Here is a 230,686-nt window from a genome sequence, read left to right on the forward strand (position 1 = left end):
CCGCCATTACCATGCGGCTGGTGCCCGCCGATCAGGTGCCGCGCGCCCTCTCCATCGTCTTTAGTGGTATTTCACTGGCGACCATCATAGCGACGCCGCTGGGCAGTTATCTGGGTGGGCTGGTCGGCTGGCGCGCTATCTTTCTGTTTACGGCGGGCCTGGGGGCGACTTCCCTGCTGTGGCAGTTTTTCACGCTTCCCGCCATGCCGGTGGAAGGCAACACGCGCAGCGGCGGCGTGCTGTCATTGCTACGGATTAATGTCATGCGCTGGGGAATGCTGGCGGTGATCATCATGTTTACCGCGCACTTTGCTTTTTTCACCTATCTGCGTCCGTTCCTGGAAAGCGTGGCACGCTTGAACCTTAGCCAGCTCTCTCTGGTGCTGCTGGCATTCGGCATCGCCAACTTTTTGGGCACCTATCTGGCTGGTTATCTGATGACACGCAGTGTGTCACTGACGCTGAGCGGAATGGCCTTGCTGATGGGCATCACAGCCTCACTGTTGGTAGGGTTTGGTCATGTGGGTGGGCTGGTCGCCGTGGGCGTCGCGCTCTGGGGCCTGGCCTTTGGTTCGATGCCGACGGGCTGGTCGACATGGATTTCACGAGCGGTGCCTGACGATGCCGAATCCGGCGGCGGTTTACTGGTGGCGACCATACAGCTGGCCATTACGGTGGGCGCGGCTGCAGGAGGCTGGATGTTCGATTTTCGCGGCGCGGGCGGTGTGTTTCTTGCCAGCAGCGCGCTGATGCTGGTGGCAGCGCTCACGATATATACGCGCGTCAGGCATCACGGTTGAGTGGACCTATGGCAGCAATATATGCTGCCTTTTTATTTTATCCTGGTTTTTTAACCTTTTGTGTTTTAACCAAGCTAAACGTGCTCTTTACTTTCAGTTTTATTGAACAACTTAAGCAAAACCCTCTGCTTTTTTCTGATCAAGATTCGGCCTATTATGTTTTCACACAAGGCAGAACGCCTTAATTAAACTGAAAAAGACCGAGGAATTAATCATGAAAGCTATCAAAACTTTTGCTGCTGTTATCGCCCTTGCTGTACTTCCTGTTGCAGGCTTCGCGCAAACTGTGACCGCGACCGGTTCTACTCTGGACAGCACCGAAGCGAAAATTGCTGCGCAGGCGCAAGAAGCTGGTGCTTCCTATAAAATCACCGAAGCCAACACCAACAACGGCGTACATATGACGGCTGAACTGCTGAAATAATGCTGGAAGTTGTGTGCTGACAGGACGCCTTTGGGCGTCCTGGCGGCGTTTGTGGGTGCATATCCGTCTCCGTCTTATCCTTTCTCATCCTTGTTTCCCTGCCAGACGTTCACCTTTTTAAGCACGCAATAATCATTTCAGCCTGCATCAGGCGCTTGCCTGATTTTCAAACACACTAACGCGCTTGCTGCACCGGTAACGGCGGCGACGTCATGCGGGAAACGTTTTGCTGCCAGTAGCAGCTAGGTGATAAACACGCTTACCCCGAACGGTCGTCAACGCGTGAAACGGTAAGGCTGCCGTAGCCCTGTCAGGCGACAGGGGATGTGAGAGGACATCACCGATTTAGGTGAGGAGAGCGTGACTCAGGTCAGGGGGAGAAAGGCGAAAACGTATCAGCATCACCCGGAAGGCCGCTAAGACGGCTACCGGGCTGGCGATCGCTGTCAACGGAAAAGCACGGTTTGTCAGCGTCAAACCGCCGGAATGGCGCAAAGCGCTGCCAGCATGGCCTGGCAGCATCCTGTGCATGACGCTGGACGCATGATGATTCGCCTGCTGCGCTAATCCGCCGCAGGCGAAGATCTCAGGTTATGACACGTCTTCAGAGGCGTCACGCATCATCTCACCGTGCGGCACGTCATCCAGAATCTGCTCAAAGCTGCGCAGACGTTTATAGATAGACATCAGTTCAACCAATGTTGACCACGAGGTGATGAGGTACTGGAACGAGCTGCGCACCTGATCGAAAACGTTGGTTATTTGGTTAAGCAGGCCCAGTGTAATGGTTCCGGCTACGATGGACGGGAACAGCAGAAACAGCCCAAACACGTTATCCACCTGAAGATAAAGAATGCGGCTGATATTGAAATAGAGATAGTGAAAATACAGGCGGAAATAGTTAACCCGGACATTGTTGAACAGCACTTTTACCGTGGGCGGCGTTGCGCGGTCAGCATTGTCTTCGCCGTAAACCAGCTCTTTACGATAGGCGGCTTCAACCCGCTGATTACGGAACTCCAGACCGGGAAGTTTAATTCCGACCAGCGCCAGCAGGCCGGTCCCGAACAGGGACCAGAGCACCGCGGCAATCACCAGCGCATACGGAATATTACCCAGAATCGGGATATTTTCGACGTGATGTGACAGGGCAATCAGCACCGGCAAAAACGCCACCAGCGTCATAATGGCCTGAATAAAGTTTACGCCCCAGCTTTCCAGCGTCGTGGCAAACCGCATGGTGTCTTCCTGCACACGCTGGGCTGCGCCTTCGACATGGCGTAAACGCTGCCAGTGGTGCATGTAATAATTATTCATCGCGGTACGCCAGCGGAATACCCAATGGCTAATGAAAAAGGCGTTCATCACGCCAATCACGACCGCGATTAAGGCGATACCTAAAAATGCCATCACCTGAGCATAAAATTCGTTAATTTGCACCGAACCGGCTTTCGTCAGCGCTTTTTGAATCAAATCGTAAAAAGGGCCATACCAGGCATTCACGGCAACACCGACCTGCACCCCAAACCAGGTAACAAAAATAATCAGTGCCGAACCCCATACCGACCAGCGCTGCCAGGGATGGTTATCAACCAGCCGCCAGGCGACCGCGAAGATCGCGACCATCAGCCAGTAATAGGCATAAAACCACAATTCACTCGGTGCAATAAAACGCATCACTGTCGTGGGCAATGGCTGCTTAATTGCCGCCTGAAAAGCAGGCCAAAAATGCCCGGGTAACTCGCTGGCGAAGCCAAACCAGGCAAAAATGGCCAGCAAACTCCAAATGGCGGCCGTGCTGAAAAACAGCCCCGGTCGCGGGAAGAAAGACTTAAACATAGGTACTCCGCTGTTGTGTAATCGCTTTTATAACGTTTAAACGGCTATCTGTCTGTAGCCTGTTGTTTCTGAACATGACATCGACAAAATATATGTTAATGGAATTGTGCTTTTTTGTTTCCTTAAACTAAATGTTTATTGGTAATGGTGTTACACTTGCGCCAACTGTTACCGGTAACAGTTGGTTGTACCCGAAATCCGCAGATAAAAACCACTACAACGCACTCACTTCTCTTTTTCGTACCGCAGTTGATGCGGTGATGAGGCAATGTCATGTCAGACCAGAAAAAGGGTCATTCACGCAGGGATTTTTTGCTGAAGACCATCACCCTGGCGCCCGCAGTGGCGGTAGGCAGTAGCGCATTCGGTGCATTTTCTGCACCCGCTCAGGCGGCCGCACCCGCCGAAACCCCGTCTGCTCGCGATTATCAGCCCACCTGGTTTACCGCCGAAGAATTTGCCTTTATTAAGGCTGCGGTTGCGCGTCTGATTCCTGCCGATGAACGAGGCCCCGGCGCGCTGGAAGCCGGCGTGCCTGAGTTTATCGATCGCCAGATGAATACACCTTATGCCACCGGCGCGAACTGGTATATGCAGGGCCCGTTTAATCCCGACTTACCCAAAGAAATGGGTTATCAACTGCCGCTGGTGCCGCAACAGATTTACCGTCTTGGCCTGGCTGATGCGGACCAGTACAGCAAGCAGCAGCACGCTAAGGTGTTTGCCCAACTCGATGCCGGGCAGCAGGACGCGTTGTTACAAAACATGGAGAGCGGTAAAGCCAACTTCAGTCAGCTGCCCGCCAACGTGTTTTTTTCTTATTTACTTCAGAACACCCGCGAAGGTTTCTTTAGCGATCCCATCCACGGCGGTAATCAGGGCATGGTGGGCTGGAAGCTGATCAACTTCCCTGGCGCACGTGCCGACTTTATGGACTGGGTAGAGCGCGGTGAACGTTATCCGTTCCCGTCGGTGTCAATTCGTGGGGAGAGAAGCTGAGCATGGCGAATGCATTAAACAAAGTCGATGCCGTGATTGTGGGTTTTGGCTGGGCGGGCGCCATTATGGCTAAAGAGCTGACCGAGGCGGGCCTGAACGTGCTGGCGCTGGAGCGCGGCCCGCATCGTGACACCTATCCCGATGGTTCTTACCCACAGTCTATTGATGAACTGACCTACAACGTTCGCAAAAAGCTGTTCCAGGATCTGTCTAAAAGCACCGTTACGATTCGTCACGATGCCTCGCAGACCGCAGTACCTTATCGCCAGCTGGCGGCCTTTTTGCCCGGCACCGGAACCGGTGGCGCAGGACTGCACTGGTCAGGTGTCCATTTCCGGGTTGATCCCGTAGAGCTGAAGCTGCGTAGCCACTATGAGGCGCGCTACGGCAAAAACTTTATTCCTGAAGGCATGACGATTCAGGACTTTGGCGTCGACTACCAGGAGCTGGAGCCGTTTTTTGATAAAGCTGAAAAAGTGTTTGGCACCTCCGGTAGTGCCTGGAGTATTCAGGGCAAGGTCGTCGGCAAAGACAAAGGCGGTAACCCGTTTGCTCCCGACCGCTCTGACAACTTTCCGCTGCCCGCGCAAAAGCGCACCTGGTCGGCTCAGCTGTTTGCACAGGCCGCCGAGTCCGTAGGTTATCACCCTTACGATCTGCCGTCGGCGAACACCTCTGGCCCTTATACCAACACGTACGGCGCTCAGATGGGGCCATGCAATTTCTGTGGCTACTGCAGCGGTTACGCCTGTTATATGTATTCCAAGGCATCGCCCAATGTGAATATTTTGCCTGCACTGCGTCAGGAGCCAAAGTTTGAGCTGCGCAACAATTCTTACGTGCTGCGCGTCAACCTCACGGAAGATAAGCAGCGCGCGACTGGCGTTACCTATGTGGACGCGCAGGGGCGCGAGCAGGTGCAACCAGCGGATCTGGTCATCCTGTCTGCTTTTCAGTTCCATAACGTCCATTTGATGCTGTTGTCCGGCATCGGCAAACCTTACAACCCGATCACCAACGAAGGCACGGTAGGGCGCAACTTCGCCTATCAGAACCTCTCGACGCTGAAAGCGCTGTTCGATAAAAACACCACCACCAATCCCTTTATTGGGGCGGGCGGGGCCGGTGTCGCCGTGGACGATTTCAATGCCGATAATTTTGATCACGGTCCACACGGGTTTGTCGGCGGGTCGCCGTTCTGGGTGAACCAGGCGGGCACCAAACCGATATCGGGTCTGCCCACGCCAACCGGCACGCCAAACTGGGGCAGTCAGTGGAAAGCTGCCGTTGCTGATACCTACACGCACCATCTTTCGATGGATGCACATGGTGCGCACCAGTCTTACCGCGCGAACTATCTGGACCTGGACCCAAATTACAAAGATGTCTACGGCCAGCCGCTGCTTCGTATGACGTTCGACTGGCAGGACAACGACATCAAGATGGCGCAGTTTATGGTGGGGAAAATGCATAAGATCGCCGAAGCCATGAACCCCAAAATGATCATTGGCGGGGCCAAAAAACCCGGCACGCATTTCGACACCACCGTGTATCAGACCACGCATATCAGCGGCGGGGCGATTATGGGCGAGTCTCCTGAGACCAGCGCGGTCAACCGCTATCTGCAAAGCTGGGATGTGCCGAATGTCTTTGTGCCTGGCGCGTCGGCGTTTCCGCAGGGGCTGGGATATAACCCCACCGGTATGGTGGCGGCGTTGACCTACTGGTCAGCGAAAGCGATTCGCGAACAGTACCTGAAAAACCCAGGCCCACTGGTACAGGCATAAGGAAGATGGCGATGAAAAACGGCATTTTAGCCCTGATTCTGGGCGGTATTACCTTTGTTGCCCTGGCCGATGAGCCTACTGGCGATCTGATAAAACGCGGCGAGTATCTGGCCCGCGCGGGTGACTGCGTCGCCTGCCACAGCAGTGACGGCGGCAAGCCCTTTGCGGGTGGATTGCCGATGGCGACGCCGATTGGCACTATCTACTCCACCAATATCACGCCGGATAAAGCGACCGGAATTGGTGACTACAGCTACGACGACTTTCAGAAAGCGGTGCGGCACGGCGTGGCAAAAAACGGCGATACGCTTTATCCCGCCATGCCTTATCCCTCTTATGCGGTGGTCAGCGATGAGGACATGAAGGCGCTGTATGCGTACTTCATGCACGGCGTCGCACCTGTCAGTCAGGCCAACAAAGAGAGTGATATCCCCTGGCCATTGTCCATGCGCTGGCCGCTGGCAATCTGGCGCAGCCTGTTTGCACCGGACGTGAAGGCGTTCCAGCCAGCCGCGCAGGAGGACCCGACGCTGGCGCGTGGCCGTTATCTGGTGGAAGGTCTGGGCCACTGCGGTGCCTGCCATACGCCGCGTAGCGTCACCATGCAGGAAAAAGCATTAAATAACACCGAGGGCACCGATTATCTGGCGGGCAGCAGTGCGCCGGTTGACGGCTGGACGGCGAGCAATCTGCGCGGGGATAACCGCGATGGCCTGGGCCGCTGGAGTGAAGAGGATTTACGCCAGTTCCTGCGCTATGGCCGTAACGATCACACCGCGGCATTTGGCGGCATGGTGGACGTTGTCGATCACAGCCTGCAGCACCTGACGGAGGAAGACATCACGGCGATTGCCCGTTATCTGAAGTCGCTGGGCGCGAAAGATCCGCATCAGGTCGCGTTTAGCGCGGATGACGCCACCGCCAAAGCCCTGTGGAAGGGCGATGACAGCCAGACGGGTGCCGCGACGTATGTTGACAGTTGTGCAGCCTGCCATAAAACCGATGGCAGCGGCTACAAACGGTTTTATCCTGCGCTGCGGGGCAATCCTGTGGTGATGGCGGACGATCCCACCTCGCTGATTCACATCGTGCTGGTCGGGGGGGAATTGCGGGGCGTCAACGGCGCGCCTTCGACCATTACCATGCCGGCATTTGGCTGGCGTCTGAACGATCAGCAGGTCGCGGACGTGGTGAACTTTATTCGCCGCAGCTGGGGCAATAATGCCACGGATAACGTGACGGCGAAGCAGGTGGCCGAACTGCGTGAAGACGTCAAAGATCGTCAGGGTAATGCGGACATCAAGGTGTTAGAAGGGAAGTAAACCGCAGTGTTTCAGCCTTCCCCGCAGGGGGAAGGCTGAATGTTCAGATGTTTTCCAGCCTGATACCGCGCGTCTTCGGACCGAAAAGGCCCACCGACAGCATAACCATCAGCATACTCAGGACGATAAACACGATAACCCCATGTGTTCCCGCATACTGCAAAATCACACCGATTAAAATACTGCTGAACGCGGTCGACAACCGGCTGAATGAGTAGCAGAACCCCACCGCCCGGGCGCGGATGTGCGTGGGGAAAATCTCAGTCTGATAGGCATGATAGCTGCAGGTCAGCCAGGCATTCGAGAAGGTGATCAGGAAACCGCAAATAATCAGCAAGACCGGGTTGGTTTGCAGGGCAAACAGCGTCCCAAACACCACCGTCATCAGCGAAGAGAGAACGATTTGCCATTTGTTTTCAAGCTGGCTGGTAAAGCTGCCACAAATCAGCGATCCAATCGGATAGGCCAGCGTAATAAAAAACGCATACAGCAGGCTGTGGGTGATGGATGTCCCCTGGCCTGACAGCAGCGCCGGCAGCCAGTTACCAAAACCATAAAAACCAATCGCCTGAAAGAAGTTCATCACCACCAGCATGAGCGTGCGCTTACGATAGCGGGATGACCAAATCTCACGAAAACGACTCTTTTCCTGTCGGCTTGCCGCGCCCGTTAACGTCGTCAGCGGCAGGCCTGGGGCGATGCCGCAACGTTTTTCCATTTTCGACATCACCTGATGAGCGTCATCAAGGCGTCCCTGCTGCACCAGCCAGCGCGCGGATTCCGGCAGATTTTTGCGAACAAGCCAGATAACCAGTGAGCAGACCGCACCGGCAATCACCACCCAGCGCCAGCCTTCCAGCCCAAGAATGTTTTGCGGCATCAGCCACCATGACATTAACGCCACGGCGGGCACCGATAAAAACTGGATAAAAAACGAAAAGGCAAACGCCCGGTTACGCAAGTGAGTGGGCACCCATTCACTCAGATAGGTATCGATGGTCACCAGCTCCACGCCCAACCCAATCCCCACTAAAAAGCGGCACAGGATCACCATCTCAGCGCTGTGCTGAAAAGCCATGATCAGTGAGAACACACCGTACCAGGCCAGGGCACAGATAAAGGTCAGCCGACGGCCAAAGCGATCGGCAAACGGCGTGAGCAGGCTGGCACCGACAAACAGCCCAAGAAAGGTAGCCGAGGCAAATGCCGCCTGATCGGTGATGCCCAGTATTCCGGCGCTGCCCGCATGGAAAATACCGGCTGCCAGCAAGCCCGTACTGATATAACCGGTTTCAAACAGATCGTAGAGTTCAAAGAAGCCTCCCAGCGCCAGGAGCGAGATAAAGCGCCATAAGCCGGCAGAGGAAGGTAGCGCATCAATGCGCTCAGCTAAGCTGGTGTTGGCGGTCGACGATGCCGGCGACGGTGCCATCCCTGTGATGAAGGCGGATGTCATGTAAGGTGAACCTCATATCAGGATGATTGCCATTCCCACTACAGGCCGTGATGTGTTTTGAAATAATTGCCCATTAGCGAGCCGTGAAGCAGCAGAATAATCAATTACCTGATTCTTGCCGACAGGAATAGTGATGAATTTTTAGCAACGCATATTGCAAGGTTGACTGGCACGGCTTTTCAGGCAGACGGCAAGACTGCAGATATCAACGGCGCACGAGCCGGTGAGGGCAAAAAGCGCAGTCAGCAGGTATCTTGACGGGCACAGCGGTAAAGGCAGACGTCAGCCGGGTCATTCAGTGCCTTACCCCGCCCGGCAACACATCTGTTTCCCGCCCTGGCATTATCACCAGAGCGGGAGCCCGTTTTACGCGCCCGACAGGCGGAAAGCAGAAACGGCGTGGGTAAGATGCTGCGCCTGCTCTTCCAGCGAGGCGGCAGCGGCAGCCGATTCCTGGACCAGCGCGGCGTTTTGCTGAGTGACGCTATCCATCTCGGTTACCGCCTTTTCAATCTGGCTGATACCGTGATGCTGCTCATCGGACGCGGTGGATATGTGGTCCATCAGTTCGTTAACCCGGCTGACCGAGGTGATAATGGCATTCATCGCTTCGCCGGTGCGGCTGACCTGATCAGACCCGACGCGTATCGTTGCGACCGATTCGGCAATCAGGCCTTCAATTTCTTTGGCGGCCACGGCGCTGCGCTGCGCGAGATTGCGCACTTCCCCGGCGACCACCGCAAACCCTCGGCCTTGCTCACCGGCGCGCGCCGCTTCGACTGCCGCGTTCAGCGCCAGAATATTGGTCTGAAAGGCAATGCTGTTAATGACGCTGGTAATGTCCTCGATCTTTTTCGAGCTTTCGTTGATTTTTGCCATGGACACGATCACCTGCTGAGAAACGTTCTCGCCAGTTTCCGCATTCTGTACCGCTTCATTGGCCAGACGGCAGGCTTCAAACACGTTGTCCGTGTTCTGTTTAACCGTTGCCCCCAACTGCTCCATACTGGCCGCCGTTTCGGTAAGCGCTGCGGCCTGCTGTTCAGTACGGGACGCCAGATCGATATTTCCGCTGGCAATTTCCTGGGAAGCACAGGACACCGCGTGGGTAGAGTGACGTACCCGGATAATGATGTCCGTCAGGGACGTCCGCATCTGCTCCATTGAACCCATCAGTTGCTGAATCTCGCTCCGTGAGCCGACGTTGACCGGCACCGGATGGTCGAGCACGCCTGCCGCAATCTCGCTGCAGTGCGCTTTTGCGTTATTCAGCGGCGATAAGATATAGCGTCTGACAAAGATCAGTATCGCAATGATGATGGCAAGGAATAACAAGCCAAATACCATGAGCAGTGTGATCCCGGATGAAAAGTTGCTTTGGGCATCCGTGTTCAGTTTCTTCGCGTAAGCCTCATGCTGGGCCAGCACCTGGTCCAGGACAATTTCATACTGCCGGTCAAGGCGCACTACGTTGGCGATCTGGTTTTTAAAGCGCGTCTGATCGCGGGCTTCGGCGGCTTCAATTAAAGGCTGAATTCCCTGATTGCGGTAAGCCAAATACGCCTGGCGATAGCGGTCGGCGTCGGCCTCTTCACCGGGAATACGCGGCGCACTCAGATAAGCCTGGAAGGCCGCATCGGCTTTCGCGGCCACGCTTTTCACGCTGTCCAGCGACGAGGTGGCCTGAGGGCCGTCACTCTCAATCTCCTTCATGTACTCCATCAGGCGTACGCGTAACGTGCGGCTGTGATTGATGGGATCGATAACCGATAGCACCACACGGATTTCTTTATTCACGGCATTCAATGATGCGTTACTGCGAGCCAGTAACCAGATGCTGACCGATATACTGATAAGGAAAAGAATCAACAGGAACGAGAGAACCAGGAGTGAAGATTTTTTTAACGACATTACACAGTCCCGAATAATGAATTAAGAACACAGTTATCGGCATTTGGGTGGCAAATATTTAGCAGGAAGGTGCTGAAAGGAATAAAGAATAATCTGTATAAAACATGAGCAAAATAATGAACCAGCTGATTCAATATAATTAAGCGGCTGTCTGTCTTACCGCTTCGCTTATTTAGCGTATGACGTTACTGAATCTGAAAATTTCAGGACCAGCCAGGCTGGTGCCTGAAGTAAGAAAAACGGTTTAAGCGGAACAGCTCTGGCGAAGTTCGTTATTCTGGCGAACGTTTTTTTCTTTAACTGGCTATAAATAAAGGCTTTATCAGAAGTAATAAATAGTGATTATTGCGAATAAAACAATACCGAAAGGTTATTCAAGACAAACTATTCTTTTTTCTGGCCCTGTTCTGGTTGTAAAAATATCAGGGGGAAACGCTTTTAGCTGCCAGGTAAATAATCCGAATGATGAAGATTTTCCCGGTTATCATCGTTATCCCCGACCTGTCGTCTACACTTATTATCTCTGTATAAGAAAGACTTTACTCACCGGTATCGAGGTAATAATGCAAGTATGTCCCTATTTGTTTCTCTATGGTCGCTGTGAAGAAGCGATGGAATTCTATTTGCAGGCAACGGGTGGACAACTGCTGCAAAAAATGACCTTTGGCGATAATCCGGAGCAGGGCGAACAGGTCGGCGATCGATCCGCACCGCCGCTGCCACCTGAAAAGATTATGCATGCCCATCTGCGTATTGGTCAGGGCGAGCTGATGATGAGTGACGGTAATCCGTACCAGCCACCGGCCTCAGAACACGCGGGCTATGCCGTGAGTCTGGCAACGGACGATGCAGAGCAGGGTAAAGCCTGGTTTGAGAAGCTGTCTGCGGGCGGGAAAGTCACCACGCCGTGGCAGGAAACCTTCTGGTCAAACGGCTTTGCTATGTTTATTGATAAATTCAATATTCCATGGCGCATCAACGTGGTGAAATCCGACGCGTAATGCACGGTATGAAGCCTGAAAAGACGAGAGGCCTTCTTCAGGAAGGCCTCAACGTTTTTTTAGGGTCGTGCCAGCAATCAGAAGTTATAGCCAGCAACCAGGTAGTAACCCCAGCCCGTAGACTTGATTTCAGACGCGCTGTCACCAAATCCTAACTCCTGACCGGCTCCCCACTGACCGCCGTTATGGAAATAACGTGCAACGGCTGAGAAGTGCCAGTGAGCGTAACCCAGTGACAAGATATGGCTGGAGGCGATTGCGTTGCTGGTGCGAATCGGGCCCGACTTATCGCGTAAGTCCGAACCCCAGTCGAAGTTGGTAAAGCCAACATAGCCAAGATTACCGCCCCACAGGGTGGTGATCGGCACAAAGTATTTCACTTTGAAGCGATAGCCATCCCAGCTGTTTTCATTCGCCGCACCGTAGTTTTCCCACTGGTATTTGGCATAGACGTTAAGCGACAGGCCGATATCGCTGTGCGTATCGATGTCTGTGCCCAAACCCATATACCAGGTATTTTGACGGTTAGCGCTGTTACGGCCCATATCGTAGATATAGTTGTTCGCAAAATACCACTCTTTAAACGGACCAAAGGCCAGGCTGGTGCCGGTCAGTTTATCAATCGAGAAACGTGGCTCAATTTCCATGAACAGCGGCGAACCGTGGTCGAAAATGCCGTTAGCATTGCTGTTGCCCGCGCCAAAGAAGTTTGGCAGATCAACGTAGCCGTAAAAATCAAACCAGTCTTTCTTTGCGAAAGCTTCGTATTCCAGATACACATCGTTATTGAACTGTGGTCCGAAACGGGTGTGGTAGCTGCCCACCACGTTGACGCTTTGATGCCACCAGTCGGAAACGTACTGGGGATCGTTTTCTGCAGCCTGCACTGCACCGTTTAAGGAGCCTGCCAGCAGGGCGCCTGCCATTAACGTTTTAAATTTCATTGTATTTTGACCACTGGTTTCTTATGCGCAAGACAATCGTTTGCGCGCTGTTTGGAAATCAATCCCAAAGGTTGGGCGGTGAAGTATCTGGGCCGCATTTTTTTAGTTAGCATAGCGTGCCTTTTACAGTGAGATAGAAAATAGCTTTTGATCACATTTGTCAAAATGTGTTGCATAACAATTCATCAATATTGTGACTTGAATCACAATATTGCTGGAGGCGAACGGAACCAGGCAACCGTTTACGTTGTCGGGTTCCGGTTCGAACGACGGGGATTAAGGAAAGGTGACGCGCACCTGAAAACCGCAGCGGTCACCTTGCGGAGTCAGGCAGTTGGACAGGGCAACGTGGATCTGATGTTTCTGCGCAACACTGCGCACAATCGACAAACCTAAACCGCTCCCCTGTGCTTTTACATCGGGCGAGCGGGCAAAACGGTCAAACGCGCGTTCGATAAAGGACTCAGGCATACCCGGGCCGTTATCAACGATATCCACCACGGTTTGTCCCGCCACCCGATGCAGCAGGACATCCACCAGGCTGCCTTCGGGCGTGTGCAACATGGCGTTGCCGATCAGGTTGTCAAACAGGCTCCGCAGCTCTGAACGTCCGGCCTGCAAATGGTAGTGCGTGGTTCCGCTAAAGCCGATATCGATACCGCGCTTATCGGCCACCACCATGAGCTGCTCAATGCTCTCTTTCAGCACATCTTCCAGCGCGATATTTTCCACGCTGGCGACGACGGACTGATCTTCCCAGCGCGACATATTCAGCAACTGGGTGACCAGGTGACGAGTACGGGTGACGCCGGATTCCAGTTGCGCAAACTGGCGGCCGGCCTCGCCAGGCTGAATGTGCTGGCGCAGGTTTTCCAGCTGCAGCGTGACCGCCGTGACCGGTGTCCGCAGTTCGTGAGCGGCATCTTCCATAAACTGACGCTGTGAAGACCAGGCGGCACGGAGCTTATCCAGCAAAGAGTTATAGGCGGCGACCAGCGGCTGAATTTCGTCGGGGAGGCTTTCAGGGGAAACGCTGTGTGGGTGATGGGCGTCCTGCGCGGCAATTTCACGCGAGGCAACGCGCAAATCTCGGGTGATTTTGCGTACCACCAGCCAGATCACCAGCAACGACAGTGGCATCATTAAAATCAGCGGAATAATGGCTGACAGCGCCCGTCTCACCATCATTTCTTTCATGTAGCTGAGATTGAGCATCACCTGAATGGTTTTTATCTCGCTGCCCGGCTGGCCTGAGCGGGTGTAAATCCGCCATTCGCAGTCGTGGCAACCGCCAATCTGCACATCTTTATAGCCGTTTTCAGCCTGCAGCGGCGCATGCAGTTCAGGCCAGGAGCTGGAGCGTAACTGGCCTTTGGCGTCCCATAGCTGAATCACGAAGGCGCTTTTAATCTTGTGTGCGGGCGCAATAAGCGGCATCAGCGGGGGGATTTCGCGGTTCACTGACCAGGCATCAGCCAGCTTGGCTAACTGCTCATCCTTGATGACGCCAACCATTTCACCGTAGCAGCTGAAAAAGTACCAGGCCACGCCGCCAATCATCAGCAAATGAATCACCAGTAACGTACTGAGTAATTTATTACGTAACGATCGCATAAAAATTTTCATATTGCCGGTACCCGCCAACCCAGTCCGCGCACATTGCGGATCACATCATTATCCAGCTTGCGCCGCATCCCGTGGATTAAGACATCCACCGCATTACTGCTGACTTCTTCACCCCAGCCATAGATGCGGTTTTCCAACTGCTCGCGTGACAGGATGGCACCGGGCCGTTCCAGCAGCGCATAGAGCAGAGCATATTCACGCGCGGTTAACTGCTCACGTTGCCCTTTGTACAGCACTTCGCGTGTCAGCATATCCAGTTGAACATCACCGCTGCCCAGCAGCGAATCGGCAGAGCCATGATGGCGGCGGGTAATTGCCCGCATTCGGGCCATCACTTCCTGCAGATCAAAAGGCTTAAGCAGATAGTCATCCGCACCGTAATCCAGGCCCTGTACCCGCTGGGCGACCGTATCACGGGCGGTAAGAATTAATACCGGCGTGGCATCGCCGCGCGCCCGCGCGCGCCGCAGCACCTGCAAACCGTCGTCGCGGGGTAAGCCGAGATCAAGCAGTACGCAGCTGTAGCCGCCTTCGCTCCAGGCGTTTTGCGCGTAAACGCCATCGCGCACCCAGTCGACTGACCAGCCTGCCGCTTCCAGCGCCTGCTGCAGATTTGCGCCGATCATTTCATCATCTTCGACCAACAACACGCGCATGGATGACGTCCCCCGAAAAATGGCAACAGTGTAGCGCTGGATTATTAGCGCAGAATTATTGGCATGGCGAGTGCAGCAAAATGCCGTTACGCGCCCGGTCAGAGGGTGATAATGCACCCTGAAACGGACGATTTTACCGCTTTGCTAATTCTGCGCTAAGTTTTCGCTAATTAAGGGATAAATTTAGCGCGCTAAAGTGTGTTCCCTGCACATCTGCTTTAACCAGGAGAACACCATGAATCAGCGCGAGTTTATTCGTAGTTTGCTGGAATGGATAGAAAGCAATTTAGGACACGATCTGCATCTGGACGAAGTGGCGCGCCGGGCGGGCTATTCCCGTTGGCATCTGCAGCGTTTATTTCGCCAGCACACCGGCTTCTCACTGGCCGAGTATATTCGTCAGCGTCGTTTGACCGAGTCGGCCTTAACGCTGCTCAACAGTAACGAGGCTATTTTACAGGTGGCGATGAGCTATGGGTTTGATACCCAGCAGGCCTATACGCGGACGTTTAAAAACTATTTTATGGTGACGCCAGGCCAGCTGCGCCGCCAGCGCCGGGTGGAGCCCGATCGTTTATTGTTTCCCTATGCCATGGCAAGTTAGTCACTGTATGGACATTCCCATCCGCTAGCCTGTGGGAATGTCCATGCATCGCCAGGGCTGTCCCGCACGCCTTTTCCGCTACTGACGCTGTTAGCCTTCCCGCCGTTGCTTTATTCTTACTGCCAGATGCATGGCGTCATCGCTGTGCTATAACCCGCAGCCGCCGTTCTGGCCCGTAGGAAACCGATGAATAACAGCGATAACCTGATCGCCATGATGTTGTTTGCGCGCGTGGTCGAGCTTAAAAGCTTTACGGAAGCCGCGCGCGTGCTCGGCGTATCGAAGTCCCATATCAGTCGGGAAATCGCCGGGCTGGAACAACGGTTGGGCATTCGGCTGCTGCAGCGTACCACCCGCAGAATGACGCTGACGGAGCTGGGCCAGGCTTACTATCCGTTTTGTGTACGTATGCTGGATGAACTGCATCAGGCCGAGGATTTTGTGCAACAGGCGCACCAAAATCCCGTCGGGAATGTGCGTTTACAGGCGCCCGTCACCTTTGGCTGCCAGTGTATTGTGCCGCTGCTTAATCGCTTTCTGCGCCGTCATCTGCACATCAATGTCGATCTCAGCCTGACGGATAATAACGACGAGACGATTGGCGACGGGGTGGATGTGGCGATTGTTATTCGCGCCCATGCGCCCCGCCAGGGCAACTTTCGGCTATTAAGCGATATCCACTGGGGGCTGTATGCCGCACCGGTTTATCTGGCTCAGCATCCTGCCATCTCGCATCCCCGTCTGTTACCTCGCCATGATTTATTGATGTTTCACGGCCCGGCGCATACTGCCGCGCTGCCGTTTCGTCGCGACAAGCTGCGCCTGGCGGTGGACGTGCGTAGCCGTTTTCGGGCCAATAACAGCATGGCGCTGCTGAATGCGGCGCTGGCGGGCAACGGGATTGCTTATCTGCCCTCCTACATGGTGCAGGAGGCGCTGACCCAGGGGCAGATTGTTCAGGTTCTGCCTGAGTGGCAGATGGATCGCTTACAGAGTTATCTGCTGATGCATCAGGACATTGCGCCTGCCTCGCCCGTTAGCCTGCTGTGCGACATCCTGATCGACCAACTGGGCGGACGCTGATTGTTGCAGTACAGCAACAAACTATGCCAGTCAGCAAATATCACGCGCCGACTGTTGTTGCCTCGTCACCATTGTTAGCCTGAGTCCCTGAACTCGATGGGGATATCGCATGGAAATGACGTCTGAGGCACCTGCCTTTCGCCACTGGAAACGTAACGTATGGGTTTGCGTCTTTGGCTCTTTTACGACCCTTGTCGCCATGACCTTACTGTTACCTTTTTTACCTTTGTATGTGCAACAACTGGGTGTACAGGAACCGGCGGCCATGGCGCGCTGGTCCGGCGTTGCTTATGGTGCCACTTTTCTCAGCGCGGCGTTGACCGCCCCGCTGTGGGGCAGGTTGGGCGATCGCTATGGGCGCAAGCTGATGCTGATTCGGGCGAGCCTGGGAATGGCAGTTGCGATGGCACTGATTGGCATGGTAACCACCGTATGGCAGCTGGTGGCGTTACGTTTACTGGCGGGATTACTCGGCGGCTACTCATCCGGTTCCACCATTCTGATTGCCGCGCAAACGCCTAAATCTCATACCGGATGGGCGTTGGGCATGCTGGCATCCGGCATGATGGCCGGTAACGTGATTGGCCCGTTGCTGGGGGGCGTACTGCCGCCGCTGATCGGTATTCGGGCCACGTTCTGGCTTACCGGTGCGGTCATTTTCGTGGCTTTTCTCGCCACCACGTTTTTACTTAAAGAACCGGCACCGACGCGCAAAGTAGACAGCGCCCGTTCCCAACCGGTCGTAGCCCTTGCCCCCTTTAACCGGACGGTGGTCAGGCTGATGTGGCTCACCGCCATGCTGCTGGTGTTTGCCAACATGTCGATCGAGCCGGTGATTACCTTGTATATCGGTCAGTTTTTACATCAGGATCATGCCATCACGCTGATGTCGGGCCTGGTGATGGCCGCGGCGGCACTGGGCAGCATTATTTCGGCACCTTATACCGGTAAGCTGGCTGACCGCATTGGGCACTGGCGGGTATTACGCGCGGGTCTGCTTGGCTGCGCGCTGTTACTGATCCCTCAGGCTTTTATTACCGATGCCTGGCAACTCCTGCCGCTGCGCTTCCTGATGGGGATCGCGTTAGGCGGTCTGATGCCCTGCATCACCGCTATTATCCGCCACCATGTTCCCGCCACCCAGGTGGGGCGCATGCTCGGCTATTCGACATCGGCGCAGTATATCGGGCAGGTGAGTGGTCCGCTGTTTGGTGGGATCATCGGCGGGGCATGGGGAATGCGGCCCGTGTTTCTGGCGACCTGTGTGGTGATGGGGTTATGCGCCTGGCTGAACCAGCGACAGGCAAAAGGAAAAGGGGCAGGTGGATAGCAGGCATAAAAAAGGCGGACCGGAGTCCGCCTCTGTACAGGGGTTAGTTACTTCTGGTCGGGCAGCGCATAGGCAATCACGTAATCGCCCAGCTTGGTACCAAATGAACCATGACCACCGGCAGCAATCACCACGTATTGCTTGCCGTTGACTTCATACGTCATCGGTGTTGCCTGACCACCGGCTGGCAGGCGCGCCTGCCACAGAAGCTCACCGGTATCAGTGCTGTAGGCACGCAGGTAGTTATCCGCGGTTGCGCCAATAAAGAACACTTTACCCGCTGTGGCGACCGGACCGCCCAGCATTGGCATGCCCATTTTAAACGGCAGCGGCAGCGGCGAGCTGTCACGAACGGTACCAATACGTTGCTTCCAGACCACTTCGTTCGTTTTCAGGTCAACCGCCGAAACATAACCCCAGGCAGGCTGTTTACACGGCAGACCGAACGGTGACAGGAACGGATTCAGTTCAACGCCATAGGGCACGCCGTACTGCGGCTGGATACCGGTTTCGGTACCTGAACCGCCAGAAGCGCCCTCTTGTGGCTCTTCTGGATTACCCGGACCGCGTGGAATCAGCTTCGACACGAACGGCAGCGCCATTGGGTTTGCAATCGCAATCTGACGATGTGGATCAACCGAAATGCCGCCCCACTCAAACATGCCCAGGTTGCCTGGGAAAACCAGGGTGCCCTGTTCAGACGGTGGGGTGAACGGACCTTCATAGCGCAGACGCTTAAAGATCACGCGGCACACCAGCTGGTCATACATTGTCGCGCCCCACATGTCCTTGTCCGTCAGGTTTTGCTTCGGACGAAAGGTCAGTTCAGAGTAAGGCTGAGTCGCGGCTACATGGTCGCCTTTAGCGGCACCCTGGGGTACAGGGGTTTCCGGGGCGGGCACCACGGTTTTACCCGTACGGCGATCCAGAACAAAAATGTTCCCTGTTTTGGCGGGAGCATAGATAACCGGAACCGTATTACCGTCTTTATCGGTAATGTCGGCCAGCGTCGGCTGCGAGGGCAGGTCCATATCCCACAGGTCGTGGTGGACGGTCTGATACGACCAGACCAGCTTACCGGTGGTCGCGTTCAGCGCCAGCACGCTGCTGGCATAACGTTCCTGCTCTGGGGTGCGGTTGCCGCCCCAGATATCGGGCGTGGTCACACCCATGGGCAGGTAAACAATATCCAGCTTCGGATCGTAGACCGCAGGTGCCCATGAGTTAGGTGAGTTCATGGTGAACGTATGTTCATCCGCCGGAATCGCATTAGGATCTTTCGCGCCCGGATCGAACACCCACAGCAGCTTACCGGTGTTCACATCAAAGCCACGGATAGCGCCTGAGGGTTCACGGGTCGAGTAGTTGTCGGTGACGGCACCGGCCATCACAATGGTGGTGTCGGTAATAACCGGCGGCGAGGTTGGCTCATACTGGCCTGGCGTAGTGACCGGCTGCTGATGCTGAAGATCCAGCTCACCGTTATTACCAAAGGCCGGACAGCGTTCACCGGTGTCCGCGTCCAGCGCAAACAGACGACCATCATTGACAGGCAAATAGATACGACGTGAGCACAGCGCTGGCTGAGTATTGGACGCATCCTTCGCTGCCGGAAACTCGTGATAGGACACGCCACGACAGGTCACATGCTGGAAGGTAGGATTGGTTTTCAGGCCGGGATCAAACTTCCATTTTTGCTTACCGGTTGCCGCATCCAGCGCGAACAAAATCTGGTGCGGTGAGCAAAGATAAAGCGTATCGCGAATCTTGATTGGCGTCACTTCATCGGTGATTTCACCCGGATCGCTAGGTTTTTTCAGATCGCCGGTCTGGAACTGCCAGGCCACCTGCAATTCTTTCACATTGTCATGATTGATCTGCTTGAGCGGCGAGTAGCGCGTACCTTGCTGATCGCGCGCATAAGCCGGCCAGTCAGCATCGGCAATGTTGCTCAGCGGCTGGGCCTGAGGGGCATTATCGGCCGTCGCAGGCACTGCACCATTCACCACTTGCGGGTCATTAAAGACGGCATAGGTTAGCACGGCTGCACTGGCAATCAGGGCGATGCCCATGGCACCCAACGCACCTTTACCTGGGCTATATAAGCTCCGATAGACAAAGGGCAAGACTAACCAGACACCAAAGATCACCAGGACATCGGTACGCGGTGCCAGCGCCCAGAAATCGGTACCGACTTCCCACACGCTCCACACCAGCGTTGCCAGCAGTAAAAGTGCATACACCAGCAGGGCAGCACTGTTACGCCGCCAGAGCAGAAAAGCGGTAAGCAGCATGGCTGCACCGCCAATGATGTAGTACCAGGAACCACCGATCGTGGCTAACCAGATACCACCAATTAACATGAACGCACCCGTTAGCACGGCGAACAGCACCGTTAAAAAACGGACCACGCTAAAGGATGAGGAGTTTTTCCCCATAATGTTGACCTCATTTCGTTGCCATAAAACACAAGAAAACAATCAGATAGATTGTTATCAGTCATAAAGTACAAAAGATGAAAGGTATGCTTATTTCGCTCTTCCGTGACGCTTGATGATCCATATCTGTTAAATGTTATAGCAAAACTGGTATGAGTTTTGATTTTTTTGGCTTAAAGCTCTTAACAAGAGACCTCAGGCAACACTTTAGACGGAGTTAATGGTTCTTGCCGATATGATTCAATAGTACCAGGGGATAAGAAAGATTAAAGCGTAAAAGGAATGAGATCGCCTGATGCGCGTTGTAATTGCCAGCCACAAATGTTTAATGCCGCGAGTTGTTCTGCTGTTAACGTCGGTTCATATCCCCGCACGATTATCCTGGCACCTTTTCCACGTAGTGATTCAATAAAAAAAGGAAAGGTGAATTTCCGATAGTTGTCATTAAAGAATGTATGACTTAAGACAATTGCAGAAAAAGGAAAGGATTCCACCAAATGACAGTCTGCGCCAGGCGGTGCAAAATCAAAAAGCCAGAAACGATAAGCGTTAGTTAATTCCAGTAATTTTTCCTGATGGGTCTTCAGGTTGCGATAATTAATACCGATACGCACCCGCGCATCCTGCAAATGTAAATAACGCTCAGGGTGATAAATCCATTCTTCTAACTGTGAATCACAAAGGGGAATAATGATTAATGCTGCTTCAGTCGCAAGGTGGTTGTGTAATGAAATAATGTTGTCATCGTTAAGTATCCATTGCGCAGGCTGCGGGTAGTCAGAATTAGGAAGATGGTAGCAAATACCGGCCACCTGACTCGTGACGTGGTGAATAGGCTCAGTAATATAGGGGTTATATAAGCTATTTTTCATTATCTCATCGAAACTATTTAACGTTTGCTGTGATTTATATTTTTTGCATAACCAGAGGAAAGTCCGGCGATTAATATACGCGATTCTCCTGGCAATACACGTTTTTTATATATTAATCAGCGCTTTTTTCTCTCCCCCTTATTTAAATTTATATGTACTCTAATGATAACGTTGAATGGTCTTTTCTAACGTGATTACCCGATGGAACTGTTAATTAATCACACAGGATTTTTCTGCTAAAAACCTGTAATAAACGCGACAAGATGACCAGCAGAAACGGCCATTTTTCTGCTTCATTTACTGCTTCGTTTACGGCTTTATCTTATCCTGAGTAAACTTATCAGCAGAGCTGACGGTTTTTTTAATACGCACCCAGACCGTCATCATCATGAAAAGAAGCCGGTGTAGCGCACCTGATGCAGGGGGAACGGCGGTCATCAAGGCGGAAGGCGGGGTAAAAAGAAGGAATAAAAAAACCGGCCTGAGGCCGGTTTAAGTAAGGTGCCAGTCAGTCGAGCTATGAATAACCTGATGGTCTCGGGGGAGTGAGATATCAGGAGGGAACTAGTGGGTTCCCGTTTTTCCCAGGTTGGCGTCAAAACGTTTCCAGCTTTCGGTCAGATCAACGACGCTGCGGGTTTTACGCGCTTCATCAATCTTAATCGCCGTCAGGCCGGCTTCCAGTGCGTCAACGACGGAGACTTTTAGCGGCGTTCCCTGCTTGATGTGCTTAACGATCTCTTCTGCCATCAAGGCATCGGCACCGTAATGGCCGTCGTAGGCATTGCCGCTGTAGGCGGTTTCCACCTCTTTTTCACCGGTGCGTGCGTTGTGCACGCGAAAATAGTTACGTACAAAATCACCTTCCGCCATGCCGTCAGTGCCTATCACACAGAACCGGCGGAATTCGTCCGGTACGTTAAGGTTGGCGTGAAAAGAGAGCGTTGCGCCACTGGCATATTCAATCAGGGCGGTCTGGTAATCGACAATATCTGCATCGCTGCTAAATACCGCGTCGGTACTCGACCAGCCGCTGGGCTTAGTGTGGTAAATCTCAGACTGCTCGGTTATCGCCCCTTGCGGTGCATGCTGAGGCGTAAAGGATTTGCGTCCGCCAAAGCTGGCCACCCGAACGGGGCGCTCCTGCATTAATCCCTGGTAGAGATCGATGTCGTGACAGCATTTTTCCAGAATATAAGGACCGGCATATTTTTCGAGTCTGCGCCAGTCGCGCTGGAAGAACGCGCCATGATAAGGCTTGATATGTTCTGTCGCTTCAATCGAGGTGATTTCACCCAGGCGACGATCGTCACGTGCAGCCAGCAGGTCGTGATAGAGCGGTGAGTAACGCAGCACAAGTCCAACCAGAATACGGTCTTCGCCATATTGCTGAACCAGTTTTGCCATCGCCATCGTTTGTTCTTCGTTAATCACGACAGGCTTTTCAGTAAACACAGTATAGCCTGCTGCCAGCGCCTGTGTGACATGCTCAAGATGCATAAAGTTAGGCGAGCCAACCAGCAGCAAATCAAAGCCACCGTGTTGCAGCAGCGCCTCAACGGAATCGAATGCGTTGCCGGGATCGATACCGAAACTGTGCAGATTCGGCAAACCGGCCGGTGCTGGATCGTAATACCCTACCAGCGAAAATTCGGTATCAGCTTTGTGAAACTCTTTAACAACGTGAGAAAGACGAAAGCCGAGACCAATAATGCCTACTTTCATGGTAAACCCCTGATCCTGAATTCTGACAACGGTGAGTACGCCGCTGACGGGACGTAATGATTGAAAGACTGGCTACCAACTTATTACGACGGAAAAACTAATGTCAATAACGGGTTGTGTGATTTGCGTACGTCTTTTTGTTTATTTCATTGATTTTAAATAATAAATAGTTATTGTTTTTTCCCTATATTTATTTGTTATTGCGATTTAAGTTTTTTTCACCTATCGTTCGCAGATTACAGAATCGAGATGAGTTACGGCGGGAGGAAGCGCGTGCAATCACACTATCTCCTTGGCATTGATGGCGGCGGCACGCAGTGTCGCGCCCGCTTGACCGACAGTCATGGCAACGTGCTGGCGCAGGCCGTTGGCGGCCCCGCCAACGTCTGGTCACAGTTTGATGCTGCTCTGAATTGCGTTGAACAGCTCATTGCCGCAGTGCTGTCTCAGGCGGGGCTGGCGTCACAGGCGCTGACGCAGACCTCGCTGGTGGCAGGGTTAGCGGGGGCGAATGTGGCCTCGGTTAAGGCGCGCCTGACGCAATGGCAGCCCGCCTGCGCGGCATGTCAGGTGGTCAGCGATGTCGAGATCGCCTGTGCCGGTGCGCATGCGGCGGCCCCCGGCGCGGTCTTTATTATCGGCACCGGTAGCCAGGGCGCTGCGTGGGACGGCGAGCACTTCACGCTGCTGGGTGGCTGGGGATTCGCACTGTCCGATCAAGGCTCAGGGGCAGAACTGGGGCGACGGGCGCTACGGCTGGCATTGCTGGCTCATGAAGCGATTATCGACAGCACGGACTTCACCCATAGCCTGATGGCGCAGTTTAACCATAGCCCGGAAACCATGTTGTTGTGGACGCGAGATGCCATGCCTGCCGACTGGGCGCGCGTGGTGCCTGAGATTTTTGCCGCCGCACAGGCGGACGATCGGCATGCTATTGATTTACTGCGTCAAACGGCCAACGATATTGGCTTAATGGTGAGTCGCCTCTCCGCGATTAGCCAGGGCCGGGTGGCCCTCATGGGTGGCCTGGCGGCACCGATTCAGCCCTGGCTGGCAAGGGATATTCAGGCCCGGCTGGTCGCCGCGCAATACGATGCCCTGGACGGGGCATTAATGATGGCACGGTCAAATCTGAGGACTTTATGATCGCTCCAAACGTCACCGCGCGCATTCTGAGACTGATTGTGGAACATGCGCCTGTTAGCCAGTCCGACCTGAAGGTCCGGAGCGGGCTAAGCATGTCGACCGTTTCTCAGGCGACTAATCGCCTGCTGGCGCAGGGAATCGTGCAGGAACTGGGATTGCGCCGGGTGTCGATGGGGCGGCCCAAAACCCTGCTGGGGCTCAATCCTGACCGCGCCAGCGTCATTGGTATTCAGCTTAACGCCGAACGTAACCTGATTGTGATGACAGACCTCAGCGGCAATTTGCTGGGTGAACAGCAGATGCCTTCCGGCGCGATCACGCCACGTCAGCTGGGCGATGCGCTGGCCAAATTTTTACGCGGCGTTGAAGAGAAGCACGTGGGGGCGATCGGCCTGGCCTTATCCGGTTTAGTCGATGCCGAAAACGGCTACTGTATTCGTTCCAAGGTGCTGGACTGGGAGAATGTCCCTATCGCGCAGATGCTGGAAACGCGCTTTTCCCTGCCGGTGTTTATCGAAAATGATGCCAACGCCATGGCGATGGCGACGCTGGTGTTTGGCCAGTTGGGCAACGCACAGTCGGCGGTCATTGCCACCTACGGTAAAGGCATCGGCGCAGGCATTATTCTTAACCGTCGGCTCTATCGCGGGCGGCACGGCAAAGCCGGTGAAATCGGTAACGGTCTGGTCGGTGATGGGTCGCTGCGGCTGCTTGAAGATGTGGCATCGTCCCAGGCTATCTTGCAGCGTGTCTCCCAGGATGATGCGGACGGCCCGTTAACCTTGCGGGCGCTGGATCAGCGGCCAACAGCCGAGGTGCTGACCGCCCTGGAAGAGGCCGGACGTGAACTGGGTATTTCGCTGGCCAACCTGTCGGTGGCCTACGATCCCGATGTGGTGTATCTGGCGATGGAGCCGCATATGGCTTCGCGTATTCTGCTGGACCACATCACCCAGAGTTTTCAGGCTTACCGCCTGAAGCTCACTCCCCATATGACACCGCTACAGTTTCTGACGGAATCAAACCGCATGTGGGCGCTGGGTGCGGCAGGCTTTGCCGTCAATATGCTGCTCGATCTGCTGGCGGCTCAGGCAGACGAAGAACCCGTGACCTGAAGGCGCCGAAGCGCCATCCGGTTTAACGCAGACGCTGTCCCTGCTCATCAAACAGCAGGCAGTGGTCTGCCGACAGTCCCAGCCTGACCTCCACGCCTAAATCCCGCCGTTGTGCCTCGCGCGCCTCGACAACCAACATCTGCTCAATGCCCACATCCAGATAAAGATAATTGGTATGCCCCAGCATTTCGGCAAAGGACAGCGTGCCGCTAAACTGCAGCGCTGGCGGCGTACTGGCGGCGGGCTGCATGTGCTCCGGGCGAATGCCCAGGGTTACGCGCTGGCCTTCACGGCAGGGCGCAGCAATCTTCAGCACCAGTTGTGACATCTTCAGGTCCGGCACACGTAGCTGGACTTCACCCTGACCGGTGGCGGTGACCTCGGCATGGAGGAAATTCATCTTCGGCGAGCCAATAAAACCGGCCACAAACAGGTTGTCCGGATCGCTGTAGAGGTCTAACGGCGCGCCAACCTGTTCAATCCGCCCTTTACGCAGGACTACGATCCGATCGGCAAGCGTCATCGCCTCTGACTGGTCATGGGTAACATAAATCATGGTGTTGCCCAGCGAGGCGTGCAGGCGGGCTATCTCGATGCGCATTTGCAGACGAAGCTCGGCATCCAGGTTGGAGAGCGGCTCATCAAACAGAAAGATGCGCGGATGGCGGATAATGGCCCGACCAATCGCCACGCGCTGGCGTTGACCACCGGAAAGCGCACGCGGCAGGCGATCCAACAGTTCGGTCAGATGTAACCGCGCCGCGGTGTGTTCGATGGCCTGAGCAATCTCTGCTTTAGACTTTTTCATGACCTCAAGCGGGTAAGCCAGATTGCCACGCACCGTCATGTTGGGATAAAGCGCATAAGACTGAAAGACCATGGCGATGCCGCGTTCGGTCGCGGGCTGCTGGGTCATGTCTTTGTCTTCTATCAACAATTTTCCGTCAGTGATTTCTTCCAGCCCGGCGATCATCCGCAGCAGGGTCGATTTACCGCAGCCGGATGGCCCCACGAACACCACAAATTCGCCGCTGTTTATCGTCAGATCGACGCCGTGAATCACATCGATATGGTCATAGGACTTCTTAACATTCTGCAAGCGCAGGCTGGTCATAAACTCCCTCACTCAAAGTAACTGGCCCATATAAATGGCGTTGCTGCGCAGGATGTGGCTGAATCCCATGCGTTGATAAAAAGCGCAAACCTGTTCATTTTGCAGGCTGACGCCAAGATGGACGCCTTTTACGCCGGCTTGCCGCAGCGCAGCCAGTTCATGCGCGATCATCTTGCGGCCCCAGCCGCCCTGTTGTACCGGCGGCAGCAGATTGATATGCAAATGGGCGGGCCACTGCGCCACTAACTGCGCATCGGCACGATCGGGTTGACGAATGCTGTCGAGAATTTTGCTGTCATAAGGGGCGCTGGCTGTGCGATCGCGGTATTTATCCTGAAGCTGAGGCCACCAGTGGTGCTCAAGCTGCGCTTCAAAGGCGCGGGTATCTGGCGCGGCGACGACATAGCCCATCACCTCACCCTCTACCTCCAGCACAAAAGCAAAATCCGGCGCAAAACGGGCATAGGGCACCGCAAAACGCTGCCCGGGATACTCGGGATCGGAATAGTGGTTACGGGCATCCTTACCAGCATTGGCGGTTTCCAGACAGATGCGGTAAAGCGCTGGATAGTCCGACTCGGTGGCCGGACGAATGACACCTTGATTCGCCATCGTCATCTCTCACAGGTCAGTAGTTGAACAACCTCACGGTAATGAAAGCTGACTTAGTTTTCAAGATGGAATAATTACCCTGTTATCCCAAACCGGCATCTGCATTGGCATTAATGGCTGACCAGACCAGTCTCTGTGGGCTTCTGTGGCGGGCAGCAGCCTGCCTGTCAGGAATTGGCAGGGTAAATAAAAAGTTAAAAATGTGAGCGTCATAGGATTTTCATATTTTTTATCAGCAAGTTATTACGCCACTTTAGGCGTGGTTTATCCTGCTGCCTGGAGGCGAACGGGCACGGATAATGCGCTAAATCCACCTTGATTAGCCCGTGCTTATGCTGACTGCAGGCCCGCCATTGTGTTTTTTTGCGCAGGCTCACAACCTGGTAATTCACTCCGTGGGATGTTTGACTTTATTTTTTTATTAAAGTAACTATGAGTGAGAAGGTGATTTATGCGGCTACAGTCTGCAGGATTGCAGACCCTGTGAAGAAAGGATGTCCATCCTGTATTGGAGAAAGTGAGCATGATGTCTGATTCCTCAGTTCGTTCGTTCCGTTTTCGCACCTCGGTTCGTAGCCTGTTGGCGGCGGGCTTGCTGATGGGCAGCGTTGCTCATGCCGACAGCACCGTCACTCTTAATGAGTGGGATATCTACAGTTATCCTCAGCAAACGGCGGCCGTTGACGAAGGCATTAAAGCCTTTTCCCAGCAAAACCCCGGTATCGTCATTAACCGGTCCGTGCACTCCTTTGAAGACACGCGCATTCCGTTGAAGCTGGCCCTGACCGCCGGTGAAGGTCCGCAGATTGCCCAGGTGAATCAGGGCGGCGGCGATATGGGTTCGCTGGTCAAAGACAAACTGCTGTTGCCGCTGGACAGCTATGCAGCCGAATATGGCTGGACCCAAAAATTCCCGGACTCGATTCTCAAACGCAACCGCTGGTCTGACAGTGGCCAGTTTGGTAGTGGCAAGCTGTACGGTGTGGCCAGCCTTGGTGAGATGGTCGGCCTGTACTACAACAAGGCGCTGCTGGATAAAGCCGGTATTGCAGTACCGAAAACCCTGAGCGAACTGGACGCCGCGATGGCAAAACTCAAACAGCAAGGCACTGCGCCGATGATGCTGGGTTTGTTAGACGGCAATATGGGACAGCAGCTGCTCAGTACGCTGTGGGAAGCACAAATTGAAAGCAGTGACCGCAAAAAACTGGATGATTTAATTTACGACGTAGGCGGCACTTTCAAAGATGAAAAACTGACGAAAGCCGCCACGATGATGAAAAGCTGGGCTGACAAAGGTTATCTGTTCCCGGGCTATCAGGGCATTGGCCATGATGATGCCGCGACGCTGTTCCAGAACGGACAGTCTGCGTTCCTGGTCAGTGGAACCTGGTATCTGGGTCAGTTTAAAGACAACAAAGATATCCATTTTGCCGCGATGCCAGCCGGTGACGGCGTTAAACAGCCGTTAATGGTCGGCGGTACCGATTTGGCCTTCTCGATGACCAGCATGGCGAAAAGCAAAGCGCAGCAGGATGCCGCCGCCAAATTTATCAACTATATGGTGTCAGACAGCATGGCAAACCGGTGGCTGAACGTCGGTTTCCTGCCAGCCAGCACCAATAAAAACGCAAAAATTCCGGCGGATAACCCACTGTTGGGCGAAGCCTGGCAGGTGTGGCTGGCGCTCAATGCCTATGATGGCCTGGGCCACTACGTCGACTGGGCGACCCCAACCATGAACGCCGAACTGAATCAAAACGTTCAGCTGTTACTGGCGGGCCGACAGACGGCAGAGCAGATGGTTATTAACTTCGATAACAACTACCAGCGTTATATGAAAACCCTGAAACACTAAGCCGGTCGCCCGGCAGCGAACCTGCCGGGCCTGAATGTCGATCTCACTACGACGAGTACGGTTATGTTGAATCAAAGCAGTTGGCGTAATTTTCTCTATCTTCTTCCCGCAGTGCTGGTTTATGGGCTGTTTCTGCTGTTGCCGCTGCTGGCTTCACTGGGGATCAGCTTTACCGAGTGGGATGGAACCTCCCTGCCGGTTTTCGCGGGCGTCAGTAACTACCTGCGCATGTTCAGCGATCCGGTCTTCTGGATTGCCCTTGGTAATAACGCCATCCTGATGCTGTTTTATACGCTGCTGCCCATCAGCGTGGGGCTGCTGCTGTGCAGCTTTCTGTATGACACGCGTAACAATACCGAACGCAGCGTACTGCGCATCCTGTTCTTCCTGCCCTATATCATGCCGATGGCGGTTCTGGGCGTGGTCTGGCGCTGGTTGTATAACCCGGCCTTTGGCCCCATCGATCAGTTCCTGCGTGCCGTTGGATTGCCACAGCTGGCGATGTCCTGGCTCGGTGATTTTACCTGGGCACTGCCGGCCGTCGGCATGGTCGCCACCTGGTACTTTTTTGGTTTCTGTCTGGTGCTGTTTATGGCGGGCCTGCAACGCATGGACCCGTCCCTGCTTGAAGCGGCCGATCTGGATGGTTCCTCGCGTCGCCAGAAGTTTATGCGCATTACGCTGCCGGGACTGCGTCCTGAGTTGCGCATCGCGCTGTTGCTGACGGTGATCGCCAGTCTGAAGGCCTTCGATCTGGTGTATGTCATGACGCAGGGCGGGCCCGGCACATCCACCATGGTGACCAACATCTTTATGTACAAGCAGGGTTTTGATCTGCACTACTTCGGCTATGCCTCATCGGTTGCCGTGTTCAGTATGGTGATTGTGTTAGGGATTAACTACCTGATTCATCTGGCATTGAAGGAACATTACTGATGAAAAGCACCCCGATCCTTTCCCGTGCGCTGATCTGGATAGTGGCGCTGATGACCATCATGCCGTTTTTGATGGCGTTTATGACCTCGTTTAAAACCCAGATGGAGCTGTTTCAGGGCGTCTTTCATTTGCCCGCCTCACTGAATGTGAAAAACTACATCACCGCCTGGCAGCAGGGGCACTTTAACGTTTACTTCATGAACTCGGTGCTGGTGGTGTTCCCGGTGGTGCTGTGCAGTATTTTGCTGGGTATTCTGGCCGGATTTGGCTTTGCCCTACTGAAGATTCCTGGCAAAAAAGTAGTGGCGGGCATGCTGGCGCTGGGCATGGTGCTGCCGAGTGAAGCCTTTATTATTCCGCTCTATCACGAACTGCACTGGATGGGGCTGACCAATACCTATCTGGCCCTGATTCTGCCGCAAATCGCGCTGTCGCTGCCGTTTACCACGTTGATGATTGCCAGCGCTTTTCAGCAGGTCCCCAAAGAGCTGGTGGAAGCCGCGGTGATGGATGGCGCGCCGCGTGTCAAAATCCTCTGGGGTATTTTAGTCCCGGCGATTTGGCCTACGATCTCGACGCTGGCGCTGCTGCTGTTTATCTGGACGTGGAACGAATTCCTGATTCCGCTGATTCTGGTTAACAAAGATGAGCTGAGAACCCTGCCCATTGGCATGATGTTTTTTCAGAACAAAAACACCATTGATATACCGGTACTGATGGCAGGCGCGATGATCGTCATTATGCCGCTTATCGTGGTCTTCCTGTTTTTCCAGCGTAAGTTTATCAGTGGCGTAACGGAAGGTGCGGTGAAGTAAACCCACCCGGTAATTCCTCTTTAACTAAGGCTGGATGATGCATCTTTCCCTTGCCGACTTTCACCCCGTAGCGGACGGTGAAACCCCGGATACGCGTGTTCTGCAACGGGCGATTGATCAGATTGCTGCGGCTGGCGGTGGGCGACTTACGCTGCCGCCTGGCCGTTATCGCAGCGGCAGTCTGCACCTTCCTTCTGATTTCGACCTGCACCTTGAAGCCGGTGCGGTCCTGATTGCCAGCCGTCATCTGGCTGACTATCAACAGTGCAAAACGCTCAGCTGTGCAGAAAAATCCCACAATGTCCTGCTGTATGCCCTGGGGCAGCGTAACCTGACGGTGAGTGGTAAAGGCCGTATTGAAGGGGACGCCGAAGCGTGGTTTGCGGTGGACCCTGACGAACAGGGCTACCGGGTGCCAAAACCCGACAGGCCGCGCATGATTGTGTTTGAAGATTGCGAGCAGGTCACGCTGAAGGACATCAGCGTTATCCATGCGCCGATGTGGACGGTGCATCTTGTCAGTTGCCGCCATGTGCACATTGACCATTTGACCATCGATAACGCCATGACGCTGCCCAACACCGATGCACTGGATATCGACAGCTGCGAGGCGGTTTTTATCAGCAACAGCTACTTCAGTGCCGCCGATGACGCGATTTGCATCAAAACCACCTTTAAGCCTGCAGGCCTGCGCCGACCGGCCCGACGGATAGCGGTCAGCAACTGCCTGCTACGCAGCGACAGTTGTGCCTTTAAGATTGGTACGGAAACCTGGGACGATATTGAAGACATCACCGTTTCAGGCTGTACCCTGTTTGATTCCAACCGCGGTATTGGCATTGTGTCACGCGATGGTGGGGCGATTCGGCGCGTGCTGTTCAGCGCTATCACCTTTAACTGTCACCATGTTGCCGCCTGCCACTGGGGCAAAGCCGATCCGCTGTTTATCTCGGTGCGCACCCGTGATCCGCTGGTGCCGCCAGGGATCGTTGAACAGATCCAGTTTACTCATCTCAGCGGTGTGGCAGAGGGCGCGATCAACCTGCATGCGGCGCAGCCCGGCTGGATACGTGATATCACTATCAACCATTTACAGCTGCGACAGGGTGTCGCGCAGGGCGTGCAGGGACAGTACGATGTGCGTCCGCCCTGTAACCCGGATTCCCCGACGGGGATGGGGCTGGATAACGCTTACCGGCTGGATAAAACCACCGGCGACGCTTACGGTGTTGAGCGCTATCCCGGCGGCCTGCCGGGACTGTTTGCACGAGGCGTAGAGAACCTGCAACTGAACAACCTGACGATTCAGCGGCCTGAGCCGCTGCCGTCAGGCTGGCATCCGGACAGCGTCGTGCTGCTGGCAGAATAAGTTACAGCGCCGCCGCGATCGCGGCACCCAACTGCTGCGTGTCGGCGCTGCCGCCGAGGTCGCGGGTTAAATGCTCACCGGCGGCCAGGGTACGCTCAATGGCATTCAGCACAGCATCACCGGCCTCTTTGTAGCCGAGATGCTCCAGCATCATGGCACCACACCAAATCTGTCCAATCGGGTTGGCGATATTTTTACCGGCGATATCGGGCGCGGAGCCGTGTACGGGTTCAAACAGGCTCGGGAATTTGCCTTCCGGATTGATATTGGCGGAAGGGGCGATGCCGATGGTGCCGGTACAGGCCGGGCCTAAATCCGACAAGATATCGCCGAACAAATTGCTGGCGACCACCACATCAAACCAGTCGGGATGCAGGACAAAATTGGCGGTAAGAATATCAATATGATACTTATCGACCCGGATATCGGGATAGTGCTCACCCATCGCCTGAACGCGGTTGTCCCAGTACGGCATGGTAATCGCGATACCGTTCGACTTGGTGGCAGACGTCAGGTGTTTTTTGGGCCGACGCTGGGCAAGCTCGAAGGCAAACTTCAAAATACGATCGACGCCCACGCGGGTCATGACGGTTTCCTGAATGACCACTTCCCGCTCTGTGCCAGGGAACATGGTGCCGCCGACGCTGGAGTACTCACCTTCGGTGTTTTCGCGCACCACATAGAAGTCGATATCGCCCGGTTTACGGTTAGCTAACGGCGCTTTAACGCCGGGCATCAAGCGCACCGGACGCAGGTTAACGTACTGATCAAACTCACGACGGAACTGCAATAGCGATCCCCACAGCGAAACATGATCCGGCACCACATCAGGCCAGCCTACCGCGCCAAAATAGATCGCATCGAACGTTTTCAGCTCAGCAAACCAGTCATCCGGCAACATTTTGCCATGCTGCTGCCAGTAATCGGCGCTGGCATAATCAAACCACTCCCAGCGCAGCGGAATGTTGAATTTTTCGGCCGCCGCGTTCATCACGCGCACGCCTTCTGGCATCACTTCTTTGCCAATACCGTCTCCGGGGATCACGGCAATACGATGGATCTTCTCTGTCACAGGGCACCTCTGAGGTTGGTCGGGTTGGCCCGCCGGGTGTCAGTATGCTGTCTTTATGCAGCTTGATTTATAGCCGGGCGTTAGCGCAGTATAACTCTCCACCTGAGGTAAACAATTGGCCTGAAAGTTAATCCCATGTTAAATCAAAGTAGAGAATCACGGACCTCAAGCGACGATTTAGCGTTTTTTCTGCGCGTGGCATCTTTGGACAGTTTAACGGCGGCGGCGCGGGAGCTGGGGCTTTCTCTGGCGGCCGTCAGCAAACGCCTGAGCCTGCTGGAACAGCGGCTCGGTGTCCAGTTGCTGCGCCGCACCACGCGCAAGCTGGAACTGACGCCGGAAGGCCGCCGTTACCTGGAAGGTGCCCGTCCGCTGCTGGAGCAACTGGTGGCGCTGGAAGACGCGGTCAGTGGTGAAACGGCCCAGCTACGCGGCACGCTGAATATCAATGCCTCTTTCGGCTTCGGTCGCCGTCATATTGCGCCCTGCGTTTCTGCCTTTGCTGCCCTGCATCCTCATCTGGCGCTTTCCCTGCAGCTGAGCAGTCAGCCGCTGAATTTTCTTGATGCTCATGTGGATATCGACATTCGCGTCGGCGAACCGCCGGACTCGCGGCTGGTCGCGCGCAAGCTGGTGCAGAACCCACGTGTACTTTGCTGCTCGCCGGCTTACGCAGCCAAACACGGGCTGCCGGACAGCATCCGGGCGCTGGCGCAGCATAACTGTATTTTGCTGAGACAGCATGACAGCGACTTCGCGCTGTGGCGCTTTGTCAGCGATGCAGAGAGCCTGAGCCAGAAAGTGCGCGGTAACCTGGTGACCAACGATGGCGAAGTGGCGATGCGCATGGCGCTGGATGGCCATGGCATTTTGCTGCGCTCGTGGTGGGATGCGAAACACAGCATCGGCGCAGGGGCGTTACTGCACGTGCTGCCGGAATGGCGCTCGCCGGACGGCGATATTTATGCGGTCTGGCAGGCGCAGCGTCAGCAACCGGCCCGCATGATGGCGTTTGTCACCTTTCTGCAGGAAAACCTGCAGCTTGATACCGCATCAACCAACCTGTGATGGTTCGCACAAATCCTCCCCGTAAAACATCACCATCAGTAAAGTATTTTGATGATTTGTCGATAGCAATCTGAGGTGTCTGCGCCCGTTGCGCCGATCATAATTGCCCGCGTTTCCATCCGGAGGCGCGGTTTAACCTCTGGTGGAAGCGTAGCATGGATAAAAACCGATCACGCGCGGGAGAGGGCGTTTCGCTCCAGCGTATTGCACAGCAGGCCGATCGGCTGATGGTGGTGCTGTGTTGGATATTGTTGGTGATTTCAGTCATTGTGGGCAGCTTTTATCAGGCAACTCTGCTGGCGGTCATCGTGGGGGCTGGCCTGGCCCTGGTCGCCACGCTGGTGGGATGGCTGGCAAATGGCACGCTGTTTTCACGATTATGGCTGGCCTTCACGCTCATCGGTTTCGCGGGCTTACTGATTCAGCTGGGCCAGGGTGAAACCGAATTTCACTTCTCGGTGTTTGTCTTGTTGTCAGTGCTGCTGGTTTATCGCGACAGCAGACCGCTACTGATGGCCGCCGCGACAGGTGCAGTGCATCATCTGCTGTTCAACTATCTGCAGGAAAACGATCGGTTTGGCATCGTGGTCTTTCATCATCCCGGCCTGAATATGGTGTTATTCCACGGGTTGTTCGTGGTGGTACAAACCGCGATGCTGGTGGTGATTGCGCGTCAGATGGCGGCAGACATGCGTTCGGCGAGCGAGGTCGCCCAACTGGCCGCCTGGATCAACCGTGAACCGGGTTGCCTGACGCTGTCGGCGGATACGCAACAGAGTCAAACGCCGTTCGCCAAAACCTTTAGCCAGACGCTGGGCACCATGCGCGGTACGCTAAATCAGGTCAGCCACGGCGTCTCCGCACTGCTGCAGGAATCCGACAGCATGCTGTCGCGCAACGCCGCCCTGTCGCAGCGCACCGACGAGCAGGCGCAGGCGCTGGGCGTTGCCACTGCGGCAATGTCGCAAATCAGCGTCGCCGCCAGTCATACGCGGGATAAAGCGCAAACGGCCTGCGACCTGGCCCGTGAAACCTGTCAGGTTACCCGCCAGGGACAACACAATATTCAGCAGGCAATGGCCTCCATGGCGCAAATTAACGTGGAGTCGGGGCGGGTCAAAACCATCCTTGAGCTGATCGACGGCATCGCGTTCCAGACCAATATCCTGTCCCTGAATGCCTCGGTGGAAGCCGCCCGCGCCGGGCAGGAAGGCCGTGGCTTTGCCGTGGTCGCCAACGAAGTACGCACCCTGGCGCAACGGTGTGAAAATGCCGCCCGTGATATTCGCCAGCTCATGGATATGTCCAGTTCCAGTGCCGAGCAGGGCACCGTACAGGTTGATCAGGCCGCCCAGACCATGCAGGCCATTCTCGTCAGTATCGACAGCCTTTCCCGGCTCGTGAACGAGCTGTCGGCGATGAGCGTGCAGCAGAATCAGAGTATCGAACAGATTCAGCACAGCATTAACAGCATTGACGACAGCGTGCATCACAACGTTAAACACGTGACGGAAACGCTTCAGGTGGCGCAGCAACAGCGTCAGCAGGCCAGTGCATTACAGCAGGCTATCTCACTGTTCCGTTTTAGTTAAGCGGGGCAGGCAGAGACGCGGTCGTGGGAGCGTGCGGCTGAGGGCGCAGGTGCAAACCCGGCCATTGCCGCGCAGAGTGGCGCGGGCGCGTCACTGACGTCGTATTGAGCCGCCGTAAATCAGCAGGCCAGCCAGCTTCACGGGCTGGCCTGCTGGACGACGGCTGTTTTCAGGGCAAACGGTTATTCGACGCCTTTCACCAGCAGAACACGGTAATTAGCGCCTTTCAGGCGGTGCTGTTTCGCCTCCTGATATTCTGGACTGTCATACCAGGCGTGGGCGGCGTCGGTGCTTGGGAATTCAATAATCACCACACCTTCCGCTTCAGGCCCTTCCAGGGTTTCCAGCTCGCCATAAAAGGCTAAAGGCTTGATGGGATGGTTGCCATGGGCCTTACCCGCTTTCTCAGCGTAGATGGCCATTTCATCCTGATTCAGGGTATTGTCACGAATAAATACAACGTAAGCGCTCAACGTGTTTCTCCTCAGGCTTTTTTATCTTGGGTTTGTGTATCAAAGTCCGATGCGTCATGACGCTCGCGCAGCTGATCGGCTGGCTCGCCCATCACACGGTTTACTTTGCGGCCGCGTACAACGGCCGGACGCTGGGCGATCTCTTTGGCCCAGCGCACCACATTTTTGTAGGACTGAAGGTCAAGGAACTCTGCCGCATTGTACTGGTTGTAGAGCACCATGCTGCCGTACCACGGCCAGGTCGCGATATCCGCGATAGTGTAATCATCACCTGCCAGATAACGGTTGTCAGCGAGCTGGCGATCCAGCACGTCAAACTGACGCTTCGCTTCCAGCGAGAAGCGGTTGATCGCGTATTCAATCTTTTCCGGTGCGTAGTGATAGAAGTGGCCAAAGCCGCCGCCAAGGTAAGGGGCAGAGCCTTGCAGCCAGAACAGCCAGTTCAGCGTTTCGGTACGTTGAGCCGGATCTCGCGGCAGGAAATAACCATATTTTTCCGCCAGATAGAGCAGGATGTTGCCGGATTCAAATACGCGAATGGGCGGGGTAGCGGAATGATCGCACAGTGCCGGGATTTTGGAGTTAGGGTTGATCTCAACAAAACCGCTGGTGAACTGGTCACCTTCACCAATATTGATTAACCAGGCATCGTACTCTGCATCGTTCACGTTCAGCGCCAGCAACTCTTCCAGCAGAATCGTCACTTTCTGGCCGTTAGGTGTGCCAAGAGAGTAGAGCTGCAGCGGATGCTTACCCACTGGCAGGGCTTTTTCATGGGTAGGGCCCGCGGTAGGACGGTTTGTGCTGGCACCATTACCTTTCGCTTCCGGGTCCCACTTCCAGACTTTAGCGGGCTGATAGTGTTGTTCAGACATGATGAGGTTCGCCTTTTTGTGTTTGGAGTTTTCACGAGTGTAGCAGTTGCCAGCGCGCCGGTTTAACCCTGATGGCGGTGACTTTGTATCGCTTTACTACCGTGCTACAGACAGCTTTACCGCTTTTTGACGTGCATTTTCCTGGCGCAAATCACATTCATTACGCCTGAGCGTTGCTATGCTAAAACGGTTTAGTAAACTTTTAGCTGCATCTGAGTAGGGAGAATAATATGTCAGCGCGAGTCTGGTGTCTGGGTGACGCCGTGGTGGATCTGCTTCCGGACGGGCCGGGGCATTTAATACAGTGTGCCGGTGGGGCGCCGGCGAATGTGGCGGTCGGGATTGCCCGTTTGCAGGGCAGCAGCGGCTTCATTGGCCGGGTCGGGGACGATCCTTTTGGTCACTTTATGCAACATACGCTGGCGACTGAGCAGGTTGATACCCGCTATATGACGCTCGACAGCGCCCAGCGTACCTCAACGGTGGTGGTGGCGCTGGATCATGAAGGTGAGCGGACTTTTACCTTTATGGTACGGGCCAGCGCAGATCTGTTTCTGGAAGACGGCGATCTCCCCACCTTTCAGCCGGGTGAATGGCTTCACTGCTGCTCGATTGCTCTGGCGGCGGAACCCTCACGTTCCACCACCTTTTCTGCCATGCAGCAGATAAGTGATGCCGGTGGTTTTGTCAGCTTTGATCCCAATATTCGTCACGATCTGTGGCGTGATGACGTCCAGTTACGGGACTGTGTGAACCGGGCGTTGCAGCTGGCTGATGTGGTCAAACTGTCTGAGGAAGAGCTGGTGTTTCTGACCCAGGATGCGCAAGGCGATGACAGTATGCAGGCGCTGGCTGAACGCTTTGCGATTCCGCTGCTGATGGTTACCCAGGGCAAAGCCGGGGTAAAAGTCTGGCATCAAGGGCAGCATTATCACTATCCCACGCTGCCTGTAGTCAGCGTAGATACCACCGGCGCAGGGGATGCGTTTGTCGCCGGGCTGCTGTGGGGCCTGGCGGAAAAAGGAATGCCAGCCAATGAGGCTGAACTGGCGGCACGGCTCAGCAGCGCCCAGCAGTGCGGCGCGCTGGCGACCACGGCGAAAGGGGCCATGACTGCGCTGCCTTATCGTCATCAAATTGAAGGATAATTAGTCGATAACACCGCGATTTATGGACGAACCGCCATCGCCCGCATCAGGTCAGCCTGCGGGCGGTGTCCCGGTCAGCGTCAACGGATCGCGCGACGAGTACATTAACGGGCCAACCATTCCAGGTGGCTATGCAGCCTGTCGCGTCAGGCTACGGTTAACCAAGCGGCCCCTGGCTGTGCTGAATCACTGGCTGCTGGCGATAGGCAGCGTTAAGGCTGGGATTGCCAGTGCCAGTGCCAGGGTTCGCCCCTTTGCCTGTTGCAGGTCGCCAGGCGCCAACGGCGCAGCGCGACCGGTTTTAACCGATGTCAGTCTGTTTCCCCGCCCATTTTTGGCCGCCCCCGTTGGTGGACGGCCCGTGCTGTCCGGTTCCGCAAGGACAGCGACGCGGATCATAAACTTTATCGCCAGTCACGCTTTGCTGTGAGGCAGTTCACTCATTCGCCCTTCCTTGCTTTACATCCCCATCCCGGCCTCGTAATGTCAGCTTAATGTGAGCGGATAACAATTTTACGCAGGAGACTGCCATGACCCTGGATACACATTCACTAGCGGCCGTACTGGCCCGGCGCGACTGGGAAAACCCCGGCGTCACCGAACTGAACCGACTGGACGCCCATCCCCCATTTTACAGCTGGCGCAGCGCGGAAGCGGCGCATGAGAATGCACAATCTGCACAGCGAAAAAGCCTGAGCGGCGAATGGAAATTTGCCTTTTTTCCTGCGCCCGAGGCGGTGCCGGACAGCTGGCGCACCCACGACCTGAGCGATGCGGTTACTCTCGCCGTGCCGTCAGTCTGGCAGATGCAGGGCTACGATGTGCCGGTTTATACCAATGTGACCTATCCCATTCCGGTTGATCCGCCGCGCGTTCCGGCTGAAAATCCCACAGGATGTTATTCGCTCACATTTAATGTCGATGCTGACTGGCTGCAAAGCGGGCAAACCCGAATCGTGTTTGACGGCGTGAATTCCGCCTTCTATCTCTGGTGCAACGGACGCTGGGTGGGATACGGCCAGGACAGCCGCTTGCCATCTGAGTTCGATCTGAGCGAGTTTCTGATCGGCGGTGAAAACCGACTGGCCGTTATGGTGTTGCGCTGGAGCGATGGCAGCTACCTGGAAGATCAGGATATGTGGCGCATGAGTGGCATTTTTCGCGATGTCTCCCTGCTGCATAAGCCCGCCAGCCATATCCGTGACCTGCGCATTCGTACCCACTTTAACGACGATTTCAGTCGTGCCCGGCTGGAAGCCGAGGTGCGCGTAGCCGGGGCGCTGGATGACGACTTACGGGTTAGCGTGCAGCTCTTCGCGGCTGACCAACTGACCGGCGAAGCGACCTCGCCACTGGGCAGTGCAATTATTGACGAGCGCGGCGCGTGGAACGACCGGGCAACGCTGTGTATCAAGGTCGATAACCCCGCGCTGTGGAGCGCCGAAACCCCGCATCTCTATCGGGCTGTTGTGCAGTTACATCGGGCAGACGGCACGTTGATTGAGGCGGAAGCCTGCGACGTAGGATTCCGTCACGTCAGCATTGAAAACGGCCTGCTGTTGCTGAACGGTCAGCCATTGTTAATTCGTGGCACCAACCGGCATGAACACCATCCTGAACGCGGTCAGGTGATGGATCGCGACACCATGGTGCAGGACATTTTGCTGATGAAGCAAAACAACTTCAACGCGGTGCGTTGCTCCCATTATCCTAACGATCCCTTGTGGTATCGCCTGTGTGACTATTATGGCTTGTACGTAGTCGATGAAGCCAATATCGAAACCCACGGCATGGTGCCGATGAATCGTCTGAGCGACGATCCCACCTGGCTGCCTGCGATGAGCCAGCGCGTCACGCGTATGGTGCAGCGCGATCGTAATCATCCCTGCATTATTATCTGGTCACTGGGCAACGAATCGGGCCACGGCGCGAACCACGATGCGCTGTACCGCTGGCTGAAAAGCGAAGATCCGTCCCGTCCGGTACAGTACGAAGGCGGCGGCGCGAATACGGCGGCCACCGATATTATCTGCCCGATGTATGCGCGGGTCGATCAGGATCAACCTTTCCCGGCCGTGCCGAAATGGTCCATTAAAAAATGGCTGTCTATGCCGGGCGAACAGCGTCCGCTTATTCTCTGTGAATACGCCCATGCTATGGGGAACAGCCTTGGCGGCTATGCAAAATACTGGCAGGCATTTCGTCAGTATCCGCGTCTGCAGGGCGGTTTTGTCTGGGACTGGGTCGATCAGTCATTGATTAAACATGACGATAACGGCGAACCCTGGTCCGCTTACGGTGGCGATTTTGGCGATACGCCCAACGATCGTCAGTTCTGTATGAACGGACTGGTTTTTGCCGATCGTACGCCCCATCCTTCGCTTTATGAAGCCCGTCACGCACAGCAGTTTTTCCAGTTCAGACTGCTACCGGGCAGCGAACGCACGCTGGAAGTGACCAGTGAATACCTGTTCCGTCACAGCGATAATGAAATCCTGCACTGGTCGGTTGCCCAGGACGGCAATCTGCTGGCCTCCGGTGACGTCACGCTGGATATCGCCCCGCAGGGCAGCCAGCAGATCAGGCTACCGGACGTGCCGCTGCCTGAATCCGCAGGCCAGCTCTGGCTGACGGTGCGGGTGGCGCAGCCTCAGCCGACCGCCTGGTCAGAAGCCGGTCATATCAGCGCCTGGCAACAGTGGCCGCTGGACGAAATTCTGAGCATCGCCGTACCCTCTCCGGCGGCGAACGCGCCTCAACTCAGCAGCAGCGAAGCCAGCTACAGCATTGCGGTCAACAACCAGCGCTGGGAATTTTGCCGTCATCAGGGCGCACTGATGCAGTACTGGATTGACGATAAGCCGCAGTTACTGACACCGCTGCTCGACCAGTTCACCCGCGCGCCGCTGGATAACGATATCGGTGTCAGCGAAGTCACCCGCATCGATCCCAATGCCTGGGTAGAGCGCTGGAAAGCGGCGGGCCACTATCAGGCAGAGGTGATGAACCTGCAATGCAGTGCTGAAACGCTCTCCAGTGCGGTCGTGATCACCACCGCCCATGCCTGGCAGTTCCAGGGCAAAACCCTGTTTATCAGCCGTAAAACCTACCGCATTGATGGATTTGGCGAGATGGCGGTAACGGTCAATGTGGAGGTGGCAAGCGGCACGCCTTATCCGGCCCGCATCGGTATGAGTTGTCAGCTGACCGAGATTGCCGACCGGGTGAACTGGTTAGGCCTGGGACCGCATGAAAACTACCCGGATCGCCTGACCTCGGCCTGCTTTGATCGTTGGGATTTACCGCTGAGTGAGATGTACACCCCGTATGTCTTCCCCACCGAGAACGGGCTGCGCTGTGGCACGCGAGAACTCAGCTATGGCGCGCATCAGTGGCGTGGCAACTTCCAGTTCAACATCAGTCGCTACAGTCAGAAACAGCTGATGGAAACCAGCCATCGCCACCTGTTACAGCCTGAAACGGGCACGTGGCTCAATCTTGATGGCTTCCATATGGGCGTCGGCGGAGATGATTCCTGGAGCCCGTCGGTATCACCAGAATTCCTGCTCAGCGCAGGACGTTATAGCTACCAGTTTATCTGGGGGCAGCAAAAATAATGCGCGGGCAGGCTCGCGCCTGCCTGATGCTTGCTTGAGGACGTCCGTTATGTACTATTTAAAAAATTCGAATTTTTGGCTGTTTGGTTTTTTCTTCTTCTTTTACTTTTTCATCATGGGTGCCTATTTCCCGTTCTTCCCTATCTGGTTGCATGATATCAACCACATCAGCAAAGGGGATACCGGCATTATTTTTGCCAGTATTTCGCTGTTTTCTCTGCTGTTTCAGCCGCTGTTTGGCCTGTTGTCCGATAAGCTTGGCCTGCGCAAACACCTGCTGTGGGTGATCACCGGCATGCTGGTGATGTTCGCCCCTTTCTTTATTTACGTTTTTGGCCCGCTGTTGCAGGTGAATATTCTGGCAGGTTCGATTGTTGGCGGTATTTACCTGGGCTTTATCTACAACGCCGGGGCACCGGCAATTGAAGCCTATATTGAGAAAGTCAGTCGCCGCAGCAACTTTGAATTTGGTCGGGCACGTATGTTTGGCTGCGTAGGTTGGGCCTTGTGCGCCTCCATCGTCGGTATCATGTTCACCATCAACAACCAGTTCGTGTTCTGGTTAGGCTCAGGCTGTGCCGTGATTCTGGCGCTGCTGCTGTTCTTCTCCCGTACCAGCACCTCGTCGTCAGCCACGGTCGCCCAGGCGGTTGGCGCGAATCAGTCAGGCTTCAGCCTGAAGCTGGCTCTGGAGCTGTTTAAGCAGCCAAAGCTGTGGTTTTTGTCGCTGTATGTGGTGGGCGTGTCCTGTACATATGATGTGTTCGACCAACAGTTTGCTAACTTCTTCACCTCTTTCTTTGCCTCCGGCGAGCAGGGCACGCGGGTATTTGGCTATGTGACCACCTTGGGCGAATTACTGAATGCCTCGATCATGTTTTTTGCCCCGTTGATCGTCAACCGTATCGGCGGCAAGAACGCCCTGTTACTGGCCGGAACCATTATGTCAGTGCGCATTATTGGTTCCTCCTTTGCCACTAGCGCCGTGGAAGTGGTGATCCTCAAAACGTTGCATATGTTTGAGATTCCCTTCCTGATTGTTGGCTGCTTTAAGTACATCACCAGTCAGTTTGAGGTGCGCTTCTCTGCCACGATTTATCTGGTGTGCTTCTGTTTCTTCAAGCAGTTAGCCATGATTTTCATGTCGGTTCTGGCAGGTAACATGTACGAAAGTATTGGCTTCCACGGTGCCTATCTGGTGCTGGGCTGTATTGCGATGGCCTTTACGTTGATCTCGGTTTTCACCCTCAGTGGGCCGGGGCCCTTGACGCTTTTACGCCGTCAGGCTGCCTGACCTCACTGTCATAACCTGACCGGATGGGCTCGATGGCGCATCCGGTTGTCTGCTTTCTCACCGCTTTCCCGCCTTCTTTTTCTGCCGCATCGCTTCATTTTGCGAACTGTCTCACATTCATAAAATCGGTTTAGCAAATTACTTTGCCTGAAAATACATCGATGAATATCATCCGCAAACTAAACCGGTTTAGCAAAAAACAACATCACGACCCTTACCTTTTCTGGGATGTAAAACGATGAGAAAAAAGGCACTTGCCGTCACCGTTGGTCTGCTATTGAGTTCGGGGCCGGTTCTGGCAGCAGAACCAAGCATGAGCAGTATTGAAGCACGGCTGGCAGCACTGGAGCAGCGGTTACAGGCGGCAGAACAGCGGGCGAATGCGGCAGAAAATCGCGCGGAAGCGGCAGAAAAACAGGCTCAGCAGCTTGCCAGCGCGCAGCAAAAGAGCCAGGCCACCGCGACACAGGTTGAACAGCGTACGGCGAAGCTTGAACAGAAAGCGAGTAGTGAAGAGGGTTTTGAATTTCACGGCTATGCCCGCTCTGGGTTGCTGATGAACAGTTCGGCGACGAAAACCCAGGGTGGCCCCACCGTGACGCCTGCGGGGGAAACCGGCGGGCACGTGGGACGTCTGGGTAACGAACCTGATACTTACGTAGAGCTGAATCTGGAACATAAACAAACGCTGGAAAACGGCGCGACCACCCGCTTCAAGGCGATGCTGGCCGACGGTCAGCGTACCTATAACGACTGGACGGCTTCCAGCAGCGACCTCAATCTGCGTCAGGCGTTTGTCGAACTGGGCCAGCTCCCGACCTTCACGGGGGCGTTCAAAGACACAACTGTCTGGGCAGGTAAACGCTTTGACCGGGATAATTTCGATATCCACTGGATCGACTCCGATGTGGTGTTTCTCGCCGGTACCGGGGCGGGTATTTACGACATGAAGTGGAGCGATCAGGCTCACAGTAACCTGTCGCTGTATGGACGTACGTTCGGTGATATTGAGAATAACGATAACACCGCGCAGAACTACATCCTGACCGCCAACAACTTTTACGGCCCGTTCCAGCTGATGCTGAGCGGCATGCGCGCGAAAGACAACGATGACCGACTGGATGTGAACGGCCTTAAAGTCAAAGGCGACGCCGCAAATAGCGGTGTCCATGCGCTGCTGGGGCTGCATAACGACAGCTTCTATGGCCTGCGTGAAGGGTCTGCGAAAACCGCGCTGCTCTACGGGCACGGTTTAGGCGCAGAGGTGAAAGCCATTGGGTCAGACGGGGCGCTGTTACCGGATGCCGATACCTGGCGACTGGCCAGCTACGGCATAACGCCACTGGGCGGCGACTGGCATATCGCGCCAGCGGTGCTGGCACAAAGCAGCAAGGATCGTTACGTCAAGGGCGACAGTTATCAGTGGGCCACCGCCAACATGCGTCTGATTCAGGGGATAACGGAGAACTTTGAAATGCAGTATGAAGCCACCTATCAGTATATGGATTTACGTCCAGAGGGCTTCAACCAGCGCAGTGCGGTCAGTGGTAACTTCTACAAACTGACCGTCGCGCCTACGCTGAAAGCCAGCAACGTAGGGGAATTCCTTAAGCGACCGGAAATTCGCCTCTTTGCCACCTGGATGGACTGGGACCACCGACTGGATAACTATGCGCGCGGCGATGCCTTTGGCAGCAGCGGTTTTGAAGCCGGCGGTGAATGGAACTTTGGCGTACAAATGGAAACCTGGTTCTGACGATCCGGCCCTGCGGGGCCGTTTCTGGCGGGTTGACACCATCACACGATAACACAGAGGTTTTTTATGGATTTTGTACACATCTCCCGTGCATTACTGCCGTTGCTGGGTGGCAAAGAAAATATTGCCAGCGCGGCGCACTGCGCGACCCGGCTCCGGCTGGTGCTGGTCGATGACGCCAAAGCGGACACCAGCGCAATTGGTAAGATCGACGGGGTAAAAGGCTGTTTCCGTAATGCCGGACAGCTACAGGTGATTTTTGGCACCGGGGTGGTCAACAAAGTCTACGCAGCCTTTGTCGCGGAAGCCGGTATCAGCGAATCGAGTAAATCCGAAGCGGCCGACATTGCCGCCCGCAAACTCAACCCGTTCCAGCGGATTGCCCGGTTACTGTCGAATATTTTTGTTCCAATTATTCCGGCGATTGTCGCATCCGGCCTGTTAATGGGCCTGCTGGGGATGGTCAAAACCTATGGTTGGGTTAACCCGGAAAATGCCCTGTATATCATGCTGGATATGTGCAGTTCGGCGGCGTTTATTATTCTGCCGATCCTGATTGGCTTTACGGCGGCGCGTGAGTTTGGCGGTAACCCATTTTTGGGTGCCACGCTGGGCGGCATTCTGACCCATCCGGCCTTAACCAATGCATGGGGCGTGGCGTCCGGTTTCCACACCATGAACTTCTTTGGAATTGAAGTGGCAATGATCGGCTACCAGGGCACGGTGTTTCCGGTGCTGCTGGCCGTGTGGTTTATGAGCCTGCTGGAAAAACAACTGCGGCGCATTATCCCTGACGCGCTCGACCTGATTCTGACCCCGTTCCTGACCGTCATTATTTCTGGCTTTGTGGCGTTGCTGATTATCGGTCCGGCGGGACGCGCGCTGGGTGACGGCATCTCCTTCATACTCAGCACGTTAATTGCCCATGCTGGCTGGCTGGCCGGATTACTGTTTGGGGGGCTTTACTCGGTGATTGTGATTACCGGCGTGCACCACAGCTTCCATGCCATTGAAGCCGGACTGCTCGGTAATCCCGCTATCGGCGTCAATTTTCTGTTACCCATTTGGGCAATGGCGAACGTTGCCCAGGGTGGCGCATGTCTGGCGGTGTGGTTTAAAACCAACGATCCTAAGATCAAAGCCATTACCTTACCTTCGGCGTTTTCGGCCTTACTGGGGATCACCGAAGCCGCCATCTTTGGTATCAATCTGCGCTTTATGAAGCCGTTTATCGCCGGATTGATCGGGGGAGCCATCGGCGGTGCCTGGGTGGTGTCCGTTAAGGTCTATATGACCGCCGTCGGGCTGACCGGCTTACCCGGTATGGCGATTGTTCAGGCCAGTTCGCTGCTGAACTACGTTATTGGTATGGTTATCGCCTTTAGTGTCGCCTTTGTGATCGCTTTCCTGCTGAAGTACAAAACGGATTCTGAATAATGGCCCTGAAAAACCTGCTGCCCGCCATGCTTAAGGCGGTGATGAAAGGCCAGCCCAACGCGCGTGAGGACAGCCACTATCCCGGCTGGCACCTGGCACCGGTGACGGGGCTGCTGAACGATCCCAATGGATTTATCCACTTCAACGGACAGTATCATCTGTTCTATCAGTGGAATGCACTGGGCTGCGAGCATAAGCACAAATGTTGGGGCCACTGGCGTTCAGCCGACTTACTGCACTGGGAACACGAGCCGGTCGCGCTGTTGCCCGATGAAGAGTATGACCGCAGTGGATGCTATTCCGGCAGCGCGGTGGACAACAACGGCGAGCTGACCCTGTGTTACACCGGTAACGTCAAATTCGAGGACGGCTCGCGCACCGCCTGGCAATGCCTGGCCGTGCAGAACAGCGAGGGCGGATTCGACAAGCTGGGACCGGTCATTCCGCTGCCCGAAGGCTACACCGGCCATGTCCGCGATCCTAAAGTCTGGCGGCATGGCGCGCACTGGTACATGGTGCTGGGCGCGCAGGACAGGCAGTTACAGGGCAAAGTCCTGCTGCTGCGTTCCAGCGACCTGCACCACTGGGAAAACCTGGGCGAAATTGCCGGTAGCGGCCTGGGAGGACTCGGCGCGGCGGGCTATATGTGGGAATGTCCCGACCTGTTTACCCTGGGAGCCTCGACGTTTCTGATCTGCTGCCCGCAGGGCATTGCCCGGGAAGAGAAGCGCTATCTGAACACCCATCCCTGCGCATGGCTTAGCGGCACGCTCGACTATGAGCAGGCGCATTACCAGCACGGCGCCTTCAATGAACTGGATGCCGGCTTTGAGTTTTATGCCCCGCAGACCACGCTGACCCAGGACGGACGCAGGCTGCTGGTGGGGTGGATGGGCGTACCGGACGGCGAAGAGATGCGCCAGCCGACCGTGGCGTTTGGCTGGATTCATCAGATGACCTGCCTGCGTGAGCTGACGGAGCGGGAAGGCCGACTGTACCAACAGCCGGTCGCGGAGCTGCAGGCGCTGCGGCTGGACGAGCAGCGCTATCACGGCAGTGCGGACTGGGCACCCGAGATAGAGGCCCGGCGTCTTGAGCTGGTGCTGACGTCCGACGGCGATATCACGCTGGACTTTGCCGATACGCTGCGGCTGACCTGGCATCAGGATGCGCTTTGTCTGGCACGCCGCAGTCTGGAAAACGGCGAATGGCTTTATCGTCACTGGTGCGGCCGCGCACGCAAACTGCATATTCTGTGCGACCACTCCAGCGTAGAGATTTTTATCAACGACGGAGAAGGTGTGATGAGCAGCCGCTACTTCCCGCAGCATCCTGCCCGTTTACACCTGAGCGGCAGCGCAGAAGTCACTGCCTGCTACTGGTCGTTACGATCCTGCATGGTAGAATAAGCCCTTGTTTCCTTAAACGAAGCACCGACGTGAAAAAAACAAAGCGCGTTACCATCAGTGATATCGCTGCGCTGGCCGGGGTGTCAAAAGCCACGGCCAGCCTGGTGCTCAACGGGCGCGGTAAAGAGCTGCGCGTGGCAGAAGAGACGCGCGATCGCGTCATGTCCCTTGCACAACAGCACCATTATTTGCCAAGTATCCACGCCCGACTGCTGCGCGAAAACCGCAGCCATACGTTAGGGCTGGTGGTACCGGAGATCACTAACTACGGTTTCGCCGTTTTTTCTCACGCGCTGGAAAACCTCTGTCGTGAGGCCGGGCTGCAACTGCTGATCTCCTGTACCGATGAAAATGCCAGCCAGGAAACGTTGGTGGTGAACAACCTTGTCTCACGTCAGGTGGATGGCCTGATCGTCGCGTCAAGTCAGCAAAGCGACAGCGATTACCTGAAGCTGAGTGAACAACTGCCGGTGGTGCTGTTTGACCGTCATGTGAATAACAGCAGTTTGCCGCTGGTGATCACCGATTCCCTTACGCCGACCGCCGAGCTGGTAGAGCGCCTGGCGCGTGCGCATCCCGATGAGGTGTATTTCCTGGGCGGTCAGCCACGACTTTCACCGACCAAAGATCGTCTGGCCGGTTTTATGCAGGGGCTGGAGCGCGCCGGTGTGAGTCCACGTCCGGAATGGATTATTCAGGGCAACTATCATCCCAGCAGCGGCTATGAGATGTTTGCCGCCCTGTGTGCCCGTCTTGGCAGACCACCCAAAGCGCTGTTTACCGCCGCCTGTGGCCTGTTGGAAGGGGTACTGCGTTACATGAGTCAGCACCGTCTGCTGGAGAGTGATATTCACATCGCCAGTTTCGACGATCACTACCTGTATGATTCGCTGTCACTGCATATCGATACCGTGGAGCAGAACGTCCCTCGCCTGGCGCAGGAGTGTTTTTCCGTCATTACCCAGATGATTCAGGGGCAGGAACCGGCGGACAAGCAAATTATCTTGCCCGCCAGGCTGCGTTACCGGTCCTCTCTGGCGCGTTAACGCCGCTTAGCGACAGGCAGCCAGGTCCGCCATCTGCTGCTTATCAGGCAGGCCAACAATCTGTTGGAGTTTTTGGCCATGATTCAGGTAGTAGATAGCGGGCGTGCCGTTGGCACCCAGCTCCTGCATCAGTGCCTGATTATGCTGAATCTGATCGAACAGCGCCCGTGGGGTGCTGTCCGGGAAGACCGGTCTGGTTTGCCCCTGCGAGCGTTCAAAATCCTGCCAGGCTTTGGCGGGATCGGCTGCCGCCAGAATGGCAGAAGCATAGCGCCCACTTTCAGGTTTAAGAATACCGACGAGCTGCGTTTTGATGCTGAGCGTGTTGTTCTGCACCCACGGCTGCACCTGCTGCCAGAACGTTCGGCAGTAAGGGCAAAACGGATCGGCAAACACCACCACCTGACAGCGGGCTGTGGTGCTGCCTTCATTGATGCCCGGCATGGCCTGAAGCCGCTTCCACATTGCACGCCCGGCGGGCAGGTAGATTTCATCGTTGATGATTTTTTCGCTGAGGTTTTTGCCCTGAGCATCGTACATATAGCCCGAAATCGCATGCTGACCGTCTGGCGTCAGGTAAACGGTGACGCCGGTGCCTTGATATTTACCTAACCAGCCCTGAACCCCGCCGGGGGCCGTAAAGGGTTTGATTATTTCCACGCCCTGTTTTTCAATTTGCTGGACGGGCGCTGGCAGCGTTGCCGCCTGGGTCGTGCTGCTAAACAGCACGGCGGAGATCGCTATCCTGAAGGTTTTCATTAATCCCTGTCTTGTGTGAATTCACGTTATGTTGGTGGATGAGCGGTTGTCGAACCACGCAAAAAACAGCATACCTGCCAGCATAGCCATCATGAAGACTGCGCCTTTAAGTACACCGCCGCCGATCAGTACCAGCGCCGGGCCGGGGCAGATGCCCGCCAGTCCCCAGCCGATCCCGAACAGGACAGCGCCGATGATAAGCCTTTTATCCAGTGCCCTGTTGGCGGGAAGATGGAAGGTTTCGCCCCATACCGGGCGCTTCCGTCGGGAAGCCAGCCAGAACGTCAGCCGCCCGACGATAATCGCGCCGCACATCACCAGGGCCAGCGACGGGTCCCAGGTGCGGGAAATGTCCAGAAAAGCCAGAACCTTAGCCGGATTCGCCATGCCGCTGACGAGTAAGCCCGTGCCAAATAACAGTCCACTCAGCAGAGAAAATAAAACGGCCATCGTGCCTCCAGGGTTTTAGCCGTGACCCATCACGCCAACGGTCAGCATGGCGGTTAACATAAAGACCAGTGTCGCAACCAGTGAGCGCGGCGACAGCCGGGATAATCCACACACGCCGTGACCGCTGGTGCAGCCTGAACCCAGACGCGTTCCTAGCCCTACCAGTAAGCCAGCAAGCACCAGCCGCCCCCACGAGGCGTCAATCTCGATTGACGGCAGGGCGCTGAACCGTTGATACACCAGCGGCGACAGAACCAGCCCCGCGATGAAGGCCAGCCGCCAGGGCTTATCGGATGACCGGCGTTTAAGCAGACCGCCCAGAATGCCGCTGATACCGGCTATGCGACCACAAAATAGCACTAACATGCCTGCCGCCGCGCCAATCAGCAGCCCGCCCGCCAGGCTTTGCCACGGAGTAAAATGGATCAGGTCAATATGCATGACGCTCGACTCCTTATGCCCTGCTTACGTCTTAAGTGAAAAGCGGTTTAACGGGATTTTCAGATAACGCTCGCCGTCGCTCTCCGGTTCAGGTAACCGTCCGCCGTTGATATTGACCTGCAGTGCCATCAGCATCAGTTCAGGAAGCGGGAGCGTGGCATCACGCTGCTGTCGCCGGGCAATAAACGTGTGTTGATGCTGATTCACGACCCAGGGATTGTTTTCCCGCTGCTGGCGTACCGTGCTTTCAAACTGCACGTCGCGCCCGTCAGGACGATAATCATGCCCGGTAAATAAACGGGTGTCGTCAGGTAACTGCAGGATGCGCTGCAGGCTGTCCCATAATACGGCAGCGCTGCCGCCGGGGAAATCAGCCCGTGCCGTGCCGCTGTCGGGCATAAAGAACGTGTCATGGATAAAGGCACAGTCAGCGATGTGGTAGGTTACCGACGCCAGCGTATGACCGGGAGACAAGATGACCTCGCCACGCAGGTTACCCACATAAAAGACATCACCGTCCTTGAACAAGGTGTCCCAGATTTTATCCGCTGGATTAAGGTCGGGCAGGTGATAGAGTTTTTGCCACAGCCGTTGTACCTCGGCGACCTTTTCGCCAATGCCCGTGGGCGCAGCGGTTTGCTGAGCCAGCCAGGCTGCGGCAGAGAAGTGATCGGCATGAGGATGGGTATCCAGAATCCACGCAACCTGCCAGTTTTTTTGCTGAATGAAATCGAGTAGGCGTTGAGCCTGCTGGGTAGATACCGCACCTGAGCGGCGATCAAAGTCCAGCACCGGATCGATAATGGCACAGCGTTTGGCCTGCCCGTCAGCGATGACATATTGCAGGCTTCCGCTCTCGGGTTCATAAAAATGATGGACTTCTGCCTGCGGCGGTTTGCGTACTCTGTTGGCATACCAGGTCAGGGCTTTGTCGGCGTCGGCACCGAACTGCTGGCATTGAGCGCGGAATTCGGCCTCATCAATCAGCCCTTCGCGTAAATCGTGCAGCAAAAACAGGCTTACGGAGCGCGCGCCGCTTCGACAGTGGGCAAGGATTTTCCCACCGCGTTCCACCCGGCGATGAAAAGCATCCACATATTCCCAGCTCAGCGTGTCAAACGTGAACGGCATATAGACATAGTCCATGCCCAGTTGCTCAGCCAGCGCTTTCTCCTGTTGATGGTGAAGAAACGGGCCGTCTTCCTCATCAGGACGATTATTCACCACGATCTGATAGCCCAACTGATGCAACTGCCGGAAATCCTCTGCAAGCGGGGCATCGGCAAAGGCGATTTGCGCATTAAAATGGCGAATATTCATCAGGTTTTTCCGTTTTTTCAGAGATTTTTAAGCAACATGTAACTGGCCATCACCATGAGCATGGTCGAAAAGACCGCGTTAATCGCGCGCTCATTCTTCTTCAGACGGTTGGCCACCGCCACACCCAGTAAGCCGCCCAGCAGGCCGCCCGCAATCAGATAAGCGGTCATGACCAGCGACACTTTTCCGGCCAGGGCATAGCTTGCGCTGGTTGAGATCCCCATGGCGAATACCACCATCAGCGACGTCGCTATCGCCTCCACCACGGGAAAACGAAACAACCAGACAAGCACCGGCACCACTAAAAAACCGCCACCGATGCCCATAAATCCGGCCAAACTGCCCAGCAGCAGCACGCTTCCCCAGACGAGGATGGGGGAAACGTGTTTCTCATGTGCAGGCGCGTCGGGCGAATGACGGTGTTTCCTCAGCATCATCAGCGCCACGGTAAACATCAAAAGCGAAAACGGCAGTAACAGGTATTGCCCACTGACGATTTTCCCCAGTTCGGCACCGATCAGCGCGCCGCACACCGCCACGAGCGATATCGTCGCGCCCGTCGCCCATCTGACATTTCCCTTTCGGCCGTGGGCAAAAAGATTGATCAGGGCACTTATTGCCACGGCGATAGCGCTGGTGCCAATGACCCGATGTGTGTCGGGGACTTTCACCAGGTACAGCAGCAGCGGCACGCACACGACCGATCCGCCCCCGCCGGTCAGCGCCAGAAAAAAGCCCACGGCGATACCTGTTGCGATTAGCAGGCACATCGTGAGGGCAGAAAGATGGGTAAATTCCTGAATGACCATTTTCATTCCTGACGCTATTTTTAAGGTATTAAAGAGGGGCGACAAATAACTGTCAATCTATTATTTCTTTTCGCTATATCATATATCTAAATATTATAAGTGATTTTTTTTATAACTTTAAAGTCTATTGATTCGCTTTATCTCTGTGCCGCAATCCACTACGGTTAAACGAAAGGGAGGCCTGCATGAACGATAAAAATAATCCCCATCATCCTCATCTTGTTGTTATTGGTGGTGGATCAGCTGGAATTGGCGTCATCGCAAGTATTAAGAAACGCATTAAGAACATCAAAATAACCCTCATTGAGCCTAAAAAAGAGCACTATTATCAACCCGCCTGGACGCTGGTCGGCGCAGGATTATTTTCCGCTGAAAAAACCCGCAGACAGATGGATGCGGTTATTCCGGCAGGCGTCAACTGGATTAAGGATGCGGTAACCCAGATATCACCTGAACAGAAATATATTGAAACTGCCTCTGCCCAAAAAATAGATTATGACTACCTGATTATCGCCAGCGGTCTGATCCTGCGCTGGGACAAAATCAGTGGTCTGAATGAAACCCTGGGCCGCAATGGCGTAACGTCAAACTATCGATACGATCTGGCGAGCTACACCTGGGAACTGGTGCAAAATCTGAAGCAGGGGAAGGCTATTTTTACCCAGCCGGGGATGCCGATAAAATGCGCGGGTGCGCCGCAGAAAGCGCTCTATCTCTCTGCCGATCGCTGGCAGCGTCAGGGTTGTCTGGCGCAGATTGATATTCAATTTTGTCTGGCGGGTCAGGTGGTCTTCGGCGTGCCCGAATTTGTCCCACCGTTAACGGCTTACCTGGAGAAATACCGGGCGCAGGTGAATTTCGGCCATGTCCTTACCGGCGTCGATGGCATGAATAAGCAGGCGATATTTACCGTCACCGATGCTGACGGCAGCACGCATGACGTTACCCTACCGTTCGATATGCTCCATGTTGTCCCGCCTCAGGCCGCGCCTGAGTTTATCGCCGAAAGCGGTCTGGCGGATGCTGCTGGCTGGTGTGATGTCGATAAAGAGACGCTGCAGCACAGCCGCTGGCCAGATATTTTTGCTTTGGGCGATTGCTGTTCAACACCGAATGCCAAGACGGCCGCCGCCGCCCGTAAACAGATCGTGGTGGTGGCGGAAAACCTGAGACAGGTCATTGACGGAGGTGTGCCTGAAACGCGTTACGATGGCTACGGCTCCTGCCCGCTCACCGTGGAGAAAGGCAAAGTCGTGCTGGCGGAGTTTGGCTATGGCAACCGCCTGCTTCCGACTTTTCCGCTCCATTCAGCCCGACCCAGTCGCGCCGCATGGTGGTTAAAAGCCTGGTTTTTGCCGCGTTTCTATTGGGCTGGCATGCTGCGCGGAATTGAGTGGTTTGCTAAAAGTAAGCCGCTGTAGAGCAAGCCGATCAGGGGCGAATGTATAATGCGCCCTGCGACTGCTGGTCGATAATATAGGTAATCGCTGCCGGAACCACGTGAAAGGTTACTGGCAGCGTGCTGACGTCAATATTTTGCGCCTTAAGGCTATTCTGACAGAGTAATAATGTGACGGCCGGTGCCTGCTTAAGGGCGTCAGAAATAATCCTGCCAATAACATCGCTAACCGCGTCGCCATTAAAGACAATGGCAATGTCGCCGTTAAAATCCGCTTCTTTAAGCAGGTTGCCTGCATTAGCAAAAGCATTGTCAATACGGTTTTTATCGGGGACGTGCAAAATTATCTTCATTCTGTGCCTCGGCGGTATTTACCGCAACGGAAAAAGACGTCGATGGCACAGGATAAAACATCAACAGGGACAGATGAATTTGACGATTGAAAGCAAATATGTCGTCGGCGATTCGCGTTAAATAAAAACAGAAACGCTTGTTGTATTATCGCGGTAATAACCGGGGGATTGCTGTATGCGTCTTTCCAACAGGAAAAGGGGCATTGCCCCTTTGTTCAGATTAATTTTTCAGATTTTCAGGGAAATTTGCGGGTAATTCACTTGCGGCACAGGCAATCACGTCTTCGTTATTTTTTCCCGCATCACGCACAAAGGTGATGGTGGCAAACTCATCAATCACTTCTATTGGATAGGTTGGGCCGGCATCGCGGTACTTCGCCATTTCTTCCAGATGGTCGTTCTGGAAACACACGGTACGCTCAGGATTGTTGATGACCCAGCGCGGGAAGAAGATGGTGCCGTGGAACAGTTTATCGCCCAGGTTAGCAATCAGGCTGACGCTGGTGCCGGTCGGCTCAGTCCAGGAGACTTTATAGATATCTTCACCGACTCTGACAACGTAAACATGCTGATTTTTGACCCAGCGGTTGCCCACCATGCCGCTGTGAATGCGGTAATCGATGGTGTCTTCATTTTTAATATACAGCTCGTAGTTCCAGCCGTTGTCATAGGTATAAACCAGATGTTTACCGATAAAGCCGTCAAGATTATGTTTGTCAAAGCTGCTCATAATTTGTTCTCCTCTTTGGTTGAACCCAGCTTAACCATTCACTTTATGAATTAAAAACGCTAATTTACGATGAAATTGATTCAAAAATTGGATGGGTTATGCACAAGACGACGCTGGAGCAGTGGAGTTTGCTGGACAAGGTGGTGCGCGAGGGCAGCTTTGCCAGGGCCGCGATGCTCACCAATCGCAGCCAGTCCTCCGTGAGCTATAACCTTGCCATGTTGCAGCAGCGCATTGGCATTACGCTGTTGCATACCGAAGGACGCAAGGCCGTGCTGACGCCCGCAGGGGAATTGCTGCTGGCGCAGGTGCGACCATTACTTAAAGCCTTCCATTCGCTGGAGGCGTTTGCAGGCTCAATACGCAGCGGCGTCAGGACAAAGCTGGAACTGGTGGTCGACAGTATCTTTCCGCGTCGTCGCCTGTTTTCCGTCCTAAAGGCGTTTCAGCAATGCCATCCTCACACCCAGATCAACCTTACCGAAGTGCTGGAAACCGACACCGACTACGCCGAGGCCGATGTGATGGTGGTGACTCAGCGCCAGGATATGGCCGGGCGGGGTGAGTGGTTAATGAACGTGGATTTCGTTGCCGTGGCTCACCGTGACCATCCGTTGCACCATCGCGGGGTGACGCTCGACGAAGAACAGCTGGCGCTGTATCCGTTGATTCGTATCGCCGACCGGGAACATTTCACCGTGCAGGATGAGAGCAGTAATGGCGACTACTGGTCGTTTTCGACCATCGAGGCGGCGGTAGAGGCGGTGATGCATCAGGTGGGCTATGGCTGGATTCCGCATGAGCGCATCGAGCAGGAACTGGCGCAGGGAACACTAAAAATATTGCCCTTACAGCATGGCGTCCGTCGCGCCACCACGCTGCATTTACTGATTAAGAAAGACATCCTGAGGCTGGACCCACAAATCGTCACTCTGCTCGATCTGCTGAAAAAGGCTACCTGACCTGACCGGCCAGCTAAACGGGTCTGCGTTAACGAGCGTGGCCAGATTATGGCCCGTGCCGATCTGGCGGCGACACAGCAAACCGTGACAGCGGTCGAAATGGCTGGGTTTGTGGGCCAGCCTGAACACCACCGCTGCGCATAAACAGCGTCCAGAAATCCCCCAACGCGCCACTCTCGACAGGGCGTTTAGTGGGCCCGTTTTTTGGCCCAGTAAGCCATAAAGTTGATCGCTTCACGATCGACGCCGCGTTCACCAATCAGGTGGCGACGTAATAACTTCACTACGGTCGACTCGGCGGCGACCCAGCCGTAAAACTCGCTGTTGCGGGCCTGAGCGCGGTCCCACAGCAATTCGCCTTCTGCCTCTTCCTGTACGTCCTGCTGATGACCGCCATCAGGCACCTTAACCCGGGATTTTATCGCCTCGACCAGGCATTCGCCGTGTGAGGCAAAAGCGGGTTTGCGCGGCAGCCAGGTGATGTCGGCAAATGCATAAGCCTGTAAACCGACGCAATCCTCCGCATCCGGGACTTCAAAAAACGCCTGCACTCGCGGCGGATTTTTCTGCCGGGACAGTTTTTCCAGGATGCCTTTCGCCGCGGGTAACGCGGTTTCATCGGCAATCAGTAATGCGTTGCGCAGCGCGTCCGGCGGCGTCCATTCATATCCGCCGCTGTCAGATGCATAGGCCGCATTAGGCGCAACGATCACCAGGCTGTCACCCGGCTGGGCGTTGATCGCCCAGGCTGATGCCGGGCCTTCGGTTCCGTGGCTGACAAACTCGATGGTGAGTTCCTGCTGGTCAGGATCGAGATGGCGCAGCGTATAGGTGCGCAACAGGGGACGCTGCTCTTTTGGCAGCGACAGAATGGTCTGATACCACTCACCGTTGTCAGGGAGCGTGGGCATGCTGCCATCTTCGGCAGGCAGCAAAATTTTAATTCTCTGGTCAGGCGCATCAGATTTCATCTGTGCGATGTCGGGGCCATTAAACACCAGGCTCAGCATAGAGGGAGAAAGATGACGCTTGCGTGCCAGTTTTACGTCAAACAGGCGGTAGCTATGGACTTCAGCCATCGTCGTTCCTTTTAGTTAATAAGCCGATAAGGTGGAGCGGCGGCGTGCGCGCCAGATCAACGCTGACATCGCCATAAACAGCAGGGCAGCAGCGAAGGCGGCACCGATCAGCGCTGTCTCGCCATGCGACTGAGACACCAGTGGCACCAGCAGCGCGCATAATCCGTAGCCTAAGGTATGGCTGGTGGCTATCCAGCCTGCCCCCGCGCCGTCTGCCAGCTTGTCATTTAACAGCAGCTGATAGGCTGGCGTGCCCAGTGCAGCACCAAACGAAAGCAAGGCGCAGCCGGTATAAAACAGCCAGAGCGGCGTGCTCAGCATCATCCCCAGCCCCAGAGACATCAACAGCCCTGCGCTCAGCAACAGCGCAAGCGGCGTCAGTAACTGGGGGCGTAATACCGTGAACTGCGCGCCGAGTGAGGCGATCGCCGCCACGCTCAGAAGCCAGGCTACCTGATGGCTAATCGCGGCGGTATCACCCACAAACTGTCTTGCCAGCGCCGGGGACAGGCCCAACTGCATCAGGCTCACCGTTGCCGCCAGCAGCAGGGCGCACAGCAGATAGGGCAGACACTCGATGCGCAGCCGGGCATTGTTACGCGCCACGGCCGGTTGCGGCGCGTTATCGCGCAAAGGCAGTAACATCATCAGCGCCAGCAACGGCGCAACCACTAACAGTACCAAGGGGGCAAGTGGATGAATCACTAACATTCCGGCGGCACACAGCGGGCCAAACAGCCTGCCACAGCTCAGGCCGGAACTGATGGTGGCCAGTGCCGTCATGCGCTTACCTTCACCGGCCCGGTGCAGCGCCCATACCTGGCACGCCGGCACCATTGCCGACACCATCAGGCCATAAATAACCCGGGCAATAATTAGTATGCCTAATCCAATCGAGGGGCTAATGGACTGCGTGGAAAGAAGCGTACAGCCGATGCCCAGCAGCAAAAAACTGGCGCCATAACCGGCCAGCGACCACAGCACGACCGGTTTACTTCCCACGCGCGCGATCTGTTTTCCCCACCATGGCGAAGAGGGCAAAAACAGCATTGAGCCAAGCGTTAACAGTCCTGCCCAGACCGACAGGCTCAGACTGGTCTGTGCAACCAGCATCGGGATAGCCACCAGCAAACCATTCTGGCCGATGCCCAGCAATCCGGCGCTTATCGCTAAGGGCCAGTTAGATAAGGCTTTTTGCGGCGTCGCGGTCAGTTCAAGAGATGTCACGATGTTGCTAACCCGTATCTTTGTTGTATGTATTTGTAAAATTTATTCCGCCAATTCTAACAATTGTCGTTGATAATGAGAACTGTTATCGGCAGAATTCGCATTATCATAACGCCTGGAAATTGTTTGATAATGATTCAATCAACACACGAGGGAGCCTGGGATGTGGCAGCACAGTGCTTCCTGAATTCCCTGATCCGTGAAACCAAGGACTGGCAACTCAGCCAGGGTGAACCCGTAGAATTAGTGATTCCGTTGGACGATGAGAAGGCCCTACACTTTAAGGTGGCTTACTTTTCTCCCACCCAGCACCACCGTTTTGCTTTCCCGGCCCGACTGGTCACGCATCGCGACAGCCAGCCAGTGGCGTTCGCGACCGTTGCCAGACTGATTGTCGATAAGCTGCAAAACCAGCAGCAGCTGCCCGCCGCTGGCTGTGAGGCGTTTTACCAGCGTGTTATGGAAAGTCACGCCCATACCGGTGAGGCAATCGCTGCCCGTCATGACTGGAACGGCCTGCGTGAGCAAGCCCTGAACTTTGCCGGGGCCGAGCAGGCACTGCTGGTCGGGCACGCCTTCCATCCGGCACCGAAATCACACGAACCCTTTACGCAACCGCAGGCCGAACGCTACCTGCCTGATTTTGCGCCACATTTCCCGTTACGCTGGTTCGCGGTGGATAAAGACCACCTGGCGGGCGACAGTCTGCAGCTGACTTTACAGCAGCGCCTGACGCGCTTCGCGGCTGAAAACGCGCCGCAGTTATTGCATGCGCTGACCGATCGGCAGTGGCTGTTCCCGCTCCATCCCTGGCAGGCGGACTATCTGCTCCAGCAGACCTGGTGTCAGCAACTGGTGGAGAAAGGCCTGGTGACTGACCTGGGGGAAGCCGGTGCGCCCTGGCTGCCCACCACGTCATCGCGTTCGCTGTACTGTGCGACCAGCCGGGACATGATCAAGTTTTCCCTGAGCGTGCGGCTGACTAACTCCGTCCGCACCCTGTCGGTGAAAGAGGTTAAACGCGGCATGCGCCTGGCGCGGCTGGCGCAGACCGAACGCTGGCAGGACATGCAGGCGCGTTTCCCGACGTTTCGTGTCATGCAGGAAGATGGTTGGGCCGGACTGCGCGATGCGCAGGGCAGGATCATGGAAGAGAGCCTGTTCGCGCTGCGTGAAAACCTGATTGTCGACAGGCCGCAGAGCCAGACCAACGTGCTGGTTTCCCTGACGCAGTCCGCGCCGGACGGCGGCGACTCACTGCTGTCTGCGGCGGTGAAACGCCTGAGCCAGCGTCTGAACATCAGCGAAAAACAGGCCGCCCATGCCTGGGTCGACGCCTACTGTCAGCAGGTGCTGAAACCGCTGTTCACTGCGGAAGCTGATTACGGTCTGGTGCTGTTAGCCCATCAGCAAAATATCCTGGTGGAGATGGCGCAGGATCTGCCGGTTGGCCTGATCTATCGCGACTGTCAGGGCAGCGCCTTTATGCCACATGCCGCAGGCTGGCTGGACGTGATTGGCGAAGCCCAGGCGGAAAACGTCTTTAGCCGCGAACAGCTGCTGCGCTATTTCCCCTACTACCTGTTAGTGAACTCCACCTTTGCCGTGACGGCAGCACTGAGTGCGGCTGGCATGGACAGTGAAACGCACCTGATGGCACGGGTACGTGACGCGTTAAGCGCGCTACGAAACGAGGTGATGCACACGGACTGCCTTGACTACGTGCTGACAAGCCCGCACTGGAACGTCAAAGGCAATTTCTTCTGCTACCTGCACGATCACAATGAAAACACCATCGTCGATCCCTCGGTGATCTACTTTGACTTCATCAACCCACTGCTGTCTCAGGAGCGCTAAATGTCTCAGGCAAAGATTGTTCATAGTGGCCACGGCCTGCGCTGCGAAAAGTCAGGCAACACGCTGAATCTCGGCTGGGGACAGGACAACAGTGCGGTGCTGCATTTTTCCGGTCCGCTTGCCGAAGGCTGGCTGCGTGACGCGCTGGACCAGATGTTTATCGCGGCCCCGCAGCTTTCCGCCGTTGTGCTGCCCTACGCAGAATGGCGCGAAGAGCCACAGGCGCTGGCGCTGTTTGACGCACTAAAGAGCGATATCGTGCATCGCGATATGTTCTGGCAACTGCCGCTGTGGCTGTCTGCCCCGCGTCAGCAGGCCTCCGGCGAGATGACGTTTGATGCCGAGCGTGAGATCTGTTTTCCCCAGCGCCCGCCGCGCCCCAACGGCGAAGTTTATCGCCGTTACGATCCGCGCGTGCGCCGTACGCTGAGTTTTCGCGTAGCCGATCCTGCCCGGGACGCAGAGGCGTTCACCCGCTGGATGAACGATCCGCGCGTAGATTATTTCTGGGAGCTGAGCGGATCGCTGGCGGTGCAGACCGCCTACCTTGAACGCCAGCTGACCAGCAGTTATGCCTTTCCGCTGATTGGCTGCTTTGATGATGAGCCTTTTAGCTACTTTGAAATCTACTGGGCGGCAGAAGACCGCATCGGACGGCACTACAGCTGGCAGCCGTACGATCGCGGTTTGCATCTGCTGGTGGGTGAGCCGCAGTGGCGCGGGCCGCACTTTGTGCAGAGTTGGCTGCGCGGCATCAGTCACTATCTGCTGCTGGACAACCCACAAACCCAGCGCCTGGTGCTGGAACCCCGGGCCGATAATCAGCGCCTGTTCCGCCATCTGGCACCGGCGGGCTACAGCACCGTGAAAGAGTTTGATTTTCCGCACAAGCGCTCCCGGCTGGTCATGACCCAGCGCGCGCGTTTCTTCGGCGAGGTGGGCCTGTGATGAATCTGCACGCATGGGACGCCGTTAACCGTCAACTGGTCGCGAAAATGCTGGCTGAGCTGGAGTACGAGCAGGTCTTTCAGGCGCAGCCTCAGGGCGAGAACCGTTACTGCATCAGCCTGCCGGGAGCCGAGTGGCACTTCACCGCCGAACGGGGCATCTGGGGCTGGTTATGGATCGATGCGCAGAGCCTGCGCTGTGCGGAGGAGCCGATACTGGCTCAGACGCTGCTGTATCAGCTGAAGCCGGTGCTGTCGATGAGCGATGCAACGGTGGCGGAACATATGCAGGATCTCTATGCCACGTTGCGCGGCGATCTTCAGCTTATGCAGGCACGTCAGGGCCTGGATGCGAACGCGCTCATTGATATGGATGCCGACCGCCTGCAGTGCCTGCTAAGCGGTCATCCTAAGTTTGCCTTCAATAAAGGCCGTCGGGGATGGGGACAAGAGGCGCTGGAGCGCTATGCACCCGAATACCTGAATACCTTCCGCCTGCACTGGCTGGCAGTGAAGCGTGACCATATGGTCTGGCGCTGCGACAGCGCGCTGGATCTCCAGCAGTTGCTACATGCCGCGATGGACAGCGGTGAATATGCGCGTTTCACTCAGGCCTGGCAGGACCAGGGGCTGGACGACAGCTGGCTGCCGTTACCGGTTCATCCCTGGCAGTGGCAGCAAAAAATTGCCCTCGATTTTGTGGCGGATCTGGCGACAGGCAAGATGGTCTCGCTGGGAGAATTTGGCGATCGCTGGCTGGCGCAGCAGTCACTGCGCACGCTGACCAACGCCAGTCGTCAGGGCGGGCTGGATATTAAACTGCCGCTCACCATTTACAACACCTCCTGCTATCGCGGTATTCCGGGCAAATACATCGCCGCAGGCCCGCTGGCATCCCGCTGGCTACAAAACGTCTTTGCCACGGACACGACGCTGCAGCAAAGCGGGGCGGTGATCCTGGGTGAACCTGCCGCCGGTTATGTTTCCCATCAGGCTTACGGCGCGTTGGCCGAAGCCCCGTATCGCTACCAGGAAATGCTGGGCGTGATCTGGCGCGAAAACCCCTCACGCTGGCTGCACCCGGACGAAACGCCAATCCTGATGGCAACGCTGATGGAGTGCGATGAGAACCATCAGCCGCTTATCGGGGCTTACATCGCCCGCTCTGGCCTGAGCGCAGAAGCCTGGTTACGTCAGATGTTTCGCGTGTCTGTGGTGCCGCTCTATCACCTGTTGTGCCGTTATGGCGTAGCGCTGATCGCGCACGGGCAAAATATTACGCTGGCGATGAAGGACGGTGTGCCTCAGCGCGTGTTGCTGAAAGATTTTCAGGGCGATATGCGGCTGGTGAAGGACGATTTTCCAGAGATGGATTCTCTGCCTCAGGACGTCCGCGATGTGACGGCACGCCTGAGCGCTGACTATTTGATTCATGACTTGCAGACCGGCCATTTTGTCACGGTCCTGCGGTTTATTTCGCCGTTAATGGCGCGCCTTGGCGTACCAGAACGACGCTTTTACCAACTGCTTGCCGCAGTGTTGAGCGACTATATGCAGGACCATCCGCAACTGTCGGCGCGTTTTGCGCTTTTCTCACTCTTCAAGCCACAAATCATTCGTGTAGTGCTGAATCCGGTAAAACTCACCTGGCCCGATCAGGACGGCGGAAGCCGTATGTTGCCCAATTACCTGGAAAATCTGCAAAACCCGCTGTGGCTGGTCACCAAGGACTGAATCATGACAAACACTGTTGATTTTATTGGCGTTGGCATTGGCCCGTTCAACCTGAGTATCGCGGCGCTGGCTCACGAGGCACAAGGGTTCACCAGCCAGTTTTTAGACAGTCGCCCCGATTTTGCCTGGCATCCCGGCATGCTGGTCCCGGACTGCCATATGCAGACCTCGTTCTTAAAAGATCTGGTGTCGGCGGTCGCGCCCACCAGCCCGTTCAGCTTTGTGAACTACCTGGTCAAGCGTAAAAAGTTTTACCGCTTTATGACCACCGAATTGCGCACCGTTTCAAGGGATGAGTTTTCCGACTATCTGCGCTGGGCCGCCGAAGGCATGGATAATCTGCGCTTTAATCAGACGGTAGAACGCATCGATTTTGACGACGCGAATAAACGTTTTGTGATTCACAGCAACGGCGGCGAAAGCTATGCCCGCAACATCTGCCTGGGCATTGGCAAGCAGCCCTACCTGCCGCCCTGCGTGAACCGCATCAGCGCCACCTGCTTCCATGCCAGCGAAATGAGCCTGCGCAAGCCCGACCTGCGCGGCAAGCGTGTGGCGGTGATCGGCGGCGGTCAGAGCGGTGCCGATCTGTTCCTCAACGCCTTCCGGGGCGAGTGGGGCGAACCGGCTGAGGTCAGCTGGGTATCACGCCGCAACAATTTCAATGCTCTGGATGAAGCCGCTTTCGCCAACGAATACTTCACCCCAGAGTACGTTTCCAGCTTTGTCGGCCTGAACGAGCCTGCCCGGCAGAAAATGCTGGCTGAACAAAAGATGACCTCGGATGGCATTACGGCTGAGTCTCTGCTGACGATTTATCGCGAGCTGTATCACCGCTTTGAAGTGCAGCGACTGCCGCGCAATGCCCATTTGCTGCCGAGCCGTTCGGTGATTGAACTCAACAGCCATCATCAGGGCTGGCAGCTTCAGTTACAGCATCAGCTCGACCAGGGTTACGACCTGATCGACTGTGATGTCGTGATTTTTGCCACCGGCTATCGCCCGGCGCTGCCGGAACTGCTCTCTCCGCTGATGAGTCGCCTGACCATGAAAGACGAGTGCACGTTCAGCGTGCGTGAGGACTTCACGCTTGAGTGGAACGGGCCAAAAGACAATAACATCTTTGCGGTGAACGCCAGTATGCAGACTCACGGTATTGCTGAACCGCAGCTCAGCCTGATGGCCTGGCGATCCGCCCGTATTCTGAATCGCGCACTGGGGCGTGATTTGTTCGATCTCAGCACGCCGCCCGCTCTGATCCAGTGGCGCAGCGTCAGCCGGGAAAAACCGCAGCATGGCGCTGCTTCCACCAAAAACTATACCGAGTCCTTGGGGTAAGTCTTAACCTCGCACGCAGGAACGATGATGAAAGCTAAAAACAAGAATATCTGGCTGCTCAATCCGCTGCTGTTAGCCATGATGGCACCGGCGGTTGCACAGCAAACCAGCGAAAATGAAATGGTCGTTTCGGCCAGTCGTACGCACCGTACGGTGGCTGACATGGCCCAAACCACCTGGGTAATTGAGGGGGCCGAACTGGAGCAGCAAGTCCAGGGCGGCAAAGAGTTTAAAGATGCGCTGGCGCAGCTGGTGCCGGGTCTGGACGTCAGTAGCCAGGGCCGAACCAACTACGGCATGAACATGCGTGGCCGCGCGATAGTGGTGCTGGTGGACGGCGTTCGCCTCAACTCTTCACGCACAGACAGTCGCCAGCTGGATTCGATCGATCCCTTCAACATCGATCACATTGAGGTGATCTCGGGGTCGACTTCCCTGTACGGCGGTGGCAGTACCGGTGGCCTGATCAACATCGTGACCAAGAAAGGCCAGCCGGGCACGCAGTTTGAGTTTGAAACCGGCACCAAAACCGGCTTTAACAGCAGTAAAGATCACGACGAACGCGTGGCGGGCGCTATCTCTGGCGGTAACGACCGCGCCTCAGGACGGCTGTCTGTCGCTTATCAGAAGTTTGGTGGCTGGTATGACGGCAACGGCGATTCGGTTCTGCTGGATAATACCCAGACGGGGCTGCAATATTCCGACCGTCTGGATGTGATGGGCACCGGGACGCTGGAAATTGATGACCACCAGCAACTGCAACTGGTAACGCAATACTATAAGAGCCAGGGTGACGATGATTATGGTCTGAATCTGGGCAGAAACTTTTCGGCAGTAACCGGTAACGGCAACGCCTACACCAGTAAAGGGCTGGAATCGGACCGTATTCCCGGCACCGAGCGCCACCTTGTCAGCCTGCAGTACTCCAATACCGATTTCCTCGGTCAGGAGCTGGTGGGGCAGGTTTATTACCGGGACGAGTCACTGACGTTTTATCCGTTCCCAACCGTTTCTGGCGGACGCGTGACCAGTTTCTCCTCCTCAGAGCAGAACACCGATCAATATGGTGGCAAGCTGGCGATAACCAGTAAGCCCGTCGATGGGCTGGCGTTAACCTACGGTGTGGACGCCGATCACGAGCGTTTCAACGCTAACCAGATGTTCTTTGATTTGGGCCAGTCGGCAGCCTCGGGCGGGCTGAACAATCAGAGCATCTACACGACCGGTCGCTATCCGGGTTATGACATTACCAACCTGGCGACCTTCCTGCAGTCCAGCTACGACATTAATGATACCTTCACGCTGAGTGGCGGCGTGCGCTATCAGTACACCGAAAACAAGGTGGATGACTTTGTTGGTTATGCGCAGCAGCAGGCGATTGCCAACGGCACCGCCCGTTCAGCCGATGCGATTCCGGGTGGCTCAACCGATTACGATAATTTCCTGTATAACGCCGGTATCCTGATGCATATCACGGAGCGGCAGCAGGCCTGGTTTAACTTCTCGCAAGGCGTTGAACTGCCGGACCCGGGTAAATATTACGGACGCGGCACCTATGGTCGGGCGGTTAACGGCAATCTTCCGCTGATCAACAGCGTCAACGTGGATGCCAGCAAATTGCAGGGCATCAAAGTCGATTCATGGGAGCTGGGCTGGCGCTATACCGGTGACAATCTGCGCACGCAGCTCAGCGCCTATTATTCGCTCTCAGACAAGAGTGTTCAGCAGAATCAGGATCTGACCATCAGCGTCGTTGACGATAAGCGTCGGATTTATGGTGTTGAAGGTGCCGTGGATTACTTTATCCCGGATACCAACTGGAGCACCGGCGCGAACTTCAATGTGCTGAAGACCGAGTCGAAAGTGGATGGCAGCTGGCGAAAATATGACGTGAAAGTCGCCAGTCCGTCGAAAGCAACCGCCTATGTTGGCTGGTCGCCCGATCCCTGGAGCCTGAAAGTCCAGAGCACCACCTCGTTTAATCTGAGCGATGATGCGGGCTATAACATTAACGGCTACACCACCGTTGATTTGATTGGCAGCTATGAGTTGCCCGTCGGCAAGCTGAGCTTTAGCGTTGAGAACCTGCTGGACCGCGACTACACCACGGTGTGGGGACAGCGCGCACCGCTGTTCTACAGCCCTACCTACGGTTCACCGTCTCAGTACCAGTACAAAGGCCGTGGTCGCACCTTTGGTCTGAACTACTCCGTGCTGTTCTGATTCCTGCTTCTGTGCCCGGCACCGGCCGGGCCTGTTTTTTTACATTCTTTCCCCTTTATCACAACAGGTTGCGACAAAATAAAGTTAGCTACCTAATGAATTGTGTAATATTTCATCGTCAGATGCCGATAGTAGAAACATCCTCTACACAATGTTTCCTCTACATCAGGTGAATAAAGCTATGACCATTACCCAGAGACTGTTTCTGACCTTCTCGTTGCTTGCCGCCTCACTGGCTGCCTTAGCCGTGGTCGCTATCCTGGTCGTGACCGGCTTTCAGTCACGCTTTGACTATGTTCAGCAAAATACCATTCCGTCGATTATCGACCTGAACAAGCTGGTGGACAGCAGTCATGCACTAACGCTGCTACTGTACCGACACCAGAGTGCCACCGATCCCCGTAAGCAGGCACAGTTCGAAAAAGATATTGGTTCGGCGATAAACGACTTAAAGAAACTTAACCAGTATTACCTGGAACACGATATCTCTAATGCTGAAGATAAGTCGTTAACTGAACAGGCCTTTGGCACGATTAAAAACATCGAAACCAGACTGCCGGAATTTTTAGCCGGTTCCCGTGCACAAAACGATGCCGTTTCCCTCGGCGCTATTCAGAGCGACAGCGGAGTTGGACAGGCGGTACGCGATCTGATGAAGGGATATCAGAAGCAACTGGCGCTGAATGTGGCTATCGGTGAGGCGTACAGTAAGGAAAACGGCAAGGCGTATCAGAAAACCCTGTGGGGCATGTCAGGGGGATCGATAGCGATTATCCTGCTGCTCGGCGCGTTTTCGGTTAAGACGATTTTCAGCATCCGTCGTCAGCTTAACGCCATTCGCGCCACCATGGAACACGCCAGTGAGCGGCTTGATCTGACGCTGCGCGCAGACGATTCACGTCGTGACGAGATTGGCTTAACCGCCAGGGCTTACAACCTCCTGGTGAACAACGTAGCGCAGTCGCTGTCATCGGTTGAGCAGGCGTCCCACTCGGTCAGTTCTGCCTCGTCCCAGATTTCAGCCGGTAACGACGATCTCTCTTCCCGCACGGAACAGCAGGCGGCGTCGCTGGAGGAAACGGCGGCCAGCATGTCTGAACTGAGTGAAACCGTACGCCAGACCGCCGAAAACACCCGACTCGCCAGCCAGCTATCCAAAAACGCGCGTGAAATCTCGGAGGACAGCTCAGGCAAAGTCAAAACGATGCTGGGCACCATGACCGATATCAGAAGCAGCTCGGCGAAAATCAACGACATCATTGCATTGATTGAAGGTGTGGCCTTCCAGACGAATATTCTGGCGCTGAATGCGGCAGTTGAAGCGGCCCGGGCGGGTGAGCAGGGACGCGGTTTTGCCGTAGTAGCCGGTGAGGTGCGTAATCTGGCACAGCGTTCATCTTCTTCTGCCCGTGAGATCAAAGCGTTAATCGAGTCATCGATGCGCTACGTAGCAACTGGTGCCGCGCAGGCTGAAGAAGTCGGACAGAATATGGACCGGATGAACGATGCCGTGCGCCAGGTCAACGATCTGGTGGATGAAATTGCGGTAGCGGCCCAGGAGCAGTCGCAGGGCATTGGTCAGGTGCATGAAGCCGTCAACCAGATGGACAGCGTGACCCAGCAAAACGCCGCACTGGTGGAACAGGCTTCTGCCGCCGCGCGTTCGTTAACCGAACAATCCACTTCGCTGCAACAGCTGGTGGCTGCCTTTACTATCCATTCTGCCCAGGTTGTGATGGATAAGCGTCCACCTGTCGCCGTGACGGCTGCGCCCGTGCTTAAGCGCCCACAGCTTGCGGCAGCCGGTGCCGGTGCGCAGGAAGACAACTGGCAGAGCTTCTGATAGCGAAAAAAACAGTGGCCCGTTAAAAGGCCACTGTTTGCCGCAGGCTATGAATTTTTGTGCAGCGTCAGCGGCGTCGATAACCAGCGGGCGACGTGCTTACCTGCCTTAATGGCGGGCTTTTCAATCCAGAAAAACATCACTGACGCCAGCGCCACGCTGATGCTGATGGACAACACAAAGATCATAAAATTATCCGTCCAGGCTTTATCGGCCAGGCTGTTCATCAGCAATATCATGAGCGGGTAATGGATGAGATAGAGCGAATAAGAGATATCACCAAAGAAAATCAGCGCGCGGTTATGACCCCTTTCGCTACGATAACCGAGCATCACCGTGATGCTCATGATCGCCGCGGCCAGCCAGAAACCCCCGTGCAGGCCAAACGGCTGCGGCCCAATCATCAGCGCCGTCGCGAATGCCAGCACCAGCCCGACCTGCAGTATTCTGCGCCGCTGAGGCGTCAGCTCAGGCAGCTTCTGCTTCACGATTAACTCCGCCAGCATCATGCCTAAGATAAACTCCATGCAGATGGTATTGCTGATGAGTTTGATCCACGCCTGCCACCAGTGCGTCACCGCCATATGGGGCGATACCTGGGATGAAAAAGCAAAACTGCCGTTGTAATACAGCTGAAAACCCACGCTGGAGGCGAGAAAAATCAGCGCACACAAATAGCTACGATAGCGGTAGTTGATGCACATCGCGACGGTGAACACGGCGTAAAACAGGATTTCGTAGGACAGCGTCCAGGGCGGACCCAATGCGCTAAACCCAAAGGTCGGGCCGGGACTGCTGTAATCCTGCAGACAGAAATAGAGCGCGCAGGACATGTCCTGAAGTGAACGATCGTGATAAACCACCACGAACGAGAGCAGCCAGACCACGAAGAATACCGGCCAGATGCGGAAAAAGCGTTTCACCATAAACGAGGTCGGGGCTTCGTTAAACTGGTGGGTAATAAAGGTCATGATGAAGCCGCTGATAATAAAGAACACGTCCACGCCCAGCGCGCCGGGAATGTGCCGGGTCCAGTGGCCTTCTAACAGCGATGAGTTGTGTGCCAGCACCACGAGTAACGCAGCGAGACCGCGCAGATACTGGATTGAGACGATTTTCATGTGCGTTACAGGCCTGTCGGTTTACTCAATAACGGCGATCGCCTAAGCGAGCCGATTAGGGTTAAGCGTAGGCCGTATTGTAAAAACGACTTAATGATTATCAACCCTCATTTCCAGGTGGGATAAAATAATTAACGCGGATTTCGGTTATTTTGCGGAAGATGAGGCTGATATCGCAGTAGTTTGGCGCACAGGATAAAATGTGCGCCGCAGGTATTTCAGAGGGTTCTTAAATAAAGGTTATGTCTGGCGCCCCGGTCTTGCGCTCAGAGAGGCTGGCGTCGTCGGGCCTGTTCACAGAAGGCGCGTCTGAATATCTCTATCGTCCACATCCAGAGAATATGCCCCAGGGTTTCCGACGCGATTTCCGCGAGCGGCAGGTGCCATAACGCCGGTGCCCAGCCGTTCATCGGCAGTATTACGCCGTGAAACGCCAGCGTGATGACGATGGCGAAAGCGACACCCTGGCCCAGGGTGATCGCCGGGACGATCTCCGCGAGTGCGCAGTAGAGCAGAGCAAAGAAAATGGAGAACAGGTGGTGTACACCGGCAATGCCCCAGTTCACCACGTGATCGGAATAGTGATACACCAGGCTGCTGACGTTGATCCCCATATCATGCAGCATCTCAGCAGGCGGAATCGCCCTGTCAGGCGTTCTGGGTGGAAAGGGATTTTCGGTTCCCCATTTTACAAAACTGGCGACATTGCCGCCGCAAAACCCCGCCCACAGCGCCAGACCATAATGCCGGTCGGCAGGGGATGTCAGATGAAACAACCTGTTCATAGTCAACCGCTCCTGCTGAGTGTGATAAAAAAACGTGAATTACTGACCGTAATAGGCATTCGCCCCATGCTTTCGGAGAAAGTGCTTGTCCAGCAGGGGCTGCTGCATGTGCGTGATACCGGGCGTCAGCTGGCGGGAGAAAATGCCCATATAGGCGATCTCTTCCAGCACCACCGCGTTGTGTACCGCGTTGTCGGCGTCTTTCCCCCAGGCGAATGGCCCGTGAGCGTTAACCAACACGGCGGGGATCGCGACCGGACTGATACCACGCGTGCGGAAGGCTTCGATGATCACTTCGCCGGTATTGTGTTCGTAATCGTGGGCGATTTCGGCCTCCGTCATCAGTCGGGTGCAGGGAATCGCGCCGTAGAAATAGTCAGCATGGGTGGTGCCCCAGGCGGGCAGATCCTGACCGGCCTGTGCCCAGATGGTGGCGTGGCGCGAATGGGTGTGCACAATGCCACCAATATCGTCAAAGGCCCGGTAGAGCGCCAGGTGCGTCGCGGTATCTGATGAGGGCTTTTTGCTGCCGTCCACCACCCGTCCGCTCTCCAGTTCCACCACGACGATGTCGTCCACTGTCATACCGTCATAGTCCACGCCGGACGGCTTGATCGCCACCAGGCCCTGGGCGCGATCGACAGCGCTAACGTTGCCCCAGGTAAAGGTCACCAGTTGATGGCGCGGCAGCGCCAGGTTGGCGGCCAGCACCTGCTCTTTCATTGCGGCTATGCTCATACTAAACCTCCTTCCTGCATTTTCTGTTCAATCCAGCGCCGGGCCTGGACGATTTCGGCAACCGGTTCTTCGGCTTTTTCTGTCCACATTTCAATCAGGAACGAGCCGCGATAATTCAGTGCTTTGAGTGTGCGGAACACGCCGACAAAGTCGACGCAGCCTTGACCAAAGGGCACGTCACGAAACTGTCCTGGTGAGCTTGCGGTCACGGGTTGAGTATCTTTCAAATGAATGGCGGCGATGCGGTCAATGCCCAGGGTCAGTTCGGCGGTCACATCGTTGCCCCAGGCGCTGAGATTGCCCACATCCGGATACACCGAAAACCACGGTGAAGCCTGCTGCTGCTCCCAGACTTTCCACTTGCTGATGGCGTTCATAAACTCGGTGTCCATGATCTCAACCGCCAGCATCACCTGGGCCGCGGCGGCGCGCTGCACCGCGCGTGACAGCCCTTCGGCAAAGCGCGCCACGGTGCTTTCATCGTGGGGTTCGTAATACACGTCGTAACCCGCCAGCTGAATCGTGCGGATACCGACGTCCTTTGCCAGCTGGATAGCCCGATCGATCAGATCGTCCGCGCGCTGGCGGATCGCCGGATCGTGACTGCCAAAGGGAAAGCGGCGGTGTCCGGACAGGCACATGGAGGGAATGGTGACGCCGGTTTCAATCGTGGCATTCACCAGCGACAGCCGCTGCTCTTTGCTCCAGTTCAGGCGCGCCAGCCGCGCGTCGGTTTCGTCCACCGACATTTCCACAAAATCAAAACCACAGGCTTTTGCCAGCGCCAGGCGTTCAGGCCAGGTGAGGTTCGCGGGCAGGGCTTTCTCGTAAATACCTAACGGATGCTGGTGTTTCATACGGTTCCCCAAATGCTGGCAATGGCCTGATGGAATTCTGCGGCGCGCTGGATGCCGCTGGCGGGATCGCTGAGGGCGCGTCCGGCGATAAACGCCTTAACGTCAACGTCTTTAAATTGTGAAAGATCCTGAGGCGTAATCCCGCCGGTGATGGAGAGGGCGAAACCCAAATCGGATAAGGCTTTCATGGTATCCAGGTCGTGCTGATTCCACTGCTGACCGCTGGCCTGCGCATCCCGGCCACGGTGATAAATGGCCTGTTTTAGCCCCAGTTGCCGCCATTTTCGCGCATCATCCAGCGTCCAGTTGCCAAACAGTTCAATCTGAATATCGCCCTGGTGCTGCTGTGCCACCTCCAGCGCGCTGGCAAAGGTCGCCAGCGGGGCGGCACAGATGACCGTCATCCAGCTTGCGCCCGCCGTAAAGGCCATGTCTGCCAGGGTGCCGCCGGCATCTGCCACTTTATAGTCAGCCACCAGGGTTTTCTCCGGGTGCTGCTGGCGCAGACGGCGCACGGCTTCCACCCCGCAGCTCAGGCACAGCAGCGTACCGGCTTCGATGATATCCACATGCTGATGCAGCTGTTGTGCGGTACTCAGCGCCGCCTCCAGCTCGGTATGATCCAGCGCCAGCTGGAGTAAGGGCAGGCTCATAAGGTGGCTCCTTGTGCATCACTCAGGACGCGGATCAGATGCTGATAACGCTGATACTTCTGCTGATAACGGGCATGTCTTGTGCTGTCTGGCTGCCAGGTCACGATATCCGGCGCTAAGGCCTGCTGCGCCTGTTGCAGCGAGGCGTAAGCGCCCGTCCCGGTTAGCGCGACCAGGGCCGCACCCAGACAGCCGCTTTCGCTGATCTGCGGCACTTCTACCGTCAGGCCGCTGGCATCGGCAAACATCTGCATCCAGGGGGCGGATCGCGTGGGACCGCCGCTCAGACGCAGGGCGGTGACCTGAGGAAAGCGTTGCAGAATGCGGTTCAGATGCGTCAGGTGGGAAAACACCACACCTTCGTAGATGGCCTGCACCAGATGGGCGCGGGTGTGACCCGCCTGCAGGCCAAAGAAGCTGCCGTGCAGATCGGCCCCGGCGTTGGTGCCGTACAAAAAAGGCAGAAACAGCAGCGCGTTGCTGGCGGGTTCGAGATCCGTGACCCACTGGTTTAACAGCTGGTAGTCGCTGATGCCCCACTGTTCACAGAACCATTCCAGGTTGGCCGCCGACGTCGGGCTGGCTTCATGGATCAGGTACTGGCCCTCAATGGCATAGCGGCCATAAACGTAGGGATAGTCTGCTTCATCGCGAATGCAGTCGGTAATGCCGCTGGTCACCGACCAGGTGCCCATCACTGCGTTCAGGCGCGTTGCGTCATTCAGCCCCGCACACAGGGCAGTGGACATCACGTCAAACAGACCGCCGACCACGGGCGTACCGGGAAGCAAACCGCATGCGGCGGCAGCCTGCGAGGTGACATAGCCGGCAATCTGCGTTGACCCAATAATCGGAGGCAGCGCGGGAACGATTTCGCTGATATCCAGCATCTCAGCCAACGCCGGCGACCAGTCGGCGGCCTGCATGTCGTACAGATTGGATTCCGAGATATTGGTTTCTTCACAGGCCAGCTCACCGGTCAGACAGAAACGCAGATAGTCGTGGGCCATCAGCACGCTACCAATCGCGGCATAGCGCTGCGGCTGATGCTGCTTTAGCCAGCGCAGGAGTGAAACCGGATGGCCGGTCCACAGCGTCTGTCGGGTGAGCGGGTAGAGCTGCTGCGGCAGGCCTTCCTGCTGCCACTGTTGGACCAGGCTCAGGGCGCGACGATCCGAAGATAAGATGCCATTCCCCAGTGGATTGCGATCTTTATCCAGCAGAAACAGCCCTTTACCCTGAGCAGAGATGCCTAATCCAGCGACATCGGCGGCATCCTGACCGCTACTGGTCAGGACCTCGCGAATCACCGCTGCCGCTTGCTGCCAGAGCAGCGTCATATCGCGTTCAGCATAACCCGGCTCAGGCACCAGTATCGGCAGGTTTTGCCGTGCAACGGCCAGCTCGCGGCCCTGCATATCGTACAGCCCGGCTTTAATAAAGGTGCCGCCGCAATCCAGTCCCAGCCAGCGTTTCATACTGCCTCCCGTTTCGCAGAATCACAGCGGGCAGGCAGCGTCATGGCCAGCAGCGCCGCCAGCGCCAGCGAAATGGCCAGGCTGTAAACCCCGGCATCTTTGCTGTAGAACGCAATCAGCATGCCGACCATATAAGGCCCGCAGAAACCGCCCAGGTTGCCCAGCGCGTTGATCAGGCCGCGCGCCCCGCCCGCGACCTCGGCATTGAACAGGCGCGGCGGAATACTCCAGAACACGCCCGCTGCAGACTGAATAAACACGCCACAGCCCACCAGCGCCGCGTAGGACCACCAGATGTGTGCTTTAAGCAACACCGACAGCGCCATGCACAGCGCAAAGCCGGCCAGTGGCAGCGCGACAAAAAGCTTGCGCCGACCGGTTGCATCCGACAGAACAGAGAACAGAAACATGCCGAAGATCGCCCCGACATAGGGCAGGATGGCCAGCATACCGACCTGTTCGACGTTGCCGTGGGTCAGCTCTTTCAGAATGGTGGGCAACCACAGGGTGTAACCGTAAATGCCGGTCTGATAGAAAAAATTGACCAGAATCAGCCGCCACATCACGGGCTCGCGCATGACCCGCAGCAGAGAGGCATTACGCACGTTCTGCCCTTTGATCATCAGCTGTTCATTGTGCAGGGTGGTGATCAGATACTGCTTTTCAGCCGGAGAAATCCACGTCGCTTCCTGCGGCCGGTTGCTGATGGTGAAATGCCACAGGGCCATGACCACCAGCGATAATGCGCCTTCCACGTAAAACAGCATGCGCCAGTCCCAGGCGGTAATGATCCAGCCGGAGAGCGGGGCGGTAATGATCCCGGCGATCGGCACAAACATGATCACAATGGCATTGGCGCGACCGCGCTCGGCATCCGGGAACCAGTTGCCGATCATCGTCAGCACCACCGGCAACATGCCGCCTTCGGCGATCCCTAACGCGAAGCGCAGCGCCAGCAGTTGATACTGACTGGTTGCCATACCGGTCAGCATCGAGATGATCGCCCAGGCCAGCAGTGACCAGCCGATAAAGCGTTTGCCATTGCCATACACGGCCAGCTTGCCGCCCGGCACCTGTAAAAAAAGATAACCAATAAAGAAAATGCCGCCCGCCAGTCCGGCCATCGACGCGCTGATGCCCAGTTCGGCGTCCATGCCGCCCGGCATGGCAAAGGCAATATTGACCCGATCCATATAAGAAATGATGCAGGTGATCAGGATGGGTGGAATGATCCTTAGCCAGCGCAGGGCGGGGATCTTCTCACGATTAACGGCGGTCGATGTCAGACTCATGGCATTCCTCCTTGCCTAGACCAGATCGCGGGTGGGGATCTTAACCACCACTTTGCGAATCGGTCCGGGCTTGCCCACCGCGCAATTTGGGCGGTGAATATCCTGCGGGAAAAACACGGCGAAGGTGCCTGGCAGCATGCGCACCAGGGTTTCTTCCGGCGCGTGCTGGTAAAAGATGATGTCGCGCTCGCTGTCGTAAGGCTGATGCACCGGTAAATCCACGGGCTGCGTGGCGACGCCGATGACTTCTTCGCCTGCCACCAGATACTGCACATCAATATGCAGGCGATGCGCTTCCGGGTAGTTCTCTTCAGGCGCGGCGGTGTGCAGATCCAGTACCTGCATGGTCCAGCCCGTTTCGCTGTCCTGGTAACGTCCCGCAGCCATAATGGTCAGGTCGTGGCGGGCGAGACAGGCGATCGCTTTGGCAATCGCCGGGGGATAGTGACGCGGGTCGGTGTTCGCAATATGTCCGGTGATCATGGTTTCCCCCTTACAGCGCCTGAATACGCGCCCAGATGCGATCGTCCACTGGAATACCAAGACGCTGGTTTTCAGCCCGCAGCGGCGGAAACTTATCGCCGGGCAGGCGAATGGCCTGCTCGCTGTCGGCGCGTTCAGCGTTGATAATCGATGCCCGGATACGATCGAGCTTGTGCTGGCGGGTTTCACCATCAATGAGCCGGTCGACATCAATCGCGATAAAGACCTGCGAGATGCCGAATTCATCGCCGTTGTCATGTGTCACTTCGGTGACGGAGGCACCGTTGGAGAGCAGGGTGGCCAGCATGTCCAGCACGACCGACAGCGCGGAGCCTTTCCAGTAACCCATAGGTAAGATGCGGCGGTTTTGCTCAAGGGTGGCCGGATCGCGGGTGTAATTGCCTTCATCATCAAATCCGCCATCGACCGGCAGGCTTTTACCGGCCAGACGGTTCACCTCCAGCATGCCGTAGGAGAACATCGACATTGACATATCCACCATGGTGATCGGCTCGCCCGGCACGGCGATGATCAGCGGGTTAGTCCCGATCGCCCCGCTTTTCGCGCCCCAGGGCGGCATCACGGCAATAGAGTTCGTCCAGCAAATGCCCACAAAGCCCTTTTCCGCCGCCTGCCAGCCATAACTGCCGCCGCGCATCCAGTGATTGGCATTACGCAGCGCCACCAGCCCAATCCCGTGGTCGGATGCCACGGCCATAGCGCGTTCCATCATACTGTGCGCGGTGATGTTGCCGATGGCACGCTGGGCATCCCATTGCTCGATCGCGCCCAGCGACAGGACTTTTTGCGGCTCGGCGTCGGGAACGATATGGCCCGCGTCCAGTTGCTGAATAAAACGTGGGAAGCGGTTTACGCCGTGGGAATACACGCCGTTGAGGCTGGTTTCGGTAAACATATGCGCACAGGCTTCGGCTTTATCCTGGGGCACGTTACGACTCGTGAGTACGCGGAGAAACTCCTCATACAACTGCTGATAGCTGATTCTCATACGACTGATACTCCCAGCGTTGCCGCTTATTTCATAATGTGGAATGTCATTTCAACTAAATGCTATGGGGAAAATACAGGGCAGTCAAAGAAATGACTGAAAAATTAACCATTAAAAATCATGTAGTTATATTTATTGCTGGCTTTTGTGATCTCAGGCTTATTTGCCAGATTTTGCCCACAGAGGGGCCGGTCAGCCACAGACGCGCTGACCTGACAGGTCCTTCTTGCCGATCTGCCTGCGCAGCCGGTTTAGCGCAACGTTACCCGGTAGAGCGAGGTGTTGGCTGTGATATAGAGTTCATTATTATCCGGTCCACCAAGCGTGCAGTTGGATACCGTCTCAGGGATCGGGATTTTGCCTTTACGCGTCCCCTGAGCGTCAAAAATAATCACGCCGTCCGCGCAGCTACAGTAAATGTCCCCGTTGGCATCGACACAAAAGCCGTCCGGGAAGCCCGGCGTGACATCGGCAAAAAATTTCCCCGGCGACAGTTCCCGTCCTTCAACCTGGTAAACCCGGAGCTGATGGCGTCCCAGCGTCGGGAAGTCCACCACCGACATATCGGCCACATAAAGCAGGCTCTCATCGGGTGAGAATGCCAGCCCGTTAGGGCGCTGCAGATCGCTGGCCGCAATACTGAGCTGCCCGCTGACGGGATCAAAACAGTAGAGATAGCAGCCAATCACCTGGCTGGGGGCCAGATAGCCTTCGTGATCGTTAACGATCCCGTAAGGTGGATCGGTAAACCAGATGGTGCCGTCAGAACGGATCGCCAGATCGTTGGGCGAGTTAAAGCGTTTGCCCTCGACTTTGTCGATCAACACGTTGACCGTGCCGTCTGATTCGGTCCGGCTGATAGCCCGGCGGCCATGTTCGCAACTGACGACGCGTCCCTGACTGTCCCGGGCATTGCCGTTGGCATAGTTAGCATGATGACGCCAGATGCTGAGTTCACCGTTGCGCTGCCAGCAGTACATGCGGTTGCCTTTCACATCGCTGAACACCACCGCATCGAGCTGCGGCAGCCATACCGGGCCTTCGGCCCAGATGGCAGGGGAACACAGTTTTTCTACCTGCATGCTGCTGGCCTCCGTTACTTCACGCCCCAGATGGTTTTGTAATGCGCCTGATAACCGTTTTCGGGATCGTAATTGTTCTGCGGCCCGCCATCCCGGCTAATGTTTTCCTGGGTAATTAAGTGCGCGGGCGTCACATAGCCCGAAGGCGGTTGACCGGCGAAGGCGCGGTTGAACTCATCCAGCAGCTGCCAGCCGTGCAGTTTTAACGGTTCAGCCACGGTGGCGACCTGGCTTTCCCCATTGCGAATGCGCTGGAAGGCCGAGATGGACCCATCGCCTGCGGAGATGTTGTAAGGCGCGTTTTTACCGCCTTTGCCTGCGGTTTTCAGCGCCGGTGCCATAAAGTCGAAATAGAGATCGTTGATCGCCAGCGAATACTGCCAACGGTCGCCGTACTTCTGTAACAGGCTGAAGGTCAGCGACGGCATACGGTTAGAGGTATCGGCCAGTGGCGTATCAATAAAGTCGATGACCTTACACTCGCTGCATTTTTCAATTTCCTGCTTCATCGCATTGGCTTTATCCAGTGCGATTTTATACAGCGAGTCGGTAAAGATAATGACCTGGGCTTTGCCGCCCGATTTCACCACGGCGTACTGTGCCGCCAGGCGGGCCACCTCGTTTGAGTCCGAGGTAATGTTATCCGTAATGCCGTACTGCTTAATCGGCCCCGGGGCGGGTTCCGCATGCCACGCCATCAGCACAATCTTTTGCTGCACGGCTTTTTTAAGCGGCATTTTGGCGACGTTGGGGTTCCAGCCGCCAATAATGATGCCGTCAGGACGTTGGGCGATAGCCTGATTCAGGGCAGCGAGCTGATCTTTCACCGATCCCGCGCCGTCCAGCGTATCCAGCTTCCATCCGGCGACTTTCGCCGCCTCGCTCAGCCCCTGTTGCACGCCCTGTACGCCGCCGTTTTTCATATCAGAGGCAATAAAAATCAGTTTCTTATTCGCCTGAAGCTTAGGTCCTGTGGTGGGACCGTCCCAGGTGGTGGCGCTGGACGTGGCTTTGGCGACGGCCGCGGTGGCTTGTTCCAGATAGCTGTCTGCATGTGCGGGCAGAGAGGCTACCAACATGGCAACGAGAGAAAGACCAAATACCGGATTTTTCATAATGAGTTCCCTGGTGTGATGGTTTTTTGCTGTGGGTCAGGTGTGGTCGCTGGCGTGCCCTGACTGCGCACGACGGCTTTTTGGTTCAACATACGGCGACGCTGGGCGTAACCGGCAAGCGTAATCGACAGCAGCAGCGTGGCGCCGTTAAACAAAGGCTCAACCCAGAAGGCCCCGCCAAATTGCTGGATACCGGCGATACCGATAGCCAGAATGGCAATCCCCACCACGGTGCCCCAGACGTTAACCCGTCCCGGACGAATGGTGGTGCTGCCCAGAAACGCGCCCACTAGGGCAGGCAGCAGGTAATCCATGCCGACGCTGGCCTGGCCGACGCCCTGTTCGGCGGCGATCAGCACGCCGCTAAAGCCGGTAATGACGCTGGAGGCGATAAAGGAGCCAATCACGTATTTATTAACGGCAATCCCGTTGAGTCGGGCCGCTACGGGATTACCGCCCACGGCATACATGCATCTGCCCAGCGGCGTATGCTCGGTGACCAGCCATAACACCAGCGCCAGGCCCAGCACATAAAATGCGCCAATCGGGATGCCAACAATTTCCGTGCTGTGCAGGGCACTGAAGGCGTCCGGCAAGTCGCCCACAATCTGTCGTCCGCCGGAGTGCCACAGCGCAATGGCATACAGCACCGTGCCGGAGCCGAGCGTGGCGACAAAGCTGTCAATGTCTGCCAGCGCCACCAGAATACCGTTTAGCAGGCCATACAGCGCTGACAATACCAGCACCGTCAGCACCGCCATCTGCCAGGAAAAACCGTATTCCACCTGCAGCGTAATGGCCAGAATGTGCCACAGCACGATGCCAAAGCCGACGTTCAGGTCGATTTTGCCAACGATCATCGGCAACGTGGCCGCCAGCGCCAGCAGTGCAATTTTTGCCTTACTGGACAGAATCGCCTGCACGGTTAACATCGAGGCAAAAGTGGGGGACAGGACTGAAAACATTAACGCTAACAGCACGCACAACAGCAGTAACCCGTAGCGGGTGAGGATCTGCATCGACCACGGCGCAAAGCCATGCTGGGCAAGGCTGACCCGTTGTTCGAGTGCGGTAGATTTCACCGAGGTTTTAGACATATCGTTTCTCCTGACTGCCTGTTCAGACGGTAGCTAATGGGGCAGCAGAACTGGCTGAGGCCAGCTCCAGTAAACCTGCAAAGGTAACCTGTTCATTTCTCAGTTCACCGACCACCTGGCCCCGGTTAAACACCAGAGCGCGGTTGCAGATATGAGCAATTTCTTCAAGGTCATTGGAAATCACCAGCACCGCCACGCCTTCAGCGAGGGCTTTATTGAGCAGGTGATAAATCTCTTCACGTGCGCCGACGTCCACACCGGCAGTGGGATCTTCAAGAATCAGCAGCGGCGCATTCAGGTGCATCCAGCGTGCCATCACCACTTTCTGTTGGTTGCCGCCGGACAGGGCGCTGATATCCAGGTTCACGTCTTTGGGACGCACATCGAACAGCTGGACTTTCCACCAACTGGCCCCGACCTCAGCGCGGCGACCGTAATGGGACATCAGCCGATGACCGCTGGCGCAAGGATTAATAAACAGGTTCTCGCGCACGCTCATCGACATCACCAGGCTTTCGCCGGTGCGATCGCCCGCCACAAACGAGATGCCCGCGGCCATCGCCTCACGCGGGGAGCGCGGGTGGCAGGATTGGTCGCGGAAGATAACCTCCCCGCTGGTGGACTGCTTCAGACCAAACAGCATCCGACCAATCTCTTCCTGACCGGCACCGCGCAGGCCTGCCAGCGCCAGCATCTCGCCGGGTTGCAGGCTGAAAGAGACCGGGCCGACTTCATCGATGCACAGCTTGTCCAGCGACAGTACAGGCGGGCGGGCTTCGGGCAGGGCAAGGCGCTGATTGCTTTCCAGCGCCTCGCCCACAATCATTTCGACCAGATCGTGAAGCTGGTAATCTGCCGTTACGCCCTCTGCCACCCGTTTACCGTCACGCATCACGCAAATACGGTCGGCAATCTCAATCACCTCATCCAGGCGATGTGTCACATAAATCATGCCGACGTTGCGGCTTTTCAGGCGCTCGATTACGCCAAACAGATGACGCACGTCATTGGCGGGCAGCGAGGCGGTCGGCTCATCCAGCACCAGCACTTCGGCGTTGACCGCCACGGCACGGGCGATGGCCAGCAGCGATTTCTCGGTGCGCGACAGTTCAAAGACGCGGGCATCGGGGTCCAGCTGAATGCCCACTTCTTCCAGGGCCAAACGCGCTCGCTCACGCACCGCCCGCCAGTTAACCAGACCAAAACGGCGGCTGAATCCCATGACCAGCGCCATATTTTCCGCCACGGTCATCCACTCAATCAGTCCGAGATCCTGATGAATAAACGCAATGGGTTGGGTGGTGGCGGTTTTTAACGCAGCGGCGGATGCCGTGACGTTGCCCTGAAAGGTAATTTGCCCTTCATCACTGGTGTACACGCCAGCCAGCACTTTGATCAGCGTGGATTTACCTGCGCCGTTTTCCCCCAATAGCGCCACGACTTCGCCGGGGAAAACGTCCAGGCTCACATCGTTAACCGCAGCGTTACCGCCGAAGCGTTTAGTGATATGGCTGAGTGTAAGAACCGGTTTATCCGGATGAGGTTGCATTCCTGCCTCCCGTGACGCCTGGTGAGTATCAGCAGCAAGAGCGGCGACCGCTCGTTGCTAATTTCAATATGTGAAATACTATTCCAAAAAATAGTATTCCTGCCGCCGGGGAAAAGCAAAGAAGCAGAGCGGATATTTATTCATAAGAAACAGTAAGTTAAAATATTGTTTTGAATTTGTGATGAACAACGCACTTCTGCCAGGACGGAACAGACCTGTCCGGCCACACTAAAAAAGCGAAAGATTCCCAGCCGCTATGCCATGAGTTAACATCATGCGTTAGCGCGTTCAGGAAGTGAGAAACGGAGAGGATCGGTGGATGGCGGTGAAAGTGGATAAAGCAAAGGAAACGAAGGGCGATAAGCCATTAGGGACACAGAGCCTGTTTCGTGGCCTGCAGTTAATTGAATTATTGAGTAATTATCCCAACGGTTGCCCGCTGGCCCATCTTGCTGAACTGTCTGGAATGAACAAAAGCACCGTACACCGCCTGCTACAGGGATTGCACAGCAGTGGTTACGTGACGCAGGCACCTTCGCCTGGTAGCTATCGCTTAACCACCAAGTTTATTTCGGTCGGGCAGAAGGCGCTGTCGTCGCTCAATATTATTCACGTCGCCGCGCCACATCTGGAAAAACTGAATCTGGACGTGGGCGAAACCGTGAACTTCTCCAGCCGTGAAGATGACCACGTAGTCCTGATCAACAAGTTAGAACCCACGACCGGCATGATGCGTACCCGTGCCTATATCGGTCAGCATATGCCGCTTTACTGTTCGGCCATGGGAAAAATCTTTCTGGCCTGGGGCAGCGAAGAGTACCTGCTGCAATACTGGCAAAATCATCAGGACAGCATTGAGCAACTGACGAAAAATACCATTACCACGCTGCCTGAGATGCAGCGGGAACTTAACGATATTCTTCAGCAGCGCACCGCGATGGATCGTGAAGAAAATGAACTGGGCGTCACCTGTATTGCCGCGCCGGTGTTTGATATCCAGCAGCGTGTCCCTTATGCGGTATCGGTCTCGCTGCCGACGGCGAAGCTGCAACAGATTGGTGCGAAAAACCTGATGGCGAAGGTGGTTGCCACGGCGCAGGCCATTTCAGAGGAGCTGGGTTGCACCGCCTGAGAACGGCCTTTTCATGCTGCCGCCAGCCGCAGGTTGTCACCACGGCGTTATGCTTCGTTTTCGGGCAGCGAGCCGTCCCCGGCACCGAGCGCGCGCTGCATCAGCACCGTATCCAGCCAGCGGCCGTGCTTGAATCCCACTGACGTCAGCGTACCGATCACGCTGAAACCGGCGGCGCGGTGCAGGGCAATGGAGGCTGCGTTGGCGCTGTCACCCACATTCCCCACCATCTGGCGAAAACCACGCGTTTCAGCCCAGTCGATAGCATGGGCCAGCAGGCGTTTACCGATGCCTTTTCCCTGAAATGCCGGATCGATATACAGAGAGTCTTCAAGGGTAAACCGGTAGGCATAACGGGGCCGGTAAAAGCCCAGATAGCAGTAACCACAAACCTGTCCTTCACTCACCGCGACGAACCAGGGCAGCCCGGCGGCGCGAAGTTTTTCCAGTCGGCTGGCTATCTCTGCCTCGTCGGGCGGAACGATTTCAAAACTGCCTGTACCCCGTAAGACGTGGTAGGCGTAAATCTGGTGTATTGCCGGAACATGGCTGTCTTCTGCCAGGATGATTTTCATTTCCCTGTTTCCCTGCCTGTTGCGTTGCAAAAGCGCAGCGGCAGCAGAATATGCATTGCCGCACGCCGCGATCATTAACCGAATCTCTCCCCGGCTTGCAGCACGCAAGCGGTGGGCGCGTTACGCTGCGCACCTCCCCCGGACCCATGGTTCAGTGCGGCAGTGAATATCAAGAAGAATACGCAGGTCAGGCTGACAAATTCCAGCCTCTGTAGGCATCATCAATGGCCTTTTGGCCCTGCAAAAAGCATTTTGGCAGATCGAGGCCCGAGTACAGTGTCTGGTAGCGCCTGCGGTTTGCGGGGGTAATCAACGCGATGTGCTTTATCATTGCCCCTTTCACGCTATCCACCCCGCCCTCAAGCCCGCCCTGGCGGGGGGAGCTGGCGTAGCAACGTCTGAAATAACGCAGCAAACTGACGAGCGTGGATACATCAAGAAGAATGTAGCCGGTTGCCCGCGCCAGCCTTGCGTTAAGACAGTTGGTGTAGTTGCCGTCCATCACCCAGCAATCCTGATGGATGGCCTGATGATGTAAATGCAAAAACTCAGCCTCATCTCTTGGCTGCCAGTCGGTATGGGGCAGGTGATAAAGTTGATCAAGATGAATGGCAGGCAGGGCGGTTTTACGTGCGAGCGCGCTCGCAAGCGTTGATTTCCCGCTGTTAGACGGCCCCATAATACAGATGCGCGGCCCCAGATTCTCAAGCGTTATTAATGCGCTCATGGCGGCGCCCTTCTGTCTGCTGGCCCTGCGGCGGGCGGCTGTGGCGGATTGCACACCGCCAGGCGCGCGGGGCAAAATTCAGGAAGATTATACTGACCCTTCTTTTTCAATCACCAGCACTCTTGCTTCACCCTGCGGATGGGCGACGTGCTCGGTTCCAGTGCTGGCATAAAAAATATCGCCCGTTTCTAAGCGGATTTTCTTTGTTTCTCCCGCTTCCCGATAATGCATGTCTACGCAGCCATCCATGACGGCAAACACTTCCTGACCATCATTGATATGCCATTTATAGGGCTTATCCGTCCAGTGAAGCCGCACGGTGGTGCCCTCAAAATTGGCAATGTCGACGGCACCCCAGGCCTTTTCGGCGGTGAAAGTTTTGCTGATAAACGTTTTCATCTGTTCCCTGCTGGTCTGAACGCATGTGAGGCGAGTTATAGCGCATCAGCCAGGGCGTGACTTGCAAAAAATTGCGGCTATTTGTGGGGTGATGATGACGCCACCGAAGGTTTTTCAGCTCGCTGACAGGATGAAAAAACAGGCGCGAGCTTTACCTGTTGCTGCTGCCAGCTCAGACATCACGATCCTCAGTTAGCCTTGCTGATTATTGTGGCGCTAAGTTTAGTGCGGTGCACGAGCAATCTTGTAATGAATGTTATTGATAATGATTATTAATTGCATTAAATTCTTTCGACGTAAAAAAGTACATAACAATTCCAGCAATTTTTTACGGTGATCGACCAGAAAACCATTTTTCTTTAAGCCAGCAAGTGAGCGAATACTAACTATTAATCAGGTAATTCGCACATGTCTTTACTTCCTCAGGGATCCACCTGCCAGCACCTGTTGCGCGTGGCAGTTTTATCATCAGCCGTTCATGCCGCATGCAGTTATGCTGCTGATGACAATGCGGCCAGTGAACCCACGATGACCGTTATCGCCCCGAAGCAACAGGCTGGGAGCAAAACTACACTGACAGCGGGCGACCTGCAAAGGCGTGCAGCAAATGACTTCGGCTCGATAATGCGTTACGAGCCGCTAATTAGCGCCACCGGTGCAGCCGGAGGATCGTCGGCAGGTAAAAGTGGTTTTGACCGTTCCGGTTACACAGGTTACAACATCCGCGGTCTGGAAAGTAACCGGGTCGGGCTGGATATTGACGGTATACCGATTCCGGATGCCACGGGCCGTCCTTACGTTAGCCGTTCAGGTAACAATACCTTTGGTATTGGGCGTGACTATATCGATCCCTACATGTTTAACAGCGTTGATATTGAGAAAGGAGCAACCTCTGTAGAGCAGCCGAATACCGCAATTGGTGGCAACGTGTCGTTTCATAATAAATCACCGGATGATTACCTCAGTAGTGTCAGGGAGAGCTGGTTGGGTTATCAGAGCAATTACAGTTCAGATGATCACAGCTGGCACAACGGAATAACGGCAGCTGCAGGGGATGATGAATGGCGCGGATTGCTGGTTTACAGTCGCCGCGATGGCCAGCAAACCCGGAATAACAGCGGTGTGAAACAGGCTTTTCCGGCCAACTGGCATTCGAACGCTTTTATGGCTTCCGGGATTTGGCAGCCCAACGATCAACATAAATTGAGCGCCAATGTTGATTATTATCAGAAAACACTTCACAGCCATTACGATATCTGGGATGGCAGAGGTAATGCCGTCTGGGGAAGCGCGCAGCAACAGAGTGATACGCGTCGTTTGGGCATCAACCTCGCTGATGAATGGACACCGGACAGCGGCGTTATTGATACCCTGACGACACGGGTTTACTGGCAGCAAACTCAGGCCCACGACAATACGTATCTGCCAACCAGTCCAGGTGAGTTTGGCTTCGTTTATTCTGATTACAACGTTGACACCTATGGTTTTGACACGCGCGCCAGTAAAACGCTGGGTCGCCATGAGTTAAGTGCGGGTTTTAACACGCGGCTGAATAATACCGAGCGTCCATTTCGCCAGGCTCCGCCATCTGACGCAACGGGTGTAATTACCCAGCCGCAGTCAGACAGTCGCGCATGGACAGCTGCGGGTTTTCTTCAGGACAAGATTAACTTTGATCTTAATAACCATAACGCTGCCATTATTCCCGGCGTAAGGGTGATGTATCAACGTACTCAGCCGAAAGACCTTGGCGATCTGACTCACGGCAGTACCGTTCTGACCAGCGAGCAGGTTGAGAAGCTTTATAGCAAAACGAACGCTGATACCCAACTGCTGCCCTCCCTGACGTTGCAATACGATGTGATGCCGACCTTAACCACCTGGATCCAGTATAAACGCGGTGTTGAGTTTCCTACACCCAGCCAGCTGTATGGCTCATGGAATCTGGGGTCAAGCTATGCCGGCAGTCAGCAATATGCGTTGATTGGTAATACCGATCTGAAAACGGAAACCAGCGACAATATTGAATGGGGGCTAAAAGGGCAGGCGACGAAAGGCATAACAGTTAACACCTCCGTATTCTATAACCAGTATAAAAACTTCATTGCCTATACGCGGTATCGCCGCGCCACCAACCCGGAGATGTTCGTGAATGTGCCACGTAACATCTACACCAGTTTTCAGGCTGAAAACCGTGACAAGGCTTATATCTACGGGGCAGAGATCTCAAGCAAGGTGGAGTATGGCGCCTGGTTCCCGCAGGTTGACGGACTGAGCAGTACTTTTGCTTTGGGCTATAACCAGGGGAAATCGAAGTCCAGCTATTTAGGTGACAAATACATCGATCTCGACAGCGTAGCCCCGCTTAAAGCCATTGTTGGGCTGGCCTGGGACGACAGACAACATGGTTATGGCGCAGCGCTAACCGCCACCTTTGTAAAGGGTAAACAGGCTACGGCGACAAGCCGTGAAAATTACAGTAATACCGGTACGACGCTTGCCGATCCTACCAGCGAGTACAGGCGGGTTCCCGGTTACGGTATGGTCGATGCTACTGCTTACTGGCAAGTGGCAAAAGCTGTCAGGCTGAGTGGTGGCATTTATAACCTCACTAATCGCAAGTACTGGGATTATTTGAGTAGCCGTACGCTGACCAGCGGCACAGCGCAGGAACGCAACGATATTAATTTATCTGTGATGCCGGGCCGTACTTTTCAGTTAGGCGTAAACGTCGATTTTTAATCGCTTCTCGCCCTGTAATGATCCGGGGCGTTTTTACAATAAGCTGCGTGGGATAAACGTAATGAACCAATATTATCAACAGTATCTGACCTTAAAAGCCGACGAGCCAAAACGTTCTGCCCGTGACCTGGCCGGACGAATGGGCATTGGTGAAGCCCAACTTTGTGCCGCACGTATTGGACATGATGCAACCATGCTGCGAGCCGACTTTCCGACGTTGCTGGCCCGACTGGAAGCAGTTGGTGAAACCTTAAGTATTACCCGCAATGCCTTTGCCGTGCATGAGCAAGTGGGAAAATATCAGAATCTGCATTTGGGTCATCACGCCGGTCTGATTCTCAATCCACGCGCACTCGATCAGCGCTTCTTCTTACAACAATGGCATCAGGCGTTTTTTTTACACGAGCATACGGTTTACGGCGAGCGACAGAGCATTCAAATTTTTGATCGCTATGCCGATGCCGTGCTGAAAATCTACGTTACCGATCAGACAGATATGATGGCATGGAGTGCGCTGATTGCTGAATTTATCATAGATGGGCTACCTGAGTCTGAGCCTTTACCCGTGAGCGCGCCGCAATACAGCCCGGTATCGGATGCCAGTAAACTGACAGAAGAATGGCGTGCGATGACCGATGTACATCAGTTTTTTGGGCTGCTGAAACGCCATAACCTTTCGCGATCTCAGGCTTTCCAGGCTGTGCCTGATGAGCTGGCACGACAGGTAAGTAACACTGCGCTGACACAACTTCTGTCCCTGGCTCAGCAGGACGCTAATGAGATAATGATCTTTATTGGCAACCGCGGGTGCACCCAGATTTTTACCGGTCCGGTGGAAAGGCTGGTGCCAGTGGATAACTGGATTAATATTTTTAATCCTGGTTTCACTCTGCATCTGATGGCCGACAAAATCAGCGAAAGCTGGGTGACGCGTAAACCAGCCAGTGACGGAATTGTGACTAGTCTTGAACTGTTTGCTGCCGATGGTACGCAGATTGCACAGTTGTATGGCCAACGAAATGAAGGCAAGCCGGAACAGTCGCGCTGGCGTGAGCAAGTGATGTCCCTGACAGAGGATACTGTCGTATGACCCGGCTCCTGCTACTGCTAACAACACTGTCGCTGTCACTGCCAGGGCTGGCGGTTGAACGGGTAATATCCATTGGCGGTGACGTTACGCAAATTATTTATGCACTTGGCGGACAACAGGATCTCGTTGCCCGTGACAGCACCAGTCAGCATCCGGCTCAGGTGAATAAATTGCCAAATATTGGCTATATGCGGCAGCTTAATGCGGAAGGCATTCTGGCGTTTAAACCCACGCTGGTATTGGTCAGCGAACTGGCAAAACCCTCGCTGGTTTTACAGCAGTTGAAAGAGGCGGGCGTCAACGTTGTAGAGGTTACCGGACAGAACAACATTGATGCGATAGCAGAAAAAATTGCCACCATTGGTCATGCGCTGAAGCGTGAAAATCAAGCGAAGGCGTTGAATGAAAAACTGAATAAGCAGATTGCTGCATTGCCAACACAACCGCTGCCCGTGAAAGTGCTGTTTATTATGGCGCATCAGGGAATGAATACGCTGGCGGCAGGGACGCAAACCGGTGCGGACGGTGCAATCCGTAGCGCTGGCCTAATCAATGCAATGGCGGCCGTACCGCACTATCAGACGTTGTCACAGGAAGGCATCGTCGCAGCCGCGCCCGATTTGGTTGTGGTGGGAGAAGATGGCCTGCGCACACTGGGTGGTGAAGATAAACTCTGGTCGCTGCCCGGTTTGGCTCTCACCCCGGCCGGCCGTCATCACGCTTTTTTTGTTGTTGATGAAATGGCATTGCTGGATTTTGGGCTGGACACACCTTCGGCGATTCGTCAGTTGCGCCGTGCTGCTGAAGCGGTGAAACATGATTAGCAGAGGAGGGGCGCGCTGGCTGCTGTTGATGGGGATTAGCATGGTGTTTTGCATGCTGATAGCCGCCGGTTTTGGTGCCATGCCGTTGTCTTTCCGCACGCTTTATCATGCCTCGTCTGAGGATATCGTGTGGAAAATCTGGCTCAATATCCGTCTGCCACGGGTTTTGCTGGCGGTGCTGCTGGGCATGGCGTTGGCGGTTGCCGGCGCGGTGATGCAGGGGTTGTTCCGTAATCCTCTGGCCGACCCCGGCCTGCTGGGGATAAGCAGCGGTGCCGGCCTGGCTGTGGCTGTGGCGATTATTTTACCTGTTAGTCTGCCGCCGTTGCTGGCGCTATGGCTGCCTATGGTTGCGGCTTTTGTGGGCAGTCTGGTTGTGACACTGCTGATTTTTAGCTTCAGCCAACTGGCACAGGGCAACCTGTCGCGCCTTCTCCTGGTGGGTATTGCTATTAATGCACTGTGTGGTGCCGCAGTGGGGGTGCTGTCCTGGATCAGCAACGATCAGCAGTTACGTCAGCTGGCACTGTGGGGCATGGGTAGCCTGAGCGCGGCACAATGGCCTGGGCTGTTGATATGTGCCGCGCTGATTGTCCCTGCATTGGTTGCGATTCAGACCCGTGCGCGTCATCTGAACCTGCTACAACTGGGCGAAGAAGATGCGCACTACATGGGCATTAACGTCAGACGCACGCAGCATGTACTTTTAGTGCTCAGTGCATTGTTGGTCGGGACGGCCGTGTCAGTCAGTGGCATTATTGGTTTTCTCGGATTAGTGGTGCCGCACGTGATGCGCTTTTGTCTGGGCAGCGATCATCGGTGGATGTTACCTGGCTCAGCGTTGGCTGGCGCCATTTTGCTGTTGCTGGCCGACACCCTGGCGCGGACTCTGGTTATTCCTGCAGAAATGCCGGTTGGCCTGCTGACCAGTCTGATAGGTGGTACCTGGTTTCTCTGGCTGATTTTGCGCCAGCAAGGGGGAATCAATGGGTGAGTCTCTGCAGACAACTAACCTGTGCTTCGGCTATGGCAAACGGCGGCTCATTGATGAGATTTCTTTCAGCCTGCCGCCTGGCGAAATGGTCGCACTGATTGGTCCTAACGGGGCAGGGAAATCCACATTGCTGCGCCTGATGACCGGTTTTTTGACGCCGACGAGTGGGGAATGCAGACTGGGTGATCGTCCTCTACATCACTGGCCGCGTGACGTGCTGGCTCAGTGCCGCGCGGTGATGCGTCAGCAGAACAGCATGACCTTTTCGATACAGGCGCAGGAGGTGGTGACGATGGGAAGATCACCCTGGCCCGCCCAGTTCTCAGCCGCTGTCGTTAAGGACGTCATGCACCTGACCGGAAGTCTTGAACTGGCGCACCGCGATTACCGTTCGCTCTCCGGCGGGGAGCAGCAAAGAATCCAACTTGCGCGCGTTCTTGCGCAGTTATGGCACGACGACGGCCCACGTGGTTGGCTGTTTTTGGATGAGCCTACCTCGGCACTGGATCTGTTCTGGCAGCAGCACAGCCTGCGTTTGTTACATCGGTTGACGCGCAGCGGAGATTTCAGCGTCTGCACCGTGCTGCACGATCTTAATCAGGCATCGTTGTGGTCCGATCGCGTTTTATTACTGCATCAGGGAAAGCTGGTAGCACAAGGTACACCGCAGGCGGTCATGACGGAGGCCGAACTGAGGCGCTGGTATCAGGCCGAGCTTGAGGTTGTTATGCAGAGGGGCAGGCCACAAATTCAGTTACTGGCTTGAACAGGATGATGGCGTTAAGCCATCATCCATCAGTCCATTTGCGGCTGGCAGGTTATCTGTCGCGTCGCATTGGCCCATCCCTCAGTGGACAGGAAGAGAATCAGAAGTTCACGTTAGCGCTGATGCCGCCGACAAAGGCATCTTTCACCTCACTGACGGCGCCCGGCGCCACCACATATTGCAGGTTAGGACGCAGTTGCAACCATTTGGTCAACTGGGCGTTATAGTAAATTTCATAGTTGTATTCCGCACCCTCCTGAATCGGCAGGTAGGTGGGACTGTTGAAGTCGGTCTGACCGCTGGCGTCATTCTGTTGACGCAGCGCACGGGAATAGGCGCTGTTAACATGAATGCGCGCCGCACCGACACCTATTTCATCCCGCGGACGCGCATCAAACGGCCCTTTCCAGGTGAAGCTAATGGACTGGTAGTTATCGGTTTTAGCGGTTTTGTGATCGTTCATGACCGCCTGAATGCTGACGCCCAGGCCGCGGCTGGCATCGCCACCCTGTGCGGTAAGCTGCTGCTGTAACAGCACATAGCCGCCATAAGCATGATCTTTTTGCTGGTAAGCGCCATCTTGCCAGCTACCGTAGTTATCGCCATTCGCGGACGAATAGTAGTAGCCGATGCGATAGTTACCCGGCAGATTATCTGGCCCGAAAGTCGGTTTCCAGCCCAGTTCGACCGGCACCAGATTGCCTTCTGAGTTGTTGGTATCAAGGCGGAAACCGTCGCCGCGATCGTAGTTAGCGCGGTTCTGATTGTAGAAACCGACCTGGAAAAATACCTCAGGGGTAAAGTTAATTTTTACCCGTCCGCCCCACTGGGATACCGGCCAGTTAAACCAGCGATCGCCGCGCCAGTTACCGGCCTGACCGCTGCCGAATGCCAGGTTCTGAAACTTGCTGTCAAAGTTATCAAAGTCTTCCCCGACGGTAACCCGGCCGGCTTTAACATTGACCGTGTTATCGAACAGACCTTTGCTTAACCAGAACTGCGTCAGTCGCCAGGTCTGACCGCGGCCGTACACTTCCTGCGTGGAGGAGAGCATCCCGGTGCGGCGATCGGCAACCTGATCGGAGATGTTACGGCCATTACGATCAGTGATGGTCACCTGGAACTGCGTATCCTGCCAGTCGAGGAGCTTTTGCAGATCGAAATTGGCACCGAATGCCCACTGATCGCTGTAACGCATCGACGTATTGGTATCGGCTCCGCCGCCAAGATTCGCCGCGCTTTCCATGGTGTAGTTAACGTCGAATTTGATGCCGTCTTGTTCCAGTTGTGTCCGCGAGCCGTTCCAGTCACCGAACATATAGGGGGAATCATAGCTAAAGGCATCGGCGGCCAGCGCGGAGGCGCTCAGCATCGCAAACATCAGGCTGCCCGCGGCCAGACGAGGCATAAACTGCACTGCTTTTTGAGTATTCATGATCGTTATTCTTGTGTGAATGACAGTAATTGACCGGGCAGAGGATAGTGCTGGTGAAATGTCAGTTTTTGCAAATCCGTGCGTATATAACCTCAAAACAATAAACGATTAACGCAATTGTGACAGGTCTCTCTGAACGAATATGTTTTTAACAGAAAAGGCATTTAATGCGAGGAAGCATAAAAAAAGGGATGCCGTAGCATCCCCTTTGACTCAGGCCTTGCTGGCGCGGGAAAGCTCTTCGATTTCTTGCTTACTTAACATCAGTTCCGTGGCCTTGACCAGTTCATCGAGCTGTTGCAGTGAGGTGGCGCTGACAATCGGTGCCGTAATGCCTGGACGCGCAATCAGCCAGGCCAGAGCGACCTGCGTGGCCGAGGCATCATGTGAGGCGGCCACGTCTTCTAACGCCTCAACGATGCGCAGGCCGCGTTCATTCAGGTATTTATCTACAATCCCTTGGCCGCGCTGACTCTTGGCGGCATCCTGCGGTTTCTTGTATTTACCGCTCAGAAAGCCGCTGGCGAGGGCGTAGTAGTTGATGACGCCAAGATGATTGTCGCGGGCGACCTGCTCCAGCTCACTTTCATAGCCTTCACGGTCATAAAGGTTGTATTCCGGTTGCAGGGTTTCATAGCGCGCCAGCCCCTGCTGCTTGCTGATGTCCAGCGCCTCCTGTAACCGCGTCGCGCTGTAATTGGAGGCACCGATGGCCCGCACTTTGCCGGCTTTAATCAGCGCATCGAAGGCATTAAGCGTATCAGCCAGCGGGGTGGATTCGTCGTCACGGTGTGCCTGGTACAGATCGATCACATCCGTTTGCAGGCGGCGCAGTGAATCCTCCACAGCCTGGTGGATATAGTCAGGTTTCAGCCCCTTTTTATCCGGTGACATTTCGATACCGACTTTGGTTGCCAGGACGATCTTGTCGCGCTTACCGCTTTTTTTCAGCCACTTGCCGATAATGGTTTCTGACTCACCGCCTTGATTGCCGGGCGCCCAGCGCGAATACACGTCTGCGGTATCGATAAAGAACAGACCTTTTTCTACCAGCGCGTCGAGCAGGGAAAACGAGGTTTTCTCGTCAACCGTCCAGCCAAAGACGTTGCCGCCAAAAGTCAGAAGCGGCACGTTAATACCACTGTTGCCGAGCTGGCGGGTTTTAAGCTGCGTCATAGCATTCTCCTTGGTTAAACGAATCAGGTATGCCTTTCAGCTTAGCAAAGGAAAATCCCCGTTATTTAATTCTGGTTATCAACCTGTGCGGCAGGCTAATGCAATGCGCCCGTGAGGCAATTGATGACACCGCCTTTTTTGCCTGTTTCAGGCAGAGATGATGACGTGTATTCCTGTCACTTTTTTCTTGATGGACCTGAAGACAGGGAACGCGATGACGACCGGTTGGGTGGGCCGCATTGTTATCAGACGGGATCTCAGGCTCATGGCTTTTTTACAGTCTGAAACGCATCTTAACCTCAATGCAAACAATCCCGGCAGACGGCGAGGTGGGTTGAGGCTATAAAAAGTGAGGGCAGGACAACCGTGCCCATAATGTGATGCATTGGGCATCTGGAGGCGTCGTCGTGCTGCGTAAAACTGCTTTCATGTCGTCAAACCGACGTGGGTTTCTAAAAAACAGCGCCGCGCTCATGCTGGGTGCCGCGCTGCCGCTACCTGTTTTGGCGTCTTCTGCGCCTTTTCCCGCCTTAAAAACCGTTGCCGCCCGCCGTCATCTGTTGTTTGGCTTTGCCGTCAGGCCCGACAGTCTGCAATCCGATGCGCGCTATCGGCAGTTTGTCGCGAGTCAGGCGAGCATTATCGTCCCGGAAAACGCACTAAAATGGATTGCCGTCCATCCCGCGCGCGATCGCTACGATTTCACCGGCCCTGATGCTATCGCCGCCTTTGCCCGCGAGCAGGGGATATTGCTTCGCGGGCACACGTTCTGCTGGCATCGCGCCCTTCCTGGCTGGGTTCAGGATATTGCCGATCCGACCGAACTGGAAAAGGTACTCAGGCAGCATATTTCCACCGTTGCGGGCCGCTATCGTGGGCAGATACAAAGTTGGGACGTGGCTAACGAAATCATCAATCCCGCCGACGGACAACCCGGCGGATGGCGCAACAGTTTCTGGTATCAGCGGCTTGGCACGCGGTATATGGATATTGCCTGCGAGGCGCTGCATCAGGCCGATCCCCATGCGGTAATCTGCTACAACGATTACGGGCTTGAAAGCGACGATGCCAATGGGCAGCGAAAACGGGCGGCGGTACTGGCGATGCTGCGCGACTTACAGTCCAGACATATTCCGATTGGCGCGCTCGGCATCCAGTCTCATCTCAAAGCCGGTCCCCATCCCGCTTTTGGGCCGGGGCTGGCGGCATTTATTCGCGACGTGAAATCGCTTGGCCTGAAGGTGTACATCACCGAACTGGACGTGGATGACAGCAGCGTGCCGATGGGGAGCCGACTGATGGCGGTTGCCGGTCTGTATAAACGCTATCTTTCGCTGGTTCTGGAGGCGGGCGTTGCCGCTATTTTAACGTGGGGCGTTTGGGACACGCCGCACCGCACGGCTGCGACACCGAAGGCGGGGGACGCGCTGGCGACCGGGCCACTGCTGTTTGGTAAAGACGGCAGCATTAAAGAGGCCAGTTGGGCGGCGCTTCATGTACTGCGCGAATCACTTCAACACGGGTGACGCGCGTGCGGCTATCCACTGGCGATAGCGCAGCGGCGTCATCTCTATCATCTGATGAGAGGCTTAGCCGCAGAGCGGAACCTTGCTCTGCGGCTATGCAATCAGAAGGACTGCCAGTTTTCTGCTGACAGGTCAGCGCTAGTGCTCTCCGCTAAAGGCTTCTTCAGCGATGGCTTACGCAGCACATTCTGACCTGCGGCCGGGGTTCTGCCTGTGTTAAACACCGCTACCGACTGGCGTAACTGCGTTGCCTGATCCTCTAGCGAGGCAGCGGCACTGGCCGACTCTTCAACCAGCGCGGCGTTTTGCTGCGTGACGCCATCCATTTCAGACACCGCTTTACTCACCTGCTCAATGCCGCGCGTCTGCTCGGCTGAGGCGGAGGCAATCTCTGCCATGAGCTGCGTAACGCTGTTAACGGAATTCACAATACTGCCCATCACATCGCCTGCTTCTGAGGCGTGCGTCGAACCACTGTTTACGCGCTGCGTGGACTGGTCAATCAGCGTGCGTATTTCCTGGGCCGCACTGGCGCTGCGACCGGCCAGAGAACGCACTTCACCGGCCACCACAGCAAAACCTCGTCCCTGTTCGCCGGCACGCGCGGCTTCCACTGCGGCGTTAAGCGCCAGGATATTGGTCTGGAAGGCGATGCTGTCAATAATGCCAATAATGCTGGCGATCTGTTTTGAGCTTTCACTTATCTGTTCAATGTTGGCAATCACCTTCGCGACGATTTGCCCACCCTGCGAGGCCATTACGGAGGCATCTTTCGCCATGGTGGTTGCCTGCTGAGCATTTTCCGCGTTCAGTTTTACCGTTGAGGTGAGCTGCTCCATGCTGGCTGCGGTTTCCTCAAGGGCTGCCGCCTGTTGTTCGGTGCGCGAGGAGAGATCGGTACTGCCGGCAGAAACTTCTGCCGCGCCGGTAAAAATGGACTGCGTGGCATCATCCACAGAGCGGATGGTGACAACCAGCGCACTGCGCATCTCTTCGAGCTGGCGAAGCAGTCTGCCGGTTTCGTTTTGACTCTCACTGGCGATCTCCTGGGTCAGATCACCGGCAGAGATAGCACGCATGTAATCAGTGGCCATGCTCAGCGGTTTCAGCAGCAGGGTTCTCAGACCGGCCCAAACAGTTGCAACGGTGACAAGAGCAATGATCGCGATAATCAGCAACGTCCACAGCATATTGCTGTAGTTGCTATCGTTTTCAGCGGCGATCTGCTTCATTAACTGGTAGTTGGCACTGCGCCATGTCTGATAAGCCTTATCCAGATTATCCTGAGCTTCCTGCGCATCAAGATTCCCGTAACCCTGATAATTATTATTTTTCAGAAAGTCTACTGAGGCGAGCATTGTCTCGTGCATCTTGTTGTAAGCCGCCTCGACATTTTTTGTCACCTCAGCATGCTGACCCGGTAATGCGGGTGCGGTCTTATAAGCCTGGAAATACTCATCAGCTTTATCGGCGGACTGCTTCGCCACCTCCAGCAACTTGGCAATAGACGCCAGTGATGCGGGATCTTTCTGGTTTTTAAGAAAGCGGATCGCCACGCGACTGATCGTCACGCGCGTCTTGATCAGCGTCTGAACGCTGTCGCTGAGTTGTTGTTGTTGCAGCGTAAGTTGTTCCGTGTGCGAAAAATTGCGACCGGCCTGGCTGACAGAGGAATAGAAAAGAAAGCCCGTAATGGTCAATAGCGCACTAAAAAGAAATAACACGGCAACAATACCCGTCGTGATTTTAAGGTTTTTAAGCATTGCAGTAATCCCGGTAAAAGGTGATACAGGTATATCGGTATTAAAATGATTAGCTTAATAGTGACGCGGTAAATAATGTGATCTATGACAGTAACTAAGAAATAAAAGCGGCTTTTCTGAAGAGAGAAGCTGTTCGCGAGCCCTTGGGGGACATCGCCTCAATGATAAAAGGCAGCGCGGCTAAAATGTACCATCAGATACATTATTGTGATCTGACAATAATAAAAAGGTCCACGGGTTGCGCCCATGCGTCGTTATTGTTGCACAACAGAGGCATTTATTTTCATGCGAATATAATAACGCTTTGAAATAATAAGAATGAAAACATGATGCCCGGCGCTTTTCTCTCACTGGCGTTATTCGTGCAAGCGATGCAGAGGTTAGCGGATGTCAGACTTTATGGCGCAGTGGAGGGCGAAAAATATTCTGCAAGGCTGCCGCGCGGGCGAATGCAGTTTATGACAGGCATTAAAAAACCCGCACAAGGCGGGTTTTTTTCACAACGACTTAACTGCTCAGGCTGTTGCCATCATCGCTATCGTAAGCAGTCGTGAGGGCGTCAGTTGTTACAGTGCAACAACATTGCCAGCTGAAGGACCTTTAGGGCCGTTCTCGATTGAGAACTCCACTTTCTGGCCTTCATCTAAAGTTTTAAAATCGCTGCTCTGGATAGCAGAGAAATGTACGAATACATCTTTGCTTCCGTCCTGAGGAGAAATAAAGCCGAAGCCTTTATCAGCGTTAAACCATTTTACTAAACCAGTCATTTTAGTCGACATAAGAGGTGTCCTTTTCATTTTTGAGCCACACAAGGTGACGAAGATGGCCTGTTTTGCAGATTTTACTTATTGGGCACTTAGGAGGAGGCTCATGAAGAAGGGCATCTGGGAATGACGCTTGAACTGAGGACTGCTTTACTAAAACTGCTTTCATAAGGTCTGTGTTCCAAACCGATGTCGCTACACTATAGAGGTTGAACTTATTAAGCAAGGTTTAATTTTATTTAAGTCATAAAGGCCAGACAGCCGGTTCGAAACCCCGGACAGCTGTTTATCCCGGCGGCGGCCGGTCAGGGGTTTTTGCCTTGCGGTAAGTCGTCACAACCCTTTCTCCGTTTCCTTGCGTTTCTCCCCATCCAGATCAAGAAACAAGAATAGTTATCATTTGTATAATTTGCGTTCTGTTGTTACTGGATCGAATAAGGCTATGCAAATAAAACCACGCACGACCTATCGTATTGGGGGATACCAACATTCCATTCATCCCGCCTGGCGGCAAAAGCTGCTAACCATGGGAATGCTGCCCGGCACGTTGATTGAGGTGGTTCGCGTAGCGCCGTTGGGCGATCCGGTGCAAATCCGTACGCGCCGCGTCAACCTTGCGGTAAGGCAGCGGGATCTGGCTGCCGTGATGCTTGAAGAAATAGACTGATGAAAACCTTGACCCTTGGCCTGATTGGTAATCCCAATACGGGCAAAACCACCTTGTTTAACCAGCTTACCGGCGCGCGTCAGCGAGTAGGGAACTGGGCTGGCGTCACTGTCGAACGTAAAGAAGGGCAGTTTTTTACGGCAACGGCGGATGTGCGGCTGGTTGATCTGCCCGGCACCCGTTCGCTCACCACGCTGTCGGCGGATGGCTCTGTTGATGAGAGCATTGCCTGTCGCTACCTGTTCGACGATCGTGCCGACCTGATTGTGAATGTGGTCGACAGCTCGAACCTGGAGAGCCATCTTTTCCTGACGTTTCAACTGCTGGAGCTGGGTGTTCCCTGCATTGTGGCGCTGAATATGCAGGATATTGCGGCCAGCCGGCACATCCACATCGATGTCGCCGCGCTCTCAGCCCGGCTGGGCTGCCCGGTCGTTACGCTAACGTCCACGCGTGCCGAAGGACTCGCTCATCTCAAGGCCGCCATTGATGACTGGCACAAAGCGATAGCGCCACTGCCGGTGGTTTATCCGCCCGCTATTGAGGCAGCGATTTTACGCCTGCGCGCCATGATGCCTGATGATATCCATGTGCAAAAACAGCGCTGGCTGGCGTTACAGCTGCTGGAAGGTGATATCAACAGCCGCCAGGTTTGTCCCGCAGTCGTGCCACATTTGGCCGAGATTGCCCAGGAAGCCGGTGGTGATCCGGCAATGGTCATCGCCGACTGCCGTTATCAGGCTATCAGCGCCCTCTGTGCCACCGTCAGTAATATTCAGCAGTCAATGCCAGGCGCGCTGACCGAAAGGCTGGACAACATCGTGCTCAACCGATGGTCAGGTGTACCGGTTTTCCTGGGCGTGATGTACCTGATGTTCGTACTGTCGATTAATATCGGTGCCGCACTACAACCGATATTTGACGGCGGCTCGGTGGCGCTGTTTATCCATGGAACGCAATGGCTCGGCTATACCTTTCATTTTCCCGACTGGCTGACCGTGTTTCTGGCGCAGGGAATCGGTGCTGGCATCAATACGGTGCTGCCGATTCTGCCTCAGATAGGGCTGATGTATCTGTTCCTGTCGTTTCTGGAGGACTCCGGTTATATGGCGCGTGCGGCGTTTGTTATCGATCGCCTGATGCAGTCGCTGGGCTTACCCGGTAAATCCTTTGTTCCCTTAATCGTCGGCTTTGGCTGCAATGTCCCCTCTGTGATGGGCGCCCGCACCCTGGATACACCCCGTGAGCGCTTACTCACCGTGCTGATTGCGCCCTTTATGTCCTGCGGCGCTCGCCTGGCGATTTTCGCCGTGTTCGCGGCGACGTTCTTTGGGGCTTACAGCGCCAGCCTGGTCTTTTCCCTGTATGTACTGGGCATTGTTGTCGCCATTGTCACCGGGCTCATCCTGAAAAACACGCTGCTACGCGGCGAGGCTTCTCCGTTTATTATGGAGCTGCCCGTCTACCACCGGCCTCATCTGAAAAGCCTGCTGATCCAGACCTGGCAGCGGCTGAAAATGTTTATCATACGGGCCGGGCGGGTCATTATTCTGGTCAGCATGGTTATCGGGCTGCTGAGCAGCTTTTCGTTTAACGGCTCGACGGTGGACAATATCAACGCGTCTGCGTTGGCTTCTGCCAGCAAGATCGTGACACCTGCGCTGCGGCCAATCGGTGTCACCCCAGACAACTGGCAGGCTACCGTGGGGCTGGTCACCGGCATTATGGCAAAGGAAGTGGTGGTCGGAACCCTGAACAGTCTTTATGTCGGTGAAGATGTGCAAAGCGGTGACTTCGACCCGCAGCACTTTGATCTGCTGGGGGAACTGGGTGATGCGCTGACCGCAACCGGCGACAGCCTGAAAGCGGCATTTAGCCTCACCGCGCTGGCAAACCCCATTGAAGCCAGCAAAGGAGACAGCGAGATCAGCGCCAGCCAGATGGGCGTGATGAGTGCGAAGTTTGGCAATGGCTTTGCCGCTTACAGCTACCTCATCTTTGTGCTGCTCTATGTCCCTTGCGTGTCGGTTATGGGTGCGATTGCCCGCGAGGCAGGAAGAAACTGGATGCTCTTTTCGTTTTTCTGGGGCTTAAACGTGGCGTATTCCGTTGCCACGCTGTTTTATCAGAGCGTCAGTTTTCACCATCATCCGGGGTTGAGTTCGCTCTGTCTTATCAGCGTGGTGATGGTGAACAGCGTGGTGTTTGTTCTGCTGCGACGGTTTAGCGGGCGCGTAAAGACGATGCCTTTTACTGGCACGACAACGGCGCGGGGATGTGGCGGCTGCCACACCTGCACCGGGCAACGGCATCGACGCTAGATTCTTGATATCCGATACCGCCGGATGCCCTGAACCCGCATCGCTGGCGGTTGACCTTATTGACAGGATGACGCGAGGCGATGCGCGCGGGCAAACGCCGGGCGAATATCGCTGTGAACTAAAAACACGCTGAGCGCTTACCGGCCAGCAAAGCCAGGTGGTGTCGGCAATCAGCCTGTATTCACCACAGAGGTAAAATCCGCATTGTTCCCTGGCGTGGTTTTGGGCACACAGGGCACTGAGCCAGATGCGCGTGGCAAGAAAAATGCTTTCATCATTGTGCGGCTTATGCAGAAAAGCGTATTCCTTATATCAATATCAGGAATCGTTAACACGGAAAGATATCCATAAACTTCGACGCAATAAACTTAAACGTAAATTAAACACAATGGCTTCTTCTGGTTTATATATTTCTTTTTAGTAGACTTTGCGTGTTTTTAGGTAAAGGTATTTTGCAGCCATGAAATCCTTATTATAAGGATATTCTTATTAATGGGCCTGCACTGCGGCATTCCCGCCTTGTGATGATGATAAATACTGCCTGGCGTTCGCGTTTCAACGCTGTTTGCAGAGCCTGCTTATTGCGAAAGCGATCCGCATCTGAGTAGAGTATTTCCCCTGTTTTCTGTTTATTTTTAAAGGCAATTTTAGCGGCGATGTAAATTACAGAATACTCTTAGTTTATCGGTTAATTTATTGTTTTTATTTAATTTTTACTCGCGATAAAACAGGGTAAACATTTTGATACAAAAATTGACGATGTGCATACATACGACTGATTTAGAGTAGCGAAAAATTTGTACAAATAAAAATGTTTGGGACTAACTGGCACTCTCTTTTGTATTTCACTTTAATAAATATGTCACACCAGAGGTTATATGAATAACGATCAACAAGTCCCTTTAGTGTCATTTATTGTGCCTGTTTATAACGGTGCGGCATTTATTGAACGTTGTGTTGAGAGTATTCTTAAGCAGCCTCAGGCTGAGCGCTGCCAGGTGATTCTGGTGAATGATGGGTCCAGCGATAATTCACTTGAGCTGATGAATAAATACCAGAATTATCCTGGGGTATTGATTATCAATAAGCCCAATGGCGGTGTTTCTTCGGCGCGTAACTGCGGACTGGACGCCGCACGCGGTACATTCATTTCTTTCGTTGACGCTGACGACTTCCTGCCTCCTGCGGTTCTTGATACCTGGCTTACGCTTATGAAGGATGATGTGGTTCTGGCCGTAGGCGAATCACGTACCTTTTCTCATGACGGAAAGCCGCTTTCTGAGGTAACAGAAGCCGATTCTCAGCGCAGTATGTCTGCCGATAAGGCGATAAGTGAACTGTTGTATCACACGCCGAAGCACGGTATCTGTGACAAATTTTTCCGCCGGGAAATCGTGCAACAGCAGCAATTGCACTTTCGTGAAGATATCTTTAACTTTGAAGACCTGCTGTTTGTGATCGGCTATCTGTCCGCCGCGAACCCCGGGCAGGTGGTGTTTAGTCGCCGTGTGGTTTACCACTATGTCGAGTCCAGAAATTCCGCCACACGTTCCGAGCTTAAAGAAAAACACTTTACCTATGTACGTGCTTTTGCCGGGATAAAAATGTTGCTGCTGCGCCCACAGGAACGCTTTTACTACTTTTTATTCCTCAAAGTGACCGCTTCGCATATCTACAAGGCGTTGCACAGTGAGGCGTTCAGCGCTGCGTTTGTTAAACAGTACATCGATCTCTATCGTCAGAACTATCGTGCTTATTGCGCTGCCGGCATCATTCCAAATGCATGGAGCCTGTATTTCACCTTCTTCTTTCTGTCGCCGCGGCTGGTATCCGGGTTGCGCCACGTCGCACAGAATGTGTTGAGGGGCCGGTCGTGAAACAGAAGCTGCAAAACTCGTTGTGGATGATCATTGAGAAACTGGTTGCCGTCTTTGGGCTGATGTTCGTCACGTCCTTCGTGGCGAAATACGTGGGGCCTGTCACCTTTGGCGTCATCGCGATTTCAATGCTGATCTTTCAGTTTATCCAGTCGGTTGCCATGATGGGCTGCGATGTGATTTTGCTGAAGCGTATCGCCCAGAATCACCGCTCGGGCATCCGGCTTATGGTGCCCGCTGTCATATTAGTCTTTGCCATTTACTGTGTGCTGTCGGCGATAGGCATCATCGTGATGCGCGAGGAGATGAATGCGCAGGCCTTTATCTTTATCTGTGCTGCTGCCTTAGCCTGCCTGTTTTCAGCTATCGACCTGATTAACATTTATAACGAGGCGGTTTTAAATGCGAAGCTGAACGTGATCGCTAACCTGACCGGGCTGCTCATCAGTTTAGGCATTCGCTATGGGATTTCTTATTACCAGCTAGCCCCAGAGTTGCTGGCGATTCCCATTGTGCTGGCCACCTTTATTCCTTTCCTGATTAAGATCTGCGTGTTTGGCTGGTATCACCGACGATCTCAGGTGCGGCCGCCGCTTCCTAAGCTGAGCCATATCCGGCGTTACAGCCGCTATATTCTTCAGGCCGGACGGTCACTGGTGCTGTCGGTGATTGCGATTACCATCTATACCCGACTCAACCAGCTCAGCGTGTCATGGTTTTTAGGCCTCAAAGAGGCGGGCATTTTTTCGGTGGCGATGACGCTGTCGGTTGCCTGGGTATTTTTACCCAATGCGCTGTTGGCGTCTTTCTACCCGGCCCTGTTTGCCGAGCGCGATCCTGAGGTGGCTGTGATACGCGCCCAGAAACTGCAGTTACTGGTCATTGCCGTATCCGTAGGAGTTATCCTTGGCATCGCACTGGTGGGGCCCTGGTTTATTGAGCATTTCTACGGTGCCGCTTACACCGAAGCGATAGCCCCGATGGTGTTGTTGAGTATCGGTGCCATGTTTGGTGTGTTAAGCAGCGTGATGGATCGCTTTATCATCAAATACAACGGCTACCGTTATCTGATCAAAAAAACGTTCTGCGTATTGGCGGTTTGCCTGGTGACGACGGTGACGTTGGTGCCCATGTTCGGCATCACTGGCGGGGCAATAAGCGTGGTGGTCACGGAGTTTATGGCTTTTACCGTCCTTAATTACTTTTTCCGCGGTCAGCCAATGATGAAGATTCATAAAATTTTCATCCAGCCGGGGAAATTATGGTTTCTGATTAACCGCACCCTGTTTTCTGGCCGGTAAGTTAAGTTTTTATGAAAGGTATTATTATTTTTGAGAAATAATACCTTTCATCATATTGAAATATATTCATTGAGATTTACTTTCCCCGTCGATTATCTGTAGGCTTCAGATAAATATTATTTTTTATAATCCTGCAAACCTGCGGGAGGCGTACGTATGCCTTTATTATTTCATTCATTATTTTATCTACAGTATTTAATTAAGGATAATGACTGATCTTCGTTGCCGGAATTATACCTGTTTACAGTCAGTTTAATTTATCGCTTTTATACTGTGATCGTGGATTTATAAATAATTAAAAAGCTCATTTTCTCCGGGGTGAAAAGGAATGAAGGCGACTTTATAACGCCGATTTTCCTCTGCCTGATAATGCCATGATGTATGCTGGTTACGAGGTTTTGAAATGAATGATAAATATTTATTCAGTATAATAATACCGGTTTATAATGCCGAGAAGACGATTATGCGTACCCTGCAGAGCCTTTTCCTTCAGACATTTAAAAATTATGAAATTATTGCAGTTAATGATGGCAGTAAAGATAACTGCGCTGCGATCCTTGATGAGTTCAGACAGTACAATAATTTTAAAGTAATCACGCAGAGTAATGCAGGCGTCAGCGTCGCGCGTAATAGCGGACTGGAAGCGGCATCGGGCGACTATGTCATTTTTATTGATGCCGATGACTGGGTTGACGATGATTTTCTTGCCATATTTCATCAGCATCTTTCCTCCGGCATTCCACAACCTCTTGATTTGATGGTAGGGAACCTCAAGTGCGATCGCGTGGGCGATCTGTCGACCTACGGCTATTTTGATCAGCAGGGTATTCCCGACGTTCTGGGTGAAATCGAGTTGAGTGATAATATTGGTTATCTTCATAACAAGTGTTACAGAAGAAAAATTATCGATGACTGTGGTATTCGCTTCACGAAAGGCATTTCGATGAGTGAAGATCTCTTGTTTAATCTTAACTATTTCTACTATATCGATAACCTGTTTGTTTTTGACAGTGCCTCCTATCACTATGATGATGTAGAGAATTCGCTTTCAAAGAAACGCGTACTTTATGAAGAGCTGCTGGATCGTAAACGCTACCTTACCGACCTCTATGAAAGGCTGCTGGTGAAGTATAAAAACGGCGATATGACCCGTTTTTCTACAGGAATAACCAAACGCAAGCTGACGCTGGATATGCAAATCGTAACCGCAATGTACTACACCACGCTGAATATTAATGAGGTTCGTAATAGCATCAAGCGTATCAAAGAGAAGCGTTATCCTGAGAATGTCCTGGGGCTGTTAAACAGGAGCGAGAAAGTGAAATATCATGTGATGAACGTGAATGCGAAGGCGGCCTATCTGGTGCTGTATATGCTTTTCAGATTGCGCTTCTTCTGAGGTTTTCACAGACTGAGCCTGGCAGCGTTGACTCACATTTCCGCTTAACGTTTTGACGGGAACCACAGGTATCTGATGAGGGCAGGGATACCTGATGTCGTTTAACCCCGCAGCCTTAATCCCGAACACGTTATGTCCCCGTGCTGCCCGCTGCAGTTTCAGTCGTTGTTATGCCGGTATGCCTGAAAGTCACGCCCCACGTCGCGGCCCGCATTGCGCCAAACAGGGGCGCTTCACTCTTACGGTTAGCCCGTGCTAATTATGCTCGTTACACAAAGCGTTCTTCATGTCAGAGTAACCATAACTCACCAGCCGGGCCCCTTTTTAGCGGGTTAAACGTCAAATATTCCATACCCGGTATATAAAGGGTGACCTGCTGAGTCCTGCTCGTAATTCCCTGCTTACCGACGCTTTTTCGAAATTGTGGAAAATTTTAGAACCGCGACATCTTAGTTGCCATCCATTTAGGCTCAAACGTAAAGGTGATCTGTAGGGAAAGAACAGAAGTCGATATCATTTTGATGATCTTAACTATTTGTATTTTATGATAGTAAATTGCATTGTATCGCCGCACGTTAATTACCGTACCGCTCTTTTGTTATCGACACAAAGCTTCTACATAGTAAAAGCGCGGGACTTCTGAATTCGTAGTCACAGTTTACAGGGCGCAAATACCCGTAGCTAACGCTGTAGCCATGCCTGTTCGTGTGGTCATCACAGAATAAAAGACGGCCGACAGTGCCTGATATTTAAATGAAATTAAATATCGATTTTGCGATGAGTTCAGAAATAAAAAACCAAGAAATGGAGATTGTCTGGCTTTACTGCGATGTGTTTTATTTATTTCAATGCTTAAAATTAATTTCTAAGATGATAAGTTTATGTCAGTTTTATGTAAATAAATGTTGTTTACATATTTTTAACTCCATGTTAATAAATAGAGTCGAGTTTGGATAAACTTCATGGAGAAGCAGAATGAAAGCTATTTTAGTTGCTGTAACAATGATGTTGTTGCTTGCAGGATGTAGTTCTATGGGGGGCGAAGATAAATTTAGCCGAAGTTATGTAAGCTCACATATCATTCCTAATAAAACTACTGAGGCTGAGGTGCAGGCTCTGTATGGAACGCCAGATAATCAATTTTCTTCATCGAGTGGCGGTTATAGTTGGAGCTTCAATAAAGGTGGTAATCTGAGTACGGCATCCAGTGTCATGGGATATGTTCCAGGCGCAAGTGCGATTTCAGGCGCACTTGGAATGGCCACCTCTGCCAGTAACGCCTCCGATACGATGACAAGAGCATCCGGCAAAATGACTGGCGATACCAGCCATCATGGTTCGAATCTTGAGATTAACTTTAATAAAAACAAAGTAGTAACATCCTGGTATTTGTAATTTTTAAATGAGGTGGTGCATATATATTTGCACCACCTGATGCTTTTTATTTGCATAATCAATACATCATGGTGACTTCGTAAATATTAATTCTGTGGTGGTTATTGTTTTCAACGATATGAAAGAAGAGTGATATTCAATCCTGTTTGGCGACAGATAGTTTTTTAAATCTATATGGTTGTTTTATCTCCCCTGTCTACGTGATGTTCAGATGGCTATTTCCCGTTATATTCCTGTGATTTTTCATGTTTGTCGTCTCCGGTCTTGAGATGTCCTTGCATCGGGACATACACGAAGCCTGCTGATGGCCACGCCGGTGGAAACCCTCACCCGCTGGGTACAGGTCGCGTGGCACTGGCTGTTTGTAGACAGCGGATTCAGTCACTGGCTGGCCTCTTTCAGGGAAACGAGTCGAAAAGGAAGCGGCCTCATTCCTGCTGTAAACGGTTTTGGCGCAAACCTATTAACCTTTGGGAGAGTATCTGCAGGTAACGCTGATTTTCTTTATCCGCGTGATGATCCTGTTTCTCAGTATGCCGCTATTCGGCCTGGTGATTATCACCGGCATGGTTGAGGGGCTGGTCAGGCGCGATCTGCGTCGCTACGGGGCGGGTTACGAATCGAGTTTTGTCTGTCACCACGCCAAACGCTTTATCAAACCGGCGCAGTACGGACCCTGCATGCTGTATCAGGCCTGGCTAACAGCAGTCTGGTCAAATCTGTTTTTGCTGCTCTCTGCGCTGCTGCAGGCTTTTTTTTTATGGCTCAAAAGGGGATTTGTAAGCGTAATATGCAAACCGTGTTTACAGAATCCGGGTTTTAAACACGAGACAAGAGAACTAGTATAAAGCGAAATAATGTTGAAACACCTTAACAGGAGATTTGACTACCAGAGGCTGCAGTGGAAAACACGTTGAGATCTCACTTAATGAAGGTTTTCGACTAAGTTTTTCATAAAATAAATCAGCCTTGTCAGTTCTTATCTCCCCATTTCTACGCAAAAACTGTCCCCAAAGGGGCATGTTCCGGTACTTACCGGTAACAGGCTTCGAAGAAGCTATATATTGCGGAGGAAAAAGTCTCTGGTATGCACTTATATTGTATAACCATGAAAGCCCGCAAACATTTTCAATTTCAGGATGGGATGTCAGTACAAACCGAAACAGTTCCCGCAATTCTGTATATCTCATTTCCCGCTGGCTATAGCTCAATGGTGACTCTTTTTCACCTTCTCGATTTTCGAAATGCATCCTTGCAGTGTTTCCGGACTCATATCCGCATGAAAAACAACCCGAAATAGCTATTACATCTGGTGGCTGCACTTCGGCTCTCGACTTCCAGACTTCATAGGTATATATCGCATTACTGACTGGGGTGCTTTTTAGGCCACCAACGTATTCTAACCACTCCGGGTTATTGGTATCGAAATCCCGTCCAAATCCCAGCCGGATATAAATATTTGTATAATCCATGATTGCAGCACCCAGCGACACGTCTGTGACAGAAGTTACATAAGCAGCAAATTCAAGCTGAATTTTGAAAAAATCCCGTGTGATCAGCATTTAACTGACGACCTCATTTTCTGTCCATTAGCGATTAGATGGAGCTAAAGTTAATTATTGCATGTACATATTACAAGATTATCAAGAATTTAAACTCACTCGCCAAGGCAACAGATCCTTAACACGGTTCCAGTACTGCTCAAAATGTTGGGTATATGTTCTGACACCCAGCTCGTTCAGGAGCGAAGCATCAGAATGTCTTGCTTCTCGCAGTATTAATGTCATTCATTTATCCCAGACTTAACTTTATAGGTCATCGTATCGTTTAGGGGAAAAGCCAGCGTCCGGCTTCAGCCGACTCAATCAGCATTCTGACGGTAAGAGCGGCAGGTTCATGATGGTCGGTACGCATGAATTTAGGCAGTATGGCATTAGGCAGGAAGCGTATGCCCTCGTTAGGAAAGTATTTCCTGAACTCAAAATGGGTCATGTCGACGCCAAACTTCTCTGCGTACTCTTCAATAAAATCAGCGGCCTCTTCAGGCAGCACCATCTGATTCCCTGTACTCAGTGAGACATCATCTGCCATTTCCCAGAAGTATTTTTTAAGCAGGTTTCTGACCTGAACTGAAGTTTCCATGAGCTTAATCCTTTTCACCCGTTATCAGTCGGTAGCGATGTATGACGTTATTCGTAATGATGTAGATGTCACGGGCAGTAATAACGGCACCTACCCAAGGTACCCAGCGACCAACGTAAGCGCCAACGCTCGTCGTGTAGGCCCATCTCCCCCGTATCATGCTACCGATAGTCAGCGTCCTGCGCTTTTTCGCAAATCGTTTTCTGATTAGTTTGCGCATTGATATTGAGAGAGGGCTGGTGCCAGTCGTGGACGTCTTCGCATCCAGTTTTCCTGAGACAGGAATAAATGGCAGGCTGGCAAGCATTGAGGCCACGGCGAGAAGATCCGTGATGTTGCTGAAGGTTTTAGTGAACTCGTCAAGAATAAGCCACATCAGCAACTCTTCTTTATCCACACTCATACCATCAAAGTAATACTTCCCGCCCAGCTGTTCGGTCGTGTCCATGCGACATCAGCTCCACCTGTAAGTGCATTGTGTAGTTAATCATCGCCCAGCCGACGCGCTTTTCGCCAGAAACAATCTGCTTTTATTTTCAGAAATCCATAAAGATTTTACTGCTGCCAGGCGTGCGCGGTTGCGTCACTCTCACCCTGATCTGTTACCTGTGAGAGCCGTACATGTGCCGTTGACCTCCTTTCATTACGATGCCAAACAATGCACGTCTCATTATGTCGTTATCTCTTACAGCGATCCCCATTAATGCATTTCTGGAATTTAGTACGAATTTACCTACCCCGAACCTGCTTGTTGTTCCTGGCGATCGGGGCATTGCTCATCAGTGCTATCACCGCCCGTCTGCTCCGTGCATCCTTTCGTAGAAATCTCGACAATCACCCCAAACCTGGAAATCAAAAACCTTACCATCACCTAAATCGAGTTTACTCACCCACTGAGGCGCAGCTTTAAAAGCCCCAAAACGCAAAAACCCCCGCCGAAGCGAGGGTTTCAAATTTGTGGTGCCCGAACCCGGAATCGAACCAGGGACACGGGGATTTTCAATCCCCTGCTCTACCGACTGAGCTATTCGGGCAACGGGGCGCATTAAACCGTAAAGGCCGCAGGCCGTCAACGGCTTTGATAAAAAAACCACGTAAAACGTGACTGATTGCCTGAATTTCAGTCAAAGACGCAAAAACTCAGGCCAGCGCGCCGTTTTTGCGGCAGAGAGCGATGCTCAATACGTCTTCCGCCAGGCGTTTAGCCACGTCAACGTCCTGCACGTTACGTTTAACCAGCAGTTTGCTCAGGCAGCCTTCGAGGATCAGCTCCATCTGATCGGCAACCATACTGGGGTTATCCAGGCCAAGCGAGGTCAAGATGCTATGCGTAAATTGCCATGAGGCGCGCTTCTGCTTTTCTGCCAGTTGATGGATGGGCTGGTCGGGCTGAGGATAAAAACTGCAGGCGGCGATAAACAGGCAGCCTGGAAAGCGGCCCTTGCTGACCTGCTCGTTTAATCCTTCATAGCGTGCCATCAGCTTCTGGTCCGGGCGCAGGGCGTCATTCTGCAAAATGTCATGACGCCACTGTGCAATCTGCTGGGCGTGAAACTGCAATGCATCGTAGAGCAGCGCGTCACGATCGGGCCAGAATTGCTCAAGCTGCGTCAGGCTGAGCTGCATATCATCGGCCAGGATTTTCAGCGATGACGTGGCCGCCAGACCATTTTGCTCAAGTACGTTTAATGCATGGTCGAGTATCTGTTCACGTTGCAAATCGTTTTCCTCTGGTATTCAGGCCTGTTTTGATCAACAGACTGGGTCCTGGTTCCAGTTTTGTTTACTCACGCAATTTCTGCAAATGCGCACGAAAATCATCTGCCTTCAGGAAGCCGGTGATACGCGATCCCGGGATCTCTTTTCCTTGCGCATCAAAGAACAGAATCGTGGGTAACCCTAGCACGTTCAGGTGCTGCAACAGCGCATTATCGGTGGTTGTGTTCGCCGTGACGTTAGCCTGCAACAGTTGCACATTGTTCAGACTGTCACGAACCGCGCTGTCGCTAAAGGTGTATTTCTCAAACTCTTTACAGGCCACGCACCAGTCCGCATAGAGATCCACCATGGTGATGCGCCCCTGGGCTTGCTGCAGGGCCTGGCCTACCTGTTCAACGGTTTGAACAGACTGAAAGGGAAGGTGTGCGATGTTTTGCTGCGGCGCGCCGCTGCCGAAAGCCCAGTCCTGCAACGGGCGGGCGCTGATCAGCGCGGCGGCCAACATAATAATTTGTACCACGCGCCATTTACCGCCGCTGGCGCGTAAGCTGGCACTGAATGCCCACGCAAAGAACGCCACGCCCAGCAGGCTCCACAAACGCACGCCCCACAGATCGCCGAGTATCCGCTCCAGCAGGAAGATCGGCAGCGCGAGAATGACAAAGCCAAACCCTTCTTTGATGGTCTGCATCCATGGGCCGCTTTTGGGGAGGAAGCGATTACCAAACAGCGTCACGGCGATCAGCGGTAATCCCATACCGACAGCATACAGCCACAGGGTGCCAGCACCGGCCAGTAGATTACCGCTCTGGGCGATATACAGCAGAATGGCGCTGAGTGGCGCGGTGGTGCAGGGCGAACAGATTAAGCCTGCCAGCGCGCCCATCAGGAAAACGCCCGGCAGTGAGCCGCCCTGCTGACGGTTGCTCCACAGTGTCAGTCGGGTTTGTACGCTGGCGGGGAGCTGAAGCGAGAAAAGGCCAAACATCGACAGGGCTAACAGAATAAACAGCACCGATAAGCTGATAAGCACATAAGGATGCTGTAAGGCCGCCTGAAAACGCAGGCCAGCCGCCGCCACGATCACACCCAGCACGGTATAAGTGAGCGCCATCCCCTGCACATAGACCATGGCCAGTGCAAACAGCCTGCCCAGCGAATAGTGACGCTTACCGCCAAGGATGATGCCAGAGATCAGTGGATACATCGGCAATACGCACGGCGTAAAGGCAACGCCGATACCAATCAGCAGCGCCCACAGGGGTGAAAAGGGCAAAGGACTACTGGCGCTTACAGACTTAACGGCTGGCGCACTGGCGGTGGCAGCTACGGGCGAAAGGGGAATGCTGCGGGTTTCGGGTGGATAACAGAAGCCTGCGGCGGCACAGCCTTGATAAGTCACGCTGAGGGTCGCCCCTTGCGCCGCCTGCTGCAGCATGACGGGCACGCTCAGATCCTGGGGATAAATCTCGCTTTTGCCAAAAAATTCGTCTTCATGCGGCTGGCCCGCGGGCAGGGCTAAGGGCGCAATGCGGGCATCATGGGGGACGACCTTGATTTGCTGGCGATAAAGGTAATAGCCCTCTTTGACTTTCCAGTGCAGATTAAGCTGCGAGTCGTGCTGATCGAAATCAAAGGCAAAAGCCTGATCAACGGGCAGAAAGCGGCTGGTGGTTTTTGGGGCAAACAGGTCAGCCTGCGCCTGCAGGCAGATAAACAGCGCCAGGACCAGGGTGATTAAGCGAGAGATGCGTGCAGCCATGACAAGTATTCACTGTCTCCATGTTGAACCGGCAGTACCAGCAGCTCTGGTACATCGTAAGGATGCGCGTGCTTAAGCAGGTCGATCAGGGCCTGCTGATGCGCAGTGTCGCATTTGAGTAACATCTGAACTTCGCTGGTCTGCTCCAGTTGGCCCTGCCAGATGTAACAGGAGGTCGCTCCGGGTAAGAGGGTGACACAGGCGGCTAACCTGGCCTGAAGCGCCAGGGTTGCCAACTGTTGCGCACAGGCCTGATCCGGGGCAGTACAGAGGATGACTACGGCGTTCATCATGAGGAATCTCCTGGAAATAACGCCGATAGTAGCACGTTCACCGCGCCGCTGTGATTACAGCAATAGCCCACCAAAGATAAAGCCACACATGACGGACAAAGTGATAGCCAGCACGCCCGGAATAATAAAGGCATGATTGAACACAAACTTACCGATTCGGGTCGAACCGGTATCATCCATCTCGACAGCGGCTAACAGCGTGGGATAGGTGGGTAAGACAAACAGCGCAGAAACGGCGGCAAAAGAGGCGATAGCCGTCAGCGGTGTCACGCCAAGCGCTAACGCGGCGGGCAGCAGGGCTTTTGCGGTGGCCGCCTGCGAATAGAGCAGCATGGAAGAGAAGAACAGCACCAGCGCCAGCATCCATGGGTAGGTTTTTAGCGTGTCGCCCGCCAGCATTTGAATATCTGTCAGATGGGCTTTCACAAAGGTATCGCCAAGCCAGGCTACGCCCATCACACAGATACAGGCACTCATGCCGGACTTGAAGGTGCTGGCGCTGAGGATAGCACCGGTATCAATTTTGCAGGTCAGACTGATCAGCGTAGCAATGGTGAGCATAAACACGACGATCGCCTCATTGCGCGGCAGCGGCGGGTTAGCGATCAGGTGGACGCTTTCGCTGGTGACGGTGGCGTAAATCACCACGGCGGCAATACCGACCAGAAAGAGCAGGACCGATTTTTTGGCCCCGGGCTTCGCCTGGTAAACCGTGGCACCGCGCAGCGTCACTTCGCCTTTAGCCAGTCGCGCCTGATAGACCTCATCATCTTTCAGCTCTTTACCCAGGAAGTTGGTCACCAGGGCGGCAAGAAACAGCCCAACCATGGTGGCCGGAATGGCAATCGCCAGCAGCATGATATAGCTCACCCCACGCGGTTCCAGCAGCGTGGCAAAGAACACCACTGCAGCGGAAATGGGGGAGGCGGTAATCGCGACCTGAGAGGCGACAACCGCAATTGATAAAGGCCGGGAAGGGCGGACGCCTTGTTCCTTCGCCACTTCGGCAATGACGGGTAAGGTGGAGAATGCAGTGTGACCGGTGCCAGCCAGCAGCGTCATCATATAGGTCACCAGTGGCGCAAGAAAAGTGACATAACGGGGATGACGGCGCAGTAACCGCTCGGCAAGGCTGACCAGATAATCCATCCCGCCCGCCACCTGCATGGCTGCAATCGCGGCGATGACGGCCATGATAATTTCGATTACATCAAAGGGGATAACCCCCGGCTTCATACCAAAACCCAGCGTCAGGATCAGCACGCCCATGCCGCCGGCAAACCCAATGCCGATACCGCCAAGGCGCGCGCCCAGCCAAATCGCCAGCAAGACGATAAACAGCTCAACCAAGAACATGTGCCACTCCCGAAATTGTGATGAGTCGACGAGCAAACTCATCCTTTTAACAAACAAAAAGGCACATCGTTTTGATTACGATGTGCCTTTTACATCAGTAAGTGCAATTAAGCCTTATTGTTCGTTTTCATCGGTATAACGTTTGGCTTTGTAAACCGGATACATCAGGTTCTGCACGGAGAAAATATCGTCCAGCTCGCTTTCGGTAAGCAAGCCGCGCTCCAGAACCACCTCGCGCACGCTTTTACCGGTTTCGGCGCAAATTTTGCCGACGATGTCGCCATTATGGTGACCAATGTACGGGTTCAGGTAGGTGACAATACCAATGGAGTTAAACACGTAAGCTTCACAGACCGCTTTGTTGGCCGTGATGCCGTTGATGCATTTTTCCAGCAGGTTGTAACAGGCGTTGGTCAGGATGCTGACCGATTCAAACAGCGCCTGGCCAATCACCGGCTCCATCACGTTAAGCTGCAGCTGGCCGGCTTCGGAGGCCATCGTGACCGTGGTATCGTTGCCGATCACTTTAAAGCACACCTGGTTCACCACCTCAGGCACGACCGGATTCACTTTGGCAGGCATGATAGAGGAACCGGCCTGCAGCTCCGGGAGGTTGATTTCATTGAGTCCGGCGCGCGGGCCAGAAGAGAGCAGGCGCAGGTCATTACAGATTTTAGAGAGTTTTACCGCCAGGCGCTTCAGGGACGAGTGCACCATAACGTAGGCACCGCAGTCGGAGGTGGCCTCTATCAGATCTTCCGCTGGCACCACCGCCAGGTTACTGACCTCGGCCAGTTTCTGCACGGCTAACTGTTGGTAGCCATCCGGCGTATTCAGGCGTGTACCGATGGCGGTCGCCCCCAGGTTAACCTCCAGAAGCAGTTCGCCGGTACGCAAAATGCTCTTGGTCTCTTCATTGAGCAGCACGCTAAATGCGTGGAATTCCTGGCCGAGCGTCATAGGAACGGCATCCTGTAACTGCGTTCGGCCCATTTTTAAGATGGTCTGGAATTCGTCAGCTTTACGCTGGAAGCCCTCGGCTAACTGACTGATGCCGTCGAGCAGTTTCAACAGGGAGCTGTAAACCGCGATGCGAAAGCCGGTCGGGTAAGCATCATTGGTAGACTGACATTTATTAACGTGATCGTTTGGATTCAGGTACTGGTATTCGCCTTTCTGATGCCCCATCAGCTCCAGGCCAATATTCGCCAGCACCTCATTGGTATTCATATTCACCGAGGTGCCCGCACCGCCCTGATACACATCGACCGGAAACTGGTCCATGCAGCGACCTTTGTCCAGCACTTCATCGCAGGCCTGAATAATGATGTTGGCGATATCCCGCGGCAGGGTTTGTAGCTCTTTGTTAGCCATTGCCGCTGCTTTTTTCACCATCACCATGCCGCGAACAAACTCAGGAATATCGCTGATTTTGCTGTTGCTGATGTAAAAGTTCTCAATCGCACGCAAAGTATGAACGCCATAATAAGCATCCGCCGGAACTTCGCGCATGCCTAACAGGTCTTCTTCGATACGAATGTTGTTCGCCATGATAACCTTCTTGTTGTCACTGCTAACCATCGCAGATGATGTGTTTGTTTTGTGGGGAAGCGCCAGAACCGCTATTTTATCCGTATTCAGGCGGGTGAGCACGATCCTATTCTGACCCAGCCCAAAAGCGCGAACAGAGATCACCTTACTGGCATCGTTACGTTAACAATATGTGAAATCGCTCACAAATTTAACCCTGAAGCAAAAATTTGCCTGATGTGGTTGAAATGGGCGGCCTTAATGACCATCTCTGTATCTTGTCATCATGAATTTACACGCTGCCGGGCGATCAACCGGGCAGCCTGACTCACAGGAGAATCCGGTGCGCTGGTTACCGTTAGTGATCTTTTTCGTACTGGCCTGGATTGAGATCTCGCTTTTCATTCAGGTTGCACACGTCCTCGGCGTGCTGCTCACTATGCTGCTGGTGGTTTTCACCTCATGCATTGGCGTGTCTTTGGTTAAAAACCAGGGCATGAAAAACTTTATGCTGATGCAGGAGAAGCTGGCGCGTAACGAAAGCCCGGCGCAGGAAATGGTGAAAAGCGTTTCGCTGATCATTGCCGGTTTCCTGCTGCTGCTGCCAGGTTTCTTTACCGACCTGCTGGGCTTGCTGCTGTTACTGCCGCCGGTGCAGAAACACCTGACGTTAAAATTGATGCCGCATCTGCGCGTCTGGCGTGGACCCGGTGCAGGCCCTGACAGTGGTTACACGATGGACGGCGAGTTCGAACGCAAAGACAGCGATCGTCTTGAACATCATGACGATCCTAAAGATCGTTAATCTCTGCCTCTCAGGCGCGACCTCAGGTCGCGCTTTTTGTTTGTCTTTTAGCCAGTTCGCCTGGTTTGTCTAAAAAGTCGCCAGTTGTGCCATCAGACTAAAAAAATTTGTGGGTTGCCCCCTTGAAAGTGTCAGGTCGCGGCCCTATCTCTCTGGTCACGAGGCCGGAAGCCACACAGCCCGGTATTCAACCCAAAAATGAATGATTGGACTTCTCAAAGGAGAGCTATCAAATGAAAATTCGTCCATTACACGATCGTGTCATCGTGAAGCGTAAAGAAGTTGAAGCTAAGTCAGCGGGTGGCATTGTGCTGACCGGTTCTGCAGCAGGCAAATCCACTCGTGGTGAAGTTCTGGCTGTGGGCAAAGGCCGTATCCTTGAAAGTGGCGAAGTGAAGCCGCTGGACGTACAAGTTGGTGACGTAGTGATCTTCAGCGAAGGCTACGGTGCCAAAACTGAAAAAATCGACAACGAAGAAGTCCTGATCATCTCTGAAAGCGACATTCTGGCGATTGTTGAAGCGTAAGTTTTACGCGTAATTCACTGAACGAAACGAATTTAAGGGAAATTTGAAATGGCAGCTAAAGACGTAAAATTCGGTAATGACGCACGCGTAAAAATGTTGCGTGGCGTGAACGTACTGGCAGATGCAGTAAAAGTTACCCTGGGCCCGAAAGGCCGTAACGTGGTTCTGGATAAATCTTTTGGTGCACCGACCATCACTAAAGATGGTGTCTCTGTTGCGCGTGAAATCGAGCTGGAAGACAAGTTCGAAAACATGGGCGCACAGATGGTGAAAGAAGTGGCCTCTAAAGCGAACGACGCTGCGGGCGACGGTACCACCACTGCAACCGTTCTGGCGCAGTCCATCATCACCGAAGGCCTGAAAGCCGTTGCGGCGGGCATGAACCCGATGGATCTGAAGCGCGGTATCGACCAGGCGGTTATCGCTGCGGTTGAAGAACTGAAAAAACTGTCTGTGCCTTGCTCAGACTCTAAAGCCATTGCTCAGGTTGGTACCATCTCTGCGAACTCCGATGAAACCGTGGGTACACTGATTGCTCAGGCAATGGAAAAAGTGGGCAAAGAAGGCGTTATCACCGTTGAAGAAGGCACCGGTCTGCAGGACGAGCTGGACGTGGTTGAAGGTATGCAGTTCGATCGCGGCTACCTGTCTCCTTACTTCATCAACAAGCCAGAGACGGGCGCAATTGAGCTGGAATCACCGTTCATCCTGCTGGCTGACAAGAAAATTTCTAACATCCGTGAAATGCTGCCAGTGCTGGAAGCCGTTGCGAAAGCCGGCAAACCTCTGCTGATCATCGCGGAAGACGTCGAAGGCGAAGCGCTGGCGACCCTGGTGGTTAACACCATGCGCGGTATCGTGAAAGTGGCTGCGGTTAAAGCGCCTGGCTTCGGCGACCGTCGTAAAGCCATGCTGCAGGATATCGCTATCCTGACCGGTGGTACCGTTATCTCTGAAGAGATCGGTATGGAACTGGAGAAAGCAGCCCTGGAAGATCTGGGTCAGGCGAAGCGTGTGGTGATCAACAAAGACACCACCACCATCATTGATGGCGTAGGTGAAGAGGCTACTATTCAGGGCCGCGTAACCCAGATTCGTCAGCAGATCGAAGAAGCCACGTCTGACTACGACAAAGAAAAACTGCAGGAGCGCGTCGCGAAACTGGCAGGCGGTGTTGCCGTACTGAAAGTGGGCGCAGCAACTGAAGTTGAAATGAAAGAGAAAAAAGCCCGCGTTGAAGATGCCCTGCACGCAACCCGTGCTGCGGTAGAAGAAGGCGTGGTTGCGGGTGGTGGCGTGGCGCTGGTTCGCGTTGCAGCACTGCTGACCGAGCTGCGTGGTCAGAACGAAGACCAGAACGTGGGTATCAAAGTTGCGCTGCGCGCAATGGAGTCACCACTGCGTCAAATCGTATCTAACGCCGGCGAAGAGCCTTCTGTTGTAGCAAACAACGTGAAAGCAGGCGACGGTAACTACGGTTATAACGCGCAGACTGAAGAATACGGCAACATGATCGACTTCGGTATTCTGGACCCAACCAAAGTGACTCGCTCTGCTCTGCAGTACGCGGCGTCGGTTGCTGGCCTGATGATCACCACCGAATGTATGGTCACTGACCTGCCGAAAGGCGATGCACCAGACTTAGGTGCAGGCGCTGGCGGTATGGGTGGCATGGGCGGTATGGGCGGCATGATGTAATTGCCCTGACGCTTGCGTCATAAGAACCCCCGATCGGAAACGGTCGGGGGTTTTTCTTTTGCTGAGGAAAAGGTATAAGTAGTGGCGCAACGGTGACGTTGGCACGGATTAGGGCAATGAATGTTCAGAAAAAATGCGTGTTTTTCTGCTACGCTGCCATCCGACACTGATGATAATAAATGGGGATTATAATGCGTATTAACCTCTTGCTCGGTCTTACGGCTGGTGCGTTATTGCTTACAGGCTGCAGCAGCTCTACCGACCTGACTTCTGCTGGTCAGCGCGTCACCTTTACCGACCAGCAACCTGGCAAACAATGTCAGCTTCTGGGTAGCCTGACCGGCTCGCAAAGTAACTGGTTAAGCGGAGCCGGTGGTGAAACCAGCGCACTGCGTGGTGCAGCTAACGACCTGCGTAACCGTGCAGCAGAGATGGGCGGCAATGTCATTTATGGTGCGACCAGCCCGACACAAAATCTGCTGTCAGCCTTTGCACCACTCGACAGCAAAATGACTGGCCAGGTTTATAAGTGCCCTAACTGATTGTCCGCTGAATAAGCAGAGTTTTTTGAGACGACCGGCCTGCGAGCCGGTCGTTTTTTTATGGCTGATGTGTGGTCGCCGTATTCACGACCTGTGATGTGCCAGCGGATGCCGGACGCGTGGTCTGTCCGGGCGGCCATGAGCATGCATGATTGACCGCCCAGGCGACTGCGTTTTTATTCCTGACGAAGCTGTAAATCCAGCGGCGTTTTGCTCGGCTCGCCGCCGATTTCTCGTGCCAGCTTAGGCACCAGATAACCGGAGACTAAGGGCAACAGGCCGCGCATCAGCGCGCGGGCTTCCTCATCGGAAACATAGAAATGCGCCGCGCCCTGCACCTTGTCCAGCACATGCAGGTAGTAGGGCAGAATGCCGGCATTGAACAGCGCATTGCTCAGCGCCGCCAGGGTTTGCGCCTCATCATTCACGCCGCGCAGCAGCACGCTCTGATTAAGCAGCGTAACGCCAGCACGTTTCAGGCGCAGCATGGCATCGCAGAGTGCCTCATCAATCTCACGGGCGTGGTTGATATGGGTTACCATCAATACCTGAAGCCGCGTCTCAGCCAGCATCTGACACAGCGTTGCCGTGATGCGATCCGGAATCACCACCGGCAGTCGGCTGTGAATACGTAGCCGTTTCAGATGCGGGATAGCGGCCAGCGCGTCAATGAGCCAGGCCAGCTCATGATCTTTTGCCATTAAGGGATCGCCGCCGGAAAAGATAATCTCATCCAGTTCCGGATGAGCGGCAATATAATCCAGCGCGGCCTGCCAGTTACGCTTGTTGCCCTGATTATCCTGGTAAGGAAAATGACGGCGAAAGCAGTAACGGCAGTTCACGGCGCAGCCGCCTTTGACCAACAGCAAGGCACGATTGTTATATTTGTGCAGTAATCCCGGCACCACGCTATTTTGTTCATCGAGTGGATCGGTGCTATAACCTGGCGCGTCGATAAACTCCTGACGGCTGGTCAGTACCTGTAGCAGGAGCGGGTCCCGTGCATCGCCTTTTTTCATCCGTTGGATAAAGGCGCGCGGCACGCGCAGCGCAAAAAGTCGGCGTGCGTCACTGCCAGCAGCCAGATCCGGATGATGGTCGAGCGCTAAAAGTTGCAGTAATTCATGAGGATCAGTGACAACATCAGCAAGTTGCTGCAACCAATCTTCTCTGGAAGGGGAATTTAGGGTTACAATGTGTGCCATTTTTTTGGCTATTACCAGTTAATATCTACAGAGGGCCTTTATGGCGACTTATCTTAGCAACGATTTCCGTCCCGGTCTTAAAATCATGTTCGAAGGCGAACCTTATGCCATCGAATCAAGCGAGTTCGTTAAGCCGGGTAAAGGTCAGGCGTTTGCACGTGTAAAAATGCGTCGTCTGCTGACCGGTTCACGCGTTGAAAAAACCTTCAAATCAACGGATTCTGCCGAAGGCGCAGACGTGAAGGATATGACGCTGCAGTATTCTTACAACGACGGTGATTTCTACTACTTCATGCACCCTGAAAGCTTTGAGCAGTATCAGGTTGAAGCAAAAGTGCTGGACGAAGTACAGAAGTGGTTGCAGGACAACGCGGAGTGTATCGTAACCTTATGGAACGATAAACCGATTGCGGTTCAGCCACCAAACTTTGTTGAGGCAGAAGTCATTGAAACCGACCCAGGCCTGAAAGGTGATACCGCAGGTACAGGCGGCAAGCCAGCGACACTGTCAACGGGTGCGGTCATTAAAGTGCCATTGTTCGTGCAGATTGGTGAGGTGGTGAAAGTTGACACCCGCTCTGGCGAATACGTGTCACGCGTAAAATAAACATGAAAGGCGCATTTCTCTGATGCGCCTTTTTCTTGAGTGAGTTCACCATGAAAAAACGGGCAAAACTTATCGCGTTGGCGTTGCTTGTCACTTCTGGACTAAGCGCCTGTAACACCTTCCACGGTTTTGGCGAAGATGTTTCTCACTTGGGCGGCGCTATCTCTCGCGCGGCTAAATAACTTATCCACGTTTCCTTTTTCCGCAGCTCAGGCTCGCGGCGTTGCGTAATCAGTCTATGCTTTAAAAGCTGTACTTATAATGCAATCAAAAAGGATATGGATATGTTAAAGAAAAGTATTGTTGCGATTTTCTCTGTGATGATGTTCTCTGCACTGCTTTCTGGCTGCAACACCACGCGCGGCGTTGGCGAAGACGTTGAAGCGGGCGGCCACGCGATTCAGCGCAGTGCGCAGTAAATGAAAAAACCGGTACGAACCTTTTCGTACCGGCTTTCTTTTATCCCTGCTTAACCCAAATCAGCTCATCAACCGGGAAACCGGCCTGGCGTGCCTGCTGCACCAGCTTTTGTTTCACGCCGTCATCCAACTGCGGCGTCCGTGACAGAATCCACAGATAGTGGCGGTTAGGGCCGCATACCAGCGCATATCGGTAGTCGGAATCCAGCGCTATCACGTTGTAGCCACCGTAAAATGGACCAAAGAACGAGACCTTCAGCGCCGCACGCTGCTTGTCGCCAGTAAAGTAAGCTTTGCCTACGCTTTCCTGCCAACGCTGTTTTTTGACGTTATAGCCGCGATTAACAACTTTCAGACCGCCATCCTCACGCGGGCTGTAATTTGCTGTGACCTGTTCCAGGCCGCGTTCAAAGCCATGATCCAGCCGGGCGATCTCGTACCACTGACCGAGGTAACGCTGGCTGTCGAAGTTTTCAATGACGGTAACGTTTTTCGGCGGGGTAGTTGAGCAGGCAACAGACAGAAATGCACTTACGCTGGCGACCAATGTTTTCCATGGAGACATAAAAAGATTCCTTTGTGATTTAGCCTGTTAATTATAGAACCCCTGCCGTTTCCTGGACAGGTTTGCGCCACGATTGTTTGCCACCCACATTGCGAGTAGACTTCCCTCCCTTATTTGTATCTGGAGTCATCACCATGAGTGAAACGGCAAGCTGGCAACCTGGCGCTTCCATTGCCAATTTAATTAAACGCGCAGCCATCATTGCTGAAGTACGTCGTTTCTTCGCCGATCGTGGCGTACTGGAAGTCGACACGCCAGCGATGAGTCAGGCCACAATCACTGACATCCATCTGGTGCCCTTTCAGACGCGCTTTGTCGGGCCTGGCATGTCCGAAGGCCGCGACCTCTGGCTGATGACCAGCCCGGAATACCACATGAAACGCCTGCTGGCTGCCGGAAGTGGCCCCATCTATCAAATGGGCCGCAGTTTCCGCAATGAAGAGGCCGGCCGGTATCACAACCCTGAGTTCACCATGCTGGAGTGGTATCGCCCCCACTATGATATGTACCGGTTGATGAATGAAGTTGATGATCTGCTGCAGCAGGTGCTGGAGTGTGACAGCGCAGAGTCGCTCTCTTATCAGCAGGCCTTTATTCGCCACCTTGAGCTGGACCCGCTTTCCGCTGACAAAGCGCAGCTGCGCGACGCGGCGGAAAAACTGGGTGAGGGCGAGCTGGCAAGCCGGGAAGACGATCGCGATACCTTGCTGATGCTGCTGTTTATGCTGGGCGTGGAGCCCAAAATTGGCCAGGACAAGCCGTGCTTTATCTATCACTTTCCGGCCAGCCAGGCGGCATTAGCGGAGATCAGCACCGAAGATCATCGGGTGGCTGAACGCTTTGAGGTTTACTACAAAGGTATTGAGCTGGCGAATGGTTTCCGTGAACTCACCGACAGCCGTGAACAGCGTCAGCGCTTTGAACAGGATAACCGTCGGCGCGCGGCGCGCGGTCTGCCGCAACATCCCATTGATACCTACCTGCTGGCCGCGCTGGAACACGGTATGCCGGCCAGTTCTGGCGTCGCTCTGGGTGTGGATCGTTTGATCATGCTGGCACTGAACGCAGAATCGCTGTCTGAGGTGATCGCGTTTCCGGTGGACCGCTGCTAAGTCTTACCGCTCCAGCCCTGAAAACCGGCGCAGCTGAAAAGCCGCGCCGCGCAGGCAGAACACCAGGAGGGCCTGGATTGCCCTTCACCGTATTGCGCCGGGCACCGGCTTACCTGACCTACTGACTGTTATCGGGAAACTCCAGAATCGTTACCGGTAGCGTCAGCTTCTTGTCATTGCGCAGCACCTGGACATCAACTACCGATCCGGGGCGAATTTCAGCAACCTGGTCCATGGTTTCCTGTGCCGATATAGCCGGTTTACCGTCTACGCTCAGCAGCACATCGTTTGCCTGAATACCGGCTTTCTCAGCAGGCCCGCCGGGGGTAACCACGCTGACGATAATGCCCTGAACCCGATCAAGACTGTTGCCCTGACCGTGTAACGGCGGCACCTCTCGGGCGGTGATCCCGATATAGCCGCGTATCACCCGACCATCACGGATCAGCTTATCCATGATTTTGGACGCCAGCGGCGTGGGAATAGCAAAACCGATCCCCTCTGGCGTTTCGCCATCGCTGCTTTTATCGAACGTCAGGGTGTTAATGCCCATAAGTTCGCCCAGGGAGTTGATCAGCGCACCGCCTGAATTCCCCTGATTGATGGAGGCATCGGTTTGCAGGAAGTTCTGGCGGCCTGAAGAGCTAAGCCCAACACGGCCTGTCGCACTGATAATGCCTTGGGTAACCGTTTGTCCCAGGTTGTAGGGGTTGCCGATAGCCATCACCACATCGCCAATATGCGCGACGCGTTTGGGATTAATGGGGATAACCGGCAGATTAGAGGCGGTAATTTTCAACACGGCCAAATCGGTCATGGCATCTGAACCGACCAGAGTGGCTTCAAAAAAGCGGCCATCCTGCAGGGCGACGATTATCTGATCGGCATTGTTGATGACGTGCTTGTTGGTCAGGATGTAGCCCTTGGTATTCATAATCACGCCCGAACCCAGCGTGGTGATACCGCGGTTGTTGTTCCCATGTGCGCTGCGGTTGTAAACGTTCACAACGGCAGGCACGGCACGCCTCACCCCTTGATTGAAGCCAAAGGGCGTTTCGTCGTTACTGTCATTTTGACTATACAGGGCAGCACTGCCCAAACGCAGTGCGGGCAGCGCCACGAGCAAGATGCCCGCAACAATCAGTCCCAACACCACTGAACGCAAGAGTTTAAGAAACATGGTGTTAAATCACGTCAGGGGAGAACGCTGGGGAGAATAACATGAGAGCGGCGGACACACACGCGCTTGTGTCCGCCGTAATGCGTGGTTTATCTCAATAACAGATAGATACTTTCTTCACCGCGTACCACATTCAGTGCCATCACCGGTGGTTTGGCTTCCAGCACCTTGCGCATTTCGGCAATGTTCTGAACCCGCGTGCGGTTGACACCAATGATAACGTCATCTTTTTGCAGACCAACCTGCTCGGCAGGCGTCCCTTTTTCGATGGCATCAATTTTCACGCCTTTATCGCCGGTCTTGGTCTGACCGTCGCTCAGCGTTGCGCCTTGCAGTGCCGGAGAAAGCAGCTGTGCGCTGGCTGTCGTCTGGGCACTTTGCTCAAGGGTGACATCGACGCTCACCGGTTTCCCTTCACGCAACAGGCCAAGCTTAACTTTCTCGCCCGGTGCCGTTGTGCCGATTTTCACCCGTAGTTCTGCGAAGCTGGTGATCGGTTTGTCGTTGACCGAAACGATGATATCGCCTGACTTGATACCGGCTTTTTGGGCGGCAGACTGCGGCAGCACTTCAGAGACGAATGCGCCACGCTGAGCGTCCACGTTAAACGCCTTGGCGATATCTGCGGTCATCTCAGTGCCTTTAATCCCCAACTGACCCCGTTTCACTTCGCCGTACTTAATCAGCTGCTGTGCCAGGTTCATTGCCATATCGCTGGGAATAGCAAAGCCAATGCCGATATTGCCGCCGCTGGAGGCCAGAATGGCGGTATTAATGCCGATCAGCTCGCCGTTCAGGTTAACCAGTGCGCCACCCGAGTTACCCCGGTTGATGGCGGCGTCGGTCTGAATAAAGTTTTCCAGCCCTTCGAGATTCAGGCCACTGCGGCCCAGCGCTGAGATAATCCCTGAGGTTGCCGTCTGACCCAGGCCAAAGGGATTACCAATGGCAACGGCAAAGTCGCCGACTTTGAGTTGATCAGAATCGGCCACTTTTATCTGTGTCAGGTTTTTCGCGCCCTGAATCTGAATCAGGGCAATATCGGTCTGCTCATCGTGACCAATGAGTTTGGCATCATATTCACTGCCGTCGCCGAGCTGAACGTTGATTTTGTCAGCACCATTGACCACGTGATTGTTGGTCAGAACGTAGCCCTTGGCGGCATCGATGATGACACCGGAACCCAGTCCCTCAAAGGGTTGAGGCTGGCCTGGTCCGCCGCCAGGCAACTGGCCGAAGAAGCGTTTCAGCGGCTCGGGGATATCCTGAGCCTGGGCCTGGGAATCAGACTGCGTGCCTTCAACATGCACACTGACCACCGCAGGTAACACTTTTTCCAGCATTGGGGCCAGGCTCGGCAGGGGCTGGCTCTGAATCTGTGCGGGCAGCGTCGCCATCGCGCCGGGCGCAGCGGCAAGACTCATTCCAATACTCAAGGCTAATGCGCTTAACAGTCGTGCTTGTTTTTTCATTGCTACAACGCTCTCGCTGCAAAAAGTGGGGGGAATAAATCAATGAGACAGCCGTTTGTGGCCGGGGTTCGCAAAAACAGCGGGCACAGCGTGGCTGTGCCCGATAAGCTTAGTCGCGGACGGCGCGTTCACCACGCAGTAAACCGGAGGCGCCTTCAGAATAATCACGCGGCATCTGCACCGGTGCCTGATCGTTATCGGCTTCTGCTTCGGTCAGTTGCCATGCAAAGGGATTTTTATCCCCAGGCATATTGGGCAGCAGATCGTTGGAACCTTTCGCCATATGCTGATAGAGCTGACGATAATCGCGCGCCATGTTATCCAGCAGCTCTGCGCTTTGCGCAAAGTGATTGGTCAGCTCCTGGCGATAATCTGCCAGCTCGGCCTTGGTCTTATCCAGTTCATACTGCATGCTGCGCTGCTCACGCAGCTTCCGGTTGCCAAAACGCATTGCCACTGCGCCGACAATAATACCTACCACTAAACCAATTAGCCCGTATTCCCAGGTCATAATGACTCCCGTGTTATTTCCGTTGTTCCGTAGGGCGTTGCACCACTTAATATTAATCACTATACCCGTTAATCTTATGGATGTGGAACTCTGGAGCGCCATGCCTTAGTGTAGAGCGGCCTTTTTTTCGACAAACGACGTTTGAATAAGACAAAATTCAGGGACACTGAGAGAACCATGCAAACCTCATCTCCGCTTGCCCGCTACGAGCAGGCGCTATCACAGGGCGATTTCAAGCCCGACGATGTACAACGTGAAGCGATTACCCGCTTAGATGCTATCCAGCAAGGGCTGATCGCACGTCAGCATAACACCGAACCCGCCTCATCAGGGTTGTTAGGTCGTCTGTCGAAGCTGGTACGAAAAGAGACGTCACACGCCAAAGCGCCCGTTCGTGGCTTGTATATGTGGGGCGGCGTTGGCCGCGGGAAAACCTGGGTAATGGATCTGTTTTTTCAGTCTATTCCTGGCGACCGCAAACTGCGTTTGCACTTCCACCGCTTTATGCTGCGTGTGCATGAAGAACTAACAGAACTGCAGGGGCACAGCGATCCGCTACTCATCATCGCCGACCGCTTCAAGGCTGAAACCGATATTCTCTGTTTTGACGAGTTTTTTGTTTCTGACATCACTGACGCCATGCTGCTGGGTACGCTGATGGAAGCGCTGTTTGCGCGCGGCATCAGTCTGGTCGCAACCTCGAATATCCCGCCTGATAACCTGTATAAAAACGGTTTACAGCGCGCGCGCTTCCTGCCTGCCATTGAGCAGATTAAGCAACACTGTGAGGTGATGAACGTCGATGCGGGCATTGATTACCGTCTGCGTACCCTGACGTCAGCACATTTATGGAAGTTCCCTCTGGCACCTGACACGTACGCTGAGATGGATCGCCTGTTTCAGGCGCTGTCAGGCGAAAAACGCGGTGAAGCGCCGGTGCTGGAAATCAACCATCGTAAAATGGCAACGATGGGCGTAGCGGAAGGGGTGATTGCCATTGATTTCAAAACGCTGTGCGGAGAAGGGCGCAGCCAGCATGATTACATTGAGCTGTCGCGCCGCTTTCACAGCGTCCTGCTGTTTGATGTGCCGGTGATGATCTACAAAACGGAAGATCAGGCGCGACGTTTTCTGGCGCTGGTCGACGAGTTTTATGAGCGCCATGTCAAACTGGTCGTGGCGGCAGAAACCTCGCTGTTTGAAATTTATCAGGGCTCGCGCCTGAAATTTGAATATCAGCGCTGTTTGTCGCGTCTGCAGGAAATGCAGAGCGAGGAGTACCTGCGGCTGGCGCATTTACCCTGAGATTACGCGTAATAAATGAAAATAGGGTTCGATTTTTGTAATCGACTTCTCTATAATCTTGCGACCCCACGTTACAGCACAGGATTTTTTTCCCAAATCCTCTGCGTTCCGGTAACGCTATCCGAAGGGGTGGCTTGCTGGTCAAAATGGTCGTGTGAGCCTCATTCGTTTACTTAAGCGTTTGGGATTTCACCAACGTGTAACTTAATTTGGGTAAGCTTTTCGATGAAAACTTTTACAGCTAAACCAGAAACCGTCCAACGTGACTGGTATGTTGTTGACGCAACTGGCAAAACCTTGGGTCGCCTGGCGACTGAACTGGCGCGCCGTCTGCGTGGTAAACATAAAGCGGAATACACTCCGCACGTTGATACTGGTGATTACATCATCGTTCTGAACGCTGAAAAAGTTGCTGTCACCGGCAACAAGCGTACTGACAAGATCTACTATCACCACACCGGCCACATCGGTGGTATCAAACAGGCGACCTTTGAAGAGATGATTGCTCGCCGTCCTGAGCGTGTGATTGAGATCGCGGTTAAAGGCATGCTGCCGAAGGGCCCGCTGGGTCGTGCTATGTATCGTAAACTGAAAGTTTACGCAGGCAACGAGCACACCCATGCGGCACAGCAACCGCAAGTTCTTGACATTTAATCGGGATTAAAGGCAATGGCTGAAACTCAAAACTACGGCACTGGTCGCCGCAAAAGCTCTACCGCTCGCGTATTTATTAAGCCGGGTAGCGGTAACATCGTTATTAACCAACGTTCTCTGGAACAGTACTTCGGTCGCGAAACTGCCCGCATGGTAGTTCGTCAGCCGCTTGAGCTGCTGGACCTGGTTGGTAAATTCGATCTGTTCGTCACCGTTAAAGGTGGCGGTATCTCTGGTCAGGCAGGTGCGATCCGTCATGGTATCACCCGCGCTCTGATGGAGTATGATGAGTCACTGCGTGGCGAACTGCGTAAAGCAGGCTTCGTTACCCGTGATGCTCGTCAGGTTGAACGTAAGAAAGTCGGTCTGCGTAAAGCACGTCGTCGTCCTCAGTTCTCCAAACGTTAATTGTTGCTGCTTCGGCAGACACAGTTGGCAAAAAACCCGCTTCGGCGGGTTTTTTATTTTATGCATCAGGTCGCCCTGTCGCATAAAACCACAATACTGTTCGCATTTTGCCCGCAAAAATGCATTCCCCCACCCACAAGCTGCCTAAAATCTGGTAAACTCTGTGTCACTTTGCGCCCGCAAGCTGGCGCGTTATGCGCCTGGCATTTGTCGGGGGTGGTTAGCGCGAATTGCGAGCGAGTTCTATGAGCAGGTGAGTCGCCGTGTGGTTGGCTATTCGCAGTAACTTTTTGTGAACAAACTGGGAGGTTTTCATGGCTGTCGCTGCCAACAAACGTTCGGTAATGACGCTGTTTTCTGGTCCTACTGACATTTTTAGCCATCAGGTACGTATTGTGCTTGCCGAGAAAGGTGTCAGCGTAGAGATCGAGCAGGTCGAAATGGATAACCTGCCGCAGGATCTGATTGACCTCAATCCGTACCGCACTGTGCCGACGCTGGTAGATCGCGAACTGACGCTGTACGAATCACGCATCATCATGGAATATCTGGATGAGCGTTTTCCACACCCACCGTTGATGCCTGTTTACCCCGTCGCGCGTGGCGAAAGCCGTTTGATGATGCACCGTATCGAACAAGACTGGTACAGCCTGATGAGAAAGGTTGAGAACAGCAGTGGTCAGGAAGCTGAAGCGGCGCGTAAGCAGCTGCGTGAAGAGTTACTGGCGATTGCCCCTCTGTTTGGACGGACGCCATTCTTTATGAGCGACGAGTTCAGCCTGGTTGACTGCTATCTGGCACCGCTGCTGTGGCGTTTACCGTCAATGGGTATCGATCTGCTCGGTTCAGGCTCCAAAGAGCTGAAAGGCTATATGAACCGCGTATTTGAGCGTGACTCCTTCCTTGCTTCACTGACTGAAGCTGAACGTGAAATGCGCCTGCAAGCCCGGGGCTGATTTATGGAAATGTCACAACTCACAGCCCGTCGGCCTTATTTACTGCGTGCTTTCTATGACTGGTTACTGGATAACCAGCTCACACCGCATTTGGTCGTCGATATCAATCTGCCTGGTGTTCAGGTGCCACTGGAATATGCACGTGATGGTCAGATTGTATTGAACATTGCGCCGCGTGCCGTCGGTAATCTTGACCTGGGTAACGATGAGGTTTCGTTTAACGCACGTTTTGGTGGCGTTCCGCGTCAGGTAAACGTCCCGATGGCGGCTATACTCGCTATCTACGCGCGTGAAAACGGTGCAGGCACGATGTTTGAACCTGAACCGGCCTACGAAGGCGGGACGCAGGAATTCCCAGAGAATCAGGAAGAAACGGTGATGTCAGTCATTGATGGTGACCGCCCTGATGATGCCAGCGATGATGATCATTCACCCGATGACGATCCGCCGCCACGTGGTGGCCGTCCCGCACTGCGTGTGGTGAAATAACACAGCATGCCCGTCACCTCGACGGGTATTTTTTTGCCTGCCAGATAGCGCGTTTTTTGCCTGCCAGAGAGCAGGCATAAAAAAATCCGGGAACACAGGTTACCCGGATTTTTGCTTTCTGCGGCAGGGATTAATAAACGTCGCGCAGGTAGCGTTTCTCTTTCTTCAGCTGATCGATGTAGTCGGCCGCTCGCTCGCTGGACAGCCCGCCAAACTGGCGCACGATTTCATACAGCGCGCTATCGACGTCTTTCGCCATGCGTGATGCATCGCCACAGACATAGAAGTAGCCCCCTTCCTGTAGCCAGGCATAGAGCTCTGCGCCCTGTTCCAGCATCCGGTTCTGCACGTAGATTTTCTTGTCCTGATCGCGTGAGAAGGCCAGATCAAGACGCGTGAGCAAACCGCTCTCCTGCCAGGCTGTGAGCTCTTCGCGATAAATGAAGTCGTGCTCCTGATGCTGATCGCCAAAGAACAGCCAGTTTTTGCCCTGGGCACCTGTCACCTGACGCTCCTGCAAAAACGCACGGAACGGCGCGATGCCCGTACCCGGTCCCACCATAATCAACGGGGCATTGCCGTTGGCGGGCACACGGAAGGCTTTGTTAGGCGAAATAAAGATCGCGGGCTTTTCACCACGGCGCACGCGCTCTGCCAGGTAGGTTGAGCACACACCGCTACGGTTACGGCCACCGCTGTGATAGCGCACAGAGGCAATGGTCAGGTGCACCTGATTAGGATGCGCTTTTGAGCTGGATGAAATGGAGTAGGCACGGTGCTGCAGCGGGCGCAGCAGGGCAACAAACTCTGTCACGCTCAGGCTACGCGTTAGCTCAAGCTGCAGCAGATCCAGCGTATCTTTGCCCCACAGCCAGACGCCCAGGGCATCTTTATCATCATGCTGAAGGACATGGCGCAGCTCCTGGTTGGTGGTATTTTGTCCTACCCACTCAATCAGCTTGCGTGATGGCTCAGAAATTTCAAACTGGTAGGTCAGCAGGTCGCCCAGACTTCTGTCGAAACCCGGCACCGGCGTCTGATAATCGGCGTTTAACTGCGTAAGCAGCAGGTTAACCAGCGACGGTTCGTTGACCGGAATCACGCCAAGCGCGTCACCGGCTTCATACTTGAGACCGCTGTCGCTAAGATCAAACTCGAAGTGGCGAATGTCCTTAGCTGACTGTTCGCTCGACAGGCGCTTGTTGGTGATCAGGGCAGCCGCATAGGGGTTGGATTTGTTGCTGCCAGGAATGACGGGTGCTTCCGGGGCGCTTTCCAGCACCGTGCCGCTGCTGCCTGCGCTGCTGGCAAACTGTGGCATCGTGCTGTTCAGCCATTCATTCGACGGCTCTTCGTAATCAATATCGCAGTCGATACGGTCGACAACGCGTTTTGCACCAAGCTGTTCCAGACGCATATCCAGGAACTTACCTGCCTGGCAGAATCCGTCATAACCGGTATCGCCAATGGCCAGCACGGCGAAGTGCATCTGCTCCAGGCGCGGCGCAGTGCTGGCTGAAATCGCGTCCCAAAACAGCTGGGCGTTGTCGGGCATTTCACCTTCGCCATAGGTTGAGGTGACAATCAGCACGTGGCGCATGGTGGCGAACACGTCGAGATCCACATCGCCTAATGCCTGAACGACGGGCACCAGACCTTTGGCTCGGGCTGATTTCGCCGCTGACTGGGCCAGCGCCTCAGCATTGCCGGTCTGAGAACCATAAAGGATGTGCAGTTGGGTGGTGGCGGCAGCACTGCTGCCCGCCGCTGGCTGCTGTTTATCTTCCAGCACCAACAAACGGGAGTGCAGGCCAGCCAGAAAGCCCGCCAGCCAGTATTTCTGGTCACCATTAAAAGGTGCATCTTCAGGAATATATGGAATTTTCATGGATACCTTTACTCAATCCCGCTCTTGACCGTCATACGTCGCCGTGTCGATGGCAGTCGGTTCCTGCGCGCTCAGCAGCTTGCTGCTGAGCGGATAAGGTTGCCGCTGCGCCCGGTACGACGAATAAATCCGGGTAATCATGATTAAACACAGTTCTGTTCACTGACTCTGCTGTCAGGCCAGTTTACCCACCGCTGCTGCAATTTCAGGTAACGCTGCACGTGCAAACAACTCTTCAAAATCAGGCAGGCGACCGAGGATTTCACGGTTGCAGGCATCCTGATACATGATCCAGCCATAGGTGGCCAGGCTGTCCATCGAGCGGATGTTACGTTGCGTCAGTGCCGCTTTATAATCGGACATGCGTTTTGAACCGATCAGGCTGGCCAACTCGCTGTCACTGTAGTTTTCAATCGCTGCTCGCGCATGGCGTTGCAGTTTACTGATCAGAGAAAAGTCTTCTGTCATCAGCAAATTGCGGACGGCTTTCTCCACGGCAGGGGCCTCAACTGAGGTGCCTTTCGGTAACTTACCTAATGCCAGCTGCTGCGCAAAGCTCAGTACGGTGTAGTTGTTAAGCAAAACAAACATTTCCTGCGTATCGGTCGCCCCGTAGGCCGGTACCGCACCGTCAGCAATGGTTTTCCCTTCACGCCAGGCGGCTTTAAATTTGGCTACCTGATGGGCAGCCAGCGCCGTCGACAGTTCTTCCAGCAAATCCTTACGGGATTTCGCCTTCAGAATTTCACCGCCGTCCTGATAAAGCAGCAGAGACCGTGGCATCACGTAAACAAAGTGCTGACACTCGGTTTCCCAGTGTTCCAGCAGCCAGGCGGCACGCGGAGACTGCGTGGCCGCAAGGTGCCAGTTCAGCATGGTCCAGACCGCCTGCTTATGGATCTGCGCCAGCTCATCCTGGTCGGCAATGGAGCCAAACAGGACCGAATCGCCTGCCGCATGGTTGGCCAGTGAGCCATAGGGATCGTACTGGTAAGCAAAACCGCCGCTCATGCCGTTACCGAAGCCTTTACCAAAAGTGCCCAGGTTTAACACTGCGCCGTTGGTCATATATTCGCAGCAGAAGTCACCGACGCCTTCCACCACGGCAGTTGCACCGGAGTTACGTACCGCGAAACGGTCGCCCGCCTGGCCCTGAACGAACAGACGGCCGCCGGTTGCGCCAAACAGGGCGAAGTTACCGATCAGGACGTTGCCATCGCTGTCCTGTGCGCCGCCACCGGGTGATAACACCACCAGTTCGCCGCCGCACTGGCCTTTACCGACGCCATCGTTACAGGTGCCACGATGTTTCATCAGCATACCGTCATTGCAGAATGCACCAAAGGACTGACCTGCTGAGCCTGTTGTGGTGATGTTTACCGTTTCAGGTGCCAGGTAGCGACGACCGCGATCGTCCTGCAGCACGGCTGGCATTGCTTGGATCTGTGCCGCCGTCAGGGTGTGATTCAGCATGCGCTCAATATCGATAGCTAACTGACCGCCCACGCTTTTATTGCGGTTGTTAAGCACGACCTCGTGGCCCAACTGCAGCGTTGTTTTGCCCTGTTCCACCAGCTGCTGGCTGAGCTCTTCAACCCAGATGTCATCCAGCTCAAAATCTTTTTCCAGGTAAACCGGCTTGTCGATTTTCAGTTCTGGCACCACGGTGAGCATCGCGCGCAGATCCAGCTTGCCCACTTCCAGCGGGTGATCCATCAGGTGGAGCAGATCGGCGCGACCACGCGCTTCACGCAGGGAGCGCAGGCCCATCCGCGCCAGAATCTCACGCACTTCGTGTGCGACGTTCAGGAAATACTGTGCGAGCTGACGTGGATCGCCATCAAACGCTTCGGCGTTCGTGGTTAACCCTGCCGGGCATTTGACGTTACAGTTTTTCGCCATCACGCATTTCAGCATCATCAGCGCAGTGGTACCAAACTCAAAGCTGTCGCCGCCCAGCAGCGCGGATTTCACTACATCGCTGCCGGTTTGCTGTGCGCCGGAGCAGCGCAGCAGCACTTTGTCGCGCAGACCGTTTGCACACAGCGCCTGATGGACTTCGGCGATGCCGATTTCCGCTACGCGCCCGGTATATTTCAGGCTGGTCACCGAGGCCGCGCCTGTGCCGCCGGTGTTACCGGCAACGTTAATCACGTCAGCACCGGCTTTTGCCACGCCGACGGCAATGGTGCCAATTCCCTCGGAGGACACCAGCTTCACAATGACGCGTACGCGGGCCGCTTTACAGTCGTGAATCAGCTGCGCCAGATCTTCAATTGAGTAAGTATCGTGGTGCGGCGGGGGAGAAACCAGCTCAACGCCCGGCGTGCCGCCACGCGCTGCTGCGATCTCCACGGTCACTTTGGCCGCTGGAAGCTGGCCGCCTTCGCCGGGCTTCGCACCCTGGCCGATTTTGATCTCCAGCTCTTCCAGCATCGGATCGGCAAGGTAAGCCGCCCAGACACCGAAGCGGCCAGAGGCCAGCTGTTTGATGCGTGAGGCACGAATGGTGCCGTGACGCGAGTAGTGTTCGCCGCCTTCACCGCAGTTGCTCATGCCGCCGACCATATTGGTGCCGTGCGCGACCGCTTCATGCGCCGGAGCCACCAGCGCGCCGTGGCTCATTGCGCCAGAGGCGAATGTGCGGGTGATTTCGCATGCGGGTTGAATATCGCTCAGCGGCAGCGACGGCAGCGCGGTAAAGATACGTGACAGATAGTCTGCCGCTTTGCCGCTGGCGGTTACTTTCAGGCCACCGGCGACCACCTCAGCCGTTTCAATTTCGTCATTAAAGCGGGCTTTCAGCGCACGAGACAGGTTAAGCAGGCGCTCGCTTTCCGGCTTCAGCCCGACAATCGCATCGGTCAGACGCAACATAAAGGCGTTCTGGCTGCCTTCAATGGCATCACATACCAGACCGCGCGTGGCAAAGCCGTTGTTGGTCAGCGAGTAGCGACCCAGCTTACGCCGGAATTCGGCTTCACTGTCGATGTGGGTCAGGTCCGCCGGGAAGGCCAGAATATCGCGCAGCGCAGCGGGACGGCGCTTGCGCTCTTCATACATCAGGCTGGAGAACTGACGATAATCGGCCGTAATGGCAAAATTATTCATCACGTCATCCGGGATGCGCTCAAAGCTGCTGTCTTTGAATGTCTCTGGCTTGATGCCAAAGGCATTGTCCAGACGGGCCAGCGTCATCAGCCGAATAAAGTTATCCTCTTCACGCGCTTTGTCCGCGAAGCGAATCGGTTCTTCAGTCATATCAATAAAGGTGCGAACGGCAATGGTGCCGTAAGAGTGGCCCGCGCCTTCTGCACGCTCTTTAAACAGCCCCAGCAGTGGCACTTCGGATTCGCCCTGAATTTTCAGTGCGCTTTGATGCCAGTCCACCGCCATCTGCGCGATAGTGGCAAAGCCTGCGCCGCCGACGGGCGTTTTGATATTGGGGTAATACTTTCTCAGAACCGGATCGTCCGTATTCAGGAAGTTAGGCTCAAAGAATTCACCGCTACTGTAGCTCTCTACGGTACACAGGCCGACTTTGCCCATGGTTTTCATCAGGGCTTTTTCAGCGGCTTTGGCGTAGCGTTTAAAGGCTTTATTGCCTTCCTCGCCTTCACCAAATTTTTCCTCAGCGCGCATTTGCACGCCAAGCGGATAAACGGCCGATGCGCCAAAGCCCAGCGTGGCAGCAATATGGTGGGAAGAGATAATCTGCCCACTCTCCACCACCAGTGAAACGTCAAGACGTAAGCCTTCCTGCACCAGACGCTGGTTAACCGCAGAGATAACCAGCAGCATTGGCAGGGCCGCTTGCGTGGAGGAGATATGGCGATCGGTCAGTACCGCGATGCCGCCCTGTGAACGGGCAAAATCCACCACCTGCTGGGCCAGATCGTCAATCGCTTTTTCCAGCGCACTGGCGTTGGCCGTGCGGCTGAGCAGGTCTTTGCCGATTACCGGTTCGTACAGCATGTCAAAGCGGGCATAAGGCGCGACGTTCTGTTCACGCAGCTGTAGCATGTCCAGATGGGTCAGAATCGGCGTAGGCACGATGATCTGGCGGCCTTTACTGCGTCCCAGATGCGGTTTCGCCCCCAGGGCTACGCGCAGCGTCATGCCGTCCGCTTCACGAATGGAGTCCAGCGGCGGGTTGGTCACCTGGGCAAAGCGCTGTGAGAAATAGTGCGCCATGCCGCCTTCATGATCGGACAGGCCGTTGATGGCGTTGCCGTAACCCATCGCCGAGATTTTCTCTGCGCCGGTGTTCAGCATGGGGTCCATCATGAACTTGAAGCTTTCCTGGTTGTAGTAGTAAGCCACGAAGCGCTGATAGGTTTTCAGATCGCCGCGATAGCGCAAGGGAGAGCCCTGTTGTTCCGCGGGAATGACCGGCAACTCTTGCAAATCGACACGCGACTTGCTGACCAATGCGGCATAGTCTTTTTCTGCAGCCAGTTTTTCCAGCGCTTCATGCGTGGTGTAACTGCGCTTTTCGCGATGATCAAAATAGAGCATCCCGCCAGCTTCGATACGACCACGGCGCAGCACGCTTTCAGGTGGAAACGCGATCTGGCCCGCTTCAGACATGGCGCCAATATACTCCGCCGTTTCAACCGAACGCAGTGGACGCAGCCCCAGGCGATCAAGACGTGCACCAATCACTTCGCCGTTACCAAAGATGAGCGCGGCAGGGCCATCGTTTTTCTCTTCGTACAGCGAAAAATACTCCAGCATGTCGCGGACGGCAGGGGAGAGCGCGGTATCGTTTTCCCAGGCCGGGGGCATCATGGAAACCACGGCGGTGATCAGATCCAGATCGTCTTCCATCAACCGGCTGTGAATACTCTGGTCCAGGCGCGAACTGTCAGACTGACCTTTTGGTCGTACAATCGTTTTGCCACGGGCAGAGGCCAGCGCGGATTCGGCGATACGGTTTTTACGGTCGGTATTCAGCTCACCATTATGGGCCATCAACCGGAAAGGCTGCGCCATGGTGGTGTGCGGATCGGTATTGGTTGAGAAGCGAGTGTGGAAAAACAGTCCGCGTACCTGATGATCGGGATCGGTCAGATCCTTGAAGTAAGGAATCACTTCATTCGAGTTCAGGCGGGCTTTAAAGACTTGTGTGCGGGATGACAGCGACAGCGGATATAACCCGCCGAACTCGCTTTGGGTAAAGGCCTGCGCCTCAATGGTCAACAGTGCGCGATAGATCTGTTTTTCAAAATCACTTTGGTCACTGATGTCCTGAGGTGCGGCAAAAATCCACTGCACAATAGGAAGCTGAAACTGCACGGCAGCCGGACGTGTCACACTGTTATCCAGCGGCATTTCGCGTTTCATGATAACCGGCAGGTTAAAACGGCTTAACGTCTCTTCTACCAAACGTTCGGCATTGGCGCGCAGTTCAACGTCTTTAGGAACGAAAAAGTTACCGACGCCAAAGCGACCGGCTTCCAGCGCCTGACCGGTAATTTTACGGAAGAAATGCAGTGAAAGATCGACGTTAACGCCTGCTCCATCGCCAACGCCCTCAGCAGACATGCCACCGCGGTGCGGCACCGTGCAGAGCGCGCTATGCGCCATACGCAGAATTTCATGGGTCTGCTCGCCGTCCTTACGGGTAATGAAACCTACACCACAGCTGTCACTTCCTGCTGCTGGGTTGTATAAGCCATAGGAATCAGGTTTTTTACTGGACATTGAGGGTCTCCTTAAACTGCTCTAGACATTACCTGCATTGTTTCAGGCACTGAGGTCAACTACACAATCTTCCCAGCGCAAATTCTTTCATTTCCGCGCCTGACAGCCTGCGCGGTTGGGTTTTGCGCACTTTTCAGCGTCAGGAGGAGATGCCCCTTGATGCGTAGTGCGTGTTTTTTCCGTTCTCGAAAGGAGATGACTCAAACCATGTGGACGTCATGTTGCATAGATATGCCGTGACGCGTGCCCATCATGAAAGCTTTCAGCGGAATTCCAACTTATCGGGAAAGCGAATCGAGGTCAAATAGCGAGTCTGACACAGTTTAACCTCGCCTTTATGTCGTTAACCTAATGAAATTATTATGTTTTTATGTCTAAAATGTGTCAGTTTTTCACTAAGGTACAAGGGATGAAATGTGAACTGTATCACTGTGCTGTAGGCGTGAAATCACTTAAGTATGCTGGAGACGAGGTGCTAAACAGCATCAAATGCTGCTGCAGGCAGTGGAAGCGCAGGATGTATCTGTTTTTCTTATAGCAGCAAATTTGAATGAATAAGGGCGGCATGATTAGCAAAATTAATTACGGTAGGTTGCTTAAAACTACGATTTATATGAATGAGTATGCATAAAAAGCAGGAAATCGCGGCAAAGGGACGTTGCCGGGCGAAAAAAGACGAGCAGATAAGACGCGCCTTTTTGACAGGCGGCCGTACAGATTCATTGAGTTAGCACAATTAGTCAAGGGTTTTAGCGTTAAGGTCATGAACGTCGGCGAAGCAACCGCCTTTTGCACCATTAAAGTGCGTTAGCGCTGCGATCTCACCGGATGCATTGCGACGATCGCGAAGTAAATACGCTATCATGTGCCTGTTCTCATCCAGGGAGTGTTTATGAAACAGATTCGCCTGCTGGCGCAATATTATGTTGATTTGATGGTCAAGCTTGGCCTGGTACGTTTCTCGCTGTTACTGGCGTCGGCGCTGGTCGTGCTGGCCATGATTGTTCAGATGGCCGTGACCATGGTGCTGCGTGGTCATGTTGAAAGTATCGATATGGTCCGATCGGTCTTTTTTGGTCTGCTCATCACCCCTTGGGCGGTCTACTTTCTTTCTGTCGTCGTGGATCAACTGGAAGAGTCACGCCAGCGCCTGGCACGGCTGGTGGATAAGCTGGAAGAGATGCGTACGCGCGATCTTGAGCTGAACCAGCAGATGAAAGAGACCATTTCCCAGCTCAATCAGGAAATCACCGACCGTAAAAAAGCCGAAGAGGCACGTGAGCAGGTGATGGCGAAGCTGCGCGAAGAGGTCGCTCGTCGCGAACAGGCGCAAATCGAACTGGAGCAACAGTCCTCCTTTCTGCGCTCTTTCCTGGATGCGTCACCGGACCTGGTCTTTTATCGCAACATCGACAAACAGTTCTCAGGCTGTAACCGCGCCATGGAACTGTTAACCGGCAAAAGCGAAAAACAGCTGATTGGGCTTACGCCACGCGACATCTATGACAATGACACGGCCACCAAAGTCCTTGAAACCGATGAAAAGGTCTTCCGGCATAACGTGTCACTCACCTATGAACAGTGGTTGCAGTATCCCGATGGGCGTAAAGCCTGTTTTGAGATCCGCAAAGTACCTTATTACGATCGGGTAGGTAAGCGGAGTGGGCTGATGGGCTTCGGACGCGATATAACCGAGCGTAAACGCTACCAGGACGCGTTAGAGAGCGCCAGCAGGGAGAAGACCACCTTTATCTCAACGATCAGCCACGAGCTTCGTACGCCGCTTAACGGCATTGTCGGCCTGAGCCGTATTTTGCTGGATACCGATCTGAATCAGGAGCAGCTCAAGTACCTTAAAACCATTCACGTCTCTGCGATTACCCTGGGCAATATTTTCAATGACGTGATCGAAGTCGATAAGATCGAACGTCGTAAGGTCCAGCTGGATAACCAGCCGGTCGATTTCACCAGTTTCCTTGCCGATCTGGAAAACCTCTCAGGCTTACTGGCCCAGCCGAAAGGGCTGAAGTTTGTGATGGCACCGCAGTTACCGCTGCCGCATAAAATCTCTACCGATGGCACGCGCCTGCGACAGATTCTGTGGAACCTGATTGGCAACGCCGTGAAATTCACCCAGCAGGGAGAGATTGTCGTGCGTGTGGCCTACGAGCAGGATGAAACGCTGCGCTTTGAGGTACAGGATTCCGGGCAGGGGATTCGTCAGGAAGAGCAGGATAAAATTTTTGCTATGTACTATCAGGTCACCGACCAGCATGGCGGCAAGCCGGCGACCGGAACCGGTATCGGCCTGGCGGTTTCACGCCGTCTGGCGCAGGCCATGGGCGGGGATATCAGCGTAAGCAGCGCACCGGGGCAGGGCTCCTGCTTTACGGTGGTGATAAAAGCTCCGCGCATCGCAGAGGAAGTGGAAGATGAGGGCGTGGACGACACGCTGCCGCTGCCGGCCTTACATGTGCTGCTGGTGGAAGATATCGAGCTGAATGTGATCGTGGCCCGCTCGGTGTTGGAAAAACTTGGGTGCAGCGTAGAGGTGGCCATGACCGGGAAGGCGGCGCTGGAGATGTTCGATCCGCTGGAGTTCGATCTGGTGCTGTTAGATATCCAACTGCCGGACATGACCGGAATGGACGTTTCACGCGCCCTGCGCCAGCAACATCCTGATGCAAACCTGCCACCGTTAGTCGCCTTAACGGCCAACGTGCTGAAAGATAAAAAAGAGTATTTTGATGCGGGCATGGACGATGTGCTCAGTAAACCGCTTGCCGTACCGGCGTTAACGGCCATTATCAAAAAGTTTTGGGACTATCAGCCTGAAAGTGATGGCCTGCCCGTGACGGCGGCGAGCGCCAGTCAATCCGATGCATTACTGGATATCCCGATGCTTGAGCAATACCTTGAGCTGGTGGGGCCGAATCTGATCACGCAAAGTCTGACCATGTTTGAACAGATGATGCCGGGTTACCTGGATGTACTGGATTCTAATCTGATGGCGCGCGACCAAAAAGGCATTGCTGAAGAGGGGCACAAGATCAAAGGCGCAGCGGGATCGGTGGGTCTGCAGCACCTTCAGCAGGTGGCAAAGCAAATTCAAAGCCCTGAGTTACCGGCCTGGTGGGACAATGTGGGCGAATGGGTTGAAGAGCTTAAGCGTGAATGGCGACACGATGTGCAAGTACTGCGCGAGTGGGTGGCTGAAAAACAGCGGTAGTACAAAAAAATGACCCCAGCCGAGGCCGGGGTGCGCTAATACTGCGCCAACACCAGGGAAAAAGACGCTGCTGCTATGCTTAATGTTTTCAATGCAACAGCGGGGTATTGGTTAACACTTGCAACACCTTAGCAAATTCAAATTACCTTGTGACAAGATTCATTAAAATTTGTGATGTTGAACCGCGTTTAAATACAGGAAACATTAATTCGACAACATAGTCAAGCAAGGAATCAATTAAACAGTCACATTGGTTATTTTTTAATCAAAACTTCTGTTTTTTGTACGGGCTTAACCCAAATTTGTTAACAAAACCTGTGTTGCGCGCTGTAACCAAAATTTTTCATCGCTGTTCTGGATTAAAATAGATATAAACTTATGATAATAAAGAATAATGAAGAAATTCGTTCCCGCGGACCCAAAACGTTTCGGAAAACCTGATCTTCCCGCACCATTAAAAGGTTTTACCGATAGAAAACGCTTTATAGTTCGGCGAAAACATAGGGTTAAAACACCGTCTTGTAACAGTTAAAACACGAAACATGACGACTGAAAGAACATTTTGTCTCCAGCTAACGGAAACAGTTTGCTGCTCTAACAGAATTATACATAAGTTATATGAAACATTGAGGCGAGGTATTGTCACAAAATGGTATCATCTTTCTGAAAAAGTAGAGCGCACGACAGAGAGGATGGAACCGATTCCTTCTCTGCGGAAGTAATTGAACTCATTCAAACTATTGTTGCATTCACAATGCATTTTCATTGTCTTGTTATAAACATTGCACATTGTCACCCCGTCTTTTTCGGTAAAGATTTTTATTGCGGGTGGTGATTACGCCTGAAATTAATTAACACAAAAAAAATTTGAGACGATCGTATGAGTAAGCATAAAGGGAATCTGTGGCGGCGCATTAAGCCGCTGGTGATGCGCATTGTATTGATTTGGGTGGGACTGTGGCTGGCGGGCATTTTACTCTTTTCGTTTGTACCGGTGCCGTTTTCTGCGGTGATGGCGGAGCGTCAGATAGGTGCCTGGTTTAGAGGCGATTTTAGCTACGTATCCCATTCCGACTGGGCAGGCCGAGAGGAAATCTCGCCCTGGATGAAACTGGCCGTTATTGCTTCAGAAGATCAAAACTTCCCCAACCATTGGGGCTTTGACGTGGCAGCCATCCAGTCCGTTCTGGACGACAGTGACAGCCGGATGCGCGGTGCATCAACCCTGTCGCAGCAAACGGCAAAAAACCTGTTTTTATGGGATGGACGTAGTTGGATTCGTAAAGGGCTGGAAGCGGGATTAACCGTTGGGCTGGAAACGGTGTGGACCAAACGCCGGATCTTAACGGTCTACCTGAACATCGCGGAGTTTGGCAAAGGCACTTTTGGGGTAGAGGCTGCGTCACGCCGCTTCTTTAATAAGCCCGCCAGCCGTTTAACCATGTCAGAAGCGGCATTGCTGGCTGCGGTCTTACCCAATCCACTGCGCTTTCGCGCAGACGCGCCGTCAGGCTATGTTCGTCAACGCCAGCAGTGGATTTTGCGTCAGATGCGTCAGTTAGGTGGAGAAGGCTTTCTGCAGCGCAATCATCTGAACTGACGTTAGTCTTCGTCGAATCCGGCTTCAAACAGCTCAATGACAGCGGCCAGCGCTTCGGTTTCCTGCGGGCCGCTGGCCTCTATCTCAATATGACCGCCTTTGGCAGAGTCCAGCATCAGTAATGCAATAACGCTGCTGGCTTCCGCCTCGGTACCGGTCTCATTGCGTAACAGCACTTCTGCATCGAAACTCTGCACCAGTTCAAACAGCTTCATGGCGGGACGCGCGTGCATGCCCAGCTTATTTCTGATTTCAACAGTTTGCTTAACGGTCATGATTTACGTTTTTCCAGCGTGCGATGACGAGACTGTACATTTTTACCGCGTGAGCGAAAATAGTCAGCCAGCTGCTCTGCGATATAAACCGAACGGTGCTTACCGCCGGTACAACCGATCGCCACGGTGAGGTAGCTGCGGTTATTGGTCTCCAGCATGGGCAGCCAGAGTTCCAGATAGCTACGCGTCTGATAAATGAAGTTATGGACTTCGGTGTGACGATCGAGGAACGCGGCGACAGGCCGATCCAGGCCCGTCATCGGACGTAGCTTGGGGTCCCAGTGCGGGTTAGGCAAAAAGCGCACGTCAAAAACGTAATCGGCATCGATGGGAATACCATGTTTGAAGCCAAACGACTCAAACACCATCGTCAGCTCACGCTCGCGTTTACCCAGCAAGCGGGTACGCAGCATTTCAGCCAGCTCATGTACCGACATTTCTGAGGTATCAATAATCAGATCGGCACGCGAACGCAGAGGCTCAAGCAGGTCACTTTCTTCATCAATCGCGCTTTCCAGCGACAGATTCTTGCTGGATAACGGATGCAGGCGGCGCGTATCACTGTAACGACGGATCAGCGTGTTGCGATCGGCATCAAGAAACAGCAACTGCGGTGAAAATGCCGAAGGCAGATTGTTGAGCGCTGTTTCAAAAATCTCAGGAGATTCAGGCATATTACGCACATCAATACTGACCGCCGCAGAGATATTGCGCTCGACCAGTGACTCTGCTAACTGTGGCAACAGTACCACTGGCAGGTTATCAACGCAGTAAAAACCCATGTCTTCCAGCGCGCGGAGCGCCACTGACTTTCCTGAGCCTGACCGACCGCTGACGATCATCAGCACCATGACCTTCTCTCCCGTTTTAAATCCGGTTCAAACCGGTAAATCACGCGCTTTATTGCTCTGTTGGTTCTTCGGTAATAATCGCATACAGCTCTTCATCGCTCTGCGCGGCACGCAGGCGGCGGCAAACCGTTTTATCCGCCAGCCGTTTTGCCACTAACGACAGCGTATGTAGATGGGTTTTACACTGGTCAGCCGGAACCAGCAGCGCAAAAAGGAGATCGACGGGCTGGTTATCCACGGCATCGAAAGCAATGGGTTGCTCCAGGCTGATAAAAACGCCTACGGCCCGTAAGGTATCCTCCTCCAGCTTGCCATGCGGAATGGCAATACCGTTACCGATACCGGTGCTCCCCATACGCTCACGCGTAAGAATCGCTTCAAACAACGTTTGATGCGGCAGGTTGAGCTGCTTAGCGGCCAGTTCGCTGATAATCTCAAGCGCCCGTTTTTTGCTTTGGCAGTGTACGCTACTGCGGGTGCAGTCTGGCGAAAGCACTGTGCTCAATTCCAGTGTTAAATCATTGTTCATTATCGTTTCACTTGCGAGTTCACATAGCCATCGAATCAATACGCAGACATCACGTAGCGAGTGAATGGCGCTGGCATAGATGACAAAACGGGGCGGTTAATCCGCCCCATCCTTTCAGCTCTGCGCGCCGGGCGCGCCTGCCAGCGTGAAGGTTAGTGTTTTTTTAGCTTGTCTTTATATTTGGTCAGTTGACGGGCCAACTTGTCAATCAATCCGTCAATCGCCGCATACATATCTTCCGCTTCAGAGGTCGCGTGCAGCTCGCCACCATTGACGTGCAGGGTCGCATCGGCGATTTGCGTCACCTTTTCCACTTTCAGGACAACATACACCTGATTGATATGATCAAAGTAATGTTCCAGTTTGGCAAATTTTGTCGTCAGGAACGCCCGCAAGGGGTCGGTGATTTCAACGTTTTGCCCGGTAAGGTTCAGCTGCATAGGTCTTCCTTCTCATTTCTGTCAAACCAGTTGTTTACGCTGATTTGAAGGCGGTATGGACAAAGACTCGCGATATTTAGCGACGGTTCGACGTGCCACTATTATCCCTTGATCAGATAACATGGAGGTCAGTTTACTGTCACTCAAGGGCTTGGCGGGGTTTTCCGCCGAGATTAATTTTTTCACCAGCGCACGAATAGCGGTAGATGACGCTTCTCCGCCACCTTCAGTATTAACATGGCTGGAGAAAAAATACTTCAGTTCAAAAATGCCACGCGGGCTGTGAAGGTATTTTTGCGTGGTAACGCGGGAAATGGTCGATTCATGCATATCGACAGCCTGGGCAATATCGGCCAGCACCATGGGACGCATAAATTCCTCTCCCTGCTCAAAAAAGGCCTGCTGCTGCTCAACAATACAGCGGGAGACTTTTAATAATGTCTCGTTGCGGCTTTCAAGGCTTTTAATCAGCCAGCGGGCTTCCTGCAAGTTGCTGCGGATAAACTGACTGTCGCTGTCGTTACGTCCGGCACCGCCCATGGCGGCGTACTGCTGGTTAATCTTCAGTCGCGGGAGACTGTCGGTGTTGAGCTCAACCGTCCAGCGCGTCGCGACTTTGCGTACCAGCACATCAGGAATAACGTATTCCGGTTCGCCGGTGTTAATCGACTGCCCCGGACGTGGATCGAGCGACTGAATCAGCAGCATCGCCTCTTTCAGCACGTCTTCTTTCAGACGCGTCACGCGCATCAGGCTGCGGAAGTCATGATTAGCAAGAAGATCAAGATGGCTGCTGACGATCAACCGTGCTTCCGCCAGCATAGGCGTTTCGGGCGCGTACTGCGACAGCTGCACCAGCAGGCAGTCACGTAAATCGCGCGCGCCAACGCCGACCGGATCAAAACGCTGAATGCGCTTCAACACGGCTTCAACCTCATCCATTTCCAGCTCATCGTTACCGATACTGTCAAGAATGTCTTCAAGCGAAACGGTAAGGTAACCCGTGTCATCGATGGCATCGACGATGGATGTGGCAATGGCACGATCGTTATCGCTAAAAGGCGTTAACTCCACCTGCCACATCAGGTAGTCCTGAAGAGACTGCGTGGTTTCACCCTGGTAAATCGGCAGTTCATCATCCTGATAATCGGTACCGGTTCCTGAGGGCGTGCCTGCGGTGTAAATCTCATCCCAGGTCGCGTCAAGCGGCAACTCTTCGGGCATATCCTTCTGTTCCAGCGCTTCACGGGTGTCCAGTCCCGCTTCGCCTTCCTGATACTCTTTTGCGTCTATTTCTTCGTGCTGTTCGGTTTGCTCAAGCAGGGGATTACTTTCCAACGCCAGCTGTAACTCTTGCTGAAGTTCAAGCGTAGAAAGCTGCAGCAGACGAATCGCCTGCTGCAGCTGTGGGGTCATTGCCAGTTGTTGGCTGAGCCTGAGTTGCAAACCTTGCTTCATAGACAGGATGGATATTCCCGGGTAAACATCAGTATTAACGACACCTTATCAGAGTCTGAACTCTTCACCCAAATAAACCCGTTTAACTTGCTCATCTGCAAGGACTTCGCTCGGCGTACCGTGTGCAATCAGGTTGCCCTGACTGACGATATAAGCGCGTTCACACACCGCCAGCGTTTCACGCACGTTATGGTCAGTAATCAGCACGCCAAGGCCACTGTCACGCAGGTGTTCAATGATCTTTTTAATGTCGATAACGGAAATGGGGTCAACCCCGGCAAACGGCTCATCCAGCAGGATAAATTTCGGATTAGCCGCCAGCGCACGCGCGATCTCAACACGACGGCGTTCACCGCCCGACAGCGATTGCCCCATATTGTCGCGCAGATGCGCAATATGAAACTCTTCCATTAGCTCGTTAGCCCGGTCCTGTCGCTGCTCTTCGGTTAAGTCGTCGCGGATTTGCAGCACCGCCATCAGGTTGTCGTACACGCTCAGGCGACGGAAGATAGAGGCTTCCTGCGGCAGATAGCCGATGCCGCGACGTGCACGCGCATGGAGCGGCAGAATACTGATGTCTTCGTCATCGATGATGATGCGTCCCGCATCACGCGGAACAATGCCTACCACCATGTAAAAGGTGGTGGTTTTACCGGCGCCGTTGGGGCCCAGCAGACCGACGATTTCACCGGATTTTACCTGCAGACTCACGTCTTCAACCACGCGACGGCCTTTATATGCCTTCGCCAGGTTTTCTGCGATTAATGTGGCCATAGTGATCAGTTACTCTTTTTTTCGCTGTTGGTTGACGCGGGCTTATCCTGCAACTGCGAAGGCACCAGCACGGTCGTCACGCGATTGCTCTGGCCCTGGCTGTAAGCCTGCATTTTTTGTTCTTTGACCAGATAGGTGATGCGGTCGCCTTTGATGTTGCTGTCCAGCTGTTGAATATACGCATTGCCGGTCAGCTCAACAAAGTCATTGGCCAGCTCATAATGCAGCTTGGACGCGTGCCCCTGAACCGGTTTGCCATTGTCCTGCATCTGGTAAAAGGTCGCAGGGTTACCGTAAGCATCAACAATAGTTTTCTTACTGTCGCCGCCCGGACGCGTCACCACGACTTTATCAGCGGTAATTTTGATCGAGCCCTGAGTGACAATGACGTTACCGGTGAAGGTCGCCACGTTGCCTTGCAGATCCAGAGCCTGGTTTGCAGAGTCGATATTAACGGGTTTGTCCGAGTCACCGGTCAGCGCCAGAGCAGGCACGCTGGTTGCAAGCAGCAGGCTGGCCAGTAAAAACTTAATGCTGTTTTTGTTCATTTTGAATTTCATAAGAAGTTTTGACCTTTTCGATTAACTCGGCGTTCTTTGTCCGTAAATTACCGCGCATTCTCATACCGGTAGAGTTAAAACTGCGACCATATAACGTCACCTGATCGTCAGACGCGACGTCCTGAGTGACAAGATTGACCTGAGCATTGTCTGTTTTAATGCGCTCAAGCTCAGAATCGGGAGCCAGAGCATTCAACTCGACATGGCCATAAAGATACAGCATACGGTCTTTGGTAAGCTTTGCTTTATCTGCGCGTATCGTCCAGGTAGGCATTTTATTTTCGTCATAGGTGGTCATGACGGGATTATCGAACCAGCTTATTCCGCTGTCTTCAAAATAGGTCACTTTGTCCGATATCAGTTTATAAGCCAGGCCGCCCTGCGGGTTATAGACCACAGAGTGCGAATTGGCACTGGTGTAGGTTGGCGTTTGATTATTATTCGCTACCGGCGCGCTGCTGTCGCTATCCCGGTTAGTGAAATTCCAGCCAATAAGCACCAGCGCAATCAAGGCCAGACCTAACGTTATCCAACGCCTGCTTTTACTCATACTGATTGCCCTTTGGCATCCTCGAATTTATTTTGCGCCATTAAGATGAGGTCGCACAGTTCCCGAACCGCACCGCGCCCACCGGCTATCCGCGTGACGTAACGCGCGCGCGCCAGCAGTAGCGGATGTGCATCCGCGACTGCCACGCTCAACCCAACTTTTGCCATCACTGGCCAGTCAATCAGATCGTCGCCAATATAGGCCACCTGATCGTCAGAGAGCGACAGTGTATCCAGAAGTTCGCCGTAGGCCAAAAGCTTATCGGATTGCCCCTGATAAAGGTGGCGAATGCCGAGCGTTTTGCAGCGATCTTCCAGCAGTTTGGCCGTGCGGCCGGTAATAATAGCCACTTCGACGTCCGAGGTCAGCAGGCAACGCACGCCATAACCGTCGCGCACGTTAAAGGTTTTAAGCTCTTCGCCGCTGTTCCCCATGTAAATCAGGCCATCCGACATGACGCCATCGACGTCGCAAATCAGCAGGCGAATTTTACTGGCGCGCGCCATGACATCGCTACTGACCGGGCCGTAACACGTTTCTAAAGTGGCATTTTCCGACTGCATTGTTTCTTCCTGTTTATACGACGCCAGCGCGCAGCATGTCATGCATATGTACCACACCCAGCAAACGGTCGTCATCGGCCACCAGCAGGGAGGTAATGTTTTTGGTTTGCATCAAATTCAGTGCATCCACCGCCAGCACATTGGGCCGTACGCGGATCCCGCCACGGGTCATCACTTCAGCGATGGTGGCGTTTTGAAAATCAATGCCCATATCGAAGATGCGGCGCAGGTCACCATCGGTAAAGATGCCTTCTATCTTCATCAGATCATCCACAATCACCGTCAGGCCGAGATTCTTACGGGTGATTTCCAGCAGGGCATCCCGCAGTGATGCATCGCGTGTGACGTGAGGTAATTCATCCCCGCTGTGCATAATATCGCTAACGTGTAGCAGCAGCTTACGGCCCAGTGCACCACCCGGATGGGACAGCGCAAAATCCTCTGGCGTGAAGCCACGCGCCTCCAGCAGGGAAACGGCCAGAGCATCGCCCATGACTAAGGTTGCCGTCGTGCTGGTGGTCGGTGCCAGGCCCAGCGGGCAGGCTTCCTGTGGCACTTTGACACACAGGTGAATATCCGCAGCACGGGCCATCGCGCTTTCAGGGCGGCTTGTCATACAGATTAACTTTATTTTCTGGCGTTTCATCACCGGAATCAACGCCAGAATCTCACTGGATTCACCACTGTTAGAAATCGCGATGACGATGTCCTCTTTACCGACCATGCCAAGGTCGCCGTGGCTGGCTTCAGCGGGATGCACAAAGAACGCCGGCGTGCCGGTGCTGGCAAAGGTTGCCGCCATTTTTTTACCGATATGGCCCGATTTGCCCATGCCCATGACCACGACTTTTCCCCGACAGGCATAAATCAGTCTGCAGGCGTCCGTGAATGCCTCGTTGATATATTGATCAAGTTGTTCAAGGCCTTCGCGCTCGATGCGCAATACCGTTTTACCGGCTTTCTGGAAATCAAAATCTACCGTTGGTTGCTGATATGACATGGTGAATCTGTCCTTTTTAGCCGTCTATAAACGCAGGCTGTAGCCACAGCAGCGTTACCCAGACGAAGAAACCACAGAGTAAAAGCGTGCCTGCCGTACGGCCAACCCGGCGGCGACGCAGCAAACAAAGCATGGCGAACAGCACGCTTACACCAAGCATTATCCAGTAATCGCGTGCAAAAGCGTGATAGTCTACGCTGCCGGGATGAATCAGTGCCGGCAGACCCAAAACGATGGCCAGATTATAAATGTTGGCGCCAATCAGGTTGCCGATAGCAATATCATCTTCACCTTTCAGCGCGCCTGCGATAACCGTTGCCAGCTCCGGCAAACTGGTACCTACGGCGATAAGCGTCAGCCCCATCACCAGCTCGCTGACGCCAAAGTAATCGGCAAATACGGTCGCGTTATCGATCACCATGTGCGTCGACATGGGCAGAATAATCAGCGCCACGGCCAGCCAGAGAAAAGCGACGGTATTTCCGCTCTCTTCACGCGGCAGTTCAGCTAATTGTTCACGCGTTAACGTATCGTTATTATCCTTTTCTGCTTTCCGCGCGATGCGGATCGTCACTATCAGATAAATCGCGGCAATAGCAATCAGTGCAATACCGTCCAGACGACTAAGATAGTTATCGAATAACATGATGCCGCTCAGTAATGAGACCAACACCATCAGCGGCAGTTCACGACGTATTAAATTGGAATGGATGCTCAGGGGATGCAACAACGCTGCACCGCCGAGAATCAAAAGAATATTGGTGATGTTCGAGCCAAGCGCGGTGCCCACCGCCAGATCCATCTGTCCCAACTGCGCAGCAGAGAAGGAGAGAATGATCTCCGGGAGCGAGGTGCCGATACTGACGACGGTCATGCCGATGATCAACGGCGGGATGCCAAAGGATCGACAAAGTATTGCAGCACTAAACACCAGACGATCGGCACCATAAGCCAGTAAAAGCAGACCGATAATCAGCAGTGCGGTAGCGACGAACATGAAAAATCCTTGCTTAAAACCCCTGTTGGCTTGCCTTCAGGTTCTTTGTGACAAAACAGGCGCTGATTTTGACCGTCTGATCGACAAAAGTAAATTTTATGACCGTTTTCGCCAAATCTTTGCATTAAGTTTCTGTAAAGCTATCGTGCGTTTAACCTTAACAGGCTACCATCGTACCCTATTGTTTACGCCCGATCCGTAATAGAGGTGATAATGATCCAACAAAAAACGAACCTGGTTGAGGTTCGTGGCGTGAGTTTTTCACGTGGCGATCGCAAAATTTTCGACGATATTTCGCTGACGGTACCAAAAGGTAAAGTGACGGCGATTATGGGACCGTCGGGGATCGGGAAAACGACGTTGCTACGCTTAATTGGCGGGCAACTGCAGCCTGACAGCGGTGAGATCTGGTTTCGGGATGAGAACATTCCGGCATTGTCGCGCACAAAGTTGTACGAAGCGCGCAAAAAGATGAGCATGCTGTTTCAGTCAGGTGCGCTGTTTACCGACCTGACAGTGTACGAAAATGTGGCCTGGCCGCTACGCGAACATACCCGGTTACCCGCACCGATCCTACACAGCACCGTGCTGATGAAGCTCGAAGCGGTGGGGCTGCGTGGCGCAGCACAGCTAAAACCGGCGGAGTTGTCTGGCGGAATGGCGCGACGTGTCGCGCTGGCACGCGCGATTGCGCTTGAGCCAGAGCTGATCATGTTTGATGAGCCGTTTGTCGGGCAGGACCCTATTACCATGGGCGTGCTGGTTAAGCTGATTGATGAACTGAATCATGCACTGGGCCTCACCTGTATCGTGGTATCGCATGATGTGCCTGAAGTATTAAGTATTGCCGATTACGCTTACATCGTGGCGGGACAAAAAATTATTGCACAGGGTACGACGCCAGACTTGCGTGCTGACAACGATCCCCGCGTGCGTCAGTTTATCGATGGCATCGCGGATGGACCCGTCCCGTTTCGTTTTCCGGCGGGTGACTATTTGGCCGACTTAACCGGTTCAGGGAGAATCTAAGCTGATGTTGTTAAAAGCACTGGCGTCGTTGGGACGCCGGGGAATAGGAACCTGTGCCAGCTTTGGGCGCGCCGGTTTAATGCTTTTTCATGCGCTGGTGGGTAAGCCTGCGTTCCGCAAACATTTTCCGCTGCTGATCAAACAGCTTTACAGCATCGGCGTACTGTCTCTGGTGATCATTGTGGTCTCCGGCCTGTTTATTGGCATGGTGCTGGGGTTGCAGGGCTATCTGGTGTTAACCACCTATGGCGCAGAAACCAGTCTGGGCATGTTGGTGGCGCTGTCGCTGCTACGTGAACTGGGGCCGGTTGTGACGGCGCTGCTGTTTGCGGGACGGGCAGGATCGGCATTAACGGCAGAGATTGGACTGATGAAAGCGACCGAACAGCTTTCCAGTATGGAAATGATGGCGGTCGATCCGCTGCGCCGTGTCGTCTCGCCACGCTTTTGGGCGGGCTTTATCAGTATGCCGCTGCTGGCGTTAATTTTTACTGCCGTAGGGATTACCGGCGGTGCGCTGGTTGGCGTGAGCTGGAAAGGCATTGATCCCGGCTTCTTCTGGTCGGCCATGCAAAACGCCGTCGATTTTCGTAGCGACGTGGTCAACTGCATTATTAAAAGCGCTGTGTTTGCCGTTACTGTCACCTGGATTGCGTTGTTTAATGGTTATGATGCGATCCCGACCTCTGAAGGTATTAGCCGCGCCACGACGCGCACCGTGGTGCATGCATCACTGGCGGTGCTCGGTTTAGATTTTGTGCTGACAGCACTGATGTTTGGGAATTGATGCGATGCAAAGCAAAAAAAGCGAAATTTGGGTTGGCGTGTTTATGATCATGGCACTGATTGCCGTGCTGTTTCTCTGCCTGCGCGTGGCAGATCTCAAATCTCTGGGGACGGAACCAACCTGGAAACTGTATGCCACCTTCGATAATATCGGCGGCCTGAAAGCCAGTTCGCCGGTGAAAATCGGTGGTGTGGTGATTGGCCGTGTAACGGATATTGATCTTGAACCTAAAACGTTACTGCCGCGCGTTACGATGGCGATCAGTGACAAATACGCCAACCAGATCCCGGATACCAGCTCGCTGGCGATCCGTACTCAGGGTTTACTGGGCGAGCAATTCCTGTCGTTAAATATCGGTTTTGACGATCCCGAACTGGGGTCGTCAATGTTGAACGATGGCGGCACGATACGTGATACCAAGTCGGCGATGGTGCTGGAGGATTTGATTGGCCAGTTCCTGTATAAAAGCGGCGACAACAAAGGCAACAAGCAAACCAGTGACAGTAAGGATGCGCAGGGCGGCGACGTGGCCGCACCGGCAGCAGCAGCTCAACCTTAAATAGAGGGATAACATGATGTTTAAACGTTTTCTGATGATTGCCATGCTGGTGGTCGCGCCACTGGCTGCGACTGCGGCCGATCAAAGTAATCCTTATAAACTGATGAATGAAGCGGCAAACAAGACGTTTACCCGCCTGAAGAATGAGCAGCCGAAAATCAAGCAGGACCCTAACTATCTGCGTGAGATCGTCCGTCAGGAGCTGCTGCCTTATGTGCAAATCAAGTATGCCGGCGCGTTAGTGCTGGGCCGTTTCTACCGCGATGCCACACCGGCGCAGCGTGAAGCCTACTTTAAGGCGTTTGGTGACTATCTGGCGCAGGCTTATGGCCAGGCGCTGGCGCTTTATCACGGCCAGACTTATCAGATTGAACCTGAGAAGCCGATTGGCAATACGAATATCCTCGCTATCCGCGTAACCATTATCGATCCTCAGGGCCGTCCGCCTGTGCGTCTGGATTTCCAGTGGCGTAAAAACAGCCAGACCGGCAACTGGCAGGCTTTTGATATGATCGCGGAAGGCGTGAGCATGATCACCACCAAACAGAATGAGTGGGGCGATCTGTTACGTACGAAAGGCATTGATGCGCTGACTGCCCAGTTGGAATCTTCAGCGAAACAGCCGATCACCCTGGATCAAAACAAATAATGCAGGCATCACTGCACTGGTCCCGCGAGGCAAATACGCTGCGGCTGGAAGGCGAGCTGGACCATGACACGCTGCTGAGCCTGTGGGAGCAGCGTGAAACGCTGGTTAAGGCGGTCGAATTGATCGATGTCTCCGCCCTGGAAAGGGTGGATTCATCGGGGCTTGCGTTGCTGGTGCACCTGCGGGAGATTGCCTCGCAGCAGGGAGGCACGCTGCGCTTTGTTGGCATTGGCGACAAACTGCAGTCATTGATCACCCTTTACAACCTGCAACAAATTATTGTTTCTGCGGATTAAAGCGCCTGAATTCGCCTTTCGCGCAAAAGCCCCGGTCCTGTACAGGGGCTTTTGCGTATTTAAGAATCAGGCACTTTCCTCTACTATGTCAGCCTTATTATTATTAAGTGAAGTTAAGAGCGATGGAAAACAGTGAGATTCAGGCCGTGCTGATGGCAGCGCTGCCCTTAGAAGAAGTTCATGTCATCAGCAATGATGGCAGCCATTTTCAGGTGATCGCCGTGGGCGAGTTGTTTGGTGAGTTAAGCCGCGTTAAGAAGCAGCAGGCTGTGTATGCGCCGCTGATGGAATTTATTGCGGACAACCGCATTCACGCGGTCTCCATCAAAACTTACACGCCTGCTGAGTGGGCACGTGACCGTAAACTTAACGGTTTTTGATTCCCTCCGGGGCCGCTCGATCTGAGCGTGACCGTTTACTAGCCAGTTAATTGAGAACCGTGTTAATGGATAAATTTCGTGTGCAAGGCCCCACCCGCTTAAGTGGTGAAGTGACCATTTCCGGCGCGAAGAACGCCGCTCTGCCCATTCTGTTTGCTGCTTTACTGGCTGAAGAGCCGGTCGAGATCACGAATGTGCCAAAGCTGCGTGACATCGACACGACCATGAAGCTGTTGACACAGCTGGGTGCCAAAGTTGAGCGCAACGGTTCTGTACACGTCGATGCCAGCGGCGTAGACGTTTTTTGCGCGCCTTATGAACTGGTAAGAACCATGCGCGCTTCAATCTGGGCGCTGGGTCCGCTGGTGGCGCGTTTTGGTCAGGGCGAAGTGTCACTGCCTGGCGGCTGCGCCATCGGCGCGCGTCCGGTTGACCTGCACATTACGGGCCTGGAGCAGTTAGGTGCAGAGATTAAGCTGGAAGAAGGTTATGTCAAAGCCTCAGTCAATGGCCGCCTGAAAGGCGCGCTGATCGTGATGGATAAAGTCAGCGTGGGCGCGACCGTTACCATTATGAGCGCAGCGACGCTGGCGACCGGCACCACCGTGATTGAGAATGCGGCACGTGAACCTGAAATTGTGGATACGGCTAACTTCCTGAACACGCTGGGCGCAAAAATCAGTGGCGCAGGTACCGATAAAATTACCATCGAGGGCGTTGAGCGCCTGGGTGGCGGCGTTTATCGCGTGCTACCAGACCGCATTGAAACCGGCACCTTCCTGGTCGCGGCAGCGATTTCCGGTGGCAAGGTTCTGTGTCGTAACGCCCAGCCCGATACGCTGGATGCGGTGCTCGCTAAGCTGCGCGATGCCGGTGCAGACATTGAAACCGGTGAAGACTGGATCAGCCTGGATATGCACGGCAAACGCCCTAAAGCGGTCAACGTGCGTACGGCTCCCCATCCGGGTTTCCCGACCGATATGCAGGCGCAGTTTACGTTGCTGAATCTGGTGGCCGAAGGGACGGGACTTATCACCGAAACCATTTTCGAAAACCGCTTTATGCACATTCCTGAGCTGATTCGTATGGGCGGGCACGCAGAAATTGAGAGCAATACCGCAATCTGTCATGGTGTGGAAACCTTATCAGGGGCACAAGTCATGGCTACGGATCTTCGCGCCTCAGCCAGCCTGGTGCTGGCAGGTTGTATTGCGGAAGGCACTACGCTGGTCGATCGCATTTACCACATTGACCGCGGCTATGAGCACATTGAAGATAAGCTGAAAGCGATGGGCGCGAATATCGAGCGCATCAGCGGCGAATAAGAATAAGTTCGCTGCTTCACGCGGATAAAACCAGCCTTGAAACACGGCTGGTTTTTTTTCATCCTCAGATCGCGTTACGTTAGTTATTGGCTTCGTTATCTGTCGATCGCACACGTTTTTTGCGATCCAGCAAACAATGGGTTTCAGGATCGTAATAACGGCTTGGCCATATCTCGGACGGATGGACATTGATCGCATCGGCAATCAGCCATTCGCCTTTAGGCCAGGGGCGCGAAAGCGCGTTGGCCAGGGTTGATGAGCTTAGTCCTGACTGACGTGAAAGCGCCGCAAGTGTGGTACCGCGTTTACGAAGCGCGGCAATAATATCGGCAGGATGCCAGTCCTCAGTCCTGTTCTGCATAACCTTTTTCTCCTTGTCCTTGTCAGTAAGTCACACGCGAGTGGTGATAACTTATTTAAATACTATCTGGAAATTTATGGGTTTTTATATCAGAGAATTTCCATAAGATTCCAGTAATATTTAGGCAAGCAGACAGAACTGAGCGGCCTGACGCAAAAGGCGCGTAACGCATGCAAGGGCGGAGAAAGGGGGAGAGCAACGGAGCCAGGGCGGCTCCGTCAGGGATCAGAAATCGCGTTGTACCGACATGTGCGCCAGTGACTCCAGGGCCGAGCGCCACGGCGTTTCTGGCAGAATCTGCAAGGCTTCAATGGCTTTATCGGCCTCCTGTTCAGCACGCTTACGCGTCCATTCCAGTGAGCCACACTGATTCATGGCTTCCAGAACCGGTGCCAGTAAATGGCGGCCATTACCCTGTTCAATAGCATCACGGATCATTTTCGACTGCTCAGGCGATCCATTGTTCATCGCATGAAGCAGGGGCAGGGTGGGTTTACCTTCGCTGAGATCGTCGCCGGTATTTTTCCCCAGGGTTTCCCCGTCCGCGCTGTAATCCAGTAAATCATCAATTAACTGGAAAGCCGTTCCCAGATAGCGCCCATAATCCTGCAGCGCTTTTTCCTGCGCCGGCGTTGCCTCCGCTAAAATTGCCGATGCCTGAGAGGCCGCTTCAAATAAGCGCGCGGTTTTACTGTAGATCACCCGCATATAGCTCTCTTCCGTGATGTCAGGATCGTTGACGTTCATCAGCTGGAGCACTTCACCTTCAGCGATGACGTTCACCGCTTCAGACATCAGCGCCAGGATGCGCAGCGAACCCATGCTGGTCATCATCTGGAAGGCGCGAGTATAGATAAAATCACCAACCAGCACGCTGGCTGCATTGCCAAATGCAGCGTTCGCGGTGGCCTTGCCACGGCGCATATCGGATTCATCCACGACATCGTCATGCAGAAGCGTGGCGGTGTGGATAAATTCGATCAGCGCCGCATTGGTGACGTGTAGATCGCCCTGATAGCCCATGGCGCGTGCTGACAGCACGGCAATCATGGGACGGATGCGTTTACCGCCACCACTGATGATGTAATAGCCCAGCTGGTTGATGAGCGAGACATCTGAATTCAGCTGGTCGAGTATGGTCTGGTTAACGGCAGCCATGTCCTGTGCGGTTAATTCGTTAATCTGTTCTAAGTTCATTCGTCTTTTCAGCTATGACTCGTTTCTCTGCCATGGTAAGCGGTTTTACCCAGCCAGCGTTCAGTAATCTGTTACTGATTGTACTTGAATTTTCAGGTTGAGAAACGTTTGCATTGAGCCTGTGTTTTTTTTCTGCAAGAGTGTGCAAAGTGCTCTTGTCTTCTGTTGGAGTTTTGCGTAGAATTCGCGCCCTATTGTGAATATTTAGCGCGCCGCCTGATGAACTGAAAGGCAAGCGCAGAAGCGGAGTTTTATATGTACGCGGTTTTCCAAAGTGGTGGTAAACAACACCGAGTAAGCGAAGGTCAGACCGTTCGCCTGGAAAAGCTGGACATCGCAACCGGTGAAACCATCGAGTTTGACCAGGTTCTGATGATTGCAAATGGCGAAGACGTGAAAATCGGCGCGCCACTGGTTTCAGGCGGTGTGATCAAGGCAGAAGTTGTTGCTCATGGTCGTGGCGAGAAAATTAAGATCGTTAAGTTTCGTCGTCGTAAGCACTACCGTAAGCAAGCAGGCCATCGCCAGTGGTTCACTGATGTGAAAATCACTGGTATCACGGCGTAAGAGGAGATCTGACAAATGGCACATAAAAAGGCTGGTGGTTCGACTCGAAATGGTCGTGACTCCAATGCAAAACGTCTGGGTGTAAAACGTTTCGGTGGCGAATCTGTCCTGGCAGGTAGCATCATCGTTCGTCAGCGCGGAACCAAATTCCACGCGGGTAACAATGTAGGCTGTGGTCGTGACCACACTCTGTTTGCTACTACAGACGGCAAAGTAAAATTCGAAGTTAAAGGTCCGAACAACCGTAAATATATCAGCATCGTTGCTGAGTAAGGTTGTCGTGACGCAGACGTTTCACGTCTGAACGCACGAATTGAAGGCCCCGCAACTCTTGCGGGGCTTTTTACATTCTGCGACCCATTGCCCGACAGGCGACATCGCCTGAAAGATTGCTGTACACTTTATGTACACGCTGGCGTAAGCCAGTTTTGATTTATCCGCCGCTGGTCACGCAGAAGACCCTGGCGGACCCGTCTGCAGCGTATTGCAGACGATTGTGTGACGGAGAAAGAAAATGAAGTTTGTTGATGAAGCGACAATTTTGGTCGTCGCAGGTGATGGCGGTAATGGTTGTGTCAGTTTCCGCCGCGAAAAATATATCCCGAGGGGCGGCCCGGACGGTGGTGATGGTGGTGATGGTGGCGACGTATTTTTGGTTGCTGACGAAAACCTCAACACGCTGATCGATTATCGTTTCGAAAAATCTTTCCGCGCTGAGCGTGGGCAGAATGGTCAGAGTCGTGACTGTACCGGTAAGCGTGGTAAAGATATCACCGTTAAAGTACCGGTAGGCACCCGCGTTATCGACCAGGGAACTGGCGAAACACTGGGCGATATGACGCGTCACCAGCAGACGTTGATGGTAGCCAAAGGTGGCTGGCATGGCCTGGGAAATACCCGTTTTAAATCCTCGGTTAACCGCAGTCCGCGTCAAAAAACTATGGGCACGCCCGGTGAGAAACGCGATCTGCAGCTGGAGCTGATGCTGCTGGCTGATGTGGGCATGTTGGGTTTACCTAATGCCGGTAAGTCGACCTTTATTCGTGCCGTTTCTGCTGCCAAGCCAAAAGTGGCGGACTATCCCTTTACCACCCTGGTGCCAAGCCTTGGCGTCGTGCGTATGGATAGCGAGCAGAGCTTTGTTATCGCAGATATCCCCGGCCTGATTGAAGGCGCGGCCGAAGGCGCAGGTTTAGGCATTCGCTTCCTGAAGCACCTCGAACGCTGCCGCGTCCTGCTGCACCTGATCGATATTGCTCCCATTGACGAGAGCGATCCGGTTGAAAACGCCCGTATTATTCTGGGTGAGCTGGAAAAATACAGCGATAAGCTGTTTAACAAACCGCGCTGGCTGGTGTTTAACAAAGTCGATCTGATCGACGACGAAGAAGCCCAGGCGCGCGCAAAAGCCATTGCCGAGGCGCTGGGTTGGGAAGATAAATACTATCTTATCTCTGCCGCCAGCCGTCAGGGCGTCACTGACCTGTGCTGGGATGTGATGAGCTTTATCAACGCCAACCCGAAAGAAGCTGACGTTGAAGAAAAACAGCCGGAGAAAGTGGAGTTCATGTGGGATGATTACCACAAAGAAGCCATTGAAACGGCAACGGTTGAAGAAGACGAAGAGTGGGATGACGACTGGGATGAGGATGACGACGAAGGCGTCGAAATCATCTACCAGCGCTAAACCTCTTATAACTGCCCCCCTTTCCGCCGGAACGGGGGCAGATTTATTTCAGCACTCCGCCAGCACCGCCCGCGTAAATCCTGCGCTACAGCCTAATCGATCCTGTTCGTTATGAATCTCAATCTGCCACGGCGGACTGCGTTTACCCACATGCAAATGGCGCGCAGCCGACCACCTGAAACGGCGCGCTGATGGCTGGTATTCACTTCCCACGCCCGCCACGCGGCTGCTCCTCTGCTGCCAGATAACCTGCCACAGAAGCCCGGGTTGCGGCTAACCTCATCGAGGCTCCGCCATGCAGTTGGTCAAAGGGTTGCCGTGTCCGGCAGCGAAAAAAGCCTGTCTTTACTCACTTATTAACTTAAATAAGATTAATGATTTTTCGGCGCGCGTCTGGCGCGGATTGGCGACTGGACGAGTGCTACTCCGTGAAGGTAAAACAGAGCGAGGGGATAATGCGACCACAACGCCACCTGGAGATGGCAAGACTACCAATAGCTCGAACGGGTCGGGATGCACCGGCATGTACGCGTAAACACCCAGTGTCAATCGACAATAAAAACGCAGCGGATGAATTGTCCGCTGCGTTTTATCAGTATGAATCAGTAATTCTTATTAATATCGCGATAAAGTCGGCTTTCAAAACGCACCAGTGGAATACGGCGCGTGCGCTGATCTTCAGGCGGAACCGCGTATCCCGACAGGAACTGCACGAACGCCACACGCGCCCCGCTGGAAGTGGTGATAAAGCCTGCGAGGTTGTAAACACCTTGTAGCGAACCGGTTTTTGCCGACACTTTGCCATCCAGTCCTGCTTCATGCAGGCCGCCACGGTACTGCAGCGTGCCATCGTGTCCGGCCAGCGGCAGCATCGAGATATAGTCCAGTTTGCTGTCGTTCTGTGCAATATATTGCAGGACCTGCATCATGGTGGCGGGGGAGATCAGATCGTGGCGTGACAGGCCCGAACCATCCACCTGGATGCTGTTACCTAAATCAATATTGGCCTTTTCACGCAGGACGCGACGAACCGCGTCTGATCCCGCACGGAAGGTGCCGGGCACGTTGAAGTAATGGTGGCCGATAGTACGAAAAACCGTGTCGGCAATCATATTATCGGACTTCTTCAACATGGTGTGCAACAGCGTATGCAGCGGTGCCGATTGCGTAGAAGCCAGCACTGTACCCGGCTCGGTCACCTGCGTCTGGCGCAACAGATGGCCGCTGTAATCAATACCAGCAGAACGCAATTCAGCTTTCAGGATCTCGCCTGCCCAGGCTGCGCCATCCTGAACCGCAAAGGCCAAAGGAAGCGGATCGCTGCGCTGACGCATACAGCCGGTTAAGGTGTAGCGGTTCAACTCTCCCGGAACGACGTCCAGCTCGCAGTATTGCCCTTCGCCACTGTTGCGCCCAATCGTGCGTACCTGGCTCAGCATGTGCGCCGGGTAATAGGACGCAATGCGGATAAAGGCATTTTCGCCTGCCTTCTCAGCACTGTAGAGCGAAACCGAGAAGCAGTTTTTATCCACAATGGCTGCGGCAGGCGGTGCACTAAAGCACTGGGTCATGTCGTTCCACGGCCAGCCCGGTGCGGCGTCATGGCTGGCAAACACCGAGGTATCAATGACCAGATTACCTTTGATGTGCGTGATGCCTTGTTTTTTTAACGCCGCGACCATATTACGCAGATCCTGGCGGCCGAGTGTCGGGTCGCCAGCAAACCGGGCAACTAAATCACCATTAAGCGTGCCATCGACCAGCGCGCCTTTGGTTTCAAAGGTCGTTTGAAAACGGTAATCACCGCCCAGTTCCAGTAAAGCCGCCAGGGCGGTAATCACTTTCATGGTACTGGCGGGAAGTGCCATCTGTTTCCCGTGGTAATCAATAATTGGCGTTGATGCGCCCACTTTTTGCACCAGCAAAGCCAGATTGGCACCATCTGGCAGATACTGCATGTATTCATCAACTGGCGCTGCTTGTGCCTGCAGCATAAAAGCACAGGTTAATCCGGTAACAAGTCGTGAAAATCGCATAATCTCGCGGTAACTGACAGGTGAAGGCGACAATACTACGTCCCAGGACGGTGGAAAGTAAACGATGACCCGCAGGGAACTCTGGGTTAAAATACGTATCAAATTGCAAAACCTTTTCTGGCCTGGAACACTTTCCGGGTCAGTATTCTTTTATTTGCAAAACGAGGTCTTGCGCCGCAGAACGCTTTTTTCTGCAGTCACCGGTCAGGATGCACCGTGAAACAGGAATGATGACGAGGAGCTAAAATGAACCAGATTCCGATGACGTTAAGAGGCGCTGAAAGGCTGCGCGAAGAGCTGCATGAGCTGAAAACGGTGAAGCGCCCGCGCATTATTGCCTCCATTGCGGAGGCCCGCGAGCACGGCGATTTGAAAGAGAACGCCGAATACCATGCTGCGCGTGAAGAACAGGGGTTCTGTGAGGGACGCATTCAGGAGATTGAAGCCAAACTCTCCAATGCACAAGTGATTGATGTGACTCAGATGCCGAAAACCGGCCGCGTGATTTTTGGCGCAACGGTTAGCATCCTGAATGTGGACACCGATGAAGAGTTCACTTATCGCATCGTGGGTGATGATGAGGCAGACTTTAAACAAAATCTGATTTCTGTTAACTCGCCGATGGCACGTGGTCTGGTGGGTAAAGAAGCCGATGACGTTGTGATTATCAAAACGCCAGGCGGTGATGTTGAGTACGAAATCCTGAAGGTGGAATACATCTGACAGGGTGCAACTGTCTGAAAAGGGTTGCCGTACAATGTAAAGAAAGGAAAAAGGCCGCGCTGCGGCCTTTTATCCCATGTAAGAGCATGGCACTTTCTTTGCCCACTTAACGTGGCAGAGAAATCTTGCTCTCTTTAGCGGGGCGATACAGCACCAGCATTTTGCCAATAACCTGAACGTTGCTGGCACGGGTCTCACGTACAATGGCTTCAACGATCAACTGCCTGGTTTCACGTTCTTCAGCGGCAATTTTCACCTTGATCAATTCGTGATGTTCCAGCGCTTGTTCAATCTCAGCCAGTACACCTTCGGTCAGGCCATTGCCTCCGAGCATGACAACTGGCTTGAGCGGATGGGCGAGGCCTTTGAGGTGCTGTTTTTGTTTGGTACTTAGATTCATCGTATTATTTACTTACTCGGGGATTGAAAACGGTTCATTCTACCGCCATCTCGGGTATATCGCCAAATCGACGCAGCCTATCGCGTGCAGATTTATCGCTACGATGACGATTTAGTTGGAAATTTTATGACCGGTAAAAAGCGTTCAGCCAGCTCCAGCCGCTGGCTACAGGAACACTTTAGCGATAAATACGTGCTCCAGGCACAGAAAAAAGGGTTGCGTTCGCGCGCCTGGTTTAAACTTGATGAAATACAGCAGGGTGACAAGCTTTTCAAACCCGGTATGACCGTGGTAGATCTGGGTGCTGCACCCGGTGGCTGGTCACAATATGTGGTACAGCAAATGGGGACCAAAGGCCGCGTTATTGCTTGTGATATTCTGCCGATGGACCCTATTGTTGGTGTCGATTTCCTTCAAGGTGATTTTCGTGAAGAATCGGTGATCAAAGCGTTACTTGAACGTGTGGGCGATCAAAAAGTCCAGGTCGTCATGTCTGATATGGCACCGAATATGAGTGGTACACCTGCCGTAGATATTCCCCGGTCGATGTATTTGGTGGAGCTGGCGTTGGAGATGTGTCGTGACATTTTGGCTCCCGGCGGTAGTTTTGTAGTGAAAGTGTTCCAGGGAGATGGCTTTGATGAATACCTGCGGGAAATTCGCTCCCTGTTTACGAAAGTGAAAATACGTAAGCCTGACGCTTCACGTTCACGTTCACGTGAAGTTTATATTGTGGCGACTGGGCTTAAACTGTAACCAACGTAATGGATAACCCGGCATTCCTGCTGCGATTCCATGTGCGAAGGATCTATAGTACCCTACGCTATCTGTTAACACCGTTGTAATATGAGGTTAATCCCTTGAGTGACATGGCGAAAAACCTGATTCTCTGGCTAGTCATCGCGGTCGTGCTGATGTCGGTCTTCCAGAGCTTTGGGCCCAGCGAGTCGAATGGCCGTAGGGTTGATTATTCAACCTTCCTGTCGGAAGTGAACCAGGATCAGGTCCGCGAGGCACGTATTAACGGGCGTGAAATTAACGTTATCAAAAAAGACAGCAATAAATACACCACTTACATTCCTGTCAATGACCCCAAGTTACTCGATAACCTGTTGACCAAGAACGTGAAAGTGGTTGGTGAACCACCGGAAGAACCCAGTCTGCTGGCGTCTATCTTCATCTCATGGTTCCCAATGTTACTGCTGATTGGTGTGTGGATTTTCTTCATGCGTCAAATGCAGGGCGGCGGTGGCAAAGGCGCAATGTCCTTTGGTAAAAGCAAAGCCCGCATGCTGACGGAAGATCAGATTAAAACCACTTTTGCTGACGTTGCAGGCTGTGACGAAGCGAAAGAGGAAGTCAGCGAGCTGGTTGAATACCTGCGTGAGCCGAGCCGTTTCCAGAAGCTGGGTGGTAAAATTCCTAAAGGCGTGCTGATGGTTGGCCCGCCGGGTACCGGTAAAACCTTGCTGGCGAAAGCCATTGCGGGTGAAGCGAAAGTGCCCTTCTTTACCATTTCGGGCTCTGACTTTGTTGAAATGTTCGTCGGTGTGGGTGCATCTCGTGTGCGCGACATGTTTGAACAGGCGAAGAAAGCGGCACCCTGCATTATCTTTATCGATGAAATCGATGCTGTCGGTCGTCAGCGTGGCGCCGGTTTAGGTGGCGGTCACGATGAACGTGAGCAGACCCTGAACCAGATGCTGGTTGAGATGGATGGTTTTGAAGGTAACGAAGGCATCATTGTTATTGCCGCAACCAACCGTCCAGACGTTCTTGACCCTGCGCTGCTGCGTCCGGGTCGCTTTGACCGTCAGGTTGTGGTTGGCTTGCCAGACGTTCGTGGTCGTGAGCAGATTTTGAAAGTGCACATGCGCCGTGTGCCGTTAGCAACTGATATCGACGCGGCAATCATCGCTCGCGGTACGCCGGGCTTCTCAGGTGCCGATCTGGCTAACCTGGTCAACGAAGCGGCGCTGTTCGCTGCGCGTAGCAACAAACGTGTAGTGTCGATGGTTGAGTTTGAAAAAGCCAAAGACAAGATCATGATGGGTGCAGAGCGTCGTTCCATGGTGATGACGGAAGCGCAGAAAGAGTCCACGGCTTATCACGAAGCCGGTCACGCCATTATTGGTCGCCTGGTGCCGGAACACGATCCGGTGCACAAAGTGACGATTATCCCGCGTGGTCGTGCATTAGGTGTGACCTTCTTCCTGCCTGAAGGCGACGCAATTAGCGCCAGCCGTCAGAAACTGGAAAGCCAGATTTCAACGCTGTACGGCGGTCGTCTGGCAGAAGAGATTATCTACGGTGTAGAGCATGTCTCAACGGGCGCATCGAACGACATCAAAGTGGCGACCAATCTGGCACGTAACATGGTGACCCAGTGGGGCTTCTCTGAAAAACTGGGTCCATTGCTGTACGCAGAAGAAGAGGGTGAGGTTTTCCTTGGTCGCTCCGTGGCGAAAGCCAAGCATATGTCCGATGAAACCGCCCGTATTATCGACCAGGAAGTGAAACATCTGATCGATACTAACTATCAGCGTGCGCGTCATATCCTGGGTGAAAATCTGGACATCCTTCATGCGATGAAAGACGCGCTGATGAAGTATGAAACCATTGATGCACCGCAGATCGACGACCTGATGGCACGCCGGGAAGTGCGTCCGCCAGCGGGCTGGGAAGATCCCGGCAGCAGCAATTCTGACAGTAATGGCACGCCAAAGGCACCGCGTCCGGTCGATGAACCGCGTACGCCAAACCCAGGCAACACCATGTCAGAACAGTTAGACAAATAAGACGCCACGTCTTTTAATAAAACCCCGGCTGGTCCGGGGTTTTTTACATCTATACATTGCGCCACAAGGAGTTTTTCACCATGAAATTGTTCGCCCGTGATTCCCATCTCGATTTGTCATTTCCACATGTGATGGGCATTCTGAATGTCACGCCGGACTCTTTTTCCGATGGTGGTAAACATAACGCGCTGGTCGACGCGCTCACGCATACCAATGAAATGGTCAATGCCGGCGCAACCATTATTGACGTCGGTGGCGAATCCACGCGTCCCGGCGCGGATGAGGTCAGTGTTGACGAGGAGCTTGAGCGGGTGATCCCGGTGGTCGAAGCGATCGCTCAACGTTTTGAAGTGTGGATTTCGGTCGACACGTCTAAGGCTGAGGTCATCACGGAAGCCGCCAGAGTGGGCGCTCACATTATCAATGATGTTCGCTCTTTATCCGAGCCGGGGGCGCTGGCCGCCGCTGCCGCGACAGGCTTGCCTGTGTGCCTGATGCACATGAAGGGCGAGCCACGAACCATGCAGCAGGCACCGGCTTATCAGAATATCGTCAACGACGTGGATGCGTTCTTCGTCGAGCAACTGGCCCGCTGCGAGGCGGCCGGAATAAAAAAAGAGAATCTGCTGCTCGACCCGGGCTTCGGATTCGGTAAGAATCTCAGCCACAATTATGAGCTGTTGGCCCGCCTCAGCGATTTCCACCATTTTGGTCGGCCATTGCTGGTTGGTATGTCGCGTAAGTCGATGATTGGTCAACTGCTGAACGTGGGGCCAGGTCAGCGTCTGACCGGCAGCCTGGCCTGTGCAGTTATTGCCGCCATGCAGGGGGCACACATTATTCGCGTTCACGATGTGAAAGAAACGGTCGAAGCGATGCGCGTGGTCGAAGCGACACAAAGAGCTAAAGGATGACAGAGCATGAGTAATCGTAAATATTTTGGTACAGATGGGATTCGCGGCAAAGTGGGTGAGTCACCTATCACCCCTGATTTTGTTCTGAAACTTGGCTGGGCCGCAGGGAAAGTTCTGGCACGCCACGGTTCGAAAAAAATTATTATAGGTAAAGACACGCGTATTTCTGGCTATATGCTGGAATCTGCGCTGGAAGCTGGCCTGGCTGCGGCAGGCTTATCTGCTGCGTTTACCGGCCCGATGCCGACGCCTGCCATTGCCTATCTGACCCGAACGTTCCGTGCCGAAGCCGGTATCGTGATTTCAGCGTCCCATAATCCGTTTGATGATAACGGCATTAAGTTCTTCTCTGCCGAAGGCACCAAGTTGCCTGACGATGTGGAAGAAGCGATTGAGCTGGAAATGGAAAAGCCGCTGACCTGTGTTGAATCAGCCCTGCTGGGCCGCGCCAGTCGTATCGTGGATGCCGCCGGACGTTACATTGAATTTTGTAAAGGCACCTTCCCCAGCGAGCTCAGTCTGAATGGCCTGAAAATTGTGGTGGACTGCGCTAACGGCGCAACCTATCACATCGCACCTAACGTACTGCGTGAACTTGGCGCAACGGTGATTGCGATCGGTGTGCAGCCTGACGGCATGAACATCAATAAAGCGTGTGGCGCAACCGATCTGAAAATGCTGCAACAGCGTGTACTGGCTGAGAAAGCAGACATTGGTCTGGCTTACGATGGTGACGGCGATCGCATTATGATGGTTGACCATCTCGGCGAGAAAGTAGATGGCGATCAGATTCTGTATATCATTGCCCGCGAAGGTCTGCGCCAGGGGCAGTTGCGCGGCGGTGTCGTGGGAACGCTGATGAGCAACATGGGGCTGGAACTGGCCCTGAAGCAGCTGGGCATTCCCTTTGTGCGTGCCAAAGTGGGCGACCGCTATGTGCTCGAAAAACTCCAGGAAAAAGGCTGGCGGCTGGGCGCTGAAAACTCAGGCCACGTGATTCTGCTGGATAAAATCGCCACCGGCGACGGCATTGTGGCAAGTTTGCAAGTGCTCACTGCTATGGTACGTAATCATATGAGCCTGCATGACCTGTGCACCGGAATGAAGATGCTGCCTCAGGTACTGGTCAATGTGCGCTTTGCCGGTGAGCACGATCCCCTGGAAAGCGATGCCGTAAAAGCGGTAGCGCAGGACGTAGAAAAAGCGCTGGCTGGAAAAGGGCGCGTGCTGCTGCGTAAATCCGGTACCGAACCCTTAATCCGCGTGATGGTCGAAGGTGAGGATGCCGCCCAGGTGACGGCACTGGCTAACCAGATTGCCGATGCGGTCAAAGCCGTCTGACGCGCGTGACAGGCAGGCGCAGCAGCCTGTTCCTGCCTGTAAAATCATCGCACTGGCGCTTTTTTCTGCAATCAGCCTGTGACAGCTAAATTGCACTTGCAGAGGTATGCGCCATTGGTTAGTATTCACACCCGCTTCTGATGGGTGATGAACACACTCCCCGTCATATTGGTTGAAGCTTTAACTGTGCGGATTACGCGCAAGGAAACAGGTTGATTATGTACGAAGCTCTGTTAGTTGTTTTCCTTATTGTAGCAATTGGCCTTGTGGGTCTTATTATGCTGCAGCAAGGCAAAGGCGCTGATATGGGAGCATCATTTGGTGCAGGCGCGTCTGGCACGCTGTTTGGTTCAAACGGGTCGGGTAACTTTATGACTCGCATGACTGCAGTTCTGGCTACGCTGTTTTTCGTGATCAGCTTGATTCTGGGTAATCTGAACAGCAATAAGATCTCCAAAGGAAGCGAGTGGGAAAACCTCACTGCGCCAGCTCAGTCTCAACAGCAGACTCAGCCAGCTAAACCGGCTACGCCGGGCAATGATATCCCGCACTAATAGCAGTAAAATAGCGTCAAACTAAAGCGGCAGAACAGCGTCGCAGTCAGTGCAGTACCGAGGTGGTGAAATTGGTAGACACGCTACCTTGAGGTGGTAGTGCTCGAAAGGGCTTACGGGTTCAAGTCCCGTCCTCGGTACCAAATCTTAGTATTACTTGCATTTTATGCATGTTCGGCGTAATATTCGCCACGTTTTCGGACGCGGGGTGGAGCAGCCTGGTAGCTCGTCGGGCTCATAACCCGAAGGTCGTCGGTTCAAATCCGGCCCCCGCAACCACTTTCCCTTAGAGTTCTTTTTCAAATATACTGTGTGCATCGACGGGCGCATAAGCAGCGAATTTTGAAAAAAATTCTTTTGGATGGGCGTCCGGGCCGCAATGCGGCATACAGGGTCCAGTGATAAAAAGCCCCGAATATTCGGGGTTTTTTGTTATTAGCGAATCGTAATACTGGGCTATAGGCCCTTTTTTTATGTCTTGGGGGTGGGCTTGTCCACATTAGAGCAAAAATTGACAGAGTTGGTATCTGCTCCGGTAGAAGCGCTCGGCTACGAACTGGTCGGAATTGAATTCGTTCGTGGTCGCACATCAACCCTGCGCATCTATATTGATAGTGAAGATGGCATCAATGTTGACGATTGCGCGGACGTCAGCCACCAGGTGAGTGCGGTGATGGATGTGGAAGATCCCATCACGGTGCCTTACCACCTTGAAGTGTCCTCACCGGGGCTCGATCGTCCTCTGTTCACTGCAGAACATTATGCACGCTTTACCGGCGATGAGGTGAGCCTGGTGCTGCGTATGGCCGTTCAAAACCGCCGTAAATGGCAGGGAATCATCAAGTCTGTTGAGGGTGAGATGATAACGGTAAACGTTGAGGGTAACGACGAGGTGTTCGCGCTGAGTAATATTCAGAAAGCGAACCTGGTCCCCCACTTTTAAAAGTCCGGATTGAGGCCAACCAGGATGAACAAAGAGATCTTAGCTGTTGTAGAAGCCGTTTCTAACGAAAAAGCCCTGCCGCGTGAGAAAATCTTCGAAGCGCTGGAGAGCGCGCTGGCGACTGCGACCAAGAAAAAGTACGAGCAGGAAATTGACGTACGCGTCAGCATCGACCGTAAAAGCGGCGACTTCGATACCTTCCGCCGTTGGGAGATCGTCGATCAGGTTACGCAGCCAACGCGCGAGATCACGCTGGATGCGGCTCGCTACGAAGACGAGTCTCTCAATCTGGGCGAATACGTAGAAGACCAGATTGAATCCGTTACGTTTGACCGTATCACGACCCAGACGGCGAAGCAGGTTATCGTACAAAAAGTACGTGAAGCCGAGCGTGCAATGGTGGTGGATCAGTTCCGCGAGCAGGAAGGCGAAATCATCACCGGTGTGGTGAAGAAAGTGAACCGTGACAACATCTCGCTGGATCTGGGCAACAATGCTGAAGCCGTGATCCTGCGTGAAGACATGCTGCCACGCGAAAACTTTCGCCCAGGCGACCGTATTCGCGGTGTACTGTATGCAGTACGTCCTGAAGCCCGTGGCGCGCAGCTGTTTGTGACGCGTTCTAAACCTGAAATGCTGATCGAACTGTTCCGCATTGAGGTGCCAGAAATTGGCGAAGAAGTGCTTGAAATTAAAGCCGCGGCCCGCGATCCGGGTTCACGTGCAAAAATTGCAGTAAAAACCAACGATAAACGTATCGATCCGGTCGGTGCCTGCGTCGGCATGCGCGGTGCGCGTGTTCAGGCTGTGTCCAGTGAACTGGGCGGCGAGCGTATCGATATCGTGCTGTGGGACGATAACCCAGCACAGTTTGTTATTAACGCCATGGCCCCGGCTGATGTGGCGTCAATCGTGGTTGATGAAGATAACCACACGATGGATATCGCTGTTGAGGCTGGCAATCTGGCCCAGGCGATCGGCCGTAATGGCCAAAACGTGCGTCTGGCTTCACAGCTGAGTGGCTGGGAGCTGAACGTGATGACCGTCGATGATCTGCAGGCTAAGCATCAGGCTGAAGCCCATGCAGCAATCGATATGTTCACGAAGCATCTCGACATCGACGAAGAGTTCGCCACCATTCTGGTGGAAGAGGGCTTCTCAACGTTGGAAGAAATGGCCTATGTGCCTATCAACGAGCTGTTGGAAATTGACGGCCTCGACGAAGAGACCATTGAAGCCCTACGTGAACGAGCAAAAAATGCGTTAACCACCCTGGCACTGGCAAAAGAAGAGAGCCTTGGTAATCAGGAACCCGCTGAAGACCTCTTGAATCTTGAGGGTCTGGATCGTGCACTGGCTTTCCGCCTGGCATCCAAAGGCGTTTGCACGCTGGAAGATCTCGCAGAGCAAGGTGTTGACGATCTGACGGATATTGAAGGGCTGACTGATGAGCAAGCTGGCGCGCTGATTATGGCCGCACGCAATATCTGCTGGTTCGGCGATGACGCGTAATAACAGGAAGGAACAGCATGACAGATGTAACCGTAAAATCGCTGGCAGCAGAAATTCAGACCTCGGTCGATCGCCTGGTACAGCAGTTTGCTGATGCGGGGATCCCAAAGTCTGAAAATGATGCGGTGACCCAGCACGAGAAAGAAACCTTACTGTCTCACCTGAAGCATGGTCAGGCCGGTTCAGGCAAACTGACATTGCAGCGCAAAACGCGTAGCACCTTGAATATTCCTGGCACCGGGGGTAAAAGTAAGTCGGTGCAAATCGAAGTCCGCAAAAAGCGTACGTACGTAAAAGGCGATGCAGAGTCTGAGCAAGCTCAGGCAGAAGCAGAAGCCGAGGCGCAGCGTGAAGCGGAAGAGCAGGCGCAACGCGAGGCCGCTGAACAAGCGCGTCGTGAAGCGGAACAGAAAGCGCAACGTGAAGCCGAAGAGAAAGCCAAGCGCGAAGCCGCTGAAAAGGCTAAGCGTGCAGCAGCGGAAAATGAGAAAGTGACTAATCAACCTACCGACGAAGTGACCAAGGCCGCGCAGTCCGATAAAGCACGTCGTGAAGCCGAAGCCGCCGAACTGAAGCGTAAAGCGGAAGAAGAAGCGCGCCGTAAGCTGGAAGAGGCTGCCCGCCTCGCTGCGGAAGAAGCCCGCCGTTTAGCCGTAGAAAAAGCGGCTGAATGGGAAAAGCCTGAAGAAGAGGACAAGGGCGACTATCACGTCACCACCTCTACGCATGCCCGCCAGGCCGAAGACGAGAACGATCGTCAGGTGGAAGCCGGCCGTGCCCGCACGCGCAGTGCAAAAGCCGCGCGTCCGGTTAAAAAAGGCAACAAACATTCAGAAGCCAAAACTGACCGTGAAGAAGCGCGTGCGCAGGTTCGCGGCGGTAAAGGCGGCAAGCATCGCAAACCAAGCGCACTGCAGCAGGGCTTTAACAAGCCAGCGCAGGCGGTTAACCGTGATGTCATCATTGGCGAAACCATCACCGTTGCCGAACTGGCTAACAAAATGGCCGTCAAAGGTTCACTGGTCATCAAAGCGATGATGAAGATGGGCGCTATGGCGACCATCAATCAGGTTATCGACCAGGAAACCGCACAGCTGGTTGCCGAAGAAATGGGCCACAAAGTGACCCTTCGTCGTGAAAACGAGCTGGAAGAAGCGGTAATGGACGATCGTGATACCGATGCCGCACAGGAATCTCGTGCGCCGGTCGTGACCATCATGGGCCACGTTGACCACGGTAAAACCTCGCTGCTGGACTATATCCGCTCCACCAAAATCGCCTCTGGCGAAGCGGGCGGTATCACGCAGCACATCGGTGCCTATCACGTCGAAACTGATAACGGCATGGTAACCTTCCTGGATACTCCGGGCCACGCCGCGTTTACCGCAATGCGTGCCCGTGGTGCGCAGGCAACGGATATCGTTATCCTGGTCGTTGCTGCGGACGATGGCGTTATGCCACAGACCGTTGAAGCTATCCAGCACGCCAAAGCGGCGAAAGTGCCGGTGGTGGTTGCAGTCAACAAGTGCGATAAGCCAGAAGCCGATCCAGATCGTGTTAAAAACGAGCTGACTCAGTACGGGATCATCCCGGAAGAGTGGGGCGGCGAAAACATGTTCGTTAACGTCTCTGCGAAAGCCGGTACCGGTATTGACGATCTGTTGAACGCTATCCTGCTGCAGGCAGAAGTGCTTGAGCTGACCGCTATCCGTGAAGGTATGGCGAGCGGTGTGGTCATTGAATCGTTCCTCGACAAAGGTCGTGGTCCGGTTGCTACCGTGCTGGTACGCGAAGGTACGTTGAACAAAGGCGACATCGTTCTGTGCGGCTTCGAATACGGCCGTGTCCGTGCGATGCGTGACGAACTGGGTCGTGAAGTAATGGAAGCGGGTCCGTCTATCCCGGTTGAGATCCTTGGCCTGTCAGGTGTACCGGCAGCGGGTGATGAAGCAACCGTGGTTCGTGACGAGAAGAAAGCACGTGAAGTGGCTTTGTATCGTCAGGGCAAATTCCGTGAAGTTAAGCTGGCTCGTCAGCAGAAATCTAAGCTGGAAAACATGTTTGCGAACATGACCGAAGGCGAAGTGTCCGAACTGAACATCGTGCTCAAAGCGGACGTTCAGGGTTCTGTGGAAGCGATCTCCGACTCCCTGCTGAAACTCTCCACCGACGAAGTGAAGGTGAAGATTGTGGGTTCAGGCGTAGGTGGAATCACCGAAACCGACGCCACGCTGGCAGCAGCATCCAACGCCATCCTGCTGGGCTTCAACGTCCGTGCTGACGCCTCTGCGCGCCGCGTAGTTGATGCGGAAAGCCTGGATCTGCGTTACTACTCCGTCATCTATAACCTGATTGACGAAGTGAAAGCGGCGATGAGCGGTATGCTGGCACCAGAGTACAAACAGCAGATCATCGGTCTGGCTGAAGTGCGCGACGTGTTCAAATCACCGAAATTTGGTGCAGTGGCAGGTTGTATGGTGACGGAAGGTAACATCAAACGTCATAACCCAATCCGTGTACTGCGCGATAACGTGGTGATTTACGAAGGCGAACTGGAATCACTGCGTCGCTTTAAAGATGACGTCAACGAAGTGCGTAACGGCATGGAGTGTGGTATCGGCGTGAAGAACTATAATGACGTTCGTGTCGGCGATATGATCGAAGTCTTCGAAGTGATTGAAGTTAAACGCACCATCGCTTAAGTCCTGGCGTTGATGATGCAATTTGGGAGGCCGCTGGCCTCCCGAATTATTTGGGAGAAATAAAAAATGGCGAAAGAATTTGGCCGTCCGCAGCGTGTCTCACAAGAGCTGCAAAAAGAGGTTGCCATGATCCTGCAGCGTGAGATTAAAGATCCACGTCTTGGCATGATGGTCACCGTTTCTGGCGTTGAGGTATCACGTGACCTCGCTTACGCCAAAGTGTTTGTCACCTTCCTCAATGATAAAGATGAAGAAGCCGTACAAAATGGCCTGAAAGCGTTAAAAGAAGCCTCGGGTTATATCCGTACGCTGTTGGGTAAAGCCATGCGCCTGCGTATCGTGCCGGAGCTGACCTTCTTCTACGACAACTCGCTGGTTGAAGGCATGCGCATGTCAAACCTCGTCACCAACGTGGTGAAAAAAGACGTTGAGCGTCGTGGTCCTGAGTCCACGGACGATAACGAGGAGGCGTAATGAGTCGTCCTCGTCGTCGCGGTCGCGACGTCCATGGCGTTTTATTGCTGGATAAGCCACAAGGGATGTCATCCAATGATGTCCTGCAAAAGGTAAAGCGCATTTTTAACGCTAACCGTGCAGGACATACCGGGGCGCTCGATCCGCTGGCAACCGGCATGTTGCCTATCTGCCTGGGCGAAGCCACCAAATTTTCTCAGTATCTGCTGGACTCCGATAAGCGTTATCGCGTGATTGCCCGTCTGGGTGAGCGCACCGATACCTCGGATGCTGACGGTAACCTGGTGCAAACCCGTCCGGTGGACTTTACCCAGGCTGCGCTGGATACGGCGCTGGAGGGTTTTCGCGGTGATATCATGCAGGTGCCGTCGATGTTTTCTGCATTGAAACATCAGGGCAGAAAACTGTACGAATACGCGCGCGAAGGCATCACCATTGAGCGTGAGCCGCGTCCGATTACCGTTTATGACCTGCAGTTTATTCGCTGGCAGGGCGATGAGCTGGAACTGGAAATCCACTGTTCCAAAGGTACCTACATCCGCACCATTATTGACGATTTGGGCGAGAAGCTGGGCTGCGGTGCGCACGTCATCATGCTGCGCCGGATGCAGGTGGCACGCTATCCGTTTGAGAGAATGGTGACGCTGGAACAGTTGCAGGCGCTCCAGCACAACGCTAACGAGACGGGTGAGGATCTGGCGCAGCATCTTGATCTGCTGCTTTTGCCAATGGACAGCCCCGCGTCAGATTTCCCGGCGGTAAACGTGTCCTCTGATGTGGCCGCATACTTTAAACAGGGCCAACCGGTTCACGCCAGTCAGGCACCGGCTCAGGGCCTCGTGCGCGTCACCGAAGGTGAAGAGGGCAAATTTATCGGCATGGCAGAAATTGCCGAGGATGGCCGCATTGCTCCCCGACGTTTAGTGGTTGAGTATCAGAATTAAGTTGTGCGCTTTCCGCGTTGGGCATTTGCGTTGCCCTGAAGCGAAGAGTAGAATGGCGCGGCTTTAAAGCGGGATGCTGAATTAGAGATCGGCGCCCATACATTCATTTAACTGGAGTTTATTATGTCTCTAAGCGTAGAAGCTAAAGCAGAGATCGTTGCTAAATATGGTCGTGGTGCTAACGACAGCGGTTCAACCGAAGTTCAGGTTGCCCTGTTGACCGCGCAGATCAGCCATCTGCAGGGTCACTTCTCTGAGCACAAGAAAGACCACCACAGCCGCCGCGGTCTTCTGCGCATGGTATCTCAGCGTCGTAAGCTGCTGGACTACCTGAAGCGTAAAGACGTTGCACGCTACAGCAGCCTGATCGAAAGTCTCGGTCTGCGTCGCTAGTCTTAAAATCGGGTCGTCAGGGATGCCACTCACGTGTGCTAAAAACCCGACTGGCGATCAGATTTGTGCGAGTTTCATGAAAAGGGGGCCTTTATGGCCCCTTTTTTCGAGCAATGCGCAGCAATCCTGAGCAAACTCATGTATTGTTGTTGGGTGTGATCTTTGTTTGCAGAGGTTCGCGCGGCTAATGAGAGGCTTTTACCGCAGGGGCGGTTAAGGGTTGTCATTAGTCGCGAGGATGCAACGAGGATCGGTAATCAATGGCAGGCTCAATATAGCACTGCCCCGATGTTAAGGACTTTGATTTTGCTTAATCCGATCGTACGCAAATTCCAATATGGTCAACATACCGTCACGCTGGAAACCGGCATGATGGCTCGCCAGGCGACTGCCGCTGTTATGGTGAGCATGGACGATACCGCAGTATTTGTCACCGTGGTTGGTCAGAAAAAAGCCAAACCAGGCCAGGACTTTTTCCCACTGACCGTGAACTATCAGGAGCGTACTTACGCTGCTGGTCGTATCCCAGGCAGCTTCTTCCGTCGTGAAGGTCGTCCAAGCGAAGGCGAAACCCTGATTTCACGTCTGATCGACCGTCCTGTGCGTCCACTGTTCCCGGAAGGTTTCGTTAACGAAGTGCAGGTTATCGCCACGGTTGTGTCGGTAAACCCACAGGTTCACCCAGACATCGTTGCCATGATCGGTGCCTCTGCAGCGCTGGCGCTGTCAGGCCTTCCGTTCAACGGCCCAATCGGTGCAGCGCGCGTTGGTTATATCAATGACCAGTACGTACTGAACCCAACCGCGGATGAGCTGAAAACCTCACGTCTGGATCTGGTCGTTGCCGGTACGCAGAACGCCGTTCTGATGGTGGAATCTGAAGCAGAAATCCTGTCTGAAGAACAAATGTTGGGCGCAGTGGTGTTCGGCCACGATCAACAGCAGATTGTGATTGAAAACATCAATTCACTGGTCGCCGAAGCGGGCAAACCGCGTTGGGACTGGCAGCCAGAGCAGGCGAATACTGCACTGATTTCACGCGTTGCGGCGCTTGCCGAAACACGTATCAGCGATGCGTACCGTATCACTGACAAGCAAGAACGTTATGCTCAGGTTGGCGTCATTAAAGACGAAACCATTGCTGCGTTGCTGGCGGAAGATGAATCACTGGATGCGGCCGAAATCGGCGACATCGTTCACAGCCTGGAAAAGACGGTTGTCCGTACCCGCATTCTGAACGGCGAGCCACGTATCGATGGTCGTGAGAAAGACATGATCCGTGGTCTGGACGTGCGCACCGGCGTGCTGCCGCGTACTCACGGTTCAGCCCTGTTCACCCGTGGTGAAACGCAGGCGCTGGTTACTGCTACCCTGGGTACGACCCGCGATGCGCAGAACCTGGATGAGCTGATGGGCGAACGTACCGACAGCTTCCTGTTCCACTACAACTTCCCTCCGTACTCTGTCGGTGAGACCGGTATGGTGGGTTCGCCTAAGCGTCGTGAAATTGGTCACGGTCGTCTGGCGAAACGCGGCGTGCTGGCTGTGATGCCAAAAGCCGAAGATTTCCCGTATACCGTTCGCGTGGTTTCTGAAATCACCGAATCTAACGGTTCTTCTTCTATGGCCTCGGTCTGTGGTGCCTCTCTGGCGCTGATGGATGCAGGTGTGCCAATCAAGGCATCTGTTGCGGGTATCGCGATGGGCCTGGTAAAAGAAGACGACAAGTTTGTTGTCCTGTCCGACATCCTGGGTGACGAAGACCACCTGGGCGATATGGACTTTAAAGTCGCCGGTAGCCGTGAAGGTATCACCGCGCTGCAGATGGACATTAAAATCGAAGGCATCACCCGCGAAATCATGCAGGTTGCGCTGAACCAGGCCAAAGGTGCACGTCTGCACATTCTGGGCGTCATGGAGCAGGCTATCAGCACCCCGCGTCAGGAAATTTCTGAGTTCGCGCCACGTATTTACACCATTAAGATCAGTTCCGACAAGATCAAAGATGTGATTGGTAAAGGCGGTTCTGTGATCCGTGCGCTGACCGAAGAAACCGGTACAACCATCGAAATCGAAGATGACGGTACCGTGAAAATCGCAGCGACCGACGGTCTGAAAGCGAAAGAAGCTATTCGCCGTATCGAAGAAATCACCGCAGAAATCGAAGTGGGCCGTGTCTATAGCGGTAAAGTCACCCGCATCGTAGACTTCGGAGCCTTCGTCGCTATCGGCGGCGGTAAAGAAGGTCTGGTGCATATTTCTCAAATTGCAGACAAGCGTGTTGAGAAAGTGACTGACTATCTGCAGATGGGTCAGGAAGTGCCGGTTAAGGTGATGGAAGTCGATCGCCAGGGCCGTGTACGTCTGAGCATCAAAGAAGCGACAGAAACCAAGCCTGAAGCTGTTGCAGCTGAGAGCACACCTGACGCTGAATAAGTCTTTCCTGATTTGCCTCTCCTTGCCTGGCAGGGAGAGGCTTTTGTGTCATCGCGAGGGCGGGAATCCTTGTGCACAGCAGGCGGATAACAGGATGGTTGTCCCAATGTTTGTATTCGGGAGTGGGAAATGAAGCCTTTTTTGCGCTGGTGTTTTGTTGCGACAGCTTTGACGCTGGCAGGATGCAGCAACTCCAATTGGCGTAAGAACGAAGTTCTTGCAGTACCTTTACAGCCCACACTGCAACAGGAAGTGATTCTGGCTCGCATGGAACAAATTCTTGCCAGTCGAGCCCTTACCGATGATGAACGCGCACAGCTGTTATATGAGCGCGGAGTGTTGTATGATAGTTTGGGTCTTAGGGCATTAGCGCGGAACGATTTTTCGCAAGCGCTGTCTATAAGACCAGATATGCCAGAGGTGTTTAACTATCTTGGTATATACTTAACGCAGGCGGGCAACTTTGATGCCGCCTATGAAGCGTTTGATTCTGTACTTGAGCTTGATCCAACTTACAACTATGCGCATTTAAATCGTGGTATCGCCCTCTATTACGGTGGTCGATACAAGTTAGCGCAAGATGATCTGCTGGCGTTTTATCAAGACGATCCTAACGATCCTTTCCGCAGCTTGTGGCTCTACCTTGTCGAAAGCAAGATGGATGCAGACAAAGCGAAAGTGGCGCTCAAGCAGCGTTACGACAAAGCGGTCAAGGACCAATGGGGATGGAATATTGTCGAGTTCTACCTTGGCGACATCAGCGAAGCAACACTGATGGAACGTCTCAAGGCGGACGCAACGGATAACACCTCGCTCGCTGAACATCTCAGTGAAACCAACTTCTATTTAGGTAAGTATTACCTAAGTCTGGGGGAGAAGGACAACGCAGAAGCGTTGTTCAAACTGGCGGTCGCCAACAACGTTAATAACTTTGTTGAACACCGATACGCATTGTTGGAACTGGCGCAACTCGGCCAGGCACAAGACGATTTATCAGAATCTGACCAGCAATAGCTGACGAACTTTTTTGCCTGTAAAACCTGTCAAGTCATCATCTTCAGGGATGAAGGCTTTTCTGTTCGTCAAAACTTCTAATTTGAGCCGGTTCACACTTTTTGATGAAAATGACTGAAAGTTTTCACGACGAGTTATGTAGACTGGCCGCCGCAATCAACGAGGCACGTGTACTACATGACTGATATTCAAACCACTTTTGCTGACCTTGGCCTGAACGCCGAACTCCTTGAATCACTGAATGGCATGGGCTATGTAAAGCCATCCCCAATCCAGGCTGAGTGTATTCCTCACCTGCTGGCGGGCCGTGACGTGTTAGGTATGGCGCAGACCGGGAGTGGTAAAACCGCAGCGTTCTCGCTGCCGCTGTTACATAACATCGACCCAACTGTTAAAGCACCGCAAATTTTGGTGCTGGCACCGACCCGCGAACTGGCGGTGCAGGTTGCTGAAGCTGTTACCGAATTCTCTAAACATATGCGCGGTCTGAACGTGGTTGCCCTTTACGGTGGCCAGCGTTATGACGTGCAGCTGCGCGCACTGCGCCAGGGACCACAGGTTGTCGTGGGTACGCCAGGCCGCCTGCTGGACCACCTGAAACGTGGCACCTTAGATTTGTCTAACCTGCGTGGTCTGGTTCTGGACGAAGCAGATGAAATGTTACGCATGGGCTTCATCGAAGACGTTGAAACTATCATGGCGCAGATCCCAGAAGGTCATCAGACCGCACTGTTCTCTGCCACTATGCCAGAAGCGATTCGTCGTATTACCAAGCGTTTCATGAAAGATCCGCAGGAAGTTCGCATCCAGTCAAGCCTGACAACGCGCCCGGATATCAGCCAGAGCTACTGGACTGCCCACGGCCGTAAAACTGATGCGCTGGTTCGCTTCCTTGAAGCAGAAGACTTTGATGCGGCAATCATCTTCGTACGTACTAAAAATGCAACGCTGGAAGTCGCAGAAGCGCTGGAGCGTAGCGGTTACAACAGTGCGGCACTGAATGGCGATATGAACCAGGCACTGCGTGAGCAGACGCTGGAGCGCCTGAAAGATGGTCGTCTGGATATCCTGATTGCTACCGACGTTGCGGCCCGTGGCCTGGACGTTGAGCGTATCAGCCTGGTTGTTAACTACGATATTCCGATGGACTCAGAATCATACGTTCACCGTATCGGCCGTACCGGTCGTGCAGGTCGTGCCGGTCGCGCACTGCTGTTCGTAGAGAACCGCGAGCGTCGTCTGCTGCGTAATATCGAACGCACCATGAAGCTGACTATTCCAGAAGTTGAGCTGCCAAATGCAGAACTGCTGGGTCAGCGTCGTCTGGCTAAGTTTGCTGCGAAAGTTCAACAGCAACTGGAAAGCAGCGATCTGGAGCAGTACCGTGCGCTGCTGGCTAAGATGCAGCCTGAAGAAGAGCTGGATATCGAAACCCTGGCTGCGGCTCTGCTGAAAATGGCACAGGGTGAGCGTCCGCTGATCGTTCCTGCTGATGCACCACGTCCAGCGCGTCGTGAATTCCGTGAGCGTGACGATCGTCGTGAGAGCCGTGATTCACGTGAAGCACGTGGCCCACGCGAAAACCGTGAGGGCGGCGACCGTCCACGTCGCGAGCGTCGTGACGTTGGCGATATGCAGCTGTACCGTATTGAAGTGGGCCGTGATGACGGTGTTGAAGTTCGTCATATCGTGGGCGCTATTGCTAACGAAGGCGATATCAGCAGCCGTTACATCGGTAACATCAAACTGTTCGGTACGCACTCCACCATCGAGCTGCCGAAAGGCATGCCTGGCGATGTGCTGCAGCACTTTACCCGTACGCGTATTCTGAACAAGCCGATGAATATGCAGTTACTGGGTGATGCTCAGCCGCATGAAGGTGGCCGTGGCGAACGTCGTCCGGGTGCCGGTGCTGGCGAGCGTCGTGGCGGTGCTGCGCGTCCTGAAGGTCAGGGCCCGCGTCGCTTCTCTTCTGAGCGCCGTGAAGGCGGTCGTGATGGTGCACGCCCTTTCAATCGTGAAGGCGGTCGTGGTCCACGTCGTGAAGACGGTGCTGCTGCACCACGTCGTCGTGACGCGTAAGCGAGCTTATTCGGTGTAATAAAAAGGGAAGCCTGCGGGCTTCCCTTTTTTTTGTCTTGTCGTTGACCCATCACAGGATCACCGCCGCTGGCTACAGGCTGCTGGCAGCTTCCATGGCCAGCTTAAACGAATGCAGGCGCGCTTCGGTGTCGTAAATTTGCCCGTTAACCATCACCTCATTTGCCTGAGTTTCACGCAGCAGTGAAGCCAGACCATGCCGTACCTTATCCACATCGCCAACCAGAGACATGCTCAGCGCCTGCTGCACGCCATACTGTTCAGACGGCGACCACAGACTGTCCATATTCTGTACCGGTGCAGGCAGCGGACCCGGTTTACCACGACGCAGATTAATAAATTGCTGCTGCATAGAGGTAAACAGAAAACGCGCTTCACTTTCGGTGTCAGCGGCAACAATGTTTATGCACACCGTGGCGTAGGGCTCGGCAAGGCGCGCGGAAGGCTTGAAGTTCTCACGATAGACGTGCAGGGCCTGGAACAGCTGGTCCGGCGCAAAGTGTGAGGCAAAGGCAAACGGCAGTCCCATTTTGGCCGAGAGCTGAGCGCTATAAAGGCTGGAACCTAACAGCCACACCGGAATTTTCATTCCTAAGCCGGGAACCGGCTGCACCGGCGGCTGCGCGCCCGCTTCCGCATCAAACCAGTCGATCAGCTCGGCAACATCGTCCGGAAAGGTATCGGCATGAATGCCCGACAGATGACGACGCAGTGCCAGCATCGTGCGCTGGTCCGAACCCGGTGCACGGCCTAATCCCAGATCGATACGATCGGGATACAGCGAAGCCAGGGTACCAAACTGCTCTGCAATCATCAGCGGTGAGTGATTAGGCAACATAATGCCACCAGAACCCAGACGTAGCGTGGTGGTGTTGGCGGCCAGATAGCCAATCAGCACGGCGGTGGCCGCACTGGCAATGCCAGTCATATTGTGGTGCTCGGCGAGCCAGTAACGTTCAAACCCCAGTTTTTCTGCCTGACGCGCCAACGCGAGTGAATTATGGAAAGCATCACGTGGCGTCGCGCCCTGCGGAACAGGGGCAAGATCCAGAACGGAAAGGCGAACGTTTTTTTTATCAGACATGGGTACTCCAGAGTGTATAGCGCAGGTGTCAGACCCTGCACCATCAAGTATTGCGTAACATCCGCCATATTAAAACTTTTTACACTCTCAGTATGTTGCCTGTATGTGCCTTTCAGTCGGTGGTCAGTAAAACCATCCCCGCCAGCTTGCGCCAGTAGCCGTTACAATCCCGATTTTTCTCCAGATCCAGCGGTGCCTGGCCTTCCTCGTTTTGGCGAAACCGGTCAATAAGACTTAAGGTTTGCGTGTCCTGAGGCGACAGCCGCACGATATCCACCCAGTTGCGCATGCCAACCAGATCGTTCCCCAGGTTATAGCAGTAACCGCTCATGGTCTGGATACCGTTTAAGACGAAGACCTGCTGTTGCTCCTGCGACAGGACCTGGCGTCCGTTAGGGTAATGAATGCAGCAGGTTTCGCAGTCATCTTTGGCGCGATTCTCCGAGCGAGCCGTAAAGCAGCGAGCCGACAGCGCCAGCGGCAGATGGCCATAGCCCAGCACTTCCACCTCGAACTGCTGGCGTATGCCTTTGGTTTCGCACTGCTGTAGCAGTTGCACCAGCCAGTCGCGTGGCATTTCAACCGGCAAACACCAGCGCGTCATTCCCTCTTTCACCAAAAGCTGCAGCGTATCGGCGTTATACACATTCAGCGTGGGGCCCGCGACAAAGGGCAGCTTGCGTTCGGCTGCCATGTTGACGGTGCCAACGTCGTTGGCCTCAATAATAAACTCGCCATTTTCAACGTAGCGCTGCAGCTCTTTGAGCTCAGAAGGGGATTGCAGCAAAGCCAGCGTACTGATGACCACCTGCTTACCACTGGCTGACAGCTCACGCGCCAGGCTCATCCAGGCAGTAAAGGGCGTCGCACGCCGCTTGCTGCAGACCGTTTCCCCAAGATAGATGATATCGGCGCTGCTGCTGGCGGCGAGTTGATAAAAGTGTTCCAGCGTGGCGGTTGGCCAGTACCACAGCACTGGCCCAAGGGCGTATTTCATGGGTTTTCCTTACTGCCAGTCACGATGATAAGCGCCTAACGTGGTTTGCGAGCCCTCTGACAGCGCGCCGAGCGTCTGCATCCACTGCTGCGCCACGTCAAAGTTATCCGGCTCGGCTTTACAACGATCGATCGCCTGACGCCAGACGCGGGCTACATCGGAAACATAGGCAGGGCTGCGCTGGCGCCCCTCGATTTTCACCGAGGCAATGCCTGCCCGTAGCAACTCTGGCAACAGTTCAAGCGTGTTAAGACTGGTGGGTTCTTCCAGCACATGGTAGCGCTGGTCGTCGACCTGGTAGCGGCCTTTGCACAGCGTGGGATAGCCCGCGCTTTCCTCCGCGTCATAACGATCGATCAGCACCTCATTGAGACGTGCCTCCATGCCGGCTGGCGTCTGTTGCCAGCGCACAAACTTCGCGGGTGAGCAGGCACCTTTACTGTTCGGGGATTCACCCGTTAGCCAGGAGGAGAGATAGCAGCGGCCCTCCGCCATGATACACAGGCTGCCAAAGGCAAAGACCTCCAGCGGAACAGGGGTACTGCGCGCCAGCTGTTTTACCTGATGAATCGACAAAACGCGCGGCAGCACCACACGGTGCAAATGAAAATGGCGATGGTAAAAACGAATGGCTTCAAGGTTAGTGGCGGAAGCCTGTACTGACAGATGGCGTTCAACATGTGGATAGCGTGCGGTGGCATATTCCAGCGTCGCCATATCGGCCAGAATCAGCGCGTCCGCGCCGCTGTCAGCCGCCACGTCAATGGCCCGCTGCCAGCGATGCATGCCATCGGGATGCGCAAAGGTATTGATCGCCACGTGCAGCTTACGACGATGCTGATGGAGATAATGTGCCGCCTCAAGCAGCTTCTTATCAGTAAAGTTTAACCCGGCGAAGTGACGCGCATTGGTGTCATCTTTCAGCCCGACATAAACCGCATCGGCACCATTCTCAACGGCGGTTCGTATTGCAGGCAGGTTCCCGGCCGGACACAGCAACTCCATACTCAATCCTCTCGACATGCAGATGGAGCACGAGTCTAGTCATGGCGCTTCGGGGAAATGTTGATTTGGGGCAGTGAAACCGTCATTGATGAGATAGCCTGGCATTTTTTTAACCCTTCAGCGGCGGGTTTTATTGATCTCACCAGCGGCGAGAACCGCTGTCTGTGGCAATATAGCTAAAATTTTTTTGACGGGAGTGCAAAGCGTGTTCCAGCGGTTATCTGCCAGTTTAGTGAAAAATGGCCCTAAAATCCTCAGCTTACCTGCAACATTCGCCCCATTCACGTTGAAGCAGCGGCTCTTGCAACAACTCTTAAACTGGCAATTTCGTCATGTTTTAGCCGAAGGTGAGTTAGACTTCCTTCAGGGACGCTTTTTGGGTATTGAGATTAGCGATGTTAATCTCACGTGGATCACCACGCTGGAAGGCGGTCGACTGAGGGTGTTGCAGAATGCCGAAGCAGATGTCTGGTTCCGGGGCAACGCCAATGATTTGTTGCTGGTAGCAGCACGCAAAGCGGATCCAGATATGCTTTTCTTTCAGCGCCGACTGCTGATTGAAGGGGATACGGAACTGGGACTGGAGGTTAAGAACGTAATGGATGCAATTGAACTCGACACCATGCCCAAGGGGTTACGTACCGCCATTCAGCAGATGGCTGCAATCGTGGAGACAACAATGCAACAGGACGCGAAAGCCGCACAGGCACGCGCGGGTGGCTCATGTTAATACGCACAGAAATTGGCGTGGATGCCGCCGGTATCGATGCATTACTGCGACGTTGCTTTCCCACTTCAGCTGAAGCTGAGCTCACTCAGGCCCTGCGCGAAGACGGCCTGTTAACGTTGGGCGTGGTCGCGACTGACGATGAAGGTCAGGTGCTGGGTTATGCCGCGTTTAGCCCGGTTACCATGCAGGGCGAAGATCGCAATTGGGTCGGGCTGGCCCCGCTGGCCGTGGATGAAAGCCTGCGTGGACAGGGCATCGCGAAACAACTGGTTTATGAAGGCCTGGATACGCTGAATGAGTTTGGCTACAGTGCGGTTGTGGTGCTGGGCGACCCCGCACTGTATCACCATCTGGGCTTCGAACCTGCGGCCCGGCACGGTTTGCACTGCCGCTGGCCGGGCAGCGAAGCGGCCTTCCAGGTTTATCGTCTGGCGGACAACGCGTTTGACGGCGCTGAAGGACGTATTGAGTATTCCGCGCCCTTTAATCAGCTGAGCTAAGCCACGCTTCAAGACGAGTCGGTTGCTCGGCAACCAGCTGCAGTTTTCGTTGACGGGTCAGCTGCTTAACCTGATATTCCAGCACGGAAGCCTGCGCGCGGTCACCCGCCGCGCAGGCATAAACCAGCGTTAACGGGCCTTTACCGCGCAAGGCTCGGGCACCGCGACCCTGCTCATGCTGCCCAAGGCGGCGCGTGACGTCAGTCGTGATGCCGGTATACAGGCTGCCTGCGGCTGTTTGTATCAGGTAAAGTTGCCAGTGCTGACCCATAATCTGTCCCAGAAATGCCTGCCCGGCAGTGTACCGTGCTTCCTTGCGGTGCGCTATCCATCGCCCTGACCCGGAGTTGATTGTGTCTGATCGTTCCCATCTTGTTCGTTACCTGAAAAAGCAGCATGTGCTTTCATTATGCTGCTGTGCCGACAACGATTTGTGGTGTGCAAACTGCTACTACGTGTTTGATGAGTCACGCATGGTATTCTGGCTGATGACCGAGCCAGATACACGTCACGGCCTGTTGGCGATAAAACACAACAGCGTAGCGGGCACCATCAATGGACAACCGAAGACGGTATTGCTGATAAAGGGCGTGCAGTATCGTGGTCAGATCAGGCAGCTCAGCGACGAAGAAGCAACGGAAGCGTGCACCGCCTATCAACGGCGTTTTCCGGTTTCGCGCAAGGTCGCCGCGCCCTTATGGGAAATTACGCTGGATGAGCTGAAAATGACGGACAATGCATTGGGATTTGGTAAAAAAATTGTCTGGCAACGCGAGGCGTAAATAAAGCGCCCCCTTCCTGGCGGAAAAGGGCGTAAGGCCGTTACAGCGCCTGCAGAATACGCAGGGATTCACGGTTAAACGCGGGCAGGTCCGCGGGCGTGCGGCTGGTGACCAGTTTGTCACTGTCAACCACCACTTCCTCGTCGCGGAAGTCGGCACCGGCATTGATCAGGTCAATGGCAATGGCTTTTACGCTGGTCATTTTACGACCGCGCACACCATTCGCACTGATCAACAGTTGTGGCCCGTGGCAAATAGCAAAAATGGGTTTGCCGCTCGCCACAAATTCTTTGGTAAAGGCAACAAAGCGATCGTCACCGCGCAATGCATCCGGTGAGTGTCCGCCTGGCAACAGCAGGGCATCAAATTCTGCCGGACTCACTTCGTCGATGCTGCGATCGATAGTGACTTCAGCCTCACCCTGTTTGCCTTTCACGGTTTTGCCCGCTTGCTCCTCAATCGTTACCACTTCATAGCCTGCGCGTTTGTAGATCTCGGCTGGCGAGGTAAACTCAGAGTCTTCAAATTCATCGGTGATCAGAACCGCAATTTTGGTGCTCATCTTTACCCTCCTTTAGGCATGTTAGGCGCATACTGCGCTATCCTGATTACCTGTTAAGTCTGGTTGTCGATTCTGAGAACGCAAGCCAGGCGGCTCACATTGGCCAGATTTTGCACGGCTGGCGGCGAAACAGGGAATATTCCGAGATGAATCGTATATTACTGACGGGCGCAACCGGGTTAGTGGGATCGCACCTGCTGCGTTTACTGATCGCTGACCCGCGCGTTGATGAAATTATTGCGCCGACTCGCCGTGCGCTGCCGGTGATGAATAAAGTGATCAATCCCGTTGAAGCCGATCTAACCGATGTCCTGCGCCCGCTGGACACACCCTTGACGACGGTATTTTGCTGCCTGGGTACGACCCGCAAACAGGCGGGCAGTAAACAGGCATTTATTCACGTAGATTACACGCTGGTGGTGGATACTGCGTTGAACGGTTTACGTCTGGGTGCCAGACAGATGCTGGTGGTCAGCGCGCACGGCGCAAATCGTCATTCCCCTTTTTTATACAATCGCGTTAAGGGTGAGATGGAAAATGCGTTGCGCCATCAGGACTGGCCGCACCTGACGGTGGTCCGGCCCTCACTGTTGCTGGGTGAGCGAAAAGATAAACGCCGTGGGGAAAGCCTGATGGCCCCGCTGTTCGCCTGGCTGCCTGGCAACTGGCGCGCCGTCGCGGCCCAGGATGTGGCGCGCTACCTGCATCACCAGGCGTTTGCTGAGGAAAAATCCGGGTTCACGCTCATCGCGTCGGGTGATATCCCGCGTGCGTCAGCGTAAGTACCAGATTTGCTGATTGCGGCTGCCACGCCACAGAAGCGTGGCATCTTTCTCTGCCGCTTCAAACCGCCCGTCAATCATGACGTCTATCCAGGGCAGGACTGCCCGTTGCGCCGGGCTGAGCGTCTGCATCTCATAGCCGGTCCACAACCAGATGTCTTTGCCTGCACACTCCTGTTTGACCCGTTTCACCAGGCGACGGATATGCGGCACATTGTGGGGATGCAGCGGATCGCCGCCGCTCAGCGATAAACCCTGACGCGGGATGCGCGTATCTTTCAAGTCAGCCAGTAGCTGCTCTTCCATCGCCAGTGTAAAAGGCACGCCAGAATCCAGCCGCCAGGTGCTCTGATTGTAACAGCCACGGCACTGGTGCTCGCAGCCCGAAACAAACAGCGTACAGCGTGTGCCGGGGCCGTTAACAATATCGACATCGTAGTAGCGATGGATGCGCATCATCCCAGCTGTCCGCTATCAAGGTGTTTCACCCGACGCTGAACCTCCTGCTGTTTACCGGCGTTGAACGGACGGGCATCCGGGCTTCCCAGGTAACCACACACGCGCCGCGTAACCGAAACCCGCGCGGGATCGTGATTGCCACAGTTGGGACAGGTAAAGCCACGGCTGGTGCAGGTAAATTCACCGTTAAAACCGCAGTCGTAGCACTCGTCAATAGGCGTATTAGTGCCGTAGTAAGGCACCCGGTCGTAGCTGTAATCCCAAACGTCTTCCAGCGCTTTCAGGTTGTGCTGCACGTTGGGATATTCGCCGTAACAGATAAACCCGCCGTTAGCCAACGAAGGATAGGGCGCTTCAAAATCGATCTTATCGTAAGGATTCACCTTCTTCTCGACGTCCAGATGAAAGCTGTTGGTGTAGTAGCCTTTATCGGTAACGCCGTTTACCACCCCGAACTGTGCGGCATCCAGACGGCAGAAACGGTCACACAGGTTTTCACTGGGCGTACTGTAAAGGCTGAAGCCGTAGCCGGTTTCGTCTTTCCAGGCGTCGGTCGCGGCGCGCATCCGTGCCACGATGGCAACGCCTTTGGCACGCAGTGTCGCATCATCGAAAGGATGCTGTTTTGCGCCACTCAGGGCGTTCAGGGTTTCATGCAAACCGATGTAGCCCAGTGACAGCGAGGCGCGACCGTTACGAAAAATCGGGCCAATCTCATCATCGGCATTGAGCCGGACGCCGCAGGCTCCTTCCATATAGAGGATCGGCGCAACGCGGGCTTTGGTTTTTTCCAGCCGGGCGACGCGCGTCATGAGTGCCCGCTTTGCCAGCGCCAGCCGCTCATCCAGCAACGCCCAGAAACGGGTTTCGTCGCCAGCGGCTTCCAGTGCAATGCGCGGTAAATTCAGGCTGATGACACCGATGTTGTTGCGGCCTTCATGAATCTGCTTGCCGTTTTCTTCATAAACGCCCAGGAAGCTGCGGCAGCCCATCGGGGTTTTAAAGGAGCCGGTGACCTTAACGACCTGATCGTAATTAAGAATATCGGGATACATCCGCTTGCTGGCACAGGTCAGCGCCAGTTGCTTGATATCATAGTTAATATCGTCCGCACGGCGGTTAATGCCTTCACGAATCGTAAACACCAGTTTAGGAAACACGGCGGTTTTGTGGTTTTTACCCAGCCCGGCCAGGCGGTTACGCAGAATGGCGGTCTGAACCAGCCGTGCTGACCAACTGGTGCCCAGGCCAAAACCAAAGGTTACAAACGGCGTTTGGCCATTTGCCGTATGTAACGTGTTCACCTCGTACTCCAGCGACTGAAAGGCGTCATAGCACTCTTTTTCAGTGCGCTCGCGGGCATAGGCTTCCGCCTGAGGAATGTGCCAGCTCTGAGCCACGGCAAGGTGCTTAGCAAAGCTCTTTTCCACATAGGGTGCCAACACTTCATCGATGCGATTCAGGGTGGTACCGCCATAAATATGGCTGGCGACCTGAGCAATAATCTGCGCCGTAACGGCCGTTGCGGTGGCAATGGATTTTGGCGGCTCGATCTCGGCATTCCCCATTTTGAAGCCGTTGGTCAGCATGCCTTGCAGATCGATCAGCATGCAGTTAAACATGGGAAAGAAGGGCGAATAGTCGAGATCGTGATAGTGGATCTCGCCGCGCTCATGCGCCTGCACAACATCTCGCGACAGGATCTGCTGCTGGGCGTAGTGTTTTGCCACGATCCCGGCCAGCAGATCGCGCTGTGTCGGGATCACTTTGCTGTCTTTATTGGCATTTTCATGTAGCAGGGCGGCGTTGGTCTGATCCACCAGACCGCGAATGGCGTGATGCAGTTGGCTGCGGCGTTCGCGCTCTACGTCGCGATCGTGACGATACTCAATATAGGCGCGTGCCAGCTGAGGATAAGGCCCCGCCATCAACGTTTCTTCCACCGCATACTGGATATCACCAATATCCACTTCCTCGCGATCGGCCAGTTGGGTACTGACCCGATCGGCTACTGTGGCGCACCAGGGTGCATCTTCCACATTTGCTGCCCGTGCCGCCGCCGCCACCGCTGCAGCGATACGCTGTGCGTCAAAGCCTACGCGGCATCCGTCGCGCTTCACCACCACCGTTGCCATTTTCTCTCCATTAACTACATATAGGTGTGTTTTTGGATTCTAGGCTCAACATGTAGTAATTGCAGCGAATTAATTGGCTTGTTTTTGACCTGAAGCAAAGAAGCCGTGAACAAGGAGATAAAACCAGCGCCGGAAAAAAAACGACCCAGGATCGCCTTTCTCTGCGCGCTAATTTGCTTACGCCACAAACTGGCTTAACTCTGTTTATCGTTCTTTTTTGCCATTGACTCGCAGGGAACCGTGCCAGTGTCGTCACGCCGAAAGATGCTGTGCATTGACCTTTTCGTCGCCGCCTTGCGTCAACACCAATGCCCTGGCGGAGTCCACAGAACGCAACGGCTGAAGGAGGGTGACGGGAAAAACACTCTGAGCACGGGGGTGGCGCGCTCCGTGTGGGTTGAATGCCGCGCTGAGCGCGCGGCATGCTAAAGGTGAAATCAGGATGAGGTAATCGGGCCACCAACCGAATGGCGACGTACCAGCGTAGGGCTGAACATATTGGTCACTTCGGGCAGCGGCTGTTGATGCGCGAGAGCCAGAGCCAGTTCGGCGGCCTGCTGGGCCATCGTGACAATCGGGTAACGCACGGTGGTTAAACGCGGGCGAACGTAGCGGGAAACCAGCACGTCATCAAAGCCGATCAGTGACATCTCTTCCGGCACCTGCACGCCGTTATCGCTCAGCACCGCCAGCGCACCGGCTGCCATGGAGTCGTTGTAGCAGGCCACAGCGGTGAAGTTTTTACCCCGTCCCAGCAGTTCGGTCATGGCCTGTTCACCGCCAACTTCATCCGGTTCGCCCCAGGCGACCAGCCTGTCATTGCAGGGCAGACCATGCTCCTGCAGCGCATCGTAATAACCCTGCAGGCGATCTTCGGCATCGGAAATGGTGTGGGTGGAGCAGATAAAGGCAATATTCTGGTGGCCCAGTTGAATCAGATGGCGCGTGGCGAGCCAGGCACCGTAGCGGTCATCGAGCGCGATACAGCGCTTTTCAAACCCTTTCAGCAGCCGGTTCAGTAACACCATGCCCGGCATTTGCTTCATCAACACTTCCAGCTCGCTGTCGGGGATTTTTTTGGCGTGAACCACCAGCGCCGCGCAGCGATGCCGCATCAGTTGTTCAATCGCCTGGCGCTCTTTTTGCTCATTATGGTAACCGTTACCAATCAGCAAAAAGTTGCCCGTCTGGCCTGCCACCTCATCAACGGCTTTAACCATCGCGCCGAAAAAAGGATCGGAAACATCGCCAACCACCAGCCCCAGGGTTTCGGTTGACTGCTGGGCCAGCGCCCGTGCATTGGCGTTTGGATGATACTGCAGCGATTCCATGGCCTGACTGACAGCCTGACGTGAACTGTCACTGGCTTTAGGTGAATTATTGATCACGCGGGAAACCGTGGCGACAGAAACACCCGCCAACCGGGCAACATCCTTAATGGTAGCCATGCGTTTACCTGATTTTGGGGAAACGTTTACACATCGCACCAGTGTTACGGAAAAGCGGGCGCACATCAAGACAACAGAATGCCAGCGCTGTCGCAAACAAGGTAAAATCAGACGGTTGGTGATGCCTTCTGCCAGGGACCTGGCCCATGCTATGCTGCTTATCCCAACACCTGCCAAAGCGATGACCATGAAAATAAAAGTGCCACATCTGGCGCACTGGGGCGCCTTCACTGCGGTAAGCGAAAATGACCGTCTTATCGGCTGTGAACCTTTTTTTGCTGACGCCGATCCCTCGCCGATGCTCAACACCATTCCTGAACTGGTTTATTCAGACAAGCGCATTCGCCAGCCGATGGTGCGCCGCTCATGGCTGAAATCCCGCGAAAACAGCGACCGTACGCTGCGCGGACGCGAAGATTTTGTTGCCGTTGACTGGGATACCGCACTGGATCTGGTGGCAGAGGAAAATCGCCGCATTCGCGAACGCTACGGTGCGTCGGGCATTTTTAACGGCTCTTACGGCTGGTCATCGGCAGGACGGGTTAACCATGCGCGTACGCTGGTGCGCCGCTTCTATTTCCAGGGCGGCGGCGGGGTCGATCAGCAAGGCAACTACAGCTGGGGCGCCGCGCAGTTTTTCCTGCCCTACGTGATGGGCACCTACATGCCGCTGACCGGGCGCGTCACCGACTGGCCGCAGGTGGTGGAACATGCGGAAGTGTTTGTCGCCTTCGGTGGACTGGCGCTGAAAAACGCGCAAATCGCATCCGGCGGCGCAGGCCAGCACAGCCTGAAACCGGCGCTGGAGCAGCTGGCGGCGAAAGGCACGCCGGTGATTAACATCAGCCCGATGCGCGACGACTGTCCTGCGTTCGTTAACGCAGAGTGGATACCGATCCGGCCCAATACCGATGTGGCGTTGATGCTGGCTCTGGGCTATGAAATTTATCAGCGTGGCGCGACCGACGAGGCGTTTCTTTCCCGGCACTGCACCGGCTGGCCACAACTGCGTGCCTACCTGCTGGGCGAAAGCGACGGCATCGCCAAAACTGCCGGCTGGGCAAGTAAGATCACCGATATCCCGGCGGATCGCATTGTGCAACTGGCCCAGCAGCTGATCGGCAAACGCAGTTTTATCACCTGCTCCTATTCCGTCCAGCGCGCCCACCGTGGCGAACAGCCTTACTGGATGATGATCGCGCTCTCTTCCATGCTCGGGCAGCCGGGCTTGCCGGGCGCGGGCTTCTCGTTTGGGCACGGCTCAATGAACAGCGTAGGCAATCCGCGTCAGGAAGGCCCCGCGCCGATGATGAGCACCGGGCCGAATCCATCGGGTCTGTCCATTCCGGTGGCGCGCATCAGCGACATGCTGCTTAACCCAGGCCAGCCTTACGGTTTCCAGGGCGACACTCTGCACTATCCGGACATTCATATGGTGCACTGGGCGGGCGGCAATCCGTTCCACCATCATCAACAGCTTAACCGGCTGGTGGAAGGCTGGCAGAAGCCCGATACCGTGGTGGTTCAGGATATTGTCTGGACGGCTGCTGCACAGATGGCCGATATCGTACTGCCCGCGACCACCACGCTGGAGCGCAATGATATCGGCGGTTCATCGCGTGACCGTTTTGTGCTGGCGATGCATCAGGCGATTAAGCCGCAGCATCAGGCGCGCAATGACTTTGATATTTTTGCCGATCTGGCGGAGCGCTTAGGCTATCGCGACACCTTCACCGAAGGGCGCAACGAGATGCAGTGGATAGAACATCTCTACCAGCAATGTGCGGTGGCGCATGGCCGTCGTGGCATTCCTTTCCCTGAGTTCGCTGAGTTCTGGCAGCGTGGCTTTGTGGAGATTCCCGAAGGCGGCAAGCCCTACATCTTTATGGAAGATTTCCGCGCCGATCCCGAGGCCAACCCAATTCAGACCGCGAGCGGTAAAATTGAGCTGTTCTGTCAGACCATCGCGGATTACCAGCTGGAAGATATGGCCGGGCATCCGGAATGGCGTGAGCCTCAGGAATGGCTGGGCGCGGCAGCCAGCCGTGATTATCCGCTTCACATGATCTCCATCCAGCCATCGGACCGGCTACACAGCCAGTTAGACGCGACGGCCAGCGTTCAGGGCAACAAAACCGCCGGGCATGAAACCCTGTATATGCATCCGGCGGATGCGGCGGCGCGTGATATCGAGGACGGCGATGCGATCGAGGTCAGTAATGCGCGCGGTAAAATACTGGCTGGCGTGCGGTTAACGGAAGGGCTGAAGCAGGGCGTGGTGATCATTGCCACCGGCGCCTGGTTTGATCCCGGCTTTGGCAAAGCGTGGCAGCCCTTTGACCGTGCAGGTAACCCGAACGTGTTAACCCTGGATATCGGCACATCATCCCTGACGCAGGGGCCCAATGCCATGAGTTGCCTGGTTGACATTAAAAAACATGCCGTTTGCACAAAAGCGTAAGGATCTCATGGCTGGTTACATTTTGCAGGCATCTGTTGCGTTTCAGTCGTGGCAAAAAAGCCGCACCGCTTGCTACAGTCAGGGTCCCAGAGGTATTGATGGGTGAACATCAATTGATTTTTTCTTGATTACACCGACCTGCGTAGATACGCAGGTTTTTTTTGCCCTGAACAAAATGAACGATAACGAACTGATACACAGTTTTCCTGTGTTTTTGCCAGCGCTTTGATTATAACTGCTGGATTGACCTCTTTTTTTTAAGCGCAGCGGATTGCCATGCCCCGGATTAAAAAATTACTGGGTAAAGACCAGATAAAAGCCCCGTTTAACCCTTTCCGTTTTCGTCTGATCTGCCTCGGCGTATTTACCTGCCTGGCGGTTCTGCTGGCGCGCGTGGCTGATTTGCAGTTTCTTAACCAGCCGATGCTTGAGCATGAGGCCGATCAGCGCTCGCTGCGCACCGTCACCTTGCCCACCAGCCGCGGCACGTTGCTGGATCGCAATGGCGAAGCGCTGGCGCTCAGCGTGCCGTCGCGGGACGTGATCGCGGACCCGCAGCGCGTGCTGGAGAGCAATCCTGATTTTACCAGCGCCAAATGGGCCTATCTGGCGGCGGCGCTGAGTATGCGACCGGAAGAGGTGGCGGCGCAAATCACCGCGAACCCAAAACGTCGTTTCCTCTACCTTGGTCGCAAAGTCGAGCTGGGGATCGCCAAAGACATCAAAGATCTGAAACTTAAGGGCATCAGTGAAGTTTACGATGACAGCCGTTTTTATCCGATGAGTGAAGCCTCCGCACCGCTGATAGGGATTGTCGGGGCCGATAACACGGGCCTGAACGGTCTGGAAAAAGGCTTCGATAAAGTCCTGCAGGGCCAGCCGGGTAAAGAAGTCTATCGCCAGGATGCGGCGGGCAATATCATCTCGATGATCAGCTATCAGCCGCCCACGCAGCCGCCCACGGTCCAGCTCAGCATCGATAAATTCAGCCAGTACACGCTGTACAGTAAGCTGCGCGATGGCGTGCTGTTAAACAAGGCCGATTCGGGCGCGGCGGTGTTGGTTAAAATTGACACCGGCGAGATTCTGGCAATGGCCTCTTATCCGTCGTTCAACCCCAACAACTATCAGGGGGCAACCCCGGCGCAGATGCGCAATACCGCCATTAACGACAGCTACGAGCCGGGCTCGACGGTAAAACCGCTGGTAGTGATGGAAGGGCTGGAGCGCCACCTGGTGCGGCCAGATTCTGTGCTGGATACCACGCCTTACCGGGTTAACGGCCACCTGATTCGCGACGTCGGCCACTGGCCACGTCTGACCATGACCGGTATCTTGCAAAAATCGAGCGACATCGGCGTGTCACATATTGCCCTGGCGATGCCGGCAGAGGCGCTGGTAAACACCTTCTATGCGTTTGGTCTTGGCAAACCGACCGGGTTAGGCTTAACCGGTGAAAGCGTGGGCTACTTCCCGTTGCACCGCACGCGCTGGGCGGATATCGAACGCGCGACCTTCTCCTTTGGCTATGGTTTGCGCGTCACGCCGCTGCAAATTGCCCGGGAATACGCCACGCTGGGTTCCTATGGCGTTTATCGTCCGCTGTCGATCACCAAAGTTACACCGCCGGTGCTGGGCAAGCAGGTCGCGAACCCGGAAACGGTGAAGGAAGTCGTGCACATGCTGGAAAGTGACGTCTTACCGGGCGGGACCGGCGTCAAGGCGGCGGTGCCGGGCTACCGTCTGGCCACCAAAACCGGTACGGCGGAAAAAATGGGCACCAGCGGGAAGTATGACGGTGGCTATGTCAACTACACCGCAGGTATTGCCCCGGCCAGTCATCCCGAGGTGGCGCTGGTGGTCATGATTAACCATCCGACCGCAGGCGATCACTTCGGCGGCTCCGTTGCTGCGCCGGTGTTCGGTAACATCATGGGGCCGGTGCTCAAGCACATGAATATTGCCCCGGATGCTATCTACAGCAAGCCTGTGGATAGCGGTTCAGATAAATCCTAACCAAATCAAACTGTAAGCGAGGTGTGGATGTTTTTACACCTCGTTTCATTTCGCCGAATTCATTTTCCTTTTTCATCTGTCCCTGTCCCTCACAGAGTGAGAGGATGGAAATCCCAGAGGTATTGATGGGTGTGAAAACGGGCACTGCTCCGGCAAGGCCAATCGTTATTACACCAACCCACGCAGATGCGTGGGTTTTTTTTGCCTGAAGCACAGGCCTGCCTTCGTCGCCGGCAGGGTCAGCCATCGTATCCACGCGGCCTCTCTCTGCGCGCTCGCCTTGCTGACAGCAGACTGGTAAGGTTTCTTAACGCAAACCTTACGGTTTGGCGATGGAAAGTCGTAACACAAGTAGCTGATAATCTTTGCTGATGCCGTTTCGATGAATCCTCCTCCTGATGAGGATTCCCTTTTTCCTCAATATCTGAAGAGTTCGATGACTACTTACGTCTCCCGTTCCCGTGGTTCCCGCTGGCTGAAATGGCTGCTTCTGCTCATTGTGCTGCTCATTGTCGCCGGCGTGGCCTGGCGTCTGCTGGGCCATAGAGGCGCAGGGAGCAATATGCCCGTCGGTGGTCATGCGCGCCACGCGGGCCCCGGTATGCTGAAGGGCGGTACGACGCTGGTGCACAGCGGCACCGCCAGCACGGCCGATGTGCCGGTCTATCTCAACGCGCCCGGCACGGTTATTCCTAACGCCAGCGTGACGGTCACCAGCCGGGTGGACGGTCAACTGGAAAAGGTTTACTTCACCGAAGGGCAGAAAGTTGAAGCGGGCCAGCTGCTGGCGCAAATCGATCCCCGCAGCTACGAGGCAACGCTGAACCAGTATCAGGGCGAGCTCAGCGAAAACGCGGCATTGCTGAAAAGCGCCGAACTGACGCTGGCGCGCTACCGCAAACTGGCGGCTCAGGACTCCCTGTCCCGACAGGATTTGGATACGCAAATCGCGACCGTGGGACAGTATCGTGGTGCGGTTGCCGCCGATCAGGCCCAGATCGCCAGCGCCAGGCTTAACATCGGCTACGCGCGCATCACCGCGCCCGTCAGCGGTCGGGTAGGGCTACGTCAGGTCGATCCGGGCAATATGATTCAGAGCAGCTCAACCACCGGGCTGGTAACCATTACCCAAATGCAGCCTGCCGCCGTCACCTTCAGCGTGCCACAAAGCCATATCCCGACGCTGGTGAAAGCCCTTCATCACGATCAGACGCTGCCCGCAACCGCCTTCGATCAGGATAACCAGCATGTGCTGAGTCAGGGACAGGTGAAATTTATCAGTAATGAGATCGACACGGCGACCGGCACCATTGCACTGAAAGCGATGTTTGCTAACGACGACGAGGCGCTGTACGCCAACCAGTTTGTGAACGTTCGCCTGCAAACCAGCGTGCTGAAAAACGCCACCATCATTCCGGCGCAGGCGTTGCAGCTGAGCAGCGACGGCAGCTTTGTCTTTATCATCAATAAAGACAACACCGTCACCCGGCAGCCGGTCACCGCAGGCCCGGCGTATGGCGAAGCGTGGCAGGCTGTTCTGCAGGGCGTGAAGCCCGGCGACCGCCTGGTTACAGAAGGGATCGATCGCCTGACCAACGGCAGTAAAGTCGCGGTCGCAGACAGCACTCAACCGACCGCACCTGCCGAGGCCCAATGAATCCGTCACGCCTCTTTATCCTGCGACCGGTCGCCACCATCCTGCTGATGGCCGGTGTGCTGATCGCCGGTATTTTTGCCTACCGGTTTCTCTCCACCTCGGCGCTGCCGCAGGTCGATTACCCCACCATCCAGGTGACAACGCTCTATCCCGGCGCGAGTCCGGATGTCATGGCCTCGACGGTGACCTCGCCGCTGGAGCGCCAGCTGGGGCAGATGTCGGGACTCAGCCAGATGACCTCGACCAGCTCCAGCGGATCGTCCATCATCACGCTGAAGTTCAGCCTGGATCTGTCGCTGGACGTGGCCGAACAGGAGGTGCAGGCCGCCATTAACGCAGCCAGTAATCTGCTGCCGACCGATCTGCCGAACCCGCCCACCTATAAGAAAGTCAATCCGGCCGACAGCGCGGTGATCACCTTAGCTGCCAGCTCGGACACGCTGCCACTGACGCAGGTTCAGGATCTGGTGAATACGCGCGTGGCACTGAAGCTGTCGCAAATTTCCGGTGTGGGCATGGTGACGCTTGCGGGCGGCCATCAACCGGCGATTCGCGTACAGATGAACCCTCAGGCGCTGGCGGCCCATGGCCTGACGCTGGCAGACGTGAATACGTTAATCAGCAACAGCAATGTCAAAGGTTCCAAAGGTGGATTTGACGGTCGCTATCACTCGGTGACGATCGATGCCAATGACCAGCTGCGCACCGCTGCCGAATACGGCAACCTGATCCTGACCTACCAGAACGGGGCGGCGCTGAGGCTGAAGGATATCGCGCATATAGAACAGGGGCCGGAGAACAGCTTTCAGTCTGCCTGGGCCAACGGCAGCCCGGCTATCGTGATCGGCGTGCAGCGTCAGCCCGGGGCCAACGTTATCCAGGTGGTCGACAGCATCAAGGCGCAGTTGCCGACGCTGCAGGCCGCGCTGCCCGACGGCGTGAAAATGACGGTCCTGTCCGATCGTACCCAGACCATTCGTGCTTCCATCAGCGACGTGCAGTTTGAGCTGATGCTCTCGATTGCGCTGGTGGTGATGGTGACGTTTCTGTTCCTGCGCAACGTGGCAGCGACGCTGATTCCCAGCGTGGCGGTGCCGCTCTCGCTGGTGGGAACCTTTGGCGTCATGTATCTCGCGGGCTTCAGCCTCAATAACCTGTCGCTGATGGCGTTGACCATTGCCACCGGCTTTGTTATCGATGACGCGATTGTGGTGGTCGAGAACATTTCCCGACGGCTGGAAGCGGGCGAGCCACCGATGGAAGCGGCGTTAAAAGGATCGCAGCAGATTGGCTTTACCATTATCTCGCTGACCTTTTCCCTGATTGCGGTGCTGATTCCGCTGCTGTTTATGGGCGACGTCGTAGGACGCCTGTTTCGCGAGTTTGCCATCACGCTGGCGGTGTCCATTCTGGTCTCGATGCTGGTCTCGCTGACCTTAACGCCAATGCTCTGTGCCTACCTGCTGCGCCATATTCCGCCAGAGAAACAGTCCCGCTTTGCGCGCAAAGGCGGCGAGATTTTCGACCGGCTCATTCGAGGCTATGATCGCCTGCTGACCCTGGTGCTGGACCATCAGAAACTGACGCTGCTGGTGGCGCTGGCGACCTTTGTCCTGACCGCGCTGCTGTATATGATTGTCCCGAAGGGCTTTTTTCCGATCCAGGATACCGGGTTGATTCAGGGCGTAACGGTGGCCTCTCAGGACGTTTCCTTTACGGAGATGGCGAAGCGTCAGCAGGCGCTGTCTGCGGTGATCATGCAGAACCCGGCGGTCGAGAGCGTCTCTTCGACAATTGGTATCGATGGCAATAACACCAGCCTGAACAGTGGTCGGTTGCAGATCAACCTGAAGCCCTTTGGTCAACGCGACGACAAAGCCGGTGCGATCATCAAACAGCTCCAGCAGGCGGCAACAGGCGTGGTCGGCATTCAGCTCTACCTGCAACCGGCACAGGATCTGACCGTCAACGACCAGGTCACGCCGAGCCAGTATCAGTTCACCCTTGATGATGCCAACAGCGAAGACCTGGTGACCTGGTCGCCGAAACTGGTGGCGGCTTTGCAGAAACGGCCTGAGTTCAACGGCGTGGTCAGCAACCTGCAGGATCAGGGCCGGGTCGCTTATGTCGAGCTGAACCGGGACAAAGCCGCGCGCGTTGGCGTCACCGCCGCGGACGTGGATACCGCACTTTACAGCGCGTTTGGGCAGCGTCTGGTCTCGACGATCTTTACCCAGTCGAATCAGTATCGCGTGGTACTGGAAGTTGCACCGCAGTACCAGCAAAGCCCGGCCTCATTTGATGATGTGTTTCTGAAACCCTCTGCCAGCACGAGCAGCAGCGCCTCAGGCAGTACGTCCACCAGCACCAGTAGCACGGAAACCACGTCAACCTCGACCGCCAGCAGTCCCACGGCAACAATGACCAGCAGCAGCGGCATGGTCAAACTCACCTCCATCGCCACGATCCACCAGCGGACCGGTTCGCTGATGCATATGCGGCTGAATCAGTTCCCGGCGGTGATGATCTCCTTCAACCTCAGTGACGGCTATTCGCTGGAAGACGCGCAGAAAGCCATTAGCGAGGTGACTGCACAGCTGCATCTGCCGTCGGCAGTGACGCTGCGTTATCAAGGGGAAACCTCGGCGTTTCAGAGTGCCACCAGTAACACGCTGTGGCTGATCCTGGCGGCGCTGCTCACGATGTATGTGGTGCTGGGCATTCTGTACGAAAGTTTTATTCATCCGGTGACCATTCTCTCGACGCTGCCCTCGGCGGCGGTCGGCGCGCTGTTAACCCTGCTGCTGGCCAATACGGCGTTCAGCCTGATTGCGTTGATTGGGGTCATTCTGCTGATCGGCATCGTGAAGAAGAACGCTATTATGATGATCGACTTTGCGCTGGAGGCCGAAAATAAGCAGCATCTTTCGCCCCGGGACGCGATTCACCAGGCCTGTCTGTTGCGTTTCCGACCCATCCTGATGACCACCATGGCGGCGCTGCTGGGCGCGCTGCCGCTGATGCTGGCGTCCGGATCGGGCGCAGAACTGCGCCAACCGTTGGGGCTGGTGATTGTCGGCGGATTGATCGTCAGTCAGGTGCTGACCCTGTTTTCTACCCCGGTCATCTATCTGTGGTTTGACGGCATTGCCCAGCGCGGCAATGCCTGGGTGAAACGCCGACAGCAACAGGCGCGGAGCGGGCAATGAACCTGACCCGGCTGTTTATCTTCCGCCCGGTCACCACGCTGCTGCTGACGATGGCGATCCTGCTGCTCGGCGTGCTGGGCTACCGCCTGTTGCCGGTGGCCCCGCTGCCGCAGGTGGATTTCCCCACCATTATGGTTAACGCCAGCCTGGCCGGTGCCAGCCCGGAAACGATGGCGGCAACCGTTGCCACCCCGCTGGAACGGTCGCTGGGACAGATTGCCGGTATTACCGAAATGACCTCGAACAGTTCACAGGGCACCAGCACCATCATTTTGCAGTTTGAACTTAATCGCGATATCAACGGCGCGGCGCGTGACGTACAGGCGGCGATCAACGCCGCCCGCAGCCTGCTGCCGAGCGCGATGGCATCGCTGCCGACCTACCACAAAGCCAACCCGTCGGATGCGCCGATTGTGATGCTGGCGCTGACCTCCGCCACCCGCACGCCGGGGGAACTCTACGATCTGGCCGAAAGCAAAATCGAACAGGCGATGGGGCAGGTCAAAGGCGTGGGTGATGTGTCGCTGATGGGGAGCGCACTGCCCGCGGTGCGCATCGATCTGCAGCCGCTAAAACTCATCCATGCGGGTATTTCGCTTGATACGGTGCGCAGCGCAGTGGCCGACAGCACCAGTAATCTGCCCAAAGGCTCGCTACAGGGCAGCAGCCAGTCGTGGATGGTGGACGGCAATGGACAGCTGGACAAGGCTGCCAGCTATCGCAACCTGATTATCAGCAACAAAGACGGCAATGTCGTACGCCTGGGCGACGTCGCCAGCGTGTACGATTCAGTGGAGGACCGCTATCAGGCTGGCTTCCTCAATGCTCAACCGGCGGTCATGGTGGGCATCAAGCGCCAGGCGGGCGCCAATATGCTGGACACCATTGACGCCATCAAAGCCCAACTGCCAGCCCTGGAAAAAGATCTGCCTGCCGATACCCAGCTTAAGGTGGTGGTGGACCGTTCACCGGGCGTGCGCGCCTCGCTTTACGATACCGAAGAAACGCTGCTGATTGCCGTGCTGTTGGTTATTGCGGTGGTGTTTGTCTTTTTACGCAACCTGCAGGCCGTCATGATTCCGGCCCTGGCGTTGCCGGTCTCGCTGATCGGAACCTGTGCGGTGATGTACCTGCTGGGCTACAGCCTGGATAACCTCTCCCTGATGGCGCTCATCATCTCGACCGGCTTTGTGGTCGATGACGCCATCGTGGTGCTGGAAAACATCACCCGCCATATTGAAGCCGGACATCGCCCGCTGCGAGCGGCACTGCGCGGTGCGCGCGAGGTCAGCTTTACCGTACTGTCGATGACGGTATCGCTGATCGCCGTGTTTATTCCCATCCTGCTGATGGGCAGCCTGCTGGGTCGGCTGTTTCGGGAGTTTGCCATCACCTTGACCGTGTCTCTGCTGATTTCGATGTTTGTTTCGCTGAGCCTGACGCCGATGCTCTGCGCACGGCTGCTGAAGCCGAAACCCAGCGTATATAAGCGTCCGCATCCGTTCTATCAGTTGATTGAAAATCAGTTAAACCATGCACTTGCGGCTTACTCACGTGGCCTGAACTGGGTGATGCGCCATCAGAAACTGACCCTGTTCAGCCTGCTGCTCACCGTGCTGCTTAACCTGTTTCTTTATACGGTGGTGCAGAAGGGCTTCTTCCCGGAACAGGATACCGGCCTGCTGATGGGAGCCTTACGGGCGGATCAGAATATTTCGTTTCAGGCGATGAAGCCCAAGATGCTGCAGTTCACCAATATCATTCGGTCCGATCCGGCGGTTGAAAGCGTGATGTCGTCCATGGGCAGCGGGATGTTTGGCTCGCGCAACAACGCCGACTTTTTTGTCCGGCTAAAAGATTTTGATCAGCGTGATGCCACGGCCAGCGAAGTGGCCAACCGGTTAAGCCAGAAAACCAGTAAGATCCCCGGTGCGCAGCTGTTCCTGATGGCGGCGCAGGACCTGCACATCGGCGGACGCAGCGCCAATGCCAGCTACCAGTACAGCCTGCAGGCGGACGACCTTGCGCTGCTGCGCGAATGGACGCCCAAAGTCCAGGCGGCGCTGGCGGCGATTCCGCAGCTCAACAGCGTCGATTCCGACGCGCAAACCGGCGGTCAGGAAGTGATGCTGACTATCGACCGCGACCGGGCGACCCAACTGGGCGTAAATGTGAAGATGCTGGACACCATGCTGAATAACGCCTTCAGCCAGCGCCAGATTGCCACGCTGTACCACACGCTGAATCAGTATCATGTGGTGATGTCGCTGCAGGACAGCGATACCCGCGATCCGGCGATTCTGCAGCAGCTTTACGTGATTAACGATAACGGCGATCGCATTCCGCTGTCGGCCTTTGTCAGCTTCGCGGGCGGCAATGCCCCGCTGACGGTGACACATCAGGGACAGTCTGCCACCAGCACCATCGCCTTTAACCTGAATGACGGCGTGTCGCTGGAGCAGGCGGAGGCGCTGATCAAGCAGGCGATGGCCCGGCTTGGCTTGCCCTCAACGATTCAGGCGGGCTATGCCGGGACGGCGGCCGAGTTTAACCAGTTGACCGCTACAATGCCGTGGCTGATTGTGGCAGCACTGGTGGCGGTCTATATCGTTCTCGGCGTGCTGTATGAGAGCTACATTCACCCGCTGACCATTCTGTCGACCTTGCCCTCGGCGGGCGTGGGCGCGCTGCTGTTACTGTTACTGACGAACACCCAGCTCACGATAATCGCGCTTATCGGCATTATCCTGTTGATCGGTATTGTGAAAAAGAACGCGATTATGATGATCGACTTTGCCATCGATGCCGAGCGGCGGCTGGGCATGTCGCCACAGCAGGCGATTACCCAGGCCTGCCTGATGCGCTTCCGTCCCATAATGATGACCACGCTGGCCGCCTTCTTCGGGGCGCTGCCGCTGGCGTTGGGCAGCGGCGGCGATGCCGACCTACGCAGCCCGCTCGGCATTGCCATCGCCGGGGGATTAGCGCTGAGCCAGCTGCTGACGCTGTTTACCACGCCGGTTATTTATCTGTGGCTCGATCGCCTGAGCCGTGCCACTCAACGTCAATGGCGTCGTCTGCGCCATGCGGAATCCTGAATCATGAAATCACTTATTCCCGCCGTGCTGGTGGTGCTGTTGAGCGGTTGTACTGTCGGCCCTGATTATCAACGTCCGACGATGGCTATGCCGGTTCACTACAAGGAAGCGAAAGGCTGGCAGCAGGCCACGCCGCAGGACGACCAGCACAAAGGCGCATGGTGGACGGTGTATCAGGATGCCACGCTAAGCAGCCTGGTCAGCCAGGTCAGCATCTCTAATCAGAATGTGGCGGAATATGCGGCGCAGTATCGTCAGGCGCAGGCGCTGGCGGCGCAGTCTCGTGCAGCGCTGTTTCCCACCTTAGGCTATGACGCCAGCACGACCCGGAGCGGCAGCCACGGCGCTACCGACAGTACGCGCACCACCAGCAGCAGCCATCAGGCGGCACTGAATGCCAGCTGGGAGCTGGATTTATGGGGAAAACTGCGTCGAACGCGGGAAGAAAATCAGGCCAGCGCGCAGGCCAGCGCCGCCGAGCTGGCCAATATTACCCTGAGCGCCCAGGCCGAGCTGGCGGAGGACTACTTCCAGTTGCGCATCATGGACGAAAAAATTGCGCTGTATCAGCAGAGCATTGCCGCCTATCAACGCTATCTGAGGGTGATACAGAACCAGTATCAGGCGGGGACTGAATCGCGCGCCACGGTGGCTCAGGCGCAGCAACAGTTGGAGAGCGCCAGCGCCTCGGCGCAGGATTATCAGTGGCAGCGCGCTCAAATGGAACATGCTATCGCTCTGCTGGTGGGCAAAGCGCCTGCGGATTTCAGCCTGCCTGTGGCAACGCTGATGGCGACGCTGCCCGCGGTTCCCGGCGGCTTACCGTCCGAACTGCTGCAACGTCGCCCGGATATCGCCTACGCCGAGCGTAAAATGGCGGCATCCAATGCGGCGGTCGGTGTGGCGGTTGCGGGTTATTACCCCGATCTCACTCTGAGCGCCAGCGGCGGCGTGAGTGCCTCTGCGCTGCATAACCTGTTCGCCTTACCTAACCGCGTCTGGTCGTTGGGGCCAGAGCTAAGCGGCACGCTGCTGGACTTCGGCGCGACCTCGGCCAGTGTTGAGCAGGCCCGCGCCGCCTATGATGCCAGCGTGGCGAACTATCGGCAGACGGTGCTGACGGCGATGCAGGACGTTGAAGACCGGCTGGTGGAGCTGAATACCCTGCAGGGCGAAATCGCCGCGCAGCAGCGCGCCACCGCCGCCGCGCAGACCTCGGCCCAGGTCACGCGCAATCAGTATGAGGCCGGGATGATTGACTATCTGGATGTGGCGACAACGGAAAACAGCAGCCTGAGCGCACAACAAAGTTTACTGACGCTAAAAAGCACCCAGTGGGTGAGCAGCGTGGCACTTATCGCGGCGCTGGGCGGCGGCTGGCATACCGCACCCTGAAGGCGGACATCGCGCTGAATTCTGCCAATAATCAGTTGTCGATTCCGCCTAAATCCTGCATCGTGAGTGGCTGTTTTTCATGATGCTAAGGAGCCGGCATGTTATTCACTTTTTTCCGCCTGGTATTTCGCCTGCTGTGGCGGGTGGAATTACGGGGCGATACCGCTGAACTGCATAAGCAGAAGGTGCTGATTACGCCCAATCACACCTCGTTTCTGGATGGGGCGCTGCTGGCGCTGTTTCTGCCCATCAAACCGGTTTTTGCGATCTATTCGTCGATCAGCGATCACTGGTTTTTACGTCTGATCAAACCCTATGCGGATTTCGTCCCGCTTGACCCCATGAAGCCGATGGCGCTGAAGCAGCTGGTGCGGCTCATCGACAGCGGTCGCCCGGTGGTGATTTTCCCCGAGGGCCGCATTACCGTCACCGGATCGCTGATGAAGATCTACAGCGGGGCAGGCTTTGTGGCGGCAAAATCTGGTGCAACCGTGGTGCCGATGCGCATTGAAGGCGCAGAATTTACCCCCTTTGGTCGCCTGGCGGGCGTCTTTAAGCGCCGTTTGTTCCCCCGCATTACCCTGAACATTTTACCCGGCACCCATATTCCAATGCCTGAGGCGAAGCGCGCCCGTGATCGTCGCGTGCTGGCCGGTGAGCACCTGCACCATATTATGATGGAAGCGCGCATGGCCGTGCGCCCGCGGGAAACCCTGTTCGAGGCCTTTCTCAATGCCCGCCAGCGCTACGGCGCCTTTAAACGCTGCATTGAAGACGTAAATTTCAAACCCGACAGCTACACCGGCTTACTGAAAAAAGCCCTGGGCGTTGGCCGTATTCTGGAACGTTACAGCCAGCCCAAAGAATATGTCGGACTGCTGCTGCCCAACGCGACGGTCACGGCGGCGGCAATCCTGGGCGCGTCCCTGCGCGGGCGCGTGCCCGCGATGCTGAATTACACCGCAGGCGTCAGCGGGATGCGCGCGGCGCTCACCGCCTCCCAGGTGAAAACGGTGTTTACATCCCGCCAGTTTCTGGACAAAGGTAACCTGTGGCACCTGCCGCAGGGCCTGACAGAGGTGCAGTGGATCTACCTGGAAGATCTGAAAGAGACCGTGACGCTCAAGGACAAGCTCTGGATACTGACGCACCTGATTGTGCCGCGCCAGGCCCAGGTGGCGCAGCAGCCTGAAGAGGCGGCGATGGTGCTGTTTACCTCAGGATCGGAAGGCCATCCCAAAGGTGTGGTGCACTCCCACAAAAGCCTGCTGGCCAACGTTGAGCAGATCCGTACCGTGGCGGACTTTACGCCGCGCGACCGCTTTATGTCGGCCTTGCCGCTGTTTCATGCTTTCGGCCTGACCGTGGGGCTGTTCACACCGCTGATGACCGGCGCCCAGGTGTTTCTTTATCCAAGCCCGCTGCACTACCGGATTGTGCCGGAGCTGGTTTACGACCGTAACTGCACTGTGCTGTTTGGCACCTCGACGTTTCTGGGCAACTATGCCCGCTTTGCTCAGCCCTATGACTTTGCGCGCCTGCGCTACGTGGTGGCCGGGGCGGAGAAGCTGCAGGAGAACACGCGCCAGCTGTATATGGACAAGTACGGTATCCGCATTCTGGAAGGTTATGGCGTGACCGAATGCGCACCGGTGGTGGCGATCAACGTACCAATGGCCGCCAAAGCGCATACCGTTGGCCGCATCCTGCCCGGGATGGATTCTCGTCTGATGTCGGTGCCGGGTATTGAAAACGGCGGTCGCCTGCAACTGCGTGGCCCCAACATCATGAAGGGCTATCTGCGGGTCGAAAATCCCGGCGTGCTGGAAACCCCGGCGGCTGATAATGGCGAAGGGCAGATGGAAGCAGGCTGGTACGATACCGGCGATATCGTCAGCTTCGATGATGGCGGCTTCTGCCAGATTCAGGGGCGCGCCAAACGCTTTGCGAAAATAGCCGGCGAGATGGTGTCGCTGGAGGTGGTGGAGCAAATCGCCCTGAAAGCCTCACCGGATAAACAGCATGCTGCCTCGCTGCGCCCTGACGGTAATCGTGGTGAAGCATTAGTGCTGTTTACTACCGACAGCGCACTGGCGCGTGACGGCCTGCAAAAAGCCGCCCGCGAGCTGGGGGCCGCCGATCTGGCCGTGCCGCGCGATATCCGCGTCGTAAAAACGTTGCCCTTACTCGGCAGTGGTAAACCTGACTATGTCACCCTGAAAAAAATGGCGGAAGAGGAACAGGCATGATGGTAGAACGTGATGCGCCGTTATTGTCGCGCGGCATGATAGCGGTAATGGTGGCGCAGTTTTTCTCGGCGTTTGGCGATAATGCCCTGCTTTTTGCCACTCTGGCGCTGTTGAAAAACCAGTTCTATCCCGACTGGAGCCAACCGGTCCTGCAGATGCTGTTTGTCGCGACCTATATCCTGCTGGCCCCCTTTGTGGGGCAGATGGCTGACAGTTTTGCCAAAGGCCGGGTGATGATGTTTGCCAACAGCCTGAAGCTGCTGGGCGCGATGATCATCTGCTTTGGTTTTAATCCTTTCCTGGGTTACACCCTGGTGGGGATCGGCGCGGCGGCGTATTCGCCCGCCAAATACGGCATCCTCGTGGAAATTGCCCATGACGAGAAGCTGGTTAAAGCCAACGGACTGATGGAAGCCTCGACCATTGCGGCCATCCTGCTCGGTTCTGTCGCGGGCGGCATTCTGGCGGACTGGAATCTGGTTGCCGCGCTGGCGGTCTGCGCCCTGACCTATGCCGTGGCGGTAACGGCAAACCTGTTTATCCCCAAACTGCAGGCTGCACGTCCCGGCCAGAGCTGGAACTTTGCCGCGATGCTGCGCAGTTTTAGCCGCGCGACGCGCGTGCTGTGGCATAACCCTGAAACGCGCTTTTCCCTGCTCGGCACCAGCATGTTCTGGGGCGCTGGCGTCACGCTGCGTTTTCTGCTGGTGCTGTGGGTGCCGGTGGCGCTGGGTATCCAGGATAACAAAACCCCGACCACGCTGAATGCCATGGTGGCGATAGGGATTGTGGTCGGTGCGGCGCTGGCGGCCAGGCTGGTGACGCTGGAAACCGTGCGCCGCTGTATGCCTGCCGGTGTTCTGATTGGGGTGATGGTAGTGATTTTCTCGCTGCAACATACCATGCTGAATGCTTACCTGCTGCTGCTGGTGATTGGCGTACTGGGCGGTTTTTTTGTAGTGCCGCTTAACGCGCTGTTGCAGGAGCGAGGCAAACAGAGCGTCGGCGCTGGCAATGCGATTGCGGTGCAGAACCTGGTTGAAAACACCGCCATGTTGGTGATGCTGGGGCTGTATACCTTAGCCATTCGGGCCGGTGCGCCTGCAGTGGCGACCGGCATCGGCTTCGGCGCGCTGTTTGCGCTGGCGATTACCGTACTGTGGCTGTGGCGTCCGTCCTCCCGCACCTGATGTAACAACGGCAGGACGCGCTGGCCCTGCCGTTATCTCCCTCTCTTCTTCTTCCTCTTCCTGACGCTGTCGCCAGTGAAACGGTGTCTCTTTTTTGGCGACGTTTTATATTTACTATTCAAAATAATATAGTTTATTTGATTATTGTTTTTTTCTGTTATTTTATTTTAATTACCATAACTTTTTGCAATGAATAATTAATTTAAACTTGAAATCGAATTCAAGGTTAAAAAATTTGAAATAAATATTTATTTATTATTGCCGATTAATTTCTGGCTTCCTTTGAGAATTCACTCGGGGAAAGAAAGGAGCTTGGTTTAATGAATATGACGCAAAGACTCTCTCTGGCTTTTTCACTTCTGGCAGGTTCGTTAATTATTCTAGGGATCGTAACTATTTCACTTCTCTCAGGTTTTCAGGCGAGATTTGAATATGTGCAGGTAAACACGATTGATTCGCTCAAAGTGCTGAATCGGTTGGTAGATGAAAGTAATCGCCTCTCTGTGGCGTTATATCGACATCAGACCGAAGATGAGAGCGGTAAACTGGCCAGCCTTGAAACGGTGATTCAAAAACGTATTGAGGATATTTCGACATTAACGAAATATTATTTCGATAATGATATTACCAATGACGAAGATCGGGCGATGACGGATAAGTCACTCCGGCTGATCGATGCCGTTAAACAAAGTCTGCCAGCGTTTCTCACGGCCTCCCGGTCGCATCAGAATGCACTCAGCCTGTCGTTGTTAAGTGATGGTGAAGGCATTGGTGGCGCCATCACTCAGCTCAAAAGCAGTTATCGCAATCAGTTTGAGTTCAACAGTAAAATTGGCGAAGCATTGCGTCAGCAAAACCAACATATTTATCAGTTGACCAAATGGGGCATGGTGGCCGGTATCGCACTGGCGATTATCGGCCTGGGCATGTTGACGATTTTAACCATCATGCGTGTCCGTCACAGCCTGAACGCCATTGGCGAGCTGATGGAGCGTGCCAGCACCCATCTTGATCTTTCCCTGAAGGCCGATGACAGCCGACGTGATGAAGTTGGCATTATGGCGCGGTCTTATAATCGTCTGATGGAAAGCATCTCCGCCGCCTTGCATGCGGTCAGCAGCGCTTCACAGTCGGTCAGCAGTGCGTCGGGCCAGATTGCGGCGGGCAATGAGGACCTGTCTGCCCGTACGGAAGAGCAGGCCGCCTCGCTGGAGCAAACTGCGGCCAGCATGACCCAAATCAGCGAAACCGTCAGGCAGACCGCAGACAACACGCGCCAGGCAAGTCACCTTGCAGAAAACACGCGCAATCTCTCCGACACCAGTTCAGCCGCGCTCAATACGATGCTGGAGACAATGCAGGCGATTCGTGACAGCTCGGGTAAGGTGGGGGAGATTATTACCCTGATTGAAGGCATTGCGTTTCAGACCAATATTCTGGCGCTGAACGCGGCGGTCGAAGCGGCCCGCGCAGGGGAACATGGGCGCGGCTTTGCGGTTGTGGCGGGCGAAGTGCGCAATCTGTCGCAGCGGTCCACCACCGCCGCCCGTGAAATCAAAGCGCTGATTCAGACGTCCAATGGGTTGATCGCATCGGGAACGTCCCAGGCGGATAACGTGAATCACAATATGGAGACGATGCGCGGTGCGGTCAGTCAGGTCACCGATCTGGTTAACGAAATCGCCGCTGCGGCCACCGAGCAGAGTCAGGGCATTTCGCAGGTTCATCAGGCGGTTAATCAGATGGACGATGTGACTCAGCAGAATGCGGCCCTGGTCGAAGAAGCCTCAGCCGCGTCGCTCTCTTTACAGGAGCAGGCTGATACGCTTGCTGCGCTGGTGCGGAAGTTTACGCTCGCAGGCCCGCAGGCGGCGGTAGTCATGCCTCGGGCTAAACCCGCAGCCGTTGTGGCATCCAGACCGGCGCTGGCCCTGGCGGCAGGCGGGCAGGATAACTGGCAAAGCTTTTAAGATGACGGGTCTGAAAGCAGAGTAACAGGTCGGCGGTGAGAAGGGCAGGTCCCTCGTTTTACACCAGGCCGAAAGCAGCGTGCGCACTCAGCAGTGCGCACGTTTTTATCAACGACGCAGCGCGATCGCTTCAATCTCAATCTTCACGTCTTTTGGCAGACGGGCCACTTCCACGCAGGAACGCGCCGGGAAGGGCGCATTATGCTCGGTAAAAAAGGCTTCGTAGGTGGCGTTTACGGTGGCAAAGTCATTCAGATCTTTCACGAAGACCGTGGTCTTCACGATATCGGCAACCTTCAGGCCCGCCGCTTCCACGATCGCCTTCACGTTTTCCAGCGACTGACGCGCCTGTGCTGAGACGTCTTCGGCGACGTCGCCCGTGGCCGGGTTCACCGGAATCTGACCCGAGGTGATGATCATGTTGCCGAGATCAACGCCCTGCACGTATGGGCCGATAGCCGCTGGGGCTTTTTCCGTACTGATTTCACGAGACATCATTTCTCCTTAGATAAAGGCCGTGGCAGCAAAGGCGCTGCCCGCCATAAAACGCGGTTCATTATAAGCGCGGCAGGGCCGATTAAAAGTGACCCAATACCACATGACGGGCGAACTCTTTCTCACAGTATTTACATTTCAGGTGCACCTCATCGGCGCGATGCTTCACGGCAAAGCTGGAGCACACCGGTTCGCTGCGACTGATGCAGTTGCTGTTCGGACAGGTCAGCACCCGGTCTATCCGGTCCGGCAACGTGGGCGCGATCTTGGCGACCACTTCATAATCATCAATGCGGTTGACGGTGGCGTGCGGCGCATAAAACGCCAGCTGATTGATCTGATCTTCCGTAAGGTAAGTGTTTTCGATCTTAATCAGATCTTTACGGCCCATCTCACCGGATGGCAGGTTCAGGCCGATGGTGATGCGCTGGTCGGTTTCGGTCAGACGAAACAGCGACAGGAGCTTAAAGCCCACCTGCGCAGGGATATGGTCGATAACCGTGCCATTTTTGATGGCTTCAACCTGCAGTTTGTTATCCTGGCTCATACTGTCACTCCTTACAGGGCGGTGTCGCGGTTTAAGACCAGTGCCAGCAAAGCCTGGCGTGCGTAGATGCCGTTACCGGCCTGCTGGAAGTACCAGGCGTACGGCGTGCTGTCCACGTCGGTGGTGATTTCATCAATGCGCGGCAGCGGATGCAGCACCTTCATGTTATCGCGGGCACCGTTCAGGTCTGCCGCGCGTAAAATAAACTGCGCTTTGACGTTGGCATATTCGGATGGATCGAGCCGCTCTTTCTGCACCCGCGTCATGTAGAGAATATCCAGCTCCGGCATCACCTCTTCGAAACTGTCGTGGCGTGACCAGGCAATATTCTGCTCATCCAGCATATCCGTAATATAGGCCGGCATCGCCAGCGCATCCGGGGCGATAAAGAAGAAGCGGTTGCCGTCAAACTTGGCCAGCGCCTGGGTCAGTGAGTGCACGGTGCGACCATATTTCAGATCACCGACCATCGCCACGTTCAGGTTGCTGAGTCGGCCCTGGGTTTCATGGATGGTAAACAGGTCCAGCAGGGTTTGCGTAGGATGCTGGTTTGCCCCGTCTCCGGCATTCAGAATCGGAATGCCATTGGAAAACTCCGTAGCCAGTCGCGCAGCGCCCTCCTGCGGGTGACGCATTACAATGGCATCCACGTAGGTGCTGATCACGGAAATGGTATCGGCCAGGGTTTCCCCTTTTTTGCCCAACGAGGTATTGCTGCCGTCGGCAAAGCCCACTGCGGACGCGCCCAGGCGATGTATCGCGGTTTCAAATGACAGTCGGGTGCGGGTCGAGGCTTCGAAGAAGCAACTGGCTATCACGTTATGCTTCAGCAGTTCCGGCTGAGGGTGGTTTTTTAGCTGCGCAGCGGTGTGCAGCACCAGCTCCAGCTCGTCGCGGCTGAGATCGTTAATTGAAATGATATGCTTGCGATATAGCGGGTTAGCCATAGCTCTCTCCTCTGCGCGGCCGGATAACGGACAAAAAAAAGCCCCTTATACAGGGGCTTTTTTAAGATCGGTTCGATGACGGAAAGAAACAGCGGTGCCGCCTGCATTGAGGCGAGGTAGCGCGTCACATTGTCCACGATGCTGTTGCATGTTTCCTCCGGCAAATTGTGGCGCATTATACGCCATCAGGAATGTGCATCAAGGAAAAATCGCGCAGCAGGTAAACGTTTGCGGTTGCCGGATCAGCGCTGTCCCAGGGTGGCTACCATCACCGCTTTAATGGTGTGCATACGGTTTTCCGCCTGGTCAAAGACGATGCTGTGTGCCGATTCGAAGACGTCATTGCTGACTTCCATTCCATCCTGCAGGCCATACTGTTCCGCCATCTGACGGCCCAGCGTGGTCTGATCGTCATGAAATGCCGGTAAGCAGTGCAGGAATTTCACCTGCGGGTTGCCGGTCAGCGCCAGCATTGCACTGTTCACCTGGTAGTTGCGCAGCAGGGCAATGCGTTCTTCCCACACTGCTTTCGCTTCACCCATGGAAACCCAGACATCTGTATAGATGAAATCGGCACCTTTAACGCCTTCGGCGATATCGTCTGTCAGCGTGATTTTGCCGCCGGTCTTCTCTGCGACCTGACGGCATTGTGCCACCAGTCCGGCTTCCGGCCAGCAGCTTTGTGGCGCGACCATACGCAAATCTAAGCCAACCTGCGCGGCGGCTTCCAGCATGCTGTTGCCCATGTTGTTGCGCGCATCGCCCACGTACACCAGCGTCATCTCGCTGAGCGGCTTGCCTGGCAGGTGTTCCTGCATGGTCAGCAGATCGGCCAGCAACTGCGTCGGGTGGAACTCGGTGGTCAGGCCGTTCCAGACCGGTACACCGGCATGTTCAGCCAGGGTTTCGACCAGCGCCTGGCCGTAACCACGGTACTGAATGCCGTCATACATGCGGCCCAGCACGCGCGCGGTATCTTTCATCGACTCTTTATGGCCGATCTGGCTACCGCTTGGGCCAAGGTAAGTCACGTTTGCACCCTGATCGTATGCGGCAACTTCGAAAGAGCATCGGGTACGGGTCGAGTCTTTTTCGAAGATGAGCGCGATGTTTTTGCCTTTCAGGTATTGGGTTTCACTGGCGGTTTTTTTTGCGCGTTTTAATTCGGCGGACAGGCTCAGCAAATAGTCAATTTCCGCCGGGGTAAAATCCAGCAGCCTGAGGAAATGACGTTGATACAACTGACTCATACAGCACTCCGGTACGGGTTTCATAATGAATTAAAATTCAATCTAACCGTATGAATATGCATTTTCAACCCTGGCGAGAATAATCTTTTATGTTTTGTGTAGTGGCGCGACAGGCAGTATGGGAAAATAATCACTTATTGCCGAACTCAGAGAGGATATCGCCATGGCATTTGAAGCATTGTTGGAAGAGCAGCGTGAAGAGACGCGGCTGATCATCGAAGAACTGTTAGAGGATGGCAGCGATCCCGATGCGCTCTATACCATTGAGCACCATCTCTCCTGTAACAACTTCGACTCGCTCGAAAAAGCGGCGGTGGACGCCTTTAAACTGGGCTATGAAGTCACCGAGCCAGAAGAGCTGGAGCTGGAAGACGGCACGACCGTGATGTGCGTGGACATTCTCAGCGAAGGCGCGCTGAAAGCGGAAATCATCGATGCCCAGGTAGAGCAGCTGGTAAACCTGGTGGCGAAATACAACGTTGACTACGACGGCTGGGGCACCTATTTCGAAGATCCGAATGCCCCTGATGACGATGAAGACGACGGCGAGGCTATCGACGAAGACGACAACGGTATTCGTCATTAATTAACGCCGGGCGGAGCCTGCTCCGCCTTTTCTGTTCCCCTGTGTTGTCTGACCGTCATGAATTACGCACCCTTACTTGAACCCATACATCAGTTTTTACGCTGCCGCACACCTCAGGCCTGGATTGATGAGGCGCGCAAACCGGAAAACCTGACTCTGCTGCTCACCGATCATCTGGTGTGCGAACTCAAAGCGGCCCAGACCGCGGTGTGGCTGATCCGCAAATACGTTGCCGACAAGCCCAGCGGTGACCAGATTCTGGCCTGGCTGAAGCCTTACGAGAATTTTATCTTTCGTGAGGACGGCGACAGCGATTTTATCAATGCGCATAAAACGCTGACCAAAGCCATTATCGTGCGCAACGAACTGCCGTGGGCTGACGATCTGGTTGAGAAGATGGTGCTGCTGATCAAAGAAGAGCTGCACCACTTTTATCAGGTGTGGGAAATTATGCAGTCGCGTGGGCTGGTTTATCAGAAAATCACCTCAAGCCGTTATGCGAAAGGTCTGCTGCGTGAAGTGACCACCCACGAACCCGATACGCTGGTGGATAAGCTGATTTGCGGTGCCTATATTGAGGCGCGCTCCTGCGAGCGTTTCGCCAGCCTGGCACCTTACCTGGACAGCGAATTAGAGAAGTTCTATATCTCGTTGTTGCGCTCAGAAGCCCGTCATTATCAGGACTATCTGACGCTGGCGGCGCAGATTTCGCCAAAAGATATTACGGCGCGCGTGCGGGCGATTGGTGAGGCGGAGGCGAAGCTCATTGCTGAGCCGGACAAGGAGCTGCGCTTTCACAGCGGTGTGCCGGCGTTCTGATGAGAGTAAACGGTCTCTATCTATGACCGTTTACTGTTTGTAAATGGAATCAGATAGAATTTATTTATAATAAAAAGATAAATATTAAGTGTTAGTTTAATGCGAATGCGTTATCTCAGATAAATATAATTTGCGTCACTCATCACAGAATGTTTTTTCTGCTCTGATTTTTATTTGCGGAATAAGTATATTGCTCTTGCCGAATTAGGGTTGTTATTTTTCAAGCAAAACCTGATTCATAATTCTTCTCTGCCAGAGAGGATTATGAATCGGGTTTTTTTTCGTCGGGTATAACCCGGAAACAGAATTAGCGACTTTCTTTGAGGCCACTTTTCCTGAAAAGCGTTTAATGGAAGGATTCATAAAATGAGGAGAAAGACCTGTATTTCGCTATTTATCTTGCCCTTTTTGCAGCCACCTGTTGCATGGGCTGAGTCTTCGCAAGCGTTAGCGCTCTCTGACTCCGCTTTCCTGCGCGATTCTCAGTTCAATCTCAGGCTGCGTAATCACTGGAAGTATCTCAAGGAAAATGAAGCACAGCCTGTCACTGTTCATAATGCCTGGGGACAGGCGGCCAGTCTGAATTTTCGTTCCGGCTATCTGTGGGACTGGCTGGGATTTGATGCAACCTATACCCGAGCGATCAGGCTGGCAGCCAGCGACAACTTTGCTACGCGCGGCCTGCTTTACGACAGCGGCGGTAATCAGCGAAAAGCTGATGCGCATGGCTTTAGCAAGTTTGGTCAGCGCTATCTGAAAGTGAAGCTGGGCGACGGGCACGCAGGATTGGAAGGGAAAGCGGGCTGGCAGGCATTAAAAAATACCGGCGTGCTGACCACCACTGACCGCTTATCACGCAATAGTTACTTAGGCTATAGCGGCATGCTCAGCGGACAGAAGGTGCGGCTGGATTTGGCTTACGTGACGAAAACGATCCGACACGACTCGCCAGACAGTCTTGCCCTACAAACGCAGGACAAACGGAAAATTGCTGCGATCTATACGGGCGGCCTGAGCTATAACGGTGAACGCGGACGGTTCACTTATGCATTTGGCGAAGCGGACGCCTACCAGCGTCGCCATGTTATCGAAGCGAGTTACTCCCTTTCTCCGCACTGGCGTTTGTCCTCTCAAGTTTATGGCAGTCAGGGGCTGGAAAATTATAAAAGGATGTCCGCCAGCACAAGATCGTTCGATGATAACGCGTGGCATTATGTTGGTGAAGCTGAATGGATTAACACTGGATGGACACATAAATTCGCTGCCGCCTGGAGCGCCGCGCCCAAACATAATGCGGTGGGATATTATGCACGCCCGCTGACCAAAAATACCCGTGGTCGTTTTAACTCGCTGACTTCTGCCGGAAAAGATTACACCCGCGATAAAGAACTTGCGCTGGTGTCGCAGACGATGTTTGAAATCTCAAAAGGCGTGTTTAGTGGCATTCAGATTAATTATGGACAGTTTACTTATCGTCATCAGCGTATACGTTCGGGGGAATTTGCGCTCATCAATCGTTTCACTGAACCTCATCCCGCCCTGAAGAATTTATCGATTTTTACATTGTTCGGCTATGGCTGGTCCTACAAAAATAATAAAGAAACACCCGTTTTTAATGCGCAAGGAAGGTATATGCGTTCTCCCAACCTGTCTGCGGAGATTGCGGTTGAGTATAAATTAAACCTGTTTAAATAAGGAAAATACGATGAAAAGAATAGTTAAAGCATTGCTGGTTTTTATGATGGTGGGGACTCTCGCAGGCGAAGCCATCGCCGCCGATGTGACCCTGTTTGTTACGCGGCATGGCAAAACAATGTTTAACACGGTGCAGCGCGCACAGGGCTGGTCCGATACGCCGCTAACCGCTTCTGGGGCGGCGGTAGCGGAGCAGTTAGGGCGAGGACTTCAGCCTCTTACTTTCATCGCAGCCTGGTCCAGTGATGCTGGCAGGGCCAGAGAAACCGCGCAACGTGCTATGAAGTCATGGAAGCGGATTCCCACGCTTAATGAACATAAAGGATTGCGCGAAGTCTGTTTTGGACTTTATGAAGGTGATCTGGATAAGAATATGATTACTGCTGCGGCGCTTCAGGCTGGCTATACCTCTGATGCGGCGATGATGAACGCATTCAGCGCAGGTAAGATTCACATTGACGGGATTATTGATGCTATTCATCGGGCCGAAGCGTCGGGTACAGCCTCACTGCCGGGCATCAACTCCACCGGACAGGCTGAAAGCTATCAGCAGGTGGCAAAACGCATGCTCGAAAGCATGACAGAAATTGCACAGCAGGCTCAGCAGCAGGGCGGTGGTAATGTGCTGGTCGTCAGCCATGGCATGGCGATTACCGCGCTATTGCAAGCCCTTGGCGATACGTCGTTAAAGCAGTCGCTCGAAAATGCGAGCGTTACACGGCTGCGCTACACAGATAGCGGAGAGTTCGTCATTGAGTCCGTTAACGACATGCGCTACGTCGAGCGCGGCTTATAGTGCCTTTAGCATTCGCACTTCGCAGTCGACATGGCCGGTGCAGCCCATCGCGCTGTCGATATGCTCAAAGCCCAGTGACTCATAGAGTTTAATCGCCCGTGTCAGGCTGGCGGTGGTTTCGAGATAGCAGCGGCGAAAGCCGTGGCGGCGTGCATGATCCATCGCCCGCAGCGCCAGCTCGCGCGCCAGACCCTGACCGCGCACCGTCGGCAGAAAATACATCTTCTGCAGTTCACAAATGTCAGGTGCGCTGCAGGCGAGAGGCGCAACACCGCCGCCGCCAGCCACCTTGCCCTGATATTCAATAATCCAGTAGGCGCTCTGTTCGGCACTGTACAACTCAAACAGGTGGTCAAGCTGGGGATCGGATACGGTATAGCCCTTGTCTGCCGTAAGGCCGAACTCGGCCGATACGTCGCGAATCACCTGGGCGATGTGCGGATTGTCGGCAGCCGTAATCGGCCGCACCAGGAGGTCAAAACGCGGGTTGGCACTGGTCGTCATCATCTCTTCCGGATTTGTACGAGGTCAAAAAAAAGCCGGGCAAGCCCGGCTTTATGAATAAGCTGTCAGCTACGATGCTTACAATGCCGCAATGACCGCCTGCTGTTCAATCAGTTTTGCTTTTGACTGTTCCATCTCAGCAACGCGCTCGCGCTCTTTGGCGACGACCGCTTCTGGTGCGCGCGAGACAAAGCCTTCGTTCGCCAGCTTGGTCTGGATTTTTTCGATTTCCACATCCAGCTTCAGCAGCTCTTTGGCCAGGCGCTCCAGCTCGGCGGTTTTATCCACCAGATCCGCCATCGGGATCAGCAGCTCTGCGCCTTCGACGATTTTGGTCACCGAAACCGGACCTTTCTCGCCCGCAGGCAGAATAGTCAGGCTTTCCAGCCGCGCCAGGCGTGACAGGAAGTTACGGTTCGCCTCAACGCGGCGCTGGGCAGCAGGGGAGCAGTCACGCAGCAGCACATCCAGCAGCTTGCTGGGCGCGATGTTCATCTCTGCACGAATGTTACGGACGGCGATGATTGCCTGCTTCATCCACTCGATATCGGCCTTAGCTTCAGCATCTTCTTTCGCCGCGTCGTACTGCGGGAACGGCTGCAGCATGATGGTGTCATCGCTGATGTTTTTCAGGCCCTTCACGCGCTGCCAGATGGTTTCCGTGATAAATGGAATAATCGGGTGCGCCAGGCGCAGCAGCGCTTCCAGCACATGGACCAGCGTATGGCGGGTGCCACGCAGTTCTGCTTCGCTGCCGCTGTTCATCACCGGCTTGGTCAGCTCCAGATACCAGTCACAGAACTGGTTCCAGGTGAAGTCATACAGGATGTTCGCCGCAATATCGAAACGATAGCTGTCCAGCGCCTCACGGTAGGCTTTTACCGTATGGTTGAATTCCGTCAGAATCCAGCGATCCGCCAGCGACAGCGTCATGTCGCCGCCGTTCTGACCGCAGTCCTGGTTTTCGGTATTCATCAGCACAAAACGGCTGGCATTCCACAGCTTGTTACAGAAGTTGCGATAACCTTCCAGGCGCTTCATGTCCCAGTTGATATCACGCCCGGTCGAGGCCAGCGCCGCCAGCGTAAAGCGCAGGGCATCCGTACCCGATGGCTCGATGCCGTTCGGGAACTGCTTCTCGGTGCGCTTGCGGATTTTTTCCGCCAACTGAGGCTGCATCATGTTACCGGTGCGTTTTTCCAGCAGTTCTTCCAGTGAAATACCGTCAACCATATCCAGCGGGTCAATCACGTTGCCCTTGGATTTCGACATTTTCTGGCCTTCTTCGTCGCGGATCAAACCGGTCATATACACGGTTTTAAACGGCACCTGCGGCTTGCCGTTTTCATCTTTGATGAAGTGCATGGTCAGCATGATCATGCGGGCAATCCAGAAGAAGATGATGTCGAAGCCACTCACCAGCACGCTGGTCGGGTGGAAGGTGCGCAGGGCTTCGGTGTTTTCCGGCCAGCCCAGCGTTGAGAAAGTCCACAGGCCCGATGAGAACCAGGTGTCCAGCACGTCATCGTCCTGACGCAGTGCGACATCGGCTGCCAGGTTGTTTTCGCTGCGCACCTCGTCTTCTGTGCGGCCCACATAGACGTTGCCGTTATTGTCGTACCAGGCCGGAATACGGTGGCCCCACCACAGCTGACGGGAAATACACCAGTCCTGAATATCACGCATCCAGGAGAAGTACATGTTCTCGTACTGCTTCGGCACGAACTGAATGTCGCCGTTCTCAACGGCTTCCACCGCCACTTTGGCCAGCGGTGCCGTGCGCACGTACCACTGGTCGGTCAGCATCGGCTCGATAACAACGCCACCACGGTCACCGTAAGGCACGGTTAAATCGTGAGGTTTGATCTCTTCCAGCAGACCAAGCGCGTCTACCGCCGCCACGATGGCTTTACGCGCAGCAAAGCGCTCCATGTTCTGGAACGCGGCAGGAATCGCGTCGCTGTAAGCGGTGCTGGCTTCGCCGTTGGTATCGTAAACCTGCGCGCTGTCGCGGATCTCGCCGTCGAAGGTCAGGATGTTGATCATCGGCAGCTTATGACGACGGCCCACTTCGTAGTCATTGAAGTCGTGCGCCGGGGTGATTTTCACACAGCCGGTGCCTTTTTCCATGTCCGCGTGCTCGTCACCGACGATCGGGATCAGACGATCAACCAGCGGCAGCATCACAAACTTGCCGATCAGATCTTTATAACGTGGATCTTCCGGGTTAACGGCCACGCCGGTATCGCCCAGCAGGGTTTCCGGACGGGTGGTCGCAACGACCAGATAATCTTTACCGTCGGCGGTTTTCGCGCCCTCTGCCAGCGGATAGCGGATATGCCACATAGAGCCTTTGCTCTCGCGGTTTTCCACTTCCAGGTCAGAGATGGCGGTACGCAGTTTCGGGTCCCAGTTTACCAGGCGCTTGCCACGGTAAATCAGGTTCTCTTTATACAGGCGCACAAAGACTTCTTTCACCGCATTGGACAGGCCGTCGTCCATGGTGAAACGCTCGCGCTCCCAGTCAACCGAGTTGCCCAGACGGCGCATCTGACGGGTAATCGTTCCGCCGGATTCGGCTTTCCACTGCCAGATTTTGTCGATGAACGCATCACGACCGTAATCCTGACGGGTTTTGCCTTCTTCTGCCGCGATCTTGCGCTCCACCACCATTTGGGTGGCGATGCCTGCGTGGTCAGTACCGGCCTGCCACAGGGTATTTTTGCCCTGCATGCGCTGGTAGCGAATCATGGTGTCCATGATCGTTTGCTGGAAGGCGTGACCCATGTGCAAGCTACCGGTGACGTTCGGCGGCGGGATCATGATGCAAAAGCTTTCCTGGCTGGTGTCGCCATTCGGTTTGAAGTAGCCCTGCTTTTCCCAATGCTCGTAAAGCGGCTGCTCAATATCTTGCGGGTTATATGTCTTATCCATTTCTGCTATGTCGTTTGCGGCTGTGGCGGCGTTGCCGTATTCAATTGGAAGCCAACGCTGCGATAGGCTTTATAGCGATCGCGCGCCAGCTGTTTGAGAGCGTCTTCGTAAGGAACGAAGTCTATCACTTCATGGAAAGCAGTAGCAAAATCTGCGAACTGCGGCAGCAGGCTAATCAGCAGGTCGCGTGGCGAATTCCCCCGACGCTGCGGCCATGCCAGCTCTACCGGTGCGCCGTAGCGCGGACCTTCCCCGGCGAGATTGTGGGGCACAAAGGCGTTGGCAGGGCGCTGCCACAGCGCCTCATCAAGGCGAATGGCTTGCTGCTCATCTTCACAGGCGATGAGCACCCGCTTACCGGCCCGCCAGCGTGTTTCCGCCAGATCGCACACCAGCGCTTCAACGGCGGTTAAGCCCTCGCTGGATGCATCGGTTTCCAACACGTAGAAGGTTGCGTTTTTCATCGAATTGCCTGTTTAACGAAAAGAAGGGCGGAGTAAACTCCGCCCCGATGGGGTCGGTTATCCGTACGATTAATCGTCGCCGTTCAGACCGGCACGATTTAACAGGAACTGAGACAGCATCGGTACAGGACGACCGGTGGCACCTTTGGCCTTACCTGACCGCCAGGCGGTACCGGCGATGTCCAGATGTGCCCAGTTATATTTGCGCGCAAAACGGGCCAGGAAGCAAGCGGCGGTAATGGCACCACCCGGGCGGCCGCCAATGTTCGCCATATCGGCAAAATTGGATTCCAGCTGTTCCTGATACTCATCGGCCATCGGTAAACGCCAGGCGCGATCGCCGGACTGCTCGGAGGCACCAATCAGCTCATGCGCCAGCGGGTTGTGGTTCGACAGCAGTCCGCTGACGTGATGACCCAGCGCAATAACGCAGGCACCGGTCAGGGTTGCTACATCGATGACGACTTCCGGATCGAAGCGTTCCACGTAGGTCAGCGCATCGCACAGCACCAGGCGGCCTTCAGCATCGGTGTTTAACACTTCAACCGTTTGGCCTGACATGGTGGTCAGCACGTCGCCCGGCCGCATGGATTTACCGTCCGGCATGTTTTCACAGCCCACCAGCACGCCCACCACGTTCAGCGGCAGATTCAGCTCGGCGACCATGCGCATCACGCCATAAACCGAGGCTGCGCCGCACATGTCGTACTTCATCTCATCCATGCTGTCCGCAGGCTTGATGGAGATACCGCCGGAGTCAAACGTCAGCCCTTTGCCAACCAGCACAATCGGACGCGCATCGGTATCCGGGTTGCCTTTGTACTCAATCACCGACATCAGGGATTCATTGTGCGATCCGGCACCTACGGCGAGATAGGCGTTCATGCCCAGCTCTTTCATCTGCTGCTCGCCAATCACGCGCGTCGTGATGTTTTTGCTGTAGGCATCAGCCAGCTGACGTGCCTGAGAAGCCAGGTAAGCCGGATTGCAAATATTGGGCGGCATATTGCCAAGATCTTTGGCTGCTTTCACCCCGGCGGCGACCGCCAGCCCGTGTTGAATCGCACGTTCACCGCTGGTTAACTCACGGCGCGTGGGCACGTTAAACACCAGCTTACGCAGTGGACGACGCGGCTCCGCTTTGTTGCTCTTCAACTGGTCGAAGTTATACAGCGCCTCTTTCGAGGTCTCGACGGCCTGGCGCACTTTCCAGTAGGTGTTGCGCCCTTTGACGTGCAGTTCGGTCAGGAAGCACACGGCTTCCATCGAGCCGGTGTCATTCAGCGTATTGATGGTTTTCTGAATCACCTGCTTGTACTGGCGCTCATCAAGCTCACGCTCTTTACCGCAGCCAATCAGCAAAATACGCTCTGACAGGATATTCGGCACATGATGCAGCAGCAGCGTCTGACCCACTTTGCCTTCCAGTTCACCGCGGCGCAGCAGGGCGCTGATATAGCCGTCGCTGATTTTATCCAGTTGCTCGGCAATCGGTGACAGACGACGCGGTTCGAAAACACCAACTACAATGCATGCACTGCGCTGTTTTTCCGGACTACCGCTTTTTACACTGAACTCCATGCACTCTCCTGAATCTTAAAGACAACGGCCGCGGCTGCCGCTAGAATGTAGCGCGTTCGTGACCCATTTATTAAGCTAAGCAACATGACAGCGTGCTGCTGGAGGTCATAATGAATCAGGGTGACAAGATGTTGTTTTTTCATCACCCAAACGCGATTACCATACATTTCTAGCGTCGACGACGGCCATTTATGAAGAAAAATGGCTAATAAGCGTTGAAATTAGCGATTTTCCTGCAAAAAGACAAGTTTTCACAGGCGTATTAAGCGTGATCATTATTAGATATCTGGTTCGGGAAACGCTCAAAAGCCAGCTGGCTATCCTGTTTATCCTGTTGTTGATCTTCTTCTGTCAGAAGTTGGTAAGGATTTTAGGGGCCGCGGTGGATGGCGAAGTGCCGACAAACCTTGTTCTGACGCTGTTAGGACTTGGCGTGCCTGAAATGGCGCAACTTATTTTACCCCTAAGCCTGTTTCTGGCGATTTTGATGACGCTCGGGCGGCTGTATACGGAAAGTGAAATTACCGTAATGCACGCCTGCGGCCTGAGCAAGGCGGTGCTGGTCAAGGCGGCGATGGTGCTGATGCTGTTCACCTCGGTGGTGGCAGCGGTGAACGTCATCTGGCTGGGCCCCTGGTCGTCGCGCTATCAGGAACAGGTTACACAAAATGCCAAGGCCAATCCTGGTACTGCCGCACTGGCTGCGGGACAGTTCCAGACGTCCAGCGATGGCAGCGCCGTGCTGTTCCTTGAGAACGTTAAGGGCAATCAGTTTGGTCACGTCTTCCTGGCGCAGCTACGGCCGAAAGGCAATGCCCGACCTTCTGTGGTGCTGGCGGACAGCGGGCACATGGAACAAAAGAAAGACGGTTCACAGGTTGTGACCCTGGACAAAGGGACGCGCTTTGAGGGAACGGCGCTGCTGCGCGATTTCCGTATCACCGATTTCACCAACTATCAGGCCTACGTGGGCTATAAGCAGGCAATACTCGATCCTAACGATGTGGATCAGGCCACGTTCGGCACGCTGTTAGCCAACAAAACGCCAGAGTTTAAAGCCGAGCTCAACTGGCGCCTTACGTTGGTGTTTTCCGTGCTGGTGATGGCGTTGATGGTAGTGCCGCTCAGCGTGGTCAACCCGCGCCAGGGCCGCGTGCTCTCAATGTTGCCCGCGATGCTGTTGTATCTGATTTTCTTCCTGCTGCAGAGTTCGCTGCGCTCAAGCGGTGCCAAAGGCCGCCTTGATCCGGCCATCTGGATGTGGGTGGTGAATCTCAGTTATCTGACGCTGGCGATCTTGCTTAACCTGTGGGATACCGTGCCAATGCGTCGAATTCGTGCGCGCTTTACACGCGGAGGATCGGTCTGATGTTTCGCGTTCTCGATCGCTATATCGGTAAAACGATATTTAATACCATCCTGATGACGCTGTTTATGCTGGTTTCGCTGTCCGGCATTATCAAATTTGTCGATCAGCTGCGTAAAACCGGACAGGGTGCCTACAGCGCTCTGGATGCGGGCTATTACACCTTGCTGAGCGTGCCGAAAGATATTGAAATCTTCTTTCCGATGGCGGCCTTACTGGGGGCGCTGTTAGGTCTGGGTACGCTGGCGCAGCGGAGTGAACTGGTCGTCATGCAGGCAGCGGGCTTTACCCGTATGCAGGTCGCCCTGTCGGTCATGAAGACGGCAATTCCGCTGGTGCTGCTGACCATGGCTATCGGTGAGTTTGTTGCCCCACAGGGCGAGCAGATGGCGCGTAACTTCCGCGCTCAGCAGCTCTACGGTGGTGCGCTGGTGTCAACCCAGAGCGGCCTGTGGGCCAAAGACGGCAACAACTTTATCTATATTGAGCGCGTGAAAGGCGACAATGAAATCGACGGCGTCAGCATTTACAGCTTCAATGACGATCGCCGTTTACAGAGCGTCCGCTATGCCGCGACGGCCAAATGGGATAAAGACAAGAAGCTGTGGGTTCTGTCCCAGGTGGATGAGTCGAATCTGACCGATCCGAAGCAAATTACCGGCTCACAGAGTCTGGGCGGGGAATGGAAAACGAATCTGACGCCAGACAAACTGGGCGTGGTGGCGCTGGACCCGGATGCGTTGTCGATTACCGGCCTCTATGATTACAGTAAATACCTGAAGCAAAGTGGGCAGGAAGCTGGCCGTTATCAGCTCAATATGTGGAGCAAAATCTTCCAGCCGCTGTCCGTGGCGGTCATGATGCTGATGGCGCTGTCGTTTATCTTTGGTCCGCTGCGTAGCGTTTCGATGGGCGTGCGCGTGGTCACCGGTATCAGCTTCGGCTTTCTTTTTTACGTGCTGGATCAGATTTTTGGTCCACTCAGCCTGGTCTACGGCCTGCCGCCCATTTTTGGCGCGATCCTGCCAAGCTTTGCCTTCTTTGCCATCAGTCTGTTTATGCTGATAAAACGACGCTGATCGTCAACAGTGAAAAAGGCCGCCTTTAAGGGCGGCCTTTTTGTTGGCAGGCGCATCGCGCCAGTCATAACCAGCCTCAACATGCCAGATCGTAGTGGCTGACCACCGCAATGTCCCCCGTCTCAACAGAAAAGCGAGCGCGAAGCGCTGACACATAACGTTTCATCACGCGTGCTCGCCGTCCCACCCTGTTAGCTCCTCATGCCTGCAACTCCGGGATAACGATAGGCAGGAAATGCATGGCGTCCTTAACAACGAAATAAAGCAGACAGGTTATCCGGTTGCGGCTCAGGCATTTAGCAACGGCGATACAGGTTAGCAGGAAGGGATATGGCGTGATTAAAAAATAAGCCTCAAAGGCATGGCCCGAACGGCAGGGCCTGGAGATGACGCCGCTCAGTATCCATGTCGAATAAATAGCTTCACCGTCTTACCGTTATTCAGGCTGTTACCAAAAAGCGCCTGGGTCAACGTGATGCTGCTTCACAAGCCTGGCTCACTGAGCTGTCATTTAGGGACTCACTGAACTGACAAAAGATTGCCCTGACAGTTACAATATTTTAATGTTTACTCATCAGCTGACACGGCTTCTGGGAACAAGGAATGGACGCAACAATGCTCGCTCGTTCAATCGTATCGGGCGTGGTTTCAGTACCGATGGACTTCTATCTGGGACTGGAACGAACCTTTCAGGATTTGGATCTTTCTGATGGCGGCCGACGGATACAGTCACGCAATATGCATGATGACATCCGCGTTGGCCGTGCTGTTTATACTGCCTTCAAGAACAAAAATGAGATAGCGAAAATCGTTAAGATCATCATTGATGATTCGCTGCAGTACCTTCCCGAACCCGTACTGCGTAAGATTTATGACAAACTGATTGGCAGCGCAACATCAATGACCAGCAGGACAGCCACGCAACTGACATTGTCTTCTTATCTTGGCTCAAAGGTCGTCAGTGGTGTCATGCTGTCATTTATGTCCCGCGTGGCACTCCGGGGACTGACCGGTGGTCTGACGGGCGGCGTCATCGCTCAGGGCGTGATTTCCCGCGCCTGTGAAGCATCCAGACGTCTTCAGATGCAAAACCCTGAACTGTGGCGAAAGCTTCGGGTTAATGATTACGACATGCTCTATTTTATGTTTGAAGAGCCCCTACAGAACTTCATCAAAATGGGTGAGATGCTGCGTAAAAACCCCTCCGCCTCCAGAGAATTGATCAATGCTATCGAAAATTATTAGGCTGATTCGTAAGCTCATTGCCGAGGTATCCGGTGGTCTGGTCTTGATGGCTATGGTGGTGGGCATATTTCTGGCGGCCACGCTGAATGAAGGTGCCATGCGCATCATCGCTCCATTGCTCGTACTCGTCGGGGGACTGGTGGTTTACGGACTAACCTATCTGATTGCTGAAAAACCTGACCGTCGTTAACCCTTCAGTGACTATAACCTCCAGACAATAAGCGTGAGTTTTCATGAGTTCTGACCTGATATTTAACGAACGCCCTGTGCCTGCCTCACGCGGAATATGTCAGACAGAACGCGAATATGGCGGATTTGGCGACAGAATCTGCCTCTTTTCAGTCGTCCGAGAAACGGCAGAAACACGTGGATGAAGTTGTCGCTCGCCGCAGAACATCGCTGAGGCGTAACGAAGCAAAGCGAGGAACGAACTTCCATTCAGTCACATTATCCCGTCACAAATCAACGCACCATACAGCGTCTCCGCTTCCGTTAACCGGCTCAGCAGGCAATATTCATCGGTCTGATGCGCCATCGACGGCTCGCCAGGGCCAAGAATAATGCAGGGCGGATTGCCCAGCGCGGGCAACAGCAGTGAAGCATCGGTAAAGTAGGGTACAATCCGCGGCACCAGCGGTGCATCATGCAGTGGCTGGCATCGTTGATAAACTGCCTGAATCCATGCCTGATCGCCTTCACTCAGCACGGCAGGCAGATCCACCAGCGTGGAAACCGTCACACTTTCACCCAGTAAGGTGGTGAGCTGCTGGCGAATGGTAGCGTGCTCAAGATTGGGGGCGCTACGAATATCCACGTCGAACTGCGTGCGGTCAGGCACGGAGTTGATGTTGAGGCCGCCAGAGATGCGCCCGACGTTGATCGTCGGCTGCTTCATCAGTGGATGCGGCGCGCCGGGTGAGAAATGTTGAATTTTACCCAGCGCATCAGCCGCCAGGTAAATGGCATTAATGCCCAGCTCCGGCATCGCGCCGTGGGCGGTTTTCCCCCGGGTTTCACAGCGCAGCCACAGTGCGCCTTTGTGGCCGATAACCGGATAATTCGCGGTAGGTTCGCCCACGATAAGCGCCCCGACCTCGGGCAGCGTGGCGTTTTCGATGAGCGCCCGCGCCCCGTCGCAGCCGGTTTCTTCACCGCCGGTGATCAGCAGGACAACGCCCGTACCCTGCCGAATCGCCTGCTGGTGCGTAACGCAGGCCACAGCAAAGGCGGCGACGGCCGCCTTCATATCGCTCGATCCCCGACCGTAGAGCCGATCGCCCGCGATCTCACCAAAAGCATCGTGTTGCCAGTCGGCATTGCCAAGCGGCACCGTATCCAGATGCCCGGTAAACGCCAGCGCAGGTCCGTCTTGCTCGCCGGACATCCGGGCTATCAGGTTACGGCGGCCTTCACCGAAGGTGGACAGCGTGACCTCAAAGCCGTTTTCACCCAGCCAGTCGGCAAAAAACTGCATACAGGCGGCTTCGTTACCCGGCGGATTGATGGTATCAAAGCGGATGAGCTGTAACGCCAGATCCGCCGTGCGGCTGAGGGCCATCAGTGGCGTACCGTTAACCAGTCGAGGCAGTTGATCCACAGCTGGCGATAGCCCTGCCACTGGGAAAACTCCTGCGGCAGCCAGTGGGCCGACATATCGCTGGTCCACACCAGTGAGCGGCCCTGCTGATATTCGCGCACCGCCAGCAGTGGATGATCTGTGCCGGCGACGGTGGCCAGCAGCTTGCCTTCGGGATGCATTTCCACCTCGTTATAGCCAAGCAGCCACGGCCACTCGCCCGGCAAATCGGCAAACACCGCGTGGGATTCCGTCACGCTGGGATAGCAGCCTTCGGGCGTTTCAATCCGGTCGTCCCAGGCCAGACAGCGCACCGGCAGCACTTTTTCCACCGCGGTATTGCGATAGCGCGCGCCGCCATTGATGCCCTGAAAACTGAAGTAGCCGCCAATCATCATCAGGGCACCGCCCGCCGCCACATAATCGTGGATCAGCGTCAGGCGGTTCGCCGTGCGTTGGCTCTTCAGCCAGGTATCCGGGTGCAGGAGCAACGTGTTTGCACCGATATCCGACAGAATGATGGCGTCCCACTGTTGCAGCCCCGCCAGGGTCAGCGGAAACGCCGTCGCCGCTGCATGGGCGGGCATATAGGTGATGGCATAATCACTGTCTGCCAGCGCCGCCATAAAGTCGGTTGCGCCGTTGTGCCAGGTGGCGGTCGCAAACTGATCGAAGCCTTTAACGTGTACGGATGTGCTGGTCCAGGATTCGCCGACCAGTAAAATGTTCTTCAGCATTACGCTTCTCCCTTACCCACCAAATACGCGCTGTGGGTTAGCAATCATTAAGGTTTCAAGTTGTTCGCCGCTGACGCCGTGACGTTTCAGGCGCGGAACAAAATGTTTAAGGATGTAGCCATAGCCGTGGCCGCCGTAGCGGGTGAGCATGGTTTTCAGGAATACGTCCTGGGACAGCAAAATCTGCTCGATAAAGCCGTCATCAATCAGTTCGCGGATAGCGCGGGCGTTCTCTTCGTCGGACGGTGACTGGGCGGACTCATCGGCGTAGTAATAGCTCATGCCGATCATGTCGTATTCCAGAAACGCGCCGCGCTGGGCCAGTTCACGCTGATAGCGCTTGTCGGCAAAGCTGGGGTTCATATGGCACAGCACCACATGACGCAGATCGGCTCCTTCGTGTTCCAGGATATCCAGCACCTTGTGGCCCAGCCGTTCCCAGCCGGGCAGGTGAACTTCAATCGGCACCCGGGTTGCTGCACTGGCGCGGCCTGCTGCCCGCAGGGATTTCTCCTCGCTGGGGGTAAAGCGGCTGGACACGCCGATCTCGCCGATCAACCCGGCGAGTACGTCGGGTTTGTCTTCCCGGCCACCAAGGTCGTAAATCAGCTTGTCAGCCAGCTCCTCGATGCTGAGGGTTTTCACCCACTCCGGGTGCGAAGGTTCCAGGTACAGGCCGGTACTCATGATGATGTTCAGCCCGGTCAGACGCGCGATGCGCTGCAGGGCTTTCGGGTCGCGTCCGATGCCGATATTGGTTGGATCGACCACCGTTTCACCGCCGAGCGCACGGAACTTCATCAGCTCCTCAATCGCCACATCCACATCAAACAGCTGACAGTTGTCGCGGCTGATTAACGGGTTGAGTGAGAGCTCGCCCAGGTTTTCCATGCTCACCGGCATGTCAGCCAGGTGGCGATCGCCACAGCAGCAGGGCGGCACCCACTTGCCGGACGCATCCAGCAGAATGTGTTCATGCATCAGCGTGACGCCCATCTCGCTGAGCGGCAGCGGCCCCAGTACCGTCATGACATAACCGCTGTGGATACCAAGCGGCAGAGGGTCCGGATGCCGAAAAATGGAGTGTTTCATCGGCTATCCTTTCGCCGCAGCGCGGGTCGGGTTAAGAATGCGGGTGTTCAGCCAGATCGCCAGCAGAATGATGGTGCCGGTGGCAATCTGGGTATAGAACGGGGAGATATGAGACAGGATCAGGCCATTCTGGATAATGGCGATCGACAGCGCGCCCAGCAGCGTGCCAATCACGGTGCCGAAGCCACCGAACAGGCTGGTACTGCCCAGCACCACAGCCGCAATCACCTGCAACTCGAATCCTTCGCCCTGGTTAGACGAACCGCTGCCGAGCCGGGCGGTAATAATCATGCCCGCCAGCGCGGCGGCCATCCCGCTGATGATATAGACCTTCATGGTCACGGCTTTGGTGTTAATCCCACTGCGGCGCGCGCCTTCGGCATTCGCCCCAATCGCCGTCACATAACGACCAAAACGCATATGGTTCAGCACGATATGGCCGACAATCAGCACCACAATGCCAATCAGCGCGGGCATCGGCACGCCCAGCACCTTAGCGCGGCCCATCAAGGCAAACAGGCTGTCGGCAGGGATGGGAATGGAATAGCCCTGGGTAATCAGCAGCGCCACGCCGCGCACCACGGCTAAGGTCGCCAGCGTCACGATAAAGGCGGGAATGCCTTCATAGGCGATAAAGAACCCGTTGATGGCACCGACCAGCGCGCCCAGCAGCAGGCCACCCAGCAACACGACCGGCCAGGGCAGTCCCCAGCTATTCAGTGCGATAGCCGACAGTGCACCGACCAGCGCCAGCGTCGAACCCACGGAAAGATCGATCCCGCCGGTGGTGATCACCAGCGTCATGGCCGTGGCCACGATCAGCAAGGGCGCACTCTGGCGAATAATATTGAGCCAGTTGGCACTGCTGAGAAAATTGCCGGTGATCAGGGAAAACACCACGCAACAGAACACAAAAAACAGCGCGATGCTGACCACGCCAGAGTGGTTGTGCAGCAGGCGACGCGGCAACGAGTGTTGGGCCATACGGGAACCGCTCAGATTCATGATAGTCATCCTGTTACCTCGCTCAGTGCGTCGCCGCAGAGCGGGCGACAAATTTTTCGCCCACGATCAGATTGACGATCTCGCTCAGGTCGGTGTCCGCCACCCGGCGATCTGCCACGTTCGTACCTTCGTACATCACCATGATCCGGTCGCAGACCAGGAACAGATCCTGTAAGCGATGGGTAATCAGGATCACGCTGACGCCGCGCGCCGACACCCGACGAATCAGTTCCAGCACCGCTTCGACTTCGGCCACGGCCAGCGCC

General features: G+C 54.6%; 203 protein-coding genes, 3 tRNA genes and 2 pseudogenes (1 of these 208 cut by a window edge). 110 read left to right on the plus strand and 98 right to left on the minus strand.

The features are described 5' to 3' along the window. Together CMR03_RS09540 and CMR03_RS09545 are read left to right on the plus strand one after the other, a co-directional pair. Window positions 1-800: MFS transporter (locus tag CMR03_RS09540; protein WP_096011393.1), on the plus strand; the 800-nt coding region annotated here is incomplete at its 5' end. Window positions 801-1,014: 214 nt separating this feature from the next. Then, window positions 1,015-1,224: a YdgH/BhsA/McbA family protein gene (locus CMR03_RS09545; protein ID WP_096011394.1), complete on the plus strand. Its 210-nt coding sequence runs from the start codon at window positions 1,015-1,017 to the stop codon at window positions 1,222-1,224. 591 nt (window positions 1,225-1,815) lie between these two features. Here the strand turns inward: CMR03_RS09545 and sbmA are convergent. After that, a complete protein-coding gene (sbmA, locus tag CMR03_RS09550; RefSeq protein ID WP_096011395.1) occupies window positions 1,816-3,063 on the minus strand; it encodes a peptide antibiotic transporter SbmA in 1,248 nt (415 codons plus the stop codon). 273 nt (window positions 3,064-3,336) lie between these two features. Between sbmA and CMR03_RS09555 the strand changes: the two genes are divergently transcribed. Genes CMR03_RS09555 through CMR03_RS09565 form a run of 3 tightly spaced genes read left to right on the plus strand, consistent with a single transcriptional unit; the run spans window position 3,337 to window position 7,171 of the window. Next, on the plus strand, window positions 3,337-4,062 hold the full coding sequence (locus CMR03_RS09555) for a gluconate 2-dehydrogenase subunit 3 family protein (RefSeq protein ID WP_096011396.1): 726 nt from the start codon (window positions 3,337-3,339) through the stop codon (window positions 4,060-4,062). A gap of 2 nt (window positions 4,063-4,064) precedes the next feature. Beyond that, window positions 4,065-5,849 carry a GMC family oxidoreductase gene (locus tag CMR03_RS09560; protein WP_096011397.1) on the plus strand — a complete coding sequence of 595 codons (1,785 nt, stop codon included), beginning with the start codon at window positions 4,065-4,067 and terminating at the stop codon, window positions 5,847-5,849. Window positions 5,850-5,860: 11 nt separating this feature from the next. Further along, window positions 5,861-7,171, plus strand: a complete 1,311-nt coding sequence (locus CMR03_RS09565; protein WP_096011398.1) for a c-type cytochrome — start codon at window positions 5,861-5,863, stop codon at window positions 7,169-7,171. 43 nt (window positions 7,172-7,214) lie between these two features. Here CMR03_RS09565 and CMR03_RS09570 read toward each other — a convergent pair whose 3' ends face one another. Continuing rightward, window positions 7,215-8,627 carry an MFS transporter gene (locus CMR03_RS09570; protein ID WP_181377113.1) on the minus strand — a complete coding sequence of 471 codons (1,413 nt, stop codon included), beginning with the start codon at window positions 8,625-8,627 and terminating at the stop codon, window positions 7,215-7,217. A 366-nt stretch (window positions 8,628-8,993) separates the two neighbouring features. Beyond that, on the minus strand, window positions 8,994-10,538 hold the full coding sequence (locus CMR03_RS09575; protein ID WP_096011399.1) for a methyl-accepting chemotaxis protein: 1,545 nt from the start codon (window positions 10,536-10,538) through the stop codon (window positions 8,994-8,996). A gap of 563 nt (window positions 10,539-11,101) precedes the next feature. Here CMR03_RS09575 and yjdN point away from each other — a divergent pair. Continuing rightward, window positions 11,102-11,539: a VOC family metalloprotein YjdN gene (gene yjdN, locus CMR03_RS09580; protein WP_063878030.1), complete on the plus strand. Its 438-nt coding sequence runs from the start codon at window positions 11,102-11,104 to the stop codon at window positions 11,537-11,539. 77 nt (window positions 11,540-11,616) lie between these two features. On the opposite strand, the gene CMR03_RS09585 is transcribed toward yjdN, so the two are convergent. The 3 genes from CMR03_RS09585 to CMR03_RS09595 all read right to left on the minus strand — a co-directional run bounded on the left by CMR03_RS09585 (window position 11,617) and on the right by CMR03_RS09595 (window position 14,765). After that, a complete protein-coding gene (locus CMR03_RS09585; protein WP_063878031.1) occupies window positions 11,617-12,483 on the minus strand; it encodes a nucleoside-specific channel-forming protein Tsx in 867 nt (288 codons plus the stop codon). A gap of 276 nt (window positions 12,484-12,759) precedes the next feature. After that, window positions 12,760-14,109 (minus strand): sensor histidine kinase, encoded by a 1,350-nt coding sequence (locus tag CMR03_RS09590; protein WP_096011400.1) that lies wholly within the window; start codon window positions 14,107-14,109, stop codon window positions 12,760-12,762. Continuing rightward, window positions 14,106-14,765, minus strand: a complete 660-nt coding sequence (locus CMR03_RS09595; protein WP_063878033.1) for a response regulator — start codon at window positions 14,763-14,765, stop codon at window positions 14,106-14,108. Before CMR03_RS09595 ends, CMR03_RS09590 begins: the two co-directional genes overlap by 4 nt. A 235-nt stretch (window positions 14,766-15,000) precedes the next feature. Between CMR03_RS09595 and CMR03_RS09600 the strand changes: the two genes are divergently transcribed. The 3 genes from CMR03_RS09600 to CMR03_RS09610 all read left to right on the plus strand — a co-directional run bounded on the left by CMR03_RS09600 (window position 15,001) and on the right by CMR03_RS09610 (window position 17,782). Next, complete coding sequence (locus CMR03_RS09600; protein ID WP_014606915.1) at window positions 15,001-15,369, plus strand: helix-turn-helix domain-containing protein; 369 nt, start codon at window positions 15,001-15,003, stop codon at window positions 15,367-15,369. A 186-nt stretch (window positions 15,370-15,555) separates the two neighbouring features. Next, complete coding sequence (locus tag CMR03_RS09605) at window positions 15,556-16,452, plus strand: LysR family transcriptional regulator (RefSeq protein ID WP_063878034.1); 897 nt, start codon at window positions 15,556-15,558, stop codon at window positions 16,450-16,452. A 109-nt stretch (window positions 16,453-16,561) separates the two neighbouring features. Continuing rightward, window positions 16,562-17,782, plus strand: coding sequence for an MFS transporter (locus CMR03_RS09610; RefSeq protein ID WP_063878035.1), 1,221 nt, complete (start codon window positions 16,562-16,564; stop codon window positions 17,780-17,782). 47 nt (window positions 17,783-17,829) lie between these two features. Here CMR03_RS09610 and CMR03_RS09615 read toward each other — a convergent pair whose 3' ends face one another. The 3 genes from CMR03_RS09615 to CMR03_RS09625 form a co-directional block, all read right to left on the minus strand. Continuing rightward, entirely contained in the window at window positions 17,830-20,220 is a 2,391-nt protein-coding gene (locus CMR03_RS09615; protein WP_096011401.1) for a glucose/quinate/shikimate family membrane-bound PQQ-dependent dehydrogenase, read from the minus strand. A gap of 266 nt (window positions 20,221-20,486) precedes the next feature. Further along, window positions 20,487-21,092, minus strand: a complete 606-nt coding sequence (locus tag CMR03_RS09620; RefSeq protein WP_096011402.1) for a hypothetical protein — start codon at window positions 21,090-21,092, stop codon at window positions 20,487-20,489. A gap of 564 nt (window positions 21,093-21,656) precedes the next feature. Next, entirely contained in the window at window positions 21,657-22,817 is a 1,161-nt protein-coding gene (locus tag CMR03_RS09625) for a Gfo/Idh/MocA family protein (protein ID WP_063878038.1), read from the minus strand. 273 nt (window positions 22,818-23,090) lie between these two features. Between CMR03_RS09625 and CMR03_RS09630 the strand changes: the two genes are divergently transcribed. After that, window positions 23,091-23,966 carry a glucosamine kinase nucleotide-binding domain-containing protein gene (locus CMR03_RS09630; RefSeq protein ID WP_096011403.1) on the plus strand — a complete coding sequence of 292 codons (876 nt, stop codon included), beginning with the start codon at window positions 23,091-23,093 and terminating at the stop codon, window positions 23,964-23,966. Then, window positions 23,963-25,081 carry an ROK family transcriptional regulator gene (locus tag CMR03_RS09635; RefSeq protein ID WP_096011404.1) on the plus strand — a complete coding sequence of 373 codons (1,119 nt, stop codon included), beginning with the start codon at window positions 23,963-23,965 and terminating at the stop codon, window positions 25,079-25,081. Before CMR03_RS09630 ends, CMR03_RS09635 begins: the two co-directional genes overlap by 4 nt. Window positions 25,082-25,103: 22 nt before the next feature. On the opposite strand, the gene CMR03_RS09640 is transcribed toward CMR03_RS09635, so the two are convergent. Next, window positions 25,104-26,195: an ABC transporter ATP-binding protein gene (locus tag CMR03_RS09640; RefSeq protein ID WP_063878041.1), complete on the minus strand. Its 1,092-nt coding sequence runs from the start codon at window positions 26,193-26,195 to the stop codon at window positions 25,104-25,106. A 12-nt stretch (window positions 26,196-26,207) separates the two neighbouring features. Beyond that, complete coding sequence (locus tag CMR03_RS09645) at window positions 26,208-26,807, minus strand: GNAT family N-acetyltransferase (protein ID WP_096011405.1); 600 nt, start codon at window positions 26,805-26,807, stop codon at window positions 26,208-26,210. 526 nt (window positions 26,808-27,333) lie between these two features. Here CMR03_RS09645 and CMR03_RS09650 point away from each other — a divergent pair. The 4 genes from CMR03_RS09650 to CMR03_RS09665 all read left to right on the plus strand — a co-directional run bounded on the left by CMR03_RS09650 (window position 27,334) and on the right by CMR03_RS09665 (window position 31,785). Beyond that, complete coding sequence (locus CMR03_RS09650; RefSeq protein WP_096011534.1) at window positions 27,334-28,665, plus strand: extracellular solute-binding protein; 1,332 nt, start codon at window positions 27,334-27,336, stop codon at window positions 28,663-28,665. Between the two features lie 63 nt (window positions 28,666-28,728). Further along, window positions 28,729-29,601 carry a carbohydrate ABC transporter permease gene (locus CMR03_RS09655; RefSeq protein WP_063878043.1) on the plus strand — a complete coding sequence of 291 codons (873 nt, stop codon included), beginning with the start codon at window positions 28,729-28,731 and terminating at the stop codon, window positions 29,599-29,601. Further along, window positions 29,601-30,416 carry a carbohydrate ABC transporter permease gene (locus CMR03_RS09660; protein WP_063878044.1) on the plus strand — a complete coding sequence of 272 codons (816 nt, stop codon included), beginning with the start codon at window positions 29,601-29,603 and terminating at the stop codon, window positions 30,414-30,416. The genes CMR03_RS09655 and CMR03_RS09660 overlap by 1 nt, the downstream gene beginning before the upstream one ends. Window positions 30,417-30,453: 37 nt before the next feature. Next, window positions 30,454-31,785, plus strand: coding sequence for a glycoside hydrolase family 28 protein (locus CMR03_RS09665; RefSeq protein ID WP_096011406.1), 1,332 nt, complete (start codon window positions 30,454-30,456; stop codon window positions 31,783-31,785). A gap of 1 nt (window position 31,786) precedes the next feature. On the opposite strand, the gene CMR03_RS09670 is transcribed toward CMR03_RS09665, so the two are convergent. Further along, window positions 31,787-32,857 carry a tartrate dehydrogenase gene (locus tag CMR03_RS09670; RefSeq protein ID WP_063878046.1) on the minus strand — a complete coding sequence of 357 codons (1,071 nt, stop codon included), beginning with the start codon at window positions 32,855-32,857 and terminating at the stop codon, window positions 31,787-31,789. Between the two features lie 135 nt (window positions 32,858-32,992). Between CMR03_RS09670 and CMR03_RS09675 the strand changes: the two genes are divergently transcribed. Together CMR03_RS09675 and CMR03_RS09680 are read left to right on the plus strand one after the other, a co-directional pair. Then, window positions 32,993-33,925, plus strand: a complete 933-nt coding sequence (locus tag CMR03_RS09675; protein WP_063878047.1) for a LysR family transcriptional regulator — start codon at window positions 32,993-32,995, stop codon at window positions 33,923-33,925. A 155-nt stretch (window positions 33,926-34,080) separates the two neighbouring features. Further along, complete coding sequence (locus tag CMR03_RS09680) at window positions 34,081-35,517, plus strand: methyl-accepting chemotaxis protein (RefSeq protein ID WP_096011407.1); 1,437 nt, start codon at window positions 34,081-34,083, stop codon at window positions 35,515-35,517. A gap of 182 nt (window positions 35,518-35,699) precedes the next feature. On the opposite strand, the gene CMR03_RS09685 is transcribed toward CMR03_RS09680, so the two are convergent. Beyond that, a complete protein-coding gene (locus CMR03_RS09685) occupies window positions 35,700-35,990 on the minus strand; it encodes a DUF1330 domain-containing protein (RefSeq protein ID WP_063878049.1) in 291 nt (96 codons plus the stop codon). A gap of 11 nt (window positions 35,991-36,001) precedes the next feature. Further along, complete coding sequence (yghU, locus tag CMR03_RS09690) at window positions 36,002-36,865, minus strand: glutathione-dependent disulfide-bond oxidoreductase (RefSeq protein WP_063878050.1); 864 nt, start codon at window positions 36,863-36,865, stop codon at window positions 36,002-36,004. A gap of 230 nt (window positions 36,866-37,095) precedes the next feature. Here yghU and CMR03_RS09695 point away from each other — a divergent pair, with 230 nt between their 5' ends. Further along, window positions 37,096-38,013: an aminoimidazole riboside kinase gene (locus CMR03_RS09695; protein WP_096011408.1), complete on the plus strand. Its 918-nt coding sequence runs from the start codon at window positions 37,096-37,098 to the stop codon at window positions 38,011-38,013. A gap of 186 nt (window positions 38,014-38,199) precedes the next feature. Here the strand turns inward: CMR03_RS09695 and CMR03_RS09700 are convergent, their stop codons facing one another. Further along, the gene (locus CMR03_RS09700) at window positions 38,200-38,412 is read right to left on the minus strand and encodes a hypothetical protein (protein ID WP_096011409.1); all 213 of its coding nucleotides are present in this window, start codon (window positions 38,410-38,412) and stop codon (window positions 38,200-38,202) included. Window positions 38,413-38,543: 131 nt separating this feature from the next. On the opposite strand from CMR03_RS09700, the gene CMR03_RS09705 reads away from it, so the two are divergent. The 6 genes from CMR03_RS09705 (at window position 38,544) to CMR03_RS09730 (ending at window position 48,572) form a co-directional block, all read left to right on the plus strand. Continuing rightward, window positions 38,544-41,630 carry a beta-galactosidase gene (locus CMR03_RS09705; protein ID WP_096011410.1) on the plus strand — a complete coding sequence of 1,029 codons (3,087 nt, stop codon included), beginning with the start codon at window positions 38,544-38,546 and terminating at the stop codon, window positions 41,628-41,630. 49 nt (window positions 41,631-41,679) lie between these two features. Beyond that, entirely contained in the window at window positions 41,680-42,924 is a 1,245-nt protein-coding gene (locus tag CMR03_RS09710; RefSeq protein WP_096011411.1) for an MFS transporter, read from the plus strand. Between the two features lie 238 nt (window positions 42,925-43,162). Continuing rightward, window positions 43,163-44,680 carry a carbohydrate porin gene (locus CMR03_RS09715; protein WP_063881080.1) on the plus strand — a complete coding sequence of 506 codons (1,518 nt, stop codon included), beginning with the start codon at window positions 43,163-43,165 and terminating at the stop codon, window positions 44,678-44,680. A 66-nt stretch (window positions 44,681-44,746) separates the two neighbouring features. Beyond that, a complete protein-coding gene (locus CMR03_RS09720) occupies window positions 44,747-46,117 on the plus strand; it encodes a sucrose-specific PTS transporter subunit IIBC (protein ID WP_063878055.1) in 1,371 nt (456 codons plus the stop codon). Then, window positions 46,117-47,526 (plus strand): sucrose-6-phosphate hydrolase, encoded by a 1,410-nt coding sequence (locus CMR03_RS09725; RefSeq protein WP_096011412.1) that lies wholly within the window; start codon window positions 46,117-46,119, stop codon window positions 47,524-47,526. The genes CMR03_RS09720 and CMR03_RS09725 overlap by 1 nt, the downstream gene beginning before the upstream one ends. A 29-nt stretch (window positions 47,527-47,555) precedes the next feature. Then, the gene (locus CMR03_RS09730; protein ID WP_096011413.1) at window positions 47,556-48,572 is read left to right on the plus strand and encodes a substrate-binding domain-containing protein; all 1,017 of its coding nucleotides are present in this window, start codon (window positions 47,556-47,558) and stop codon (window positions 48,570-48,572) included. Window positions 48,573-48,578: 6 nt separating this feature from the next. Here the strand turns inward: CMR03_RS09730 and dsbG are convergent, their stop codons facing one another. From dsbG to CMR03_RS09755, 5 genes are read right to left on the minus strand one after another with little or no spacing between them, the layout of a single operon-like run. Continuing rightward, window positions 48,579-49,331, minus strand: coding sequence for a thiol:disulfide interchange protein DsbG (dsbG, locus tag CMR03_RS09735; protein ID WP_096011414.1), 753 nt, complete (start codon window positions 49,329-49,331; stop codon window positions 48,579-48,581). Window positions 49,332-49,352: 21 nt separating this feature from the next. Next, window positions 49,353-49,781: a DUF6691 family protein gene (locus tag CMR03_RS09740; protein ID WP_096011415.1), complete on the minus strand. Its 429-nt coding sequence runs from the start codon at window positions 49,779-49,781 to the stop codon at window positions 49,353-49,355. A gap of 15 nt (window positions 49,782-49,796) precedes the next feature. Then, a complete protein-coding gene (locus CMR03_RS09745) occupies window positions 49,797-50,222 on the minus strand; it encodes a YeeE/YedE family protein (protein WP_096011416.1) in 426 nt (141 codons plus the stop codon). A gap of 24 nt (window positions 50,223-50,246) precedes the next feature. Continuing rightward, a complete protein-coding gene (blh, locus tag CMR03_RS09750) occupies window positions 50,247-51,542 on the minus strand; it encodes a bifunctional sulfur transferase/dioxygenase Blh (RefSeq protein WP_096011417.1) in 1,296 nt (431 codons plus the stop codon). Between the two features lie 17 nt (window positions 51,543-51,559). Then, entirely contained in the window at window positions 51,560-52,351 is a 792-nt protein-coding gene (locus CMR03_RS09755; RefSeq protein ID WP_063878062.1) for a sulfite exporter TauE/SafE family protein, read from the minus strand. A 185-nt stretch (window positions 52,352-52,536) separates the two neighbouring features. Between CMR03_RS09755 and CMR03_RS09760 the strand changes: the two genes are divergently transcribed. Then, window positions 52,537-53,772: an NAD(P)/FAD-dependent oxidoreductase gene (locus CMR03_RS09760; RefSeq protein ID WP_096011418.1), complete on the plus strand. Its 1,236-nt coding sequence runs from the start codon at window positions 52,537-52,539 to the stop codon at window positions 53,770-53,772. 10 nt (window positions 53,773-53,782) lie between these two features. Here CMR03_RS09760 and CMR03_RS09765 read toward each other — a convergent pair whose 3' ends face one another. Next, window positions 53,783-54,103, minus strand: coding sequence for a DsrE family protein (locus CMR03_RS09765; protein ID WP_096011419.1), 321 nt, complete (start codon window positions 54,101-54,103; stop codon window positions 53,783-53,785). Between the two features lie 220 nt (window positions 54,104-54,323). After that, window positions 54,324-54,833 carry a phenolic acid decarboxylase gene (locus CMR03_RS09770; protein WP_063878065.1) on the minus strand — a complete coding sequence of 170 codons (510 nt, stop codon included), beginning with the start codon at window positions 54,831-54,833 and terminating at the stop codon, window positions 54,324-54,326. 98 nt (window positions 54,834-54,931) lie between these two features. Here CMR03_RS09770 and CMR03_RS09775 point away from each other — a divergent pair, with 98 nt between their 5' ends. Continuing rightward, window positions 54,932-55,795 (plus strand): LysR family transcriptional regulator, encoded by an 864-nt coding sequence (locus tag CMR03_RS09775; RefSeq protein ID WP_096011420.1) that lies wholly within the window; start codon window positions 54,932-54,934, stop codon window positions 55,793-55,795. Here the strand turns inward: CMR03_RS09775 and CMR03_RS25980 are convergent. Genes CMR03_RS25980 through CMR03_RS09790 form a run of 3 tightly spaced genes read right to left on the minus strand, consistent with a single transcriptional unit; the run spans window position 55,718 to window position 58,101 of the window. Beyond that, entirely contained in the window at window positions 55,718-55,969 is a 252-nt protein-coding gene (locus CMR03_RS25980; protein WP_443094390.1) for a GFA family protein, read from the minus strand. The two genes, CMR03_RS09775 and CMR03_RS25980, sit on opposite strands and share 78 nt — an antisense overlap. A gap of 14 nt (window positions 55,970-55,983) precedes the next feature. Beyond that, window positions 55,984-56,874 carry a siderophore-interacting protein gene (locus CMR03_RS09785; protein ID WP_096011421.1) on the minus strand — a complete coding sequence of 297 codons (891 nt, stop codon included), beginning with the start codon at window positions 56,872-56,874 and terminating at the stop codon, window positions 55,984-55,986. A 15-nt stretch (window positions 56,875-56,889) separates the two neighbouring features. Continuing rightward, entirely contained in the window at window positions 56,890-58,101 is a 1,212-nt protein-coding gene (locus CMR03_RS09790) for an MFS transporter (RefSeq protein ID WP_096011422.1), read from the minus strand. A gap of 132 nt (window positions 58,102-58,233) precedes the next feature. On the opposite strand from CMR03_RS09790, the gene iucA reads away from it, so the two are divergent. From iucA to CMR03_RS09820, 6 genes are all read left to right on the plus strand, one after another. Further along, window positions 58,234-59,958 (plus strand): aerobactin synthase IucA, encoded by a 1,725-nt coding sequence (iucA, locus tag CMR03_RS09795; RefSeq protein WP_128604126.1) that lies wholly within the window; start codon window positions 58,234-58,236, stop codon window positions 59,956-59,958. Beyond that, the gene (iucB, locus tag CMR03_RS09800) at window positions 59,959-60,906 is read left to right on the plus strand and encodes a GNAT family N-acetyltransferase (RefSeq protein ID WP_096011423.1); all 948 of its coding nucleotides are present in this window, start codon (window positions 59,959-59,961) and stop codon (window positions 60,904-60,906) included. Beyond that, complete coding sequence (iucC, locus tag CMR03_RS09805; protein ID WP_096011424.1) at window positions 60,906-62,639, plus strand: aerobactin synthase IucC; 1,734 nt, start codon at window positions 60,906-60,908, stop codon at window positions 62,637-62,639. The genes iucB and iucC overlap by 1 nt, the downstream gene beginning before the upstream one ends. A 3-nt stretch (window positions 62,640-62,642) precedes the next feature. Then, a complete protein-coding gene (gene iucD / locus CMR03_RS09810; RefSeq protein ID WP_096011425.1) occupies window positions 62,643-63,977 on the plus strand; it encodes an NADPH-dependent L-lysine N(6)-monooxygenase in 1,335 nt (444 codons plus the stop codon). Between the two features lie 27 nt (window positions 63,978-64,004). Continuing rightward, window positions 64,005-66,200 (plus strand): ferric aerobactin receptor IutA, encoded by a 2,196-nt coding sequence (iutA, locus tag CMR03_RS09815; RefSeq protein WP_096011426.1) that lies wholly within the window; start codon window positions 64,005-64,007, stop codon window positions 66,198-66,200. Between the two features lie 181 nt (window positions 66,201-66,381). Further along, window positions 66,382-68,043, plus strand: coding sequence for a methyl-accepting chemotaxis protein (locus CMR03_RS09820; RefSeq protein WP_096011427.1), 1,662 nt, complete (start codon window positions 66,382-66,384; stop codon window positions 68,041-68,043). 47 nt (window positions 68,044-68,090) lie between these two features. Here CMR03_RS09820 and CMR03_RS09825 read toward each other — a convergent pair whose 3' ends face one another. The 13 genes from CMR03_RS09825 to CMR03_RS09885 all read right to left on the minus strand — a co-directional run bounded on the left by CMR03_RS09825 (window position 68,091) and on the right by CMR03_RS09885 (window position 81,302). Further along, window positions 68,091-69,164: an acyltransferase family protein gene (locus tag CMR03_RS09825; protein WP_096011428.1), complete on the minus strand. Its 1,074-nt coding sequence runs from the start codon at window positions 69,162-69,164 to the stop codon at window positions 68,091-68,093. Window positions 69,165-69,430: 266 nt separating this feature from the next. After that, the gene (locus tag CMR03_RS09830) at window positions 69,431-69,949 is read right to left on the minus strand and encodes a YagU family protein (protein WP_096011429.1); all 519 of its coding nucleotides are present in this window, start codon (window positions 69,947-69,949) and stop codon (window positions 69,431-69,433) included. A gap of 39 nt (window positions 69,950-69,988) precedes the next feature. Next, the gene (gene araD / locus CMR03_RS09835) at window positions 69,989-70,687 is read right to left on the minus strand and encodes an L-ribulose-5-phosphate 4-epimerase (protein WP_063878077.1); all 699 of its coding nucleotides are present in this window, start codon (window positions 70,685-70,687) and stop codon (window positions 69,989-69,991) included. Beyond that, entirely contained in the window at window positions 70,684-71,544 is an 861-nt protein-coding gene (locus CMR03_RS09840; RefSeq protein ID WP_063878078.1) for an L-ribulose-5-phosphate 3-epimerase, read from the minus strand. The genes araD and CMR03_RS09840 overlap by 4 nt, the downstream gene beginning before the upstream one ends. Beyond that, window positions 71,541-72,197, minus strand: coding sequence for a 3-keto-L-gulonate-6-phosphate decarboxylase UlaD (gene ulaD, locus CMR03_RS09845; RefSeq protein ID WP_096011430.1), 657 nt, complete (start codon window positions 72,195-72,197; stop codon window positions 71,541-71,543). Before ulaD ends, CMR03_RS09840 begins: the two co-directional genes overlap by 4 nt. After that, complete coding sequence (locus CMR03_RS09850) at window positions 72,194-73,675, minus strand: FGGY-family carbohydrate kinase (RefSeq protein WP_096011431.1); 1,482 nt, start codon at window positions 73,673-73,675, stop codon at window positions 72,194-72,196. Before CMR03_RS09850 ends, ulaD begins: the two co-directional genes overlap by 4 nt. Next, the gene (locus CMR03_RS09855; RefSeq protein ID WP_063878081.1) at window positions 73,672-74,967 is read right to left on the minus strand and encodes an MFS transporter; all 1,296 of its coding nucleotides are present in this window, start codon (window positions 74,965-74,967) and stop codon (window positions 73,672-73,674) included. Before CMR03_RS09855 ends, CMR03_RS09850 begins: the two co-directional genes overlap by 4 nt. Window positions 74,968-74,982: 15 nt before the next feature. After that, entirely contained in the window at window positions 74,983-75,450 is a 468-nt protein-coding gene (locus CMR03_RS09860) for a NanQ anomerase/TabA/YiaL family protein (protein ID WP_096011432.1), read from the minus strand. A 10-nt stretch (window positions 75,451-75,460) separates the two neighbouring features. Then, entirely contained in the window at window positions 75,461-76,459 is a 999-nt protein-coding gene (gene yiaK / locus CMR03_RS09865; RefSeq protein WP_063878083.1) for a 3-dehydro-L-gulonate 2-dehydrogenase, read from the minus strand. 251 nt (window positions 76,460-76,710) lie between these two features. Next, window positions 76,711-77,541, minus strand: a complete 831-nt coding sequence (locus CMR03_RS09870) for an SMP-30/gluconolactonase/LRE family protein (RefSeq protein ID WP_096011433.1) — start codon at window positions 77,539-77,541, stop codon at window positions 76,711-76,713. A gap of 14 nt (window positions 77,542-77,555) precedes the next feature. After that, the gene (locus CMR03_RS09875; RefSeq protein WP_063878085.1) at window positions 77,556-78,656 is read right to left on the minus strand and encodes an ABC transporter substrate-binding protein; all 1,101 of its coding nucleotides are present in this window, start codon (window positions 78,654-78,656) and stop codon (window positions 77,556-77,558) included. Beyond that, window positions 78,653-79,753, minus strand: a complete 1,101-nt coding sequence (locus CMR03_RS09880; RefSeq protein ID WP_063878086.1) for an ABC transporter permease — start codon at window positions 79,751-79,753, stop codon at window positions 78,653-78,655. The genes CMR03_RS09875 and CMR03_RS09880 overlap by 4 nt, the downstream gene beginning before the upstream one ends. 22 nt (window positions 79,754-79,775) lie before the next feature. Beyond that, window positions 79,776-81,302 carry a sugar ABC transporter ATP-binding protein gene (locus tag CMR03_RS09885; protein WP_096011434.1) on the minus strand — a complete coding sequence of 509 codons (1,527 nt, stop codon included), beginning with the start codon at window positions 81,300-81,302 and terminating at the stop codon, window positions 79,776-79,778. 319 nt (window positions 81,303-81,621) lie between these two features. Here CMR03_RS09885 and CMR03_RS09890 point away from each other — a divergent pair, with 319 nt between their 5' ends. Continuing rightward, entirely contained in the window at window positions 81,622-82,434 is an 813-nt protein-coding gene (locus CMR03_RS09890) for an IclR family transcriptional regulator (protein ID WP_096011435.1), read from the plus strand. 47 nt (window positions 82,435-82,481) lie between these two features. Here CMR03_RS09890 and CMR03_RS09895 read toward each other — a convergent pair whose 3' ends face one another. The 3 genes from CMR03_RS09895 to CMR03_RS09905 all read right to left on the minus strand — a co-directional run bounded on the left by CMR03_RS09895 (window position 82,482) and on the right by CMR03_RS09905 (window position 84,135). Next, window positions 82,482-83,009 carry a GNAT family N-acetyltransferase gene (locus CMR03_RS09895; RefSeq protein ID WP_063878089.1) on the minus strand — a complete coding sequence of 176 codons (528 nt, stop codon included), beginning with the start codon at window positions 83,007-83,009 and terminating at the stop codon, window positions 82,482-82,484. Between the two features lie 187 nt (window positions 83,010-83,196). Further along, on the minus strand, window positions 83,197-83,736 hold the full coding sequence (locus tag CMR03_RS09900; RefSeq protein WP_063878090.1) for a P-loop NTPase family protein: 540 nt from the start codon (window positions 83,734-83,736) through the stop codon (window positions 83,197-83,199). 87 nt (window positions 83,737-83,823) lie between these two features. Continuing rightward, a complete protein-coding gene (locus CMR03_RS09905; RefSeq protein ID WP_096011436.1) occupies window positions 83,824-84,135 on the minus strand; it encodes a cupin domain-containing protein in 312 nt (103 codons plus the stop codon). Between the two features lie 408 nt (window positions 84,136-84,543). On the opposite strand from CMR03_RS09905, the gene CMR03_RS09910 reads away from it, so the two are divergent. The 5 genes from CMR03_RS09910 (at window position 84,544) to CMR03_RS09930 (ending at window position 90,551) form a co-directional block, all read left to right on the plus strand. Then, complete coding sequence (locus tag CMR03_RS09910; RefSeq protein WP_096011437.1) at window positions 84,544-86,877, plus strand: TonB-dependent receptor domain-containing protein; 2,334 nt, start codon at window positions 84,544-84,546, stop codon at window positions 86,875-86,877. A 61-nt stretch (window positions 86,878-86,938) separates the two neighbouring features. Beyond that, complete coding sequence (locus tag CMR03_RS09915; protein ID WP_096011438.1) at window positions 86,939-87,967, plus strand: hemin-degrading factor; 1,029 nt, start codon at window positions 86,939-86,941, stop codon at window positions 87,965-87,967. Then, window positions 87,964-88,791, plus strand: coding sequence for a heme/hemin ABC transporter substrate-binding protein (locus CMR03_RS09920; protein WP_096011439.1), 828 nt, complete (start codon window positions 87,964-87,966; stop codon window positions 88,789-88,791). The genes CMR03_RS09915 and CMR03_RS09920 overlap by 4 nt, the downstream gene beginning before the upstream one ends. Further along, window positions 88,784-89,785, plus strand: a complete 1,002-nt coding sequence (locus CMR03_RS09925) for a FecCD family ABC transporter permease (RefSeq protein WP_096011440.1) — start codon at window positions 88,784-88,786, stop codon at window positions 89,783-89,785. The genes CMR03_RS09920 and CMR03_RS09925 overlap by 8 nt, the downstream gene beginning before the upstream one ends. Continuing rightward, window positions 89,778-90,551 carry a heme ABC transporter ATP-binding protein gene (locus CMR03_RS09930; RefSeq protein ID WP_096011441.1) on the plus strand — a complete coding sequence of 258 codons (774 nt, stop codon included), beginning with the start codon at window positions 89,778-89,780 and terminating at the stop codon, window positions 90,549-90,551. Before CMR03_RS09925 ends, CMR03_RS09930 begins: the two co-directional genes overlap by 8 nt. 100 nt (window positions 90,552-90,651) lie before the next feature. Here CMR03_RS09930 and CMR03_RS09935 read toward each other — a convergent pair whose 3' ends face one another. Both CMR03_RS09935 and CMR03_RS09940 read right to left on the minus strand, forming a co-directional pair. Next, on the minus strand, window positions 90,652-91,986 hold the full coding sequence (locus tag CMR03_RS09935) for a carbohydrate porin (protein WP_096011442.1): 1,335 nt from the start codon (window positions 91,984-91,986) through the stop codon (window positions 90,652-90,654). 213 nt (window positions 91,987-92,199) lie between these two features. Continuing rightward, window positions 92,200-93,162, minus strand: coding sequence for an aldo/keto reductase (locus CMR03_RS09940; RefSeq protein WP_096011443.1), 963 nt, complete (start codon window positions 93,160-93,162; stop codon window positions 92,200-92,202). A gap of 407 nt (window positions 93,163-93,569) precedes the next feature. On the opposite strand from CMR03_RS09940, the gene CMR03_RS09945 reads away from it, so the two are divergent. Next, the gene (locus tag CMR03_RS09945) at window positions 93,570-94,688 is read left to right on the plus strand and encodes an endo-1,4-beta-xylanase (RefSeq protein ID WP_244181365.1); all 1,119 of its coding nucleotides are present in this window, start codon (window positions 93,570-93,572) and stop codon (window positions 94,686-94,688) included. Between the two features lie 101 nt (window positions 94,689-94,789). Here CMR03_RS09945 and CMR03_RS09950 read toward each other — a convergent pair whose 3' ends face one another. Beyond that, window positions 94,790-96,451: a methyl-accepting chemotaxis protein gene (locus CMR03_RS09950; RefSeq protein ID WP_096011444.1), complete on the minus strand. Its 1,662-nt coding sequence runs from the start codon at window positions 96,449-96,451 to the stop codon at window positions 94,790-94,792. Window positions 96,452-97,017: 566 nt separating this feature from the next. Next, window positions 97,018-97,230, minus strand: coding sequence for a transcription antiterminator/RNA stability regulator CspE (cspE, locus tag CMR03_RS09960; protein ID WP_014606872.1), 213 nt, complete (start codon window positions 97,228-97,230; stop codon window positions 97,018-97,020). A 427-nt stretch (window positions 97,231-97,657) separates the two neighbouring features. On the opposite strand from cspE, the gene feoA reads away from it, so the two are divergent. The 7 genes and pseudogenes from feoA to CMR03_RS09995 all read left to right on the plus strand — a co-directional run. Then, a complete protein-coding gene (feoA, locus tag CMR03_RS09965) occupies window positions 97,658-97,882 on the plus strand; it encodes a ferrous iron transporter A (protein WP_063878097.1) in 225 nt (74 codons plus the stop codon). After that, entirely contained in the window at window positions 97,882-100,203 is a 2,322-nt protein-coding gene (gene feoB / locus CMR03_RS09970; RefSeq protein WP_096011446.1) for a Fe(2+) transporter permease subunit FeoB, read from the plus strand. Before feoA ends, feoB begins: the two co-directional genes overlap by 1 nt. 878 nt (window positions 100,204-101,081) lie before the next feature. Then, complete coding sequence (locus tag CMR03_RS09975; protein WP_096011447.1) at window positions 101,082-102,080, plus strand: glycosyltransferase family 2 protein; 999 nt, start codon at window positions 101,082-101,084, stop codon at window positions 102,078-102,080. Then, a complete protein-coding gene (locus CMR03_RS09980; protein ID WP_063878100.1) occupies window positions 102,077-103,381 on the plus strand; it encodes an oligosaccharide flippase family protein in 1,305 nt (434 codons plus the stop codon). Before CMR03_RS09975 ends, CMR03_RS09980 begins: the two co-directional genes overlap by 4 nt. Before the next feature lie 403 nt (window positions 103,382-103,784). Continuing rightward, on the plus strand, window positions 103,785-104,780 hold the full coding sequence (locus CMR03_RS09985; protein WP_096011448.1) for a glycosyltransferase: 996 nt from the start codon (window positions 103,785-103,787) through the stop codon (window positions 104,778-104,780). Between the two features lie 975 nt (window positions 104,781-105,755). Continuing rightward, entirely contained in the window at window positions 105,756-106,175 is a 420-nt protein-coding gene (locus tag CMR03_RS09990; RefSeq protein ID WP_096011449.1) for a hypothetical protein, read from the plus strand. A gap of 274 nt (window positions 106,176-106,449) precedes the next feature. Beyond that, window positions 106,450-107,023 (plus strand): annotated as a pseudogene (locus CMR03_RS09995) (TIGR03747 family integrating conjugative element membrane protein); the annotation flags it as partial. On the opposite strand, the gene CMR03_RS10000 reads toward CMR03_RS09995, so the two are convergent. The 9 genes from CMR03_RS10000 to aspA all read right to left on the minus strand — a co-directional run bounded on the left by CMR03_RS10000 (window position 107,015) and on the right by aspA (window position 114,998). Then, a complete protein-coding gene (locus CMR03_RS10000) occupies window positions 107,015-107,737 on the minus strand; it encodes a hypothetical protein (protein WP_096011450.1) in 723 nt (240 codons plus the stop codon). The pseudogene CMR03_RS09995 and the gene CMR03_RS10000 sit on opposite strands and share 9 nt — an antisense overlap. Window positions 107,738-108,002: 265 nt before the next feature. Beyond that, the gene (locus CMR03_RS10005; RefSeq protein ID WP_063878109.1) at window positions 108,003-108,317 is read right to left on the minus strand and encodes a DUF1493 family protein; all 315 of its coding nucleotides are present in this window, start codon (window positions 108,315-108,317) and stop codon (window positions 108,003-108,005) included. A gap of 4 nt (window positions 108,318-108,321) precedes the next feature. Beyond that, complete coding sequence (locus tag CMR03_RS10010; protein WP_096011451.1) at window positions 108,322-108,765, minus strand: STM2901 family protein; 444 nt, start codon at window positions 108,763-108,765, stop codon at window positions 108,322-108,324. A gap of 510 nt (window positions 108,766-109,275) precedes the next feature. Next, window positions 109,276-109,351 (minus strand) — tRNA-Phe (locus tag CMR03_RS10015). A gap of 106 nt (window positions 109,352-109,457) precedes the next feature. After that, window positions 109,458-110,036 carry a division control transcriptional repressor DicD gene (gene dicD, locus CMR03_RS10020; protein WP_063878111.1) on the minus strand — a complete coding sequence of 193 codons (579 nt, stop codon included), beginning with the start codon at window positions 110,034-110,036 and terminating at the stop codon, window positions 109,458-109,460. A 64-nt stretch (window positions 110,037-110,100) separates the two neighbouring features. Then, window positions 110,101-111,798 carry a protein-disulfide reductase DsbD gene (locus CMR03_RS10025; RefSeq protein ID WP_096011452.1) on the minus strand — a complete coding sequence of 566 codons (1,698 nt, stop codon included), beginning with the start codon at window positions 111,796-111,798 and terminating at the stop codon, window positions 110,101-110,103. After that, on the minus strand, window positions 111,774-112,088 hold the full coding sequence (gene cutA, locus CMR03_RS10030) for a divalent cation tolerance protein CutA (protein WP_063881082.1): 315 nt from the start codon (window positions 112,086-112,088) through the stop codon (window positions 111,774-111,776). The genes CMR03_RS10025 and cutA overlap by 25 nt, the downstream gene beginning before the upstream one ends. Before the next feature lie 57 nt (window positions 112,089-112,145). Beyond that, window positions 112,146-113,447 carry an anaerobic C4-dicarboxylate transporter gene (locus CMR03_RS10035; protein WP_063878113.1) on the minus strand — a complete coding sequence of 434 codons (1,302 nt, stop codon included), beginning with the start codon at window positions 113,445-113,447 and terminating at the stop codon, window positions 112,146-112,148. A 114-nt stretch (window positions 113,448-113,561) separates the two neighbouring features. Continuing rightward, on the minus strand, window positions 113,562-114,998 hold the full coding sequence (gene aspA, locus CMR03_RS10040) for an aspartate ammonia-lyase (RefSeq protein WP_063881083.1): 1,437 nt from the start codon (window positions 114,996-114,998) through the stop codon (window positions 113,562-113,564). Between the two features lie 322 nt (window positions 114,999-115,320). Here aspA and CMR03_RS10045 point away from each other — a divergent pair, with 322 nt between their 5' ends. The 4 genes from CMR03_RS10045 to CMR03_RS10060 all read left to right on the plus strand — a co-directional run bounded on the left by CMR03_RS10045 (window position 115,321) and on the right by CMR03_RS10060 (window position 118,549). Continuing rightward, window positions 115,321-115,782 carry an FxsA family protein gene (locus CMR03_RS10045; protein ID WP_096011453.1) on the plus strand — a complete coding sequence of 154 codons (462 nt, stop codon included), beginning with the start codon at window positions 115,321-115,323 and terminating at the stop codon, window positions 115,780-115,782. Between the two features lie 233 nt (window positions 115,783-116,015). After that, complete coding sequence (locus CMR03_RS10050; RefSeq protein WP_014606761.1) at window positions 116,016-116,309, plus strand: co-chaperone GroES; 294 nt, start codon at window positions 116,016-116,018, stop codon at window positions 116,307-116,309. Between the two features lie 48 nt (window positions 116,310-116,357). Next, a complete protein-coding gene (gene groL / locus CMR03_RS10055) occupies window positions 116,358-118,007 on the plus strand; it encodes a chaperonin GroEL (protein WP_063878115.1) in 1,650 nt (549 codons plus the stop codon). A 191-nt stretch (window positions 118,008-118,198) separates the two neighbouring features. Further along, window positions 118,199-118,549, plus strand: a complete 351-nt coding sequence (locus CMR03_RS10060; protein WP_063878116.1) for a DUF4156 domain-containing protein — start codon at window positions 118,199-118,201, stop codon at window positions 118,547-118,549. A 176-nt stretch (window positions 118,550-118,725) separates the two neighbouring features. On the opposite strand, the gene epmB is transcribed toward CMR03_RS10060, so the two are convergent. Continuing rightward, window positions 118,726-119,754, minus strand: a complete 1,029-nt coding sequence (gene epmB, locus CMR03_RS10065) for an EF-P beta-lysylation protein EpmB (protein ID WP_063878117.1) — start codon at window positions 119,752-119,754, stop codon at window positions 118,726-118,728. 40 nt (window positions 119,755-119,794) lie between these two features. Here epmB and efp point away from each other — a divergent pair, with 40 nt between their 5' ends. The 3 genes from efp (at window position 119,795) to CMR03_RS10080 (ending at window position 120,780) form a co-directional block, all read left to right on the plus strand. Then, window positions 119,795-120,361, plus strand: coding sequence for an elongation factor P (efp, locus tag CMR03_RS10070; RefSeq protein WP_013024304.1), 567 nt, complete (start codon window positions 119,795-119,797; stop codon window positions 120,359-120,361). 50 nt (window positions 120,362-120,411) lie between these two features. After that, a complete protein-coding gene (locus tag CMR03_RS10075; RefSeq protein ID WP_074180990.1) occupies window positions 120,412-120,543 on the plus strand; it encodes an entericidin A/B family lipoprotein in 132 nt (43 codons plus the stop codon). A 102-nt stretch (window positions 120,544-120,645) separates the two neighbouring features. After that, entirely contained in the window at window positions 120,646-120,780 is a 135-nt protein-coding gene (locus CMR03_RS10080; RefSeq protein WP_014606758.1) for an entericidin A/B family lipoprotein, read from the plus strand. 40 nt (window positions 120,781-120,820) lie between these two features. On the opposite strand, the gene CMR03_RS10085 is transcribed toward CMR03_RS10080, so the two are convergent. Next, entirely contained in the window at window positions 120,821-121,345 is a 525-nt protein-coding gene (locus CMR03_RS10085; protein ID WP_096011454.1) for a lipocalin family protein, read from the minus strand. Between the two features lie 134 nt (window positions 121,346-121,479). Between CMR03_RS10085 and epmA the strand changes: the two genes are divergently transcribed. Then, window positions 121,480-122,457 carry an elongation factor P--(R)-beta-lysine ligase gene (epmA, locus tag CMR03_RS10090; RefSeq protein WP_096011455.1) on the plus strand — a complete coding sequence of 326 codons (978 nt, stop codon included), beginning with the start codon at window positions 121,480-121,482 and terminating at the stop codon, window positions 122,455-122,457. Window positions 122,458-122,575: 118 nt separating this feature from the next. Here the strand turns inward: epmA and degS are convergent, their stop codons facing one another. The 3 genes from degS to zapG all read right to left on the minus strand — a co-directional run bounded on the left by degS (window position 122,576) and on the right by zapG (window position 125,620). Continuing rightward, a complete protein-coding gene (gene degS, locus CMR03_RS10095; protein ID WP_096011456.1) occupies window positions 122,576-123,637 on the minus strand; it encodes an outer membrane-stress sensor serine endopeptidase DegS in 1,062 nt (353 codons plus the stop codon). 89 nt (window positions 123,638-123,726) lie between these two features. Then, window positions 123,727-125,109: a serine endoprotease DegQ gene (gene degQ, locus CMR03_RS10100; RefSeq protein ID WP_096011457.1), complete on the minus strand. Its 1,383-nt coding sequence runs from the start codon at window positions 125,107-125,109 to the stop codon at window positions 123,727-123,729. Between the two features lie 109 nt (window positions 125,110-125,218). Then, window positions 125,219-125,620: a Z-ring associated protein ZapG gene (gene zapG / locus CMR03_RS10105; RefSeq protein ID WP_063878122.1), complete on the minus strand. Its 402-nt coding sequence runs from the start codon at window positions 125,618-125,620 to the stop codon at window positions 125,219-125,221. Window positions 125,621-125,797: 177 nt separating this feature from the next. Here zapG and zapE point away from each other — a divergent pair, with 177 nt between their 5' ends. The 5 genes from zapE (at window position 125,798) to sspB (ending at window position 129,432) form a co-directional block, all read left to right on the plus strand. Next, complete coding sequence (gene zapE, locus CMR03_RS10110) at window positions 125,798-126,925, plus strand: cell division protein ZapE (RefSeq protein WP_063878123.1); 1,128 nt, start codon at window positions 125,798-125,800, stop codon at window positions 126,923-126,925. Window positions 126,926-127,150: 225 nt separating this feature from the next. Then, window positions 127,151-127,579, plus strand: coding sequence for a 50S ribosomal protein L13 (gene rplM, locus CMR03_RS10115; RefSeq protein ID WP_063878124.1), 429 nt, complete (start codon window positions 127,151-127,153; stop codon window positions 127,577-127,579). 15 nt (window positions 127,580-127,594) lie between these two features. Next, a complete protein-coding gene (gene rpsI, locus CMR03_RS10120) occupies window positions 127,595-127,987 on the plus strand; it encodes a 30S ribosomal protein S9 (protein WP_063878125.1) in 393 nt (130 codons plus the stop codon). Window positions 127,988-128,301: 314 nt separating this feature from the next. Beyond that, on the plus strand, window positions 128,302-128,943 hold the full coding sequence (sspA, locus tag CMR03_RS10125; protein WP_013024313.1) for a stringent starvation protein SspA: 642 nt from the start codon (window positions 128,302-128,304) through the stop codon (window positions 128,941-128,943). A gap of 3 nt (window positions 128,944-128,946) precedes the next feature. Beyond that, entirely contained in the window at window positions 128,947-129,432 is a 486-nt protein-coding gene (gene sspB, locus CMR03_RS10130; protein ID WP_063878126.1) for a ClpXP protease specificity-enhancing factor, read from the plus strand. A 130-nt stretch (window positions 129,433-129,562) separates the two neighbouring features. On the opposite strand, the gene CMR03_RS10135 is transcribed toward sspB, so the two are convergent. Beyond that, window positions 129,563-131,320 carry a sulfite reductase subunit alpha gene (locus CMR03_RS10135; protein WP_063878127.1) on the minus strand — a complete coding sequence of 586 codons (1,758 nt, stop codon included), beginning with the start codon at window positions 131,318-131,320 and terminating at the stop codon, window positions 129,563-129,565. A 174-nt stretch (window positions 131,321-131,494) separates the two neighbouring features. Then, entirely contained in the window at window positions 131,495-137,026 is a 5,532-nt protein-coding gene (locus CMR03_RS10140; protein WP_096011458.1) for a glutamate synthase-related protein, read from the minus strand. Window positions 137,027-137,918: 892 nt separating this feature from the next. Between CMR03_RS10140 and arcB the strand changes: the two are divergent. Both arcB and mtgA read left to right on the plus strand, forming a co-directional pair. Beyond that, a pseudogene (gene arcB, locus CMR03_RS10145) lies at window positions 137,919-140,338 on the plus strand (aerobic respiration two-component sensor histidine kinase ArcB). A gap of 797 nt (window positions 140,339-141,135) precedes the next feature. After that, window positions 141,136-141,855, plus strand: coding sequence for a monofunctional biosynthetic peptidoglycan transglycosylase (gene mtgA / locus CMR03_RS10150; RefSeq protein ID WP_063878130.1), 720 nt, complete (start codon window positions 141,136-141,138; stop codon window positions 141,853-141,855). Between the two features lie 2 nt (window positions 141,856-141,857). On the opposite strand, the gene npr is transcribed toward mtgA, so the two are convergent. The 11 genes from npr to CMR03_RS10205 all read right to left on the minus strand — a co-directional run bounded on the left by npr (window position 141,858) and on the right by CMR03_RS10205 (window position 149,852). After that, window positions 141,858-142,130 (minus strand): PTS phosphocarrier protein NPr, encoded by a 273-nt coding sequence (gene npr, locus CMR03_RS10155; protein ID WP_063878131.1) that lies wholly within the window; start codon window positions 142,128-142,130, stop codon window positions 141,858-141,860. Continuing rightward, the gene (rapZ, locus tag CMR03_RS10160; protein WP_063878132.1) at window positions 142,127-142,981 is read right to left on the minus strand and encodes an RNase adapter RapZ; all 855 of its coding nucleotides are present in this window, start codon (window positions 142,979-142,981) and stop codon (window positions 142,127-142,129) included. Before rapZ ends, npr begins: the two co-directional genes overlap by 4 nt. 49 nt (window positions 142,982-143,030) lie before the next feature. Further along, window positions 143,031-143,510: a PTS IIA-like nitrogen regulatory protein PtsN gene (ptsN, locus tag CMR03_RS10165; protein ID WP_063878133.1), complete on the minus strand. Its 480-nt coding sequence runs from the start codon at window positions 143,508-143,510 to the stop codon at window positions 143,031-143,033. Between the two features lie 152 nt (window positions 143,511-143,662). Beyond that, the gene (gene hpf, locus CMR03_RS10170; RefSeq protein WP_063878134.1) at window positions 143,663-143,950 is read right to left on the minus strand and encodes a ribosome hibernation promoting factor; all 288 of its coding nucleotides are present in this window, start codon (window positions 143,948-143,950) and stop codon (window positions 143,663-143,665) included. A gap of 21 nt (window positions 143,951-143,971) precedes the next feature. After that, window positions 143,972-145,408, minus strand: coding sequence for an RNA polymerase factor sigma-54 (gene rpoN / locus CMR03_RS10175; protein ID WP_096011459.1), 1,437 nt, complete (start codon window positions 145,406-145,408; stop codon window positions 143,972-143,974). Window positions 145,409-145,456: 48 nt separating this feature from the next. Next, window positions 145,457-146,182, minus strand: coding sequence for an LPS export ABC transporter ATP-binding protein (lptB, locus tag CMR03_RS10180; RefSeq protein WP_063878136.1), 726 nt, complete (start codon window positions 146,180-146,182; stop codon window positions 145,457-145,459). A gap of 5 nt (window positions 146,183-146,187) precedes the next feature. Next, window positions 146,188-146,742, minus strand: a complete 555-nt coding sequence (lptA, locus tag CMR03_RS10185) for a lipopolysaccharide ABC transporter substrate-binding protein LptA (protein WP_063878137.1) — start codon at window positions 146,740-146,742, stop codon at window positions 146,188-146,190. Next, window positions 146,711-147,292 carry an LPS export ABC transporter periplasmic protein LptC gene (lptC, locus tag CMR03_RS10190; RefSeq protein ID WP_063878138.1) on the minus strand — a complete coding sequence of 194 codons (582 nt, stop codon included), beginning with the start codon at window positions 147,290-147,292 and terminating at the stop codon, window positions 146,711-146,713. The genes lptA and lptC overlap by 32 nt, the downstream gene beginning before the upstream one ends. Further along, window positions 147,289-147,855 (minus strand): 3-deoxy-manno-octulosonate-8-phosphatase KdsC, encoded by a 567-nt coding sequence (gene kdsC, locus CMR03_RS10195; RefSeq protein WP_063878139.1) that lies wholly within the window; start codon window positions 147,853-147,855, stop codon window positions 147,289-147,291. The genes lptC and kdsC overlap by 4 nt, the downstream gene beginning before the upstream one ends. 13 nt (window positions 147,856-147,868) lie before the next feature. After that, on the minus strand, window positions 147,869-148,855 hold the full coding sequence (kdsD, locus tag CMR03_RS10200) for an arabinose-5-phosphate isomerase KdsD (RefSeq protein ID WP_096011460.1): 987 nt from the start codon (window positions 148,853-148,855) through the stop codon (window positions 147,869-147,871). 16 nt (window positions 148,856-148,871) lie between these two features. After that, entirely contained in the window at window positions 148,872-149,852 is a 981-nt protein-coding gene (locus CMR03_RS10205) for a calcium/sodium antiporter (RefSeq protein ID WP_063878141.1), read from the minus strand. Between the two features lie 213 nt (window positions 149,853-150,065). On the opposite strand from CMR03_RS10205, the gene mlaF reads away from it, so the two are divergent. The 7 genes from mlaF (at window position 150,066) to murA (ending at window position 154,877) form a co-directional block, all read left to right on the plus strand. Continuing rightward, a complete protein-coding gene (gene mlaF / locus CMR03_RS10215; RefSeq protein ID WP_096011461.1) occupies window positions 150,066-150,881 on the plus strand; it encodes a phospholipid ABC transporter ATP-binding protein MlaF in 816 nt (271 codons plus the stop codon). Window positions 150,882-150,885: 4 nt separating this feature from the next. After that, window positions 150,886-151,668, plus strand: a complete 783-nt coding sequence (mlaE, locus tag CMR03_RS10220) for a lipid asymmetry maintenance ABC transporter permease subunit MlaE (protein ID WP_013024331.1) — start codon at window positions 150,886-150,888, stop codon at window positions 151,666-151,668. Between the two features lie 4 nt (window positions 151,669-151,672). Continuing rightward, on the plus strand, window positions 151,673-152,227 hold the full coding sequence (gene mlaD / locus CMR03_RS10225; protein ID WP_063881084.1) for an outer membrane lipid asymmetry maintenance protein MlaD: 555 nt from the start codon (window positions 151,673-151,675) through the stop codon (window positions 152,225-152,227). A 16-nt stretch (window positions 152,228-152,243) separates the two neighbouring features. After that, window positions 152,244-152,876 (plus strand): phospholipid-binding protein MlaC, encoded by a 633-nt coding sequence (gene mlaC, locus CMR03_RS10230; RefSeq protein WP_063878144.1) that lies wholly within the window; start codon window positions 152,244-152,246, stop codon window positions 152,874-152,876. Further along, complete coding sequence (gene mlaB, locus CMR03_RS10235; protein WP_063878145.1) at window positions 152,876-153,172, plus strand: lipid asymmetry maintenance protein MlaB; 297 nt, start codon at window positions 152,876-152,878, stop codon at window positions 153,170-153,172. The genes mlaC and mlaB overlap by 1 nt, the downstream gene beginning before the upstream one ends. 122 nt (window positions 153,173-153,294) lie before the next feature. After that, entirely contained in the window at window positions 153,295-153,552 is a 258-nt protein-coding gene (gene ibaG, locus CMR03_RS10240) for a BolA family iron metabolism protein IbaG (RefSeq protein WP_063878146.1), read from the plus strand. Between the two features lie 65 nt (window positions 153,553-153,617). Further along, window positions 153,618-154,877, plus strand: a complete 1,260-nt coding sequence (murA, locus tag CMR03_RS10245; protein WP_063878147.1) for a UDP-N-acetylglucosamine 1-carboxyvinyltransferase — start codon at window positions 153,618-153,620, stop codon at window positions 154,875-154,877. A 79-nt stretch (window positions 154,878-154,956) separates the two neighbouring features. On the opposite strand, the gene CMR03_RS10250 is transcribed toward murA, so the two are convergent. Together CMR03_RS10250 and ispB are read right to left on the minus strand one after the other, a co-directional pair. Next, window positions 154,957-155,238 carry a helix-turn-helix domain-containing protein gene (locus tag CMR03_RS10250; protein WP_063878148.1) on the minus strand — a complete coding sequence of 94 codons (282 nt, stop codon included), beginning with the start codon at window positions 155,236-155,238 and terminating at the stop codon, window positions 154,957-154,959. Between the two features lie 225 nt (window positions 155,239-155,463). Further along, window positions 155,464-156,435, minus strand: a complete 972-nt coding sequence (ispB, locus tag CMR03_RS10255; RefSeq protein WP_063878149.1) for an octaprenyl diphosphate synthase — start codon at window positions 156,433-156,435, stop codon at window positions 155,464-155,466. A 255-nt stretch (window positions 156,436-156,690) separates the two neighbouring features. Here ispB and rplU point away from each other — a divergent pair, with 255 nt between their 5' ends. The 3 genes from rplU (at window position 156,691) to cgtA (ending at window position 158,689) form a co-directional block, all read left to right on the plus strand. Then, window positions 156,691-157,002: a 50S ribosomal protein L21 gene (rplU, locus tag CMR03_RS10260; protein ID WP_013024339.1), complete on the plus strand. Its 312-nt coding sequence runs from the start codon at window positions 156,691-156,693 to the stop codon at window positions 157,000-157,002. A gap of 15 nt (window positions 157,003-157,017) precedes the next feature. Continuing rightward, complete coding sequence (rpmA, locus tag CMR03_RS10265) at window positions 157,018-157,275, plus strand: 50S ribosomal protein L27 (RefSeq protein ID WP_063878150.1); 258 nt, start codon at window positions 157,018-157,020, stop codon at window positions 157,273-157,275. Window positions 157,276-157,516: 241 nt separating this feature from the next. Continuing rightward, complete coding sequence (cgtA, locus tag CMR03_RS10270) at window positions 157,517-158,689, plus strand: Obg family GTPase CgtA (RefSeq protein ID WP_063878151.1); 1,173 nt, start codon at window positions 157,517-157,519, stop codon at window positions 158,687-158,689. Window positions 158,690-158,737: 48 nt separating this feature from the next. Here the strand turns inward: cgtA and CMR03_RS25220 are convergent, their stop codons facing one another. Further along, a complete protein-coding gene (locus CMR03_RS25220) occupies window positions 158,738-158,911 on the minus strand; it encodes a hotdog family protein (RefSeq protein WP_158086998.1) in 174 nt (57 codons plus the stop codon). Between the two features lie 380 nt (window positions 158,912-159,291). Further along, on the minus strand, window positions 159,292-160,725 hold the full coding sequence (dacB, locus tag CMR03_RS10275) for a serine-type D-Ala-D-Ala carboxypeptidase (protein WP_096011536.1): 1,434 nt from the start codon (window positions 160,723-160,725) through the stop codon (window positions 159,292-159,294). 246 nt (window positions 160,726-160,971) lie between these two features. On the opposite strand from dacB, the gene greA reads away from it, so the two are divergent. Then, on the plus strand, window positions 160,972-161,448 hold the full coding sequence (gene greA, locus CMR03_RS10280; protein WP_096011462.1) for a transcription elongation factor GreA: 477 nt from the start codon (window positions 160,972-160,974) through the stop codon (window positions 161,446-161,448). Between the two features lie 106 nt (window positions 161,449-161,554). Here the strand turns inward: greA and yhbY are convergent, their stop codons facing one another. Next, window positions 161,555-161,848 (minus strand): ribosome assembly RNA-binding protein YhbY, encoded by a 294-nt coding sequence (gene yhbY / locus CMR03_RS10285; protein ID WP_063878153.1) that lies wholly within the window; start codon window positions 161,846-161,848, stop codon window positions 161,555-161,557. Between the two features lie 126 nt (window positions 161,849-161,974). Here yhbY and rlmE point away from each other — a divergent pair, with 126 nt between their 5' ends. From rlmE to CMR03_RS10365, 17 genes are all read left to right on the plus strand, one after another. Then, complete coding sequence (gene rlmE, locus CMR03_RS10290; RefSeq protein ID WP_096011537.1) at window positions 161,975-162,604, plus strand: 23S rRNA (uridine(2552)-2'-O)-methyltransferase RlmE; 630 nt, start codon at window positions 161,975-161,977, stop codon at window positions 162,602-162,604. Between the two features lie 113 nt (window positions 162,605-162,717). Continuing rightward, window positions 162,718-164,646: an ATP-dependent zinc metalloprotease FtsH gene (gene ftsH / locus CMR03_RS10295; protein WP_063878154.1), complete on the plus strand. Its 1,929-nt coding sequence runs from the start codon at window positions 162,718-162,720 to the stop codon at window positions 164,644-164,646. An 80-nt stretch (window positions 164,647-164,726) separates the two neighbouring features. Then, entirely contained in the window at window positions 164,727-165,560 is an 834-nt protein-coding gene (gene folP / locus CMR03_RS10300) for a dihydropteroate synthase (RefSeq protein WP_063878155.1), read from the plus strand. Window positions 165,561-165,566: 6 nt separating this feature from the next. After that, on the plus strand, window positions 165,567-166,901 hold the full coding sequence (gene glmM / locus CMR03_RS10305) for a phosphoglucosamine mutase (protein ID WP_063878156.1): 1,335 nt from the start codon (window positions 165,567-165,569) through the stop codon (window positions 166,899-166,901). Window positions 166,902-167,119: 218 nt separating this feature from the next. Beyond that, a complete protein-coding gene (secG, locus tag CMR03_RS10310; RefSeq protein ID WP_063878157.1) occupies window positions 167,120-167,455 on the plus strand; it encodes a preprotein translocase subunit SecG in 336 nt (111 codons plus the stop codon). Between the two features lie 56 nt (window positions 167,456-167,511). Then, window positions 167,512-167,598, plus strand: a tRNA-Leu gene (locus CMR03_RS10315). A 59-nt stretch (window positions 167,599-167,657) separates the two neighbouring features. Continuing rightward, window positions 167,658-167,734, plus strand: a tRNA-Met gene (locus CMR03_RS10320). Between the two features lie 211 nt (window positions 167,735-167,945). Further along, window positions 167,946-168,398: a ribosome maturation factor RimP gene (gene rimP, locus CMR03_RS10325; RefSeq protein WP_006121761.1), complete on the plus strand. Its 453-nt coding sequence runs from the start codon at window positions 167,946-167,948 to the stop codon at window positions 168,396-168,398. Window positions 168,399-168,422: 24 nt separating this feature from the next. Continuing rightward, window positions 168,423-169,910 (plus strand): transcription termination factor NusA, encoded by a 1,488-nt coding sequence (gene nusA, locus CMR03_RS10330; RefSeq protein ID WP_063878158.1) that lies wholly within the window; start codon window positions 168,423-168,425, stop codon window positions 169,908-169,910. 17 nt (window positions 169,911-169,927) lie between these two features. Beyond that, a complete protein-coding gene (gene infB, locus CMR03_RS10335) occupies window positions 169,928-172,612 on the plus strand; it encodes a translation initiation factor IF-2 (RefSeq protein WP_096011463.1) in 2,685 nt (894 codons plus the stop codon). 66 nt (window positions 172,613-172,678) lie between these two features. Further along, entirely contained in the window at window positions 172,679-173,086 is a 408-nt protein-coding gene (gene rbfA, locus CMR03_RS10340) for a 30S ribosome-binding factor RbfA (protein WP_063878160.1), read from the plus strand. After that, window positions 173,086-174,030 (plus strand): tRNA pseudouridine(55) synthase TruB, encoded by a 945-nt coding sequence (gene truB / locus CMR03_RS10345; protein WP_096011464.1) that lies wholly within the window; start codon window positions 173,086-173,088, stop codon window positions 174,028-174,030. The genes rbfA and truB overlap by 1 nt, the downstream gene beginning before the upstream one ends. A gap of 123 nt (window positions 174,031-174,153) precedes the next feature. Continuing rightward, window positions 174,154-174,423, plus strand: a complete 270-nt coding sequence (gene rpsO / locus CMR03_RS10350) for a 30S ribosomal protein S15 (protein ID WP_006121766.1) — start codon at window positions 174,154-174,156, stop codon at window positions 174,421-174,423. 306 nt (window positions 174,424-174,729) lie between these two features. Continuing rightward, window positions 174,730-176,859: a polyribonucleotide nucleotidyltransferase gene (gene pnp, locus CMR03_RS10355; protein ID WP_096011465.1), complete on the plus strand. Its 2,130-nt coding sequence runs from the start codon at window positions 174,730-174,732 to the stop codon at window positions 176,857-176,859. A 129-nt stretch (window positions 176,860-176,988) separates the two neighbouring features. Then, a complete protein-coding gene (gene nlpI, locus CMR03_RS10360; protein ID WP_063878163.1) occupies window positions 176,989-177,873 on the plus strand; it encodes a lipoprotein NlpI in 885 nt (294 codons plus the stop codon). A 110-nt stretch (window positions 177,874-177,983) separates the two neighbouring features. After that, window positions 177,984-178,058: a protein YrbN gene (gene yrbN, locus CMR03_RS25860; protein WP_226374622.1), complete on the plus strand. Its 75-nt coding sequence runs from the start codon at window positions 177,984-177,986 to the stop codon at window positions 178,056-178,058. Next, window positions 178,051-179,955 carry a DEAD/DEAH family ATP-dependent RNA helicase gene (locus CMR03_RS10365; protein WP_063878164.1) on the plus strand — a complete coding sequence of 635 codons (1,905 nt, stop codon included), beginning with the start codon at window positions 178,051-178,053 and terminating at the stop codon, window positions 179,953-179,955. The genes yrbN and CMR03_RS10365 overlap by 8 nt, the downstream gene beginning before the upstream one ends. A gap of 91 nt (window positions 179,956-180,046) precedes the next feature. Here the strand turns inward: CMR03_RS10365 and CMR03_RS10370 are convergent, their stop codons facing one another. From CMR03_RS10370 to ubiU, 3 genes are all read right to left on the minus strand, one after another. Then, the gene (locus CMR03_RS10370) at window positions 180,047-181,057 is read right to left on the minus strand and encodes a luciferase-like monooxygenase (RefSeq protein WP_063878165.1); all 1,011 of its coding nucleotides are present in this window, start codon (window positions 181,055-181,057) and stop codon (window positions 180,047-180,049) included. A 112-nt stretch (window positions 181,058-181,169) separates the two neighbouring features. Beyond that, a complete protein-coding gene (locus CMR03_RS10375) occupies window positions 181,170-182,054 on the minus strand; it encodes a U32 family peptidase (RefSeq protein WP_096011466.1) in 885 nt (294 codons plus the stop codon). 9 nt (window positions 182,055-182,063) lie between these two features. Next, window positions 182,064-183,059, minus strand: a complete 996-nt coding sequence (ubiU, locus tag CMR03_RS10380; protein WP_096011467.1) for a ubiquinone anaerobic biosynthesis protein UbiU — start codon at window positions 183,057-183,059, stop codon at window positions 182,064-182,066. A gap of 205 nt (window positions 183,060-183,264) precedes the next feature. On the opposite strand from ubiU, the gene ubiT reads away from it, so the two are divergent. Beyond that, window positions 183,265-183,789, plus strand: coding sequence for a ubiquinone anaerobic biosynthesis accessory factor UbiT (ubiT, locus tag CMR03_RS10385; protein WP_096011468.1), 525 nt, complete (start codon window positions 183,265-183,267; stop codon window positions 183,787-183,789). Then, the gene (locus CMR03_RS10390; RefSeq protein ID WP_063878169.1) at window positions 183,783-184,289 is read left to right on the plus strand and encodes a GNAT family N-acetyltransferase; all 507 of its coding nucleotides are present in this window, start codon (window positions 183,783-183,785) and stop codon (window positions 184,287-184,289) included. Before ubiT ends, CMR03_RS10390 begins: the two co-directional genes overlap by 7 nt. On the opposite strand, the gene CMR03_RS10395 is transcribed toward CMR03_RS10390, so the two are convergent. Beyond that, entirely contained in the window at window positions 184,273-184,560 is a 288-nt protein-coding gene (locus tag CMR03_RS10395; RefSeq protein WP_096011469.1) for a GIY-YIG nuclease family protein, read from the minus strand. The genes CMR03_RS10390 and CMR03_RS10395 overlap by 17 nt on opposite strands. Before the next feature lie 82 nt (window positions 184,561-184,642). Between CMR03_RS10395 and CMR03_RS10400 the strand changes: the two genes are divergently transcribed. Further along, window positions 184,643-185,071 carry a YhbP family protein gene (locus CMR03_RS10400; protein WP_096011470.1) on the plus strand — a complete coding sequence of 143 codons (429 nt, stop codon included), beginning with the start codon at window positions 184,643-184,645 and terminating at the stop codon, window positions 185,069-185,071. A 40-nt stretch (window positions 185,072-185,111) separates the two neighbouring features. Here CMR03_RS10400 and CMR03_RS10405 read toward each other — a convergent pair whose 3' ends face one another. Further along, window positions 185,112-185,633 carry a type 1 glutamine amidotransferase domain-containing protein gene (locus tag CMR03_RS10405; protein ID WP_063878171.1) on the minus strand — a complete coding sequence of 174 codons (522 nt, stop codon included), beginning with the start codon at window positions 185,631-185,633 and terminating at the stop codon, window positions 185,112-185,114. Between the two features lie 146 nt (window positions 185,634-185,779). On the opposite strand from CMR03_RS10405, the gene CMR03_RS10410 reads away from it, so the two are divergent. Continuing rightward, a complete protein-coding gene (locus CMR03_RS10410; protein WP_096011471.1) occupies window positions 185,780-186,415 on the plus strand; it encodes an NAD-dependent epimerase/dehydratase family protein in 636 nt (211 codons plus the stop codon). On the opposite strand, the gene nrdG is transcribed toward CMR03_RS10410, so the two are convergent. The 3 genes from nrdG to galR all read right to left on the minus strand — a co-directional run bounded on the left by nrdG (window position 186,407) and on the right by galR (window position 190,457). Continuing rightward, window positions 186,407-186,874 carry an anaerobic ribonucleoside-triphosphate reductase-activating protein gene (gene nrdG / locus CMR03_RS10415; RefSeq protein WP_096011472.1) on the minus strand — a complete coding sequence of 156 codons (468 nt, stop codon included), beginning with the start codon at window positions 186,872-186,874 and terminating at the stop codon, window positions 186,407-186,409. The two genes, CMR03_RS10410 and nrdG, sit on opposite strands and share 9 nt — an antisense overlap. Next, window positions 186,871-189,009, minus strand: coding sequence for an anaerobic ribonucleoside-triphosphate reductase (nrdD, locus tag CMR03_RS10420; protein ID WP_096011473.1), 2,139 nt, complete (start codon window positions 189,007-189,009; stop codon window positions 186,871-186,873). The genes nrdG and nrdD overlap by 4 nt, the downstream gene beginning before the upstream one ends. Before the next feature lie 437 nt (window positions 189,010-189,446). After that, the gene (gene galR / locus CMR03_RS10425) at window positions 189,447-190,457 is read right to left on the minus strand and encodes an HTH-type transcriptional regulator GalR (protein WP_063878175.1); all 1,011 of its coding nucleotides are present in this window, start codon (window positions 190,455-190,457) and stop codon (window positions 189,447-189,449) included. Window positions 190,458-190,644: 187 nt separating this feature from the next. On the opposite strand from galR, the gene CMR03_RS10430 reads away from it, so the two are divergent. The 9 genes from CMR03_RS10430 to CMR03_RS10470 all read left to right on the plus strand — a co-directional run bounded on the left by CMR03_RS10430 (window position 190,645) and on the right by CMR03_RS10470 (window position 209,702). After that, on the plus strand, window positions 190,645-192,918 hold the full coding sequence (locus CMR03_RS10430) for a molybdopterin guanine dinucleotide-containing S/N-oxide reductase (protein ID WP_096011538.1): 2,274 nt from the start codon (window positions 190,645-190,647) through the stop codon (window positions 192,916-192,918). 276 nt (window positions 192,919-193,194) lie between these two features. After that, on the plus strand, window positions 193,195-194,934 hold the full coding sequence (locus CMR03_RS10435) for a penicillin-binding transpeptidase domain-containing protein (protein ID WP_063878176.1): 1,740 nt from the start codon (window positions 193,195-193,197) through the stop codon (window positions 194,932-194,934). A gap of 436 nt (window positions 194,935-195,370) precedes the next feature. Further along, complete coding sequence (locus tag CMR03_RS10440) at window positions 195,371-196,591, plus strand: MdtA/MuxA family multidrug efflux RND transporter periplasmic adaptor subunit (protein ID WP_096011474.1); 1,221 nt, start codon at window positions 195,371-195,373, stop codon at window positions 196,589-196,591. Beyond that, window positions 196,588-199,800 (plus strand): efflux RND transporter permease subunit, encoded by a 3,213-nt coding sequence (locus tag CMR03_RS10445; protein WP_096011475.1) that lies wholly within the window; start codon window positions 196,588-196,590, stop codon window positions 199,798-199,800. Before CMR03_RS10440 ends, CMR03_RS10445 begins: the two co-directional genes overlap by 4 nt. After that, a complete protein-coding gene (locus CMR03_RS10450; RefSeq protein ID WP_096011476.1) occupies window positions 199,797-202,898 on the plus strand; it encodes an efflux RND transporter permease subunit in 3,102 nt (1,033 codons plus the stop codon). The genes CMR03_RS10445 and CMR03_RS10450 overlap by 4 nt, the downstream gene beginning before the upstream one ends. A 3-nt stretch (window positions 202,899-202,901) precedes the next feature. After that, window positions 202,902-204,293 carry an efflux transporter outer membrane subunit gene (locus tag CMR03_RS10455; protein WP_096011477.1) on the plus strand — a complete coding sequence of 464 codons (1,392 nt, stop codon included), beginning with the start codon at window positions 202,902-202,904 and terminating at the stop codon, window positions 204,291-204,293. A gap of 98 nt (window positions 204,294-204,391) precedes the next feature. Further along, entirely contained in the window at window positions 204,392-206,542 is a 2,151-nt protein-coding gene (gene aas, locus CMR03_RS10460) for a bifunctional acyl-ACP--phospholipid O-acyltransferase/long-chain-fatty-acid--ACP ligase (RefSeq protein WP_096011478.1), read from the plus strand. Continuing rightward, on the plus strand, window positions 206,539-207,732 hold the full coding sequence (gene lplT, locus CMR03_RS10465) for a lysophospholipid transporter LplT (protein WP_063878182.1): 1,194 nt from the start codon (window positions 206,539-206,541) through the stop codon (window positions 207,730-207,732). The genes aas and lplT overlap by 4 nt, the downstream gene beginning before the upstream one ends. A gap of 320 nt (window positions 207,733-208,052) precedes the next feature. Then, window positions 208,053-209,702: a methyl-accepting chemotaxis protein gene (locus tag CMR03_RS10470; RefSeq protein ID WP_063878183.1), complete on the plus strand. Its 1,650-nt coding sequence runs from the start codon at window positions 208,053-208,055 to the stop codon at window positions 209,700-209,702. 108 nt (window positions 209,703-209,810) lie between these two features. Here CMR03_RS10470 and ridA read toward each other — a convergent pair whose 3' ends face one another. The 4 genes from ridA to argF form a co-directional block, all read right to left on the minus strand. Continuing rightward, window positions 209,811-210,197: a 2-iminobutanoate/2-iminopropanoate deaminase gene (gene ridA, locus CMR03_RS10475; RefSeq protein WP_096011479.1), complete on the minus strand. Its 387-nt coding sequence runs from the start codon at window positions 210,195-210,197 to the stop codon at window positions 209,811-209,813. Between the two features lie 82 nt (window positions 210,198-210,279). Next, window positions 210,280-210,744, minus strand: a complete 465-nt coding sequence (gene pyrI / locus CMR03_RS10480) for an aspartate carbamoyltransferase regulatory subunit (RefSeq protein WP_063878184.1) — start codon at window positions 210,742-210,744, stop codon at window positions 210,280-210,282. A gap of 11 nt (window positions 210,745-210,755) precedes the next feature. Beyond that, window positions 210,756-211,691 (minus strand): aspartate carbamoyltransferase, encoded by a 936-nt coding sequence (gene pyrB, locus CMR03_RS10485; RefSeq protein ID WP_063878185.1) that lies wholly within the window; start codon window positions 211,689-211,691, stop codon window positions 210,756-210,758. Between the two features lie 242 nt (window positions 211,692-211,933). Beyond that, a complete protein-coding gene (gene argF, locus CMR03_RS10490) occupies window positions 211,934-212,941 on the minus strand; it encodes an ornithine carbamoyltransferase (protein ID WP_063878186.1) in 1,008 nt (335 codons plus the stop codon). Between the two features lie 163 nt (window positions 212,942-213,104). Between argF and rraB the strand changes: the two genes are divergently transcribed. The 4 genes from rraB to CMR03_RS10510 all read left to right on the plus strand — a co-directional run bounded on the left by rraB (window position 213,105) and on the right by CMR03_RS10510 (window position 216,837). Beyond that, entirely contained in the window at window positions 213,105-213,527 is a 423-nt protein-coding gene (gene rraB, locus CMR03_RS10495; protein WP_063878187.1) for a ribonuclease E inhibitor RraB, read from the plus strand. 57 nt (window positions 213,528-213,584) lie between these two features. Beyond that, window positions 213,585-214,346 (plus strand): tRNA isopentenyl-2-thiomethyl-A-37 hydroxylase MiaE, encoded by a 762-nt coding sequence (gene miaE / locus CMR03_RS10500; RefSeq protein ID WP_096011480.1) that lies wholly within the window; start codon window positions 213,585-213,587, stop codon window positions 214,344-214,346. Window positions 214,347-214,712: 366 nt separating this feature from the next. Further along, window positions 214,713-216,041 carry an OprD family porin gene (locus CMR03_RS10505; protein WP_063878189.1) on the plus strand — a complete coding sequence of 443 codons (1,329 nt, stop codon included), beginning with the start codon at window positions 214,713-214,715 and terminating at the stop codon, window positions 216,039-216,041. 10 nt (window positions 216,042-216,051) lie between these two features. Continuing rightward, window positions 216,052-216,837, plus strand: coding sequence for a histidine phosphatase family protein (locus tag CMR03_RS10510; RefSeq protein ID WP_063878190.1), 786 nt, complete (start codon window positions 216,052-216,054; stop codon window positions 216,835-216,837). On the opposite strand, the gene CMR03_RS10515 is transcribed toward CMR03_RS10510, so the two are convergent. The 4 genes from CMR03_RS10515 to pepA all read right to left on the minus strand — a co-directional run bounded on the left by CMR03_RS10515 (window position 216,832) and on the right by pepA (window position 222,320). Beyond that, the gene (locus CMR03_RS10515; RefSeq protein ID WP_096011481.1) at window positions 216,832-217,341 is read right to left on the minus strand and encodes a GNAT family N-acetyltransferase; all 510 of its coding nucleotides are present in this window, start codon (window positions 217,339-217,341) and stop codon (window positions 216,832-216,834) included. The two genes, CMR03_RS10510 and CMR03_RS10515, sit on opposite strands and share 6 nt — an antisense overlap. A 78-nt stretch (window positions 217,342-217,419) precedes the next feature. After that, complete coding sequence (locus CMR03_RS10520) at window positions 217,420-220,275, minus strand: valine--tRNA ligase (RefSeq protein WP_096011482.1); 2,856 nt, start codon at window positions 220,273-220,275, stop codon at window positions 217,420-217,422. Between the two features lie 5 nt (window positions 220,276-220,280). After that, window positions 220,281-220,739: a DNA polymerase III subunit chi gene (locus tag CMR03_RS10525; protein WP_063878193.1), complete on the minus strand. Its 459-nt coding sequence runs from the start codon at window positions 220,737-220,739 to the stop codon at window positions 220,281-220,283. 69 nt (window positions 220,740-220,808) lie between these two features. Beyond that, the gene (gene pepA, locus CMR03_RS10530; RefSeq protein WP_013024392.1) at window positions 220,809-222,320 is read right to left on the minus strand and encodes a leucyl aminopeptidase; all 1,512 of its coding nucleotides are present in this window, start codon (window positions 222,318-222,320) and stop codon (window positions 220,809-220,811) included. A 268-nt stretch (window positions 222,321-222,588) separates the two neighbouring features. Between pepA and lptF the strand changes: the two genes are divergently transcribed. From lptF to CMR03_RS10550, 4 genes are all read left to right on the plus strand, one after another. Beyond that, entirely contained in the window at window positions 222,589-223,689 is a 1,101-nt protein-coding gene (gene lptF / locus CMR03_RS10535; protein WP_063878194.1) for an LPS export ABC transporter permease LptF, read from the plus strand. Next, complete coding sequence (lptG, locus tag CMR03_RS10540; RefSeq protein WP_063878195.1) at window positions 223,689-224,765, plus strand: LPS export ABC transporter permease LptG; 1,077 nt, start codon at window positions 223,689-223,691, stop codon at window positions 224,763-224,765. The genes lptF and lptG overlap by 1 nt, the downstream gene beginning before the upstream one ends. Window positions 224,766-225,380: 615 nt before the next feature. Further along, the gene (locus CMR03_RS10545; RefSeq protein WP_096011483.1) at window positions 225,381-226,010 is read left to right on the plus strand and encodes a hypothetical protein; all 630 of its coding nucleotides are present in this window, start codon (window positions 225,381-225,383) and stop codon (window positions 226,008-226,010) included. Then, window positions 225,991-226,200, plus strand: a complete 210-nt coding sequence (locus CMR03_RS10550) for a hypothetical protein (RefSeq protein ID WP_096011484.1) — start codon at window positions 225,991-225,993, stop codon at window positions 226,198-226,200. The genes CMR03_RS10545 and CMR03_RS10550 overlap by 20 nt, the downstream gene beginning before the upstream one ends. Before the next feature lie 252 nt (window positions 226,201-226,452). On the opposite strand, the gene CMR03_RS10555 is transcribed toward CMR03_RS10550, so the two are convergent. The 5 genes in view from CMR03_RS10555 to CMR03_RS10575 are tightly spaced (at most 22 nt apart) and all read right to left on the minus strand, a layout consistent with a single transcriptional unit that may run on beyond the window. After that, window positions 226,453-227,568: a M20 family metallopeptidase gene (locus tag CMR03_RS10555; RefSeq protein WP_096011539.1), complete on the minus strand. Its 1,116-nt coding sequence runs from the start codon at window positions 227,566-227,568 to the stop codon at window positions 226,453-226,455. Continuing rightward, window positions 227,568-228,323: a glutamine amidotransferase gene (locus tag CMR03_RS10560; protein WP_096011485.1), complete on the minus strand. Its 756-nt coding sequence runs from the start codon at window positions 228,321-228,323 to the stop codon at window positions 227,568-227,570. The genes CMR03_RS10555 and CMR03_RS10560 overlap by 1 nt, the downstream gene beginning before the upstream one ends. Before the next feature lie 12 nt (window positions 228,324-228,335). After that, a complete protein-coding gene (locus tag CMR03_RS10565) occupies window positions 228,336-229,415 on the minus strand; it encodes a phosphotriesterase family protein (RefSeq protein ID WP_096011486.1) in 1,080 nt (359 codons plus the stop codon). Window positions 229,416-229,418: 3 nt separating this feature from the next. Beyond that, entirely contained in the window at window positions 229,419-230,420 is a 1,002-nt protein-coding gene (locus CMR03_RS10570; RefSeq protein WP_162287594.1) for an ABC transporter permease, read from the minus strand. Between the two features lie 22 nt (window positions 230,421-230,442). Beyond that, window positions 230,443-230,686: the 3' portion of an ATP-binding cassette domain-containing protein gene (locus CMR03_RS10575; protein WP_162287595.1), read on the minus strand. Its footprint extends 503 nt past the window's final position; the window shows 244 of its 747 coding nt (coding positions 504-747); its start codon lies off the right edge, out of view — the gene reads right to left on this strand; its stop codon occupies window positions 230,443-230,445.

The sequence above is a fragment of the Pantoea allii genome, assembly GCF_002307475.1.
Taxonomy (GTDB): Bacteria; Pseudomonadota; Gammaproteobacteria; order Enterobacterales; family Enterobacteriaceae; genus Pantoea; species Pantoea allii.

Coding starts and splice junctions, on each gene's coding strand:
- CMR03_RS09545 (WP_096011394.1), top strand. CDS start 1,015: ATGAAAGCTATCAAAACTTTTGCTGCTGTTATCGCCCTTGCTGTACTT.
- sbmA (WP_096011395.1), bottom strand. CDS start 3,063: ATGTTTAAGTCTTTCTTCCCGCGACCGGGGCTGTTTTTCAGCACGGCC.
- CMR03_RS09555 (WP_096011396.1), top strand. CDS start 3,337: ATGTCAGACCAGAAAAAGGGTCATTCACGCAGGGATTTTTTGCTGAAG.
- CMR03_RS09560 (WP_096011397.1), top strand. CDS start 4,065: ATGGCGAATGCATTAAACAAAGTCGATGCCGTGATTGTGGGTTTTGGC.
- CMR03_RS09565 (WP_096011398.1), top strand. CDS start 5,861: ATGAAAAACGGCATTTTAGCCCTGATTCTGGGCGGTATTACCTTTGTT.
- CMR03_RS09570 (WP_181377113.1), bottom strand. CDS start 8,627: ATGACATCCGCCTTCATCACAGGGATGGCACCGTCGCCGGCATCGTCG.
- CMR03_RS09575 (WP_096011399.1), bottom strand. CDS start 10,538: ATGTCGTTAAAAAAATCTTCACTCCTGGTTCTCTCGTTCCTGTTGATT.
- yjdN (WP_063878030.1), top strand. CDS start 11,102: ATGCAAGTATGTCCCTATTTGTTTCTCTATGGTCGCTGTGAAGAAGCG.
- CMR03_RS09585 (WP_063878031.1), bottom strand. CDS start 12,483: ATGAAATTTAAAACGTTAATGGCAGGCGCCCTGCTGGCAGGCTCCTTA.
- CMR03_RS09590 (WP_096011400.1), bottom strand. CDS start 14,109: ATGAAAATTTTTATGCGATCGTTACGTAATAAATTACTCAGTACGTTA.
- CMR03_RS09595 (WP_063878033.1), bottom strand. CDS start 14,765: ATGCGCGTGTTGTTGGTCGAAGATGATGAAATGATCGGCGCAAATCTG.
- CMR03_RS09600 (WP_014606915.1), top strand. CDS start 15,001: ATGAATCAGCGCGAGTTTATTCGTAGTTTGCTGGAATGGATAGAAAGC.
- CMR03_RS09605 (WP_063878034.1), top strand. CDS start 15,556: ATGAATAACAGCGATAACCTGATCGCCATGATGTTGTTTGCGCGCGTG.
- CMR03_RS09610 (WP_063878035.1), top strand. CDS start 16,562: ATGGAAATGACGTCTGAGGCACCTGCCTTTCGCCACTGGAAACGTAAC.
- CMR03_RS09615 (WP_096011401.1), bottom strand. CDS start 20,220: ATGGGGAAAAACTCCTCATCCTTTAGCGTGGTCCGTTTTTTAACGGTG.
- CMR03_RS09620 (WP_096011402.1), bottom strand. CDS start 21,092: ATGAAAAATAGCTTATATAACCCCTATATTACTGAGCCTATTCACCAC.
- CMR03_RS09625 (WP_063878038.1), bottom strand. CDS start 22,817: ATGAAAGTAGGCATTATTGGTCTCGGCTTTCGTCTTTCTCACGTTGTT.
- CMR03_RS09635 (WP_096011404.1), top strand. CDS start 23,963: ATGATCGCTCCAAACGTCACCGCGCGCATTCTGAGACTGATTGTGGAA.
- CMR03_RS09640 (WP_063878041.1), bottom strand. CDS start 26,195: ATGACCAGCCTGCGCTTGCAGAATGTTAAGAAGTCCTATGACCATATC.
- CMR03_RS09645 (WP_096011405.1), bottom strand. CDS start 26,807: ATGGCGAATCAAGGTGTCATTCGTCCGGCCACCGAGTCGGACTATCCA.
- CMR03_RS09650 (WP_096011534.1), top strand. CDS start 27,334: ATGTCTGATTCCTCAGTTCGTTCGTTCCGTTTTCGCACCTCGGTTCGT.
- CMR03_RS09655 (WP_063878043.1), top strand. CDS start 28,729: ATGTTGAATCAAAGCAGTTGGCGTAATTTTCTCTATCTTCTTCCCGCA.
- CMR03_RS09660 (WP_063878044.1), top strand. CDS start 29,601: ATGAAAAGCACCCCGATCCTTTCCCGTGCGCTGATCTGGATAGTGGCG.
- CMR03_RS09665 (WP_096011406.1), top strand. CDS start 30,454: ATGCATCTTTCCCTTGCCGACTTTCACCCCGTAGCGGACGGTGAAACC.
- CMR03_RS09675 (WP_063878047.1), top strand. CDS start 32,993: ATGTTAAATCAAAGTAGAGAATCACGGACCTCAAGCGACGATTTAGCG.
- CMR03_RS09680 (WP_096011407.1), top strand. CDS start 34,081: ATGGATAAAAACCGATCACGCGCGGGAGAGGGCGTTTCGCTCCAGCGT.
- yghU (WP_063878050.1), bottom strand. CDS start 36,865: ATGTCTGAACAACACTATCAGCCCGCTAAAGTCTGGAAGTGGGACCCG.
- CMR03_RS09695 (WP_096011408.1), top strand. CDS start 37,096: ATGTCAGCGCGAGTCTGGTGTCTGGGTGACGCCGTGGTGGATCTGCTT.
- CMR03_RS09700 (WP_096011409.1), bottom strand. CDS start 38,412: ATGATCCGCGTCGCTGTCCTTGCGGAACCGGACAGCACGGGCCGTCCA.
- CMR03_RS09705 (WP_096011410.1), top strand. CDS start 38,544: ATGACCCTGGATACACATTCACTAGCGGCCGTACTGGCCCGGCGCGAC.
- CMR03_RS09710 (WP_096011411.1), top strand. CDS start 41,680: ATGTACTATTTAAAAAATTCGAATTTTTGGCTGTTTGGTTTTTTCTTC.
- CMR03_RS09715 (WP_063881080.1), top strand. CDS start 43,163: ATGAGAAAAAAGGCACTTGCCGTCACCGTTGGTCTGCTATTGAGTTCG.
- CMR03_RS09720 (WP_063878055.1), top strand. CDS start 44,747: ATGGATTTTGTACACATCTCCCGTGCATTACTGCCGTTGCTGGGTGGC.
- CMR03_RS09725 (WP_096011412.1), top strand. CDS start 46,117: ATGGCCCTGAAAAACCTGCTGCCCGCCATGCTTAAGGCGGTGATGAAA.
- dsbG (WP_096011414.1), bottom strand. CDS start 49,331: ATGAAAACCTTCAGGATAGCGATCTCCGCCGTGCTGTTTAGCAGCACG.
- CMR03_RS09740 (WP_096011415.1), bottom strand. CDS start 49,781: ATGGCCGTTTTATTTTCTCTGCTGAGTGGACTGTTATTTGGCACGGGC.
- CMR03_RS09745 (WP_096011416.1), bottom strand. CDS start 50,222: ATGCATATTGACCTGATCCATTTTACTCCGTGGCAAAGCCTGGCGGGC.
- blh (WP_096011417.1), bottom strand. CDS start 51,542: ATGAATATTCGCCATTTTAATGCGCAAATCGCCTTTGCCGATGCCCCG.
- CMR03_RS09755 (WP_063878062.1), bottom strand. CDS start 52,351: ATGGTCATTCAGGAATTTACCCATCTTTCTGCCCTCACGATGTGCCTG.
- CMR03_RS09760 (WP_096011418.1), top strand. CDS start 52,537: ATGAACGATAAAAATAATCCCCATCATCCTCATCTTGTTGTTATTGGT.
- CMR03_RS09765 (WP_096011419.1), bottom strand. CDS start 54,103: ATGAAGATAATTTTGCACGTCCCCGATAAAAACCGTATTGACAATGCT.
- CMR03_RS09770 (WP_063878065.1), bottom strand. CDS start 54,833: ATGAGCAGCTTTGACAAACATAATCTTGACGGCTTTATCGGTAAACAT.
- CMR03_RS09775 (WP_096011420.1), top strand. CDS start 54,932: ATGCACAAGACGACGCTGGAGCAGTGGAGTTTGCTGGACAAGGTGGTG.
- CMR03_RS09785 (WP_096011421.1), bottom strand. CDS start 56,874: ATGGCTGAAGTCCATAGCTACCGCCTGTTTGACGTAAAACTGGCACGC.
- iucA (WP_128604126.1), top strand. CDS start 58,234: ATGATTCAATCAACACACGAGGGAGCCTGGGATGTGGCAGCACAGTGC.
- iucB (WP_096011423.1), top strand. CDS start 59,959: ATGTCTCAGGCAAAGATTGTTCATAGTGGCCACGGCCTGCGCTGCGAA.
- iucC (WP_096011424.1), top strand. CDS start 60,906: ATGAATCTGCACGCATGGGACGCCGTTAACCGTCAACTGGTCGCGAAA.
- iucD (WP_096011425.1), top strand. CDS start 62,643: ATGACAAACACTGTTGATTTTATTGGCGTTGGCATTGGCCCGTTCAAC.
- iutA (WP_096011426.1), top strand. CDS start 64,005: ATGAAAGCTAAAAACAAGAATATCTGGCTGCTCAATCCGCTGCTGTTA.
- CMR03_RS09820 (WP_096011427.1), top strand. CDS start 66,382: ATGACCATTACCCAGAGACTGTTTCTGACCTTCTCGTTGCTTGCCGCC.
- CMR03_RS09825 (WP_096011428.1), bottom strand. CDS start 69,164: ATGAAAATCGTCTCAATCCAGTATCTGCGCGGTCTCGCTGCGTTACTC.
- CMR03_RS09830 (WP_096011429.1), bottom strand. CDS start 69,949: ATGAACAGGTTGTTTCATCTGACATCCCCTGCCGACCGGCATTATGGT.
- araD (WP_063878077.1), bottom strand. CDS start 70,687: ATGAGCATAGCCGCAATGAAAGAGCAGGTGCTGGCCGCCAACCTGGCG.
- CMR03_RS09840 (WP_063878078.1), bottom strand. CDS start 71,544: ATGAAACACCAGCATCCGTTAGGTATTTACGAGAAAGCCCTGCCCGCG.
- ulaD (WP_096011430.1), bottom strand. CDS start 72,197: ATGAGCCTGCCCTTACTCCAGCTGGCGCTGGATCATACCGAGCTGGAG.
- CMR03_RS09850 (WP_096011431.1), bottom strand. CDS start 73,675: ATGAAACGCTGGCTGGGACTGGATTGCGGCGGCACCTTTATTAAAGCC.
- CMR03_RS09855 (WP_063878081.1), bottom strand. CDS start 74,967: ATGAGTCTGACATCGACCGCCGTTAATCGTGAGAAGATCCCCGCCCTG.
- CMR03_RS09860 (WP_096011432.1), bottom strand. CDS start 75,450: ATGATCACCGGACATATTGCGAACACCGACCCGCGTCACTATCCCCCG.
- yiaK (WP_063878083.1), bottom strand. CDS start 76,459: ATGAGAATCAGCTATCAGCAGTTGTATGAGGAGTTTCTCCGCGTACTC.
- CMR03_RS09870 (WP_096011433.1), bottom strand. CDS start 77,541: ATGCAGGTAGAAAAACTGTGTTCCCCTGCCATCTGGGCCGAAGGCCCG.
- CMR03_RS09875 (WP_063878085.1), bottom strand. CDS start 78,656: ATGAAAAATCCGGTATTTGGTCTTTCTCTCGTTGCCATGTTGGTAGCC.
- CMR03_RS09880 (WP_063878086.1), bottom strand. CDS start 79,753: ATGTCTAAAACCTCGGTGAAATCTACCGCACTCGAACAACGGGTCAGC.
- CMR03_RS09885 (WP_096011434.1), bottom strand. CDS start 81,302: ATGCAACCTCATCCGGATAAACCGGTTCTTACACTCAGCCATATCACT.
- CMR03_RS09890 (WP_096011435.1), top strand. CDS start 81,622: ATGGCGGTGAAAGTGGATAAAGCAAAGGAAACGAAGGGCGATAAGCCA.
- CMR03_RS09895 (WP_063878089.1), bottom strand. CDS start 83,009: ATGAAAATCATCCTGGCAGAAGACAGCCATGTTCCGGCAATACACCAG.
- CMR03_RS09900 (WP_063878090.1), bottom strand. CDS start 83,736: ATGAGCGCATTAATAACGCTTGAGAATCTGGGGCCGCGCATCTGTATT.
- CMR03_RS09905 (WP_096011436.1), bottom strand. CDS start 84,135: ATGAAAACGTTTATCAGCAAAACTTTCACCGCCGAAAAGGCCTGGGGT.
- CMR03_RS09910 (WP_096011437.1), top strand. CDS start 84,544: ATGTCTTTACTTCCTCAGGGATCCACCTGCCAGCACCTGTTGCGCGTG.
- CMR03_RS09915 (WP_096011438.1), top strand. CDS start 86,939: ATGAACCAATATTATCAACAGTATCTGACCTTAAAAGCCGACGAGCCA.
- CMR03_RS09920 (WP_096011439.1), top strand. CDS start 87,964: ATGACCCGGCTCCTGCTACTGCTAACAACACTGTCGCTGTCACTGCCA.
- CMR03_RS09925 (WP_096011440.1), top strand. CDS start 88,784: ATGATTAGCAGAGGAGGGGCGCGCTGGCTGCTGTTGATGGGGATTAGC.
- CMR03_RS09930 (WP_096011441.1), top strand. CDS start 89,778: ATGGGTGAGTCTCTGCAGACAACTAACCTGTGCTTCGGCTATGGCAAA.
- CMR03_RS09935 (WP_096011442.1), bottom strand. CDS start 91,986: ATGAATACTCAAAAAGCAGTGCAGTTTATGCCTCGTCTGGCCGCGGGC.
- CMR03_RS09940 (WP_096011443.1), bottom strand. CDS start 93,162: ATGACGCAGCTTAAAACCCGCCAGCTCGGCAACAGTGGTATTAACGTG.
- CMR03_RS09950 (WP_096011444.1), bottom strand. CDS start 96,451: ATGCTTAAAAACCTTAAAATCACGACGGGTATTGTTGCCGTGTTATTT.
- cspE (WP_014606872.1), bottom strand. CDS start 97,230: ATGTCGACTAAAATGACTGGTTTAGTAAAATGGTTTAACGCTGATAAA.
- feoA (WP_063878097.1), top strand. CDS start 97,658: ATGCAAATAAAACCACGCACGACCTATCGTATTGGGGGATACCAACAT.
- feoB (WP_096011446.1), top strand. CDS start 97,882: ATGAAAACCTTGACCCTTGGCCTGATTGGTAATCCCAATACGGGCAAA.
- CMR03_RS09975 (WP_096011447.1), top strand. CDS start 101,082: ATGAATAACGATCAACAAGTCCCTTTAGTGTCATTTATTGTGCCTGTT.
- CMR03_RS09985 (WP_096011448.1), top strand. CDS start 103,785: ATGAATGATAAATATTTATTCAGTATAATAATACCGGTTTATAATGCC.
- CMR03_RS09990 (WP_096011449.1), top strand. CDS start 105,756: ATGAAAGCTATTTTAGTTGCTGTAACAATGATGTTGTTGCTTGCAGGA.
- CMR03_RS10000 (WP_096011450.1), bottom strand. CDS start 107,737: ATGCTGATCACACGGGATTTTTTCAAAATTCAGCTTGAATTTGCTGCT.
- CMR03_RS10005 (WP_063878109.1), bottom strand. CDS start 108,317: ATGGAAACTTCAGTTCAGGTCAGAAACCTGCTTAAAAAATACTTCTGG.
- CMR03_RS10010 (WP_096011451.1), bottom strand. CDS start 108,765: ATGGACACGACCGAACAGCTGGGCGGGAAGTATTACTTTGATGGTATG.
- CMR03_RS10025 (WP_096011452.1), bottom strand. CDS start 111,798: ATGGCTGCACGCATCTCTCGCTTAATCACCCTGGTCCTGGCGCTGTTT.
- cutA (WP_063881082.1), bottom strand. CDS start 112,088: ATGAACGCCGTAGTCATCCTCTGTACTGCCCCGGATCAGGCCTGTGCG.
- CMR03_RS10035 (WP_063878113.1), bottom strand. CDS start 113,447: ATGTTCTTGGTTGAGCTGTTTATCGTCTTGCTGGCGATTTGGCTGGGC.
- aspA (WP_063881083.1), bottom strand. CDS start 114,998: ATGGCGAACAACATTCGTATCGAAGAAGACCTGTTAGGCATGCGCGAA.
- CMR03_RS10050 (WP_014606761.1), top strand. CDS start 116,016: ATGAAAATTCGTCCATTACACGATCGTGTCATCGTGAAGCGTAAAGAA.
- groL (WP_063878115.1), top strand. CDS start 116,358: ATGGCAGCTAAAGACGTAAAATTCGGTAATGACGCACGCGTAAAAATG.
- CMR03_RS10060 (WP_063878116.1), top strand. CDS start 118,199: ATGCGTATTAACCTCTTGCTCGGTCTTACGGCTGGTGCGTTATTGCTT.
- epmB (WP_063878117.1), bottom strand. CDS start 119,754: ATGGCACACATTGTAACCCTAAATTCCCCTTCCAGAGAAGATTGGTTG.
- efp (WP_013024304.1), top strand. CDS start 119,795: ATGGCGACTTATCTTAGCAACGATTTCCGTCCCGGTCTTAAAATCATG.
- CMR03_RS10075 (WP_074180990.1), top strand. CDS start 120,412: ATGAAAAAACGGGCAAAACTTATCGCGTTGGCGTTGCTTGTCACTTCT.
- CMR03_RS10080 (WP_014606758.1), top strand. CDS start 120,646: ATGTTAAAGAAAAGTATTGTTGCGATTTTCTCTGTGATGATGTTCTCT.
- CMR03_RS10085 (WP_096011454.1), bottom strand. CDS start 121,345: ATGTCTCCATGGAAAACATTGGTCGCCAGCGTAAGTGCATTTCTGTCT.
- epmA (WP_096011455.1), top strand. CDS start 121,480: ATGAGTGAAACGGCAAGCTGGCAACCTGGCGCTTCCATTGCCAATTTA.
- degS (WP_096011456.1), bottom strand. CDS start 123,637: ATGTTTCTTAAACTCTTGCGTTCAGTGGTGTTGGGACTGATTGTTGCG.
- degQ (WP_096011457.1), bottom strand. CDS start 125,109: ATGAAAAAACAAGCACGACTGTTAAGCGCATTAGCCTTGAGTATTGGA.
- zapG (WP_063878122.1), bottom strand. CDS start 125,620: ATGACCTGGGAATACGGGCTAATTGGTTTAGTGGTAGGTATTATTGTC.
- zapE (WP_063878123.1), top strand. CDS start 125,798: ATGCAAACCTCATCTCCGCTTGCCCGCTACGAGCAGGCGCTATCACAG.
- rplM (WP_063878124.1), top strand. CDS start 127,151: ATGAAAACTTTTACAGCTAAACCAGAAACCGTCCAACGTGACTGGTAT.
- rpsI (WP_063878125.1), top strand. CDS start 127,595: ATGGCTGAAACTCAAAACTACGGCACTGGTCGCCGCAAAAGCTCTACC.
- sspA (WP_013024313.1), top strand. CDS start 128,302: ATGGCTGTCGCTGCCAACAAACGTTCGGTAATGACGCTGTTTTCTGGT.
- sspB (WP_063878126.1), top strand. CDS start 128,947: ATGGAAATGTCACAACTCACAGCCCGTCGGCCTTATTTACTGCGTGCT.
- CMR03_RS10135 (WP_063878127.1), bottom strand. CDS start 131,320: ATGAAAATTCCATATATTCCTGAAGATGCACCTTTTAATGGTGACCAG.
- CMR03_RS10140 (WP_096011458.1), bottom strand. CDS start 137,026: ATGTCCAGTAAAAAACCTGATTCCTATGGCTTATACAACCCAGCAGCA.
- mtgA (WP_063878130.1), top strand. CDS start 141,136: ATGAGTAAGCATAAAGGGAATCTGTGGCGGCGCATTAAGCCGCTGGTG.
- npr (WP_063878131.1), bottom strand. CDS start 142,130: ATGACCGTTAAGCAAACTGTTGAAATCAGAAATAAGCTGGGCATGCAC.
- rapZ (WP_063878132.1), bottom strand. CDS start 142,981: ATGGTGCTGATGATCGTCAGCGGTCGGTCAGGCTCAGGAAAGTCAGTG.
- ptsN (WP_063878133.1), bottom strand. CDS start 143,510: ATGAACAATGATTTAACACTGGAATTGAGCACAGTGCTTTCGCCAGAC.
- hpf (WP_063878134.1), bottom strand. CDS start 143,950: ATGCAGCTGAACCTTACCGGGCAAAACGTTGAAATCACCGACCCCTTG.
- rpoN (WP_096011459.1), bottom strand. CDS start 145,408: ATGAAGCAAGGTTTGCAACTCAGGCTCAGCCAACAACTGGCAATGACC.
- lptB (WP_063878136.1), bottom strand. CDS start 146,182: ATGGCCACATTAATCGCAGAAAACCTGGCGAAGGCATATAAAGGCCGT.
- lptA (WP_063878137.1), bottom strand. CDS start 146,742: ATGAAATTCAAAATGAACAAAAACAGCATTAAGTTTTTACTGGCCAGC.
- lptC (WP_063878138.1), bottom strand. CDS start 147,292: ATGAGTAAAAGCAGGCGTTGGATAACGTTAGGTCTGGCCTTGATTGCG.
- kdsC (WP_063878139.1), bottom strand. CDS start 147,855: ATGCAGTCGGAAAATGCCACTTTAGAAACGTGTTACGGCCCGGTCAGT.
- kdsD (WP_096011460.1), bottom strand. CDS start 148,855: ATGTCATATCAGCAACCAACGGTAGATTTTGATTTCCAGAAAGCCGGT.
- CMR03_RS10205 (WP_063878141.1), bottom strand. CDS start 149,852: ATGTTCGTCGCTACCGCACTGCTGATTATCGGTCTGCTTTTACTGGCT.
- mlaF (WP_096011461.1), top strand. CDS start 150,066: ATGATCCAACAAAAAACGAACCTGGTTGAGGTTCGTGGCGTGAGTTTT.
- mlaE (WP_013024331.1), top strand. CDS start 150,886: ATGTTGTTAAAAGCACTGGCGTCGTTGGGACGCCGGGGAATAGGAACC.
- mlaD (WP_063881084.1), top strand. CDS start 151,673: ATGCAAAGCAAAAAAAGCGAAATTTGGGTTGGCGTGTTTATGATCATG.
- mlaC (WP_063878144.1), top strand. CDS start 152,244: ATGTTTAAACGTTTTCTGATGATTGCCATGCTGGTGGTCGCGCCACTG.
- mlaB (WP_063878145.1), top strand. CDS start 152,876: ATGCAGGCATCACTGCACTGGTCCCGCGAGGCAAATACGCTGCGGCTG.
- ibaG (WP_063878146.1), top strand. CDS start 153,295: ATGGAAAACAGTGAGATTCAGGCCGTGCTGATGGCAGCGCTGCCCTTA.
- murA (WP_063878147.1), top strand. CDS start 153,618: ATGGATAAATTTCGTGTGCAAGGCCCCACCCGCTTAAGTGGTGAAGTG.
- CMR03_RS10250 (WP_063878148.1), bottom strand. CDS start 155,238: ATGCAGAACAGGACTGAGGACTGGCATCCTGCCGATATTATTGCCGCG.
- ispB (WP_063878149.1), bottom strand. CDS start 156,435: ATGAACTTAGAACAGATTAACGAATTAACCGCACAGGACATGGCTGCC.
- rplU (WP_013024339.1), top strand. CDS start 156,691: ATGTACGCGGTTTTCCAAAGTGGTGGTAAACAACACCGAGTAAGCGAA.
- rpmA (WP_063878150.1), top strand. CDS start 157,018: ATGGCACATAAAAAGGCTGGTGGTTCGACTCGAAATGGTCGTGACTCC.
- cgtA (WP_063878151.1), top strand. CDS start 157,517: ATGAAGTTTGTTGATGAAGCGACAATTTTGGTCGTCGCAGGTGATGGC.
- dacB (WP_096011536.1), bottom strand. CDS start 160,725: ATGCGATTTTCACGACTTGTTACCGGATTAACCTGTGCTTTTATGCTG.
- greA (WP_096011462.1), top strand. CDS start 160,972: ATGAACCAGATTCCGATGACGTTAAGAGGCGCTGAAAGGCTGCGCGAA.
- yhbY (WP_063878153.1), bottom strand. CDS start 161,848: ATGAATCTAAGTACCAAACAAAAACAGCACCTCAAAGGCCTCGCCCAT.
- rlmE (WP_096011537.1), top strand. CDS start 161,975: ATGACCGGTAAAAAGCGTTCAGCCAGCTCCAGCCGCTGGCTACAGGAA.
- ftsH (WP_063878154.1), top strand. CDS start 162,718: ATGGCGAAAAACCTGATTCTCTGGCTAGTCATCGCGGTCGTGCTGATG.
- folP (WP_063878155.1), top strand. CDS start 164,727: ATGAAATTGTTCGCCCGTGATTCCCATCTCGATTTGTCATTTCCACAT.
- glmM (WP_063878156.1), top strand. CDS start 165,567: ATGAGTAATCGTAAATATTTTGGTACAGATGGGATTCGCGGCAAAGTG.
- secG (WP_063878157.1), top strand. CDS start 167,120: ATGTACGAAGCTCTGTTAGTTGTTTTCCTTATTGTAGCAATTGGCCTT.
- nusA (WP_063878158.1), top strand. CDS start 168,423: ATGAACAAAGAGATCTTAGCTGTTGTAGAAGCCGTTTCTAACGAAAAA.
- infB (WP_096011463.1), top strand. CDS start 169,928: ATGACAGATGTAACCGTAAAATCGCTGGCAGCAGAAATTCAGACCTCG.
- rbfA (WP_063878160.1), top strand. CDS start 172,679: ATGGCGAAAGAATTTGGCCGTCCGCAGCGTGTCTCACAAGAGCTGCAA.
- truB (WP_096011464.1), top strand. CDS start 173,086: ATGAGTCGTCCTCGTCGTCGCGGTCGCGACGTCCATGGCGTTTTATTG.
- rpsO (WP_006121766.1), top strand. CDS start 174,154: ATGTCTCTAAGCGTAGAAGCTAAAGCAGAGATCGTTGCTAAATATGGT.
- nlpI (WP_063878163.1), top strand. CDS start 176,989: ATGAAGCCTTTTTTGCGCTGGTGTTTTGTTGCGACAGCTTTGACGCTG.
- CMR03_RS10365 (WP_063878164.1), top strand. CDS start 178,051: ATGACTGATATTCAAACCACTTTTGCTGACCTTGGCCTGAACGCCGAA.
- CMR03_RS10370 (WP_063878165.1), bottom strand. CDS start 181,057: ATGTCTGATAAAAAAAACGTTCGCCTTTCCGTTCTGGATCTTGCCCCT.
- CMR03_RS10375 (WP_096011466.1), bottom strand. CDS start 182,054: ATGAAATACGCCCTTGGGCCAGTGCTGTGGTACTGGCCAACCGCCACG.
- ubiU (WP_096011467.1), bottom strand. CDS start 183,059: ATGGAGTTGCTGTGTCCGGCCGGGAACCTGCCTGCAATACGAACCGCC.
- CMR03_RS10390 (WP_063878169.1), top strand. CDS start 183,783: ATGTTAATACGCACAGAAATTGGCGTGGATGCCGCCGGTATCGATGCA.
- CMR03_RS10395 (WP_096011469.1), bottom strand. CDS start 184,560: ATGGGTCAGCACTGGCAACTTTACCTGATACAAACAGCCGCAGGCAGC.
- CMR03_RS10405 (WP_063878171.1), bottom strand. CDS start 185,633: ATGAGCACCAAAATTGCGGTTCTGATCACCGATGAATTTGAAGACTCT.
- CMR03_RS10410 (WP_096011471.1), top strand. CDS start 185,780: ATGAATCGTATATTACTGACGGGCGCAACCGGGTTAGTGGGATCGCAC.
- nrdG (WP_096011472.1), bottom strand. CDS start 186,874: ATGATGCGCATCCATCGCTACTACGATGTCGATATTGTTAACGGCCCC.
- nrdD (WP_096011473.1), bottom strand. CDS start 189,009: ATGGCAACGGTGGTGGTGAAGCGCGACGGATGCCGCGTAGGCTTTGAC.
- galR (WP_063878175.1), bottom strand. CDS start 190,457: ATGGCTACCATTAAGGATGTTGCCCGGTTGGCGGGTGTTTCTGTCGCC.
- CMR03_RS10430 (WP_096011538.1), top strand. CDS start 190,645: ATGAAAATAAAAGTGCCACATCTGGCGCACTGGGGCGCCTTCACTGCG.
- CMR03_RS10435 (WP_063878176.1), top strand. CDS start 193,195: ATGCCCCGGATTAAAAAATTACTGGGTAAAGACCAGATAAAAGCCCCG.
- CMR03_RS10440 (WP_096011474.1), top strand. CDS start 195,371: ATGACTACTTACGTCTCCCGTTCCCGTGGTTCCCGCTGGCTGAAATGG.
- CMR03_RS10445 (WP_096011475.1), top strand. CDS start 196,588: ATGAATCCGTCACGCCTCTTTATCCTGCGACCGGTCGCCACCATCCTG.
- CMR03_RS10450 (WP_096011476.1), top strand. CDS start 199,797: ATGAACCTGACCCGGCTGTTTATCTTCCGCCCGGTCACCACGCTGCTG.
- CMR03_RS10455 (WP_096011477.1), top strand. CDS start 202,902: ATGAAATCACTTATTCCCGCCGTGCTGGTGGTGCTGTTGAGCGGTTGT.
- aas (WP_096011478.1), top strand. CDS start 204,392: ATGTTATTCACTTTTTTCCGCCTGGTATTTCGCCTGCTGTGGCGGGTG.
- lplT (WP_063878182.1), top strand. CDS start 206,539: ATGATGGTAGAACGTGATGCGCCGTTATTGTCGCGCGGCATGATAGCG.
- CMR03_RS10470 (WP_063878183.1), top strand. CDS start 208,053: ATGAATATGACGCAAAGACTCTCTCTGGCTTTTTCACTTCTGGCAGGT.
- ridA (WP_096011479.1), bottom strand. CDS start 210,197: ATGTCTCGTGAAATCAGTACGGAAAAAGCCCCAGCGGCTATCGGCCCA.
- pyrI (WP_063878184.1), bottom strand. CDS start 210,744: ATGAGCCAGGATAACAAACTGCAGGTTGAAGCCATCAAAAATGGCACG.
- pyrB (WP_063878185.1), bottom strand. CDS start 211,691: ATGGCTAACCCGCTATATCGCAAGCATATCATTTCAATTAACGATCTC.
- argF (WP_063878186.1), bottom strand. CDS start 212,941: ATGAGTCAGTTGTATCAACGTCATTTCCTCAGGCTGCTGGATTTTACC.
- rraB (WP_063878187.1), top strand. CDS start 213,105: ATGGCATTTGAAGCATTGTTGGAAGAGCAGCGTGAAGAGACGCGGCTG.
- miaE (WP_096011480.1), top strand. CDS start 213,585: ATGAATTACGCACCCTTACTTGAACCCATACATCAGTTTTTACGCTGC.
- CMR03_RS10505 (WP_063878189.1), top strand. CDS start 214,713: ATGAGGAGAAAGACCTGTATTTCGCTATTTATCTTGCCCTTTTTGCAG.
- CMR03_RS10510 (WP_063878190.1), top strand. CDS start 216,052: ATGAAAAGAATAGTTAAAGCATTGCTGGTTTTTATGATGGTGGGGACT.
- CMR03_RS10515 (WP_096011481.1), bottom strand. CDS start 217,341: ATGACGACCAGTGCCAACCCGCGTTTTGACCTCCTGGTGCGGCCGATT.
- CMR03_RS10520 (WP_096011482.1), bottom strand. CDS start 220,275: ATGGATAAGACATATAACCCGCAAGATATTGAGCAGCCGCTTTACGAG.
- CMR03_RS10525 (WP_063878193.1), bottom strand. CDS start 220,739: ATGAAAAACGCAACCTTCTACGTGTTGGAAACCGATGCATCCAGCGAG.
- pepA (WP_013024392.1), bottom strand. CDS start 222,320: ATGGAGTTCAGTGTAAAAAGCGGTAGTCCGGAAAAACAGCGCAGTGCA.
- lptG (WP_063878195.1), top strand. CDS start 223,689: ATGTTTCGCGTTCTCGATCGCTATATCGGTAAAACGATATTTAATACC.
- CMR03_RS10545 (WP_096011483.1), top strand. CDS start 225,381: ATGCTCGCTCGTTCAATCGTATCGGGCGTGGTTTCAGTACCGATGGAC.
- CMR03_RS10550 (WP_096011484.1), top strand. CDS start 225,991: ATGCTATCGAAAATTATTAGGCTGATTCGTAAGCTCATTGCCGAGGTA.
- CMR03_RS10555 (WP_096011539.1), bottom strand. CDS start 227,568: ATGGCCCTCAGCCGCACGGCGGATCTGGCGTTACAGCTCATCCGCTTT.
- CMR03_RS10560 (WP_096011485.1), bottom strand. CDS start 228,323: ATGCTGAAGAACATTTTACTGGTCGGCGAATCCTGGACCAGCACATCC.
- CMR03_RS10565 (WP_096011486.1), bottom strand. CDS start 229,415: ATGAAACACTCCATTTTTCGGCATCCGGACCCTCTGCCGCTTGGTATC.
- CMR03_RS10570 (WP_162287594.1), bottom strand. CDS start 230,420: ATGAATCTGAGCGGTTCCCGTATGGCCCAACACTCGTTGCCGCGTCGC.